Annotated in this window: 224 protein-coding genes, 3 tRNA genes, 5 pseudogenes and 1 riboswitch (1 of these 233 only partly in view); of the genes and pseudogenes, 124 read left to right on the forward strand and 108 right to left on the reverse strand. The window is 68.0% G+C overall.

Annotation, left to right across the window (positions count from 1 at the left end; all coding sequences use genetic code 11):
• Positions 1-397: 397 nt before the first annotated feature.
• From BN3385_RS09310 to ponA2, 4 genes are all read right to left on the reverse strand, one after another.
• Positions 398-471: transfer RNA gene (locus tag BN3385_RS09310), tRNA-Pro, on the reverse strand.
• Positions 472-736: 265 nt separating this feature from the next.
• Positions 737-1,834 carry an L-cysteine desulfhydrase Cds1 gene (cds1, locus tag BN3385_RS09315; RefSeq protein ID WP_059016523.1) on the reverse strand — a complete coding sequence of 366 codons (1,098 nt, stop codon included), beginning with the start codon at positions 1,832-1,834 and terminating at the stop codon, positions 737-739.
• Positions 1,835-1,847: 13 nt separating this feature from the next.
• Positions 1,848-2,804, reverse strand: a complete 957-nt coding sequence (locus tag BN3385_RS09320; RefSeq protein WP_059016524.1) for a metallophosphoesterase — start codon at positions 2,802-2,804, stop codon at positions 1,848-1,850.
• Positions 2,805-2,878: 74 nt separating this feature from the next.
• Positions 2,879-5,308 carry a transglycosylase/D,D-transpeptidase PonA2 gene (gene ponA2 / locus BN3385_RS09325; RefSeq protein ID WP_059016525.1) on the reverse strand — a complete coding sequence of 810 codons (2,430 nt, stop codon included), beginning with the start codon at positions 5,306-5,308 and terminating at the stop codon, positions 2,879-2,881.
• A 304-nt stretch (positions 5,309-5,612) separates the two neighbouring features.
• Between ponA2 and BN3385_RS09330 the strand changes: the two genes are divergently transcribed.
• On the forward strand, positions 5,613-5,966 hold the full coding sequence (locus tag BN3385_RS09330) for a WhiB family transcriptional regulator (protein ID WP_059016526.1): 354 nt from the start codon (positions 5,613-5,615) through the stop codon (positions 5,964-5,966).
• Positions 5,967-6,026: 60 nt separating this feature from the next.
• Here BN3385_RS09330 and bagB read toward each other — a convergent pair whose 3' ends face one another.
• Together bagB and bagA are read right to left on the reverse strand one after the other, a co-directional pair.
• Positions 6,027-7,154 (reverse strand): ATPase BagB, encoded by a 1,128-nt coding sequence (gene bagB / locus BN3385_RS09335; protein ID WP_059016527.1) that lies wholly within the window; start codon positions 7,152-7,154, stop codon positions 6,027-6,029.
• Positions 7,155-8,177: an ATPase BagA gene (bagA, locus tag BN3385_RS09340; RefSeq protein WP_156432703.1), complete on the reverse strand. Its 1,023-nt coding sequence runs from the start codon at positions 8,175-8,177 to the stop codon at positions 7,155-7,157.
• 65 nt (positions 8,178-8,242) lie between these two features.
• Between bagA and sp36 the strand changes: the two genes are divergently transcribed.
• From sp36 to BN3385_RS09350, 3 genes are read left to right on the forward strand one after another with little or no spacing between them, the layout of a single operon-like run.
• A complete protein-coding gene (gene sp36 / locus BN3385_RS28075) occupies positions 8,243-8,404 on the forward strand; it encodes a Sp36 family protein (RefSeq protein WP_156432704.1) in 162 nt (53 codons plus the stop codon).
• Complete coding sequence (locus BN3385_RS09345) at positions 8,401-8,856, forward strand: RidA family protein (RefSeq protein ID WP_059016529.1); 456 nt, start codon at positions 8,401-8,403, stop codon at positions 8,854-8,856. The genes sp36 and BN3385_RS09345 overlap by 4 nt, the downstream gene beginning before the upstream one ends.
• On the forward strand, positions 8,853-9,623 hold the full coding sequence (locus BN3385_RS09350; protein WP_059016530.1) for an MBL fold metallo-hydrolase: 771 nt from the start codon (positions 8,853-8,855) through the stop codon (positions 9,621-9,623). The genes BN3385_RS09345 and BN3385_RS09350 overlap by 4 nt, the downstream gene beginning before the upstream one ends.
• A 48-nt stretch (positions 9,624-9,671) precedes the next feature.
• Here BN3385_RS09350 and crp read toward each other — a convergent pair whose 3' ends face one another.
• On the reverse strand, positions 9,672-10,346 hold the full coding sequence (gene crp, locus BN3385_RS09355) for a cAMP-activated global transcriptional regulator CRP (RefSeq protein ID WP_005138643.1): 675 nt from the start codon (positions 10,344-10,346) through the stop codon (positions 9,672-9,674).
• 93 nt (positions 10,347-10,439) lie between these two features.
• Positions 10,440-10,739: a hypothetical protein gene (locus BN3385_RS09360; protein WP_059016531.1), complete on the reverse strand. Its 300-nt coding sequence runs from the start codon at positions 10,737-10,739 to the stop codon at positions 10,440-10,442.
• Positions 10,740-10,925: 186 nt separating this feature from the next.
• On the opposite strand from BN3385_RS09360, the gene nth reads away from it, so the two are divergent.
• From nth to marP, 4 genes are read left to right on the forward strand one after another with little or no spacing between them, the layout of a single operon-like run.
• Positions 10,926-11,606: an endonuclease III gene (gene nth / locus BN3385_RS09365; protein WP_197415283.1), complete on the forward strand. Its 681-nt coding sequence runs from the start codon at positions 10,926-10,928 to the stop codon at positions 11,604-11,606.
• A 19-nt stretch (positions 11,607-11,625) separates the two neighbouring features.
• A complete protein-coding gene (locus BN3385_RS09370) occupies positions 11,626-12,264 on the forward strand; it encodes a TlpA family protein disulfide reductase (protein WP_059016533.1) in 639 nt (212 codons plus the stop codon).
• A complete protein-coding gene (locus BN3385_RS09375) occupies positions 12,261-13,043 on the forward strand; it encodes an NUDIX hydrolase (protein ID WP_059016534.1) in 783 nt (260 codons plus the stop codon). Before BN3385_RS09370 ends, BN3385_RS09375 begins: the two co-directional genes overlap by 4 nt.
• Positions 13,040-14,227, forward strand: a complete 1,188-nt coding sequence (gene marP, locus BN3385_RS09380; protein WP_059016535.1) for an acid resistance serine protease MarP — start codon at positions 13,040-13,042, stop codon at positions 14,225-14,227. The genes BN3385_RS09375 and marP overlap by 4 nt, the downstream gene beginning before the upstream one ends.
• Here the strand turns inward: marP and BN3385_RS09385 are convergent.
• Together BN3385_RS09385 and BN3385_RS09390 are read right to left on the reverse strand one after the other, a co-directional pair.
• Positions 14,220-15,173 (reverse strand): alpha/beta fold hydrolase, encoded by a 954-nt coding sequence (locus BN3385_RS09385; protein WP_059016536.1) that lies wholly within the window; start codon positions 15,171-15,173, stop codon positions 14,220-14,222. The genes marP and BN3385_RS09385 overlap by 8 nt on opposite strands.
• Complete coding sequence (locus tag BN3385_RS09390) at positions 15,173-15,697, reverse strand: phage holin family protein (protein WP_059021752.1); 525 nt, start codon at positions 15,695-15,697, stop codon at positions 15,173-15,175. The genes BN3385_RS09385 and BN3385_RS09390 overlap by 1 nt, the downstream gene beginning before the upstream one ends.
• Before the next feature lie 147 nt (positions 15,698-15,844).
• Between BN3385_RS09390 and BN3385_RS09395 the strand changes: the two genes are divergently transcribed.
• Positions 15,845-16,567: a S1 family peptidase gene (locus BN3385_RS09395; RefSeq protein ID WP_197415186.1), complete on the forward strand. Its 723-nt coding sequence runs from the start codon at positions 15,845-15,847 to the stop codon at positions 16,565-16,567.
• On the opposite strand, the gene acs is transcribed toward BN3385_RS09395, so the two are convergent.
• On the reverse strand, positions 16,564-18,525 hold the full coding sequence (gene acs, locus BN3385_RS09400) for an acetate--CoA ligase (protein ID WP_197415187.1): 1,962 nt from the start codon (positions 18,523-18,525) through the stop codon (positions 16,564-16,566). The two genes, BN3385_RS09395 and acs, sit on opposite strands and share 4 nt — an antisense overlap.
• 139 nt (positions 18,526-18,664) lie before the next feature.
• Between acs and BN3385_RS09405 the strand changes: the two genes are divergently transcribed.
• Complete coding sequence (locus BN3385_RS09405) at positions 18,665-19,411, forward strand: hypothetical protein (protein ID WP_059016538.1); 747 nt, start codon at positions 18,665-18,667, stop codon at positions 19,409-19,411.
• 370 nt (positions 19,412-19,781) lie between these two features.
• Here the strand turns inward: BN3385_RS09405 and BN3385_RS09410 are convergent, their stop codons facing one another.
• Entirely contained in the window at positions 19,782-20,600 is an 819-nt protein-coding gene (locus BN3385_RS09410; protein WP_156432900.1) for an HAD-IB family hydrolase, read from the reverse strand.
• A 539-nt stretch (positions 20,601-21,139) separates the two neighbouring features.
• On the opposite strand from BN3385_RS09410, the gene BN3385_RS09415 reads away from it, so the two are divergent.
• From BN3385_RS09415 to BN3385_RS27555, 8 genes and pseudogenes are all read left to right on the forward strand, one after another.
• Entirely contained in the window at positions 21,140-21,838 is a 699-nt protein-coding gene (locus tag BN3385_RS09415) for a helix-turn-helix domain-containing protein (RefSeq protein WP_286141719.1), read from the forward strand.
• A gap of 112 nt (positions 21,839-21,950) precedes the next feature.
• A pseudogene (gene ssd / locus BN3385_RS09420) lies at positions 21,951-22,923 on the forward strand (septum site-determining protein Ssd).
• Positions 22,920-24,086: a TadA family conjugal transfer-associated ATPase gene (locus BN3385_RS09425; RefSeq protein WP_059016541.1), complete on the forward strand. Its 1,167-nt coding sequence runs from the start codon at positions 22,920-22,922 to the stop codon at positions 24,084-24,086. Before ssd ends, BN3385_RS09425 begins: the two are co-directional and overlap by 4 nt.
• Positions 24,083-24,856 carry a type II secretion system F family protein gene (locus BN3385_RS09430; protein ID WP_059016542.1) on the forward strand — a complete coding sequence of 258 codons (774 nt, stop codon included), beginning with the start codon at positions 24,083-24,085 and terminating at the stop codon, positions 24,854-24,856. The genes BN3385_RS09425 and BN3385_RS09430 overlap by 4 nt, the downstream gene beginning before the upstream one ends.
• On the forward strand, positions 24,853-25,431 hold the full coding sequence (locus tag BN3385_RS09435; RefSeq protein WP_197415188.1) for a type II secretion system F family protein: 579 nt from the start codon (positions 24,853-24,855) through the stop codon (positions 25,429-25,431). The genes BN3385_RS09430 and BN3385_RS09435 overlap by 4 nt, the downstream gene beginning before the upstream one ends.
• Positions 25,432-25,446: 15 nt before the next feature.
• Complete coding sequence (locus tag BN3385_RS09440; RefSeq protein WP_059016543.1) at positions 25,447-25,650, forward strand: DUF4244 domain-containing protein; 204 nt, start codon at positions 25,447-25,449, stop codon at positions 25,648-25,650.
• 20 nt (positions 25,651-25,670) lie between these two features.
• Positions 25,671-25,973: pseudogene (locus tag BN3385_RS28905) on the forward strand (TadE family type IV pilus minor pilin); the annotation flags it as partial.
• On the forward strand, positions 25,966-26,283 hold the full coding sequence (locus BN3385_RS27555; protein ID WP_231748710.1) for an Rv3654c family TadE-like protein: 318 nt from the start codon (positions 25,966-25,968) through the stop codon (positions 26,281-26,283). The pseudogene BN3385_RS28905 and the gene BN3385_RS27555, both read left to right, overlap by 8 nt.
• Here the strand turns inward: BN3385_RS27555 and BN3385_RS09455 are convergent.
• Together BN3385_RS09455 and BN3385_RS09465 are read right to left on the reverse strand one after the other, a co-directional pair.
• A complete protein-coding gene (locus BN3385_RS09455) occupies positions 26,276-27,301 on the reverse strand; it encodes a PAS domain-containing protein (RefSeq protein ID WP_059016546.1) in 1,026 nt (341 codons plus the stop codon). The genes BN3385_RS27555 and BN3385_RS09455 overlap by 8 nt on opposite strands.
• Positions 27,302-27,606: 305 nt before the next feature.
• On the reverse strand, positions 27,607-29,961 hold the full coding sequence (locus BN3385_RS09465) for a DEAD/DEAH box helicase (protein ID WP_059016548.1): 2,355 nt from the start codon (positions 29,959-29,961) through the stop codon (positions 27,607-27,609).
• A gap of 299 nt (positions 29,962-30,260) precedes the next feature.
• On the opposite strand from BN3385_RS09465, the gene BN3385_RS09470 reads away from it, so the two are divergent.
• The 3 genes from BN3385_RS09470 (at position 30,261) to topA (ending at position 34,094) form a co-directional block, all read left to right on the forward strand.
• Positions 30,261-30,464 (forward strand): cold-shock protein, encoded by a 204-nt coding sequence (locus BN3385_RS09470; protein ID WP_003925183.1) that lies wholly within the window; start codon positions 30,261-30,263, stop codon positions 30,462-30,464.
• A gap of 127 nt (positions 30,465-30,591) precedes the next feature.
• Positions 30,592-31,170, forward strand: coding sequence for a hypothetical protein (locus BN3385_RS09475; RefSeq protein ID WP_059016549.1), 579 nt, complete (start codon positions 30,592-30,594; stop codon positions 31,168-31,170).
• A 113-nt stretch (positions 31,171-31,283) separates the two neighbouring features.
• Positions 31,284-34,094 carry a type I DNA topoisomerase gene (gene topA, locus BN3385_RS09480; RefSeq protein ID WP_059016550.1) on the forward strand — a complete coding sequence of 937 codons (2,811 nt, stop codon included), beginning with the start codon at positions 31,284-31,286 and terminating at the stop codon, positions 34,092-34,094.
• A gap of 78 nt (positions 34,095-34,172) precedes the next feature.
• Here topA and BN3385_RS09485 read toward each other — a convergent pair whose 3' ends face one another.
• Positions 34,173-35,792 carry an adenylate/guanylate cyclase domain-containing protein gene (locus tag BN3385_RS09485; RefSeq protein ID WP_197415284.1) on the reverse strand — a complete coding sequence of 540 codons (1,620 nt, stop codon included), beginning with the start codon at positions 35,790-35,792 and terminating at the stop codon, positions 34,173-34,175.
• Positions 35,793-35,865: 73 nt separating this feature from the next.
• Here BN3385_RS09485 and BN3385_RS09490 point away from each other — a divergent pair, with 73 nt between their 5' ends.
• The 3 genes from BN3385_RS09490 to BN3385_RS09505 all read left to right on the forward strand — a co-directional run bounded on the left by BN3385_RS09490 (position 35,866) and on the right by BN3385_RS09505 (position 38,888).
• Entirely contained in the window at positions 35,866-37,080 is a 1,215-nt protein-coding gene (locus BN3385_RS09490; protein ID WP_059016552.1) for a DNA polymerase III subunit delta', read from the forward strand.
• A gap of 26 nt (positions 37,081-37,106) precedes the next feature.
• Positions 37,107-37,182: transfer RNA gene (locus tag BN3385_RS09495), tRNA-Thr, on the forward strand.
• 71 nt (positions 37,183-37,253) lie between these two features.
• Entirely contained in the window at positions 37,254-38,888 is a 1,635-nt protein-coding gene (locus BN3385_RS09505; RefSeq protein ID WP_156432707.1) for a cadherin-like domain-containing protein, read from the forward strand.
• An 18-nt stretch (positions 38,889-38,906) separates the two neighbouring features.
• On the opposite strand, the gene BN3385_RS09510 is transcribed toward BN3385_RS09505, so the two are convergent.
• Together BN3385_RS09510 and BN3385_RS09515 are read right to left on the reverse strand one after the other, a co-directional pair.
• A complete protein-coding gene (locus BN3385_RS09510) occupies positions 38,907-39,275 on the reverse strand; it encodes a carboxymuconolactone decarboxylase family protein (RefSeq protein ID WP_059016555.1) in 369 nt (122 codons plus the stop codon).
• A gap of 24 nt (positions 39,276-39,299) precedes the next feature.
• Positions 39,300-41,096: a hypothetical protein gene (locus BN3385_RS09515; RefSeq protein WP_059016556.1), complete on the reverse strand. Its 1,797-nt coding sequence runs from the start codon at positions 41,094-41,096 to the stop codon at positions 39,300-39,302.
• A 37-nt stretch (positions 41,097-41,133) separates the two neighbouring features.
• On the opposite strand from BN3385_RS09515, the gene BN3385_RS09520 reads away from it, so the two are divergent.
• Complete coding sequence (locus BN3385_RS09520; protein WP_059016557.1) at positions 41,134-42,072, forward strand: NAD-dependent epimerase/dehydratase family protein; 939 nt, start codon at positions 41,134-41,136, stop codon at positions 42,070-42,072.
• On the opposite strand, the gene BN3385_RS09525 is transcribed toward BN3385_RS09520, so the two are convergent.
• The 5 genes from BN3385_RS09525 to BN3385_RS09545 are packed head-to-tail and all read right to left on the reverse strand — an operon-like array spanning position 42,069 to position 49,641.
• A complete protein-coding gene (locus BN3385_RS09525) occupies positions 42,069-42,407 on the reverse strand; it encodes a DUF2304 domain-containing protein (protein ID WP_059016558.1) in 339 nt (112 codons plus the stop codon). The two genes, BN3385_RS09520 and BN3385_RS09525, sit on opposite strands and share 4 nt — an antisense overlap.
• The gene (gene ppgS, locus BN3385_RS09530) at positions 42,404-43,102 is read right to left on the reverse strand and encodes a polyprenyl-phospho-N-acetylgalactosaminyl synthase PpgS (protein ID WP_231748835.1); all 699 of its coding nucleotides are present in this window, start codon (positions 43,100-43,102) and stop codon (positions 42,404-42,406) included. Before ppgS ends, BN3385_RS09525 begins: the two co-directional genes overlap by 4 nt.
• A gap of 31 nt (positions 43,103-43,133) precedes the next feature.
• On the reverse strand, positions 43,134-44,384 hold the full coding sequence (locus BN3385_RS09535) for a lipopolysaccharide biosynthesis protein (protein ID WP_059021758.1): 1,251 nt from the start codon (positions 44,382-44,384) through the stop codon (positions 43,134-43,136).
• A 26-nt stretch (positions 44,385-44,410) separates the two neighbouring features.
• Positions 44,411-45,751 (reverse strand): M1 family metallopeptidase, encoded by a 1,341-nt coding sequence (locus BN3385_RS09540; RefSeq protein ID WP_059016560.1) that lies wholly within the window; start codon positions 45,749-45,751, stop codon positions 44,411-44,413.
• Positions 45,748-49,641 carry a Pls/PosA family non-ribosomal peptide synthetase gene (locus BN3385_RS09545; protein WP_059016561.1) on the reverse strand — a complete coding sequence of 1,298 codons (3,894 nt, stop codon included), beginning with the start codon at positions 49,639-49,641 and terminating at the stop codon, positions 45,748-45,750. The genes BN3385_RS09540 and BN3385_RS09545 overlap by 4 nt, the downstream gene beginning before the upstream one ends.
• A 218-nt stretch (positions 49,642-49,859) precedes the next feature.
• Here BN3385_RS09545 and BN3385_RS09550 point away from each other — a divergent pair, with 218 nt between their 5' ends.
• The 3 genes from BN3385_RS09550 (at position 49,860) to BN3385_RS09560 (ending at position 51,718) form a co-directional block, all read left to right on the forward strand.
• Entirely contained in the window at positions 49,860-50,828 is a 969-nt protein-coding gene (locus BN3385_RS09550; RefSeq protein WP_059016562.1) for a TerC family protein, read from the forward strand.
• Between the two features lie 65 nt (positions 50,829-50,893).
• A complete protein-coding gene (locus BN3385_RS09555; protein WP_059016563.1) occupies positions 50,894-51,304 on the forward strand; it encodes a hypothetical protein in 411 nt (136 codons plus the stop codon).
• Between the two features lie 42 nt (positions 51,305-51,346).
• Positions 51,347-51,718 (forward strand): SpoIIAA family protein, encoded by a 372-nt coding sequence (locus BN3385_RS09560; protein WP_059016564.1) that lies wholly within the window; start codon positions 51,347-51,349, stop codon positions 51,716-51,718.
• Positions 51,719-51,721: 3 nt separating this feature from the next.
• Here BN3385_RS09560 and BN3385_RS09565 read toward each other — a convergent pair whose 3' ends face one another.
• From BN3385_RS09565 to BN3385_RS09585, 5 genes are all read right to left on the reverse strand, one after another.
• The gene (locus BN3385_RS09565; RefSeq protein ID WP_059016565.1) at positions 51,722-52,864 is read right to left on the reverse strand and encodes a serine hydrolase domain-containing protein; all 1,143 of its coding nucleotides are present in this window, start codon (positions 52,862-52,864) and stop codon (positions 51,722-51,724) included.
• 51 nt (positions 52,865-52,915) lie between these two features.
• Positions 52,916-53,878 carry an alpha/beta hydrolase gene (locus BN3385_RS09570; protein ID WP_059021759.1) on the reverse strand — a complete coding sequence of 321 codons (963 nt, stop codon included), beginning with the start codon at positions 53,876-53,878 and terminating at the stop codon, positions 52,916-52,918.
• An 11-nt stretch (positions 53,879-53,889) separates the two neighbouring features.
• Positions 53,890-54,909, reverse strand: coding sequence for an allantoicase (alc, locus tag BN3385_RS09575; protein ID WP_059016566.1), 1,020 nt, complete (start codon positions 54,907-54,909; stop codon positions 53,890-53,892).
• A gap of 46 nt (positions 54,910-54,955) precedes the next feature.
• The gene (locus BN3385_RS09580) at positions 54,956-55,492 is read right to left on the reverse strand and encodes a 2-oxo-4-hydroxy-4-carboxy-5-ureidoimidazoline decarboxylase (RefSeq protein ID WP_059016567.1); all 537 of its coding nucleotides are present in this window, start codon (positions 55,490-55,492) and stop codon (positions 54,956-54,958) included.
• 106 nt (positions 55,493-55,598) lie between these two features.
• The gene (locus tag BN3385_RS09585) at positions 55,599-56,087 is read right to left on the reverse strand and encodes an inorganic diphosphatase (protein WP_059016568.1); all 489 of its coding nucleotides are present in this window, start codon (positions 56,085-56,087) and stop codon (positions 55,599-55,601) included.
• Positions 56,088-56,246: 159 nt separating this feature from the next.
• On the opposite strand from BN3385_RS09585, the gene dacB reads away from it, so the two are divergent.
• The 4 genes from dacB to hpt are packed head-to-tail and all read left to right on the forward strand — an operon-like array spanning position 56,247 to position 60,231.
• A complete protein-coding gene (dacB, locus tag BN3385_RS09590) occupies positions 56,247-57,629 on the forward strand; it encodes a D-alanyl-D-alanine carboxypeptidase/D-alanyl-D-alanine endopeptidase (protein ID WP_059016569.1) in 1,383 nt (460 codons plus the stop codon).
• Complete coding sequence (locus tag BN3385_RS09595; protein ID WP_059021762.1) at positions 57,626-58,687, forward strand: Rv3626c family coenzyme F420 biosynthesis-associated protein; 1,062 nt, start codon at positions 57,626-57,628, stop codon at positions 58,685-58,687. The genes dacB and BN3385_RS09595 overlap by 4 nt, the downstream gene beginning before the upstream one ends.
• Positions 58,666-59,628, forward strand: coding sequence for a tRNA lysidine(34) synthetase TilS (tilS, locus tag BN3385_RS09600; protein ID WP_059016570.1), 963 nt, complete (start codon positions 58,666-58,668; stop codon positions 59,626-59,628). The genes BN3385_RS09595 and tilS overlap by 22 nt, the downstream gene beginning before the upstream one ends.
• Positions 59,629-60,231 (forward strand): hypoxanthine phosphoribosyltransferase, encoded by a 603-nt coding sequence (gene hpt, locus BN3385_RS09605; protein ID WP_059016571.1) that lies wholly within the window; start codon positions 59,629-59,631, stop codon positions 60,229-60,231.
• A 7-nt stretch (positions 60,232-60,238) separates the two neighbouring features.
• On the opposite strand, the gene BN3385_RS09610 is transcribed toward hpt, so the two are convergent.
• Positions 60,239-60,955 (reverse strand): SIMPL domain-containing protein, encoded by a 717-nt coding sequence (locus BN3385_RS09610; protein WP_059016572.1) that lies wholly within the window; start codon positions 60,953-60,955, stop codon positions 60,239-60,241.
• A gap of 36 nt (positions 60,956-60,991) precedes the next feature.
• Between BN3385_RS09610 and BN3385_RS09615 the strand changes: the two genes are divergently transcribed.
• The gene (locus BN3385_RS09615; protein WP_059016573.1) at positions 60,992-61,780 is read left to right on the forward strand and encodes an MBL fold metallo-hydrolase; all 789 of its coding nucleotides are present in this window, start codon (positions 60,992-60,994) and stop codon (positions 61,778-61,780) included.
• Here the strand turns inward: BN3385_RS09615 and BN3385_RS09620 are convergent.
• Both BN3385_RS09620 and BN3385_RS09625 read right to left on the reverse strand, forming a co-directional pair.
• Positions 61,777-62,952, reverse strand: coding sequence for an LLM class flavin-dependent oxidoreductase (locus BN3385_RS09620; RefSeq protein ID WP_059016574.1), 1,176 nt, complete (start codon positions 62,950-62,952; stop codon positions 61,777-61,779). The genes BN3385_RS09615 and BN3385_RS09620 overlap by 4 nt on opposite strands.
• 3 nt (positions 62,953-62,955) lie before the next feature.
• Entirely contained in the window at positions 62,956-63,921 is a 966-nt protein-coding gene (locus BN3385_RS09625; protein ID WP_059016575.1) for an alpha/beta fold hydrolase, read from the reverse strand.
• 175 nt (positions 63,922-64,096) lie between these two features.
• On the opposite strand from BN3385_RS09625, the gene ftsH reads away from it, so the two are divergent.
• The 12 genes and pseudogenes from ftsH to BN3385_RS09680 all read left to right on the forward strand — a co-directional run bounded on the left by ftsH (position 64,097) and on the right by BN3385_RS09680 (position 73,694).
• Entirely contained in the window at positions 64,097-66,391 is a 2,295-nt protein-coding gene (ftsH, locus tag BN3385_RS09630) for an ATP-dependent zinc metalloprotease FtsH (protein WP_059016576.1), read from the forward strand.
• 19 nt (positions 66,392-66,410) lie between these two features.
• Positions 66,411-67,013 (forward strand): GTP cyclohydrolase I FolE, encoded by a 603-nt coding sequence (gene folE / locus BN3385_RS09635; protein WP_059016577.1) that lies wholly within the window; start codon positions 66,411-66,413, stop codon positions 67,011-67,013.
• 20 nt (positions 67,014-67,033) lie between these two features.
• Complete coding sequence (gene folP, locus BN3385_RS09640; RefSeq protein ID WP_059016578.1) at positions 67,034-67,837, forward strand: dihydropteroate synthase; 804 nt, start codon at positions 67,034-67,036, stop codon at positions 67,835-67,837.
• Positions 67,830-68,231: a dihydroneopterin aldolase gene (gene folB, locus BN3385_RS09645; protein ID WP_059021764.1), complete on the forward strand. Its 402-nt coding sequence runs from the start codon at positions 67,830-67,832 to the stop codon at positions 68,229-68,231. Before folP ends, folB begins: the two co-directional genes overlap by 8 nt.
• On the forward strand, positions 68,228-68,761 hold the full coding sequence (gene folK, locus BN3385_RS09650; protein ID WP_059016579.1) for a 2-amino-4-hydroxy-6-hydroxymethyldihydropteridine diphosphokinase: 534 nt from the start codon (positions 68,228-68,230) through the stop codon (positions 68,759-68,761). The genes folB and folK overlap by 4 nt, the downstream gene beginning before the upstream one ends.
• Positions 68,761-69,237 carry a DUF3180 domain-containing protein gene (locus tag BN3385_RS09655; protein ID WP_059016580.1) on the forward strand — a complete coding sequence of 159 codons (477 nt, stop codon included), beginning with the start codon at positions 68,761-68,763 and terminating at the stop codon, positions 69,235-69,237. Before folK ends, BN3385_RS09655 begins: the two co-directional genes overlap by 1 nt.
• A gap of 66 nt (positions 69,238-69,303) precedes the next feature.
• Positions 69,304-69,789 (forward strand): annotated as a pseudogene (locus BN3385_RS29420) (DUF6779 domain-containing protein); the annotation flags it as partial.
• Positions 69,790-70,099: 310 nt separating this feature from the next.
• Complete coding sequence (locus BN3385_RS29425) at positions 70,100-70,477, forward strand: hypothetical protein (protein WP_502688060.1); 378 nt, start codon at positions 70,100-70,102, stop codon at positions 70,475-70,477.
• Between the two features lie 115 nt (positions 70,478-70,592).
• The gene (locus BN3385_RS09665; protein ID WP_059016581.1) at positions 70,593-71,531 is read left to right on the forward strand and encodes a Rossmann-like and DUF2520 domain-containing protein; all 939 of its coding nucleotides are present in this window, start codon (positions 70,593-70,595) and stop codon (positions 71,529-71,531) included.
• On the forward strand, positions 71,528-72,460 hold the full coding sequence (gene panC, locus BN3385_RS09670) for a pantoate--beta-alanine ligase (RefSeq protein WP_059016582.1): 933 nt from the start codon (positions 71,528-71,530) through the stop codon (positions 72,458-72,460). Before BN3385_RS09665 ends, panC begins: the two co-directional genes overlap by 4 nt.
• Positions 72,460-72,876, forward strand: coding sequence for an aspartate 1-decarboxylase (panD, locus tag BN3385_RS09675; RefSeq protein ID WP_059016583.1), 417 nt, complete (start codon positions 72,460-72,462; stop codon positions 72,874-72,876). The genes panC and panD overlap by 1 nt, the downstream gene beginning before the upstream one ends.
• Positions 72,877-72,878: 2 nt before the next feature.
• Positions 72,879-73,694, forward strand: a complete 816-nt coding sequence (locus BN3385_RS09680; protein WP_059016584.1) for a type III pantothenate kinase — start codon at positions 72,879-72,881, stop codon at positions 73,692-73,694.
• Here the strand turns inward: BN3385_RS09680 and BN3385_RS09685 are convergent.
• Entirely contained in the window at positions 73,691-74,968 is a 1,278-nt protein-coding gene (locus tag BN3385_RS09685; RefSeq protein WP_059016585.1) for an alanine racemase, read from the reverse strand. The genes BN3385_RS09680 and BN3385_RS09685 overlap by 4 nt on opposite strands.
• A gap of 47 nt (positions 74,969-75,015) precedes the next feature.
• Between BN3385_RS09685 and lysS the strand changes: the two genes are divergently transcribed.
• The 7 genes from lysS (at position 75,016) to BN3385_RS09720 (ending at position 81,919) form a co-directional block, all read left to right on the forward strand.
• The gene (gene lysS / locus BN3385_RS09690) at positions 75,016-76,527 is read left to right on the forward strand and encodes a lysine--tRNA ligase (protein ID WP_197415286.1); all 1,512 of its coding nucleotides are present in this window, start codon (positions 75,016-75,018) and stop codon (positions 76,525-76,527) included.
• A 114-nt stretch (positions 76,528-76,641) separates the two neighbouring features.
• Positions 76,642-76,983 carry a histone-like nucleoid-structuring protein Lsr2 gene (lsr2, locus tag BN3385_RS09695; RefSeq protein WP_059016587.1) on the forward strand — a complete coding sequence of 114 codons (342 nt, stop codon included), beginning with the start codon at positions 76,642-76,644 and terminating at the stop codon, positions 76,981-76,983.
• 243 nt (positions 76,984-77,226) lie between these two features.
• A complete protein-coding gene (clpC1, locus tag BN3385_RS09700; protein ID WP_059016588.1) occupies positions 77,227-79,755 on the forward strand; it encodes an ATP-dependent protease ATP-binding subunit ClpC in 2,529 nt (842 codons plus the stop codon).
• Positions 79,756-79,897: 142 nt separating this feature from the next.
• Positions 79,898-80,266 (forward strand): YbjQ family protein, encoded by a 369-nt coding sequence (locus tag BN3385_RS09705; RefSeq protein WP_059016589.1) that lies wholly within the window; start codon positions 79,898-79,900, stop codon positions 80,264-80,266.
• Between the two features lies 1 nt (position 80,267).
• Positions 80,268-80,389, forward strand: a riboswitch (cobalamin riboswitch).
• A gap of 24 nt (positions 80,390-80,413) precedes the next feature.
• Positions 80,414-80,626 (forward strand): CbtB domain-containing protein, encoded by a 213-nt coding sequence (locus BN3385_RS09710; protein ID WP_059016590.1) that lies wholly within the window; start codon positions 80,414-80,416, stop codon positions 80,624-80,626.
• 7 nt (positions 80,627-80,633) lie between these two features.
• A complete protein-coding gene (locus BN3385_RS09715) occupies positions 80,634-81,371 on the forward strand; it encodes a CbtA family protein (RefSeq protein WP_059016591.1) in 738 nt (245 codons plus the stop codon).
• Positions 81,368-81,919 carry a histidine phosphatase family protein gene (locus BN3385_RS09720; protein ID WP_059016592.1) on the forward strand — a complete coding sequence of 184 codons (552 nt, stop codon included), beginning with the start codon at positions 81,368-81,370 and terminating at the stop codon, positions 81,917-81,919. The genes BN3385_RS09715 and BN3385_RS09720 overlap by 4 nt, the downstream gene beginning before the upstream one ends.
• Here the strand turns inward: BN3385_RS09720 and BN3385_RS09725 are convergent.
• Positions 81,910-83,289 carry a serine hydrolase gene (locus tag BN3385_RS09725; protein WP_502688061.1) on the reverse strand — a complete coding sequence of 460 codons (1,380 nt, stop codon included), beginning with the start codon at positions 83,287-83,289 and terminating at the stop codon, positions 81,910-81,912. The genes BN3385_RS09720 and BN3385_RS09725 overlap by 10 nt on opposite strands.
• Positions 83,252-83,569, reverse strand: coding sequence for a mycobilin-forming heme oxygenase MhuD (mhuD, locus tag BN3385_RS09730; RefSeq protein ID WP_036420634.1), 318 nt, complete (start codon positions 83,567-83,569; stop codon positions 83,252-83,254). The genes BN3385_RS09725 and mhuD overlap by 38 nt, the downstream gene beginning before the upstream one ends.
• Positions 83,570-83,624: 55 nt before the next feature.
• Between mhuD and BN3385_RS09735 the strand changes: the two genes are divergently transcribed.
• Positions 83,625-84,401 carry an alpha/beta fold hydrolase gene (locus tag BN3385_RS09735; RefSeq protein WP_059016593.1) on the forward strand — a complete coding sequence of 259 codons (777 nt, stop codon included), beginning with the start codon at positions 83,625-83,627 and terminating at the stop codon, positions 84,399-84,401.
• Here the strand turns inward: BN3385_RS09735 and BN3385_RS09740 are convergent.
• Positions 84,372-84,632: a hypothetical protein gene (locus BN3385_RS09740; protein WP_059016594.1), complete on the reverse strand. Its 261-nt coding sequence runs from the start codon at positions 84,630-84,632 to the stop codon at positions 84,372-84,374. The genes BN3385_RS09735 and BN3385_RS09740 overlap by 30 nt on opposite strands.
• Before the next feature lie 71 nt (positions 84,633-84,703).
• On the opposite strand from BN3385_RS09740, the gene BN3385_RS09745 reads away from it, so the two are divergent.
• A complete protein-coding gene (locus BN3385_RS09745; RefSeq protein WP_059016595.1) occupies positions 84,704-85,663 on the forward strand; it encodes a helix-turn-helix domain-containing protein in 960 nt (319 codons plus the stop codon).
• Here the strand turns inward: BN3385_RS09745 and BN3385_RS09750 are convergent.
• On the reverse strand, positions 85,660-86,187 hold the full coding sequence (locus BN3385_RS09750; protein ID WP_059016596.1) for a hypothetical protein: 528 nt from the start codon (positions 86,185-86,187) through the stop codon (positions 85,660-85,662). The two genes, BN3385_RS09745 and BN3385_RS09750, sit on opposite strands and share 4 nt — an antisense overlap.
• Positions 86,188-86,344: 157 nt before the next feature.
• Complete coding sequence (locus tag BN3385_RS09755; RefSeq protein WP_059016597.1) at positions 86,345-87,259, reverse strand: iron-sulfur binding domain-containing protein; 915 nt, start codon at positions 87,257-87,259, stop codon at positions 86,345-86,347.
• Between BN3385_RS09755 and BN3385_RS09760 the strand changes: the two genes are divergently transcribed.
• Positions 87,258-87,875, forward strand: a complete 618-nt coding sequence (locus BN3385_RS09760; protein ID WP_059016598.1) for a carbonic anhydrase — start codon at positions 87,258-87,260, stop codon at positions 87,873-87,875. The genes BN3385_RS09755 and BN3385_RS09760 overlap by 2 nt on opposite strands.
• 80 nt (positions 87,876-87,955) lie before the next feature.
• Positions 87,956-88,723 (forward strand): hypothetical protein, encoded by a 768-nt coding sequence (locus BN3385_RS09765; RefSeq protein ID WP_082690681.1) that lies wholly within the window; start codon positions 87,956-87,958, stop codon positions 88,721-88,723.
• On the opposite strand, the pseudogene disA reads toward BN3385_RS09765, so the two are convergent.
• The 3 genes and pseudogenes from disA to BN3385_RS09780 form a co-directional block, all read right to left on the reverse strand.
• A pseudogene (gene disA / locus BN3385_RS09770) lies at positions 88,720-89,923 on the reverse strand (DNA integrity scanning diadenylate cyclase DisA). The gene BN3385_RS09765 and the pseudogene disA sit on opposite strands and share 4 nt — an antisense overlap.
• A complete protein-coding gene (radA, locus tag BN3385_RS09775) occupies positions 89,920-91,368 on the reverse strand; it encodes a DNA repair protein RadA (protein ID WP_082690410.1) in 1,449 nt (482 codons plus the stop codon). Before radA ends, disA begins: the two are co-directional and overlap by 4 nt.
• A gap of 66 nt (positions 91,369-91,434) precedes the next feature.
• Positions 91,435-92,004 (reverse strand): copper chaperone PCu(A)C domain-containing protein, encoded by a 570-nt coding sequence (locus tag BN3385_RS09780; protein WP_059016600.1) that lies wholly within the window; start codon positions 92,002-92,004, stop codon positions 91,435-91,437.
• Positions 92,005-92,286: 282 nt separating this feature from the next.
• Between BN3385_RS09780 and carD the strand changes: the two genes are divergently transcribed.
• The 5 genes from carD to rlmB are packed head-to-tail and all read left to right on the forward strand — an operon-like array spanning position 92,287 to position 96,316.
• Positions 92,287-92,775, forward strand: coding sequence for an RNA polymerase-binding transcription factor CarD (gene carD, locus BN3385_RS09785; RefSeq protein WP_011892341.1), 489 nt, complete (start codon positions 92,287-92,289; stop codon positions 92,773-92,775).
• A 5-nt stretch (positions 92,776-92,780) separates the two neighbouring features.
• The gene (gene ispD, locus BN3385_RS09790) at positions 92,781-93,455 is read left to right on the forward strand and encodes a 2-C-methyl-D-erythritol 4-phosphate cytidylyltransferase (RefSeq protein WP_502688097.1); all 675 of its coding nucleotides are present in this window, start codon (positions 92,781-92,783) and stop codon (positions 93,453-93,455) included.
• A complete protein-coding gene (gene ispF / locus BN3385_RS09795; RefSeq protein WP_059016602.1) occupies positions 93,452-93,937 on the forward strand; it encodes a 2-C-methyl-D-erythritol 2,4-cyclodiphosphate synthase in 486 nt (161 codons plus the stop codon). The genes ispD and ispF overlap by 4 nt, the downstream gene beginning before the upstream one ends.
• A 35-nt stretch (positions 93,938-93,972) precedes the next feature.
• Positions 93,973-95,391 carry a cysteine--tRNA ligase gene (gene cysS, locus BN3385_RS09800; RefSeq protein ID WP_059016603.1) on the forward strand — a complete coding sequence of 473 codons (1,419 nt, stop codon included), beginning with the start codon at positions 93,973-93,975 and terminating at the stop codon, positions 95,389-95,391.
• Positions 95,381-96,316, forward strand: a complete 936-nt coding sequence (gene rlmB, locus BN3385_RS09805; protein ID WP_059016604.1) for a 23S rRNA (guanosine(2251)-2'-O)-methyltransferase RlmB — start codon at positions 95,381-95,383, stop codon at positions 96,314-96,316. The genes cysS and rlmB overlap by 11 nt, the downstream gene beginning before the upstream one ends.
• 10 nt (positions 96,317-96,326) lie before the next feature.
• Here rlmB and BN3385_RS09810 read toward each other — a convergent pair whose 3' ends face one another.
• On the reverse strand, positions 96,327-97,556 hold the full coding sequence (locus BN3385_RS09810) for an SLC13 family permease (protein WP_059021769.1): 1,230 nt from the start codon (positions 97,554-97,556) through the stop codon (positions 96,327-96,329).
• Positions 97,557-97,727: 171 nt separating this feature from the next.
• Between BN3385_RS09810 and rpmB the strand changes: the two genes are divergently transcribed.
• Genes rpmB through rpsR form a run of 3 tightly spaced genes read left to right on the forward strand, consistent with a single transcriptional unit; the run spans position 97,728 to position 98,373 of the window.
• Positions 97,728-97,964 (forward strand): 50S ribosomal protein L28, encoded by a 237-nt coding sequence (rpmB, locus tag BN3385_RS09815; RefSeq protein WP_059016605.1) that lies wholly within the window; start codon positions 97,728-97,730, stop codon positions 97,962-97,964.
• Entirely contained in the window at positions 97,964-98,128 is a 165-nt protein-coding gene (gene rpmG, locus BN3385_RS09820) for a 50S ribosomal protein L33 (RefSeq protein WP_059016606.1), read from the forward strand. Before rpmB ends, rpmG begins: the two co-directional genes overlap by 1 nt.
• Positions 98,128-98,373 (forward strand): 30S ribosomal protein S18, encoded by a 246-nt coding sequence (rpsR, locus tag BN3385_RS09825; protein WP_059016607.1) that lies wholly within the window; start codon positions 98,128-98,130, stop codon positions 98,371-98,373. The genes rpmG and rpsR overlap by 1 nt, the downstream gene beginning before the upstream one ends.
• Before the next feature lies 1 nt (position 98,374).
• Here the strand turns inward: rpsR and BN3385_RS09830 are convergent, their stop codons facing one another.
• The 5 genes from BN3385_RS09830 to BN3385_RS09850 are packed head-to-tail and all read right to left on the reverse strand — an operon-like array spanning position 98,375 to position 102,694.
• Positions 98,375-99,295: an MBL fold metallo-hydrolase gene (locus BN3385_RS09830; RefSeq protein WP_059016608.1), complete on the reverse strand. Its 921-nt coding sequence runs from the start codon at positions 99,293-99,295 to the stop codon at positions 98,375-98,377.
• Entirely contained in the window at positions 99,295-100,053 is a 759-nt protein-coding gene (locus BN3385_RS09835; RefSeq protein WP_059016609.1) for a LamB/YcsF family protein, read from the reverse strand. The genes BN3385_RS09830 and BN3385_RS09835 overlap by 1 nt, the downstream gene beginning before the upstream one ends.
• A gap of 39 nt (positions 100,054-100,092) precedes the next feature.
• A complete protein-coding gene (locus BN3385_RS09840) occupies positions 100,093-100,959 on the reverse strand; it encodes a metal ABC transporter permease (protein ID WP_059016610.1) in 867 nt (288 codons plus the stop codon).
• The gene (locus BN3385_RS09845; protein ID WP_059016611.1) at positions 100,952-101,764 is read right to left on the reverse strand and encodes a metal ABC transporter ATP-binding protein; all 813 of its coding nucleotides are present in this window, start codon (positions 101,762-101,764) and stop codon (positions 100,952-100,954) included. Before BN3385_RS09845 ends, BN3385_RS09840 begins: the two co-directional genes overlap by 8 nt.
• Positions 101,765-101,773: 9 nt before the next feature.
• Positions 101,774-102,694, reverse strand: coding sequence for a metal ABC transporter solute-binding protein, Zn/Mn family (locus BN3385_RS09850; protein WP_502688098.1), 921 nt, complete (start codon positions 102,692-102,694; stop codon positions 101,774-101,776).
• 92 nt (positions 102,695-102,786) lie between these two features.
• Between BN3385_RS09850 and BN3385_RS09855 the strand changes: the two genes are divergently transcribed.
• A complete protein-coding gene (locus tag BN3385_RS09855) occupies positions 102,787-103,887 on the forward strand; it encodes an Rv3575c family transcriptional regulator (protein WP_059016613.1) in 1,101 nt (366 codons plus the stop codon).
• Here the strand turns inward: BN3385_RS09855 and otsB are convergent.
• Positions 103,884-104,660 (reverse strand): trehalose-phosphatase, encoded by a 777-nt coding sequence (gene otsB, locus BN3385_RS09860; RefSeq protein WP_059016614.1) that lies wholly within the window; start codon positions 104,658-104,660, stop codon positions 103,884-103,886. The two genes, BN3385_RS09855 and otsB, sit on opposite strands and share 4 nt — an antisense overlap.
• A gap of 3 nt (positions 104,661-104,663) precedes the next feature.
• A complete protein-coding gene (kstR, locus tag BN3385_RS09865) occupies positions 104,664-105,263 on the reverse strand; it encodes a cholesterol catabolism transcriptional regulator KstR (RefSeq protein ID WP_197415287.1) in 600 nt (199 codons plus the stop codon).
• 260 nt (positions 105,264-105,523) lie between these two features.
• Here kstR and BN3385_RS09870 point away from each other — a divergent pair, with 260 nt between their 5' ends.
• Positions 105,524-107,626, forward strand: coding sequence for an acyl-CoA dehydrogenase family protein (locus tag BN3385_RS09870; protein WP_059016616.1), 2,103 nt, complete (start codon positions 105,524-105,526; stop codon positions 107,624-107,626).
• Between the two features lie 101 nt (positions 107,627-107,727).
• On the opposite strand, the gene BN3385_RS09875 is transcribed toward BN3385_RS09870, so the two are convergent.
• Positions 107,728-108,795 carry a ferredoxin--NADP reductase gene (locus BN3385_RS09875; protein ID WP_059016617.1) on the reverse strand — a complete coding sequence of 356 codons (1,068 nt, stop codon included), beginning with the start codon at positions 108,793-108,795 and terminating at the stop codon, positions 107,728-107,730.
• A 145-nt stretch (positions 108,796-108,940) separates the two neighbouring features.
• Here BN3385_RS09875 and hsaA point away from each other — a divergent pair, with 145 nt between their 5' ends.
• From hsaA to hsaB, 3 genes are read left to right on the forward strand one after another with little or no spacing between them, the layout of a single operon-like run.
• Positions 108,941-110,131 carry a 3-hydroxy-9,10-secoandrosta-1,3,5(10)-triene-9,17-dione monooxygenase oxygenase subunit gene (gene hsaA, locus BN3385_RS09880; protein WP_059016618.1) on the forward strand — a complete coding sequence of 397 codons (1,191 nt, stop codon included), beginning with the start codon at positions 108,941-108,943 and terminating at the stop codon, positions 110,129-110,131.
• A gap of 59 nt (positions 110,132-110,190) precedes the next feature.
• Entirely contained in the window at positions 110,191-111,090 is a 900-nt protein-coding gene (gene hsaC / locus BN3385_RS09885) for an iron-dependent extradiol dioxygenase HsaC (protein WP_059016619.1), read from the forward strand.
• 2 nt (positions 111,091-111,092) lie between these two features.
• The gene (hsaB, locus tag BN3385_RS09890) at positions 111,093-111,659 is read left to right on the forward strand and encodes a 3-hydroxy-9,10-secoandrosta-1,3,5(10)-triene-9,17-dione monooxygenase reductase subunit (protein WP_059016620.1); all 567 of its coding nucleotides are present in this window, start codon (positions 111,093-111,095) and stop codon (positions 111,657-111,659) included.
• Here hsaB and BN3385_RS09895 read toward each other — a convergent pair.
• The gene (locus BN3385_RS09895) at positions 111,656-112,429 is read right to left on the reverse strand and encodes an alpha/beta fold hydrolase (RefSeq protein ID WP_059016621.1); all 774 of its coding nucleotides are present in this window, start codon (positions 112,427-112,429) and stop codon (positions 111,656-111,658) included. The two genes, hsaB and BN3385_RS09895, sit on opposite strands and share 4 nt — an antisense overlap.
• A gap of 86 nt (positions 112,430-112,515) precedes the next feature.
• Here BN3385_RS09895 and BN3385_RS09900 point away from each other — a divergent pair, with 86 nt between their 5' ends.
• Both BN3385_RS09900 and BN3385_RS09905 read left to right on the forward strand, forming a co-directional pair.
• Complete coding sequence (locus tag BN3385_RS09900; RefSeq protein WP_059016622.1) at positions 112,516-112,878, forward strand: hypothetical protein; 363 nt, start codon at positions 112,516-112,518, stop codon at positions 112,876-112,878.
• A gap of 3 nt (positions 112,879-112,881) precedes the next feature.
• Positions 112,882-113,736, forward strand: a complete 855-nt coding sequence (locus BN3385_RS09905) for an SDR family NAD(P)-dependent oxidoreductase (RefSeq protein ID WP_059016623.1) — start codon at positions 112,882-112,884, stop codon at positions 113,734-113,736.
• Here the strand turns inward: BN3385_RS09905 and BN3385_RS09910 are convergent.
• A complete protein-coding gene (locus BN3385_RS09910; protein WP_231748712.1) occupies positions 113,733-114,551 on the reverse strand; it encodes a MerR family transcriptional regulator in 819 nt (272 codons plus the stop codon). The genes BN3385_RS09905 and BN3385_RS09910 overlap by 4 nt on opposite strands.
• Positions 114,552-114,716: 165 nt before the next feature.
• Entirely contained in the window at positions 114,717-115,106 is a 390-nt protein-coding gene (locus tag BN3385_RS28560) for a hypothetical protein (protein WP_059016624.1), read from the reverse strand.
• Between the two features lie 72 nt (positions 115,107-115,178).
• Here BN3385_RS28560 and BN3385_RS28565 point away from each other — a divergent pair, with 72 nt between their 5' ends.
• Positions 115,179-115,715, forward strand: a complete 537-nt coding sequence (locus tag BN3385_RS28565) for a TetR/AcrR family transcriptional regulator (RefSeq protein WP_059016625.1) — start codon at positions 115,179-115,181, stop codon at positions 115,713-115,715.
• A 37-nt stretch (positions 115,716-115,752) separates the two neighbouring features.
• Positions 115,753-117,102, forward strand: a complete 1,350-nt coding sequence (locus BN3385_RS09925) for an MFS transporter (protein ID WP_059016626.1) — start codon at positions 115,753-115,755, stop codon at positions 117,100-117,102.
• Positions 117,103-117,105: 3 nt separating this feature from the next.
• Here BN3385_RS09925 and BN3385_RS09930 read toward each other — a convergent pair whose 3' ends face one another.
• From BN3385_RS09930 to fadD3, 6 genes and pseudogenes are all read right to left on the reverse strand, one after another.
• Positions 117,106-118,269 (reverse strand): pyridoxal phosphate-dependent aminotransferase, encoded by a 1,164-nt coding sequence (locus tag BN3385_RS09930; RefSeq protein ID WP_156432709.1) that lies wholly within the window; start codon positions 118,267-118,269, stop codon positions 117,106-117,108.
• Positions 118,270-118,274: 5 nt separating this feature from the next.
• Complete coding sequence (locus BN3385_RS09935) at positions 118,275-119,165, reverse strand: patatin-like phospholipase family protein (RefSeq protein WP_059016628.1); 891 nt, start codon at positions 119,163-119,165, stop codon at positions 118,275-118,277.
• 10 nt (positions 119,166-119,175) lie between these two features.
• Positions 119,176-120,123: an acyl-CoA dehydrogenase IpdE2 gene (ipdE2, locus tag BN3385_RS09940; protein WP_059016629.1), complete on the reverse strand. Its 948-nt coding sequence runs from the start codon at positions 120,121-120,123 to the stop codon at positions 119,176-119,178.
• Positions 120,120-121,076, reverse strand: coding sequence for an acyl-CoA dehydrogenase family protein (locus BN3385_RS09945; RefSeq protein ID WP_059016630.1), 957 nt, complete (start codon positions 121,074-121,076; stop codon positions 120,120-120,122). Before BN3385_RS09945 ends, ipdE2 begins: the two co-directional genes overlap by 4 nt.
• Positions 121,073-122,227, reverse strand: coding sequence for an acyl-CoA dehydrogenase family protein (locus BN3385_RS09950; protein ID WP_059016631.1), 1,155 nt, complete (start codon positions 122,225-122,227; stop codon positions 121,073-121,075). The genes BN3385_RS09945 and BN3385_RS09950 overlap by 4 nt, the downstream gene beginning before the upstream one ends.
• A pseudogene (gene fadD3 / locus BN3385_RS09955) lies at positions 122,227-123,821 on the reverse strand (3-((3aS,4S,7aS)-7a-methyl-1,5-dioxo-octahydro-1H-inden-4-yl)propanoate--CoA ligase FadD3). The gene BN3385_RS09950 and the pseudogene fadD3 overlap by 1 nt, the downstream one beginning before the upstream one ends.
• A 114-nt stretch (positions 123,822-123,935) precedes the next feature.
• On the opposite strand from fadD3, the gene ipdE1 reads away from it, so the two are divergent.
• From ipdE1 to fadA6, 4 genes are read left to right on the forward strand one after another with little or no spacing between them, the layout of a single operon-like run.
• Positions 123,936-125,084, forward strand: a complete 1,149-nt coding sequence (gene ipdE1 / locus BN3385_RS09960; RefSeq protein WP_059016632.1) for an acyl-CoA dehydrogenase IpdE1 — start codon at positions 123,936-123,938, stop codon at positions 125,082-125,084.
• An 8-nt stretch (positions 125,085-125,092) separates the two neighbouring features.
• On the forward strand, positions 125,093-125,875 hold the full coding sequence (ipdF, locus tag BN3385_RS09965; protein ID WP_502688099.1) for a (5R,7aS)-5-hydroxy-7a-methyl-1-oxo-2,3,5,6,7,7a-hexahydro-1H-indene-carboxyl-CoA reductase: 783 nt from the start codon (positions 125,093-125,095) through the stop codon (positions 125,873-125,875).
• A complete protein-coding gene (gene kstR2 / locus BN3385_RS09970; protein ID WP_059016634.1) occupies positions 125,872-126,462 on the forward strand; it encodes a TetR family transcriptional regulator KstR2 in 591 nt (196 codons plus the stop codon). Before ipdF ends, kstR2 begins: the two co-directional genes overlap by 4 nt.
• A gap of 10 nt (positions 126,463-126,472) precedes the next feature.
• Positions 126,473-127,630: a steroid 3-ketoacyl-CoA thiolase FadA6 gene (gene fadA6 / locus BN3385_RS09975; protein WP_059016635.1), complete on the forward strand. Its 1,158-nt coding sequence runs from the start codon at positions 126,473-126,475 to the stop codon at positions 127,628-127,630.
• Between the two features lie 68 nt (positions 127,631-127,698).
• On the opposite strand, the gene BN3385_RS09980 is transcribed toward fadA6, so the two are convergent.
• The 11 genes from BN3385_RS09980 to echA20 form a co-directional block, all read right to left on the reverse strand.
• The gene (locus BN3385_RS09980; protein ID WP_059016636.1) at positions 127,699-129,273 is read right to left on the reverse strand and encodes a diol dehydratase reactivase ATPase-like domain-containing protein; all 1,575 of its coding nucleotides are present in this window, start codon (positions 129,271-129,273) and stop codon (positions 127,699-127,701) included.
• Positions 129,270-129,629, reverse strand: coding sequence for a diol dehydratase small subunit (locus BN3385_RS09985; RefSeq protein ID WP_059016637.1), 360 nt, complete (start codon positions 129,627-129,629; stop codon positions 129,270-129,272). The genes BN3385_RS09980 and BN3385_RS09985 overlap by 4 nt, the downstream gene beginning before the upstream one ends.
• Positions 129,626-131,896: a propanediol/glycerol family dehydratase large subunit gene (locus BN3385_RS09990; protein WP_059021774.1), complete on the reverse strand. Its 2,271-nt coding sequence runs from the start codon at positions 131,894-131,896 to the stop codon at positions 129,626-129,628. Before BN3385_RS09990 ends, BN3385_RS09985 begins: the two co-directional genes overlap by 4 nt.
• Positions 131,897-131,987: 91 nt before the next feature.
• Positions 131,988-133,100, reverse strand: a complete 1,113-nt coding sequence (locus tag BN3385_RS09995) for an NDMA-dependent alcohol dehydrogenase (protein ID WP_059016638.1) — start codon at positions 133,098-133,100, stop codon at positions 131,988-131,990.
• A 63-nt stretch (positions 133,101-133,163) separates the two neighbouring features.
• Positions 133,164-133,904: a hypothetical protein gene (locus BN3385_RS10000; protein WP_059016639.1), complete on the reverse strand. Its 741-nt coding sequence runs from the start codon at positions 133,902-133,904 to the stop codon at positions 133,164-133,166.
• On the reverse strand, positions 133,904-134,548 hold the full coding sequence (locus BN3385_RS10005) for a SatD family protein (protein WP_156432710.1): 645 nt from the start codon (positions 134,546-134,548) through the stop codon (positions 133,904-133,906). The genes BN3385_RS10000 and BN3385_RS10005 overlap by 1 nt, the downstream gene beginning before the upstream one ends.
• 46 nt (positions 134,549-134,594) lie before the next feature.
• On the reverse strand, positions 134,595-135,005 hold the full coding sequence (locus BN3385_RS10010) for a nitroreductase/quinone reductase family protein (RefSeq protein WP_059016641.1): 411 nt from the start codon (positions 135,003-135,005) through the stop codon (positions 134,595-134,597).
• 54 nt (positions 135,006-135,059) lie between these two features.
• Complete coding sequence (gene ipdC / locus BN3385_RS10015; protein ID WP_059016642.1) at positions 135,060-136,118, reverse strand: (3aS,4S,5R,7aS)-5-hydroxy-7a-methyl-1-oxo-octahydro-1H-indene-4-carboxyl-CoA dehydrogenase; 1,059 nt, start codon at positions 136,116-136,118, stop codon at positions 135,060-135,062.
• Entirely contained in the window at positions 136,115-136,888 is a 774-nt protein-coding gene (gene ipdB, locus BN3385_RS10020; protein ID WP_059016643.1) for a cholesterol ring-cleaving hydrolase subunit IpdB, read from the reverse strand. The genes ipdC and ipdB overlap by 4 nt, the downstream gene beginning before the upstream one ends.
• Positions 136,885-137,766, reverse strand: coding sequence for a cholesterol ring-cleaving hydrolase subunit IpdA (gene ipdA, locus BN3385_RS10025; protein ID WP_059016644.1), 882 nt, complete (start codon positions 137,764-137,766; stop codon positions 136,885-136,887). Before ipdA ends, ipdB begins: the two co-directional genes overlap by 4 nt.
• On the reverse strand, positions 137,763-138,518 hold the full coding sequence (echA20, locus tag BN3385_RS10030) for a (7aS)-7a-methyl-1,5-dioxo-2,3,5,6,7,7a-hexahydro-1H-indene-carboxyl-CoA hydrolase (RefSeq protein WP_059016645.1): 756 nt from the start codon (positions 138,516-138,518) through the stop codon (positions 137,763-137,765). Before echA20 ends, ipdA begins: the two co-directional genes overlap by 4 nt.
• A 33-nt stretch (positions 138,519-138,551) precedes the next feature.
• Here echA20 and BN3385_RS10035 point away from each other — a divergent pair, with 33 nt between their 5' ends.
• Both BN3385_RS10035 and BN3385_RS10040 read left to right on the forward strand, forming a co-directional pair.
• The gene (locus BN3385_RS10035) at positions 138,552-139,364 is read left to right on the forward strand and encodes an SDR family oxidoreductase (protein WP_156432711.1); all 813 of its coding nucleotides are present in this window, start codon (positions 138,552-138,554) and stop codon (positions 139,362-139,364) included.
• Positions 139,365-139,376: 12 nt separating this feature from the next.
• Positions 139,377-140,282: an SDR family oxidoreductase gene (locus tag BN3385_RS10040; RefSeq protein WP_059016647.1), complete on the forward strand. Its 906-nt coding sequence runs from the start codon at positions 139,377-139,379 to the stop codon at positions 140,280-140,282.
• A gap of 77 nt (positions 140,283-140,359) precedes the next feature.
• Here BN3385_RS10040 and BN3385_RS10045 read toward each other — a convergent pair whose 3' ends face one another.
• From BN3385_RS10045 to BN3385_RS10055, 3 genes are read right to left on the reverse strand one after another with little or no spacing between them, the layout of a single operon-like run.
• Positions 140,360-140,815: a nitroreductase family deazaflavin-dependent oxidoreductase gene (locus BN3385_RS10045; protein ID WP_059016648.1), complete on the reverse strand. Its 456-nt coding sequence runs from the start codon at positions 140,813-140,815 to the stop codon at positions 140,360-140,362.
• A gap of 14 nt (positions 140,816-140,829) precedes the next feature.
• The gene (locus BN3385_RS10050) at positions 140,830-141,204 is read right to left on the reverse strand and encodes a DUF8021 domain-containing protein (RefSeq protein ID WP_059016649.1); all 375 of its coding nucleotides are present in this window, start codon (positions 141,202-141,204) and stop codon (positions 140,830-140,832) included.
• The gene (locus BN3385_RS10055) at positions 141,204-142,367 is read right to left on the reverse strand and encodes a steroid 3-ketoacyl-CoA thiolase (RefSeq protein WP_059016650.1); all 1,164 of its coding nucleotides are present in this window, start codon (positions 142,365-142,367) and stop codon (positions 141,204-141,206) included. The genes BN3385_RS10050 and BN3385_RS10055 overlap by 1 nt, the downstream gene beginning before the upstream one ends.
• A gap of 120 nt (positions 142,368-142,487) precedes the next feature.
• Between BN3385_RS10055 and BN3385_RS10060 the strand changes: the two genes are divergently transcribed.
• From BN3385_RS10060 to BN3385_RS10090, 7 genes are all read left to right on the forward strand, one after another.
• Complete coding sequence (locus BN3385_RS10060; RefSeq protein WP_059016651.1) at positions 142,488-143,738, forward strand: cytochrome P450; 1,251 nt, start codon at positions 142,488-142,490, stop codon at positions 143,736-143,738.
• 23 nt (positions 143,739-143,761) lie between these two features.
• A complete protein-coding gene (locus BN3385_RS10065) occupies positions 143,762-144,781 on the forward strand; it encodes an acyl-CoA dehydrogenase family protein (RefSeq protein ID WP_059016652.1) in 1,020 nt (339 codons plus the stop codon).
• On the forward strand, positions 144,766-145,929 hold the full coding sequence (fadE29, locus tag BN3385_RS10070; RefSeq protein WP_059016653.1) for an acyl-CoA dehydrogenase FadE29: 1,164 nt from the start codon (positions 144,766-144,768) through the stop codon (positions 145,927-145,929). The genes BN3385_RS10065 and fadE29 overlap by 16 nt, the downstream gene beginning before the upstream one ends.
• Positions 145,926-146,891, forward strand: a complete 966-nt coding sequence (locus tag BN3385_RS10075) for a bifunctional MaoC family dehydratase N-terminal/OB-fold nucleic acid binding domain-containing protein (protein WP_059016654.1) — start codon at positions 145,926-145,928, stop codon at positions 146,889-146,891. Before fadE29 ends, BN3385_RS10075 begins: the two co-directional genes overlap by 4 nt.
• Positions 146,888-147,292, forward strand: a complete 405-nt coding sequence (locus tag BN3385_RS10080) for a MaoC family dehydratase (protein ID WP_059016655.1) — start codon at positions 146,888-146,890, stop codon at positions 147,290-147,292. Before BN3385_RS10075 ends, BN3385_RS10080 begins: the two co-directional genes overlap by 4 nt.
• On the forward strand, positions 147,292-148,461 hold the full coding sequence (gene ltp2, locus BN3385_RS10085) for a 17-hydroxy-3-oxo-4-pregnene-20-carboxyl-CoA lyase (RefSeq protein ID WP_059016656.1): 1,170 nt from the start codon (positions 147,292-147,294) through the stop codon (positions 148,459-148,461). The genes BN3385_RS10080 and ltp2 overlap by 1 nt, the downstream gene beginning before the upstream one ends.
• Before the next feature lie 110 nt (positions 148,462-148,571).
• Positions 148,572-149,444: a type IV toxin-antitoxin system AbiEi family antitoxin gene (locus BN3385_RS10090; RefSeq protein WP_059021776.1), complete on the forward strand. Its 873-nt coding sequence runs from the start codon at positions 148,572-148,574 to the stop codon at positions 149,442-149,444.
• A 34-nt stretch (positions 149,445-149,478) separates the two neighbouring features.
• Here BN3385_RS10090 and chsH3 read toward each other — a convergent pair whose 3' ends face one another.
• Positions 149,479-150,339, reverse strand: coding sequence for an enoyl-CoA hydratase ChsH3 (chsH3, locus tag BN3385_RS10095; protein WP_059016657.1), 861 nt, complete (start codon positions 150,337-150,339; stop codon positions 149,479-149,481).
• A gap of 1 nt (position 150,340) precedes the next feature.
• The gene (kstD, locus tag BN3385_RS10100) at positions 150,341-152,053 is read right to left on the reverse strand and encodes a 3-oxosteroid 1-dehydrogenase (protein ID WP_059016658.1); all 1,713 of its coding nucleotides are present in this window, start codon (positions 152,051-152,053) and stop codon (positions 150,341-150,343) included.
• A 154-nt stretch (positions 152,054-152,207) separates the two neighbouring features.
• Here kstD and BN3385_RS10105 point away from each other — a divergent pair, with 154 nt between their 5' ends.
• From BN3385_RS10105 to BN3385_RS10125, 5 genes are all read left to right on the forward strand, one after another.
• A complete protein-coding gene (locus tag BN3385_RS10105) occupies positions 152,208-152,993 on the forward strand; it encodes a 2-keto-4-pentenoate hydratase (RefSeq protein WP_059016659.1) in 786 nt (261 codons plus the stop codon).
• A gap of 12 nt (positions 152,994-153,005) precedes the next feature.
• A complete protein-coding gene (locus tag BN3385_RS10110) occupies positions 153,006-153,929 on the forward strand; it encodes an acetaldehyde dehydrogenase (acetylating) (RefSeq protein ID WP_059016660.1) in 924 nt (307 codons plus the stop codon).
• Positions 153,926-154,969, forward strand: a complete 1,044-nt coding sequence (gene dmpG, locus BN3385_RS10115; RefSeq protein WP_059016661.1) for a 4-hydroxy-2-oxovalerate aldolase — start codon at positions 153,926-153,928, stop codon at positions 154,967-154,969. Before BN3385_RS10110 ends, dmpG begins: the two co-directional genes overlap by 4 nt.
• Positions 154,970-154,999: 30 nt before the next feature.
• Positions 155,000-157,087, forward strand: coding sequence for a RecQ family ATP-dependent DNA helicase (locus tag BN3385_RS10120; protein WP_059016662.1), 2,088 nt, complete (start codon positions 155,000-155,002; stop codon positions 157,085-157,087).
• A gap of 87 nt (positions 157,088-157,174) precedes the next feature.
• Positions 157,175-157,561, forward strand: a complete 387-nt coding sequence (locus tag BN3385_RS10125; protein WP_059016663.1) for a hemophore-related protein — start codon at positions 157,175-157,177, stop codon at positions 157,559-157,561.
• On the opposite strand, the gene BN3385_RS10130 is transcribed toward BN3385_RS10125, so the two are convergent.
• On the reverse strand, positions 157,562-158,464 hold the full coding sequence (locus BN3385_RS10130) for an IclR family transcriptional regulator (protein WP_059016664.1): 903 nt from the start codon (positions 158,462-158,464) through the stop codon (positions 157,562-157,564).
• A gap of 126 nt (positions 158,465-158,590) precedes the next feature.
• Between BN3385_RS10130 and BN3385_RS10135 the strand changes: the two genes are divergently transcribed.
• From BN3385_RS10135 to BN3385_RS10145, 3 genes are read left to right on the forward strand one after another with little or no spacing between them, the layout of a single operon-like run.
• Positions 158,591-159,718 carry a hypothetical protein gene (locus tag BN3385_RS10135; protein ID WP_059016665.1) on the forward strand — a complete coding sequence of 376 codons (1,128 nt, stop codon included), beginning with the start codon at positions 158,591-158,593 and terminating at the stop codon, positions 159,716-159,718.
• Between the two features lie 3 nt (positions 159,719-159,721).
• The gene (locus tag BN3385_RS10140) at positions 159,722-160,504 is read left to right on the forward strand and encodes an SDR family oxidoreductase (protein WP_059016666.1); all 783 of its coding nucleotides are present in this window, start codon (positions 159,722-159,724) and stop codon (positions 160,502-160,504) included.
• 28 nt (positions 160,505-160,532) lie between these two features.
• Positions 160,533-161,669: a sulfotransferase family protein gene (locus BN3385_RS10145; RefSeq protein ID WP_059016667.1), complete on the forward strand. Its 1,137-nt coding sequence runs from the start codon at positions 160,533-160,535 to the stop codon at positions 161,667-161,669.
• A gap of 78 nt (positions 161,670-161,747) precedes the next feature.
• Here BN3385_RS10145 and BN3385_RS10150 read toward each other — a convergent pair whose 3' ends face one another.
• On the reverse strand, positions 161,748-162,212 hold the full coding sequence (locus tag BN3385_RS10150) for a hypothetical protein (protein WP_059016668.1): 465 nt from the start codon (positions 162,210-162,212) through the stop codon (positions 161,748-161,750).
• A gap of 2 nt (positions 162,213-162,214) precedes the next feature.
• Entirely contained in the window at positions 162,215-163,357 is a 1,143-nt protein-coding gene (locus BN3385_RS10155) for a 3-ketosteroid-9-alpha-monooxygenase, oxygenase component (protein ID WP_059016669.1), read from the reverse strand.
• A gap of 117 nt (positions 163,358-163,474) precedes the next feature.
• Here BN3385_RS10155 and BN3385_RS10160 point away from each other — a divergent pair, with 117 nt between their 5' ends.
• Entirely contained in the window at positions 163,475-163,999 is a 525-nt protein-coding gene (locus tag BN3385_RS10160; RefSeq protein WP_059016670.1) for a gamma carbonic anhydrase family protein, read from the forward strand.
• A gap of 18 nt (positions 164,000-164,017) precedes the next feature.
• Here BN3385_RS10160 and BN3385_RS10165 read toward each other — a convergent pair whose 3' ends face one another.
• From BN3385_RS10165 to BN3385_RS10185, 5 genes are read right to left on the reverse strand one after another with little or no spacing between them, the layout of a single operon-like run.
• Entirely contained in the window at positions 164,018-164,419 is a 402-nt protein-coding gene (locus BN3385_RS10165) for a nuclear transport factor 2 family protein (RefSeq protein ID WP_286141729.1), read from the reverse strand.
• A gap of 16 nt (positions 164,420-164,435) precedes the next feature.
• Positions 164,436-165,314 (reverse strand): TIGR03619 family F420-dependent LLM class oxidoreductase, encoded by an 879-nt coding sequence (locus tag BN3385_RS10170; protein WP_059021780.1) that lies wholly within the window; start codon positions 165,312-165,314, stop codon positions 164,436-164,438.
• A 16-nt stretch (positions 165,315-165,330) separates the two neighbouring features.
• Positions 165,331-166,509 carry a thiolase family protein gene (locus BN3385_RS10175; RefSeq protein ID WP_059016671.1) on the reverse strand — a complete coding sequence of 393 codons (1,179 nt, stop codon included), beginning with the start codon at positions 166,507-166,509 and terminating at the stop codon, positions 165,331-165,333.
• Entirely contained in the window at positions 166,509-167,576 is a 1,068-nt protein-coding gene (locus tag BN3385_RS10180; protein ID WP_059016672.1) for a thiolase family protein, read from the reverse strand. The genes BN3385_RS10175 and BN3385_RS10180 overlap by 1 nt, the downstream gene beginning before the upstream one ends.
• 16 nt (positions 167,577-167,592) lie before the next feature.
• Positions 167,593-168,588 carry a Zn-ribbon domain-containing OB-fold protein gene (locus tag BN3385_RS10185; RefSeq protein ID WP_082690414.1) on the reverse strand — a complete coding sequence of 332 codons (996 nt, stop codon included), beginning with the start codon at positions 168,586-168,588 and terminating at the stop codon, positions 167,593-167,595.
• Positions 168,589-168,654: 66 nt separating this feature from the next.
• On the opposite strand from BN3385_RS10185, the gene BN3385_RS10190 reads away from it, so the two are divergent.
• A complete protein-coding gene (locus tag BN3385_RS10190) occupies positions 168,655-169,686 on the forward strand; it encodes an LLM class F420-dependent oxidoreductase (RefSeq protein ID WP_059016674.1) in 1,032 nt (343 codons plus the stop codon).
• Positions 169,687-169,744: 58 nt separating this feature from the next.
• On the opposite strand, the gene BN3385_RS10195 is transcribed toward BN3385_RS10190, so the two are convergent.
• On the reverse strand, positions 169,745-170,464 hold the full coding sequence (locus tag BN3385_RS10195; protein ID WP_059016675.1) for an acetoacetate decarboxylase family protein: 720 nt from the start codon (positions 170,462-170,464) through the stop codon (positions 169,745-169,747).
• Between the two features lie 44 nt (positions 170,465-170,508).
• Between BN3385_RS10195 and BN3385_RS10200 the strand changes: the two genes are divergently transcribed.
• The gene (locus BN3385_RS10200) at positions 170,509-171,720 is read left to right on the forward strand and encodes a cytochrome P450 (protein ID WP_059016676.1); all 1,212 of its coding nucleotides are present in this window, start codon (positions 170,509-170,511) and stop codon (positions 171,718-171,720) included.
• Positions 171,721-171,814: 94 nt separating this feature from the next.
• Here the strand turns inward: BN3385_RS10200 and BN3385_RS10205 are convergent, their stop codons facing one another.
• Positions 171,815-172,615: a crotonase/enoyl-CoA hydratase family protein gene (locus BN3385_RS10205; protein WP_059016677.1), complete on the reverse strand. Its 801-nt coding sequence runs from the start codon at positions 172,613-172,615 to the stop codon at positions 171,815-171,817.
• 68 nt (positions 172,616-172,683) lie between these two features.
• Here BN3385_RS10205 and BN3385_RS10210 point away from each other — a divergent pair, with 68 nt between their 5' ends.
• Genes BN3385_RS10210 through BN3385_RS10225 form a run of 4 tightly spaced genes read left to right on the forward strand, consistent with a single transcriptional unit; the run spans position 172,684 to position 177,866 of the window.
• Positions 172,684-174,327 carry an acyl-CoA synthetase gene (locus tag BN3385_RS10210; RefSeq protein WP_059016678.1) on the forward strand — a complete coding sequence of 548 codons (1,644 nt, stop codon included), beginning with the start codon at positions 172,684-172,686 and terminating at the stop codon, positions 174,325-174,327.
• Positions 174,327-175,448, forward strand: a complete 1,122-nt coding sequence (locus BN3385_RS10215; protein WP_059016679.1) for an NAD(P)H-dependent flavin oxidoreductase — start codon at positions 174,327-174,329, stop codon at positions 175,446-175,448. Before BN3385_RS10210 ends, BN3385_RS10215 begins: the two co-directional genes overlap by 1 nt.
• A 28-nt stretch (positions 175,449-175,476) precedes the next feature.
• Positions 175,477-176,307 carry an amidohydrolase family protein gene (locus BN3385_RS10220; protein WP_059016680.1) on the forward strand — a complete coding sequence of 277 codons (831 nt, stop codon included), beginning with the start codon at positions 175,477-175,479 and terminating at the stop codon, positions 176,305-176,307.
• A complete protein-coding gene (locus BN3385_RS10225) occupies positions 176,304-177,866 on the forward strand; it encodes an acetolactate synthase large subunit (RefSeq protein ID WP_059016681.1) in 1,563 nt (520 codons plus the stop codon). Before BN3385_RS10220 ends, BN3385_RS10225 begins: the two co-directional genes overlap by 4 nt.
• A gap of 6 nt (positions 177,867-177,872) precedes the next feature.
• On the opposite strand, the gene BN3385_RS10230 is transcribed toward BN3385_RS10225, so the two are convergent.
• From BN3385_RS10230 to BN3385_RS10245, 4 genes are read right to left on the reverse strand one after another with little or no spacing between them, the layout of a single operon-like run.
• Positions 177,873-178,532, reverse strand: a complete 660-nt coding sequence (locus BN3385_RS10230) for a cutinase family protein (protein ID WP_156432712.1) — start codon at positions 178,530-178,532, stop codon at positions 177,873-177,875.
• Between the two features lie 16 nt (positions 178,533-178,548).
• On the reverse strand, positions 178,549-180,081 hold the full coding sequence (fadD17, locus tag BN3385_RS10235) for a long-chain-fatty-acid--CoA ligase FadD17 (protein WP_059016683.1): 1,533 nt from the start codon (positions 180,079-180,081) through the stop codon (positions 178,549-178,551).
• Positions 180,082-180,089: 8 nt separating this feature from the next.
• On the reverse strand, positions 180,090-181,187 hold the full coding sequence (locus tag BN3385_RS10240; RefSeq protein ID WP_059016684.1) for an acyl-CoA dehydrogenase family protein: 1,098 nt from the start codon (positions 181,185-181,187) through the stop codon (positions 180,090-180,092).
• Between the two features lie 17 nt (positions 181,188-181,204).
• Entirely contained in the window at positions 181,205-182,389 is a 1,185-nt protein-coding gene (locus BN3385_RS10245; protein WP_059016685.1) for an acyl-CoA dehydrogenase, read from the reverse strand.
• A 177-nt stretch (positions 182,390-182,566) separates the two neighbouring features.
• On the opposite strand from BN3385_RS10245, the gene BN3385_RS10250 reads away from it, so the two are divergent.
• Together BN3385_RS10250 and BN3385_RS10255 are read left to right on the forward strand one after the other, a co-directional pair.
• Complete coding sequence (locus tag BN3385_RS10250; protein ID WP_059016686.1) at positions 182,567-182,758, forward strand: ferredoxin; 192 nt, start codon at positions 182,567-182,569, stop codon at positions 182,756-182,758.
• Between the two features lie 24 nt (positions 182,759-182,782).
• Positions 182,783-183,700: a 3-oxoacyl-ACP reductase gene (locus BN3385_RS10255; protein WP_082690415.1), complete on the forward strand. Its 918-nt coding sequence runs from the start codon at positions 182,783-182,785 to the stop codon at positions 183,698-183,700.
• A gap of 13 nt (positions 183,701-183,713) precedes the next feature.
• On the opposite strand, the gene BN3385_RS10260 is transcribed toward BN3385_RS10255, so the two are convergent.
• From BN3385_RS10260 to BN3385_RS10275, 5 genes are all read right to left on the reverse strand, one after another.
• Complete coding sequence (locus tag BN3385_RS10260) at positions 183,714-185,174, reverse strand: alpha,alpha-trehalose-phosphate synthase (UDP-forming) (RefSeq protein ID WP_059016688.1); 1,461 nt, start codon at positions 185,172-185,174, stop codon at positions 183,714-183,716.
• A 3-nt stretch (positions 185,175-185,177) separates the two neighbouring features.
• Positions 185,178-185,342 (reverse strand): hypothetical protein, encoded by a 165-nt coding sequence (locus BN3385_RS28085; protein WP_156432713.1) that lies wholly within the window; start codon positions 185,340-185,342, stop codon positions 185,178-185,180.
• A 32-nt stretch (positions 185,343-185,374) separates the two neighbouring features.
• On the reverse strand, positions 185,375-185,851 hold the full coding sequence (locus BN3385_RS10265; protein WP_059016689.1) for a hypothetical protein: 477 nt from the start codon (positions 185,849-185,851) through the stop codon (positions 185,375-185,377).
• 26 nt (positions 185,852-185,877) lie between these two features.
• A complete protein-coding gene (locus tag BN3385_RS10270) occupies positions 185,878-186,222 on the reverse strand; it encodes an intersectin-EH binding protein Ibp1 (RefSeq protein ID WP_353612224.1) in 345 nt (114 codons plus the stop codon).
• 100 nt (positions 186,223-186,322) lie between these two features.
• A complete protein-coding gene (locus BN3385_RS10275) occupies positions 186,323-186,679 on the reverse strand; it encodes a hypothetical protein (protein WP_059016691.1) in 357 nt (118 codons plus the stop codon).
• A 476-nt stretch (positions 186,680-187,155) separates the two neighbouring features.
• Between BN3385_RS10275 and BN3385_RS10280 the strand changes: the two genes are divergently transcribed.
• Positions 187,156-187,986: an SDR family oxidoreductase gene (locus BN3385_RS10280; RefSeq protein ID WP_059016692.1), complete on the forward strand. Its 831-nt coding sequence runs from the start codon at positions 187,156-187,158 to the stop codon at positions 187,984-187,986.
• On the opposite strand, the gene BN3385_RS10285 is transcribed toward BN3385_RS10280, so the two are convergent.
• A complete protein-coding gene (locus BN3385_RS10285; RefSeq protein ID WP_059016693.1) occupies positions 187,983-189,560 on the reverse strand; it encodes an LCP family protein in 1,578 nt (525 codons plus the stop codon). The genes BN3385_RS10280 and BN3385_RS10285 overlap by 4 nt on opposite strands.
• A gap of 139 nt (positions 189,561-189,699) precedes the next feature.
• Between BN3385_RS10285 and BN3385_RS10290 the strand changes: the two genes are divergently transcribed.
• The 3 genes from BN3385_RS10290 (at position 189,700) to BN3385_RS10300 (ending at position 191,416) form a co-directional block, all read left to right on the forward strand.
• Positions 189,700-190,002 carry a hypothetical protein gene (locus BN3385_RS10290; RefSeq protein WP_231748713.1) on the forward strand — a complete coding sequence of 101 codons (303 nt, stop codon included), beginning with the start codon at positions 189,700-189,702 and terminating at the stop codon, positions 190,000-190,002.
• Between the two features lie 63 nt (positions 190,003-190,065).
• Positions 190,066-190,941 (forward strand): FAD binding domain-containing protein, encoded by an 876-nt coding sequence (locus BN3385_RS10295; protein WP_059016694.1) that lies wholly within the window; start codon positions 190,066-190,068, stop codon positions 190,939-190,941.
• On the forward strand, positions 190,934-191,416 hold the full coding sequence (locus BN3385_RS10300; RefSeq protein WP_059016695.1) for a (2Fe-2S)-binding protein: 483 nt from the start codon (positions 190,934-190,936) through the stop codon (positions 191,414-191,416). The genes BN3385_RS10295 and BN3385_RS10300 overlap by 8 nt, the downstream gene beginning before the upstream one ends.
• A gap of 45 nt (positions 191,417-191,461) precedes the next feature.
• Here BN3385_RS10300 and BN3385_RS10305 read toward each other — a convergent pair whose 3' ends face one another.
• Entirely contained in the window at positions 191,462-193,789 is a 2,328-nt protein-coding gene (locus BN3385_RS10305) for a xanthine dehydrogenase family protein molybdopterin-binding subunit (protein WP_059016696.1), read from the reverse strand.
• Positions 193,790-193,894: 105 nt separating this feature from the next.
• Between BN3385_RS10305 and BN3385_RS10310 the strand changes: the two genes are divergently transcribed.
• Positions 193,895-194,395, forward strand: a complete 501-nt coding sequence (locus BN3385_RS10310; protein ID WP_059016697.1) for a DUF427 domain-containing protein — start codon at positions 193,895-193,897, stop codon at positions 194,393-194,395.
• Positions 194,396-194,490: 95 nt separating this feature from the next.
• Positions 194,491-195,786 (forward strand): ammonium transporter, encoded by a 1,296-nt coding sequence (locus BN3385_RS10315; RefSeq protein ID WP_082690416.1) that lies wholly within the window; start codon positions 194,491-194,493, stop codon positions 195,784-195,786.
• A gap of 6 nt (positions 195,787-195,792) precedes the next feature.
• On the opposite strand, the gene BN3385_RS10320 is transcribed toward BN3385_RS10315, so the two are convergent.
• A complete protein-coding gene (locus tag BN3385_RS10320; protein ID WP_059016699.1) occupies positions 195,793-197,535 on the reverse strand; it encodes an Ig-like domain-containing protein in 1,743 nt (580 codons plus the stop codon).
• Positions 197,536-197,969: 434 nt separating this feature from the next.
• Here BN3385_RS10320 and BN3385_RS10325 point away from each other — a divergent pair, with 434 nt between their 5' ends.
• The 5 genes from BN3385_RS10325 to BN3385_RS10345 are packed head-to-tail and all read left to right on the forward strand — an operon-like array spanning position 197,970 to position 202,840.
• Complete coding sequence (locus BN3385_RS10325) at positions 197,970-198,854, forward strand: TIGR03619 family F420-dependent LLM class oxidoreductase (RefSeq protein ID WP_059016700.1); 885 nt, start codon at positions 197,970-197,972, stop codon at positions 198,852-198,854.
• 8 nt (positions 198,855-198,862) lie between these two features.
• Positions 198,863-200,005, forward strand: a complete 1,143-nt coding sequence (locus tag BN3385_RS10330) for a sulfotransferase family protein (protein ID WP_059016701.1) — start codon at positions 198,863-198,865, stop codon at positions 200,003-200,005.
• The gene (locus BN3385_RS10335) at positions 199,995-201,353 is read left to right on the forward strand and encodes a hypothetical protein (protein ID WP_059016702.1); all 1,359 of its coding nucleotides are present in this window, start codon (positions 199,995-199,997) and stop codon (positions 201,351-201,353) included. The genes BN3385_RS10330 and BN3385_RS10335 overlap by 11 nt, the downstream gene beginning before the upstream one ends.
• Before the next feature lie 33 nt (positions 201,354-201,386).
• Positions 201,387-202,001: a nuclear transport factor 2 family protein gene (locus BN3385_RS10340; protein WP_059016703.1), complete on the forward strand. Its 615-nt coding sequence runs from the start codon at positions 201,387-201,389 to the stop codon at positions 201,999-202,001.
• A gap of 35 nt (positions 202,002-202,036) precedes the next feature.
• On the forward strand, positions 202,037-202,840 hold the full coding sequence (locus tag BN3385_RS10345; RefSeq protein WP_197415191.1) for an SDR family NAD(P)-dependent oxidoreductase: 804 nt from the start codon (positions 202,037-202,039) through the stop codon (positions 202,838-202,840).
• Positions 202,841-202,846: 6 nt separating this feature from the next.
• Here the strand turns inward: BN3385_RS10345 and BN3385_RS10350 are convergent, their stop codons facing one another.
• Complete coding sequence (locus BN3385_RS10350; RefSeq protein ID WP_059016705.1) at positions 202,847-203,464, reverse strand: TetR family transcriptional regulator; 618 nt, start codon at positions 203,462-203,464, stop codon at positions 202,847-202,849.
• Positions 203,465-203,572: 108 nt separating this feature from the next.
• On the opposite strand from BN3385_RS10350, the gene BN3385_RS10355 reads away from it, so the two are divergent.
• Together BN3385_RS10355 and BN3385_RS27565 are read left to right on the forward strand one after the other, a co-directional pair.
• Entirely contained in the window at positions 203,573-204,682 is a 1,110-nt protein-coding gene (locus tag BN3385_RS10355) for a phosphotransferase (protein ID WP_059016706.1), read from the forward strand.
• Positions 204,679-205,215, forward strand: a complete 537-nt coding sequence (locus tag BN3385_RS27565; RefSeq protein WP_197415192.1) for a nuclear transport factor 2 family protein — start codon at positions 204,679-204,681, stop codon at positions 205,213-205,215. The genes BN3385_RS10355 and BN3385_RS27565 overlap by 4 nt, the downstream gene beginning before the upstream one ends.
• Here the strand turns inward: BN3385_RS27565 and BN3385_RS10360 are convergent.
• Together BN3385_RS10360 and BN3385_RS10365 are read right to left on the reverse strand one after the other, a co-directional pair.
• Positions 205,192-205,263: transfer RNA gene (locus BN3385_RS10360), tRNA-Thr, on the reverse strand. The two genes, BN3385_RS27565 and BN3385_RS10360, sit on opposite strands and share 24 nt — an antisense overlap.
• 42 nt (positions 205,264-205,305) lie before the next feature.
• Positions 205,306-206,046, reverse strand: coding sequence for a hypothetical protein (locus tag BN3385_RS10365; RefSeq protein ID WP_059016707.1), 741 nt, complete (start codon positions 206,044-206,046; stop codon positions 205,306-205,308).
• 126 nt (positions 206,047-206,172) lie between these two features.
• Between BN3385_RS10365 and BN3385_RS10370 the strand changes: the two genes are divergently transcribed.
• Both BN3385_RS10370 and BN3385_RS10375 read left to right on the forward strand, forming a co-directional pair.
• Positions 206,173-206,892 carry a response regulator transcription factor gene (locus BN3385_RS10370; RefSeq protein ID WP_059016708.1) on the forward strand — a complete coding sequence of 240 codons (720 nt, stop codon included), beginning with the start codon at positions 206,173-206,175 and terminating at the stop codon, positions 206,890-206,892.
• Between the two features lie 38 nt (positions 206,893-206,930).
• Positions 206,931-208,364, forward strand: coding sequence for a sensor histidine kinase (locus BN3385_RS10375; protein WP_059016709.1), 1,434 nt, complete (start codon positions 206,931-206,933; stop codon positions 208,362-208,364).
• Between the two features lie 5 nt (positions 208,365-208,369).
• Here BN3385_RS10375 and BN3385_RS10380 read toward each other — a convergent pair whose 3' ends face one another.
• On the reverse strand, positions 208,370-208,774 hold the full coding sequence (locus tag BN3385_RS10380; protein WP_059016710.1) for an HIT family protein: 405 nt from the start codon (positions 208,772-208,774) through the stop codon (positions 208,370-208,372).
• Between the two features lie 116 nt (positions 208,775-208,890).
• Between BN3385_RS10380 and BN3385_RS10385 the strand changes: the two genes are divergently transcribed.
• Positions 208,891-210,120: a bifunctional glycosyltransferase family 2/GtrA family protein gene (locus BN3385_RS10385; protein WP_082690418.1), complete on the forward strand. Its 1,230-nt coding sequence runs from the start codon at positions 208,891-208,893 to the stop codon at positions 210,118-210,120.
• Positions 210,117-212,102: a glycosyltransferase family 39 protein gene (locus tag BN3385_RS10390; RefSeq protein WP_059016711.1), complete on the forward strand. Its 1,986-nt coding sequence runs from the start codon at positions 210,117-210,119 to the stop codon at positions 212,100-212,102. The genes BN3385_RS10385 and BN3385_RS10390 overlap by 4 nt, the downstream gene beginning before the upstream one ends.
• Here the strand turns inward: BN3385_RS10390 and BN3385_RS10395 are convergent.
• The 9 genes from BN3385_RS10395 to BN3385_RS10435 form a co-directional block, all read right to left on the reverse strand.
• Positions 212,099-212,968 (reverse strand): SDR family NAD(P)-dependent oxidoreductase, encoded by an 870-nt coding sequence (locus BN3385_RS10395; protein WP_231748714.1) that lies wholly within the window; start codon positions 212,966-212,968, stop codon positions 212,099-212,101. The two genes, BN3385_RS10390 and BN3385_RS10395, sit on opposite strands and share 4 nt — an antisense overlap.
• An 82-nt stretch (positions 212,969-213,050) precedes the next feature.
• A complete protein-coding gene (locus BN3385_RS10400; RefSeq protein WP_059016712.1) occupies positions 213,051-213,479 on the reverse strand; it encodes a nuclear transport factor 2 family protein in 429 nt (142 codons plus the stop codon).
• A gap of 11 nt (positions 213,480-213,490) precedes the next feature.
• On the reverse strand, positions 213,491-214,621 hold the full coding sequence (locus tag BN3385_RS10405; RefSeq protein WP_059016713.1) for an NDMA-dependent alcohol dehydrogenase: 1,131 nt from the start codon (positions 214,619-214,621) through the stop codon (positions 213,491-213,493).
• A 169-nt stretch (positions 214,622-214,790) separates the two neighbouring features.
• Entirely contained in the window at positions 214,791-215,336 is a 546-nt protein-coding gene (locus BN3385_RS10410) for a nuclear transport factor 2 family protein (protein WP_059016714.1), read from the reverse strand.
• A gap of 55 nt (positions 215,337-215,391) precedes the next feature.
• Positions 215,392-215,604, reverse strand: a complete 213-nt coding sequence (gene fdx / locus BN3385_RS10415) for a ferredoxin Fdx (protein ID WP_059016715.1) — start codon at positions 215,602-215,604, stop codon at positions 215,392-215,394.
• Positions 215,605-215,614: 10 nt separating this feature from the next.
• Positions 215,615-216,973, reverse strand: a complete 1,359-nt coding sequence (cyp51, locus tag BN3385_RS10420; protein WP_059016716.1) for a lanosterol 14-alpha demethylase — start codon at positions 216,971-216,973, stop codon at positions 215,615-215,617.
• Positions 216,970-217,788 (reverse strand): SDR family oxidoreductase, encoded by an 819-nt coding sequence (locus BN3385_RS10425; RefSeq protein ID WP_059016717.1) that lies wholly within the window; start codon positions 217,786-217,788, stop codon positions 216,970-216,972. The genes cyp51 and BN3385_RS10425 overlap by 4 nt, the downstream gene beginning before the upstream one ends.
• Positions 217,788-219,002, reverse strand: coding sequence for a cytochrome P450 (locus BN3385_RS10430; protein ID WP_059016718.1), 1,215 nt, complete (start codon positions 219,000-219,002; stop codon positions 217,788-217,790). The genes BN3385_RS10425 and BN3385_RS10430 overlap by 1 nt, the downstream gene beginning before the upstream one ends.
• On the reverse strand, positions 219,002-219,595 hold the full coding sequence (locus BN3385_RS10435; RefSeq protein WP_059016719.1) for a TetR family transcriptional regulator: 594 nt from the start codon (positions 219,593-219,595) through the stop codon (positions 219,002-219,004). Before BN3385_RS10435 ends, BN3385_RS10430 begins: the two co-directional genes overlap by 1 nt.
• 174 nt (positions 219,596-219,769) lie before the next feature.
• Here BN3385_RS10435 and BN3385_RS10440 point away from each other — a divergent pair, with 174 nt between their 5' ends.
• The 4 genes from BN3385_RS10440 to BN3385_RS10455 all read left to right on the forward strand — a co-directional run.
• Entirely contained in the window at positions 219,770-221,236 is a 1,467-nt protein-coding gene (locus BN3385_RS10440) for an aldehyde dehydrogenase (RefSeq protein WP_059016720.1), read from the forward strand.
• An 84-nt stretch (positions 221,237-221,320) separates the two neighbouring features.
• Positions 221,321-222,073 (forward strand): SDR family oxidoreductase, encoded by a 753-nt coding sequence (locus BN3385_RS10445; RefSeq protein WP_059016721.1) that lies wholly within the window; start codon positions 221,321-221,323, stop codon positions 222,071-222,073.
• Positions 222,070-222,918, forward strand: coding sequence for an NAD(P)-dependent oxidoreductase (locus BN3385_RS10450; protein ID WP_059016722.1), 849 nt, complete (start codon positions 222,070-222,072; stop codon positions 222,916-222,918). The genes BN3385_RS10445 and BN3385_RS10450 overlap by 4 nt, the downstream gene beginning before the upstream one ends.
• A gap of 2 nt (positions 222,919-222,920) precedes the next feature.
• On the forward strand, positions 222,921-223,245 hold the 5' portion of the coding sequence (locus BN3385_RS10455) for a carboxymuconolactone decarboxylase family protein (protein ID WP_059016723.1). The gene runs 116 nt beyond the window's last position; only the first 325 of its 441 coding nucleotides appear in the window; it begins with the start codon at positions 222,921-222,923; its stop codon lies off the right edge, out of view.

Here is a 223,245-nt window from a genome sequence, read left to right on the forward strand (position 1 = left end):
CCCCCAACGCGACAGCCAGACCACCCACCCGACCCACACAGCGGCTATACCCCGCGCGCGAGACTGCCGATGAATGCCGCGAATGATCGGCTGCGCTCACTGCTGACCCCTGCCACACCGGCACGGCCCCAACACCGCGCTCGTGAACTATGCAAACACACCCGCCACAGCGGGGAGCGCAGGTTTGCGACAAACAGCTGTGCGGTCCCAGAAATCAGCGACTCCCGCGTGGCCGGGCGGCCCGGTCAGCCCATTGAGGTCGAGCGACGCCGCACCACCGCCGAGATCCCCGACAACCAGACGTACTGCATCACACTTTGCCCACACGGCAAACAACCACACCCCGAAACGACAACACCCCGACCGGAAGACCTGGTCGGGGTGTTGCTCACACGAGTCGGGGTGGCGGGATTCGAACCCACGACCTCTTCGTCCCGAACGAAGCGCGCTACCAAGCTGCGCCACACCCCGCGTGAAGCCACGACAGCGTATCGCACCGGCACCGCGGGAAGCCAAACGGCTCGTCAGGACACCGCAGGCAGGGAATCGCGCGGCGCGGGAAGGATCTGGCTTGTCGGTGGCGTTGTGCAGACTAACGGCGCGATCACAACGCCGGCAGGCGAAAGGTGGAGCGGATGATGACCGCTTTGGGTGCCGTGGTGTACGGGGGCTTCTTCCTACTGGCAGCGCTGTGGCTGGTGGTGACGGGCGACTACGACGTCGTCGACGACGCCGGTCAGGACCAGCCGCAGGAGCGTTCGAACTCGGCCAGCACGCCCGCGTGCTCGGTCGGGTCCAGGTTGTGAGCGGCTAGCCAGTCCGCGTCGTAGTACGTGTCGGCGTAGCGATCACCACTGTCGGCGATCAACGTCACCACCGATCCGCTGGCACCGCTGGCGACCATCTCGGCCAGCAGGCTGAACGCACCCCACACATTCGTCCCCGTCGACGGCCCCACCCGGCGGCCCAGCACCTTGGATACGTGGTGTGCTGCGGCCACCGAGGCGGCGTCGGGGACCACTTCCATCCGATCGACCACCTCGGGCAGGAACGACGGCTCCACCCGCGGGCGCCCGATGCCCTCGATGCGGGAGGACGCTTCGATGACGATGTCCGGGCGACCCGCCGCGTAGGACGGAAAGAACGCCGAGTTCTCCGGGTCCACGACGCACAGCTTGGTGCGGTGCCGCCGATAGCGGATGTAGCGCCCGAGCGTCGCACTGGTGCCGCCGGTGCCGGCGCCCACGACGATCCAGGACGGGATCGGGTGGGTCTCGTCGAGCATCTGCTCATAGATCGACTCGGCGATGTTGTTGTTGCCGCGCCAGTCGGTGGCCCGCTCGGCGTTGGTGAACTGATCCAGGTAGTGCCCGCCGGTCTCGTGGGCGATCCGCTGCGCCTCGGTGTACACCTCACTGGAGTGATCCACGAAATGGCAACGGCCACCTTGTGATTCGATCAGTGCAGTCTTGGCTGGGCTGGTCGAGGCCGGCATCACCGCCACGAACGGCAAGCCGAGCAGCGCGGCGAAGTAGGCCTCCGACACCGCAGTCGATCCCGAGGATGCCTCGACCACGGTGGTGTGTTCGCCGATCCAGCCGTTGCACAGGCCGTAGAGGAACAGCGAGCGGGCCAGCCTGTGCTTGAGGCTGCCGGTGATGTGGGTGGACTCGTCCTTCAGATACAGCTGGACATCCACCCGGTCGCACCATGACGACGGCAGCGGGTAGCGCAGCAGATGGGTGTCGGCACTACGGCGTGCGTCAGCCTCGATCAACCGGATCGCATCGTTCACCCAGCTTCGGGGCTGGCTGTGGACGGCGACTTTGCTCATCGCCACAACGCTTTCAGCGCACGGAAGCGGTGGGGCTGGAGCGCACCACGTTTCGTGAATCGTCGTGGCCGCCGGTCGGCGCGGCCACAAGGGTGAGCAGCGTGGCCTCCGGCCGGCAGCAGAACCGGAACGGTGCATACGGCGAGGTGCCGATGCCCGCCGAGACGTGTAGTGCGGTGTCAGCGCCCCAGCGCGAGGCGCCCTTGGCGCGGGTGCGATCCAAATCGCAGTTGGTGGCCAGCGCCCCGTAGAACGGCAGGCACAACTGACCGCCGTGGGTGTGGCCGGCCATCACCAGCTGATAGCCGTCGGCGGCGAACCGGTCCAGCACGCGGGTGTACGGGGCGTGCGTGACGCCCAGGCTCAGGTTCGCGATCGGGTTGGGTGCTCCGGCGACGGTGTCGTAGCGGTCGCGCTCCAGATGGGCGTCGTCGACGCCGGCGGCCGCGATCGTCAGACCCGCCACCTCGAACTCGCGCCGGTTGTGGGTCAGATCCAGCCAGCCGCGTTCGGTGAACGCCGCGCGCAGGTCCTGCCACGGCAGCGGCTTACCGAGAATCCGATGGTCGGGATCGGTGATGTACTTCGCCGGGTTCTTCAGCTTCGGGGCGAAGTAGTCGTTGCTGCCGAAGACGAATACCCCGGGGAACGACAGCAGGTCGCCGATGGCCTGGACGACCGCGGGCACAGCCTTCGGGTGCGACAGGTTGTCGCCGGTGTTGACCACCAGATCCGGCTCCCAGCGGGCCAGGTCACGCAGCCAGGCCTGCTTGTGGCGCTGGGTCGGGCGCATGTGGATATCGCTGAGGTGCAGCACCCGCAGCGGTGTGGAGCCGGGGGTGAGCACCGGCATCGTCACCTCGCGCACGACGAACGCATTGCGCTCGATCACCGTGGCGTAACCGACCGCGAGTGCGGCCGAACCTGCGGCCACGAGGGCGGAGGTCTTCACTGCTGGAGGCACAGCCATACCTGTCAGGGTACTGCCAACAGGCAGCTTCCCAAGGGGCGAGGCGCTGTGAAGATCCCTACGTCAGACACCCGTCAGGGTGGCGGCGGCGCCAGCAGTGGCACGGTGATCGGCGGCAGGCCGGGAATCTCGACCACGGTCACCGCCGGCGGCGGCAGCCCGTCGAGGCCCGGGATCGGCGGCGCACCCGGCGGCGGTGGCGGCGGCGCCGGCGGGATGCCGTTGCTGGTCTGGATCGTCACGATCGAGCCCGGCACCGTCTGCCCGCCCGGCGAGGTGCCCACCACGGCGCCGGCCGGTGCCGCGCTGTTGATCGGGGTGGGTTGGTCGGCGACCTGGAACCCGGCGTCCTTGAGCCGCTCGCGGGCACTGTCCACGGTCAAGCCGGCCACGCTGGGCACCCGGGAGCCCGGCGCCCCGTCGACATAACGCGGATCGGTCGGCGGCAGGACTACGTCGCCGAAGCTCTGGGCGATCGGCATCATCGCCGTGAACCACGTCTTGGCAGGCTCGTTGCCGCCGTAGAGGTTGCCGTCCCCGCACTGCCGCAGCGGCCACGAGCAGAGGTCCGACGGGTTGGGGGAGTCGTCATAGATGTAGTTGGCCGCCGCGTAGCGGTTGGTGTAGCCCAGGAAGCCCGAGGACCGGTGCGCCTCGGTGGTGCCGGTCTTGCCGGACATCGGCAGGTTCCATCCGACCGAACCGGCCGAGCCCGCGGCCGTGCCGCTGACGTCGTCCTTGCTCAGGGCGTTGGACAGGGTGTTGGCCAGGCCTTCGGGCACCACCTGATCGCAGGTCTCGGTGGTCACGGCCACCTCGTTGCCGTTGCGGTCGTAGAGCTTGTCGATCGGGTTCGGCGGGCACCACACACCCCCGGAGGCGAGGGTGGCCCCGACATTGGACAGCTCCAGGGCGTTGACCTCGATCGGCCCGAGGGTGAACGACCCCAGATTCTGCCGCTTGACGAAATCGGCCAGGCTCTCGTTGGTGTCCGGGTCATAGGGGCGGGCGGTGCCCGGCTCGGCGTAGGAGCGCAGCCCCAACTTGACCGCCATGTCGACGGTGCGCTGGACACCCACCTGGGAGATCAGCTTGGCGAACGCGGTGTTGGGAGACTGGGCCAGCGCGTCGGTCACGCTCATCGACCCGCGGTAGTTACCGGCGTTCTGCACACACCACGTGTTCTGGGGGCAACCTTTGGCCCCGCCGCTGCCTAGGCCCTTGGCCTCGAAGCGCACCGGCGAGTCGAGGTTGGCGCTGGTGCCCAGCCCCATGTCGAGGGCCGCCGCGGTGGTGAAAATCTTGAAGATCGACCCGGCGCCGTCGCCGACGAGCGAGAAGGGCTGCGGCTGCATGGTCTCGCCGGCCGCGGTGTCCAGCCCGTAGGTGCGGTTGCTGACCATGGCCACCACCGGATGGGCGGTCTTGCCGGGCAGTACCACGCTCATCACGCTGGCGATGCCCTGGATGTCGGGGGCGGCCAGCGAGTTGACGGCCTGCTTGGCCGAGTTCTGCACGTCGGGGTCCAGCGTGGTCTTGATCAGGTAGCCGCCCTTGGACAGCTGTTCCTTACTGATGCCGGCGCGCGCCAGATACTCCTGCACGTAATCGCAGAAGAAGGCGCGATCACCCGCGGCAATACAGCCGCGCGGCAGTTCGTTGGGCTGCGGCAGGATGCCCAGCGGCTGTTCCTTGGCGGCGCGCAGCTCGTCGGCCTTATCCGGCAGGTTCTCGATCATGGTGTCCAGCACCAGGTTTCGGCGAGCCAGCGCACCGTCGGGGTTGGTGTAGGGGTTCAGCGCGCTCGTCGACTGCACCAGGCCGGCCAGCAGGGCGGCCTGCTGCCAGTTCAGATCGGAGGCATCGACACCGAAGTAGGTCTGCGCGGCGTCCTGGATACCGAAGGCGCCGTTGCCGAACGACACCAGGTTGAGGTAGCGGGTCAGGATCTCCGGCTTGGTGAACGTCTTGTCCAGCGTGAGCGCCATCCGGATCTCGCGCAGCTTGCGAGCCGGGGTGGTCTCGATGGCGGCCCGCTTCTCGGCGTCGGTCTGGGCGATGACGAGCAGCTGATAGTTCTTGACGTACTGCTGCTCGATGGTCGACCCGCCGCGGGTGTCCAGGTCTCCGGAGGCGTACCCGGCCAGGCCGGTCAGGGTGCCCTTCCAGTCGACACCGTTGTGTTCGGCAAATCTCTTGTCTTCGATCGAGACGATCGCCAGTTTCATGGTGTCGGCGATTTTGTCGCTGGGGACCTCGAAACGGCGCTGGGAGTAGAGCCAGGCGATGGTGTTGCCCTTGGCGTCGACCATGGTGGTCACCGCGGGCACTTCACCCTCGACGAGTTGGGCCGATCCGTTGGCGACGACGTCGGAGGCCCGGTTGGACACCAGGCCCAGTCCGCCGACCACGGGAAACAGGAGCGCCGCCAAGATCACGCTGGCCAATAGGCAGCACCAGGCCAGCTTGATGATGGTGGCGCCGGCCGGGGGGCGTTCCGACATGGGATACAGACTACTGAGGACCTTCAGGGTCTTGCGGACTGTCCCTGCGCGGGCAATGATGGCGGCGGGGAATTTACGGGGGAGTCAGAAAATGGCAGCTCAAGCCAAAATTTGGGCCAGACTGGACGATCGTCCCAAAAAAGCTGTGATCTAACTGTTGCGCAAACGATACCTGACCACCTAACTTAAACAGACAGTGCGATTCAGGTAACACTCAGGATCGCAATGTGGCGTAGATCGCAGAGCCGTTCTACACCTGAAGAGTGTGCCGCTCACGTAGCGGCCCGGACGAAGGGGATCGCCGGTGTCAGCTACTCGGCCCGCTGCCCGCAGGACCAGCGCAGTTTCGGTACACGGTTCCATCCATGGTGTGGACGGGGAGGCTCGCATCGCGTGGGTTTCCAAAGCTCTGTGCCGATCGACTGATCCTGACGAGCTTTTCGTCCGCGGTGCCGCTCAGCGCAAGGCAGCGGTGATCTGCCGGCACTGCCCGGTGATGGCCGAGTGTGGCGCCGACGCCCTGGATAACCGGGTGGAGTTCGGAGTGTGGGGTGGCATGACCGAACGTCAGCGTCGCGCCCTGCTCAAGCAGCACCCCGAGGTGGTTTCGTGGGCCGAGTTCTTCTCCGCCCAGCGCAAGCACCGCAGCGTTAGCTAACTCGACGCTGACGCGGGGCTGCGCCCCAAGCAAATTTTCGTTCTCGTCAGCTACTGACGGTTAATCCGTCTCGCCCGTGATCTGATCGGCGATCGCCTGCAGCGCATCAAGATCCGAGACATCGAAGGGCAGCGACGGCACCCCGATCCACGGCACGTGCGGGTTCGCCCCGGTGAAGCGCGACAGCAGCCGGATCTCCCGCTTGGCGGTCTGCGCCCGGTCGGCGTGAATCTCCAGCACCGCCGCGGCCAACTGATCCCCGTTGGTGCCGGCCTTCAACTCCTCGGCGCCGTCGATGGCGCGTTCCACGGTCAGCGAGGACAGCGTCGGGTGCGTCCGGTTGAGGATGAGCCCGGCCAGCGGCATGGACTCCTCCGACAGGCGGTCGACGAAGAACGAGGCTTCCCGCAGCGCATCCGGTTCGGCGGCCGAGACCACCACGAACTGGGTGCCGCGCCGCTTGAGCAGCTCGTAGGTGCGGTCGGCCTTCTCCCGGAAGCCGCCGAACGTGGAGTCCAGAGACTGCACGAACGCCGAGGCATCCGAGAGCATCTGGGAGCCCAGGATCGTCGACATCGCCTTCATCGCCAGACCGACGACGCCGGTCACCAGGCGCCCGATGCCCTTGCCGGGGGCCAGCAGCATCCGCCACAACCGGCCGTCCATGAAGCTGCCCAGCCGTTTGGGCGCATCCAGGAAGTCCAGCGCGTTGCGCGACGGCGGGGTGTCGACCACCACCAGATCCCAGCGGTCCTGGCCCAGCAGCTGGCCGAGCTTCTCCATCGCCATGTATTCCTGCGTGCCGGCCAGCGAGGTCGCGACGGTCTGATAGAACTGGTTGTCCAGAATCGCTTGTGCGCGTTCAGGTCCCGAGTGTTCGATCACCATGTCGTCGAACGTGCGGCGCATGTCGAGCATCATCGCGTGCAGCTCGCCGGTCACCTCGGGGGCCAGCGGCACCCGCTGCGGTTCATTACCCAGCTCGCGGATCCCCAGGGCCTGCGCCAGCCGCTTGGCCGGGTCGATGGTGAGCACCACCACGGTGCGGCCGTATTCGGCGGCGCGGACCGCCATCGCCGCCGCGGTGGTGGTCTTACCGACGCCACCGGCGCCGCAGCACACCACGACGCGGTTGGACTTGTCGGTCAGGATCGACTTCATGTCGAGGGCTGCAGGTGCGCCACTCATTTACCGCACTCCTTGCTGCGCAAGCGTTTCCGCCAATTCGTACAGGCTGCCCAGGTCCACGCCGTCGGCGATGGTCGGCAGTTCCAGCCGCGGCACCTTCAACCGGTCGAGCTGTTCGGCGCTCTCCGAGCGGGCCCGGATCCGGGTCGCATGCTCGATGGTCTCGGTGAGCAGCCCGGCGAAGTCGGCGTCATCCAGGGTGATCCCGACCTTCTCCAGCCCGGCGCGCACCGCGTCGGCGTCGATATCGCCCTCGGCGGCCTTGGCCAGGTCCGCGGGCGGCAGGAACGGCGGGATGTTCCGGTTGACGATCACGCTGCCGATCGGCAGGTCGAGTTCTTCGAGTTCCTCGATGGCCTCGATGGTCTCCTGGATCGGCAGCGCCTCCAGCAGGGTGACGAGGTGGATCGCGGTCTGCTCGGAGTGCAGCAGCTTCACTACCCCGTCGGCCTGGGAGTGCACCGGGCCGCCCTTGGCCAGATCCGAGACCGCCTTGGTGACGTCGAGGAACCGTGCGATCCGCCCGGTCGGCGGAGAGTCGACCACGATCGCGTCGTACACCGGCTTCTTATTGCGGTCCAGCCGGACCACCGACTCCTTGATCTTGCCGGTGAGCAGCACGTCACGCAGACCCGGCGCGATGGTGGTGGCGAACTCGATGGCCCCGATCCGGCGCATCGCCCGGCCCGCGATGCCCAGGTTGTAGAACATGTCGAGGTACTCCAGGAACGCCGCCTCGATGTCGATGGCCAGGGCGTTCACATGTCCGCCGCCGTCGGCGGTGGCGATCTTGGACTCCTCGTAGGGCAGCGGCGGCACGTCGAAGAGCTGCGCAATACCTTGCCGCCCTTCGACTTCCACGAGCAGCACCCGCCGGCCGCCGGCGGCCAGCGTCAACGCCAGGGCGGCGGCGACGGTGGTCTTGCCGGTGCCGCCCTTACCCGTCACGAAGTGCAGCCGCGCTTTGCTAAGGCGGGAAGGCCAGCCGACGGCATTGCCGTCGCTCGAAGTGGTCGCCATCAGTGCATGCTAGCCAAGGCCATCCCGGGCCCCTCAGCGATTGCCGTGTTCAGCGATAGGCTTCGGCCATGAGCGAACTGACGACATGGGAATACGCCACCGTGCCCCTGCTGACCCACGCGACCAAACAGATCCTCGACCAGTGGGGCGCCGACGGCTGGGAACTGGTGGCCGTGCTGCCCGGTCCGACCGGCGAACAGCACGTCGCCTACCTCAAGCGGCCGAAGTGACGACCTCCCAGCGGCTCGCCGAGCTGGGCATCACCCTGCCGACCGTCGTCAAGCCGCTCGCGGCTTACGTCCCGGCCGTGCGCACCGGCAACCTCGTCTACACCGCAGGCCAGTTGCCGCTGGAAGCCGGCCAGCTGACCGACACCGGCAAGGTCGGCGCCGAGGTCAGCCCCGAGCAGGCCAAGGCCGCCGCCCGGATCTGCGCGTTGAACGCGCTGGCCGCCATCGACGCACTGGTGGGCCTCGACAACGTCGTCAAGGTGGTCAAGGTGGTCGGGTTCGTGGCCTCCGCGCCCGGCTTCAGCGGCCAGCCCGGCGTCATCAACGGCGCCTCGGAGTTCCTCGGCGAAGTGTTCGGCGAGGCCGGCGCGCACGCCCGCTCCGCCGTCGGCGTCTCCGAGCTTCCGCTGGACGCCCCGGTGGAGGTGGAGCTCATCGTGGAGGTGGGGTGACCCACCCCGCCTACGGCGTCCTGAGGCCGGTGACCGACACCGCCTCGGTGCTGCTGTGCAACAACCCCAACGTCATGACGTTGGAGGGCACCAACACCTGGGTGCTACGCGGGCCAGGCAGCGACGAGATGGTGGTGGTGGATCCCGGCCCCGACGACGACGAGCACCTGGCCAAGCTCGCCGACCTCGGCCCGATCCCGCTGGTCCTGATCAGCCACAAGCATGACGATCACACCGGCGGGATCGACAAGATCCGCGACGCCACCGGAGCCACCGTGCGCGCGGTCGGCAGCGGATTCCTGCGCGGCCTGGGCGGGCCGCTGACCGACGGTGAGGTGATCGACGCCGCCGGGCTGAAGATCACTGTGATGGCCACCCCCGGGCACACCGCCGACTCGCTGTCGTTCCTGGTGGACGGTGCGGTGCTGACCGCCGACACGGTGCTCGGCCGCGGCACCACCGTGATCGACGACGAAGACGGCAGCCTCACCGACTACCTGGAGTCGCTGCGCCGGCTGCAGGGCCTGGGATCACTGCGGGTGCTGCCCGGGCATGGCCCCGAACTCGACGACCTCGCCGCCGTCACCACCATGTACCTGGCCCACCGCGAGGAACGGCTGGATCAGGTCCGGGCGGCGCTACGTGCGCTCGGCGAGGATGCGACGGCACGCCAAGTCGTCGAGCACGTCTATACCGACGTCGACGAGAAACTGTGGGACGCCGCGGAGAAGTCCGTGCGCGCCCAGCTGGACTACCTCAGAGCGTGATTTCGGCGCGCTTTTCGTCGCTCAGCGACGTTAACCGCGCCGAAGTCGCTACCTCGCTCGGCGGGCCAGCCGCTCGGAGTCGCTGATCAGCACGCTCTTGCCCTCCAGGCGGATCCAGCCGCGGTGGGCGAAGTCGGCCAGCGCCTTGTTCACCGTCTCGCGGGAAGCGCCGACCAGCTGGGCGATCTCTTCCTGAGTCAGGTCGTGGGTGACGCGCAGCGCACCGCCCTCCTGGGTGCCGAAGCGCTGAGCGAGCTGCAGCAGCTGCTTGGCCACCCGGCCCGGCACGTCGGTGAAGATCAGGTCAGCCAGGTTGTTGTTGGTGCGCCGCAGACGGCGGGCCAGCACGCGCAGCAGCTGCTCGGCGATCTCGGGCCGGTCGGCGATCCACGCCCGCAGGGCGTCGCGGTCCATCGAGACGGCGCGCACCTCGGTGATCGTGGTGGCGCTCGACGTACGGGGGCCGGGGTCGAAGATCGACAGCTCACCGAACATGTCCGACGGGCCCATGATCGTCAGCAGGTTCTCCCGGCCGTCCGGGGACCGCCGACCGATCTTCACCTTGCCGGAGATGATGATGTACAGCCGGTCACCGGGCTCGCCTTCGGCGAACACCGTGTGCCCCCGCGGGAAATCCACCGGCTGCAGTTGCTTGGTCAGCGCGGAAACAGCGCTGGGTTCAACCCCCTGGAAGATTCCGGCCCTCGCCAGGATCTCGTCCACGTTGCCCCTCTTAGGTCATTGTTTGTCAGTCACGGTCAGGCCAGCTCTAGTCGAAGTCAGTCTAGAGGCAGCACGCCTGGCAACGTGCCAACGCTACACACGATTGGCGTATTGAGTCCGGTGAAAATGCGGATTCGGCCTTGCGTGGGCATATGAGCGCGTCGGCAAACCCGGTTCATCGGCGTTGAGCAGGTGCGCCACGTCGACGGGCCGGGGCTCCTCGGGTGCCGGCCGCGGCGGCGCCTGCTTGCGCGCCTCCTCGGCCTGCTTGAGGTATTCGGTGACCTCGTCGGCGGCTACCGGATCGGTATGCAGACTGCTTTCCAGGCGCTGCAAACCGAACGTCGAGAGCATCATCAGCCCGGGGACACACACCGCGAGCAACCAGGTCACCCGGCAAAGTAAACACGGGCAAGGTCTCGGCAAGATCACGAATTGTCACCGGTCTGTCCGCAGCTCGGTCACTACTCGTCGGGGCACGTCAGTACCCTTGTCAGCGTGCCTGCGGCCGCCAAGAAACCCGACGCGAAGAAATGGGATTCCGAGACCCATCTGGGTCTGGTGCGCCGCGCCCGCCGGATGAACCGGACATTGGCCGTCGCGTTCCCGCACGTCTACTGCGAGCTGGACTTCACCAACCCGCTGGAACTGGCCGTCGCCACCATCCTGTCGGCGCAGTCCACCGACAAGCGGGTCAACCTGACCACTCCGGCGCTGTTCAAGCGGTACAAAACCGCGCTGGACTACGCGCAGGCCGACCGCACCGAGCTCGAGGAGCTGATCCGGCCCACCGGCTTCTATCGGAACAAGACCACCTCGCTGATCCGGCTGGGTCAAGAGCTCGTCGAACGGTTCGACGGCGAGGTGCCGAACACCCTCGATGAGCTGGTCACGCTGCCCGGCGTGGGTCGAAAGACCGCCAACGTGATCCTCGGTAATGCCTTCGACATTCCCGGCATCACCGTCGACACCCACTTCGGCCGGCTGGCGCGTCGCTGGCGCTGGACGGCCGAGGAGGATCCGGTCAAGGTCGAGTTCGCCGTCGGAGAGCTGATCGAGCGCCCCGAGTGGACGCTGCTGAGCCATCGCGTGATCTTTCATGGCCGCCGGGTCTGCCACGCCCGTAAGCCCGCGTGCGGGGTGTGCGTGCTGGCCAAGGACTGCCCGTCGTTCGGCACCGGCCCCACCGAGCCGCTGGTGGCCGCCGCCCTGGTCAAGGGACCCGAGACCGAGCATCTGCTCGCCCTGGCCGGGTTGTGAGCATCCGGCTCGTCCGCCGATGACCAGATCCACCGCGTGGACGCTGGTGGTCCTGGCTGCCGTCGCCGCCCTGATCGCCGCTCTCGTCGTCGAACTGGGTGACGACCCCGCGGAGGGCGGCGGTCAGCCCAGCGCCCAGGTGGCCCGCGCGCACCGTGATGCCGACACCCCCGAGGCGCTCGCCGGGCCGCGGCAGCGGGCCGACCTGCAACCCTGCCCCACCGGCGCCGGCCCGGGCCCGGAGAAGCTGCGCGGCATCGTCATCGAATGCGCGGGCGACGGATCTGCGGTCGACGTGGCGCGCGCGGTGGCCGGGCAACCCACGGTGCTGAACCTGTGGGCCTACTGGTGCGGGCCGTGCGCTGAGGAACTGCCCGCGATGGCCGAATACCAGCGCCGCGAGGGTGACGCCGTCCGGGTGATCACCGTGCACCAGGACGAGAACGAGACAGCGGCGCTGCTGCGGCTGGCCGACCTGGACGTGCGGCTGCCCACCCTGCAGGACGGGCAGCGCCGGGTGGCCGCCGCGCTCGGCGTGCCCAACGTCATGCCCGCGACGGTGGTGCTGCGGGCGGACGGTACCGTTGCCGCAATCCTGCCGCAGGCCTTCACCAGTGCCGATGAAATCGCCGCCGCGGTGAAGAATGCAATGCGATGACCACAAGCGAGGGGGCACGGGTGACGGGTGGGATACCGCTCAACCCCGATGTGCGGCCGCCCTGGCTGGCCCCGCTGGTGGACAACGTCGACCGGGTCCCGCACGCCTATCGCCGCAAGGTTCCCCCGGAACTGCTGGCCGCGGTGAGCAGCGCCGGCAATGCCAACCGGCCCTCGCGCGACGCCGCTGTCCTGGTGCTGTTCTCCGGGCCGCACGCTGAGCACCCGACCGGCACCGTGCCCGACGACGCGGATCTGCTTCTCACGGTGCGGGCCGGGACCCTGCGCCACCACGCCGGCCAGGCGGCCTTCCCGGGCGGAGCTGCCGATCCCGGTGATGCCGGCCCGGTGGCCACCGCCCTTCGGGAGGCTCAGGAGGAGACCGGCCTGGACCCGAATCGGCTGAGCCCGCTGGCCACCCTGGAGCGAATGTTCATCCCGCCCTCCGGCTTTCACGTCGTACCGGTGCTCGCGTACTCACCCGACCCCGGTCCGGTGGCGGTGGTCGACGCGGCCGAGACGGCGATCGTCGCCCGGGTTCCGGTGCGCGCCTTCGTCAACCCTGAGAATCGGCTGATGGTCTACCGCACCGATGCAGGCCGCGGTTTCGCCGGTCCGGCGTTTCTGCTCAACGAGATGTTGGTGTGGGGGTTCACCGGTCACGTAATCTCGGCGATGCTCGATGTGGCCGGTTGGTCACAACCGTGGGATACCGAAGACATCCGAGATCTGGACGAGGCGATGGCGCTCGTCGGCGACAACAGTGAGGGGCCGCTGTGACGAGTTCGCAATGGCTGGATATCGCCGTGCTGGTGGTGGCGTTCATCGCCGCGATATCCGGCTGGCGCTCCGGCGCGTTGGGCTCGTTGATGTCGTTCGTCGGCGTGGTGCTCGGCGCCATCGCCGGCGTCATGCTGGCCCCGCATATCGTCAGCCACATCCACTCCCCGCGCGCCAAGCTGTTCGCCGCGCTGTTCCTGATCCTGGCCCTGGTGGTCGTCGGCGAGGTCGCCGGTGTGGTGCTCGGGCGCGCGGTGCGCGGGGCTATCCGCAACCGGGGGGTGCGCACCGTCGACTCGATCATCGGTGTGGCGCTGCAACTCGTCGTGGTGCTGGTGGCTGCCTGGTTGCTGGCCAGCCCGCTCACCTCGTCGGATCAGCCCAACCTTGCCGCTGCGGTGCGGGGCTCCAAAGTGCTTGCGCAGGTGGACAAGTACGCGCCGGAGTGGCTCAAGTCGGTGCCCAAGCGGATGTCCACCCTGCTCAGTACCTCAGGGCTGCCCGACGTGCTGCAGCCGTTCGGCCGCACCCCCATTCAGGCCGTTGACGCCCCTGATGCCTCGCTGGCCGACAGCCTGGTGGTCGCCAGCTCGCGGCCCAGCGTCGTCAAGATCCGCGGCGTCGCGCCCGGCTGCCAGAAGGTCTTGGAGGGAACGGGTTTCGTCATCGCCCCCAACCGGGTGATGTCCAACGCCCACGTGGTCGCAGGATCCGACAGCGTCACCGTGGAAGCCGAAGGGCAGACCTACGACGCCACCGTCGTCTCCTACGATCCCAACGCCGACATCTCGATCCTTGACGTCCCGAACCTGCCGCAGCGTCCGCTGGTGTTCGCCGAGCAGCCCGCCAAGTCGGGCACCGACGCGGTTGTGCTGGGCTACCCCGGTGGCGGCGAGTTCGCGGCCACCCCGGCCCGGGTCCGCGAGACGATCGAGCTTTCCGGTCCCGACATCTACCGCACCACGACGGTCAACCGCGAGGTGTACACCATCAGAGGCACGGTGCGCCAAGGTAATTCGGGTGGTCCGATGATCAACCGGGCGGGTCAGGTCCTCGGCGTGGTGTTCGGTGCCGCGGTCGACGACAACGACACCGGATTCGTGCTGACGGCCAACGAGGTGTCGCGGCAGCTGGCCAAGATCGGCAATACCGAGAAGGTGCCGACTGGGGCCTGCGTCACCTAGCGGGGCCGTACACCTGGTCGAGGAACCGGCGCAGGTGATGGTTGACCTCAACCGGCGCTTCCTCGTGGGCGTAGTGCCCGACCCCGGCTAACGCCACGAACCGTCCGCGCGGGGCGTAGCGCTGGGTCCGGTCCACCGGATCGGCCAAGACGTAGGGGTCGGCGTCGCCACGCAGGTGCAGCACCGGGACGTCGAGTTGGCGGTTCATCAGTTTCATGAATCGCCATCCCTCCGAACGCAGCTGGCTGCGCACCGCCCAGCGCTGATACTCCAGCGCACAGTGCGCGGCCCCGGGAATGCGGATGGCCCGGCGCATGTGGGCGATCGTCTCGGAAAAGTCTTCGGAGGCAAGCCATTTGCCCGATGAACGGCTGCGCACCAGATGCTCGAGCTGATCGGCGTTGTGCGCGGTCAGCGCCCGCTCGGGCAGCATCGGCAGCTGGTAGCGCAGCAGCGACGGCAGCAGGGCGCGCCCCTGGTCGCGCCGGGTCAGCGCCGAGGCGCGCAGCGCCGCCGGGTGCGGTGAGCTCACCAGCGCGATGCCGCGCACCACCCGGGAGTGCAGGACCGAGGTGGCCCAGCAGACCAGCCCGCCGTCGGCGTGCCCGACCAGGGTGGCCGAGTTGTGCCCGAGCGCGCGGATCAGGCCGGCGGTGTCACCGGCGAGTGTCCAGCCGTCGTAGCCGCGGGGCGGTTTGTCGCTGCCGCCGTAGCCGCGCAGGTCGACCGCGACCACCCGGACCCCGTCCAGGCCCTGCAGTTGATGACGCCACGACCACCAGAACGACCCGAAGCCGTGCAGCAGGATCACCAGCGGCCGCGCCGTCGCCGGGGTGGAATCGTCGGACAGCGCCTCTACACAGTGGAACCGGATTCCGTTGGCGTGGACGTCGAGGTGACGCCACGGCCCCGCGATACGGGCGACCGACGGATCCGGCTGCGCCATTACCAACCCGACGGGTCGGTGGCCGGCGTCGTGGTGGCGCTGGTGGCCGGTTCGACCGCCTTGGCGGGCGAACGGTCCAGGCCCGGTGTCAGGGCCTCGCGGGTCTCCTTGACCGATTCGATGGTCTGCTGGGGTCCTCGGATGCGGCGCACCTTCAGATAGCCGAGCAGGGCGAAGACCGCCGTGGTGACCACCATCAGGGCGAACACGATGAGGAAGGCCACCCAGCGCCACAGCCAGGTGTCGAGCAGTTCGGCGACGAAGAAGAAGAAAAAGAAGGTCGAGTAGAACAGCACGACCAGCGCCAGGATGAAGAAGACGCTGCCGGTGAGGCCCTTCTTGACGTCGCGGGTGATCTCGGCCTTGGCGAGCTCGACCTCGGCGCGGACCAGGGTGGAGACCTGCGCGGTGGCGTCCTTGACCAGGTCGCCGATGGAGGGATTGGCCGGTACCGCATTCGGGTCCACCAGTGGGATCGAGGTCACGGTGGTGGGCACCCCGTTCTTGCGATCGCCATTGCTCACGGTCGTCCTCCAACTCTCGCTGTCGTCGCGGTTCATGTTGCCATGCCCGGTCTGCGGGCGGATACCCACTGAGCTGTTACGCAAGTTACTGATGTGAAACGGGTAGACTGGCTTGTCAGGGTGGGTGTAGACGGAGGTTTGCTTGCAGTGACGACCGCGCGAATGCGGGTGATGGCAGGGGCTGCGGTCCTGGCTGTCGGCGCACTGTTGCTCAGCCCCGTCTCTGCTGCCGGCGCCGACGACAAAGTACCGATGGGCGGCGGTGCGGGCATCGTCGTCAACGGCGAGACGTACTGCACGCTCACCGCGATCGGGACGGACAAGACCGGCGCAATGATCGGATTCACTTCGGCGCACTGCGGTGGGCCCGGTGCGCAGGTGGCCTCCGAGGCCAACCCGGACAGTGGCGTCATCGGCACGATGGTGGCCGGCAACGACGGACTGGACTACGCGGTGATCCGGTTCGATCCCGCGAAGGTGGCCCCGGTGGCCAACTACAACGGCTTCCTGATCGACGGGATCGGCCCCGACCCGGCATTCGGTTCGGTCGCCTGCAAGCTCGGCCGCACCACCGGCTACTCCTGTGGGGTCACCTGGGGGCCCGGTCAGGACCCCGGCACGATCCTCAATCAGGTGTGCGGTCAGCCCGGCGACTCCGGCGCACCGGTGACGGTGAACAACAAACTGGTCGGCATGATCCACGGTGCGTTCAGCGATGCGCTGCCGACCTGCGTCATCAAGTACATCCCGCTGCACACGCCTGCGGTCACGATGTCGATCAACTCGATCCTCGGCGATATCGCCGCCAAGGACCGTCCGGGTACGGACTTCGTGCCGACGCCGAACCTGGCGCCGGCACCGGCCGCCTAGTTGGCCTTACTGGCCCGGATCGCCTCGAACACCGTCGGGTCCACCAGCGTCGAGGTGTCACCGAGTTCGCGTCCCTCGGCGACGTCACGCAGCAGCCGCCGCATGATCTTTCCGCTGCGGGTCTTGGGAAGCTCTGGCACGACGTGGATTTCGCGCGGCTTGGCGATCGGGGAGATCTCCCGGGACACCTCGGCGCGCAACTCGTCGACCATCTGCTCGGTCGGGGTGTCGGCGTGGTGGGCCTTGAGGATCACGAACGCGCAGATCGCCTGACCGGTGGTGTCGTCGCTGGCGCCCACGACGGCTGCCTCTGCGACACCGGAGTGACCGACCAGGGCCGACTCCACCTCGGCGGTCGAAATGCGGTGTCCCGACACGTTCATCACGTCGTCGATGCGGCCCAACACCCAGACCTCGCCGTCGCTGCCGTACCGCGCGCCGTCGCCGGCGAAGTACCAGCCCTGCTCGGCGAACCGCGACCAGTAGGTCTCCTTGAACCGCTCGGGGTCACCCCAGATGCCGCGCAGCATCGACGGCCACGGCTTGTCCAGCACCAGGTAACCGGTGACGTGCTCACCGTGATCGGCGGTGGGCGCCAACTCATTTCCGTCGTCGTCGACGATCTTGGCCGAGATACCCGGCAGCGGGCGCATGGCCGAACCCGGCTTGCAGTTCGTCACGCCGGGCAGCGGGGAGATCATCGCCGCGCCGGTCTCGGTCTGCCACCAGGTGTCCACGATCGGGGTGGCGTCGCCGCCGAACACCAGCCGGTACCAGCGCCAGGCCTCCGGGTTGATCGGCTCGCCAACCGAACCCAGCAGCCGCAGGCTGGACAGGTCGTGCTGGAATGCCAGCTCGCGGCCCCACTTCATGAAGGTGCGGATCAGGGTAGGCGCGGTGTAATAGATTGTCACACCGTACTTTTCGATCACCTGGAAGTGGCGGTGCTCATCAGGGGAGGCGGGGGTGCCTTCGTAGACCACCTGGGTGGCGCCGTTGGACAGCGGCCCGTAGACGATGTAGGTGTGTCCGGTGACCCAGCCGATATCGGCTGTGCACCAATACACGTCGGTGTCCGGCTTGATGTCGAACACGTTGTAGTGCGTGTAGGACGCCTGGGTGAGGTAGCCGCCGGAGGTGTGCATGATGCCCTTGGGCTTGCCGGTGGTGCCCGAGGTGTAGAGCAGGAACAGCGGCTGCTCGGAATCGAAGGCCTCCGGCGTGTGCTCCGGTGAGGCGTTATCCACCGTCTCGTGCCACCACAGGTCGCGGCCTTCGGTCCAGGTGACGTCAATTCCGGTGCGCCGCACCACAAGGACGTGTTCGACCGACGGCTGACCGGTGACCGCCTCGTCGACGGCGTCCTTCAGCGACACCGCGGCGCCGCGCCGGTACTGGCCGTCGGTGGTGATCACCAGCTTGGCCTCGGCGTCTTCGATGCGGGCACGCAGCGCTGACGCCGAGAACCCGGCGAAGACCACACTGTGCATCAGGCCCAGGCGCGCACACGCGAGCATCGCCACGATCGCCTCGGGCACCATCGGCATGTAGATGGCCACCCGGTCGCCGGCCACCAGACCCAGATCGGTCAGCGCATTAGCGGCCTTGCTGACCTCGTCCTTGAGCTGGGCGTAGGTAATCGTGCGCGCATCGCCGACCGGCTCGCCCTCCCAATGGATCGCGACCCGGTCGCCGTTGCCTGCCTCGACGTGGCGGTCCACGCAGTTGTAGGCCACGTTCAGCTTGCCGCCGACGAACCACTTGGCGAACGGCGCGTTCGACCAGTCGAGCACCTCGGTGAACGGCGTCTCCCACGACAGCCGGTTGGCCTGCTTGGCCCAGAAGGCAAGACGGTCGGCTTCGGCCTCGTCGTAGAGGTCCGCCGTCGCGTTGGCGTCGGCGGAGAATTCCGCAGCAGGCGGGTAGTAAGACGGAACTTCGGTGTGCGCCTCGGTCATGGTTGTGAGCGTAGTCACTTGAGGTTGCATCGGCGTTGGGGAGTCACATTCGTCGGCGGGCGGTCCGTGTCACGCGCCGAACGGTCGAATCGTGACCCACCGCAAGCGCCTACCCGGGACGCCGATAGCGTGGCAGAACGTGACTGACCTGCTGGCCCCGTTGCTCGACCTGCCGGGCGTCGCCGACGCCGCCGAGGCGGCCCGCGAGGCGCTGGCCAAAGCCCACCGGCACCGCACGAACCTGCGCAACTGGCCGGTGACCGCCGCGGAGTCGGCGATCCGCGGTGCGCGGTCGTCCTCAGCTCTGGACGGCGGCGCGGTGCAACTGGACGCCTCCGGCGCCGAACCCAACGACCCGGTCCTGGCCGGCGCCCTGCGGGTCGGCCAGGCCATGGAGGGCGGGACCACCGCACTGGTCGGGGTGTGGCAGCGCGCCCCGTTGCAGGCGCTGGCCCGGCTGCATGCCCTGGCCGCCGCCGATCTGACCGACGGGGACAGCCTCGGCAGGCCGCGGCAGGACCCCGAGGTGGCGGCCCGCCTCGATCTCGTCACCCGACTGGTCACCGGCGCCAGCTCTGCTCCCGCGCCGGTGCTGGCTGCCGTCGCGCACGGTGAGCTTCTGGCGCTGGCGCCGTTCGGCAGTGGTGACGGCGTGATCGCCCGGGCGGTATCGCGGCTGGTGACGATCGCCACCGGACTGGACCCGCACGGCCTCGGTGTTCCCGAGGTGTACTGGATGCGCCGCGCCGAGGAGTACCGGGCTGCCGCGCGTGACTTCGCCTCCGGGGCGCCCGAGGGTGTCGGCCGCTGGCTGGTGATGAGCTGCGCGGCGCTGGAAGACGGTGCGCGAGAAGCGCTGTCGATCGCCGAGGCCGCCTCGAAGTAGGCCGGACAGACGAAAGCGGGCGACGATCCGAGAAGAGTTCGGCTCGCCGCCCGCTAGCACGGTTACCGGGTTACCAAGCGTGCGGTGTCGGCTGCGTGGGTTGGCCTCGGCGATCTTGCGCTGCGCTGCGGCTGCGATCCAACCCAAAGGATCGTCGTATCCGTCCGCTTTTCGCAATTACGCAGGCCCGCAACACTTCTGCCCTATCGCGGCATGCTCCGCGTGGGTGCCTGGAACCGTGCTGGGCCGCTTGGTTCGGGAGATAGTGCCTTCTCTTCCGGCGCTACCTTGGCCTCGCCCTGCGACCGTGCTTCCTTTGTACTACGTGACGATCGTCACATCAAGGCTTTGGCGGGCAACGGTTTGGCCGCTAGAACGTCAAGCGCCGTAACACCGAGTAGGTGAGCGCTCCGGCGGCCAGCGCGCTGATTCCCAGGGCCGCCGAGGTGGCCACTGCCGCGCCCGAGGGGGCCGAGATGCGGTCCCGCAATGGCACCGGCCGGGAGAACGTCAGCACCGGCCAATCCCGGGCGGCGGCTTCCTTGCGCAGCGCCCGATCGGGGTTGACGACGCTCGGATGCCCGACCGCCTCGAGCATCGGCAGGTCGGTCACGGAGTCGGAGTAGGCATAACAGTGCTCGAGCGGATAGCCCTCCAGGCCGGCCAGTTCACGGATCGCGGCGGCTTTGCCCTCTCCGTAGCAGTAAAAGGCGATCTCGCCGGTGTAATGGCCGTCCTCGACCACCATCCGGGTGCCCATGGCGTGGGTAGCGCCCAGCGCCCGGGCGATCGGCGCGACGATCTCCTCACCCGATGCCGAGACGATCACGACGTCGCGCCCGCACAGGCGGTGATCGGCGATCAGCTCGGCCGCCTCGGCGAACACCAAGGGATCGACGATGTCGTGCAACGTCTCGTTAACGATCGACTTCACCTGCTCAACGTCCCAACCGGCACACATGCTGGTGACATAGGAGCGCATCCTGTCCATCTGGTCGTGGTCGGCACCGGACATCAGAAACAGGAACTGGGCATAGCTGGATGCCAGCACGGCCCGGCGGTTCAGAAGTCCTTGATTAAAAAAGGGTTTGCTGAAAGCGAGCGTGCTTGACTTGGCAATCACGGTCTTGTCGAGATCGAAAAACGCTGCGGTGCGGGGCGCGGAAACCGCACCGGCACCGCTCCGCAGGGCCGTTAGCTGGTGTTCTGCCGGAGGGCCGTCGGTCACACGGCCCAGGATAGGTGCGGCAATCCTGATAAGTGGGGGTGAGCCCAAAATGGCAGATGGCGACACGTGTCCTGGGCTGCACTTTCACAGCAAAATCATGGCTTTTTCGTCCCGCGACTACTTGCGCGACAGCGCATCGTCGTGTGTATAGTGGCATTACTCGGCTTATGCCGGGTGTGCATCAGCCCGACCCCCCGGGGCTGATACACGACGACCTCCGCCTCCTCCCCCCCTGGCGGGGGTCGTCCCTTTTCTGGACCATCTTCCCCGTTAATTTCTGGCGAATCTGGCTAACTCGTAGTTCGTTGCCAGATTTTGACTTCCCCGTAGCGGCCGTTTTTCGGTGCTCCTGCGGTGTGGTCGCCGCGGTCTGGATCGCGTCATGCAGGCACTCCCGGTTGGTAGTTGATCGGGGTGCATGTTTCCTTTGCGTCGGTAAGGATGTCTAGGCTTGGCGTCGGTCCAGTTTGGACTAGTGCATGTCGGGGTTGGGGGTTGAGATGGATGCCCTCCATTTAGGGGAGTTCGTCAGGGCGGTGCGAATGCGCTCCGGGTTGTCCGGCGCAGAGCTGGCCGATGCGATCAATCACAGTCTGACCTGGCTCTACCGGCTGGAGAACGGTCAAAGGGCCACGCCGACCACCGCCGCTCTGGAAGCCATTGCGGCCGTGTGTGATCTGTCGCCCTGGGAGACGCGGTACCTGTTCCTACTCGCGGGGATGCCGCCGCCGCCGGCAGCCGCTTTCGGGGGCCAGGCCATCGGGGAGTTCCTCGAGCGGTTCGCGGCGCCGATGGCGTGGATCTCCTCGGAAGGCAGTTCGTCCTGGAACGCCGAGTGGCGACGGCTGTTCAAGGAGTGTGAACGCCACCAGGACATCGCCCATTGGCATTTCAACAACCCGATGGCGCGCCGCATCGTGCTGAATTGGGACGAGATCGGCGACTGGTGGGTGTCGGCCGGGCGGCTGCGGGTGGCGCAGGACAGCAGCGATCCGATGTTGGCGTACACGCTGATGCGCAACCTGGAGAACCCCGAGTTCCAGCAGCGCTGGGACCGTCAGGTGATCCCCTTCGACCCGTCGGCCCGGGTGTGGGTGGTGCGCGACGTCGACAACGACGTGGTGCTCAACATCCAGATCCAGATCTGGCGCCATCCCTATATCCCCGGTGCGCTGGTGGCGGGGTTCCTGCGGGACTGACACCCATCCCCAGTCCCGGGTTGATCCCCAGAACGGTCCGAGGCGGCTTCCGCGACGAACCCGGGAGCGCGACGGTGATCGGGTGACGTCCCAGACCGCAGTGGTGCTGACCCTGATCGACGACCCGGAATTGCGTGCACTGTGTGCCCGGGCGGCCGCCGCGGCGGGTCTGCGCATGGTGGCCCCGACGTCAACGGTCACCCGCAGAACGTGGTCGACCGCCGCTGCGGTGATCCTCGACGAGCCCGCCGCGCACCGATGCGAACGTGACGGGCTGCCGCGGCGGGACGCGATCATTCTGGTCTCGGCCACCGAACCTCAACCTGCCACCTGGGCTGCGGCGATGGCGGTCGGCGTCCAGCATGTCTGTGCGCTCCCGGCCGACGAGGACGGTCTGGTCCGGCAACTCTCCGAAGCCGGCGAAACCGTAGCCGACAAGCCCGCCGCCGGCCGGTTGGTCGCCGTGACCCCGGGGCGCGGCGGGGCGGGGGCGTCGGTGTTCGCCGCAGCTCTGGCCCTGGTGGCCGCCGACTCGCTGCTTGTCGACCTTGACCCGTGGAGCGGCGGCATCGACCTGCTGCTGGGAGCCGAATCCGCCGGCGGACTGCGCTGGCCCGACCTGAGCCTTCAGGGTGGGCGGCTCAGTTGGGCAGCGGTACGTGACGCGCTGCCCAGCCAGCGGGGCGTCGCCGTGCTGTCGGGAACCCGATCCGGCCACGAGATGGACGCCGCACCGGTGCACACCGGCGGCCGCGGCGGCCCTGGAGTGCGCCGACCTGGTGCTGGCCGTCACCACCTGCGACGTCCGCGGTGTCGCGGCGATGTCAGCACGGGCGGCGATCCTGCGGGCGGCCAATCCACATGTCGGGCTTGTGGTTCGGGGACCGTCACCGGGTGGGCTGCGTGCCCGCGAGGTCGCCGAGGTGACGCGCCTGCCGCTGCTGGCCGCCATGCGCCCGGAGCCGATGCTGGCGGAGCGCCTCGAGCACGGCGGCATCCGGCTGAGCCGGCGTTCGCCGTTGGCCGCGGCCGCGCGGCAGGTCTTGGAGGCCGTGCTGCGCGGGCCGGGGATGCAGGCCGCATGAGTTCGTCGTTGATCGACCGCGTCCGCGAACGGTTGGCCGCCGAGTCGGCAACGCTGCGCCCGGCCGCCGTGGCCGCTGCGATCCGCGCCGAGTCCGGCGGCGTGCTCGGCGATACCGAGGTGCTGACCACGCTGCGGGTACTGCAGACCGAACTGACCGGTGCCGGTGTGCTGGAACCACTACTGCGGGCACCGGGTACCACCGACGTCCTGGTCACCGCACCCGACGCGGTCTGGGTGGACGACGGAGCCGGATTGCGGCGCAGCAGTGTGTGTTTCGAGGACGAGGCCGCCGTGCGCCGGCTGGCTCAGCGTCTTGCGGTGGCGGCGGGCCGGCGCCTCGACGAGGCCCAACCCTGGGTCGACGGCCAGCTGACGGGCTTCGGCAGCGGCCGGTTCGCGGTGCGCCTGCATGCCGTGCTCCCGCCGGTAGCCGCCGCCGGCACCTGCGTCTCACTGCGGGTATTGCGACCCGCGACACAGGATCTCGCCGCACTGGCCGCCGCCGGCGCGATCGACGATGAGGCCGGCGCGCTGCTGGCCCGCATGATCGCGGCGCGGTTGGCCTTCCTGGTGTCGGGAGGCACCGGCGCTGGAAAGACAACACTCCTCGCTGCGGCACTGGGGTCGGTGAGCGCGCAGGAGCGCATCGTCTGCGTCGAGGACGCCGCCGAACTCGCACCGCCCCACCCGCACCTCGTGCGATTGGTGGCGCGCGGCGCCAACGTCGAAGGCGCCGGTGAGATCACCCTGCGCCAGTTGGTCCGTCAGGCCCTGCGCATGCGGCCGGACCGCATCGTTGTCGGTGAGGTGCGCGGGGCGGAGGTCGTCGACCTGCTCGCCGCACTGAACACCGGCCACGACGGCGGCGCGGGCACCGTGCACGCCAACAGTCCCGCCGAAGTGCCGGCCCGGCTCGAGGCCCTCGCGGCGCTCGGCGGTCTCGATCGCGCCGCGCTGCACAGCCAACTGGCCGCGGCAGTGCAGGTGATCGTGCATGTCAGCCGCGGCCGCGACGGCACCCGCCGGCTCACCGAGATCGCCGTGCTGCAGCGCTGCGACGACGGCCCGGTGGTGGCCCGCACCGCCTGGCAACTCGATCACGGATTCGGCTGTGGCGCTGACGAACTGAACCGCCTGATCGCTGATCGCGGGGTGCGGTGACCGCGGTGGCAGCCGCGCTTCTGGCGGCGGCACTGCTCGTTACTCCGGCGCCGCCGCGCCAGCGCGTCGGCCTGACCGCACCGCCGGCGAAGGGCAGGCTGCCGGTGCTCGTAGTCGGTGCGGCGGGCGCGGTGCTGATGCTGCCGCCCACGGTGGTGCTGGCCGCGGCGATCCTGGCTGCGACGGCGGTGGCGCGGCGGCGAAGCGTGCGACGCGAACGCCGTCGGCGGTCTGATGGACACACGCTGGCCTCGGCGCTGGAGGTTCTGGTCGGCGAACTGCGCAGCGGTGCCCATCCGGTGCTGGCATTCGCCGTCGCAGCCGCCGAATGCGATGGCGAGGTCGGGGTGTGCCTGCGCGGCGTGGCCGCCCGGGCCGGACTCGGTGCAGATGTCGCCGGCGGGCTGCATGCGGTCGCGGCAGGATCCCCGGTCGCCGGCCACTGGGATCGCCTTGCGGTGTGCTGGCAGCTGGCTGCCGAACAGGGCCTGGGCATGTCAGCACTCATGCGCGCGGCACACCGCGACATCGTTGAGCGCCAGCGGTTCGCCGACCGGGTCGAGGCGGGGCTGGCCGGTGCCCGCGCCACGGCGGTGATCCTCGCCGGCCTTCCGGCGCTGGGAATCCTGCTCGGTCAGCTGATCGGGGCGACGCCGGTCGCGTTCCTCGCCGGCGGGGGAGTCGGTGGGGTGATGCTGGTCATCGGTGTGACACTGATCTGCCTCGGTCTGCTGTGGGCCGATCGCATCACCGCGCGGACCCTGAGATGACCACGGCTGCAGTGCTTCTGGCGGCCGCGCTCCTCACCGCCGCGGGCCCGGCATTGGTCCGCAACCGGGCCGGCATGACGAACGGGCGGCCGGTGCCGGCGCACCGGTCAGATCGCGGCAGTGATCCCCTGGCCGCCGCGAGCGCGTTGGACGTGTTCGCGGTCTGCCTGGGTGCCGGGATGTCGGTGCCCGCCGCGGCGGCAGCCACCACACCGTCGGCGCCCGCGGAACTCGGTGCGGTCCTGCGCCGCGCCGCCGATCTGCTCGCGCTGGGTGCCGAAGCCGAGGTGGCCTGGGCGATCCCCGACGACGTGGTCGAACCGGCGTGTCACGCCGTCGCGCGGCTGGCCAGGCGCTCGGCGGCCTCGGGCAGCGCGCTGGCCCATGGCGTGGCCGAACTGGCCGAGCAATCCCGCCAGGACGCCACCCATGCCGCTGCTGCCGCTGCCGAACGCGCCTCGGTGCTCATCGCCGGCCCGCTGGGGTTGTGCTTCCTGCCCGCATTCGTCTGCCTGGGCATCGTGCCCGTGGTGGCCGGCCTGGCCGGTGAGGTGTTCTCCGGGATTCTGGTGTGAGAGAAGGGAAAGTCATTGAACAAGAGCAGGTTTCAGGATCTGGGGCTGCGGATCGCGGCGGTGGGCGCCGACGAATCCGGCATGTCCACGGTCGAATATGCCATCGGGACGATCGCTGCGGCCGCCTTCGGCGCGATCCTCTACAGCGTGGTCACCGGAGACTCGATCGTCGGGGCGTTGACCAACATCATCAGCCGGGCGCTGAACACCAACGTGTAGGCGATGCCGGTGCCAGCACGGTCGAGGCGGCCCTGGCCATCGCTGCACTGGTGGTGGTTCTGCTGGGTTGCCTCGGCGGGGTTGCTGCCGTCTCCGCCCAGGTCCGCTGTGTCGACGCCGCCCGGGAGGCCGCCCGATTGGCCGCCCGCGGCGACACCGCCGGCGCCGATGCCGCAGCACGCGCGGTGGCCCCGCCAGGCGCGGCGGTGGAGTACCGCCGCGTCGGTGACTTCGTGGAGGCCAGGGTCAGCACGCGCTCGGCGCTGCTGCCCGGCATCGTCATCGCGGCCGCTGCGCTCGCGGCGGCCGAGCCGGGTGGCTGACGAGTCCGGGGCGGCAACGGTTCTGGGGGCAATGCTCATCATCGTCGTGGTCGTCCTGACAATGGGTGGCGTTCATCTCGGTGCGGCAGTGGTGGCCCGCCACCGCGCCCAGGCGTCAGCTGATCTGGCCGCGTTGGCCGCGGCGGTGTGGCTGCCACACGGGCCGGCTGCCGCGTGCCGTCAGGCCGGTGCGGTGACCGCAGCCATGAGCGCGGCACTGCTGCGCTGCGATGTCGACCATCTCGATGTGGTGATCGGCGTGGGCGTCGGACGTGCCCGGGCGGTGGCCCGGGCCGGGCCGGTCAGGTAGCGGTGCCGTCGGCGCTCAGCAGGCTGGCCTCGGCCAGTTCGGCGTCGGTGGGCAGCCGCAGGGTGATCAACCCGGCGAACACGCCGTTGTCCAGTTCGACGCGGTTGACGGTGACATGCATCGGCACCCACCCGCTCTCGGTGCTGGGCAACCGCAAAACCCGGCTGGTTGAACCGGTTTCGAACTCCTTGGCCATCGGCTCCAGATGCGACTTGTCGTCGGGATGGAACTGCACTCCCTGACGCCAGTCGTAATGCGGGCACGGCTCGTCGAGCCACTTGAGCAGATTCCAGCTGCCCAGGTCGACGATCGCCCGGTACACCCCCTGCTGGGACAGGCCCCGCAGGATCCGCTGGGCCAGCAGGTCAGTCGGCACGTCCGACTCGTCGAGTTCACCCACCAGGTTCATGGCGCGGGCGATCAGGTGGTCGGTGCCGTCCTCGGCGGGCTCCATCGCGGTGCGCGCGACGAAGCCGACCCGACGGAAGCCACCCAGCTTGTCGTTGAAATCCCAGCTGGTGCAGTAGGTGCGGCCAGGGGCGGCATCGATGGCCAGCGCGAGCACCCGCGCCTCATCCTTGTTGAAGTCGCGGCTGGGCAGATCCTCGACGAAGGCGCGGCCATGGGTGCGTTCCTCGGCCGGGTCCATCCCGGCGTTGGCCAGCGACTCGACGGTATCGGTGGCCTCACCGGTGGTCATGTCCCATTTCAGCGGTCCGGGGATAGGCCGTTCCGGCGGCTCGGCGTCGGCAGGCCCGATCCACACGTGCACACCGTGCACCTTGCCGTCGGACATCGTCACCGGTTCGGTCCGGATCACCCGGTCGCTCTTCGGGGTGATGCTGGCCAGGCTGTTGCCGGTGGCGACGGTTTCGGTGATCGCCGTCTGAATCGCGGCCAGGTGCGGATTGCGTCGCAGGAACGCGCTGATCGGCACCAGGTTCTTCATCCGGCGTCCCTGCGCCACGACCACGGGTTCGGTGCCGAGTGTCTCCACCAGCAGCCAGTCGTGGTTCATGGCTGGGAGTTTAACGGCGCAGCCTTCGCGCGGCCGCCACGGAATCCGCAGGTAAGCGGGTCACAGCCGGGCGACGATCGGCGTGGTGGGGGTGCCGTTCCTTGCGCGGTCCCTGCTCTTTGGGTACTTTTCGGCTACGTCCGACCCGTCGGACCTGGGAACGGATCGCGTTGTCCGACCGTTCGTCGCTGGCGATGTCCAGTTCTCTGCCTCCAGCAGCGCGGGGCTGTACACCAAGCTCGCGCGCAGTGGCGGCGCTGCTGCGCGGTCGTCGACCGTTTGAGGGGTCGGTCGGCGGCCGACGATCAGGCGCCCAGCTCAGCGAGAATGAGCCTGAGCACGCGGACCGCACCGGCTTTGTCCAGGGGATCGTTGCCGTTTCCGCATTTCGGGGACTGCACGCAGGAGGGACAGCCGTGCGGGCATTCGCACGATTCGATCGCCGCTGCGGTCGCCCCCAGCCAGGTCGCGGCCAGCCGGTAGCCCCGCTCGGCGAAACCGGCGCCGCCCGGATGGCCGTCGTAGACGAAGACGGTCGGCAGACCACCTTCACCGATCGCGGTCGACAGGCCGCCGATATCGCCGCGGTCGCAGCTGGCCACCAGTGGCAGCAGCCCGATCGCGGCATGCTCGGCGGCGTGCAGCGCACCGGGTATCTGAGCGAGCTCGATTCCGTTGTCCAGCAATGCTTCCGGAGCGATCGTGTACATTACCGCGGTGGTCGGCAGTGACTGCTCGGGCATGTCGAGTTCGACGAAGTCGATGACTTCCCCGGACAGCCGGCGGCGCAGATACCCGATGACCCGATGGGTGACCGACACCGGCACCAGGCCAAGCGTGACCGCGTCGTAGTGCACCCGCTCGCCGGGCCCGGTCACGGTGATGTCGGTGATCTCCCGCGCGTAGGTCGAGTAGCCCGGGTCCTCGGCGTGGACGAAGGCCACCCCGTCCTCAAGGCGCAGCGAGTCCACGACATAACTCTCACCCTGATGCAAATACACCGCGCCGGGGTGCACAGTCGCCGGTGCCTGCCCGGCTCCGGTGCTGCCGAGCATCCGGCCGGTGTCCTCCTCCACGATGGCCACCTGACCGCCAGCCGACCCGCGGATGTCGACAGCAGGATGCGGGTCCAGCCCCGGCGCCGGAAAGTACCGGCCGCCGCGTTTGCGCAGTAACCCGTCGTCCACCAGTTCCTCGGCCACCGCGTCGGCCTCCCACCGCCGCACCTCACCCTCCTCCAGGGGGAGTTCGGTTGCCGCGCAGAGTAATTGCGGTCCCAGCACGTAGGGGTTGGACGGGTCGATGACCACCCGCTCGACCGGTTTGTCCAGCAGCGCGGCGGGATGGTGCACCAAATAGGTGTCCAGCGGGTCGTCGCGGGCGATCAGCACCACCAGTGCACCCTGGCCGCGGCGCCCCGACCGCCCGGCCTGCTGCCAGAACGACGCCACCGTGCCCGGGAAGCCGGCCAGCAGCACGGCATCCAGACCGGCGATGTCGATGCCCAACTCGAGCGCGTTCGTCGTTGCCAGTCCGCGCAATTCGCCGTCCGACAGCGCCCGTTCCAGAGCCCGGCGATCCTCGGCGAGGTAGCCCGCGCGGTAGGACGCCACCGTTTCGATCAGCTGCGGCGCGATGTCCTCCAGTCGTGCCCGCGCGCTCAGCGCGGTCAGTTCCGCCCCGCGCCGGGACCGGACGAAGGTCAGCGTCCGCGCACCCTCGACCACCAGATCGGCCATCATCCGCGCCGCCTCGGCACCCGCCGAGCGTCGCACCGGCGCCCCGTTCTCACCGCGGGCGTCGGTGCGCAGTTCGGGTTCCCACAACGCCACGGTGCGCGCCCCGTGCGGGGAGCCGTCGTCGGTGACGGCCTCGACCGCCTGCCCGATCAATTCCGCTGCGGTCTCGCCCGGGGCCGCGGTGGTGGCGCTGGCGAAGATCACCGTGGGGCTTGACCAGGCCCCGGGTCGCTCCGCTCCTGCCCGCCGATCACCCGAACTCGGTGCGTACCGTTCACACAGCCGCAGCAGACGGCGCAGCACCATTGCGACATTCGAGCCGAAAATGCCGCGGTAGTAATGGCATTCGTCGACCACGATATAGCGCAGGTTGCGCAGGAACACCGCCCACTTGGCATGGTTGCGCAACAGTGCCACATGGATCATGTCCGGGTTGGAGAACAACCACCGCGAGCGTTCGCGGGCGAATTTGCGTACCTCGGTGGGCGTGTCGCCGTCATAGGACGTCGGTGCGACGTCGGCCAAGGCCGGCACCGCGGTGGTCAGTGCATGGGCGGCCCGCAACTGGTCGTGGCCAAGCGCTTTCGTCGGCGACAAATACAGGGCCCTGGCCCGTGGGTCGCGGGCCAGCGCGTCCAGGATCGGCAGCTGGAATGCCAGTGACTTGCCGGAGGCGGTGCCGGTGCTGATGACGACATGACGGCCGTCGTGGGCCAGATCGGCGGCCCGGACCTGATGGGACCAGGGTGCCACTATTCCGTGATCATGGAACGCGCGGAGGACATCTGGCCTCGCCCACGCCGGCCACGCGGCGCCGACGGCATTGCGGGCGGGGATCTCGGCAACGTGCTGCAGCGCTGCTGCGGAGGATTCGGCGCCGGCGACCGCAATTGTCAGTAGCTCACTGCCAAAACTCGCCATCTGCCGACCCCCTCTCTGTTTCCGTGACGTCGCTGCACAACGGTTGTATCGAATTGTTCATCAGTTGGTAGCAGTGAGACTGTCGCAAGTGCGCTGAACGTGATTGGATAAGGGCGGTCGCAGCTTCTGTGTTCGTGTCTTCACAATCGCAGGATCGACGTTGCGATCGCGGTTCCTGCGAGGGTCTGTAGGTCGGGTGAGTTCCGACAACTCCACGAAGGATGGCGGTCGGAACGGGGCCCGGTCTGCCGAAAACTCGGCCGGCCGTACCCGGTAGCAAGAGAAGGAAAGTACGAAAGATGCCACAGGGAACTGTGAAGTGGTTCAACGCGGAGAAGGGCTTCGGGTTCATTGCCCCCGAGGACGGTTCTGCGGATGTGTTCGTCCACTACACGGAAATTCAGGGGTCGGGCTTCCGCACCCTTGAGGAGAACCAGAGGGTCGAGTTCGAGGTCGGTCAGAGCCCCAAGGGACCGCAGGCCACAGGCGTGCGCTCTATCTGATCAGCAGCGACATACAGGAATCACCCCCGTGCGTCCCGGTGACGGGCACCGCCGGGGGTGTTTCGTTTTCCGGGGCCATACGGCTCGGCGGCGTGGCGCTGGTCGTCCACTGGCTTAGTGTCGAGTCGTGAGCCAGCTGTCGTTCTTCTCGGCTGAGTCGGTGCCGCCCACGGTCACCGACCTCACCGGGATGCTCGCGGCAGCCGGTCAGGTCGTGATGGTCTCCGGTGGCGCACGGCTGTCGGTGGTGGTCGAGGAGCTCTGGCGGGCCACCGCGCTGGCCGACATGATCACCGACGCCGGCCTGCAGCCGGAGATCACCCGCACCGAGGAGGACAGCCCTCTGGTGCGCACCGCGGTGGATGTCCGGCTGGTGGCGATCGCCACCGAGTGGACGCGTGGGGCGGTCAAGACGGTGCCTCCGCAGTGGTTGCCCGGGCCCAGGGAGCTGCGGGCCTGGACGTTGGCGGCCGGAACACCGGAGGCCGATCGCTACCTGCTCGGTCTGGACCCGCACGCGCCGGACACCCATTCCCCGCTGGCGTCGGCGCTGATGCGGGTGGGAATCGCACCGACTCTGATCGGGACAAGAGGGTCCCGGCCGGCGTTACGAATCAGTGGCCGCAGGCGGCTATCGCGCCTGGTAGAGAACGTGGGGGAACCGCCGGATGACACCGAAGCGTTGTCAGCGTGGCCCAGAATCTGAGACATTCCGTGTGGGGGGCCGGTTTGCGTCGGCCCGTCCGGGGTGCGAAATTGTCAGTTGCCCGCGAGGCCGGGGGTACCTGTGGGCAAGACAGAAGTGGAGCGTAAGCGCAGTTGGCTGACGACGAATCCCGCGACAGCGGCGGCGGCAATGGCCGCGTCCGACGGCTCGTCATCGTCGAGTCGCCGACCAAGGCGCGCAAAATCGCGGGCTACCTGGGCTCCAACTACATTGTGGAGTCCTCCCGCGGGCACATCCGTGACCTGCCGCGCAATGCCGCCGATGTGCCCGCGAAGTACAAATCCGAGCCCTGGGCCCGCCTCGGCGTCAACGTCGAAGAGAACTTCGAGCCGCTCTACATCATCAGCCCGGAGAAGAAGAGCACGGTCAGCGAGCTCAAGGACCTGCTGAAGAACGTCGACGAGCTCTATCTGGCCACTGACGGTGACCGCGAGGGTGAAGCCATCGCCTGGCACCTGCTGGAGACGCTCAAGCCCCGCGTGCCGGTCAAGCGGATGGTGTTCCACGAGATCACCGAGCCGGCCATCCTGGCCGCCGCCGAACACCCTCGCGACCTGGACAATGACCTGGTCGATGCCCAGGAGACCCGCCGCATCCTGGACCGGTTGTACGGCTACGAGGTCAGCCCGGTGCTGTGGAAGAAGGTGGCCCCGCGACTGTCGGCCGGCCGCGTGCAGTCGGTGGCCACGCGCATCATCGTGCAGCGCGAGCGCGACCGCATGGCCTTCCGCAGCGCGTCCTACTGGGACGTGCTGGCCGAGCTGGACGCCAGCGTGTCCGACCCGAATGCCGCCCCGCCGCGTTTCAACGCCCGTCTGGTCAATCTGGACGGCAAGCGGGTGGCCACCGGACGCGACTTCGACTCCCTCGGGGTGGTCCGCAAGCCCGACGAGGTGGTGGTGCTCGACGAGACCGCCGCCGGTGCGCTGGCTGCCGGTCTGCGCGGGGCCAGCCTCACCGTGGCCTCGGTGGAGGAGAAGCCCTACACCCGCCGCCCGTACCCGCCGTTCATGACCTCCACGCTGCAGCAGGAGGCCGGCCGCAAACTGCGGTTCAGCTCCGAGCGCACGATGAGCGTCGCGCAGCGGCTGTACGAGAACGGCTACATCACCTATATGCGTACCGACTCGACCACGTTGTCGGAGTCGGCCATCAATGCCGCGCGCAACCAGGCACGCCAGCTCTACGGCGACGAGTACGTGCACCCCTCGCCGCGGCAGTACACCCGCAAGGTCAAGAACGCCCAGGAGGCGCACGAGGCGATCCGTCCCGCCGGTGACACCTTCGCCACCCCCGGCGCGCTGCACCGCGAGCTCGACGGCGACGAGTTCCGGCTCTACGAGCTGATCTGGCAGCGCACGGTGGCCTCGCAGATGGCTGATGCCCGCGGCACCACCCTGAGCCTGCGGATCGCCGGCGCCACCGCCGACGGGCGGGATGCGGTGTTCACCGCCAGCGGGCGCACCATCACCTTCCCCGGCTTCCTCAAGGCCTACGTCGAGACCGTCGACGAGCTGGCCGGCGGTGAGGCCGATGACGCCGAGAGTCGGCTGCCCCAGCTGCGCCAGGGTCAGCGGGTCGATGCCACCCAGCTCACCGCTGACGGGCACAACACCAACCCGCCCGCCCGCTACACCGAGGCGTCGTTGATCAAGGCGCTCGAGGAGCTCGGAATCGGCCGTCCCTCAACGTATTCCTCGATCATCAAGACCATCCAGGACCGCGGCTACGTGCACAAGAAGGGCAGCGCGCTGGTGCCGTCCTGGGTGGCGTTCGCCGTGACCGGCCTGCTCGAACAGCACTTCGGGCGCCTGGTGGACTACGACTTCACCGCCGCCATGGAAGACGAGCTCGACGAGATCGCCTCCGGGCACGAGCGGCGCACCAACTGGCTGTCGAACTTCTACTTCGGCGGCGAGCACGGGGTGGCCGACTCGATCGCCCGGGCCGGTGGCCTCAAGAAGCTGGTCGGCGTGAACCTCGAAGGCATCGACGCCCGAGAAGTGAACTCCATCAAGCTCTTTGACGACGAGCAGGGCCGTCCGATCGTGGTGCGGGTCGGCAAGAACGGCCCGTATCTGGAGCGGATGATCACCGGCGAGGACGGCGAGCCCACTCCGCAGCGGGCCAACCTCAGCGACGAGATCACCCCCGACGAGCTGACCCTGGAACTGGCCGAAACCCTGTTCGCCACACCGCAGGAAGGCCGGGTGCTCGGCGTCGACCCGGATAGCGGGCACGAGATCGTGGCCCGTGACGGCCGGTACGGCCCGTACGTGACCGAGGTGCTGCCGCCCCCGCCCGAGGAGGATGGCGGGGTGACGGCCAAGAAGGGCAAGAAGCCGACCGGGCCCAAGCCGCGCACCGGTTCGCTGTTCCGCTCGATGGACCTGCAGACCGTCACCCTCGAGGACGCCCTCAAGCTGCTGTCGCTGCCGCGACTGGTCGGGGTGGATCCGAGCAACGGCGAGGAAATCACCGCGCAGAACGGCCGCTACGGCCCATACCTCAAGCGCGGCACCGATTCTCGCTCGCTGGCCACCGAGGACCAGATCTTCGACATCACCCTCGAGGACGCGCTGAAGATCTACGCCGAGCCCAAGCGTCGCGGCCGCCAGGGTGCGGCTGCTCCGCCACTGCGTGAACTGGGTACCGATGCCGCCTCCGGCAAGCCGATGGTGATCAAGGACGGCCGGTTCGGGCCGTACGTCACCGACGGTGAGACCAACGCCAGCCTGCGCAAGGGCGATGACGTGCTGAGCATCACCGACGAGCGTGCGTCGGAACTGCTGGCCGACCGCCGGGCCCGCGGGCCGGTCAAGAAGGCGACCCGCAAGGCACCCGCCAAGAAGGCCGCGGCGAAGAAGGCTCCCGCCAAGAAGGCCGCGGCCAAGAAAGCCTGACCCTGATTGCGCCCAAACCGACAAACGGGCGCGAAAAGTCGAGTGGGAAGCGCCATTTCGTCGATCTCGACGACGGCGTCAGCGGGCGGCTTCGCTTGTGACTTCGGGACGCTCGGCCGGCATGGCCAGCTTGGCCGGGCGGGCCAGCTGAGTCGGCGCGGTGCGACCGCGCAGTTCGACGATCTCGCCGACGTTCCAGCACAGCGCCTCGGCGTCCAGTGCGCCGCTGACCGCGATCGCCGACGCCAGCACGTGCCCGTTCTCCAGCTTGGCCAGCTCGGTGAGCCGGGCCGCCTCGTTCACCGGATCGCCGATGACGGTGTACTCGAAGCGGGCCTGCGCGCCGATGTGGCCGGCGATCGCGCGCCCGGCCGACACCCCGATGCCGAACTCGGTCTGGCCCAGGACCTCGACGAGTTCGTCGTGCAGTTCGCGCGAGGCGGCCAGCGCCGCGCCCGAGGCGTCCGGGTGCTCGATCGGGGCGCCGAAGATGCACAGGGCGGCGTCACCCTGGAATTTGTTGACGAAGCCGCCGTGCTTCTTGACGGTGTCGACGACGACGCGGAAGAACTCGTTGAGCAGGCTGACGACCTCGCTGGGCGGGCGGGTCGCGGCGATCTCGGTCGACCCGACCAGGTCGACGAACAGCACCGCGACGTCGCGTTCCTGGCCACCGAGTTCGGTGCCCCGCTCCAGCGCGCGGCGGGCGACGTCCTCGCCGACGTAGCGGCCGAACAGGTCGCGCAGCCGCTGCCGTTCGGACAGGTCGCGCACCATGTCGTTGAAGCCGGCCTGCAGCAGGCCGAGCTCACTGGCGTCGTAGATCTGCATGTGGGCGTTGTAGTTACCGCGCTGGACTTCACCGAGCGCCCAGCGCAACTGGCGCAGCGGGTCGGCGATCGACATGGCGGCCAGCAGGTTGCCGGCCAGCCCGATCACCAGCGCGGCGATCGCCATCAGCAGGATCGGGGTGAACAGCTGATCAGCTGAGGCCTGCAACAGCGAGAACTTGGCCGCCACCACTGACAGCACGATGGCCAGCAGCGGAACCCCGGTGGACAGCAGCCAGGTCAGCACCAGCCGCAGCACCACCCCCGGCCTGCGGAACTTCTCCGGCGGCCCGCCGCGCAGTGCGGCCACCGCCACCGGCCGCAGCACCCGCTCGGCCTGCAGGTAGCCGATGATCGAGGTCGCGGTGGCACCCAGCATGGTGGCCACTGCCAGCACGGGCGCGGCGTGGCTGGCGACCGGCCAGCTGGCCGCGATGAACACCACCGCGCCCAGCACCCAGTTCGTCATGCTGATGATCGAGCGGTACGTCGGCATCCGCAGCGCCCGCAATCGGGCCGCCTCGGTGGTCTCCGGATCGTCGTCGGCCAGCAGGGCATCGCGGCGTTGCCAGCGGAACACCGGCACGAGCAGCCGCAGGCTCACGTAGGCGCCCACGCCGAACGAGATGAACAGATAGCTCAGAAAGATCGCCAGGTTCACCGTCGGCAGGTCCTGCAGCATGATCCGGTCCGCAGGTGGCAAACCGAACCGCAGGAACCCCAGGACCAGTAGCGCGCCGATGATGTCGGCCTGCAACATTCCCAGCGAAAACACCGGCCACGGCGTGCGGGCGACCCAGCGGATGAATCCGCTGGCTCGCCCGATGCTGGTCGGCGCGGTGCTCACCACCCCACCGTATCGGTCCAGAGCGACGGATCCGCACCTTAATGACCCACCGCCGACCTGCGGTGTCGTTGCTGCGCACTAGGGTCGGGAGGTGATGTCCGGGGTATTTACGCGGCTGGTCGGCCAAAGTGCGGTGGAAGCCGAGCTGGTTGCCGCTGCTCGCGCCGCCCGGGGTGATTCCGCTCACGATGTGGCCGCGACCGGGACCATGACACACGCCTGGCTGATCACCGGGCCGCCGGGATCGGGCCGCTCGATCGCCGCGCTGTGCTTCGCCGCCGCGTTGCAGTGCACCGCCGACGGCACGCCGGGCTGTGGTCAATGCCGGGCCTGCACGACCACCATGGCCGGCACCCACGGCGACGTGCGGCGCATCATTCCTGAAGGACTCTCGATCGGCGTGGACGAGATGCGCACCATCGTCCAGATCGCCTCGCGGCGCCCCAGCACCGGCCGCTGGCAGATCGTCGTGGTCGAGGACGCCGACCGGCTCACCGAAGGTGCGGCCAACGCACTGCTCAAGGTTGTCGAGGAACCGCCACCGTCGACGGTGTTCCTGCTGTGCGCACCATCGGTGGATCCCGAGGACATCGCGATCACGCTGCGGTCGCGGTGCCGGCACGTAGCGTTGGTGACGCCGTCGACCGCCGCGATCGCCCAGGTCCTCGTCGACAGCGACGGGCTGTCGGTCGAGGAGGCCCAGTGGGCGGCCTCGGTCAGCGGCGGGCACGTCGGTCGGGCCCGGCGGCTGGCCACCGATTCGGAGGCCCGCGACCGTCGGACCCGTGCGCTGGGGCTGGCCCGCGACGCGGCCACGCCGACGCGGGCGTATGCGGCCGCCGAGGAGTTGGTGGCCACCGCCGAAGCCGAGGCCCGTGCGCTGACCGGCGGGCGCGACGAGGTCGAGGCCGAGGAATTGCGCACGGCGCTGGGGGCCGGCGGCACCGGTAAGGGCACTGCGGGAGCGCTGCGCGGTGCGGCCGGCGCGATCAAGGACCTCGAACGACGGCAGAAGTCGCGGCAGACCCGCGCCTCCCGGGACGCGCTGGACCGGGCGCTGATCGACCTGGCCACCTATTTCCGGGACGCGCTGCTGGTGGCCAACGGCGCCGGCTCGGTCGCGCCCAACCACCCCGACATGGCCGACAAGGTGGCCAGCCTGGCCGCGCACGCCTCACCGGAGCGGCTGCTGCGCTGTATCGAGGCGGTGCTCGAGTGCCGCGAGGCGCTGGCGATGAACGTCAAACCCAAATTCGCCGTCGATGCGATGGTGGCCACCGTGGGTCAGGCGTTGCGTTCAGACCTGTAGACTCACTGCGGCCCGGAGATGGCTGCGCCGCCTTAGCTCAGTCGGTAGAGCGATTCACTCGTAATGAATAGGTCGGGGGTTCGATTCCCCCAGGCGGCTCCATTTTCTTTCCGTCATTTTGTGTTCGTGTGAAGTTGCTCACACGTCAATTCAGGTCGACTTACATTGCTTGCATGAGCAATGATCCCCACCATTTCTGGCTGCGAGTGGGTGCGGCAGCCGCCGGACTGGGCGCCGCACTGGCCGTCGGTGCCGGGGTCGCCTCGGCCGACAGCGCAACGGCCGACGGATCCTCGGGCGCGCCGTCGTCGAGCACCGCGCACAAGGCCAGCCGGGCAGCGAGCTCGACCGGCGCCGCGCACCGTGGCCCGGTGTCGCAGCGCCGGGTGCCGGGTCCCGCCGCGGCATCGGCCACCAGCATTCGCAGCACGGCGTCGGTCGTGTCGGGCCGGACCGTGACCGGGCGGTCGGCGCGATCGGAACCAACTGCGGCCCCCGCCGACGAGTCGTCCACTCCGTCCACAAGCGCCTCGGCCGTCGTGGCACAGGCCGCCGAGCCGGCATTCCCCGCCGCGATCACGGCACCGGTGACGGTGCGGTCGATGGCCGGCGACGTGCTGCGCTGGTTCGGCCTGCCGCCGCTGCCCGCCACCGCACCGATCCCGGACCAGCCGGTCGGCGAGCTCATCAGCGGAGCCTGGATTGCCCTGCGCCGCCTCGAGTACCGGCTCTTCAACGACTACCCGACGGCCCAGCCGGTCATCGTCGCCAAGGATCCGCAAACCGGGGTCATCACCGGCAAGCTCAATGCCATCGACCCCGACGGCGATCAGTTGACTTACACCGTCGTCGACCCGCCCGATCACGGGTCGGTCGTGATCGCCGCCGACGGCAGCTACACCTACACCCCGCAGGCGGTGTTCGCCCATGCCGGCGGCACCGACAACTTCTCGGTCGTCGTGGGTGATGCACCCGGAAACCCTTGGCACCTGCACGGATTGCTCGACCTGCTGGGGTTGTCGAGTCCGCCGACGTATTCGGTGTCCCTCGATGTCGGCCCCGCCAACTTCGCCCCGGTGCTCAACCCGTCGGTCACCGTCTACGACACCCCCCGGATTCTGACCCGTGACGAGACGTCCCCCGACGGATCGACGCAGCGGGCGTGGATCTACTCCGATGTGCTGCGTATCGATCCGGCCGCGTCCGACGCTGACGGGGATGCCCTGCAGGTCAGCGTGACGAACGCCGAAACAGGCCGGGCCACCCTGGTGCAGAATTCGGACGGTACGTATCTGTATGTGCCCAAGGGATTTACCCGCTACAGCGACGGCACCTACGTCTTCAACACCGGCGCCGACACGAGTTCGTACACCGATCAGCTGAGCTTCTCGGTCTCCGACGGCCAGGGTGGAATAGCGCTGGCCCTGCAGATCATTCAGGTCAACTACCTGATCGATATGGCGTTCACCCTGCCGGCCCCGACGCTCGTGGGCGTCGGCTCCACCTACATCACCCCCACCGGGCAGAGCGTGTCCCTGGGATCCACCGTGATCCCCTTGGACGGCACCTCATTCGGGGTCGGCTTCGATGTCACCCAAGGAAAAGTCGTCGTCGGGTCGGGTCTGTCCACCAACGCCAGCGGTCAACTCGTGACCGGATTCGACTCTCCGTCGACGGCCATCCAGGTCACCGGCTCCACCAATTGGAGTGTCAACACCGCCGTCAACCTCAATACCGGTGGCACCAGCGGGGTGAGCGTCTATGCCGACTCGCGGCTGATCACCTTCTTCTACCTCGGCAAGGCCTAGGAGCCTGCGAAGGCAGGGTCACTCGACGCCCAGCGCCTCGATCGCCGCGGTCTTGGCGGTGGCGGCCGCAGGGAAGCCGGCGTAGCCGCTGGCGTGATAGATCACCTCGGCGAGTTCGTCGTCGGACAGACCGTTCTGCCGGGCGATCCGGAAATGCGCCTTGAGCTCCTCGTTGGCCCGCAGGGCGATCAGGATGCCCAGGGTTACCAGGCTGCGATCGCGCCGGCTCAGCCCGTCACGGGTCCACAGCCGGCCGAAGATGCCTTCGACGCCGATCTCCATCAGCTCGTTGGCGAATCCGTCGCCGAAGCTGACCTCGCCGTCGGGCAGCACCCCGGGCAGCATCTCGCGGAAGACCTGCAGGCCGTCCTCACGTAAGTTAGACATACGAACTACTTTCCCACACCGGGCTCAGCGCTGGGGTGCGAGATAGCCCACTGGGCCCGATGCCAGGCACAGCGACAGCGCCGACGTCGCGGCCCGCACCGTGATCGCGTCACCGGCCCCCGACAGCCGCACGAACACCCGGTTCAGGCCCGGATGCACCGTCACCTTGGTCTCCGGGCCCTCCGACAGCTTCATCATCATCGAGCCGTCGCTGTTGGCCAGGTAGTTGATCTCGGCGGTCCACTCGGCAGGCAACATCGGCCCGTCCAACGGCATGCGCACCGGGCTGTCCGGTTGGACCAGGTATCCGCACCCGGGCGTGGGTCCCGGCACGATCGTGCGCACCCAGGTCACATTGGCGTCCACCACCCGGCCGCTGGTATCCAGCATCCGCAATTGTGTTGTGTATCCGGCGAATTCGGGGCGGTCCGCAAGCAGGGCGAACATGTGGCTGGCCAGGTTCTCCGGGTAGGCGACGCGCTGCAGCACCAGTGGATCGACCTCCTGGTCCAGCATGGGCGCCGGCGATGACGCCCTGGCCTCGGAAAGCCCGCTGATGGCGTTGCGCACATAGGGCTGCGCCGGATTGTCCTTCCAGCTGGTCAGGAACGTCGAGGTCGAGTACAGGCTGCTGGCCACGAACGCCACGGTCACTCCGGCCACCACCACGGTGCGGGCCCGCGACGCGTCGAGCCACGCCGAAGACGGCCGGTTGGGTGCGCACAACCCCACGGCGGCCAGCAGTGCCAGAACCACCACCAGGTCCGGGAAGTAGCGCAGGGTCTGGGCCAGCTCCAGCGCGGTGAACTTCGACGAGCGCATCAGATAGATGGGGATCTGGCAGGCCACCGCATACGCCAGCGCCACCAGCCACACCGGGCCGATGCGCTGCTTGCGGGCCAGGGTCACCGCGATCACCGCAGCGAGGGCCACCCAGCCCAGGACCATCACCCCGACCGGCGGCACCCCCCACGGCGAGGCGGGCGCCCACCGCTGCCACTGCCAGGGCCCACCGGCCAGTCCGGGCACGATGCCGTGAGTGAACGAGCGGCGCAACAGATCCCACGTCATCGCCAGATCCGAACTCCACCGTTGCTGGTCGACGACCACCAGGTAGACGCCGATCCAGGCGGCCGTGAGCGCCAGCGCCGGCACCCACAACCGCATCCCGGTGCGCCACACCGTGCGCACTGCTGCCCGATCGCCCTGCACGTGCAGGAGCAGTGCCGCCACCGTGAACGCCACGAACGGGATCACCGCGGCTTTCTCGAAGAACATCAGCCCGCCGAAGAACACCAGCAGCCCGGTGACCGCATACCGTCGATTCCCGGTGCGCACCAACAGGATTGCATCGGCGCACACCCACGCCAGCGCCGCCAGCATGGGCAGCGAGTTCAGTGCGGCCGCCCACCAGGCGAAGCCCGGCACTCCCAGCGGGGTGAACAGCGCGAAGGTCAAGGGAATCAACAACACCGGGCGCCAGCCGAGGATCACGTGCAGCGCGCGCAACAGCGCCAGCGAGGCCAGCACCTGCAGCACCACCAGGCTCACCGCCGGCCAGGTCCAGACCAGCGGGGCCAGCCGGGTGATCACCCCGGCGACCAGGAACGCCCCGGGCATGACGTGACCGTCGTGGTCGTCGAAGAGGTACGACGGCGACAACAGGCCCTGTGTTCCGGCCCGGCCCACCAGGATCAGGTCATCCCAGTAGAAGAAACCCCCGAAGGCCAGCACCGCGCGCACTACCAGCTGCACCGCGATCAGGACGACGGCTGCCACCGCGACCGGTGACACGCGCGCCACCCGAGCCGGAACTGCCATCGCCTCGACTGTACGGGCTCTCGGTAGGGTGGCATGAATGCAGGTACTGGTCACCGGGGCGGCTGGCTTCATCGGATCGGCGCTGGTGGACCGACTGCTCGCCGATGGCCACACGGTGCTGGGGCTCGATGACCTGAGCACCGGGCTCGCCACCAACCTCGATGACGCCCGCGCGCACGGCGGGTTCGAGTTCGTCGAGGCCGATATCGTCAGCGCCGACCTGACGGGCCTACTCGCGCAGCACCGGCCGGAGGTCGTCTACCACCTCGCCGCCCAGATTGATGTCCGGCGCTCGGTGGCCGACCCGGAGTTCGACGCCGCGGTCAACGTCATCGGGACGGTGCGGCTGGCCGAGGCGGCCCGCCGGGCCGAGGTGCGCAAGGTGGTCTTCACCTCCTCGGGTGGCTCGATCTACGGCGTCCCGAAGAACTACCCGACCAACGAGACCGCGCCCGCCGATCCTGAATCACCCTATGCGGCAAGCAAAATCGCGGGCGAAACCTACCTCAACACGTTCCGTCACCTCTACGGGCTGGACTGTTCGCACATCGCCCCGGCCAACGTCTACGGCCCGCGGCAGAACCCGCACGGCGAGGCTGGTGTCGTCGCGATCTTCGCCACCGCGCTGCTGGCGGGACGGCCCACCAAGGTCTACGGCGACGGCTCCAACACCCGTGACTACGTCTACGTCGATGATGTGGTCGACGCGTTCGTGCGGGCCTCCGGCGCCGCCGGGGGCGGTCAGCGGTTCAACATCGGTACCGGCGTGGAAACCTCCGACCGGGCGCTGCACACCGCGGTCGCCAAGGCCGTCGGCGCGCCCGACGAACCCGACACCGCACCGGCGCGGCTGGGTGATCTGACCCGCTCCTGCCTGGACGTTCGTAAAGCTCAGATGGTGCTGGGCTGGCACCCGCAAGTGCACCTGGCCGAGGGTGTGCACCGCACCGTCGAGTACTTCCGCTCGCTCGGCTAGGCGTCCGGTACCCGGGCGCCGTCCAGCGCGACGGCGCGGGCCAGTTGGGCGTAGCGCAGCTCGAGCTCCTTGAACCGCAGGTAGGTGCTCAGCGTGGTGAACACGAACGCGATGATGAGCGCGTAGGTGATGAGGTCCGCCCCGCGCCGGACACCGAGCCAGTTGGCCAGCACGGTGGTGTCGTCCGGCCGCAGGATCGCGTAGATCGCGGCGATCACGAACAGCACGTAGCCGACCTTGACCCAGGCCTTGGCCTTGGCGTTGGTGCGGGAACGCAGCAGGTACACGAGCAGCGCGATCACGGCCGCGATCAGCAGCACCTGAATCCAGTTCATCGGCGCATCCTTCCGCGCAGGAACCCGTCGAAGACGATGTTCACCCCGTTGAGCAGCGGCTGGCCCTTGGACAGCGAGTACTCGGTGTAGAGGATCTCCACGGGCTCCTCGGCCACCCGCCAGTTGTTCTCCACGATGAGCTTGACGAACTCGCTGGCGTGGCTCATCCCACTCATGGTCAGCGTGAGGTTGTCGGCCACCGTCTTGTTGAACACCCGCAGGCCGTTGTGGGCGTCGGTGAGGCCGAGCCGGTGACTGCTCGGGCTCAGGGCCGCCGCGGTGCGCAGGATCAGCTTCTTCAGCGGCGGGGTGTGGCTGACGGTCGTGCCGGAGAACCGGGTGCCGACGACGATGTCGACGTCGCCCTTGGCCAGCCGATCGATCATCGCCAGCACGTCCTTCACCCGGTGCTGGCCGTCGGCGTCGAAGGTCACGAACACCTCGGCGCCGGGCTGGCTGCGGGCATACTCGACGCCGGTCTGAATGGCCGCCCCCTGGCCGAGGTTCACCGGGTGACGCACCACGTGGGCGCCGGAGCGCAGCGCGATCTCGGAGGTGTCGTCCCGGCTCCCGTCGTCGACGCATACCACGTGAGCGAAGGTCTGGCGCAGGTCGCTGATGACGTCGCCGATGACCTTCGCTTCGTTGTACGCGGGGACGATGATCCAGGCGTCGGGGTGGGCCGTGGTGTCGATGCCCACAACGTACACGCTGATCCTGGCCGTTTCAGTGTCCGGCGCGGGCCAGTGCGAACAGGTGGACGGCGATGCCCACGAGCGGGCCGCACAGCAGCGCGACCACGGTGCGCTCCTCCAGGGCCAGCGGCAACGTCAGCAGCAGACCCGAGGCCACCGTGGCCCCGACCCAGCCGATCGAGTACGCCCGATGCTGGGCGGCGGCGACGGTGGCCGCACCGGTCAGGGTCAGCAGGGCGATGGCCACCGCGCCCGCGGTCAGCCAGCCCAGCAGTGCCCCGCCCGGGGTGTACTCGTCACCGAAGGCCACCCGGATCAGCCAGGGCCCGGCCAGCCAGGCCGCTAGCACCCCGACCGTGCCCAGGGCGAGCACCACCGCGGCCGGGGCGATCAGCGCCTTCAGCCGATGACCGCGATGGTCGACGAAATGGGCGATCAGGTTGCCCTGCATCGCGGTCAGCGGCACCAGCAGGGGAGCGCGGGTCAGCGTCACCGCCAGGATCACCACCCCGCCTGCCGCGCCCAGCTCACCGGAGGTGGCCTTGAGCAGCACCGGAAAGCCCATCACCAGGACGGCGCTGGCACCGGCCGCGGCGATCGAGTGCGCCGCACCGCGCAGGAAGGTCGACGTGCCGCCCGGGGTGCGCAGGGCCGCGGCCGCGCGCGCGGTCGGGGAGACCAGCAACAGCAGCAGCCACCCGACCGCGCCGCCGACGGTGGCCCAGAGGAATCCGACCAGACCCCAGCCCAGCAGGAACGTCGCACCGGCCACCAGCACGCGGATCACGGCGTCGGCCACCATCAGGCCGCCGTACTGGCCCCACTGCCCGATCCCGGCCAGCAGCCCGAGCAGCGTGGCGTGCAGGCAGAAGCCGGCCAGGCCGGCAGACAGCAGCGCCACCGACAGCGGGCGGGCCTCGCTGAACACGTGCGGTGCCCACAGCGGTGAGGTCGCGGCCATCACGACGGCACCGGCCACACCCAGGCCGGCGCTGACCCGCATCGGGTGGGTGCGCGGCCCGTCGGCGACCTCGAGGTAGGCGGTGGTGCGTACCTCCCGGGTGGCCTCCTGCAGCAGCCCGTAGGCCACACCGCCGACCAGACCGAACGCCCCCCAGAACACGCCGAACACCGAGAAGCCCGCCGGGTCGAGGGCGCGGGCGGCCAGGTACAGCACGGCGTACCCGCACACCGCGGAGATCGCGGTGGCCACCCCGACCTTGGCGACGCTGCCACGGCTGATCGCCGCGCCCCGGACCTGATCGGGCCCGGTGGCGCTCAGCGCGTCGAAGGAAGCGCCCGCGTCGGTCACAACGGCGGCACTTCGGTGGAGAACAGCCAGGCGTTCCACAGCGGCCGCAGTGACACCTCGGCGTAGTTGGCGGCCAGGCCGGTGAAGTCGTCGGTGACCACGGTGCTGTGCCGGTAGCGGGCCGTCCAATCCCGCAGCAGCGCAAAGAACTTCTCGTCACCGATGGTGGCCCGCAGCACGTGCAGGGTCAGTGCGCCGCGCTTGTAAACGCGGTCGTCGAACATGTCGCGTGGGCCGGGGTCGGCCAGCAGCAGGTTCTGTGGTGAGGCGACGAGCTTCTGGTGGTAGTGCCGCGCCCACTGGTCTGCGGTCTGGCCGCCGGAGTTCTCCGACCACAACCATTCGGCGTAGCAGGCGAATCCCTCGTGCAGCCAGATATCGCGCCAGCGGCGCGCGGTCACACTGTTGCCGAACCACTGATGAGCCAGCTCGTGGGCGATCAACCGTTCCGAGCTCCGAGAACCATCGCAGTGGTTGGCCCCGAAGATCGAAATGCCCTGGGCTTCAAGGGGTATTTCCAGATCATCGTCGGTGACGACGACGGTGTAGCCGTTGGACAGCGGGTAGGGCCCGAACAGCTTGACGAACAGCTTCATCATCTGCGGTTGACGGCCGAAGTCGTGATCAAAGGTGTCCTGCAGCCGGTCGGGCAGCACGGCCTGCATCGGCACGGGCGCCTTGGGCAGCTTGTGGGCGCCGTACATCCCGATCTGCAGCGTCACCAGATAGGTCGACGTCGGCTCGGGCTGCTCGTAGGTCCACACGGTGTGGGCCGCGCGCACCCGCCGTGACACCAGCTCGCCGTTGGCCACTGCGCGGTAGGGACTGTCGGTGCTGATCTGGATGCGGTAGCTGGCCTTGGCGCTGGGGTGGTCGTCACAGGGAAACCAGGAGGCGGCGCCATTGGGCTGCCCGGCCACCAGCACCCCATTGGTCAGCTCCTCGAAACCGACCTCGCCCCAATAGCTTCGGATCGGCCGCGGCGATCCGCCGTAGCGCACCTCGATCGACATTGCCGCGCCCGCGGGCAGGGCGGTGCCCAGTGTGATGTGCAGCTTGCCACCTGAGGTGCGGAAGTTCGCCGGCCGGCGTCCGTTGACTGCCACCTTGGTCACCGACAGCGCATCGGACAGATCGAGGGTGAAGGTCTTCAACGACGCCAGTGTCGCGGCGGTGATGGTGGCCGTCCCGGTGAGCCGGTTGATCGCGACCTTGTATTCCAGATCCAGTTCGTAGCGCGACACCCGGTAACCGAAGTTCCCGTTGCCGGGCAGATACGGATCGATCACCGGCGTACCACCACTTTTCTTGGCGGCCTTCTTGACGGGTCGTTTCATGCCGCCGCACCCTCGGGGCGCCGCTCACGTGACTTCTTGCGGGAAACCACCCACGGCGCAATGGGATTGCCTTGCCAACGCGTCGACGGCGGCACCTCGTCGCCGCGCATCACCAGCGATGCCGGGCCCACGGTCGCCCCCGCGCCCAGCTTGGCGGCGGGCAGGGCCACGCAGTGCGGCCCGAGGGTCGCCCCGTCTTCGAGGATCACGGTGTCCATCCGCATGATCCGGTCGTGGAACAGATGTGTCTGCACCACGCAGCCCCGGTTGACGGTACTGCCGCGCTGCAGGGTGACCAGGTCTGCCTCGGGCAGCCAATAGGTTTCGCACCACACCCCGCGGCCGATCTTCGCACCGAGTGCGCGCAGCCACAGGTTCATCACCGGTGTTCCGCTGGCGGCGCGGGCGAACCACGGCGCGGCCACCGTTTCGACAAAGGTGTCCGACACCTCGTTGCGCCACACGAACGACGACCACAGCGGGTACTCCACCGCCCGGATTCGGCCCACTACAAGCCATTTGGCGGCCACCGCGGCGCCGCCGGCCACCGCGCCGGCCACCAGCAGCAGCACCCCGCTGGCCAGTGCGGCCCAGCCGTAGCCGAATCGCAGTGCCAGCGCCTGCAGGCTCACCAGCATCGCCACCCCGATCGCGAAAGTCACGATCACCGGGAACAGCCGGCAGGTCTCGACGGCCGACCGCATGATCTTCAGCCGCAGCGACGGCTGATAGGTCAGTGCGGAGTCGGCTTCGTCGGCGTGCCTGCGCAGCCGGATCGGCGGGCTGCCCAGCCACGACGATCCGGCCTTGGCCTTGTGCGGGGCGGCGGACAGCACCGCGACCAGACCGTCGTCGGGAACCCGCCGGCCCGGCTGGGTGATGCCGGAGTTGCCCAGGAACGCGCGCTTGCCGACGGTGGCCTTGGCGGCGTGGATCCAGCCGCCGCCGAGCTCGTAGGAGGCCACCATGGTGTCGTCGGCCAGGAACGCCCCGTCCTCGATGACGGTGAATTTCGGGGTCAGCAGCGCGGTCGAAATCTCGGTATTGCGGCCCACTTTCGCCCCCAGCAGCCGCAGCCACCACGGGGTGAGCAGGCTGGCGTAGATCGGGAACAGATAGTTGCGGGCGGCGTCCATCAGCCGTTCGGTGGCCCACAGCTGCCAGCCGATCCGGCTGCGCACCGGGTGGTAACCCTCGCGCAGGCCCAGGGCGAGCACCCGCACCAGCACCACGGTCAGCAGCGCGTAGACGGCCATCGCCACCAGCGCGGCCACCGGAATCCACGGTGCGGCAACCACAATCGCGTCCCGCAGCGTCGCGGTGTGCCGGGCCACCCAGGCCGGTACCGCCAGTCCCGCGGCCAGCGCGACCAGGGGCAGCGCTCCGAGCAGGATCGAGGTCATGCCGTAAATGGCCACCCACTGCGCGGCCCGCGGCGGGCGGTACTGCGGCCAGGGATGGCGGGCCTTGCCGGACTTCACCGCCGGGGAGCCCTTCCAGTACTGGCCGTTCTTGACCTTGCCGACCACCCCCGAGCCCGGCGCGACGTCGGCGTCCTTACCCACCACCGCACCGGGGAACAGGGTGGTGCGTGCCCCGATCGTCGCGTCGTTACCCACCGTGATCGGCCCGACGTGGAACAGGTCGCCGTCGATCCAGTGCCCGGTCAGATCCACCTCCGGTTCGATCGAGCAGCGGTGACCGAGCTTGAGCATGCCGGTCACCGGTGGCGCCGAATGCAGATCCACGCCTTTGCCGACGGTGTTACCCAACGCGCGGGCGTAGTACACCAGCCACGGCGCCCCAGCCAGGTTCTCCGCCCCGCTGGCGTCGGCCAATCGCTCGGCCAGCCACACCCGCAGGTGCTCGGAGCCGCCGCGGCGGTAGGTGCCGGGCTGCAGACCGGACAGCAGCATGCGGGCGCCCAGCACCGCGATCCCCATCCGCCCGATCGGCGTGATGAACAGTACGAAACCGATCGCCACCAGCCACCAGTTCAGTGGGGTCAGCCAGGGCAGCGGGTGCACGGCTGCGGCGATGTTGTTGATCAGGGCCAGCCAGGTCAGCCACTGCAGTCCGGTCAGGGTGGCCAGCGGTACCGACAGCAGGACCTGGGCGGTCTGCGTGCTGACCGGGGTGGGCTTGACGTCGCGGGGTGTCACCGCCGCCGCGGGTGCCTGCTCGTCGAGGAACTCGGCCAGCGACCCCAGCCGCGGATGGTCGTAGAGCTGCGCGACGGTCAGCTGCGGGAAGCGGTCGCGCAGCGCGGCCACCAGCTGGGCCGCCGACAGCGATCCGCCGCCGAGGGCGAAGAAGTCGGCCTCCGGCCCGTCGACCACCGCACCGAGTACGTCGCGCCACAGCCCGGCCAGCCAGCCCATGGTGCCGCCGAGATCCGGTTCGGACTCCTGGTAGCCGGGCGGCGGCCAGGGCAGCGCGTCGCGGTCGACCTTGCCGGAGGTGCGGGTGGGCAGCTCGTCGACGAGCACCAGCCGCGGCACCAGGGCGGCGGGCAGGTTCTCGGCGAGGTGCGCCCGGGCGGCGGCCAGGTCGAAGTCCGGGTTGGTGCTCGCGATGTAGCCGACCAGCATCGGGGTGCCGCTGGCGGTGCGCCGTACCGCGGCCGCGCCGCCGCTGACACCGGGCAGGTGCACCAGCGCGGAGTCCACCTCGCCGAGTTCGATACGCCGGCCACCCACCTTGACCTGGTCGTCGGCGCGGCCCTGGAAGTACAGGCCGTCGGCCTCCAGCCGGACCAGATCGCCGCTGCGGTAGGCCCGGGCCCAGCCCAGCGACTCCATCGGGGCGTACTTCTCGGCGTCCTTCTCGGGATCGAGGTAGCGGGCCAGCCCGACACCGCCGATCACCAGCTCACCGACCCCGCCGAGGGGAACCGGGTTGCCCTCGGCGTCCACCACCGCCAGATCCCAGCCCGGCAGCGGCTTGCCGATGCTGACCGGGCTGCGTCCATCAAGCTGTGCCGCGCTGGCCACCACGGTCGCCTCGGTGGGCCCGTAGGTGTTCCACACCTCGCGACCCTCGACGGCCAGCCGCTCGGCCAGCTCGGGCGGGCAGGCCTCGCCGCCGAAAATCAGCAGCCGCACGGCCTCCAGCGCCTCGGCCGGCCACAGCGAGGCCAGGGTGGGCACGGTGGACACCACCGTGATGTCGCGGGACACCAGCCACGGGCCCAGGTCCATCCCGCTGCGCACCAGGGCGCGGGGTGCGGGCACCAGGCAGGCGCCGTGTCGCCAGGCTAGCCACATCTCCTCGCAGGACGCGTCGAACGCCACCGACAGGCCGGCCAGCACCCGGTCTCCTGGCCCAATCGGGTTGTCCTGCAAGAACATCTGTGCTTCGGCGTCGACGAACGCCGCGGCATTGCGGTGCGTGACGGCCACCCCCTTGGGGGTGCCGGTGGAGCCGGAGGTGAAGATGATCCACGCGTCGTCGCGGCCCAGCGGGGCGGTGGCCCGCCAGCCGCGTGACGAGCCGTGCCCGCGGGTCAGTCCGGCCTCGGTGATCACGCCGACCACCTCTGCCTCACCGAACACCAGGTGGGCGCGTTCCTCCGGGTCGTCGGCATCTACCGGGACGTAGGCCGCGCCGGCGGCCAGGGTGGACAGGATCGCGACGTAGAGGGCGTAGCTGCCGGACGGCATCCGGATGCCGATCCGGTCGCCGCGGCCGATGCCGCGGGCGCCCAGCCACTCCACGCTGTCCTCGATGTCGGCGATCAGCTCGGAGTAGGTGAGCACCACGGTGCCGTCGTCGATGGCCGGCGCATCGGGGTAGCGGGCCGCGGTGTCGTAGAGGATGTCGATCAGGGTGCGCGGGGCCGGGGCATGGTCCGAGAGCAGGTACTGAGCGGGAATCTCCGGCGTCGCCACGACTGTGGATACTAGGCGTCCCCGATGACGGGGGAGCGTCGGACGCGGCTCGGTTTGTGCTGTCCTGCAACTACCTGACAGACTGCTCGGCGAGGGGAGTATTCCTTCGTCGCGGTGTCGTCACCACGACGGCCGTCGTCGGCCGTCCGGTGCCGCGGGCCGCGTCTGATATGCGGCGGAAGAGACCTCGGACGTTTCGTGACGCCCGGAGGTCTGTAGTGAACGTTTCTCAGCTTGAATGGCTGGTCACCATCGGTGTCACCGTGGCCATCCTGCTGTTCGACGTGATCGTCATCGCGCGGCGGCCGCACGAGCCGACGATGCGCGAGTGTGCGATCTATCTGTCGTTCTACGTAGGTCTGGCCATCGCGTTCGGCATCTGGGTGTGGAACTTCCACGGCAGCCAGTTCGGGCTGGAGTTCTTCGCGGGCTGGCTCACCGAGTACAGCCTGTCGGTGGACAACCTGTTCATCTTCATCATCATCATGGCCAGCTTCAACGTGCCCAAGGTCTACCAGCAGCAGGCGCTGCTCGTCGGCATCGTGCTGGCCCTGGTGTTCCGCGGAATCTTCATCGCACTCGGAGCCGTTGCGATCAAGCAGTTTTCGTGGATCTTCTACATTTTCGGCGCGTTCCTGGTGTTCACCGCGATCAAGCTGGTCCGCGACACCGACCATGAGGACGACGCGGAGAACGCGGTGGTCCGCTTCGCCCGGACCTACCTGAACACCACCGACAAGTGGGACGGCCTCAAGCTCTACATCAAAGACGGCGGCAAGCGCCTGATGACCCCGATGTTCCTGGTCATCGTGGCCCTGGGCACCACCGACCTGCTGTTCGCGCTGGACTCGATCCCGGCGATCTACGGTCTGACCAGCGAGCCGTATCTGGTGTTCACCGCCAACCTGTTCGCGCTGATGGGGTTGCGTCAGCTGTACTTCCTGCTCGGTGACCTGCTCAACCGGCTGGTGTACCTGTCGCAGGGGCTGGCGTTCATCCTGTTCTTCATCGGCGTCAAGCTGGTGCTGCACGCGCTGCACGAGAACACCCTGCCGTTCATCAACGGCGGTGAGCACGTCAACGTCCCGGAGATCCCGACCCTGCTCAGTCTGGCGGTCATCATCCTGACGCTGTTCCTGACGATGGTGGCCAGCCTCATCAAGACCCGTGTGTCGCGCACCAACTGACACCTTTAGCGTCCAGATGAATACAACCGTTGGCGGGCCCGACCGGCGCCCCTAGCGTGGCGGCTATGCCGGAGTCACGGAAGCCGCGGGTGTTCATCACCGACGCGGTCGGGGAGTGGACCGAAGTGACCGCGGGGGGTCATCCCGTGGTGCGCCTGCGGGCAGCCAACCTGCAGGAGGCGCAGCGCCGCCGTCGCCGGCTGCCCGCCGACGTCCCGGTGGTGCTCGATGTCGCCGTCGCCGTCGCCGAGGACTCCCGCACCGCGCTCACCGCGATCTCCGGTCACGCCGGGGAGTCCACCGTGCACTACGCGGGGACGCTGGACGGCCTGGCCGGGATGGTCGCCGATCTGATCGTCGCCGGGGTGGCCGACGGGGTGACCCTGATCCCGGTCTCACCCGAGGAAGACCTGCGCCCGCACGCCCAGGCCGCGCTGCGCCGCATCCACACCCGGCTGCGGAATTCGGCCGCCTGACCCTTCTCGGCTCCTACCCTGGAAGCAGGGAGGAGGCGAACGATGATCGAAGTACTGTCCGATATGCCCGCCGGGGTGACGGGTTTCCGGGTGTCGGGCCGATTGAGTGGGGCCGAACTGCGGGATTTCCGGCCGGTGTTCGACGGCCAGCTCGAGCGAGGCGACGACGTCCGCATCGTGGAGGTCATCGACCACGACTACGAGGGCTTCGGCCCGGGCGGTCTGGCGGAGGATCTCAAGCTCGGATTCGGCACGGTCTATCCCCATCACGCGGCGTTCAAGCGGATCGCCATCGTGACCGACAAGGACTGGATCGCACACACCCTGCACGCGCTGGCATGGCTGGTGCCCGGCGAGTGTGCGGTGTTCGGGCTCGACGACCTCGAGCAGGCCAAGCAGTGGGCGGCCGGCTGACCCTCAGCCGAGCGCCGCGAAGATCAGCTGGGCGTAGCGGGCGGTCCGCTCCGAACCCAGTGTGCCCGCGCCCATCTTGTTCATCACGTAGCTGATGGTGGTGCGCCGGTCGGGGTTCATGATGACCATCGATCCGCCCCACCCGCCCCAGAAGCAGATCTTCTCCTCCGGCAGGAACGGAACGGTTTCGGGCTTGGGCAGTCCGAAACCCAGACCCCATTTCAGCGGGACGGCCAGCACGTGGTCGACGCCGTCGGCCTGCACCTCGAAGATCCGCTCGATGGTCTCCGGTCGCAGCAACTGGACGCCATTGACGGTGCCGCCCAACGAGATAGCGGACAGGATGCGGGCCAGCGAGCGGGCGTTTCCGTGGCCGTTGATCGCGCCCATGTCGGCGGCGCGCCACCCAGCGGTGTTGGCGGCCAGCGGTTCCGGCGGCGGGCCGAGGAAGGTCTTGCGTAGCGGGTGCTCGGCGGGCAGCAGGTCCAGCGGCAACTCCAGCGGTGGCGGCGGGATGATCTCGGCGATCCGGCCGGCCTCGGATTCGGCTGCGCCGATGGAGAAATCGGCGCCCAACGGGCCGGCGATCTCGTCGCGCACGAAGTCCTTCAGTGTCGAACCGCTGACCCGCCGTACCACTTCGCCGATCAGGTGGCCCTGGTTCTGGGCGTGATAGCCCGACCCGGCCCCGGGTTCCCACCACGGCGCCTGGGCGGCCAGCGCCGAGGTGGCCTTGTCCCAGTCGTACATGTCGTCGAGGGTGAACGGTTGCTCCCAGCCGGAGACTCCCGAGGTGTGCGACAGCAGGTGGCGCACCAGCACCCGGTCCTTGCCGTTGGCGGCGAACTCGGGCCAGTAGGTCGCCACCGGGGCGTCGGGATCGAGCAAGCCGCGGTCAATGAGCATCAGCGCCGCCAATGCGGTCACCGTCTTGGTCGACGACCAGACGTTGACGATGGTGTCGCGCTCCCAGGGCCGGGTCCGGTACTGATCAGCCCAGCCGCCCCAGATGTCCAGCACGGTCTGGCCGTCGATGTCGACGGCGATCGAGGCGCCCAGTTCCTCACCGGTGCCGATTTCTTCGGCCAACGCCGCGCACACCGGATGGAACCGCGAGTCACTGTCCCCGAACACCACATCGCTCATGGACAGTCATCGTCCTGCGTCGGGCCGCCCCCGTGTGGGGTTTTGCCGGTTCTACAGCGCCTGCAGCCGGCGCACCCGGTCGGCGATCACCCGCTGGGACACCTCGGCCGCCGGTGCCAGGGCTTCGAAGGCGTGCGGGCAGCCGGCATGCACATGCAGCTCCGTGGACACACCAGCTGCCGAAAGGCGTTGTGCGTAAAGAACATCCTCGTCGCGGAAGATATCCAGATCGCCGGTGTCCAGATAGGTCGGCGGCAGCCCGGACAGGTCGGCGGCCCGCGCGGGTGCGGTGTAGGGCGACACGTCGTGGCCACCGGCGAGATCCCCGAGCAGCGCACCCCAGCCGGTGACGTTGTCCTCGTAGGTCCACGTCAGGAACTCCGGCGGCAGGGCCGGGTCCGGGATGGTGGTGCGGTCGTCGAGCATCGGATAGATCAGCAGCTGCAGGGCCAGCGCCGGTCCTCCCCGGTCACGGGCCAGCAGGCTCACACCGGCGGCCAGCCCGCCGCCGGCACTGTCCCCGGCCACGGCCAGCCGGGCCGGATCGACACCGAGTTCGCCGGCATGCTCGGCCAGCCAGCACAGGGCGGCATAGCAGTCCTCGACCGGGGTCAGGCCCGGATGTTCCGGCGCCACACGGTAATCCACCACCAGCATCGGCACCCCGGAGGCCGCGACGTAGCCGCGAACCCCGGCGTCATAGGCCGGAGCTGTCTCGGCCAGGCCGTAGATCATCCCGCCACCGTGCAGGTAGAGCGCCGCACTGCCGGGCAACCCGGCGTCGGGCACGTACCACGTCAACGGCAGCTCGGTGCCGTCGGCGGCGGTGACGGAGTAGTGGTGTGCCTGCATCCCGTCGACCGGCGGGCGCCCGGCCGCCAGGACTTGGAAGAACGGCACCGCGCGTTCGCGCCGGGTGGCCACATCACCCACCGCGGGCGGATCGAGCTGGGCGGCGGCTTCCATCAGGGGTTGCAGGAAACCGAGGACTTGGGGATCCATCGACAGGGCCACGACTGCCCACCCTAGGCGCTGGCGTCCCACCTTTCACGCACCGTGCGCACACCGTCATCGGTCAGCCGGCCGAACAACCGCAGCCGGGCCATCCCGCCGTCGGGGTAGATGTCGAGACGGGCCTCGGTGACCGGCTGCTGCCCGTCGAGCAGGAAGCGGTGCCGGGTGTCGGGCTGAAGGTCCGTAACGGGGAGCACCTCGAACCAGTCGCCGGCACCGTCGCGTCCCATCAGCCGCCCCTGGCCGGGGGCATTGCCCAGGAAGTACGAGGTGTCCAGTTCGGCAGCCGTCAGTACGCCTTGACCCGCGAGTCTTACCTGCACCCAGTCGTTTCCGGTGTCCCGGCGCCGGGAGGTCTCCCAGCCCTCACCCATCGTGCGGGCGACGCCGGGCAACAGCAGATTGTTCGGTGAGCTGTAGAACATATTGGAACACGCGGTCACCCGGCCGCCGTTCTCCAGCGCCGCCAGATCCAGCGGCATACCGGTGGCGAAACGCGGATCCGGCAGTGCCTCGCCGTGCACCCGGAACCGTGCCACCCCGCCGTCCGGGTAGATCGACAGCCGCACATGCGTCCAGCGCCGAGATGAGTTGACCTTGAACGGGTTTCGGGTGTCACCGTTGACGCCGGCGCGCTCCACGATGGTGGTCCACGGCGTCTTGTCCAGCAGTTCCTCGACGTCGGGGTAGCCCTCGACGAACGCGGCCTCCACCGAGATCTGCGGTGGGTAGTTGCCGGTGAACCAGGCGGTGTCGACGACCACCCCGCGCACGATGGCCGGCACGCCCAGTCGGACGATGGCCTGATCGCAGTCGTCGGAGGTGGCGCCCCGGCGGCGGCGCGTCTCCCACCCGTCGTAAATCTGGCCCTTGTGCCCGAAGGTGGCCGGCCGGAACTCGGCGGGCTGCGGTTTGATCAGGTTCTCCCGCTCCGCGAACAGGTCGTCATTGGCCCACACCACCGAGCCGCCCGCGGGCCGGGCAGCCAGATCAGGGAATGACAGGAAATGCGGGTTGGCGGCGGCAGTCACCGCGCAAGCCTATGTGTCCGGCGACATCTCGGCCGACCACGCGGGGCTAGCCCCAGTTGTCGTAGCCGCCCTCGGGACCCAGCATCCGCTCGAGGCGGCTGCGGTTGATCCGCGCCAGTTCGTTGCGCACCACCTTGCGCTCGGTTTCCGGATCGTGGTGCATCCGGTCGCGGACCACGCTGATCACCGACTCCGCGCAGCAATCAGGGGCCAAACCTCCGACGTGCATGACGAAGTCGTAGCCGAAGCGCTCGGTGTACTCCTGCACCACCGCGCGCAACTCCGCCATCACCTCGGGACGCTCGTCCCACACCGAGCACTGCTCGGCCTGCGACTTGGTGGAGCGCGGCCGGCTCCCGACGTGCGGGTAGGCCTGCAGGATGTCGTCGATCAAGGTTTCCGAGAGTGAGAACAACAGCGCATCGGCGCGGCGGAACAGCGCATTGTGGTCGGCGTACGGTCGCCCGTTGGCCAGGTCCCTGGCCAGCGTCACGCTGTTGCAGCACTCATAGAGGGCGTGCACGGCTTTACGGTCCGGAAGCTCGTTGAAAGCGTCCAGCCCGATGCCCTGATGCAACAACACCCCGTCATCATGGGAAACCCAGAGCACAACCGGGTTACCGGATGTTACGGCCAGGCTAAATCCTGGCCGGGTTGCTGCTGGAGCTCAGTGCCTTATCAGTGCTTTATCAGTGGCCTTCGGCAGCGAACCGCTCCCGGGAGCGCTCCACCTCGGCCTCGGCCTCGGCCCGGCCCACGAAATCGGCGGTCTTGACGAACTTGCCCGGCTCAAGGTCCTTGTAGTGCACGAAGAAGTGCTTGATGGCCTCGAGTTCGAACGACGACACATCGCCGATGTCCTGGATGTGGTCCCAGCGCGGGTCACCGGCGGGAACGCACAGCACCTTGTCGTCGCCGCCGGCCTCGTCGACCATCTTGAACATGCCGACCGGGCGGGCCTCGACGATCACGCCGGGGAACACCGACTGGGGCAGCAGCACCAGGGCGTCCAGCGGATCGCCGTCCTCACCGAGGGTGTCCTCGATGAAGCCGTAGTCGGCGGGGTAGGCCATCGGGGTGTAGAGGTAGCGGTCCAGCCGGACCCGGCCGGTCTCGTGGTCCACCTCGTACTTGTTGCGCTGGCCCTTGGGGATCTCGATGGTGACGTCGAACTCCACCTCGCGACTCCTTTTCCGCTGGTTCTGATCGCCCGAGCTGCTCCCGGGTCGCTTCGCTCGTGCCCGCCGGCCCCGGCGATGGCGCCTAACCCTAACGCCACCGCCACCCCGCGTTACAGGGTGGTTGGGCACAATGAGACCAATGCAGGCAGGACAGTCATGAATCCCGCGCGGTGGCGGCGCTCCACCCACGCGTTGGTCGCCGCGGCGGTCATCGCGCTGGTCGCCGTCGTCGTCGCGGTCGTGGCTGTGGCCACCGGCGGGGATACCAGTAACGCCCAGCTCCCGGCGCCGCGTCCGCCGGCCACGGCCAAACCGGCCGTCGTCCCGGTCTCGGATTCCGCAGGTACCCCGTCCCCGGCGGGGCTGACCGCCGCGCTGGCCGCCCCGGTGGCCGACCCCAATCTCGGCAACATCACCGGCCGCATCACCGACGCCAGCACCGGTAAGCAGCTGTGGGAGCAGCGCTCCGGAGTGCCGATGCAGCCGGCGTCGACCAACAAGGTGCTCACCGCCGGTGCCGCGCTGCTGACGCTGGACCGTGACGAGCGGGTCACCACCACGGTGGTCGCCGCCGATCAGACCCGCCAGCCCGGTGTGGTGGTGCTCGTCGGCGGCGGTGACCCGACGCTGTCGGCGGCCCCGGCCGACGAGGACACCTGGTATCGGGGTGCCGCCCGGATCAGCGACCTGGCCGATCAGGTCCGCAAGAGCGGGATCGACGTGACCGCGGTCCAGGTCGACGGATCGCTGTTCAGCGGGCCGGACTTCGCGCCGGGCTGGGATCCCGCCGATATCGACGGCGGTGACATCGCGCCGATCCAGGCGGTGATGGTCGACGCCGGCCGCACCCAGCCCACCACGGTCGAGTCGCGCCGCTCCACCACACCGGCCCTGGACGCCGGCCGGGCGCTGGCGTCGATGCTGGGCGTCAACCCGGCCACCGTCGCGTTCGCCGCCACCGCCCCGACCGGACGGCAGCTGGCCGCGGTGCAGTCCGCCCCGCTGATGGAGCGGCTGCGCCAGATGATGAACGCCTCGGACAACGTGATGGCCGAAACCATCGGCCGCGAGGTCGCCAAAGCCACCGGCCGTCCGCAGAGCTTCGCCGGCGCCGTCGACGCGGTGACCAGCGCGCTGCGGTCGGCAGGAGTCGACATGACGGGCGCGACATTGGTCGACTCCAGCGGGTTGTCGGTGCTGGACCGGCTGACCGCCACCACCCTCGATGAGGTGGTCGGTGCGGCGGCCGGTCAGGATCACCCGCAGATGCGGCCACTGGTGGACCTGCTGCCGATCGCCGGCGGCAGTGGCACCCTGTCCGACCGTTTCCTCGGCGGTGACCCGACCACCTCACCGGCCGGGTGGCTGCGCGCCAAGACCGGCTCGCTGACGGGAACCAACTCGCTGGCCGGGATCGTCACCGACGCCGGCGGCCGGGTGCTGACCTTCGCGTTCATCTCCAATGACGCCGGACCGATGGGACGGGTGGCCATCGACACCCTGGCCGCCACCCTGCGCACCTGCGGGTGCGGCGGATGAGCGGCACCGCGGACGATCTGACCGTCGGACGCGCCGTCGACTGGGGCTTCGCCGGCACCGTCGGCGCCTGGCTGACCCGGCCCGGGCCACCCGCCACCGACTACACCCGCCGTCAGGCGATCGAGGAACTCGCCGCCTGCGCCCGCGCCGCCGAAGGCCCGGTGCGCGACGTCACCCATCTGGGCACTGACGCCGCCGTCCCGGATGCCCGCGTCGTCGACCGCGAGGAGTGGATCCGCGCGGCCACCGAATCGATGCGGGTGATGACCGGCGGCACCGAGAAGGCGTCGAACCCGATCACCGGCCGCATCACCGGCGCCCAGACGGGGGCGGTCCTGGCGTTCGTGTCCTCCGGCATCCTCGGGCAGTTCGACCCGTTCGCGGTCGGCGCCCAGGCCGGCGGGCAGCTGCTGCTGGTCTACCCCAACGTCATCGCCGTCGAGCGCCAGCTGCGGGTGTCACCGTCGGACTTCCGGCTCTGGGTCTGCCTGCACGAGGTCACCCACCGCGTCCAGTTCAGCGCGAATCCCTGGCTGGCACAACATATGTCGCGTGCACTCGGGGTGCTGACGTCGGATGCCGGCGACGATGTCGCCACCGTGGTGGCCCGGCTCGCCGACTTCGTCAAGGACCGCCGCTCACCGGCCAGGCAGCCCGACCCCAACAACGACGGCATCCTCGGGTTCATGCGGGCGGTGCAGTCCGAACCGCAGCGCGCGGCGATGGACCAGCTGCTGGTGCTGGGCACCCTGCTCGAGGGCCACGCCGATCACGTGATGGACGCCGTCGGCCCGGCAGTCGTGCCGTCGGTGCAGACCATCCGGCATCGTTTCGACCAACGCCGCCAACGCCACCAGCCGCCGCTGCAGCGACTGCTGCGGGCGCTGCTCGGCCTGGACGCCAAGATGAGCCAGTACACCCGCGGCAAGGCGTTCGTCGACCACGTGGTGACCAAGGTCGGCATGGACCGGTTCAACACCATCTGGTCGGGTCCTGACACCCTGCCGCTGCCCGACGAGATCGAGGACCCGCAGCGGTGGATCGACCGGGTGCTGTAGCCCGGCTGCGGGCCACCCTGGCCAGGTTTGCGACGGATCAGCTGCCCGGCGCCGAGGCCTGGTGCGTGGCGCTGTCCGGCGGCCCCGACTCGCTGGCCCTGACGGCCGCCGCCGCGGTGGTGCTGCCCACCACCGCACTGATCGTCGACCACGGCCTGCAGCCCGGGTCCGCCGAGGTGGCCGATACCGCCCGCCGTCAGGCCCTCGACCTCGGTTGTGTCGACGCCCGGGTGCTGACGGTCCAGGTCGGCGCCGAGGGCGGCCCGGAGGCTGCCGCCCGCACGGCCCGCTACGCCGCCCTGGACCAGGCGCGGTCCGGCGCGCCGGTGCTACTCGGGCACACCCTCGACGATCAGGCCGAGACCGTGCTGCTGGGCCTGGGGCGCGGGTCCGGCGCCCGGTCGATCGCCGGGATGCGGGCCGCTGACCCGCCCTGGTACCGCCCGCTGCTCGGTGAGCGCCGCACCCTCACCCACGCCGCCTGCGCCGAACTCGGCCGCACCCCGTGGGACGACCCGCACAACCACGACGCGCGGTTCACCCGGGTGCGGCTGCGCGCCGAGGTGCTGCCGCTGCTCGAGGATGTGCTGGGCGGCGGGGTGGCCGAGGCCCTGGCCCGTACGGCCGCCTCGCTGCGCGAGGACACCGAGGCGCTCGACGCGCTGGCCGCCGAGGCGCTGGCCCGGGCGACCGACGGTGACGGGCTGGCCATCGCCGAGCTGACCGGGCTGGCGACGGCGGTGCGCCGCCGGGTCGTGCGCGAGTGGCTGCTGCGCGGGGGCGCCAGCGGTCTGAGCGACAAGCAGATCCGGGCGGTCGACGCGCTGGTCACCGGGTGGCACGGCCAGGGCGGAGCGGCCGTCGGCTCGGATCTGCGGCACCAGAGACTGTTCGCGGGCCGCCGCGACGGCAGATTGGTGCTGTACTCGCGGCCGGTGTAATTGGTCGTCGGGGCCCGGGCATGGCACAGTGTGGGCGTGTCGGTGCACGACCTGTACCCCGGGGACATCAAATCGGTCCTGTTGTCCCAAGACCAGATTCAGGCCCGAACGGGGGAATTGGCGGCTCTGGTCGCCAAGGACTACGAGGACCTGAACGGCCAGGACCTGCTGCTGGTCACCGTGCTCAAGGGTGCGGTGATGTTCGTCACCGACCTGGCGCGGGCGATCCCGCTGCCCACCCAGCTGGAGTTCATGGCGGTCAGTTCGTACGGATCCTCGACGTCGTCATCCGGCGTGGTGCGCATCCTCAAGGACCTCGACCGCGACATCCACGATCGCGACGTGCTCATCGTCGAGGACATCGTCGACTCCGGGCTGACGCTGTCCTGGCTGCTGCGCAACCTGGCGACCCGGCATCCCCGGTCGCTGCGGGTGTGCACGCTGCTGCGCAAGCCCGAGGCGGTGCGTGCCGACGTCGACATCGCCTATGTCGGCTTCGACATCCCCAACGAGTTCGTGGTCGGTTATGGCCTGGACTACGCCGAGCGCTACCGCGACCTGCCCTATATCGGGACGCTGGACCCCCGGGTCTACGAGCCCTGACCCCCGGCTAGTCGAGTTCCCAGACCGCCGTCACCGAGAAGCCGACCGTCTGCTCGCCCGGCTGCAGCGGCACATCGGAAGCCATCGCCCCGCGCGGCATCGGCGTCGGCGGCGGCGGGGGCTCGCTGCCCGGTGACTCACTGATCAGCAGGATCTTGCCCAGCGACAGCCCGGACAACTCGGCGTACTGCGCAGCCCGCTCCTTGGCATCGTTGAACGCCCGGGCGCGGGCATCACTGACCAGTTTCGAGTCGTCCTCGATCGAGTAGCTCACCGAATTGATCCGGGTGGCATCACCGCCGGCGCTGATCACATTGGCCAGCACCTGCGAGGCGGTATCGAGCTTGCGGATGGTGATCTGGATCGAGTTGCTGGCCCGATAACCCGAGATCGTCGAACCATCGGTGCCGTACTGCGGTTGCAGGCTGACTCCGGTGGTGCTGATGTCCTTGGCGTCGATGCCGCTGGCATTGAGCGCATTGAGAACGGACTTCTGCCGGTCGTTGGTCTGGTTGGTCGCCGTGGTCACGTCCGGCGCACTGGCCTCGATGCTGACATCAGCGGTCAGGGTGTCCGGGACGCCCTTGACCTGGCCGTTGCCGACGACGGTGACCTGGCGCGGATTGTTGGGTGCCGGCGCGGTACTGGCGGCGTCGCAGCCGCTGAGCACCACGGCAGTCACACCTGCTGCGGCAACAAGAAGTCGACGTCGGGCGATCGGCATGCCTGCCACCGTAGCGTGCAGCACTACAGTCTTGGCATGTCTGCGCCCCGGCTGACCCACCTCGGTGGTCCCACGACGCTGATCGAACTCGACGGCTGGCGCATCCTCACCGACCCGACTTTCGACCCGCCGGGTCGGCTCTACAAGTTCGGCTGGGGTACCTCCTCCCACAAGGTGGCCGGCCCGGCCGAATCCCCGGATGAGGTCCTTCCGGTCGACGCCGTGCTGGTCAGTCACGACCACCATGCCGACAATCTCGACGACGCCGGCCGCGCTCTGCTGGGCCGGGCCACCACGGTGATCACCACCGCTCCCGGTGCCCGCCGGCTGTCGGCCGTCGGGGACGACGTGCGAGGCCTGCAGAACTGGGAGTCCACCACGCTGAGCGCTCCGGGGCGAAAGTCTTTGACCGTCACCGCAACTCCGGCCCGGCACGGCCCGAAGTTCAGCAGGCCGATCGCCGGCAAGGTGATCGGGTTCGCCCTGCATCGGGACGGCGACGATGCCGCCGCGCTGTGGATGTCCGGCGACAGTGTGCTCTTCGACGGTCTGCGCGAAGTGGCGCAACGGTTTCCCGTCGAGGTGGCCCTGCTGCATCTCGGTGGTGTGCGGTTCTGGTTCACCGGGCCGGTGCGGTTCACGATGACCGCCGACGAGGCCGTCGAGCTGATCCGGCTGATGCGGCCCACTGTGGCCGTCCCCGTGCACTACGAGGGGTGGACCCACTTCCGTGAGCCGGAAAGCGTTCTGCGCCAGACCCTGTCGAACTCCGAGGTGGCTGACCGCATCCGCTGGCTGAGGCCAGGTGTGGCCACCGAGGTCTAGACCGGCCCGCTGGTGTGTTCGCCGATGGCTTTCATGATCGCCTCACCGGCCCGGCCGAACAGATTGTCGCGCATATCCCTGGCCCACTCATGCGATGCCTCGCCGGCGCGGAGCTGACCTTTGAAGTGCGGGATGACCTTTCGGGCGAACAACTCATAGGAGTGGTAGGTGGCCTGCGGGTTGGCCCAGTCGTGGCCGAGCATCAGGAACGTACCGAAACCGCCGGACCGCTCCAGCAGATCGCTGATGTAGGCGATCGCGTCATCAGGGGTGCCGATACAGCAATTGCCTTGGGCGGCATAGTCGGCGACGAACTCCCGCGGCGACGGGGTGGCCTCGTCGACGTCGTTGGACAGCGGGACGAACCCGGCCGCCCCGAAGTAGTTCGCGAAGTCCTTGAGCCCGTACGTGCAGTCCTCGATGGCCTGCTCACGGGTGTCGGCCAGGTGCACGATGCCCAGCACCCGCCAGTTGGTCCGGTCGGGTTCGGCCCGGCCGGCCTCGGCGGCCTTGTCGGCCACGATCCGCCAGGCGTCTTCCAGGGCGGCGAAACCGCCGGGCACCGACATCGACAGGGACAACAGCGATGTGCCCAGCGTGCCGGCCAGCCGGGGGCCGGACGGCGACACCATTGCCGCCGTGGAGATCTCCGGGTACGGCCAGGTGTAGGGCCGGATGTGCAGTTGGGCGTCGCGCAGGGTGAACCAGTCGCAGTGCCGGTTGATCCGCTCCTCGGGCCCGGCCCGGAACAGGGCCAGGATGGCTTCCAGCGACTCGTGCATCATCTGCCGCTGCTCGACCGGATCGATCCCCATCATGTAGGCGTCCGACGGCAGCGCGCCCGGACCGGCCCCGAACATCACCCGGCCCCGCGTCAGGTGGTCCAGCAGCACCCAGCGGTCGGCGACCATCAGCGGATGGTGGTAGGGCAGTGACACCACACCGGTACCCAGCCGGATGTGCTTGGTGCGTTCGGCGGCCGCGGCGATGAACACCTCCGGGCAGGCGATCAGTTCGTAGCCACCGGAGTGGTGCTCGCCGAACCAGACCTCGTCGTAGCCGAGCCGGTCCAGTGCCACCGTGCGGTCCAGGTCGTATTCCAGTGCGACGGTGGGGGATTGGCCGACAGGATGAAATGGCGTGACGAACACGCCGAAATTGAGGGGTCGCATGGGTCACCACTCCAATCCGGATAGGAAAGCCAGAAGTTCACGATTGACCTCGGCGGCCCGCTCCTGCTGAATCCAGTGCCCGGCGCCGTCGAGCAGCACCTGCCGGTAGGGACCGGTGACCACCTCGGTGGCGCGGTCGGTGCGGGTGAAGCCGAGCGTGGGATCGTCGGTGCCCCCGACGAACAATGCCGGGACACTGATGGTGTCGGCGACCGGGCTGCCCAGGATGTGCCAGTTGCGGTCGAAGCAGCGATACCAGTTCAACGCCCCGGTGAACCCGGTGCGGCCGAATTCGGCCGCGTAGTGCCCCACCTCGTCGGCCGACAGCCAGTCCGGCAACTGCTCCGGCTGGGCCAGTCTGTCCAGGAAACCGTCGGGACCCGGAGTCAGCATCCGCTGCGCGGCCTCCTCGCTGCGGGGGGTGCGCATCCCGCCCAGCAGCACCCGCATCGTGCGCGCCGGGTCCTTGGCCAGTTCGGCGTCGGCGGGGCCGGGTTCCTGGAAGTAGAGGATGTAGAAGAAGTGGTCACCGAAGATCCGGCGGAAGGCTTCGGTCGGTGGAGTCAGCGGCCGGGGGATCGGCGGAACCGCCAGCCCAGCGACCGCCGCCACCCGGTCGGGATGCAGCAGCGGCATGTTCCAGGCCACCACCGCACCGAAGTCGTGGCCGACGACGGCGGCCCGCTGCGCCCCCACGTCGTCGAGCAGGCCGACCACGTCCCCGGTCAGCGCGGTGATGTCGTAGGCCTCGATCTCCTCGGGGCGCGAGGACCCGCCGTAGCCGCGCTGATCGGGGGCCAGCACGTGGTAGCCGGCTTCGGCCAGCACCGGGATCTGGTGGCGCCAGGAGTACGCCAGCTCGGGGAAACCGTGGGTCAGCACCACCACCGGGGCACCCCGGTCACCGGCCTCGAGTACCCGCAGCCGCACACCGTTGACGTCAACTAACCGTTCGGTCGGGGCGGCCACGGTGGTAGCCAAGCACAGCTCGCACTCCGCCGGAAGGGGCCTGTTCGCCCTCAGGTGAACCAGAACCATTCCGTAACGGAAACCGCCAGGGCACTTCCCGACGTTGGTGTAGCGGTAGCCTGAACTATCCCAGCTGCGCATATCGGAAGGACCTGGCCGAATACGGCCGATGTAGATGAATCGCAAAAACGTGATCCGCACACTGACGGTGGTGGCCGTCGTGTTGCTGCTCGGCTGGTCGTTCTTCTATTTCAGTGACGACACCCGTGGCTTCAAGCCCGTCGACACCTCGGTGGCGATGGCTCAGATCAACGGTGACAACGTCAAGAGCGCCCAGATCGACGACCGTGAACAGCAGCTGCGTCTGGAGCTCAAGAACGGCAACAGCGACACCGAAGACTCCAACAAGGTCATCACCAAGTACCCGACCGGGTACGGCGTCGATCTGTTCAATGCCCTGAGCGCCAAGAACGTCAAGACCAACACCGTGGTCAACCAGGGCAGCATCCTGGGCTCGCTGCTGATCTACATGCTGCCGCTGCTGCTGCTGGTCGGCCTGTTCGTGCTGTTCTCCCGGATGCAGACCGGCGGCCGGATGGGCTTCGGCTTCGGCAAGTCGCGCGCCAAACAGCTGTCCAAGGACATGCCCAAGACCACGTTCGCCGACGTGGCCGGTGTCGACGAGGCCGTCGAAGAGCTCTACGAGATCAAGGACTTCCTGCAGAACCCGTCGCGCTACCAGGCCCTTGGCGCCAAGATCCCCAAGGGCGTGCTGCTCTACGGCCCGCCCGGCACCGGCAAGACCCTGCTGGCCCGTGCCGTCGCCGGTGAGGCCGGCGTTCCGTTCTTCACGATTTCCGGATCGGACTTCGTCGAGATGTTCGTCGGCGTCGGCGCCTCCCGGGTGCGCGACCTGTTCGAACAGGCCAAGCAGAACAGCCCGTGCATCATCTTCGTCGACGAGATCGACGCCGTCGGCCGCCAGCGCGGCGCCGGCCTGGGCGGCGGTCACGACGAGCGCGAGCAGACCCTCAACCAGCTGCTCGTCGAGATGGACGGCTTCGGAGACCGCCAGGGCGTCATCCTGATCGCGGCCACCAACCGGCCCGACATCCTCGACCCCGCGCTACTGCGGCCCGGCCGCTTCGATCGCCAGATCCCGGTGACCAGCCCTGACCTGGCCGGTCGCAAGGCCGTGCTGCGGGTGCACTCGCAGGGCAAGCCGATGGCTCCCGACGCCGACCTCGACGGGTTGGCTAAGCGCACCGTCGGCATGTCCGGCGCCGACCTGGCCAACGTGATCAACGAGGCCGCGTTGCTGACCGCCCGCGAGAACGGCACCGTCATCACCGGTGCGGCGCTGGAAGAGGCCGTCGACCGGGTGATCGGCGGTCCGCGCCGCAAGGGCAAGGTCATCTCCGAGCTGGAGAAGAAGATCACCGCCTACCACGAGGGCGGACACACCCTGGCGGCCTGGGCGATGCCCGACATCGAGCCGATCTACAAGGTCACCATCCTGGCCCGCGGCCGCACCGGCGGCCACGCCGTCTCGGTTCCTGAGGACGACAAGGGTCTGATGACCCGGTCGGAGATGATCGCCCGGCTGGTGTTCGCCATGGGTGGTCGCGCCGCGGAGGAACTGGTCTTCCGCGAGCCCACCACGGGTGCGTCCTCCGATATCGAGCAGGCCACCAAGATCGCCCGCGCGATGGTGACCGAGTACGGCATGAGCGCCAAGCTGGGTGCGGTCAAGTACGGCACCGAGCACGGCGATCCGTTCCTGGGCCGCAGCATGGGCACCCAGTCTGACTACAGCCACGAGGTCGCGCAGATCATCGACGACGAGGTGCGCAAGCTCATTGAGGCCGCGCACACCGAGGCGTGGGCCATCCTCACCGAGTACCGCGACGTGCTCGACGTGCTCGCCGGTGAGCTGCTGGAGAAGGAGACGCTGCACCGCAAGGAGCTGGAAGCGATCTTCGGTGACGTGAAGAAGCGGCCGCGGCTGACGGTGTTCGACGACTTCGGTGGCCGCATCCCGTCGGACAAGCCGCCGATCAAGACCCCCGGCGAGCTGGCCATCGAGCGCGGTGAGCCGTGGCCCAAGCCGATGCCCGAGCCGGCATTCAAGAAGGCCATCGCCCAGGCCTCGGCCGCGGCCCAGGCGCAGCAGACCAACGGCGGAAACGGCAACGGCGCGCACCATGCGCAGCCCGCCGCGCCGGCCGGCAACCAGCCCGACTACGGCGCACCCGCCGGCTGGCACGCCCCCGGCTGGCCGCCGCCGGCTCAGCAGGGTGGTGCCGGCTACTGGTATCCGCCGCCGCCCGGATGGGGCCCGCCGCCGCAGCAGCAGCAGGGGCAGCCCTACCCGCCCTACCCCGCGCCCAGCCACGCCGGGCCCGGTCCGGCCCCGCAGGACGACGCCGGTGATGACGGCAGCCGGCCCACTCCGCCGGCGAATGGTTGATTGACGAAACGGAGCTCCGATGGCGCAGCCGACCTCGATCTCTCTCGAGACGCCGGTTTTTGACCAGGAACGTGCCGAGGCGGCAGTGCGTGAACTGCTCCTCGCGGTCGGAGAGGACCCCGACCGGCACGGTCTGGTGGACACCCCCGCCCGGGTGGCCCGGGCCTTCCGGGAGATGTTCGCCGGTCTCTACACCGACCCGGATGCGGTGCTGGAGACCACCTTCGACGAGCAGCACGACGAGCTGGTGCTGGTCAAGGACATCCCGATGTACTCGACCTGTGAACACCACCTGGTGTCGTTCCACGGGGTCGCGCATGTCGGCTACATCCCGGGTGAGGACGGCCGGGTCACCGGCCTGTCCAAGCTGGCCCGCGTTGTCGACCTGTACGCCAAACGCCCGCAGGTGCAGGAGCGGCTCACCTCCCAGGTCGCCGACGCGGTGATGCGCAAGCTCAAGCCGCGTGGCGTGATCGTGGTGATGGAGGCCGAGCATCTGTGCATGGCGATGCGCGGGGTCCGCAAGCCCGGCGCCAGCACCACCACCTCGGCGGTCCGCGGACAGTTCAAGACCGACAAGGCATCCCGAGCCGAGGCGCTGGAACTCATCCTGCGAAAGTGAACAGATTCCCTCCCCGGGTGATGGGGGTCGTCAACGTCACCGATGACTCCTTCTCCGACGGCGGACGCTATCTGGATCCCGGCCGTGCCGTCGAGCACGGCATCCGGTTGGCGGCCCAGGGTGCGGCCATCGTCGACGTCGGCGGCGAGTCCACCCGTCCCGGTGCCGTGCGCATCGATGCCGCCGTCGAGACGGCCAGGGTGATCCCGGTCGTTAAAGGGCTTGCCGCCCAAGGCATCACCGTCAGCATCGACACCATGCACGCCGCTGTCGCGGCCGCCGCGCTGGACAACGGCGCCAGCATCGTCAACGACGTCTCCGGCGGCCGGGCCGACCCGGGGATGGCGCAGGTGCTCGCCGGGGCGAATGTGCCCTGGATCCTGATGCACTGGCGGTCGGTCGGCGCCGAGCAGCCGCACGAGGTGCCCGACTATCGCGATGTGGTGGCGGAGGTGCGCGACGAACTGCTGGCCAGTGTGGACGCCGCCGTCACCGCCGGTGTCGATGCGGCCAACCTGATCATCGACCCGGGTCTCGGTTTCGCCAAGACGGCTCAGCACAATTGGGCGCTGTTGCACGCGCTGCCGGAGTTCGTCGCCACCGGGATCCCGGTCCTCGTCGGCGCCTCGCGCAAGCGTTTCCTCGGCACCCTGCTTGCCGATTCCGACGGCACGCCGCGGCCACCGGACGGCAGGGAGACCGCCACCGCGGTCATCTCCGCGCTGGCCGCGATGCACGGCGCGTGGGGTGTCCGGGTGCACGACGTCCGTGCGAGCGTGGATGCGCTCGCCGTCCTCAACGCCTGGGAGGGTGCTGGTGGCTGACCGAATCGAGTTGCGCGGGTTGACCGTTCGCGGCAACCACGGGGTGTTCGACCATGAGCGACGCGACGGCCAGGACTTCGTCGTCGACATCACCGTGTGGATCGACCTGGCTGCCGCAGCCGCCAGCGACGACCTGGCCGACACCTTCGACTACGGCGTGCTGGCCCAGCGGGCGGCCGCCGTCGTCGGCGGCCCGGCCCGCAACCTGATCGAGACGGTCGCCGCCGAGATCGCCGAGGACGTGATGACCGATGAGCGGGTGCACGCCGTCGAGGTGGTGCTGCACAAGCCGGATGCCCCGATTCCGTTGTCGTTCAAGGATGTTGCCGTTGTTGCCCGCCGGTCCCGGCGCGGCGGGCGCGGCCAGATCGTGCCGGCAGGAGAGGCGACATGACCCGGGTGGTGCTGTCGATCGGATCCAATCTCGGTGACCGGATGGCGCGGCTGCAGGCCGCCGTCGACGGCCTCGGCCCAGCCGTGCGCGCCCTGTCCCCGGTCTACGAGACCGACGCCTGGGGTGGTGTCGAGCAGGGCCCGTTCCTCAACGCGATCGTCGTCGCCGAGGATCCCGACCTCGACGGCCACGGCTGGCTGCGCAAGGCGCAGGCGCTGGAGGCAGCCAACGAGCGTGTCCGCGAACAGAAGTGGGGACCGCGGACACTCGACGTCGATCTGGTCAGCTGCTACGACGGCGACACCGAGATCTTCTCCCTCGACGAGGGGCTGACGCTGCCTCACGCGATGGCCCACCTGCGGGCGTTCGTGCTGATTCCGTGGCTGGCGGTCGACCCCGACGCCACGCTGACCGTGGCCGGTGAGCGTCGCCCGGTCGACCGGCTCCTGGGTGAACTCGACCCGGTTGAACGTGACGGTGTCCGGCTGACCGACCTGATCCTCGAACTGCCGCCCGAGTCGGGCGCCTGATGGGGCTCACCCGCAGACGCGACCTGCTGGCGGCGGTCGTCGCGGTAGCGGTCCTGTCCTACCTGCTGGTGCACGTGCTGTACCGCTACTTCCCGCCGATCACGCTGTGGACCGGACTGTCGCTGCTGGCCGTCGCCGTCGGCGAGGCGGCCTGGGGGGTTTCGGTGCGCAGCCGGATCCGCGACGGGCAGATCGGGGTCGGCGCCGGCCGGTTGCACCCGCTGGCCGTGGCCCGCAGCGTGGTGATCGCCAAAGCCTCGGCTTGGGTGGGTGCGCTGGTCGCGGGGTGGTGGATCGGCGTCGTCATCTACCTGCTGCCGCGCCGCGCCGAACTGCGGGTGGCAGGGGAGGACACCCCGGGCGCGGTGGTGGCTGCCGTCAGTGCCCTGGCGCTGGTCGTCGCCGCGCTGTGGCTCGAGCATTGTTGTACCTCGCCGGGCGATCCCGCCGACGGCGCCGATTCCGCGCCGGAGTGACGCGCCGCGGCGAATCGCCGCAGCTTGAGGACACGTGCACGGACATCGCGCGGGTACAGTCAGCCCATGACCGTTCTGTCCCGCGGCGGCCGTAATCGGCGCGGCGGCCGCAGGCCGGGTTGGCTGCTCTTGACGACGTTGCTGGTCCTGGCCATCGTTGCCAGTTCCGCATTGGTGTTCACCAATCGCGTCGAGCTGCTGAAGCTGGCGGTCGTGCTGTCGCTGTGGGCAGCCGTGGTCGCTGCTTTCGTCTCGGTGATCTATCGGCGGCAAAGCGATGTGGACGCCGCCCGCGCCCGTGACCTGAAGCTGGTCTACGACCTGCAACTGGACCGGGAGATCTCCGCACGCCGCGAATACGAACTCAGCGTCGAGTCGCACCTGCGTCGCGAGCTGGCCGCCGAGTTGCGGGCCCAGGCGGCCGACGAGGTCGCCGCGCTGCGGGCAGAACTGTCGGCCCTGCGCGCGAACCTGGAGATCCTGTTCGACGCCGACCTCGGTGACCGTCCCGCGCTGGAAGGTGACCGGGCGGCGGCCGGCTACGGCGACTGGACGCGGGACACCACCACCATGCCGCCCACCCCCGGCCGGGTGCAGAGCAGCCGCATCACCCCGGTCACCGCGGAGGACACCGCGAGCCGCACCGCGGAGAACCCGATCATCGACGTCCCCGAAGAGCCGCTGGTTCCGCAGGCGCCCCCGCCCCAGCAGCCCCATTCCCATGCCCGCGCCTGCGGCCCAGCCGGAACCGCCCCGGCCCGAACCCGCACCCGAACCCGTTCCGGTGGCCCAAGCTTCCGAGTGGCAGCCGGCGCCTGCCGAGGGTCAGTGGCTGCCGCCGGGCGCCCCGGGTAGCAGCTGGGTGTCGCCGCCCGCCGAGAGTGCCCCGGCCGCCGACGAACCGCCCCGCGGAAGGCACTGGACCGGGCCGCAGGAGGAACCTCAGCAACCCGCTGCGCCGCGACCGGTCATGCAGCCCGCTCCGGAACCGGCCGCACCGCGGGCCCGCCACTCGGCGGAGGCGCCGACCTATGGCCAGCCGGCCCCGGCCATGTCCACCCCGCCGCCACCGCAGTCCGGCCGGCGCCGCCGTCCGGAGCCCGAGCCACAGCCGGAGCCCGAGCAGGCGCAGGGTCCGGCCGGTCAGCACACTGGCGGCCAGTCCGTCGCCGAGCTGCTGGCCCGCCTGCAGGCCAACGGCAACACCGGCGGCGGTGGACGGCGCCGACGCGAGGACTGACACCGCCCGGCGGGCGAGGCCGCAGCGGCGCTCGGGGGTCGGGTTAAAGTTGTGCTGACCGTCCGGTACCGGCAGAGCAGGACCGGAACGAATCGACGTCAGCGAGGTCGTCTAGGTGGGGACCCCCAACGGCTTGCGCCCGGCACGCCTCAAAGTGGGCATCATCTCGGCCGGGCGGGTCGGCACCGCACTCGGCGTGGCCCTGGAGCGCGCCGACCATGTCGTGGTCGCCTGCAGCGCGATCTCGAACACCTCGTTGCGGCTAGCCGAACGACGGTTGCCCGACACCCCGGTGCTGCCGGTCCCCGACGTCGCGGACAGCGCGGAGCTGTTGTTGCTCACCGTCCCCGATTCGGAGCTGGCCGGACTGGTCAACGGTCTGGCCGCCACCGGGGCGGTGCGGCGCGGGACGATCGTCGTGCACACCTCGGGCGCCAACGGCGTCGGCATTCTGGCTCCGCTGGCCGAGCAGGGGTGTGTACCGCTGGCCATTCACCCGGCGATGACATTCACCGGATCCGATGACGACGTGGTGCGCCTCGGCGAGACGTGCTTCGGCATCACCGCCGCCGACGAAATCGGCTACGCCATCGCCCAATCTCTGGTGCTCGAGATCGGCGGCGAACCGTTCCGGGTCCGCGAGGACGCCCGCACGCTCTATCACGCGGCCCTGGCTCATGCGAGCAACCATGTCGTCACCGTGGTGGCCGACGCGCTCGACGCGCTGCGGGCTGCGCTGTCCGGACAGGAACTCCTCGGACAGGAACTCATCGGTGACGCGCCGGGCGGGCTGGCGGAGCGTATCGTGGCGCCGCTGGCCCGCGCCGCGCTGGAAAACACCCTGCAGCGCGGCCAGTCGGCCCTGACCGGGCCGGTGGCGCGCGGCGACGCGTCCGCGGTGGCCGGTCACCTGGCCGCGCTCAATGAAGTGGATTCTGAACTGGCGCAAGCATATTGCGCGAACTCACTGCGCACCGCCCAGCGTGCGCGGGCTCCCGAGGAGGTCTTTGAGGTGTTGGCGGACTGGTCGGCCGGCCAAGGACGGCGGCAGTGAGCAAGGCGGCGCCGAAGTTCAGCGCCGGACAACTCAACGTCTATCCGACCCCGCACTCGGTGTCCGAGGTCACCCGGGCCTTGCGGCACACCGGCCGGCGGGTGATGCTGGTGCCGACGATGGGTGCCCTGCACGACGGCCACCTCGCGCTGGTCCGGGCGGCCAAGCGGGTGCCCGGAGCGGTGGTGGTGGTCTCGATCTTCGTCAACCCCTTGCAGTTCGGCGCCAACGAGGACCTCGACGCCTATCCGCGCACCCTGGACGCTGACCTGGAGTTGCTGGCCGGCGAAGGCGTGGAGGTGGTGTTCGCCCCGACCGCCTCGGCGATGTACCCCGACGGCCAGCGCACCACGGTGCACCCCGGGCCGCTCGGTGCCGAGCTGGAAGGTGCGGTACGCCCGACCCATTTCGCGGGCATGCTCACCGTGGTCCTCAAACTGCTGCAGATCGTGCGACCAGATCGCGCGTTCTTCGGCGAAAAGGATTACCAGCAGCTGGTTCTCATCCGCCAGATGGTCGACGACCTCAATGTCGACGTGAAGATCGTCGGGGTTCCGACGGTGCGCGAATCCGACGGCCTGGCTATGTCGTCGCGCAACCGGTACCTCAATCCCGAAGAGCGGGAGCAGGCGTGCGCGCTGTCCTCGGCGCTACTGGCCGGGATGTACGGCGCCGCAGGTGGAGTCGGGCCGGCACTGGATGCCGCGCGTGCGGTCCTCGACGAGGTGCCCGCCATCGCCGTCGACTACCTCGAGGTGCGCGGACCATGGCTCGAACCGGCCCCGGCGTTCGGTCCGGCCCGCATGCTGATCGCCGCCCGGCTGGGCAGCACCCGGCTGCTGGACAACATCGCCATCGACCTGTCGACCAACTCCGCCCCGCCCGGTGTGGGCCATGACGTGAACAACGAAATAAGCTGGAGAAATTGATGTTTCGGACCATGCTGAAGTCCAAGATCCACCGGGCGACGGTCACTCACGCCGACCTGCACTACGTCGGCTCGGTGACCATCGACGCCGATCTGATGGAAGCCGCCGACCTGTTGGAAGGTGAGCAGGTCACCATCGTCGACATCGACAACGGCAACCGGTTGGTCACCTACGCGATCACCGGACAGCGCGGTTCGGGTGTCATCGGGATCAACGGTGCTGCAGCGCATCTGGTGCACCCCGGTGATCTCGTCATCCTGATCGCCTACGGCACCATGGATGATGCACAGGCCCGCGAGTACCGGCCGCGGATCGTGTTCGTCGACGCCGATAACCGGCAGATCGATCTCGGGGACGACCCGGCCTACGCGCCTGACGACGTCACCGATCTGCTCTCACCACGGGCTGTAGGGTAGCCGTGCTGCTCGCCATCGACGTCCGCAACACCCACACCGTCGTCGGCCTGATCTCCGGTTCGGGCGATCACGCCAAAGTGGTTCAGCAGTGGCGGATCCGGACCGAATCCGAGGTCACCGCCGACGAACTCGCGCTGACCATCGAAGGCCTCATCGGCGACGACTCCGAACTGCTCACCGGGGCCACCGGTCTGTCGACGGTGCCGTCGGTGCTACATGAGGTGCGCCTGATGCTCGAGCAGTACTGGCCGTCGGTGCCGCACGTGCTCATCGAGCCCGGCGTGCGCACCGGCATTCCGCTGCTGGTCGACAACCCCAAGGAGGTCGGCGCCGACCGCATCGTGAACTGCCTGGCCGCCTACGCCAAGTTCTCCTCGGCGGCCATCGTGGTGGACTTCGGCTCGTCGATCTGTGTGGATGTGGTCTCGGCCAAGGGTGAATTCCTCGGCGGTGCCATCGCTCCCGGCGTCCAGGTGTCCTCCGATGCGGCCGCCGCCCGCTCCGCAGCGCTGCGGCGGGTCGAGCTGACCCGGCCGCGCTCGGTGATCGGCAAGAACACCGTCGAGTGCATGCAGGCCGGTGCAGTGTTCGGCTTCGCCGGTCTGGTCGACGGTCTGGTGTCGCGGATCCGGGAGGACGTCGACGGGTTTGCCGGAACCGACGTGGCCGTGGTGGCCACCGGTCACACTGCGCCGATGCTGCTACCGGATCTGACCACGGTCGCCCACTACGACAAGCATCTGACCCTCGACGGGCTGCGGATGGTGTTCGAGCGCAACCGGGATGGTCAGCGCGGCAAGATCAAAACCGGCCGCTAGAAGAACGTCCGCACCAGGTCGATCACCCGGCCGTCGTCATCGAGCACGGGAATCAGCTGCCACTTGTCGAACACGGTGCACGGGTGTGACACCCCGAACTCGATCCAGTCGCCCACCCTCACCCGCTTGTCGGCGGTCTCGGTCAGCCGCAGGAACGCGTGCTGATCGTTCAGGGCGGTGACCGAGCAGCCGGCCAGCGCGCCATCCGACCAACTGTCGGTCCGAATCCGTTGCTGCACAGGCATATCCTGGTCGAACGACACGTCGCGGCGGCCCATCGTCAGTAGGGCCAGCCCGGGTTCGGGCCGCGAGCACACCTGGGCCCAGACATGCATCGCCGCGCGGAACCCGTCGTCGGCCGTGCCGGGCCGGGTCAGCGGTGAGGTCCGGCGATAGAGCCCGTCATCGTTGGTCAGATACGCCCCGCTGCGCACGATCGTGCGCCAGTCACCGCGCAACTCCTGGGCCACCAGGTCGAAATGTGTACTGCCACCGGCGGTCACGATCATCTCGTCGGCCTCGCAGGCCGAGCCCAACCGCCGCGCCGTGTCCCGCATCCGGTGCAGATACTCCCGGACCGCCCGCACCCCGGCTGCCGACACGTCATGCCCGAGCGCGGCTTCGTACCCGGCCACCCCGGTCAGCCGCAGGCGCGGGCTGGCCACCACGGCGCCGGCCACCGCGTCGGCGACAGCGTCGTCGCGGCACCCGGTTCTGGTCCCCGCGGCACCGAGTTCGACGCACACGTCGACCGGCCTGCGCGCACCCGCGGCTTCCAGCGCGGCGGTCATCAGTTCGACACCGCGCACCGAATCCACCCAGCAGATCACCCGGAAGTCGGCGTCGCCGTCCAGCTCGGCGGCCAGCCACGCCAGACCCGCCGGGTCCACCAGTTCGTTGGCCAACAGCACCTCGCGCACCCCGAACGCGCGATAGCTCCGCACCTGGCTGACCGTGGCCGCCGTCACCGCGGTGGCACCGGCCTCGAACTGGCGGGCCACCAGCTGCGGTGCCATATGGGTTTTGCCGTGCGGGGCCAGCTCGACCCCGTGCCGCGCGCACCAGGCGGCCATCGTCACCAGGTTGTGTTCCAGGGCCGTGGCGCTCAGCACGCACACCGGCCCCAGCGGCCCGGCGCTGAACAGCTCGGGTCGCTGCGCGCAGATCTCGGCCACCGTGCGACCCGTCCACGAGGTGGGCAGACCCTTGAAGCGCCAGTCCACCCGCTCCTGCGCCAGGGCCGCTACCGCTGCGGCGTTGATGAGCGACCTCACCGCCTCATTTAAGCTGGCACGTCGTGAGCTCTGCTGATGTGCCGGAAATCGACTCGTCCACCGAGGCCGAGGGATCTGAGGTCCCCGAGCAGTTCCGCATCCGACAGGGCAAGCGGGAGCGGCTGCTGGCGCAGGGGCGCGACCCCTACCCGGTGGCGGTGCCGCGCACCCACTCGCTGGCCGAGATCCGGGCCGCCTATCCCGACCTGCCCGCCGACTCGACCACCGGCGACATCGTCGGCATCACCGGCCGCGTGGTGTTCGCCCGCAACTCCGGCAAGCTCTGCTTCGCCACGCTGCAGGAAGGTGACGGCACCCAACTGCAGGCGATGATCAGCCTCGCCGGCGTCGGAGAAGACGCCCTCGAGCAGTGGAAGACCGACGTCGACCTCGGCGACATCGTGTTCGTGCACGGCGAAGTGATCAGCTCGCGCCGCGGTGAACTGTCCGTGCTCGCCGACTCCTGGCAGATGGCCGCTAAGGCGCTGCGCCCGCTGCCGGTCGCGCACAAGGAGATGAGTGAGGAGTCGCGGGTCCGGCAGCGCTACGTCGACCTCATCGTGCGCCCGCAAGCACGCACGGTGGCCCGCCAGCGCATCGCCGTGGTCCGGGCGGTGCGCAACGCGCTGGATCGGCGCGGTTTCCTCGAGGTGGAAACCCCGATGCTGCAGACGCTGGCCGGCGGCGCCGCCGCGCGACCGTTCATCACCCATTCCAACGCGCTGGACACCGACCTCTACCTGCGTATCGCGCCGGAATTGTTCCTGAAGCGCTGCGTGGTGGGCGGTCTGGAGAAAGTTTTCGAACTCAATCGAAACTTCCGCAACGAAGGTGCGGATTCCACACATTCACCGGAATTCGCGATGCTCGAGACATATCAGGCGTGGGGCACGTACGACGATTCCGCCGTCGTCACCAGGGAACTTATTCAAGAAGTCGCCGACGAGGCCATCGGTACGCGTCAAGTGCCATTGCCGGATGGCACAATCTTCGACCTGGACGGTGAATGGCCGTCGATTCAAATGTATCCATCACTGTCGGAAGCTCTTGGTGAAGAGATCACTCCCGACACGTCCTTGGATTATTTACTCGCGATTGCCGATCGGCTCGATCTGGAGATCCCGCGCGACCGCGGCTACGGCCACGGCAAGCTCGTCGAAGAACTGTGGGAGCACACGGTCGGGGATGCGTTGTGGGCTCCGACATTCGTCAAGGATTTCCCGGTGGAGACCACACCGTTGACCCGCCAGCACCGCAGCATTCCCGGTGTCACCGAGAAATGGGATCTCTACGTGCGCGGGGTCGAGTTGGCCACCGGCTATTCCGAACTCGTCGACCCGATCATCCAGCGCGAGCGGTTCGAAGCGCAGGCCAGGGCGGCGGCCGCGGGCGACGACGAGGCGATGGCACTCGACGAGGATTTCCTCGCCGCGATGGAGTACGCCATGCCGCCGACCACCGGAACCGGAATGGGCATCGATCGCTTACTAATGGTTCTCACAGGATTGTCAATTCGCGAGACAGTTTTGTTCCCGATTGTTCGGCGCCACGGCAACTGAAGTGCGCTGACACCAGGCCGGTTGAATGCCTTGGATCAATGTGGCACATTAGTTCGTAAGGGGAGGCGTTTCATCAATCGCTTGTCATGAGCAAGCAGAAGGACCACGTGAGCTATGGCCAAGAAAGTTACCGTCACCCTCGTCGACGATTTCGACGGTGAAGGTGCGGCCGACGAAACAGTTGAATTCTCGCTCGATGGTGTGAGCTACGAGATCGATCTTTCGGCCAAGAATGCGCAGAAACTGCGCAACGAGCTGAAGCCGTGGCTCGAGGCCGGCCGACGCGTCGGTGGCCGTCGCCGTGGCCGCTCCGGTCCGCCCGGACGGGGCCGCGCCTCCATCGACCGCGAGCAGAGCGCCGCGATTCGGGAATGGGCTCGCCGCAACGGCCACAAGGTGTCCACCCGCGGCCGCATCCCGGCCGACATCATCGACGCCTTCCACGCCGCGACCTAACCTCGCGCGGCAGCGCCGGCCGTCGTCATCGTCTCGTCAGTCACTTTCGCTCGGGGCGAAGTCAACGCCGGTGATGACGGGAAACGAATCCGTGTTCTCCCGCGTTGGTCTGCTGTATCCACCGCAGTAATGCGTATGGGTGGGGCAAGGGAGGGCACCTCCCGGTACCGCCCATTAGAGTGGTCGACAGGTACGCGGTGCCTACCGTCGTACCTAATCGTGATGGAGAGCAGGTAACCACCGATGTTCGAGAGATTTACCGACCGTGCCCGCAGGGTCGTCGTCCTGGCGCAAGAAGAAGCCCGGATGCTCAACCACAACTACATCGGGACCGAGCACATCCTGTTGGGTCTTATTCACGAGGGTGAGGGCGTAGCCGCCAAGTCCCTGGAGTCGCTGGGCATTTCCCTCGAGGGTGTCCGCAGCCAGGTCGAGGAGATCATCGGCCAGGGCCAGCAGGCGCCGTCGGGCCACATCCCCTTCACCCCGCGTGCCAAGAAGGTTCTCGAGCTGTCGCTGCGCGAAGCGCTGCAGCTCGGCCACAACTACATCGGCACCGAGCACATCCTGCTCGGCCTCATCCGCGAGGGTGAGGGCGTGGCCGCCCAGGTTCTGGTGAAGCTGGGCGCCGAGCTGACCCGCGTTCGTCAGCAGGTCATCCAGCTGCTCAGTGGCTATCAGGGCAAGGAGACCGCCGAGGCCGGTACCGGCGGCCGGGGAGGGGAGTCGGGCAACCCGTCCACCTCGCTGGTGCTGGACCAGTTCGGCCGCAACCTGACCGCCGCCGCCATGGAAGGCAAGCTCGACCCGGTCATCGGCCGGGAGAAGGAAATCGAGCGGGTCATGCAGGTGCTGAGCCGGCGCACCAAGAACAACCCGGTGCTGATCGGCGAGCCCGGCGTCGGCAAGACCGCCGTCGTCGAGGGCCTGGCCCAGGCCATCGTGCACGGCGAGGTCCCCGAGACGCTGAAGGACAAGCAGCTCTACACCCTCGACCTGGGTTCGCTGGTCGCGGGCAGCCGCTACCGCGGTGATTTCGAGGAGCGCCTCAAGAAGGTGCTCAAAGAGATCAACACCCGCGGCGACATCATCCTGTTCATCGACGAGCTGCACACGCTCGTCGGTGCGGGTGCCGCCGAGGGCGCGATCGACGCCGCCTCGATCCTCAAGCCGAAACTGGCCCGCGGCGAGCTGCAGACCATCGGCGCCACCACCCTCGACGAGTACCGCAAGTACATCGAGAAGGACGCCGCCCTGGAGCGCCGGTTCCAGCCGGTCCAGGTCGGCGAGCCGACGGTGGCGCACACCATCGAGATCCTCAAGGGTCTGCGCGACCGCTACGAGGCGCACCACCGGGTGTCGATCACCGATGCCGCGATGGTCGCGGCGGCCACCCTGGCCGACCGCTACATCAACGACCGGTTCCTGCCGGACAAGGCCATCGACCTGATCGACGAGGCCGGCGCCCGGATGCGGATCCGCCGGATGACCGCGCCGCCAGACCTGCGTGAGTTCGACGAGAAGATCGCCGACGCCCGCCGGGAGAAGGAAAGCGCCATCGACGCGCAGGACTTCGAGAAGGCCGCGTCGCTGCGGGATCGCGAGAAGCAGCTGGTCGCCCAGCGCGCCGAGCGTGAGAAGCAGTGGCGCTCAGGTGATCTCGACGTCGTCGCCGAGGTCGACGACGAGCAGATCGCCGAGGTGCTGGGCAACTGGACCGGTATTCCGGTGTTCAAGCTCACCGAGGAGGAGACCACCCGTCTGCTCCGCATGGAGGATGAGCTGCACAAGCGGATCATCGGCCAGGAGGACGCCGTGCGGGCCGTCTCCAAGGCGATCCGCCGCACCCGTGCCGGCCTGAAGGATCCCAAGCGCCCGTCGGGCTCGTTCATCTTCGCCGGCCCGTCCGGTGTCGGTAAGACCGAGCTGTCCAAGGCGCTGGCGGAGTTCCTCTTCGGCGACGACGACGCGCTCATCCAGATCGACATGGGCGAGTTCCACGACCGCTTCACTGCGTCTCGTCTGTTCGGCGCCCCGCCCGGATACGTCGGGTACGAGGAGGGCGGCCAGCTCACCGAGAAGGTGCGGCGCAAGCCGTTCTCCGTCGTGCTGTTCGACGAGATCGAGAAGGCGCACCAGGAGATCTACAACACCCTGTTGCAGGTCCTCGAGGACGGCCGTCTGACCGACGGCCAGGGTCGCACGGTCGACTTCAAGAACACCGTGCTGATCTTCACCTCGAACCTGGGCACCTCCGACATCTCCAAGGCGGTCGGCCTCGGCTTCACCCAGGGTGGCGGCGAGAACAACTACGAGCGGATGAAGCAGAAGGTCAACGACGAGCTGAAGAAGCACTTCCGCCCGGAGTTCCTCAACCGCATCGACGACATCATCGTGTTCCACCAGCTCACCCAGGACGAGATCATCCAGATGGTCGACCTGATGGTGGGCCGGGTGTCCAAGCAGCTCAAGACCAAGGACATGACGATGGAGCTGACCGACAAGGCCAAGGCCCTGTTGGCCAAGCGCGGCTTCGACCCGGTCCTGGGTGCCCGGCCGCTGCGCCGGACCATCCAGCGCGAGATCGAGGACGCCCTCTCGGAGAAGATCCTCTTCGAGGAGGTCGGCCCCGGTCAGCTGGTGACCGTCGACGTCGAGGGCTGGGACGGCGAAGGCCAGGGCGAGGACGCGAAGTTCACCTTCACCGGTGGGCCCAAGCGTGCCGAGACCACTGAGCCCGACCTGGCCAGCGCGGGCACGCCCAGCGAGTAGCAGTTCCACAGCGAAGGCCCCCGGCATCCCCCGGGGGCCTTTCGCATGCCCGGCATGCCCATCCGCGACTGTGCGGTTTCGTACGGGACGCGCCGCGAAGTGCGTATCCACACGCACACTCGCGGCAGCTACCCTTCTGCTCATGCTTGTTGTGACCACGAACGACCTTCCCGGCTGGGAGATTCAGCGAGTGTGCGGCGAGGTATTCGGCCTGACCGTCCGGTCGCGCAATGCCTTCGCCCAGATGGGCGCCGGCTTCAAGAGCATGTTCGGCGGTGAACTGCAGGGGATGACCAAGAACCTCGCCGAGAGCCGTAACGAGGCCATGGCCCGGTTGATCAGCGAGGCCCGCAATCGCGGTGGCAATGCGATCGTCGCGATGCGCTTCGACACCACCGAACTCGGCGACGTGTGGACTGAGATCTGCGCCTACGGCACCGCCGTGCAAGCCGTGCCGGTGACCGAGGCCGCGAAGTACACCGCGCAACAACTGGGGTACGGGTCGGGCTAATCCGACCCCGTGGGTTTACGATTCTCGATGTAATAGACGAGTCGAGGAATCTGGTGAAACTCCAGAACGGTCGCGCCACTGTTGACAGTCAGACCCGACACTCGTCATCGACCGATCCGGGACGCGATATTCCGGGAAAGGACTGACATGACAACTCCCCAGGTTCACAAGACCACTCGCGCCGTCGACATCTCCGCAGTCAAGGCAGTCGTGTGGCTGACGGCGACGGCGTTCTTCGCCCTGCTGGTGCTCTACTTCGTCGGCGTGGACCAGGGCGCCACGTCAGTGTTCGGTGACGATATGCACGTGCACGAGTTCCTGCACGACGCTCGCCACCTCCTCGGCTTCCCCTGCCACTGATCGCGCGATGGAAGCGCGAATCATCGCGCGCGGCCTGCTGGCCGGCGCGCTCGGCGGCGTGCTCGCATTCCTGTTCGCCCGGGTCTTTCAGGAACCGGTGATCGAACGGGCGATCGCGTTCGAGGACGAGATGGCCCACATGCACGGCGGCGGCCACGACCACGGTGTCGAACTGTTCAGCCGCGGGGTGCAAGCCAACATCGGGATGGGCTTCGGAGTGCTGGCGTTCGCGGTGGCGATGGGCGCGCTGCTGGCCGTCGTGTTCTGCGTGGCCTACGGCCGCGTCGGGAATCTGGCGCCACGGCCGCTCTCGGCATTGCTTGCCGCAGGAATGCTGTTGTGCCTCAACGTTATCCCGGCTCTCAAGTACCCGCCGAACCCACCGGCCGCCAGCCTGGAGGAGACCATCCGCCAGCGCACGCTGCTGTATCTGCTCATGGTGGTGATCTCGGCGGTGCTGCTGGTTGCCGCCGTCGTGCTGCGCGGACGGTTGCTGGGCCGGCTGGGTGGGTGGAACGCAACGCTGGCCGCAGCGGGCGCCTATGCGGTGGCCGTCGCCGTGGTGATGGCGCTGCTGCCGACCATCGACGAGACGCCGGAGCATTTCCCGGCCGATGTGCTCTACCAGTTCCGGCTCTACTCGCTGGGCACGCAGGTCGTCATGTGGATCACCATCGGGACGTTCTTCGCCGCCCTGATGCACCGGCTGCTCGGCACCCCTGAGCGGGCCAGCGTCTCGGCGTGAGTGAGGTCGTCCGGCTGACCCTGGTGTCACATGCCATGACTGACGCCATGGCAGCCGGACGATTTCCCGACGACGAACCCCTGAACGTCCTCGGGGGCAAGCAGATTGACGCTCTCGACGATATCGGGCCGTTCGACGTCGCGGTGACAGCGCCCGAGGCGCGCACCCTACAGACCGCCGAGCGACTCGGCCTGGATGCGAGGGTGGAGCACCGCATCGCCGATCTGGACGTCGGGCACTGGCGGGGCCGTCCCTTGGAACAAGTACCCGCCGACGAACTGGCGCTGTGGCTGAGCCGGCCGGAGAGCAACCCGCACGGTGGTGAGGCCGTCGAAGCGCTGATCGCTCGGGTGCGGGCCTGGCTGCACGACGTGAGTGCCACTCCGGTGCGCCACGTTGCGGTCACCCACCCGGCGGTGGTGCGCGCAGCGATCCTGGTAGCCCTCGACGCCCCGCCGAAGTCGTTCTGGCGCATCGACATTGCGCCAGCCGGCCGCACGGTGCTGCACTATCGCGGGCGCTGGACGCTGCGCTGGGGTCAGCGGTAGGCGGGCAGCAGCCCGAAGACCTGCTTGATGATCGTCATCACCCAGCCGCCGGCGTTACCGCTGTGGAAACGCGGCCAGTTCAACTGGAAGCTGACCACCCACGCCTGTCCGGTGCGGTCCACGGCGTACCAGCTGAAGGTGTAGTCGCCGGGCAGGTTTCCGGCCTTGGCCCCGATGTAAGGCCACTCGGTGCGGTCGAGGTCGATGCCGGCGACCTCGGACATGATGTCCTTGACCGGCGCGGCCGGGCCGACGGCATTGTGCTGCAGTCCGGCGTGCACCCGGCAGATGTCCTCGGCGCTGCCGTACCACTCCGCGCCGTAGGCCGAACCCGGGGAATGGGTGCGCTGCGGGTCCGGATCGTACGGGCGGGCGTTGGCCTCCTGCAACAGGATTGCCCGACGCTGCGGGGTGGCGCTCTTCCACTGGTCGCGGACATCAGGGTTGCCCCAGCCGACGGCGAAGATCTCCCGCATGGTCGGGAACGGCACCATGCTGGCCGGGTCGTGATGCCCGGCGTCGACGAGCGCTTGTTCGATGGCGTGGGTGCCGAGGCGGCCGATCAGCATGTCGGTGGCCATGTTGTCGCTCGTCGCGATCATCTTCCCGGCCGCCTGGCGCACGGTGATCTGCGAACCCGGGGGCAGCTTGTCGAAGCCGGACGATCCCAGCTTCTTGCCCTCGGCGGTGATGGTCAGCTTGTCGTCCCAGCTCAGCGTGCCCGCCCGCACGGCGGTCTCCACTGCGAACAGCACGTAGGTCTTGAAAATCGAAGCCAGCGGCAGTGATTGGTCGGTATTGCTGCCGGCGACCTTCTCGCAGCGGCCGTCGTTGACCTTCGACACCTGCCAGGAGTAGCGCGCACCGGTGCGGCTGAGCGCGGTGTCGACGTCCTGCCAGGAGTTGATGACGGGTTTCTCGGTGGTGACGACGAAGCGGCGTACGAAAGTGTCGTCACCGGTGCGGATTTCGATGTTCTGCCGGGCGCCGTAGGAGGTCAGCAGATGCAGGGTGGCGACCCCGGCGCCGATGTCCACCCCGGCCAGCGTGTAGGGGCGGTCCCACCAGAGCGAGTCCATGGTGGTCGCCACCGCATCCACCATGTCGGGGGCGGCGAGGGTCTTGACGCTGGGCGCTCCGATGGGCCAGTCGGAGTTCAGCATGTCCAGGACCTGCTGGGCCCGCACCCCCTGCGGGGTGTTGATCTCGATGCGCACCGCCGCACCGGCACTGGCCGATGGCTCGCGGGCCGGTGAACAACTCGTCGCCAGGGCAGCGGCCGACACGATCACGGTGGTCAACGCCACCGTGGTCCGGCGCACCCGGCGGGCGCTACGCCTTGGTGCCGGTCCCGGCAACGTCCAACACAACCTCGAACTCGAGCAGATGGGCACCCTTGGCCACCGGGTTGGCCCGCTCGCCGGCGTGGGCGTGGATCGCGGGACCGGTGGCCCAGGCCTGGAAGGCCTCTTCGCTCTCCCACGTGGTCACCACGAAGTAGCGGTCCTCGCCCTTAACCGGACGCAGCAATTGGAACCCGAGGAAGCCCGGCTGGTTGTCGACGGCGTGGGCGCGGTTGGCGAACCGCTTCTCCAGCTCGGGGCCGGCACCCGGGGGTATCTCGATTGCGTTGATCTTCACCACGGACATGGCGCAAGGCTACCGCGCGCGCCGGAGGCGGTGGCCGACCGCGCAAGATGAAGCGGTGAACAGCACACTGCTGACCTATCAGGGCGGGGAAGGCCGCCCGCTGGTGCTGGTGCACGGGCTGATGGGCCGGGGCAGCACGTGGTCGCGGCTGGTGCCGTGGCTGAGCCGGTTCGGCGCAGTCCACACCTATGACGCGCCCTGGCACCGTGGCCGCGAGGTCGACGACGACGCCCCGATCAGCACCGAGCGTTTCGTCGACGACCTCGGCAACGCCGTCGGCGCGCTGGGGGAGCCGGTCATTCTGATCGGGCATTCGATGGGCGGTCTGCACTCCTGGTGTCTGGCCGCGCAGCGACCCGATCTGGTCACCGCCCTCGTCGTCGAGGACATGGCGCCCGACTTCGTCGGCCGCACCACCGGGCCGTGGGAGCCATGGGTGCACGCGCTGCCGCTCGAATACCCGTCTGCCGAGCAGGTGGTCGACGAGTACGGGCCGGTGGCCGGCCGGTATTTCCTGGAGGCGTTCGACCGCACCGCCACCGGCTGGCGCCTGCACGGGCAACCGGCCCGCTGGATGGAGATCGCCGCCGAGTGGGGCACTCGCGACTACTGGCAGCAGTGGCAGGCCGTGCGGGCGCCGGTGCTGCTCATTGAGGCGGGTGATTCGGTGGCCCCGCCCGGCCAGATGCGACGGATGTGGGAGCTGGCCGGCGAGCGCGCCACCTACGTTCAGGTGCCCGGCGCCGGCCATCTGGTTCACGACGACGCACCGGAGCGCTACCGGGAGGCGGTTGAGCAGTTCCTAACGGCGCTCCCCGAGCACACCGGGTGACGGCCACACCGGGTGTTCCTCGAAACGGGTGCGAATGGCGTCCAGTTCGTGTTCGACCCGGCGGGCGTCGGCGTCGTGGCCGTCGTGGTAGAGCCGGCCGACCAAGGGGGCGGCGACTCTGAACTGGCCGCCGTGCAGGCGCAGAGTGCCGTCCCGATGCGAGACGGTGACGACAGCGCCGACCAGCACAAAGGGTGCCAGGACTGCGAGAAGGACGAGGATTGCGGTCATGGCAGTAATGCTTCGCGCATATATATACCGCCAACAGTGGCAGCACTGACCTCATACGATAAAATGCTGCCATGGCTTTGCGCAGCGTCTCCGCACTCGTCCTCGACGGCGTCACCATTTTCGAGTTCGGGGTCATCTGCGAGGTCTTCGGCATCGACCGCTCCGCCGACGGCGTGCCCAACTTCGACTTCAAGGTGTGCGGCCCAGAACCGGGTAAGGCTCTGCGGACCAGCGTGGGCGCCCAGTTGGTGCCCGATCACGGCCTCGACGACCTGATGGGCGCCGACGTGGTCGCGGTGCCGGCGGTCAGCGGCCCACCGGAGGCCTACCCGCCGGAAGCCCTGGAAGCGTTGCGGGCGGCGCACGCCGCGGGCTCGACCGTGCTGACGGTGTGCTCGGGGGTGTTCATCGCCGGGGCCGCCGGTCTGCTCGACGGCCGCCGGGTGACCACGCACTGGATGCATGCCGAGGAACTGGCCCGCCGCTTCCCGTCGGCGATCGTCGACCGCAACGTCCTCTTCGTCGACGACGGCGATCTCGTGACCAGTGCCGGCACCGCGGCGGGCATCGACGCCAGCCTGCATCTGGTGCGCCGCGAACTCGGCAGCGCGGTCACCAACATCATCGCCCGACGCATGGTGGTGCCGCCGCAACGTGACGGCGGCCAGCGCCAGTACATCGACCAGCCGATCCCGGCCCGATGTTCGGAAGGCTTTGCCCCGCAACTCGATTGGATTCTGGCAAATCTCGGCGCGCCGCATACGGTGGCCAGCCTGGCCCGCCGTGCCAGCATGTCGGCGCGGACGTTTGCGCGCCGGTTCGTCGAGGAGACCGGCACCACGCCGATGCAGTGGGTCACCGATCAGCGGGTGCTCTATGCGCGGCGGATGCTCGAGGAGACCGACCTCGACGTCGACCGGATCGCCGAGCGGGCCGGCTTCGGCAACGCCACCCTGCTGCGCCACCACTTCCGCCGCATCGTCGGCGTCACCCCGTCTGACTACCGCCGCCGCTTCGCCCAGGCGTCTTAGGGTTCAGGAGCCGTTCGCGCCGGCCTGGCCGTTGGGCCCCTTCTGCCCGTTGCCGCCGGTCGCGCCCGGAGCGCCGTTATTGCCTGCGGTAGCGCCGCTTCCGCCCGCGCCACCGACCCCGCCTGCACCGCCAGTGCCACCTGCACCGCCCTGCCCGGCGGCACCGCCTTTCCGCCGTTGGCGCCCTTGCCGCCGTTGCCGAAGAACAGGCCACCGTTTCCGCCGTTGCACTCAGCCCCCGTGCAGTTGGCGGGCGCGTCGGCGCCGTCGCCGAACAGGCCGAGGATGGGTCCGCTGCCGACCGCCGACGCGGTCACCGCGGCGACGGGCTGTGCGGCAGCCGGCTGCGCCGACGCACCGCCGCCGGTGCTGCAGTCCGCGGCCTCGATGGGTGCGCACCCGGGTGGCGCCGCGGCTACGGGAGGTGCAAAGACTACTGCTGCAGCGGTAATTGCCGCGCCCGCAAAGCCCGCTGACGTGCCGATCGGCAGCAGCTTGTAGACGAGGTTTCGGTTGTTCGGCATCGTCCGCCCTCCGTCGCCGTCATGCTCCTGGCGGTAATTTACGACGCCGTTAAAAGATTGGTATTGAAATCGTCAAGGAGATTGCGGGCTGCGAGCGTGCGCGTAATGCGCGCCGTAGCGGCGTGTCGTCGGACCGACACGCACGCTCGCCGCGGTCTTACTCGCCTTCACCGGCCAATGCGAAGCGGCCGTCGGCCGTCTGCTCAACCAACCCGTCCACCAGCAGCGAGTCCAGCGCGCGATCGCGCTGCGCTGGGTCACTGAGCCACACCATGTCGAGCTGTGCCCGCTGCACTGGTGTGGAACTGGCCCGCAGCACGTCCATCAGCCGGCCGCGGACCTGGCGATCGGTGCCGGCATAGCCCTGCGCCTTGCGCACCGGGCCGTCTGATGCCGGATAACCGGCAGCCCGCCACGCACAGTGGGTGAGCGGGCAGATCCCGCACTTGGGCGAGCGCGCCGTGCACACCGTGGCGCCCAGTTCCATCAGCGCCGCGGAAAACACTGGGGCCGAATCGTTCTCGGGCAGCAGTGACTCCACGTCGGCGAGGTCGCGCGTCGCCGACGGATTGCCCGCATCGGCCAGGCCGTGCACTGCCCGCGCCACCACCCGGCGCACGTTGGTGTCCACCACGGGCACCCGCTTCTGGTAGGCGAAGCACGCCACCGCCCGCGCGGTGTAGGCCCCGACACCTGGCAGCATCAGCAGCACCTCGACGTCATCGGGCACCACGTCGTCATGCTCGGTGGCGATCACCAGAGCGCATTCGTGCAGCCGCTTGGCACGCCGGGGATACCCGAGCTTGCCCCAGGCCCGCAGCACGTCTGCGGCACCGGCGGCAGCGGCGGCCGACGGTGTCGGCCAGCGGGCCACCCAGTCCAGCCAGATCGGGGCCACCCGGGCCACCGGAGTCTGCTGCAGCATGAACTCGCTGACCAGGATCTGCCAGGCCGTCACGTCCGGTTCACGCCACGGAAGATCACGCCGGGCCTGCGCAAACCAGGCGACGAGTTCGGGTGGGGAGATGCTCACGACGTGCTCACATCGAGCGCAGTGCAGAATAGGGCCCATGCCAAACAGCAGCCCGGTGACAGCGTGGAAGGCACTCAAGGAGGGTAACGAGCGCTTCGTCGCTGGTAAGCCCGAGCATCCGAGCCAGAGCATCGAGCATCGCGCCAGCCTGGCCGGCGAGCAGCGCCCGACCGCCGTGGTGTTCGGCTGCGCCGACAGCCGGGTCGCCGCCGAGATCATCTTCGACCAGGGTCTCGGCGACATGTTCGTGGTGCGCACCGCAGGTCACGTGATCGACTCCGCGGTGCTCGGCTCGATCGAATACGCCGTCACGGTGCTCAACGTGCCGCTGATCGTGGTGCTCGGTCACGACAGCTGCGGTGCGGTCAAGGCCACGCTGTCCGCGCTGGACGACGGGCAGGTTCCGCTCGGGTTCGTCCGCGACGTCGTCGAGCGCGTCACCCCGTCGATCCTGCTGGGCCGGCGCGACGGCCTGACCCGGGTCGACGAGTTCGAGGCCCGCCACGTCACCGAGACCGCCGCCCAGCTGATGGCCCGGTCGACGGCCATCGCCGACAAGATCAACGAGGGCACCCTGGCCATCGTCGGCGTCACCTATCACCTCGCCGACGGCAAGGTCGCGCTGCGCAAACACATCGGCGACATCGGCGATTAATCACCAATCCGGCTGGTTAACAAGGCGACACGCCGAGCCAGGTCGGACATCTGGCGGTGACCTGGGCTTACCGTGAGATCGTGCTGGATCTCGAACCGCGTGGACCTCTACCCTCGCAAATCTACTGGCGACGCCGTGGACTGGCGATCGGCATCGCGGCGCTGGTTCTCGCCATCGTCATCGGGGTGTCCTACGCCGTGTTCGGCGGCTCTGACTCCAAGAGCACCGTCAAGCCCGCAGCCTCCCAGACGCAAAACCCGCAGCCCGAGAACAAGACTCCGGTAGTGGCCCCGCCGCCGTCCGAGTCGGCTGCCCCCGCTCCCACGCCGACTCCGACCGAAGCCGTGGCCCCGCCGCCGGTGCTCAAGGAGGGCGACGACTGCCCCGACTCGACCCTGGCGGTCAAGGGCATCACCAACGCTCCGCAGTACGTCATCGGCGACCAGCCGAAGTTCACCATGGTCGTCACCAACATCGGCCTGGTCGCCTGCAAGCGCGACGTCGGCGCCGCGGTGCTGGCTGCCTACGTCTACTCACTGGACAACAAGCGGCTGTGGTCCAACCTCGACTGCGCGCCGTCCAACGAGACGCTCGTCAAGACGTTCAACCCGGGTGAGCAGGTCACTACCGAGGTGACCTGGACCGGAATGGGTTCGGCGCCGCAGTGCCCGCTGCCGCGTCAGCCGATCGGGCCCGGCACCTACAACCTGGTGGTTCAGCTGGGCAACCTGCGCTCGGCCGCGGTGCCGTTCATCCTCGCCGAGGCCCCGCCGCCGGGTGCCGAACCGCCGCCTGGCGACGCACCTGCCGCGGCTCCGGCCGAGGCGCCGCCCGCACCGGCCGGTTAGACCAGCCGGTCGGCGATTGTCGACTCCGCCAGCTGCGACAGCCCTTCCCGGACGTGGCGCGCCCACATGGCGCCGATACCGTCCACGGACTGCAGATCGGTAGCGCTGGCCGCCAGCAGGCCCTGCAGTGAGCCGAACCGGCGCACCAACAGGTCGACGTGGGCGAACTGCAACCGGGGAATGCCGGCCATCGCCCGGTAGCCGCGCGCGGACAGCGCCGAATCCTGCGCCTCGGCGGTCGAGGGGTACCCGAACACCCGTGACAGCGCGGTGAAGTCCAGCAGCTCGGTGTCCGACAGCGCATCCAGCTCGGCCAGCGTGGCGCTCACCTGAGCCTTGGTCGGCGGGTCCGGGTTGGCGTGATAGTCCAGCACGATCAGCTCCCGGGCGGTGTCGTTACCACCCAGCAGCTCCTCGAGCTGCAGCCGCAGCTGCCGGCCGTCGGTGCCGAGTTCGACTGCGTCATAATCGATTTCGAGCCCGATCCGGCGCACCATCTCCAGCCGCTGCACCACCGTCATCACGTCGCGCAGGGTGACGAAGTCTTCGATCTCGGCGGTCGACAGCTGCCGGGACACCTCGTCGAGGCGGGCCTTGTAGCGCTCCAGCGTGGCGATCGCCTGGTTCGCCCGCGACAGGATGGTCGCCGAGTCGGCCACCACATGGCGTTCGCCCGTCGAGGCGGGCCTTGTAGCGCTCCAGCGTGGCGATCGCCTGGTTCGCCCGCGACAGGATGGTCGCCGAGTCGGCCACCACATGGCGTTCGCCCGCCACGTAGACGGTCACGATGTTCATCGAGTGGCTGACCGAGATCACCGGATAGCCGGTCTGAATGGCCGCGCGCTCGGCCGAGCGGTGCCGGGTGCCCGACTCGTCGGTGGGGATCGTCGGATCAGGAACCAACTGCACATTGGCCCGCACGATCCGGGATCCGTCGGTGGACAGCACCACCGCGCCGTCCATCTTCGACAGCTCACGCAACCGGGTCGGCGCGAACCGCACGTCCAGCGAGAAGCCGCCGTCGCAGATGGCCTCCACCCGTTCGTCGTGGCCGAGCACGATCAGCGCGCCGGTACGGCCACGCAGAATGCGTTCCAGGCCGTCGCGCAGGGCAGTGCCGGGTGCCAGCCGCCCAATGGTGTCGCGCAGCGTGGCAGCCGGCGGCGGTGCCGAGCCGTTCGACCGGTTGCTGGTGCTCACAGCCACTTATTGTCCACTGCGTCGCCCTCGTTACTCGACCTGTCCCGCCGAATCTGTGTGACGACGTTGTCGTAGGGCGATTTCGCAATGGACAACAGCGAGCGCAGCGCGTCGGCAATGGTGGCCGACTCGATGGCCCGGAAGCCTTTCGGTACGGTGCCGCAGCCGACCGGAACCAGGGCCGTGGTGAAGCCGAGCCGGGCCGCCTCAGCCAGTCGGCGGTCCATCCCGGTGACCTTGCGCAGGTCCCCGGCCAGGCCCACCTCGCCAATCACCACCGTGGTGGTCGGCAGCGGCATATCGGCGTAGGCCGACGCCATCGCCATCGCGACGGCCAGATCCGAAGACGGATCCATCAGCCGCATCCCACCGACGGTGGACAGGTAGATGTCGGTCGCGCTGACCTTGAGTCCGGCCCGGCGTTCGAGCACCGCGGCGATCATCGCCGCCCGCGAATTGTCGATCCCGCTGACCGCGCGGCGTTGTTGGGCATGCTCACCGCGCGCCATCAGCAGTGCCTGGATCTCCCCGATCAGCGGGCGCTTACCGTCGAGTGTCACCGTGACCGCAGTGCCCGGGACGGGGGTGGGCCGCTCGTCGAGGAACAACCCGGACGGGTCGGCCACTCCCTCAATCCCGTTGTCGTGCAACAGGAAACAACCGACCTCATCGGCCGCGCCGAAGCGGTTCTTGACGCCGCGCACCATCCGCAGGGCGGAGTTGCGGTCGCCTTCGAAGTGCAGCACCACATCCACCAGATGTTCCAGCGAGCGCGGGCCGGCGATGGCGCCGTCCTTGGTGACGTGCCCGACGAGCACCATGGCCACCCCGGTGGACTTGGCCGTCGCGGTCAGTGCGGTGGTCACCGCGCGGACCTGGGTCACCCCGCCGACCACACCGTCGGCATCACCGGCGGTCATCGTCTGCACCGAGTCGACGATCACCAGACTGGGCTGCACGGCATCGATGTGCCCCAGCACGGTGTTCACATCGGATTCGGCGGCCAGGAAGACCTCGTCGTGGGTGCATCCGGTGCGTTCGGCGCGCATCCTGATCTGCCCCGCGGACTCCTCACCGGAGACGTACAGTGCGCGCCGGCCCGCCTTGGCCCAGCGATGTACGACCTCCAGAAGCAGCGTCGACTTGCCGACCCCGGGATCACCGGCCAGCAGGATCACCGAACCCGGCACCAGCCCGCCGCCGAGCACCCGGTCGAGTTCACCGACCCCGGTCGGGAAATGCCGGGTGCGGTCCGGGTCGATCGAACTGATCGGCACCGCGGGCGATGACGGAACCACCGCACGCTGAGAGGAACCGGCCGCCAACGGCGGAGCGGAGACCTCCTCGACAGTGCCCCAGGTGCCGCATTCGGTGCACCGGCCTACCCATTTGCCGGTCACATGCCGGCATTCCGAGCAGCGGTATTGCACCCGAACCTTGGCCACGCTGTGACGCTATCGGTTCGGTATGACAGATCCGGCGATCAACCCGCCGGGATGATGCGGCCGGGCTCAGCCGTGGCCGCCGCCGTGGCCTTCGCCGCCGCCGACCTCGTCCTGGCGGGGCGCGTTGCCCGCCGAGATCGGCACCTCGACCTTGACCTCGCCGGCCTTCTCGAAGTCGAAGGTGAAGGCGTAGGTGAGTCCGTTGGTGACGGGCTGGCTCAGCGTGACCTCGGCTGAGGTGGGCTGTGCGCTGCTGAACGCCTCGACCTCGTCCTGGCCGTCGGGCGAGCCGACCACGAGCCGGGAGTTGGCCGGGATGGCGGTCGGGCCGCTGACCTCGACGGAGCCCACGTCGGTGCTGATGCCCACCAGTTTGTCGTTGACGTCGGGGGAGTTGTTCGCTGCCACGAAAATCAGCTCAACGGCGCGGCCGGGCTTGAGGAAGTCACCGGTCTGCACGGCCTGCAGGTGCACGTTGCGCAGCGCGATGTTCTTGACGTTGGCGGTACTGCCGTTGACGGCAGCCTCCTGGTTGGCGGTCTGCGAGATCTGGCCCGATCCACAGCCGGTGAGCAGCAGACCACCTACAGCCAGGGCCGCGGTTGCCACCACGAGGCGGTTCGACATGCGGTTCACAGCAGCCTCCTGCTTGGCCGGTGCGGTCGGCAGGACTCGCCGCCGCTATTCGACTATGTAGCGTAGTAGGTCCCGTCGTCGCGCGGTAGCCAAGGGTTGCCCTACCTCGTCGGCAACGTGTCGAGGGGTTGCCGGAATCGGCGTGAGCAGAACCGCGCGTTGCACGCTTTCGTCACCCTGTCAACCCCCACTCTTCACCCACGGTGCCCCTGACCTGCACCGTTGATCCGCACGCTGTTTCGCGCCGTGCTAGCATTGAGGAGTGAAAGGGGCTCGAATCTGATGATTTTCAAGGTCGGAGACACCGTTGTCTATCCACACCACGGTGCTGCATTGATCGAAGCGATCGAAACCCGGACCATCAAAGGCGAACAGAAGGAATACCTCGTCTTGAAGGTCGCCCAGGGAGACCTGACCGTTCGAGTTCCAGCCGATAACGCCGAGTACGTCGGCGTCCGTGACGTTGTTGGCCAGGAAGGCCTGGACAAGGTCTTCCAGGTGCTGCGTGCGCCGCACACCGAAGAGCCGACCAACTGGTCGCGCCGTTACAAGGCCAATCTCGAGAAGCTGGCCTCCGGTGACGTGAACAAGGTCGCCGAGGTCGTTCGTGACCTGTGGCGCCGGGATCAGGAACGCGGCCTGTCCGCCGGCGAGAAGCGGATGCTGGCCAAGGCCCGTCAGATCCTCGTCGGTGAGCTCGCGCTGGCTGAGAACACCGATGACGCCAAGGCGTCGACCATCCTCGACGAGGTCCTGGCCGCCGCCTCCTGACTGCCCTGAGGGGATCAGTGTCAGGCACTGTCGCGGTCGTCACGGCCGCAGGTTCCGGTGAACGGCTGGGCGCCGGTATTCCGAAGGCATTCGTCGATCTCGGCGGTCGCACCATGCTCGAACGAGCTGTCGACGGTCTGCTGGAGTCCGGTGTCGTTGACCGTGTCGTGGTCGCCGCGCCCGCTGAGCGGGTCGAGGCCACCAAACTCATCCTCGGCGAGCGGGCTACCGTCGTCGCCGGCGGCCCGGAGCGTCCGGAAACGGTGCGCCGGGCCCTGGCCGCGGTCGGCGATCCCGAATTCGTCCTGGTCCATGATGCTGCCCGGCCGCTAACCCCGGTTGCTCAGATCCAGCGCGTGGTTGCCGCCCTGCGCGACGGGTTGCGGGCCGTTATCCCGGTCCTGCCGGTGGTCGACACCATCAAGGCGGTCGACGCCAACGGCGTGGTGCTGGGGACGCCGGAACGGGCCGGGCTGCGGGCCGTGCAGACCCCGCAGGGATTCGAGACCGAACTGCTGCGCAGGGCCTACGACCGTGCCGCCAACGCGGTGGTGACCGACGACGCCTCACTCGTGGAGTTCCTCGGCACCCCGGTGCACACCGTCGCCGGCGACACCCTGGCATTCAAGATCACCACCCCGCTGGACCTGCGGCTGGCCCAGGCGGTGCTCGGCGCATGACGATCCCACGGGTCGGTCTGGGCACCGACGTACACCCGGTCGAGACGGGCCGGCCCTGCTGGCTGCTCGGCCTGCTGTTCGAGGGGGCCGACGGTTGTTCGGGCCACTCCGACGGCGATGTCGCCGTCCACGCACTGTGCGATGCGCTGCTGTCGGCGGCCGGGCTCGGCGATCTCGGCGCGGTGTTCGGGGTCGACCAGCCGCAGTGGCGTGGTGTCACCGGTGCGCAGATGCTCGCCCATGTCCGTGACCTGATCGCCGGGGCCGGCTTCGTGGTGGGCAACGCCGCGGTCCAGGTTATCGCGAACCGGCCCAAGATCGGGCCGCGCCGCGAGGAGGCCCAGCGACTGCTCACCGAGCTGCTCGGTGCACCGGTGTCGGTATCGGCGACGACGACCGACGGGCTGGGGCTGACCGGCCGCGGTGAGGGCCTGGCGGCCGTGGCGACCGCTCTGGTCGTGGCCCGTTCCGACACGGTGTGAGAACTACGCCGGTCAGGCCGGTAAGCTGGCGCGTCGTGACCGGCACCAGTTTGCGACTGCACGACACCTATACGGGTACCGTGCGCGACTTCGTGCCGATTCGCCCGGGCCACGCCTCCATCTATCTGTGCGGTGCGACGGTCCAGGGCCTGCCCCATATCGGCCATGTCCGCAGCGGCGTCGCCTTCGACGTACTGCGGCGCTGGCTGATGGCCAAGGGGTTCGACGTCGCCTTCATCCGCAACGTCACCGACATCGATGACAAGATCCTCAACAAGGCCGCCGACGCGGGCCGGCCGTGGTGGGAGTGGGCGGCCACCCACGAGCGCGAGTTCTCCGCCGCCTACGACGCGCTGGGTGTGCTGCCGCCGTCGGCCGAGCCGCGCGCCACCGGGCACATCACCCAGATCGTCGAACTCATCGAGCGCCTGATCGATACCGGCCACGCCTACACCGGCTCCGGCGACGTCTACTTCGACGTCCTGAGCTTCTCGGAGTACGGCAAGCTCTCCGGCCACCGCATCGACGACGTCCACCAGGGTGAGGGCGCCGGCGAGGGTAAGCGCGACCAGCGTGACTTCACCTTGTGGAAGGGCGCCAAGCCCGGCGAACCGTCCTGGCCGACCCCGTGGGGTCGCGGCCGGCCAGGCTGGCACTCCGAATGCGTCGCGATGGCCCACGAATACCTCGGCGCCGAGTTCGATATCCACTGCGGTGGTATGGATTTGGTGTTCCCGCATCACGAGAACGAGATCGCCCAGGCCCGCGCGGCCGGCGACGGCTTCGCCCGGTACTGGCTGCACAACGGTTGGGTCACCATGGGCGGCGAGAAGATGAGCAAGTCGCTGGGCAACGTGCTCGCGATTCCTGCTGTGCTGCAACGGGTTCGGCCGGCCGAGCTGCGCTACTACCTGGGCAGCGCGCACTACCGGTCCATGCTGGAGTTCTCCGAGACCGCACTGCAGGACGCCGTCAAGGCCTACACCGGCATCGAGGAATTCCTGCACCGGGTGCGCACCAGGGTCGGCACCGTCGTTCCGGGCACCTGGACCGAACGATTCGGCGCCGCACTCGACGACGACCTGGCGGTACCGGTCGCGCTGTCCGAGGTGCACAGTGCCCGCGCCGACGGTAACCGCGCCCTGGAATCCGGCGACCACGAGACCGCAATGGTCAAGGCCGGTGAAATCCGCTCCATGATGGGCATTCTCGGGTGCGACCCGCTCGACGAACGCTGGGAGAACCGCGACGAGACCTCGGCGGCACTCGGTGCCGTCGACGTGCTCGTCCGCGCCGAACTCAAGCGCCGCGACGACGCCCGCCAGAGCCGGGACTGGGGCCAGGCCGACGAGATCCGCGACCGGCTCAAGGAAGCCGGTATCGAGGTGACCGACACTGCAGACGGCCCGCAATGGGCGCTGCGCGACGAAGGCAGCAAAGCAGATGGCGGGTAACTCCCAGCGCCGCGGCGCAATTCGCAAGGCCGGCACCAAGAAGGGGCCGACCGTCGGATCCGGTGGTCAGCGCCGGCGCGGTCTGGAAGGCCGCGGCGCCACGCCCCCGGCGCACATGCGCCCCGGTCATCCCGCCGCCAAGCGGGCCAATAAGCAGGCTCGCAAGCCTGCCACCAAACCCACCGACGAGACCGAGATCGTCCTTGGCCGTAACCCGGTCGTCGAGTGCCTGCGGGCCGATGCCCCCGCGACCGCGCTCTATGTCGCGCTGGGCGCCGAGGCCGACGAGCGGCTGACCGAGTCGGTGACCCTGGCCGCCGACCGTGGCATCCCGATCCTCGAGGTGCCGCGCACCGACCTGGACCGGATGAGCTCCAACGGCCTGCACCAGGGCATCGCTCTGCAGGTGCCCCCGTACCGCTACGCCCACCCAGACGACCTGCTGGCCTCGGCCACCAGCGATGTCCAACCGGCGCTGTTGGTCGCCCTCGACAACATCTCCGACCCGCGCAACCTGGGCGCAATCGTTCGTTCGGTCGCGGCTTTCGCCGGCCACGGCGTGCTCATTCCGCAGCGCCGCTCGGCGTCGGTGACGGCGGTGGCGTGGCGCACCAGTGCCGGCGCGGCAGCACGGGTTCCGGTGGCGCGGGCCACCAACCTCAACCGCACACTCAAGGAGTGGGCCGACGCCGGAGTGCAGGTGATCGGTCTGGACGCCGAGGGTGACACCACGCTCGACGAGTTGGATGCCACCGGGCCGGTGGTCGTGGTGGTCGGATCCGAGGGCAAGGGGCTGTCGCGGCTGGTGCGGCAGAACTGCGACGCCGTGGTGTCCATCCCGATGGCCGGCCCGATGGAGTCGTTGAACGCCTCGGTGGCCGCCGGTGTGGTGCTCGCCGAAGTCGCCCGCCAGCGCCGCGGCTAACCGGCTGAGCTCACACCCCGATCAGCCGCACGCCCGCCCACAGCGCCACCACGGCGAGCACCAGGCACAGCGGCACGGTCAACAGGCCGAGCCAGGTGAACTCGCGCACGCTGGTCGGCTCGCCCTGCTGATGCAAGACCCGGCGCCACAACAGATTGGCCAGCGAGCCGACGTAGGTCAGGTTGGGTCCGATGTTCACCCCGATGAGTACCGCCAGCACCGCCGCCGGGCCGCTGACGAGCGGGAGCAGTACCAGCACCGCGGGCAGGTTGTTCACCACATTGGACAGCACGGCGGCCAGCGCGGCGATGCCGAGCAGCGCGGTCAGGCCGTCACCGGAGGGCAGCAGGTCACCGGCAGCGGTGTCCAGGCCGTTGACCATGACGGCCTTGACCACCACGGCCAGTGCCAGGACGAAGACGCAGAACGGCATGTTCAGTGACCGGACGATGCCGCCGATCGTGCTGCGGCGCTGGGCAAGTGAGCGCACCCCCAGCACCAGTGCGCCGGCCAGTGCCGCCCAGGCCGGTGAGAGCCCGGCGAACGAGGTGACGGCGAACCCCACCAGGGTCAGCCCCAGCACTACCAGCACGAAGACCGGCCGCTCGCCGGGTTCGGGCGCCTCGGCCGCCGGAGCTTCGGCAAGGTCGCCCCGAAACACCCGCCGGAACACCGCGTACTCGGCCGCGACGGCCACCAGCCACGGGGCTGCCATCAGCACGCTGAACCGGGTGAAGGACAAGCCCGCCGCACTGAACGCCAACAGGTTGGTCAGGTTCGAGACAGGCAACAGCAGCGAGGCGGTATTGGACAGGTGCGCCGTGGCGTAGAGGTGCGGGCGGGCCGGCACCCGCAAGGCCCGTACGGTGGCCAGCACTACCGGGGTCAGCAGCACCACGGTCGCGTCCAGGCTCAGGATCGCCGTTGTCGCCGCCGCGACCACGAACACCTGACCGAGCAGCCGGCGCGGGTTGCCGGAGCTGGTGCGGGCCATCCAGGCACCGGCGGCGTCGAACAACCCCTCGTCATCGCACAGCCCGGCCAGCACCAGGACCGCGGCCAGGAACACCACCACGGGCAGCATTCGGTCCATCTCGGTGAGCGCGTCGTGCGGCGACACCGCGCCGATGGTGACGACGACGGCGGCGGCCGGTACCGCCACCACGGCCTCCGACCAGCCGGCCGGTCGCACGATGGCGAAGACCAGGACGACGACGAGCGCCGCCACAGCGCTGATCAGCACGGCGCCGGACCTCTCAGTGCGTGCACGTGCCAAGCCACCCGATCACCCTACGGGCGCACCCTGACCGATCGCCGCTCGCGCACGCGGCTTAATGACAACGATTGTCATTTAACCTCGACTGGGCTAGTGTCTCGTCTTGTCGAAAACCATTTTCATTAAGGATGGACCATGTCCCGCCACTGCCAGGTCACCGGCCGCGCTCCCGGATTCGGTAACGCGGTGTCGCATTCGCATCGGCGCACCCGCCGCCGCTGGGATCCGAACATTCAGCGCAAGACCTACTACCTGCCGTCTGAGGGGCGCCGGGTGACGCTGCGTGTCAGCGCCAAGGGCATCAAGGTCATCGACCGCGACGGCATCGAGGCGGTTGTCAGCAGGCTGCGCCGGGAAGGTCAGCGAATCTGATGGCGCGCAACGAGATCCGGCCGAAGATCAAACTGCGCTCGACTGCGGGCACCGGCTACACCTACATCACCCGCAAGAACCGCCGCAATGACCCGGACCGGCTGGTGCTCAAGAAGTACGACCCGATCATCCGGCGGCATGTCGACTTCAGGGAGGAACGCTGATGGCCACCAGACGCCCGAGGTCGAACGCCGCACCAGCCAAGCGGCGCGCCAATCAGCTTCGCGCCCTGGGCATCACGACGGTGGACTACAAGGATGTCCAGCTGCTGCGGACCTTCATCAGCGACAAGGGCAAGATCCGGTCCCGCTCGGTGACAGGGCTGACGGTTCAGCAGCAACGCACGGTCGCCACGGCGATCAAGAACGCCCGGGAGATGGCGCTGCTGCCATACGCCGGATCGCGCTGAATCAGGTCCACGGGTCGGCGCGCTGCCACACTGTGGGCAGATGCAGCCGCACCCCATCGCGCTCGGCCAGCCGCGACAGGATCCGCATCGTGGCGTCGAGATCGTCTGCGGCAAAAGGCAATGCGCGGATCGGCTCGGACAGCGGCCGGAAGAAATCATCCCAGTGGATCAGGACCACCCGGCGCGCACCGACGGTCGTGACGGTCTGCTCCCAGTACCGGGTGACGTAATCCTCGGGCTGGGGCCCGAGTTGGCCCACGCCGAGGTAGGCGACGTCGGCGCGCTGGCCGTCCAGGGCGCCGGGCACGAACCCAGCGCTGCCCTGGATCAACAGACGCCGGTCGCTGGGGCCGTGGTGAATCAATGTTGACCAGGCTTCCCCGCAGCGATACGCCGACACCCGCACCGGCGGCACCACGGGTTCGACGATCTCACCCGGGAAGCGGTCCGGCGGGCAGTGGTGCGACTCGATCAGCGTCACGTCGAACGGACCGAGGTGGATCACCGCGCCGGAGTCGGCCACCACCACTGTTTCGGGGGAAAGGCCCTGTCCGCGAGCCACATTCGCGGCAGACTCACCGCCGACCACCCGGGCGCCCGTGCGCTGGGCCACCACCGCCGAATCCAGGACGTGGTCGTAGTGGGTGTGCACCGGCAGCACGGCTGCCAGCCGGTTGATCCTGGCCCGGTTCAGGCAGTAGTCGATCCGCGACTCCGAGGGTGCCAGCCGGCGCAGTCCTACCTCCACCAGGCTGGGGCGGGAGAAGAACCCGTCGGTCAGAATCGCTGTGGTGCCGTCGTCGACCAGTAGCGTCGACACTCCGAGCCAGGTGATCGACAGTGCCGAATCCGGCTCCGCCACCGGCACGTCGAAGAGGTCCTGATACCTGGAGAGGTCCGGGCGCCCCAGCTTGAGCCGCATCAGCTGAACGCCGTCAGGTCGACACCCTCGGTGAGCAGCCGCGTGCGCACCGCGGTGGCGATCTCCACCGCACCGGGTGAATCGCCATGCACGCACACCGATTCCACCTCGACGCCGATCGTCGTGCCGTCGATCGCGGTGACCTGGCCGGCCGTCACCATCGTCGCGACGCGTTCGGCGATCTGCACCGGGTCGTGCAGCACAGCGCCCGTGACGCGCCGCGAGACCAACTGCCCGTCGGGTTGGTAGGCCCGGTCGGCGAACGCCTCGGCGACGGTACGCAGGCCCAGTTTCCCTGCCTCCTCGAAGAACACCGACCCGGCCAGTCCCAGCACCGGCAGTCCCGGGTCGACGGTGTGCACGGCTTGGGCCACCGCGCGGGCCTGCCTGCGGTCGGTGACGATGGTGTTGTACAGCGCGCCATGGGGTTTGACGTAGCCCACCCCGGTCCCGGCGGCCTGGGCCAGCGCCTGTAATGCGCCGATCTGATAGATGATGTCGGCGGTCAGCTCAGCCGGCTCCACGTCGATGTAACGGCGCCCGAAACCGGCAAGGTCGAAATACCCGACCTGGGCCCCGATCCGAACCCCCGATTGCGCAGCCGACTCACAGGTGCGGGCCAGCCGGACCGGGTTGCCGGCGTGAAAGCCGCACGCCAGGTTGGCGCTGGTGACGATCCCGAGCATGGCGTCGTCGTCACCGAGTTCCCACACCCCGAAGCCTTCGCCCAGGTCTGCATTCAGATCGACTGATGGCACCAGTTCAGCCTATGGGGCGGTGCGCTGTGGTGACAGCGATTACGCCGCGGCGGGATCGTGCTGGCGACGGCTGATCGCCCAACACACCAGGTAGATCACGAACGAGATCGTGGTGACGAACACCGACACCGGGACGCCGGGCGCCAGTGACAGCGTGATGCCCGCGACCGCCGACACCTCGGCGAAGATCACCGACGCCGCAATCACCGCCACCGGCGAACTGAACACCCGGGCCGCGGCTGCCGCGGGGGTGATCAGCAGCGACATCACCAGCAGCGCACCGACGATCTGCACGCCCTGGGCGGCGACCACACCGACCAGCGCGGCGAACACGATGCCCAGGGCCCGCACCGGAACTCCGCGCGCGGCAGCCACTTCCGGGTCGGCCGTGGCGAACAGCAGCGGCCGGTAGCTGACCGCCAGCACCACGACCACCACCACCGTCACCCCGACCAGCAGCGCCAGGCCCGAGTACCCGACGCCGACGATCTGCCCGGTCAGCAGCGCGAAGCTGGTTCCGGTCCGGCCCGGATAGAGATGGATGAACAGCACCGCCAAGCCCAGGCCGAACGCCAGCACCACACCGATCGCGGAGTCGCGTTCGCGGGCCCGTTGACCCAGGACGCCGAACAGGATTGCCGCCAGGCCGCAGCCCAGCAGTGCGCCGATCCCGACGTTGAAACCGGCCAGCAGAGCGAACGCCGCGCCGGTCAGCGACAGCTCGCTGGAACCGTGTACCGCGAACGACATCTGGCGCATCACGATGAACGGTCCGATCAGGCCCGCGACCAACGCCAGCAGCGCGGCCGCGATGAGTGCCTGCTGGACGAAGTCGCGGCTGAGCAGATCCGCGGTGATGTGGAACGAGAACAGGTGGCCCAGCAGGTGGGAGAGTTCGTCACTCATGGGTATGGCCCTGGGTGTGTCCGGAGTGGTCGAAATGCTCGCCGACCACCACGTAGCGGTTGCCGACCTGGACCACCTGGATGTCGGCCTGGTACAGCTCGGAGAGCGTCTCCGACGTCATCACCTCGGCCACCGTGCCGATCCGGAACCGGCCGTCGACCAGATAGATGATCCGGTCGACATAGGGCAGCACCGGATTGACCTCGTGGGTCACGAACATGACCGCGGTGCCGGACTGCCTGCGCCGATCGATCAGCGTGGCGACCAGCCGGGCGTTGGCGGGGTCGAGGTTCAGCAGCGGCTCGTCACATAGCAGCAGCACCGGATCGCTGGCCAGCGCCTGGGCGACGCGCACCCGCTGCAGCTCACCACCCGACATCACCCCGACGGCAACCTTCGCCAGCTTCAGCGCGTGGACCTGGGCCAGCGCCCGGTCGACGGCCTCGCGGCGGTGGTGGCGCGCGGTGCGGTTCAGCGGTGCCACCCCCCAGCGGTGTCCGTCGATGCCCAGCCGGACCAGATCGCGCCCGCGCAGGCTCAGGCCGCGGTCCACGGCGCGGTGCTGGGGCACGTACCCGATCTTCTCGCTGCCCGCTTCGACGGGCTGGCCCTGGATCGTCGCGGTGCCCGCGGTCAGCGGGAGCTGGCCGAGCAGCACCTTGAGCAGCGACGTCTTCCCGGTTCCGTTGGGTCCCAGGATCGCGATGAACTCACCGGCTGACACCGTCAGGTCGAGGTGGTCCCACAGCACCCGGTCGCCGAAGGCCAACCGGGCACCGGTTAGCGAAACGACCTCGGCAGCCACAAGCAGTGATTATCGGTTCTGCTGCAGTGCGCCCGCCAACCGGTCCGCGGTATCGCGCTGCCAGGTCAGGTAGTCGCTGCCGTTGGGCAGGGTCTCGGTGACCTCCACGATGGGCACCCCGGCGGCCTGAGCGGCAGCCTGGACCTGCTTTGTCACCTCGGTGATGGTCTGGGCATTGAACACCACAGCGGACACCTGGCGGCTCTTGATCAGGTCGAGCATGGCGGCGACGTCGACCGGCGCCGGGTCGGTGTCCTGCTCGACGGCGCTGGCGAAGCCCTCGGGTGTCTTGTCCGTCAGGCCGGCGGCGACCAGCAGATAGTGCGCGACCGGTTCGGTGGCCACCACCGCCGCGCCGGGATGGGTGCTGCGGATGGCCTTCTCGGTCTGCTCGATCGCGTCGGCGCTGCGGTTGAAGTTGGCGGCGTTGGTCTTGTAGTCCGCGGCGTGCGCGGGATCCTCCTGGCCGAGCTTGTCGGCGATCGAGGTGGCCACCGCCTTGGCGGTGCCGAGGTCGTAGAAGACGTGCTCGTTGGCCGGGCTGGGCTCGCCGAGGGCGCCGGTGTTCAGCAGCTTGTAGGCGTCGATGGAGGCGACGTTGGGGTGGCTGGCCAGGATGTCGTCGACCCAGTGGTCGTAGCCGCCGCCGTTGAAGACCACCAGGGAGGCGTCGGTGATCGCGGCCGCGTCGGAGGGGCTGGCCTCGAAGGAATGCGGGTCGGCTGAGGCGCTGGTGATGATCGAGGACACCTTGGCGTGATCGCCCGCGACGGCCTGGGCGATGCTGCCCCAGACGTCGGTGGAAGCGACGACGGTCGGGGTGGTGGATGCCGGCCCCGCCCCCTCGGTCTTCTTGTCACCACCGCACGCGCTGAGCCCGACCGACAACACCAGTGCCGACACCGCGACAACCGCTCCTGCGCGCACAATCACTCCTTCTCATGCAAATGAAAACCGTTTCCAATAGAGTGTAGAGTACTCCTGCGGGGCTAACGCAAGCCGATCCGCTAATCTCACAGAGCATGTCCAGAAGTCCCGCGCCGCGGCGCCGGGCGACGCTGGCCTCATTGGCTGCCGAACTCAAGGTTTCGCGCACCACCATCTCCAACGCCTACAACCGTCCCGACCAGTTGTCGGCCGATCTGCGTGAGCGGGTACTGGAAACGGCCAAGCGGCTGGGCTATCCCGGCCCGGACCCGGTGGCGCGTTCGCTGCGCACCCGCAGGGCCGGTGCGGTCGGACTGCTCATCACCGAGCCGCTGACCTACTCGTTCAGCGATCCCGCTGCCCTCAATTTCGTTGCAGGTCTTGCTGAATCGTGCGAAGAGGCGGGCCAGGGCCTGCTGCTGGTGGCGGCAGGACCCGGCCGCAGCGTGTCCGACGGCACCAACGCGGTGCTGTCCGCCGGGGTGGACGGTTTCGTCATCTACGCCGCCTCCGACGACGACCCGTACCTGCACACCGTGCTGCAGCGCCACCTTCCGGTGGTTGTCGTGGACCAGCCCAAGGACGTCCCCGGTACCTCGCGGGTGTGTATCGACGACCGCGCGGCCATGCGGGCCATCGCCGACTACGTGGTCGGTCTGGGCCATCATGAAATCGGGCTGCTCACCATGCGGCTGGGCTCGCAGCCGGGTGTCGACGGGCAGCCCAACGGCCTGGTCACCGCGGATCGCCTGCAGCAGTCCCACTTTCACGTCCAGAGCGAGCGGATCGCCGGCGTGCGGGATGCCATGAGTGCCGCCGGCCTGGACCCGGACAGCCTGACGATCGTCGAGAGCTACGAACACCTGCCGGCCTCCGGTGCGGCGGCGGCCGAGCTGGCACTGCAGACCAATCCGCATCTGACCGCACTGATGTGCACCACCGACGTGCTGGCGATCTCCGCGATGGATTACCTACGCGCCCATGGTATTTACGTGCCCGGGCAGATGACCGTGACCGGTTTCGACGGGATACCTGAGGCGCTGAACCGGGGATTGACGACGGTGTCGCAGCCCAGCCTCGAGAAGGGCAAGCGGGCCGGCCGGCTCCTGCACAACCCGCCGCGCGACGGATTGCCCGTCATCGACGTACTGCCGACCGAAGTGATTCGCGGCCGCACCGCGGGAGCGCCTGCCTAGCCCAGCCAGGCGCGCCGGACCGCATGCAGCATCTGCAGGGCCAGCGCCACATCCTCGGGTGTCTGCACGCGGTAGCCGGCGCGGGTGTCGCCCGAACCGACCTTGACCCCGACGTCGCCTCCGCCCAACCGGCTGAAGGCTTTCTCGTCGGTGACGTCGTCGCCGAAGAACACGATCGCGTCGGCATCGTCGCGGCGGCGCAACAGATCCAGCGCCTCGCCCTTGTCGGTGTCGATCACCGCGAACTCCCGCACCGCCTTGCCCTCGGTGACGTGGACCTCCCAGCCCGACACCGCCGCCAGAGCCGCGTCGAGCGCCTCCTGGGCGTGTTCGGGTGCGGCGTTTCGCACGTGGAAGGCGACGCTGACAGGCTTGGTCTCGATGGTCGTGCCCGGATACCGGGCGGTGAGATCGGCCATCGCCCGCTCCAGGTCTACCAGCAGGGCCTTAGCCGAATCATCCACGGCGTCAAGGAAGTCGGCGTCGAACTCCGAGCCGTGGCTGCCCACCAGGTGGACGTCGGCGGGCGCCCCGGACAGCAGGCCGAGGTCGTGGCGCGCCCGCCCGGAGATCAGCGCAGCCGATGTCGCGCGCAGTGCGGCCAGCGCACCGAGGGCTTCGGCCGCGGCCGGGATGGGGCGGGCGTCAGCCGGATTGGACACGATCGGGGCGATCGTGCCGTCAAAATCGGAGGCCACCAGAAGGCGTGGCACCCGCGCCACCTCGTCGAGCGCGCGGTGCAGGTCGTCGGGCAGAGCGGAGAACGCGGCCACGAACTAGGCGGATCCGTCGTCGCCGATCAGCAGTCGCACCGCCAGATCCAGCCGTTTGCTGACGTCGGTGGCCGAGGCCCGGCGGGTCAGCCAGGCCAGCAGGTTCGACAGCCACACATCGGAGATGACCCGCGCGATGTGGTACTGGTCTTCGGTCGGTTCGCCGTCGCTCATCGCCCGGGCGAACATGCTGTCGATGATCTTCTCGACGTGATCAACCTCACCGGCTGCTGAGGCGTCGGCGAACACGTAGGCCCGTGTCATCGCCTCGGTCAGCAGCGGGTTGCGCTGCATGGCTCGGTTGAGCTTGCCCACCATGAAGTTGAGGCGCTGGAACGGGGTGCCGCCGGTCATCCCGGACCGGTCGGTCTTGGCGTCGATCCGCTCGAACTCACGGGCCAGCGCGGAGACCAGCAAGTGCACCTTCGACGGGAAGTAGCGATACAGGGTTCCGACGGCGACGTCGGCCCGATCGGCCACCGCGCGCATCTGAACAGCCTCGTAACCACCCTTGGAGGCGATCGCCATGGTGGCGTCCAGGATGCGCTTGCGACGCTCGCGCTGGGCCTCGGAGCCCAGCTCTGATTCGGCGAGTACCGACACCGGCATCACCTCACGCGGCTGCGAGCCGGAACCGGCCGACGACTTTTGCGCGGGCGATGACATGGTGTGGTCAGCTCCTTCCGGGTGCGTTCGTGAAAAAACGATACGCATTGCTAGGGTGCGTCACGGGTCGCTTCAACCCCATGTCGGGCCCGTGTCCTGCTGAGATGGACGTCGACTTGACGGTTGATCGCTGGCACTATTAGAACACGTTCTAGTGGGCCTTGTGGTCCTGTCTGTGCGAAACCTAGGAGCCGACGGTGTCCGCCACCATCACCGATGAACAGTTTGCCGCCCGCGAGTTGGTTCGGAGCTGGGCAGCGTCGGCGGCCACCCATGCCGCGGTTCGGGAGGTCGAGCAGGGCCGACCCGATGCGTGGCGCCCTGTTTTCGCCGGTCTGGCCGATCTCGGGCTGTTCGGCGTCGCGGTGTCCGAGGAGGCCGGCGGTGCCGGCGGCTCGATCCAGGACCTGTGCGCGATGGTCGAGGAAGCCGCCCGCGCGCTGATCCCCGGTCCGGTCGCGACGACGGCGCTGGCCACCCTGGTGGTGACCGACGCGGAGCTGCTCGAGGGCCTGATGTCGGGTTCGCTGACCGCCGGCGCGGCGCTGCGCGGCGAGCTGAGTGCCGAGGACGGCCGCGTCTCGGGGTCGGTCGAGGCGGTGCTCGGTGCGGATTCTGCCGGGGTGCTGCTGCTGCCGGTCGGGGATGACGTCGTCGTGGTCGACGCCGCCGGCGACGGGGTGGCGATCGAGCTGCTCGAGGCCACCGACTTCTCCCGTCCGCTGGCCCGGGTGACGCTGACCGGGGCCGCGGCGAGCACGCTGGGGGTGTCCCGGCGCCGGTTCGAGGATCTGGCCGCCACCCTGTCGGCGGCCGAGGCCGCCGGGGTGGCGCAGTGGGCGCTGGAGACCGCGTCCGAGTACGCCAAGGTGCGCGAGCAGTTCGGCAAGCCGATCGGCAGCTTCCAGGCCATTAAGCACATGTGCGCTGAGATGTTGCTGCGCGCGCAGCAGGCCGCGGTGGCCGCGGCCGACGCGGCCGTTGCCGCCGATGGGTCAGACGACCAGTTCGCCATTGCCGCGGCGATCGGGGCCGCCGTCGGAATCGGTGCTGCGCAGGCGAATACGAAAGACTGCATCCAGGTTCTGGGCGGGATCGGTATCACCTGGGAACACGAGGCGCACCTGTACCTGCGGCGCGCCTACGGGATCGGTCAGTTCCTCGGCGGCCGCCCGGCGTGGCTGCGCCGGGTCGCCACCCTGACGCTGGACGGTCTGCGCCGCGAACTGCATGTCGACCTGGAATCGGTAGCGCACCTGCAGCCCGAGATCGCCGCTGCGGTCGCCGATGTGGCCGCCCTGCCGGTCGAGCAGCGCCAGCCCGCGATGGCGGCCAACGGCCTGCTGGCCCCGCATTGGCCGAAGCCCTACGGCCGCAATGCTTCTCCCGCCGAACAACTGCTGATCGATCAGGAGCTGGCGGCTGCGGGTGTGCAGCGCCCCGACCTGGTCATCGGCTGGTGGGCGGTCCCGACGATCCTCGACGGCGGAACGCCCGAGCAGATCGAACGCTTCGTCCCGCCCACGCTGCGTGGCGAGCTGATCTGGTGCCAGCTGTTCAGCGAGCCCGGCGCCGGGTCTGACCTGGCCGCGCTGCGGATGAAAGCTGTTCGCGCCGAGGGTGGTTGGCGCCTGACCGGGCAGAAGGTCTGGAACTCGGCTGCGCAGAAGGCGCACTACGGGGTGTGCCTGGCCAGGACCGACCCGGATGCCCCCAAGCACAAGGGCATCACCTACTTCATCGTGGACATGAAGACCCCGGGCATCGTGGTACGCCCGCTGCGCGAGATCACCGGCGACGAGCTGTTCAACGAGGTGTTCTTCGACGACGTCTTCGTGCCCGACGAGTTGGTGGTCGGCACGGTCAACGACGGCTGGCGGCTGGCCCGCACCACGCTGGCCAACGAGCGCGTGGCGATGGCCGGCGGCACGGCGCTGGGCAACCCGGTGGAGGAGATGCTGCGCTCGGTGTCACAGCGCGAACTCGACACTGCGCTGCTGGACCAGGTCGGCGAGCTGATCCTGTCCGCGCAGGCCGGCTCCCTGCTGGACCAGCGGATCGCGCAGCTAGCGGTGAGCGGCAAAGACACGAGTGCAGAAGCCAGTGCCCGCAAGCTGATCGGTGTGCGGCACCGTCAGGCGCTGGCTGAGTTCCGGATGGAGCTCTCAGCCTCCGGCGGCTCCGTCGTCGACAAGTCGGTGCACGACTTCCTCAACACCCGCTGCCTGACGATCGCCGGTGGCACCGAGCAGATCCTGCTCACGATGGCCGGGGAACGGCTGCTCGGGCTGCCCCGCTGACCGCGGTCTCGTCCCGGCCGGATCCCTTCGCGACTGTGCGGTGTCATCCGCAACACGCCGCCGCGCGCGGATGAGGATTCACACTCGCGGCGGGAACGGGCCTACTCGTCGTAGGTGACGTCCACCGAATCGGTCTTGGGCACCGCCTGGCAGGCCAGGATCAGACCCTCGGCGATGTCGTCGGGCTCCAGGACGTCGTTGATGTCCATCTCCACCTCGCCGCTGCGCATCACCACCGCGCAGGCGCCGCAGTGTCCTTCGCGGCAGGAGAACGGAACGTCGAGGCCTTTGTCGATCAGCACGTCGAGCAGCTTGGCGCTACGCGGCCACGACACGGTGTGGGTGGTGCCATCGAGCTGGACCACCGCCTCGGCCGGCGGTTCGTCACCGTCGTCGGTGATCGTGATCGCGGCGAACGGGTCGGTCTCCAGGGACCGGAACACCTCGATGTGCACCTGCTTGTCGGGCACCTTCAGCGATTCCAGCGCATTCTGGGCGGCCTGCATGAACGGCCCCGGCCCGCAGATGAATGCCTGCCGATCGGTGAAGGGCGCCATCAGCCTGGCCAGCGCCGTGGCGTTCGGCAGCCCTTGCACCGACTCCAGCCAGTGCAGCACCGTGAGCCGGTCGGGGTACTTGGCAGCCAGCTCGCGCAGCACGCCGCCGAAGATGACGTTGTTCTCGTCCCGGTTGGCGTAGAGCAGCGTGACCTGACCGCCACCCTGCGACAGCGCCGACTTGGCGATCGACAACATGGGCGTGATCCCACTGCCCGCGCCGATGAGCAGGAAATCGGTGTCGAGAGTCTTGGGTACGAAGGTGCCCGACGGGGCCAGCACATGAATCCGCATGCCCTTATGGGCGTGGTCGCACAGCCAGTTCGAGGCGTACCCGTCGACGGTGCGCTTGACGGTCACGGCCAGGGCGTCGTCGGTGAACGGTGAGCTGCACAGCGAGTAGCAGCGCGCCACCGAGCCGGTGCGGTCGCTGGGGATGCGCAGTGTCAGGAACTGGCCGGGGGAGTAGCGCAGCCGGTCGGCAGGGATCTCGGCACCTGCGGGAACGCCGAACACCAGGGACCGGGCGTCCGCGGTCTCGTCGACGACCTCGATGACTTCCAGTTCCAGGACATGGCTGCCCAACGGCTCGTCCGGCGGCACCTGTGACACGTTGCTTAGCCTTCCCTTCAGCGAACTAGAACAGGTTACAGAAATGGGCGTGCATACCGCCACCAGCCCCTGCGTCGCGCTGCTCGACACAAATCGTAACGTGTTCTAGTCTTGGGTCCAGTAACGCATATCTGGGAGGCATGCAGTGACGTCCATTCAACAGCGTGACGCGCAATCGGTTCTAGCCGGTATCGATGAGTTGCTCCCGAAGCTGCGCGAGCGCGCCCAACAGACCGAAGATCTGCGCCGAGTGCCTGAGGCCACGGTCGCCGAACTCGACGAGGTCGGCTTCTTCAAGCTGGTGCAGCCCGAGCAGTGGGGCGGCCTGCAGTCCGATCCGGTGCTGTTCTTCGAAGCCGTGCGCCGGCTGGCCAGCGCCTGCGGATCCACCGGGTGGGCGATGGGCATCCTCGGCGTGCACAACTGGCATCTGGCCCAGTTCGAGCAGCAGGCCCAGGAGGACGTCTGGAGCGAGGACCCGACGGTCCGGGTCTCGTCGTCGTACGCCCCGATGGGTGCGGGCGTGGTGACCGAGTCCGGCGACGGCTACATCGTCAACGGCGCGTGGCGCTGGTCGTCCGGATGTGACCATGCCAGCTGGACGTTCGTCGGTGGCCCGGTGATCAAGGACGGCCGGCCGGTCGACTTCGGCAGCTTCCTCATCCCGATCAGCGACTACACCATCATCGACGACTGGTACGTGGTCGGCCTGAAGGGCACCGGCAGCAAGACGCTGGAGATCAAGGACGTCTTCGTGCCGCGGCACCGCTTCCAGTCCTTCAAGCAGATGAGCGACGGCACCGCGCCGGGGCTCACGATCAACACCGCGCCGGTCTACAAGATGCCGTGGGGCACCATGCATCCCACCACCATCTCCACACCGATCGTCGGAATGGCCTACGGCGCCTACGACGCCCACATCGAGCACCAGGGCAAGCGCATGCGCGCCGCCTACGCCGGTGAGAAGGCCAAGGATGATCCGTTCGCCAAGGTCCGGATCGCCGAGGCGGGCAGCGATATCGACGCCGCGTGGCGTCAGCTGTCGGGCAACCTCGCCGACGAGTACGCCCTGCTGCTCGCGGGCAAGGAGGTTCCGCTGGAGCTGCGCGCCAGGGCGCGCCGCGACCAGGTGCGGGCCAGCCAGCGCGCGATCGCGGCCGTGGACCGGCTCTTCGAAGCAGCCGGTGCCACCGCCCTGCAGACCGAGACTGCGCTGCAGCGGTTCTGGCGTGACGCCCACGCCGGCCGGGTGCACGCCGCCAACGACGCCGAGCGCGCCTACGTGATGTTCGGAAACCAGGAGTTCGGTCTGCCTCTCGGCGACACAATGGTCTAGCGGCCGGTCTAGTCGCCGGTCTAGCCATCGTCCTCACGATTTCCTCGGAAGGTGCGTTCATGAGCATCAAGGCACTGGGCTACATGCGGATCGAGGCCACCGACGTGGCCGCCTGGCGGGAGTTCGCGCTCAAGGTGCTCGGCATGGTCGAAGGCGACGGGGCCGTCCCCGGTGCGCTGTATCTGCGCATGGACGACTTCGCCGCCCGGCTGGTGATCGTTCCCGGTGAGCGGGACCGGCTGCTGGTCTCCGGCTGGGAGGTCGCCGACGCCACCGCGCTTCAGGGCCTGCGCGAGACCCTGGCCAAGGCCGGGGTGGACTTCGTCGAGGGCACCCGCGAGGAGAAGTCCGAGCGGCGCGTCGAGGGGCTGATCCGGTTTAACGATCCGGCCGGCAACGTGCTCGAAGCGTTCCACGGTGCGCAGTACCTCGGCCGCCGGTTTGTCAGCCCGTACGGTCACAAGTTCGTCACCGCCGAGCAGGGTCTCGGGCATGTGGTGCTCACCTGTGACGATGACGCTGCGGCACAAGCCTTTTACCAGGATGTGCTGGGCTTCCGGTTGCGGGATTCGATGAGTCTGCCGCCGCAGATCGCCGGCCGCCCGGCCGACGGTGACCCGGTGTGGCTGCGCTTCTACGGCTGCAACCCCCGCCACCACGCGCTGGCCTTCATGCCGATGCCCAACCCGACCGGCATCGTGCACCTGATGGTCGAGGTGGAGAATTCCGATGACGTCGGCCTGTGCCTGGACCGCGCCTACCGCCGCAAGGTGCCGATGTCGGCGACCCTCGGCCGGCACATCAACGACAAGATGCTGTCCTTCTACATGAAGACCCCGGGCGGGTTCGACGTCGAATTCGGTTGCGAGGGTTTGCAAGTCGCCGAGGACGGCTGGGTGGCCCGGGAGAGCACCGCGGTCAGCCTGTGGGGCCACGACTTCTCCGTGGGATTCAAGTAGCGGTGTCCACCACTGAAATCGATCCGCGCACGTTCCGGCACGTGCTCGGCCAGTTCTGTACGGGCATCACCATCATCACCACGATGCACGACGGCGTGCCCAACGGCTTTGCCTGCCAGTCGTTTGCGGCGCTGTCCCTGGAGCCGCCGCTGGTGCTGTTTTGCCCCACCAAGCTGTCGCGGTCGTGGCAGGCCATCGAGGCCAGTGGCAAGTTCTGCGTCAATGTGCTGACCGAGAAGCAGCGGGAGACCTGCGCGCGCTTCGGCTCCCGGGAGCCCGACAAGTTCGCCGGCGTGGACTGGCACCAGTCGAAGCTGGGTTCGCCGGTGCTGGACAACTCGCTGGCCCACATCGACTGCACCGTGCATTCCGTGCACGACGGTGGCGACCACTTTGTGGTGTTCGGCCTGGTGCACTCGCTGTCGGAGGTGCCCAAGGTCAAGCCGCGCCCGCTGCTGTTCTATCGCGGTGAGTACACCGGGATCGAGCCGGACAAGAACACCCCGGCGCAGTGGCGGGACGACCTCGAGGCGTTCCTGACCGCCACCACCGACGACACCTGGCTCTAGGTCTCGGTCTTCTCGTCGACGAACTCGATGATGGTGGCGGCCACGTCGCGGTACACCGACTCGTTGAGGATGTCGTGGTGAGCCCCGGCGAATTCGGCCAGCGTCAGCGCCGGAATCTGCTCGGCGTAGGCACGGACCGCGCCGATCGGTGCGATCGGATCGTTCTCGCCGTGGATCGCCAGCGTCGGCACGGTCAGAGTCGGTAGCTCGGCACCGAACCGGTCCCAGGCCCGGTCGAGTTCGCGGGCCAGTGGCACGCTGTCGGCTTCGACGAAGGCCAGTGGGTCGTTCTCCAGTGAGTCGACATAGAACGGATCGCTGGACAACCACCCCGGATCGAGTTCGAGTGAGGTGTCGGTGTCCAGTAGTTCGGGAACCGGGACCAGTGGGGCACCTGAGATCACGCCGGCCCGGTAGCAGTCCGGTTGTTGCAGCAGCCGGAACAGGGTGACGATCGAACCGAACGAATGTCCCTGTGCAACAAGCGGAATGCCCGGGTGTTCCTGCTCGGCGAGTTCGATCAGCGAGTCAGCGAGTGCTGAGCTGTCCTCGATCGTGCCGAAGTTTCCGCGCGGGCCGGGCGAGAGCCCGTGCCCGAATTGGTCGACCGCCCACAGGTCGATGCCTGCGGCGTTGAGCGCGAACCCGTAGCGGTGGTAGAGCCCGGTGTGCTCGCCGAAGCCGTGCAGGAAGATGACGGCGGCGCGGGGGTCGGCGGCCGCCCAGTGCCGGTAGTAGGCGCGCTGATCGTTGTGCTCGATGAAGGGCATGCCATGACTGCAACACGTGCGCCCGCGTGCCGCAAGACATCAAGTCGCCTTGACCCTCTCCCTGGGGGAAGCCCCAGGGTGGTGGTATGACAACGGACAACATCGACCGCACCGCGGCCTGGAAGGCTCTTCCGGCCGTGGTCAGGACATATCTCACTGCCCACCGGTCTGGTGAGGTCGCCGTCGCGATCAACGCCTTCACCGCCGACGCCACCGTGACCGACGAAGGCCGCACCGTGTATGGCCGGGAGGCGATCGAAACCTGGCTGTTCAGTGCGGGCAGCGAGTACACCTTCACCACCGAGTTCAGGTCAGCCACCATGACGGATGCCTCACACGTCGATGTGCTCCAGCGGTTGCAGGGCGACTTTCCCGGCGGAGTAGCTGACCTGCACTACCGGTTCACGCTGGATGGCGACCTCATCGGCAAACTGGTCATCGAGCCCTGAACGATGACGAAGAACTGGTTCATCACCGGTGGTACGCCAGGTGGATTCGGGATGGCGTACGCCGAGGCCGCCTTGGAGATCGGCGACCGGGTGGTGCTGACCGCACGGCGGACCGGAGAGCTCGATGACTGGGCCCGGACCTACGGCGACCGGGTGCTCGTCCTGGCCCTCGACGTCACCGATGCGGCCCAGGTGCAGACCGCCGTGCGCGCGGCCGAGCAACACTTTGGCGCCATCGATGTTCTGGTGAACAACGCCGGGCGCGGGTGGTACGGGTCGATCGAAGGCATGGCGGACGTTGATGTCCGCGCGATGTTCGAACTGAACTTCTTCGCGCTGCTCGCCGTCATCCGTGCCGTGCTCCCGGGTATGCGTGCCCGCCGAAGCGGTTGGATCGTGAACATGTCGTCGGTGGCCGGGCGCCGCGGCGTCACTGGCTTCGGTTTCTACAGTGCGGCAAAATCTGCGGTCGAGGCCGTCACCGAGGTGCTCGCTGAAGAGGTTGCGCCGCTGGGTATTCAGGTGATGGCGGTCGAGCCGGGTGCCTTCCGCACACGGGCCTATTCCGGCTTCGCCGACGAGCCGATCGCTGAGCGCATTGCCGACTACCGACCGATGCTGGAACAGGTCCGTTCGGCGATGGTGCAGCAGAACGGTAACCAGCCCGGTGACCCGCGGCGCGGGGTGCGCGCGGTGATCGCCGCGATGAACCAGACTCCGCCACCTCGGCGGCTGGTCCTCGGCAGTGGCGGAGTCGACGCTGTCATCGCCATGCTCGAAGGCTCGCTCGCCGAGGTTCGCGCCCACGAGGCGCTGTCCCGCGGCGCCGACTTCCCGACCGCCGTCAGCGGCGACTAGCCAGGCGCAGGCGCGAGTTGAAACACTGGCCAGCCGATTTCTGTTCGCCAGGTGGTCGAGTCGTCGGAGTCCCGTGGCCCGACCAGATAGGTCTCGTGGATCGGTCCGTCGACGGCCAGGGCATGGCTGACGACCCAGTTACCGAGGCGACCATAGGTCACGTCGATGTCATCGTGCGGGCCGGAATGGACCGCGACAGCGAGCTCCATCGCTGGCAGTTGGACGACCTCGATGCGGCCGGATGGTTGTGGTTTACGCACCGGCCGGAAGACCATCATCGCTCCCGCTCCGTGCGTGAACAGCGCGTTCGCGTACTGCCCGCCGGGCGGTCCGGTGCGTTCCGCCGGAGGGAAGGCTTCATCGAGTTCGGCCATCGCGGCGTCGTACCAACGCACCGAATCATCAAGGCGGGCTTGCTCGCTGATCGCCGCGACGGTTCGGGCGGGTACCGACCGCAAGTCGACGTGAACGTCGTCCGGCTCCGGGTGCAGCAGCCGGCGCAGCGACACGACGGCCGCCTGGGTTCGGGACAGCTCGGCCTCCAGCCGCTGCAGGTGGCCAGCGATCACCTCGGCACGTTCGTGCGGATCGTCGGTCGCCAGGATCGACCGGACCTCGAACAGCGGCAGATCGAGCCGACGGAGTTGGTGGATGACCTGAGCGGTGGGAATCTGCTCCGGCGCGTAGTACCGGTAGCCGGAAGCGTGGTCGACCGACGCGGGCTCGAGCAGTCCGGCCTCATGGTAGCGCCGCAGCGTGCGCACACTCAGGTGCGTCACCGCGGCGAACTGGCCGATGGACATATGGAAACGCACGCCGTCTCCCTCCGTCAGCCGCCCCGACAGTCCGTGGGACCGTCGCCCGGCCACACCGTCCATCTCAGCGTAAAGAAGGCCCGTTGTCAGAACCGCCGGATCGGCTGCCCGCTCCGTCGACGACGCCGCACAGACCGCGCGTCCAGTCCCCTTTGGGACCGCGATTCAGCGCGATTGGCTCAGCGCGGTCGCGCCGATCGCGGCAAACGCGGCGGCGCCCGCTGTTGCGGTGACCAGGACGGCCTTGGGTGCCCCGGCGCGCAGGGCGAACAGCGAGGCCACCACATCGAAGGAATCGCAGATGACCCCGGCCTGCAGCACGGCCTTGCGGACGGTGGGGTCCGGATGATTCACGGCTGCCCCGAGTACCAGGTCGCGAACACCGAACAGTCGGGCCACCAGGCCTGCGCTGCCGCCCGACGGGAGGGCGCCGAGGCCGAACACCTTGTAGGACAGTGGGGGACTCACCCAACTGATTCCTCCGGCGAACATCCGGACGACGGACATGGCCGTCACGGCGGGGTGCTTGGCGGCGATGGTGGCGGTGGTGGTCATGGCGCACCTTCCGGTGAGTTTGTAGTGGTTACTACGAACCATAAATGTAGTCATAACTACAATCAAGACCCGATGGGGCACAAATTCACGCGGGAGCAGATCCTGGAGGCGGCGGTCCAGCTTGCCCTGAGTGATGGGCTGAGTGCCCTGACCTTCGGCAGGCTGGCCAAGTCGATGCACACTAGCGACAGGGTGATCGTCTACTACTTCCCCAGTAAGACAACACTTGTCAGCGATGTGCTCGTCGAGATCGGCAATCGGTTGCAGGCGGTGCTGGCCACTGCGTTCACCGAACCGGCACCCGGGCATCGCGAGCTGGCGAAGGCTGCCTACGGCGTGCTCGCTCACGAGGACACCGACGCGATCTTCGCCGTCTACTTCGAGGCATGCGGTCTGGCGGCCGCCGGCGTGCCGCCGTTCGAGGACCTCGCGGCTGCTCTTCTGGATGGCTGGGTGGGGTGGCTGTCGTCGTTCTTCCGGGGCACACCCAAGCATCGGCGGGCCGAGGCCGAAGCCACGCTGGTGCTCATTGACGGGGTACTGCTGATGCGGCAGCTGGGCGGCGCGCAGGCCGCCGACCGCGCCGCCAAGGCGCTGGGCTTGCTGTAGGCGATTCTGCGCCGGCACGTCGGGCCGACGCCCCACAATGAGACGGGTGAGCGTCAGCACCGCAACCCAGGGCCTTCGCCGTGTCGTCGCCGCCTCGATGGCGGGCACCGTCGTCGAGTGGTACGAGTTCTTCCTCTACGGCACGGCCGCCACGCTGGTCTTCAACAAGGTCTTCTTCGCCAAGGGCACCAGCGATCTCGACGCGATCCTGGCCGCCTTCGTCACCTACGCCGTCGGCTTCGCCGCCCGCCCCCTGGGTGGGGTGGTGTTCGGGCACTTCGGGGACAAGTACGGCCGAAAGCGGTTGCTGCAGTTCAGTTTGGTGCTGGTCGGTGTCGCCACCTTCCTGATGGGTTGCCTGCCGACGTTCGCCCAGATCGGCTACTGGGCGCCGACCCTGCTGGTGATCCTGCGCTTCATCCAGGGCTTCGCGGTGGGTGGGGAGTGGGGTGGGGCAGTCCTGCTCGTGGCCGAACACAGCCCGGCGCGCGACCGCGGCTTCTGGGCCAGCTGGCCACAGGCCGGCGTACCGGTCGGGAACATGCTGGCCACCGTCGTCCTGCTGACACTGACCACCACACTGTCGGAGTCGGCGTTCCTGTCCTGGGGCTGGCGGGTGGCGTTCTGGTTGTCGGCGGTCGTCGTCCTGGTCGGGTACTACATCCGCACCAAGGTCACCGACGCCCCGATCTTCGTCGCCGCCCAGCGCGAGGCCGAACAGCTCAAAGCCAGCTCCTACGGGGTCATTGAGGTGCTGAAGCGTTACCCGCGAGGGGTTTTCACCGCGATGGGCCTGCGGGTGGTCGAGAACATCATGTACTACCTCGTCGTCACATTCTCGATCACCTATCTCAAAGTGCAGGTCCACGCCGACACCAGCGACATCCTGTGGTGGCTGCTGGTGGCCCACGCCGTGCACTTCGTCGTCATTCCGCTGGCCGGGCGGGCCGCTGACCGGTTCGGCCGCCGACCGGTCTACCTGGTCGGCGCGCTGGGCGCCGGAGCGTGGGGGTTCTTCGCGTTCCCGATGATGAACAGTGGGCGCTATCTGCTCATCATGGGTGCGATCGTTCTCGGTCTGGTGATCCATGCGCTGATGTATGCGCCGCAGCCCGCGCTGCTCTCGGAGATGTTCCCCACCCGGATGCGCTATTCCGGTGTGTCCCTTGGCTATCAGGTCACCGCGATCTTCGCCGGGTCACTGGCCCCGATCATCGCGGTGCGCCTGCTGGAGATCTACAAGTCGGCGGTACCGATCGCGATCTATTTGGCGGGTGCGGCCGTGATCACACTCATCGCCCTGGCGTTCACCCGGGAGACCAAGGGTGTGGACCTGGCCGCCATCGACGCGCAGGACGCCGAGAAGCACCGGCTCGTCGCCGGCTGAGGGTCAGCGGCTCAGCCAGGGACCCAGCCGGCGCAGCGCTTCGTCGATGTCGGATTCGGGCCCGGCGAAGGACATCCGGACGAACGAGCCGCCGTGCACGGTGTCGAAGTCCACACCGGGCGCGATCGCCAAACCGGTATCGGCCAAGAGCTTTTCGCAGAAGCTCAGCGAATCTGAGGTGAAGTCGGAGACATCGGCGTAGACGTAGAACGCGCCGTCGGTGGGGGCCAGCCGGGTGACCCCGAGCTGGCGCAGGCCGCTGAGCAGTGTTTCCCGGTTGACCGCGTACTGGTGCAGATGTCCTTCGGCTTCGGCGATGGCTTCCGGCGTGAAGGCCGCCACCGCAGCGTACTGCGGCAGCACGGGCGGACAGATGGTGAAGTTGCCCGTCAGACAGTCCACTGCGCGGCGCAACTCCTCGGGCACCAGCAGCCACCCCAGCCGCCAGCCCGTCATCGCGAAGTACTTCGAAAAGCTATTCGCCACAATCGCGTTGCGTGAGGTCTGCCAGGCACACGAGGTCTGCGGAGCACCGGGGTAGACCAGGCCGTGATACACCTCGTCGCTGATCAGCCGCACCCCGGTCTCGTCGCACCAGGTCGCGATCGCGGCGAGCTCCGCCGGTTCGATGACTGTCCCGGTCGGGTTGGCCGGGCTGGCCACGATCACCCCGGACACGGGCGGATCCAGCTCAGCCAGCATTGCCGCGGTGGGCTGGTACCGGGTCTCGGGCCCGCACGGGATCTCCACCACCTCGCACCCCAGTGCGGACAGGATGTTGCGGTAGCAGGGGTAGCCGGGGCTGGCGATGGCCACCCGGTCGCCGACGTCGAAACAGGCCAGGAACGCCAGCAGGAATCCGCCGGAGGATCCGGTGGTCAGCACCACGTCGTCGAGGCTGACGTCCAGCCCGTAGCGGTCGGCGTAGGACCGGGCGATCGCCTCACGCAGCTCGGGGATGCCGAGTGCCACCGTGTAGCCCAGCTGATTGGCCTCCAGTGCCGCCGCAGCGGCCGCGCGAACCGGCTCCGGGGCACCGGCCTTGGGCTGGCCGGCGGCCAGGTTGACCAGGTCGCCGTGCGTGCGCTGGCGCTCCGCGGCCGCCAGCCATACGTCCATCACATGAAACGGCGGAATTCCGGCTCGTAGCGCCACGGAGGAGTTCACATGAGTCAGGCTAGAACACCCGACTCGGGCGGCGGCTGGCCGTACAACCCGGGTCCGTCGCCGAGCCGCAGGTCGTCGAGGAACCGGCGGGCATAGGTGTAGGCATCCTCGATCAACGCGGTGGTATGGGTGAAGTCCAGCGGTGAGACCAATTTGGGTGAGGGGCCCGGCAGGTACACCACCGGCAGTGTCTCGGCTACCAGCGCCGCCTCGGCCACCGCCTGCGAGCGCATCGTCACCAGCGCGGTGTACAGCACGATGTCGGCGATGGTGTCAGTCGAGGCGGGCAGCTGGCCGGGGAAGAAGCAGTCGAGCACGATCAGCGAGCGCGCGCCCATCGCGACGGCCTGCCGAAGCGGCACGTTGGCCACCACACCACCGTCGTAGAGGCGCCGACCGTCGTGGCTGACCGGCGGATAGATGCCCGGGATCGCCGAGCTGGCCAGCAGAGCGGGCAACAGCGGCCCGCTGCGCAGGACGTGGGGTTGAGCTGTCGCGACGTCCATCGTGACTGCGGCAAAGGGGAGGGTCAGATCGCTGAAGTCGGTTGTGCTGCCCAGGAACTCGGCGATCACCTCGGCCAGTCCGGTATTCGGGAACAGGTGGGTCTTGACCCGTTGCAGCATCAGGGCCTGGGCGATCAGACCGCCGGGGAACACCCGGTCGCGGCTCATCCGCGCCCAGGCGTGCGACAGCCGATGTGCCGCGCCGGTCGGGTCCGAGGCCACCACCGCCCCGTTGATCGAGCCGACGGAGGTGCCCACCACCAGGTCTGGGCGGGCATCGCGTTCGGCGAGTGCCTGCAGCATGCCGACCTGGACCGCGCCGAGGCTGCCGCCACCGCCCAGGACATAGCCGATCGGCCGGGGCAGATCCTCGACGGAACCGGTCGCCATGGCAACCAGGCTAGAACACCTCGGATTCCAGCCGGCGCAGTTGGTCGCGCGGCGGCCCGAACAGCTGGGCGCTGCCGTGCGCCCGCTTGAAGTACAGCTGGATGTCGTGCTCCCAGGTGATGGCGATACCGCCGTGCAGCTGGATGGCCTCGCCGGCGACCGTGGTGAACGCCTCACTGGCTGACAGCCGGGCCAGCGCGGCCGATACCGGGGTGGGGTCGGCGATCGCGTCGCCGACCAGCGCCCGCGCGGATTGCACCGCCACGTACAGGTCAGCCATCCGGTGCTTGAGTGCCTGGAAGCTGCCGATGGGCCTGCCGAACTGCACCCGTTCCTTGGTGTAGTCGACGGTCAATTCCAGACAGCGGGTGGCCGCACCGATCTGCTCGGCGGCCAGCAGGATGGCCGCGAAGTCAGCCAGACCCGGATCGTCGCCGAGGGGTTCGGTCGATCCTGCGGTGACGCGGGCCAGCCGACGGGTCGGGTCGACGGTGGGCGTGGCCTCGGCGGTGACGTCGGTCCAGCGTTGCAGCCGGGCTCCATCGATACCGATGACGACGTCGGCGATGTCACCGTTGACCACGTACCCGGGGTCGAAGGCGACGGTGCCGATCGCAGCGCCGGCGGCGAGTTGCTCGAGCAGATCGCCGTCGGGTTCGTCGGCGGCCAGCAGGGCCAGTTCGGCCAGCGTGGTACCCAGCAGCGGCGTCGGTACCAGGCCGCGGCCCAGTTCCTCGAGAACGGCTGCGGCGTCGGCCAATTCGCCGCCGGCGCCGCCGAGTTCCTCGGGGACCACCAGCGCGGCGACACCGACCTGCTCGCACAGCAGCGTCCACAGCGACTCGTCGTATCCGCGGGGCGACTCCATCGCCGCCCGCACCGCGGCAGACGAGGCGTGCTTATCGATCAGGGCGGCGACGGTCTCCCGCAGCATCTGCCGTTCTTCGACGGAGGTCATGCCAGTGCCTCCAGAACCCGACGCTTGTGGGTGGTCGGGTCGCCCCAGGCCGAATGCAGCGCCTGGACCCGCAGCAGCCACAGCGACAGGTCGTGCTCGGAGGTGAACCCGATAGCGCCGTGGGTCTGCAGCGACGAGCGGGCGGCCAGCAGCGCGGCATCGGAGGCGGCGGCCTTGGCGGCGCTGACGTCGCGGGCGGTCTCCGGAGACCCGTCGGCCAGCGACAGGGCCGCCCCGTACACCAACGGACGGGCCAGCTCCAGCGCGATGTGCACGTCGGCCAGCTTGTGCTTGATCGCCTGATAGCTGCCGATGATGCGGCCGAACTGGGTCCGTTGCTTGGCGTACTCGACCGACATGTCGAGCATCGCCTGGCCCGCACCGACCAGTTGTGCGGCGGTGAACAGCGCGCCGTACTCGAAGGCGGTGGCCACGTCGGCGCTCTGACCCGCGCCGGTTGCGCTGACGTCGAACAGCTTTCGGGACGGGTCGACGGTCTCGTGCGCCGCGGCCGCGGTGGCATCGTGCACCGTGCCGTCCTGTGCCAGCAGGACCAGACCGGCGAAGTCGGCGTCGGCGGCCCGCGGCGCCGCGGGCGGCAGCGCCACCGTGGCGATCAGTTCACCGGCGGCCAGTGCTGCCGAGCGCTCGTCGTCAGCGAGCAGAACCGGTGCCACGGCAATCGATTCGGCCAGCGGGCCCGGCACACACCAGCGGCCGAGCGCTTCGGCCGCCACCACCAGGTCGGCCGGGTGCGCCTCGATGCCGTCGAACTTCTCCGGCACCGCCAGTGCGGTCACGCCCAGATCGGTCAGCGTCGCCCAGACCTTGCGGGCCGGCGCGGTGTCACCGTGGGCCCAGGCCCGGACGGCGGCGGGGACGTCGGCGGCCCCCAGCGCGGCGTCGATACTGGCCGCGAAGTCGCGCTGCTGTTCGTCGAGTGCGAATTTCATTTGGTCTTCCCGGAGCTCGCAGAGGGTTCCTTGGGCAGGCCGAGCAGTCGCTCGGCGATGATGTTGCGCTGAATCTCGTTGGTGCCGGCGTAGATCGGGCCGCCCAACGCGAACAGCAGGCCGTCGGTCCAGGAGTCGGCCAGCTCGGCATCCGGTCCGCGCAGTTCCAGCGCTGTCTGATGCAGCGCCACGTCGAGATCCGACCAGAACACCTTGGTGACCGAGGATTCCGCACCCAGCTCACCGCCCTCGGACAGCCGGGTGACGGTGCCGAAGGTGTGCAGCCGGTAGGCCTGCGCCTTGATCCACGCGTCGGCCACCCGGCCGGCGAACGCCGGGTCGGACCCCTGTGCCGTCCAGGCCTGGACCAGCCGTTCGGCCGGGGCCAGGAATCGGGCCGGGCTGCGCAGTGACATGCCGCGCTCATTGCTGGTCGTGCTCATCGCCGCACGCCAGCCCTCGTGCACCGAGCCGATGACGTCGTGGTCGGGCACGAACACGTTGTCCAGGAAGATCTCGCCGAACCCGGTGTCGCCACCGAGCTGGGCGATGGGGCGCACAGTGATGCCGTCGGCCTTGAGGTCGAACATGAAGTAGGTCAGTCCGCGGTGCCGCTGCGCGGTCGGGTCGGAGCGGAACAACCCGAACCCGCGGTCGCCGAACGGTGCCCGGCTGCTCCAGATCTTCTGACCGTTGAGCAGCCAACCGCCGTCGGTCTGCGTCGCGGTCGAGCGCAGCGAGGCCAGGTCGCTGCCGGACTCCGGCTCGGACCAGGCCTGAGCCCAGATCTCCTCGCCGCTGGCCATTTTCGGCAGTACCCGGTCCAGTTGCTCCTCGGAGCCGTGCGCGAACAACGTCGGCGCCAGCATCGAGGTGCCGTTGGCGCTGGCCCGCCCGGGGGCTCCGGCGCGGAAGTACTCCTCCTCGTAGACCACCCACTGCAGCAGGCTGGCGTCACGTCCGCCGTACTTCTTCGGCCAGGCGATCACCGACAGCCCGGCATCGAAGAGCACCCGGTCCCATACCCGGTGCTGCTCGAAGCCCTCGGCGGTGTCGTAGGACTTGGTGGGGAAGGACGCCTTGTTGGCGGCGAGGAAATCGCGTACCTCTTCGCGGAACTCGCGGGTGGCGTCGTCGTAGTTGAGATCCATCAAACCATCTCTCGCAGTGTGGGTTTGACCACTTTTCCACCGGGGTTTCGGGGCAGCGCGGCCACGAAGACCACCGATCGTGGTGTCTTGAAATTCGCCAGATGCTTACGGGTGTAGTCGATGACGGCCTGTTCGTCGAGGTCGCTGTCCGGCCGCCGCACGATGAACGCCCTGCCCACCTCGCCGAGACGCTCGTCGGGCACCCCGATCACCGCGGCATCGGCCACCCCGTCGAGCCGGGCCAGCACCTGCTCGATCTCGGCGGGGTAGACATTGAAACCGCCGCAGATGTACATGTCCTTGAGGCGATCTCGGCGGGGTAGACATTGAAACCGCCGCAGATGTACATGTCCTTGAGGCGGTCGGTGATCCGCAGATTGCCTGCGGCATCGACGGTTCCGATGTCACCGGTGTGCAGCCAGCCGTCGGTGTCGATGGCCGCCTCGGTGGCGGCGGGGTCGTCGAGGTAGCCGAGCATGACGTTGGGCCCGCGCAGCAGGACTTCACCGGCACCGCTGTCGTCAGGGCTGTCGATGCGCAGTTCGAAGTCGGCGATCGGCCGCCCGCACGTGGTCGCCACCGTCACCGCGTCGTCCTCGGCCCGGCACATCGTGCCGAAACCCGTTGCCTCGGTGAGCCCGTAGGCGGTCAGCACGATGTCGAAGTCCAGTTCGGCCTGCATCCGCTCGATCAGCACCACCGGGACGGTGGCAGCGCCGGTGACCGCGAACCGCAGTGAGCTCAGGTCGTAGTTCTTGCGGGCCGGGTGATCGAGCAGGGTCTGGAAGATCGTCGGCGGGCCGGGCAGGACGGTGACCCGCTGCTGTTCGATGATCCGGAAGGCCTGCTCGGGGTCGAAGGTCAGCTGCGGGATCAGCGCTGCACCGGTCTGCAGACACGACAGGATGGCGGCCTTGTAGCCGAAGTTGTGGAAGAACGGGTTGATGCACAGGTAGCGGTCGGCGCTGGTGAGCTGGCCGCAGGCCGCCCAGGCCGCCGGCGCGGCCAGCGACTGCCGGTGTGCGCTCAGCACACCTTTGCTGCGGCCGGTGGTACCCGAGGTGAACAGGATGTCGGAGACATCGTCGCCGGTGAGCGCGGCGGCCCGGGCGTCGACCTCCGCGGGCGAGGCGGCGGGGCCGGAGATGAAGTCGTCCCAGGTGCCGTCGTCGGTGTCCAGGGGGACCCGCACGATGTGGCGAAGGTCGGGCAGTGCCGAGCGGTCGAGGTCGGCGACCCGGTCGGTGTCCAGGAAGCGGCCCATCGCGATCAGCAGCGGGGCATGCGTGCGGGCCAGGATGTCGGAGGCTTCTTCGGCGGTGTAGCGGGTGTTCAGCGGAACCACCACCGCACCGGCGTAATGGGTGGCCAGGCAGGCCACCACCCAGTGCCAGGTGTTCGGCGACCAGATCGCCACCCGGTCGCCGGCGTCCACGCCCAGTGCGATCATGGCCGCGGCCGCACGGCGCACCTCGTCGCGCAGTTCGGCGAAGGTGAAGGTGCGCTCGTCGGTGATCAACGCCTCGCGGTCACCCAGGTCCCGGGCCATCCGGTCCAGCACCGCGGGTGTCGTGCGCGGGTCGTTGCGCTCCATCGATGCTCCTTTGGTCTTGCTCAGCGCGGTCTGGCACCGTCATGACCGGGCGGCGGGGGCCGCTCGTCGTCACCGGGCTAACAAAGCAAGTGCTTGGTAGGTTAGCCTACAGGGGTGATAACGGTCGAGGAGTTCCGGGCTGAGGTCCGCGAGTGGCTGGCCGACAACCTCGTCGGCGAATACGCCGCGCTCAAGGGCCTCGGCGGGCCCGGGCGCGAACACGAAGCCTTCGAAGAGCGGCTGGCGTGGAACCGCCATCTGGCGGCCGCCGGCCTGACGTGTCTGGGCTGGCCGGTGGAGCACGGCGGCCGCGGTTTGTCGGTGGCGCACCGCGTCGCCTTCTACGAGGAGTACGCCAAGGCCGACGCTCCCGACAAGGTGAACCACCTGGGTGAGGAACTGCTCGGGCCCACCCTGATCGCCTACGGGACGCCCGAGCAGCAGCAGCGGTTCCTGCCGCACATCCTCGATGTCACCGAGCTGTGGTCACAGGGCTACTCCGAGCCCGGCGCGGGCAGCGATCTGGCCAATGTGGCGACCACGGCCGTTCTGGACGGCGACCACTGGGTGATCAACGGCCAGAAGGTGTGGACGTCGCTGGCGCACTGGGCGCAGTGGTGTTTCGTGGTGGCCCGCACCGAGAAGGGGTCCAAGCGGCACGCCGGCCTGTCCTTCCTGCTGGTGCCGCTGGATCAGCCCGGCGTGGAGATCCGCCCGATCATTCAGCTGACCGGTGACTCGGAGTTCAACGAGGTGTTCTTCACCGATGCCCGCGCCGACGCCGGCTTGGTGGTGGGCGAGCCGGGCGACGGCTGGCGGGTGGCCATGGGGTTGCTGACGTTCGAGCGCGGTGTCTCGACGCTGGGCCAGCAGATCCGTTATGCCCGTGAGCTTTCCGGTGTCGTCGAGCTGGCCAAGGCCAATGGGGCCATCGACGATCCGCTGATCCGGGAGCGGCTTACCCGGGCCTGGGTCGGACTGCAGACGATGCGCTCCTTCGCGTTGGCGACCATGGACGTCGAGCAGCCGGGGCAGGACAACGTCTCGAAGCTGCTGTGGGCGAACTGGCACCGCGATCTCGGCGAGCTGGCCATGGACATCCAGGGCAAGGTCGGTCTGCTCAAACAGGACGACGAGTTCGACGAGTGGCAGCGGCTGTTCCTGTTCTCGCGCGCCGATACGATCTACGGCGGCTCCAACGAGATCCAGCGCAACATCATCGCCGAGCGGGTGCTCGGCCTACCCCGGGAGGCGAAGGGCTAGTGGGCTCATTGGCGGATGTGCCGCAGGAGGTCGCCGGCCACGGTCTGCTGACCGGCAAGGTCGTGGTGGTGACCGCAGCGGCCGGCACCGGCATCGGCTCGGCCACCGCGCGCCGCGCACTGGCTGAGGGTGCCGACGTCGTCATCTCCGATCACCACGAGCGTCGGCTCGGCGAAACCCGGGACCAGCTGGCCGAACTCGGCCTCGGCCGGGTGGAGAGCGTGGTCTGCGACGTCACCTCCACCGCCCAGGTGGACGCGTTGATCGCCTCGACCACCGCCCGGATGGGCCGGCTCGATGTGCTGGTCAACAACGCCGGGCTCGGTGGCGAGACCCCGGTGGTCGACATGACCGACGAGGAGTGGGACCGGGTTCTCAATGTCACCCTGACCTCGGTGATGCGCGCGACCCGGGCCGCCCTGCGTTACTTCCGCGAGGCCGGCCACGGCGGGGTGATCGTCAACAACGCCAGTGTGCTGGGCTGGCGGGCGCAGCACTCCCAGTCGCACTACGCCGCCGCCAAGGCCGGCGTGATGGCGCTGACCCGGTGCAGTGCCATCGAGGCCGTCGAGTTCGGGGTGCGCATCAACGCCGTGTCACCGAGCATCGCCCGGCACAAGTTCCTGGAGAAGGTCAGCTCGGCGGATCTGCTCGATCGGCTCTCCGAAGGCGAGGCCTTCGGCCGTGCCGCCGAGCCGTGGGAGATCGCCTCAACGATCGCTTTCCTGGCCAGTGACTACTCCAGTTACCTGACCGGCGAAGTGATTTCGGTATCGAGCCAGCACCCATGACAGAACAGCCGGTCAGCCGTCGCGACGAGCTTCTCGACCTCGCCGCGACCATGTTCGCCGAACGCGGCCTGCGCGCCACCACCGTGCGCGATATCGCCGATTCGGCGGGCATTCTGTCCGGCAGTCTCTATCACCACTTCAAGAGCAAGGAGCAGATGGTCGAGGAAGTCCTGCGGGACTTCCTGGACTGGCTGTTCGGGCGCTACCGCGAGATCGTCGAGTCCGAGCCCAATCCGCTGGAGCGGCTCAAGGGCTTGTTCATGGCGTCCTTCGAGGCGATCGAACACCGCCATGCGCAGGTGGTGATCTATCAGGACGAAGCCAAGCGGCTCACGGCGTTGCCGCAGTTCGACTTCGTCGACGCGCGTAACAAGGAACAGCGCAAGATGTGGCACGACCTTCTCAACGAGGGTATCGAGCAGGGATTCTTCCGGCCCGACATCGACGTCGACGTCGTGTACCGCTTCATCCGGGACACCACGTGGGTGTCCGTGCGGTGGTATCAGCCCGGCGGTCCGCTGACCGCCGAAGAGGTTGGCCGCCAATACCTTTCCATCGTCCTCGGCGGAATTTCCGCCACAGAGTAAGGAGATCGACATGGCCCCCGCCTCACAGGCATACGTCATCGACGCCGTGCGCACCGCGGTCGGCAAGCGCAATGGTTCGCTGGCCCACGTTCATCCCATCGATCTGGGTGTGGTGGCCTTCCGCGGCATCTTCGACCGGGTGGACGTCGACCCCGGCGCCGTGGAGGACGCGATCGTCGGCTGCCTGGACACCATCGGACCGCAGGCCGGCAACATCGGCCGCAACACCTGGTTGGCCGCGGGCTTCCCCGAAGAGGTTCCCGGGGTGACCGTCGACCGTCAGTGCGGGTCGAGCCAGCAGGCTATTTCCTTTGGGGCGCAGGCGATCATGGCTGGCACGGCGGACCTGATCCTGGCCGGTGGTATGCAGAACATGAGCCGCATCCCGATCTCGTCGGCGATGACAGTGGCCGAGCAGTTCGGCTTCACCTCACCGACCAACGAGTCGCAGTACTGGTTGGAACGCTATGGCGATCAGGAGATCTCGCAGTTCCGCGGTGCGGAGATGATCGCCGAGAAGTGGGGGCTGTCCCGTGAGGAGATGGAGGAGTTCTCGCTGGGCAGCCACGAGAAGGCGTTCGCCGCGATCCGCGCCGGGCACTTCGACAACGAGATCGTCCCGGTCGGTGACTTCCGCATCGACGAGGGCCCGCGTGAGTCCAGCCTGGAGAAGATGGCCGGGCTCAAGCCGCTGCGCGAGGGCGGCCGCCTGACCGCGGCGATGGCCAGCCAGATCTCCGACGGTGCCAGCGCGGTGCTGCTGGCATCGGAGCAGGCCGTCAAGGACCACAACCTGACCCCGCGGGCCCGCATCCACCACATCAGCGCCCGCGGCGCCGATCCGGTGTTCATGCTCACCGGCCCGATCCCGGCCACCCAGTACGCGCTGGACAAGGCCGGGCTGACCATCGACGACATCGACGTGGTCGAGATCAACGAGGCGTTCGCGCCCGTGGTGATGGCCTGGCTCAAGGAGACCAAGGCCGACCCGGAGAAGGTCAACCCCAACGGTGGTGCGATCGCACTGGGTCACCCGCTGGGTGCCACCGGGGCCAAGCTGTTCACCACCATGCTCAACGAGCTGGAGCGTCGCGGTGGCCGCTACGGCCTGCAGACCATGTGCGAGGGCGGCGGCACCGCCAACGTCACCATCATCGAACGGCTCTAGTTCTGTCCCGAGTGTGGGCCTTATGCACGCAGATCAGCGAAAAGCTGTGCATGGGGCCCACACTCGTCTCACCCGCGGGCGGCGATGGCGACGAGCCCGTAGGCCACCGCGTACCGGTGCCCCAGGGTGCGGCAGACATTGCCGCGCCCAACGGTCACCCGAAGACCGAGCTGTTCACTGACCGCGCGCACCAACTCGTCGTCACCTGCCCCGCCGCCGACCAGAACCAGCCCACGGGCCTGCGGTGCCACCTGGTCCAGTCCCCGCACGACGTTCGCGCCGATGACGAGTCGTTTCGCGGCCAGGCGCCAATTGCGCCACTCGGAGCCGGATAGCTCCGAGGTAAAGGGCAGCAGCCCATTCGGGGCCGACGCCAGAAGCCAACCGGTGCAACGGCCATCGATCGGGGTGTCGAGGAAGTGCCGGCGCCCGTGCTCGTCCTCGACGAGTTGGGGGGTGACCGCGCTCAGTGCCTCCGCACGTTTGGCGTATTCGGCGGTGCTGCGGGAGATTCCGAGGGCCGCCGACGTGGCGGTCGTGAGTAGTTGGCCGGCGCCGGGCAGGACGATGCGCTCCGTCGCCGACACCACGTCGACGGTGCCGCCGCCGACGTCGACGACCGCCACGTCCTCGGTGACACCGGGGGTTGTCAGCGCCCCCACCCTGGCCGCAACCGCCTCAGAGTCCACCCTCGTCACCGGTACCCTCAACGCCTCGCTCAGCGCGTCGGCGCCGGCTGGCGGACGGCGGCTCGCATCGCCCATGGTCGCCCTCACCACGATGTCGGTAGCCACCGAACCGCGACGTGAATGTGCCTGCACGGCAATGTCCGCCAGGTGTACAGCGTGCGAGTCCGGGGTCTCGGCGGCGATGCCGACCGGGTCGGCGGGTTGGTCCTCGGCAGGGGCGCCGTCGTGCAGGCACACCACAGCGCACGCGCTGTCGAAGAGTTGATCGGCGACCAGAGTGGCGTCGGGGCGCTCGTCATCGCGCAGGCTGAACGCATCGACGAGCCAGTACGGATCGGTGAGCCGTTGCAGTGAAGTGAAGCCCTGCCGGACTTCGATGGCGACCAGTGCAGCAGACAACAACGCGCTGGCGTCGACGCCGTCGATGACGGGCAACGGCGTAGTCAACCGGTTGGATACCAGGACTGCCTCGTCGTTGGTCGTCACCACACCGACCACGGCTGCGCCGGAATCGATGGCGGCATTGACGAATCCCGCGACATCGCGGTATCCCTGGTCGGCCGTCGCACAGGCGATGACCGGTTGGTCGCGGTTGACCTCGCTGAGGCGTTCGACCGGTACGGGGATGCCGACGCCTACCGCGTCGCCCGCGGTCGTCGGCGCTGACCGGGTGATGATGAGCAGCCGGCCGGTGCGCCGAGTGTGGAGCTTGACCTGTTCGGTGCCGGACGTCACCGGTGGTGTCGGAGCGAACGCGGCCCGATCGACCACGAGTCCGTGCGTGTGGCTCAGCTGGCGAACCAGCTGGGCGGCAACGTCGATGGCGCGCAGCGATCCCTTTCCACCCCGGGTCGGAACCCGCCCGCTGCCCACCACCTCGAGCTCACCGCCTCCGCGGCACAGGACCACCTCGGTCGTGGCGTTGCCGATGTCGACACCGGCCCACACCGTCATCGCAACAGGCCGCGCCGCTGGTAGGCCGTCGCCGCCTCGCGGACCAGCTGTGCGCACGCGTGTGCTTGGTGGGCGTCGAGTCGCTGTGCCAGCTCCTGCAGTTCGTCAAACGTGGAGCGGTTGGGGCGCAATGCTTCGTAGGCGGCCAGCATCTCCGCGGCCGGCAGCGCGGTCATCTCGGCCGCGCGGCGGAGATTCATCGCCAGTTGCGCCGAACCGGACCGTTGAGCGGCGTCGGCCTGGTCCAACAGTGTCTCCCGGCTGATCCGGATGTCGTCGAGGCTGAGCTGACCGGCACGCGCGGCCTCGACGGTAATCTCGTCGATCGCGCGACCGGAATGGGCGGAGGTGGTCATCGAACGAACTCCAATTCCACGTGGGATCCGGTGTGGGCGGCGATCTCGGCTCGCTCGATCGCGACCATCGACACCACCTTCGTGTGGTAGCGGGCGGTGATGGCCTCGTCGGTGTAGGCGTTGCGCATCGGGGCCGGGGTCGCGCCCTTCGCATGCCTTCCCGCGTTGATCCCGATCAGTCGGTACATGTCGGGGGCGATCAGCGGTGCGACACTGAGTAATTCGAGATTGGCCAGCGGGGTCAGGTCCCGGCGGTGGATCAGCGTGGTGCCCTTGGCCTGCAGGCCGACGCTGATCCCGGAGCCGGACAGTCCGGCCGCGGTCTTGCCGATCGATCCCAGATCCACGGTGTTGGTGATGCGCACCAGCCGCGGCACACACTGTTCTTCTTCCAAGCCGGCGAGGATCTGCTCGAGCACGTCGTAGATCGTCATGCCCGACAGCGTGCGGAACAGCTTGGTGGCGAACGCGGGAGAGACGCCGACCACGACCTCGCGGGGGTCGGTCCCGGGCAGGGCGGGGCCCAACTCCACCACCCGGCCGGGCTCGAAGAAGGCGGCCTGCTCCTTGACCAGGTCAGTAACCGAGCGGGCCTGCCGGACGGTGTCGAGCTGGGCTTGCCGCTCCGGTGATGGCCGGTATCCGGTGCCCGGCCCGCGGTAGTCATTGGGGTCGCTGAGCCCCGAGAGCACGTTCATCTGCTCGTCGAAGATGGCCGCCGTCTGCAGGTAGTCGCCGGTGACGCGGGCTTTGGCCATACCCAGGACGCGTTCGGCGACATCGCTGAACCCGGTCTCGGCGAGTGCGGCGACGACGTCGAGCACCGTCAGTCCGGACTGCTCGATCATCCGTGCGGCGTTCAGGACGGTCACGCCGTCGGTGACGGGCAGGTCCTTGGAACCCTCGGCGTGCACGACGGTCTCGACGTGCTCGTCGTCGAAGTCCGCCAACCCCAGATATTCGAACACCGCCCGGGTCGCTTCGGCGGCTTGTCGGCGCATCGCTTCGAAGGTGGCCGGATCCACCGACCGCAATCCGCCGTCGACACCCCAGTCACGCTGTAGCACCAGGTAGTCGTCGAGGTCGGCAGCGTTGAAGTTGGAGGGGCCAAACATGTTGTCGTAGGACACGATCGAGCCGAACCCGGAGAAGATGAAGTCCGACCCCGACAGCAGCGTCGGCAATGTACGACTGGTCCGGCGCATCGTCGACTCGCTCATCAGTGAGTCGTTTCCACTGCATGATTCGAGCCCGCGCAGCATCACCATCAGGTTCTCGGCGTGGAGTTCCTTGACGCCACCGGGCACCGCGGCGGTGATCGCGGCCCCGTCGACTCCGCCGTTCTGTACACCCTGTGCTCCGATGCCCTTGGCCAGGGCGACGCAGCGGGACTCCAGATAGTTCATCGACTTTCGTTCGGCCTGGCCCATGAGCACCTCGGAGCCGGCCCCGCTGGACAGCCGCATCTTGATTCCGCGCGAGGCGTAGGCGGAGGTCAGGAACGCCTTGGACCACGGGGTGTCATCACCATCGGTGAAGACCTGTTCGGTGCCGTAGACCGATACGGTTTCGGCGTAGGACACCAGTCCTCGGACTCCGAGCTCCAACTCGCGGGCTTCCTCCACCGAACATTGGGTCAGCGCGCCGGCCGCGGGCACCTGGGAGCCGATCAACAGTGCCATCGCGACGGCGGGAGCGTCGTCAAGCACCGGCACCGTCGTCTCGAGTTCGCGGAAGCCGTACGCCACCGCGGTCGCCGCGTCCGCGGCGATCAGGAGAGGGTCGTCGAGCCGATTGGTGACGTGGGCTTGATTGGCCGGGGTGCGGCGCGCCCGCATCTTCATCATCGCCATCTGGATCTCCACCGGTTGCAGCATGGCGACGACCCTGGCCATCTTCGCCGGGGTCAGGCCGGAGCAAACCCGGAGGACCTCGTCACGGGGCACGTTGGAATCCACGATGAGCCGAGCCAGTTCGACCTCGCTCATCGCCATCGACTTCGGGGCCTCGGCATGGTCGATCGCATAGCGCACGACGAACTCGTCGATGGTGTCGAAGTCGGCGGCAGGCTTGGAATCCATCTCGAGCACTGTGCCGTCGTCGGCCAGGCGCCAGGACGGTTCAGGGTCATACGGCGACAGGTGCGAGATCATGCCGAGTTCCGGATCGGGTTCGGCGAACCCGTCAAGGTTGACTCTCTGCTGGTCCAACAGTCGGATACGGCCCAGCGGGTGGTCCCGGGCGGCTTCGTCGCCATTCGCGTGCATGGCACACAGCATTGGGGTATCTGCCCCGGCAGGCAAGAACGCTACGAAGATTTCCGACAACGTGTCCGGCCGCACCTGGCCGGGCGGCTCGTCAGTGGTCGTGGACGATGACCCCGCGGATGTTTCGGCCGGCCAGCATGTCGTCATAGCCGACGTTGATGTCGGCGAGCTTGTACTCGGTGGTCACCGTCTCGTCCAGCAGCAGCTTGCCCTCGCGGTAGAGGCTCAGCAGCCGGGGGATGTCGGCGCGCATGTTCGCCTCGCCGTAGAGGCTGCCCAGCAGCCGCTTCTGGAAGAACGTGAACATGGCCATCGGCAGGGTCGGGGTCATGTCGAAGGCGTTGGCGATCGCGGTCAGTACCGCCGCCCCGCCCTTGCGCACCATCATCAACGCGTCGTTGATCATCGGGCCCTCGGCCAGGCCGACGGTGATCAGCGCGGAGTCCGCCATGACGCCGTGGGTGATCTGACCCACCAGCTCCAGGCCCTCGGCCACCGAGGTGGCGAAGTGGGTGGCCCCGAACTGGAATGCCTTGTCCCGCTTGTGCTCTGCGATGTCGATGACGACGATCTTCTCCGCACCCGCCAGCCGGGCGCCCTGGACGGCGCCGCTGCCGATACCGCCGAACCCGATCACGACGACGGTGTCGCCCGGGCTGACCTTCGCGGTGTTCACCGCTGAGCCCCAGCCCGTCGTCACGCCGCAGCCGAGCAGGCACGCGCGGTTGAGCGGGATGTCATCGTCGATCTTCACCAGCGAGGTCTCGTGCACGGTCCCGTACTGGGCGAAACAGCCGAGCAGCGAGGTGACACCGATGTCCTGGCCGCGGGCGTGCCGCCGGTAGGTCCCGTCCACCTGGGTGCCCATCATGATCAAAGCGCCCATGTCGCAGAGGTTTTGGTGCCCGGTCGAGCACCAGCGGCACTGCCCGCACACCGGCAGGAAGGAGGTGACGACGTGATCGCCGACCTTGAGGTCGCGCACGCCGGGACCGACCTCGACCACCACGCCCGCGCCTTCGTGGCCGCCGATGATCGGCAGCGCGACCGGGGTGTCGCCGGTGCGGAAGTGATGGTCGGAGTGGCACATGCCGGTCGCCTCGAACGAGACCAGGACCTCGCGGTCGCCGGGCGGGTCGAGCTCGACTTCCTCGACGCTCCAGTCACTGTTGGCGGCCCACAAGACCGCGGCATTCATCTTCATCGCCGCCAGCCTAGGGTGCGGCACCTGGCCAAACACCCTGATCCCGGTGTCTGAGACAGGCCGCTACTGGGCCAGCGCGAGCCCGCCGAGCGCGACGATCCAACTCGCGAAACTGCCGACCAAGAAGTACTCGGTGACATCGTCGATACCGATCCCCCCGTTCTCCCGCGCCTTCTGCGCATTGATCTCCGGGAACCGGATGATGCTCTTGGCGGCCACCACGGCCGTCGCAGCCGCGAGCTGGCCGGCCAGGCTCAGGCCGAGAATGAGAAGCCGTTCCATCGGCCCCAGTAGCCGGCCGCCCTTGAGCCTGTCGGAGGCCTGCGGTTGCCCGGCGGGCTTCACCGACCCCACCGACCCGAGCAGAAGGCGCACCAGCTGATTGCCGGTGACCAGTTGCAGGAGCACCACCGCGATCACCATCACGATGCGGCCGGGGTCGACCGTTGCCAAGCCCGGCAGCGCCACCCATCGGGCCCAGGCGGCGACCGGGCCCCCGACGTCAGAGCCCAGTCCGGACAACAGGACCAGCACGGCCAGGACGGTGCCGAACAGCACCAGCGGCCAGATCTGCCGCCGGCCCCCCAGGCGCTCGGCGCGCGCACAGGTGACCTCCCAAAGTGCAGCCGCGACCGCGGCGATGCCCACCAGCACCAGGTCGCCGAGATGCCACAGCCCGCACAGCGCGGCGGTGGCGATGGCGACCACCGGGCCGGCCAGCACCGCCGGCCAGGCCCGCGGCACGAGCCGTCGCAGAATGTCGGCGCAGCCCACCGCGATCAGGAAGACCGCAACCCCGCTCATCACAGACCCCGCAATTGCCCGCTGGCCAGTACCAGCAGGTCCAACCCATCGCGGGCGGTCCGCTGGGACACCGCCGAGGCGCTGATACCTTCCATGGCCGCCAAGTCCTTCTTCGTCACGTGCTCGAGGAGCCCCCGCAACAGGCGCAGGGATCGGGCATCCAACGATCCAATCAGGTGGTCCCGACACATCAGGGCGGCGTTGACGGCGTTCGGGTCCGGACCGTCGGCCGCGGCCCGGCGATACGTGGTGCGCAGATGCGCCAAGCCCGGCTGCTGCTGAGCCCCGGCCGTCCACTCGATGGCCTCGCGCGCCGACCACCAGCCCGGTCCGTCCTGGATACCGGTGGCCGGGTCGAGGATGGTGACCTCACCCCAGCCGATCCCGAAGCGCACGTCGACCTCCGGTGCGACCTCCAGCCGCACCGACAGGGCGGCGTCGATGGCGGCACCGACAGTGGGGTAGCTGCCCTGGAACTCGTCGCCCACCGTGAAGGCGGGCGGATCGATCGCGCTCGACCCGACCGCGGCAAGCGCTGCGGTCACCCGCTGATGCAGACCCGCGCGGTCCGCCATCTGCCGGGAACCAACCACGTCACCGATGAGAGTCGCTACTGGTGAAGCTGGAAGCTTCATTCCCTTCATGTGAAGACTATAGCTTCATCAAGAGGGAATGAAGCTCACAGATTCATCACGAGATGCGGACGCGCAGGAAGTGCTCGATGCCCGTCCGCTCGAATGTGCGGCGCCGGTCGCGCCGCAGCAGGGGCAGTGCTTCGGTGGCGTCGATGATCTCGGGGGCCACCACCTCGTAGGTCTCGCCCCGGCTCGAGATCCGCGCCCGCCCTGCGGTCAGGACATTGCGCAGCCAGTCGACCTGGGTGCCGTAGGGCAGCGGAACGATGAACCGATCGCCGACCCGGTCAGCGACCACCGGGGTCGAGTAGTGCTTCCCGGACTGCCGTCCGGTGTGCCGGATCACCGAGGCGTACCAGTACTTGGTACCGGCCAACCGCAGCATGGCCGGGTTGAGCAGATACTTGTTGGACAGTCGGATCAGGTCGCGGAACTGTCGCGGCCAGCTGTCGGGTGCCAGTCTCACTTACCTAGCCATCGCTTCCCCCCGGAATCAACGCCTACGACCCCACGGTACGCGTCATTCGACGAGTGCGGCAGCCGCCTGTAGATGCTTGACGGCATCACTGACGATGGTCTCGACCAGTTCCGCGCATGACGGCAGGTCCTCGATGATGCCGGCCACCTGACCTGAGGCCAGCACACCGGCTTGGGTGTTGCCTTCCACCAGGCCGGCCTTCAGCAGCATCGGGGTGTTGGCCGCCATCAGCACCTGCGACCAGGTGAGGTCCTTGCCGTGCCGCATGGCCAGACCATCGCGGATCATCGAGGCCCAGCTCATCTGCGACATCTTCTTGAACTTGGCGGCATTGCCGACCGCCGCGGTGAATCCCCTTATCCGGGAGCCGCTTTCCAGCTTCTCGACCAGACCGGTGCGCAGCACCCGGTGCGGCATCCCGTCCACCCGGGTGGACACGACCGTGCCGTCCAGGGCGGCCTGCAGGTACCGCTGCTTGATCTCGTCGGGCACGGTGGAGTCCGAGGTCAGCAGGAACCGGGTTCCCATCGCCACGCCCGCCGCACCGTAGGACAGGGCGGCGGCCAGGCCGCGCCCGTCGAAGAAGCCGCCTGCGGCGACGACGGGAATGTCGACCGCGTCGAGCACCGACGGCAGCAGCAGGGTGGTCGCCACCGGTCCGGTGTGACCGCCGCCTTCGCCGCCCTGCACGATCACCGCGTCGGCGCCCCAGCTCGCCACCTTGCGGGCATGTTTGGCTGCGCCCACCGACGGGACCACCACGGACCCTGCCTCTTTGAGGCGGGCGATCAACTCCTGCTTGGGGGCCAGGGCGAACGACGCCACCTTCACGCCCTCGCGGATCATCAGATCGACGCGATCGCCGGCATCGGCGGCATCGGCGCGGATGTTCACCCCGAACGGTTTGTCGGTGGCGGCCTTCACCTTCGAGATCGCGGTCGCAAGTTCATCGATGGTCATGGTCGCCGAGGCCAGGATTCCCAGCCCACCGGCGTTGGAGGTGGCCGAGACCAGCCGGGCGCCGGCCACCCAGCCCATCCCGGTCTGGACGACGGGGTGCTCGATGCCGACCAGTTCGGTCAGCGGCGTGCGTAGCCTCATGCTCGGCCTCGATTGTCGCGGGGCGACGCGACTTCCTTGTCGCGCAGCCCTTTCGGGTCGATTCGCTCCCGGATCAGCTGCTGCTCCTCGCCACTGGGCAGCCGGGTCCGGTCGGCCTCGTCGAGGCCGTGGACCTCGAAGGAGGTGTTCTCCCGGACCTCGTCGGGCTCCACACCGGGATGTAGTGACAACGCCCGCATCGTGCGGTCGGGGCCGCCGAAGTCGAACACGCCGAGGTTGGTGACGACCCGGTAGACGTTGACGAAGCGGTAGGCCGGGTTGTCCGGATCGACCTTGTCCCAGCCGATTCCGGACACGATGTCGACGGCTTCGCAGAACACCCGCTTGGAGTGGTTGCCCACCCAGTAGCTGGTGGCGTGGTTGATGGTGTTACCCGGTGCGCCGCGGACACCGAACATCTGCCGGGTCGGGTGTTGCAGCGGGCCGAAGGCCGACAGGTTCTGGTTGCCGTAGCGGTCAATCTGGTTGGCGCCCATGACCACATGGCGCCGACCCCAGGCCAGGGTCTCGAAGACCCGGCCGAACGGCATCCAGCCCTCGATGGCGCCCTGTGCGCCGAGTGCCGGGGTGTCGGCCAGAAGTCGGGCTTCACCGTCGGTGAGCAGGATGTCGGGCGCGAAGGTCAGTCGCGCCAGACGGGCGCCGATCGAGACGATGTTCGTCATCGGGCTGACCATGATCTCGCCGGCATCGCGGAACAGTTCTGCGCAGGCGATGACGCACACCTCGGCGCGGCTGACCTGGATCATTTGGCCTCCTGCTCTGCGAAGCGGCGCACTGCGGCCTGGTAGTCGGCTTCACTGCCGGATAGGAAGGTGGCGACGAACTCCTGCCACGTCGCATCCTCGGCGGCCGCCGCTGCGTAGTGGCGCTGGAACTTCTCGTCGCGTTTGTAGTCAGGTTCGGCGGTGGTGAAATGCGCGCCGTTGGGAGCCTCGACCACCTGGTCGACCATCATCCGGTTCACCAGTAGTGCTTGCGGCGGAACGGATTTGATGAGCTCCTCCGTGGATACCACTTTCTCCACCGACAGATAGCGGCGGTCGGCGGCCATCAGGAACAGGTCGTCGAAGTACGGGTCGATCCCGGTGTAGGCGGCGTTGCCGTGTTTGTCGCCCAGGTTCAGGTGTGCGAACGCGGCGTCCAGGCGCAGCGCGGGCATGGCGACGAGATCTTCATGGCCACCGTCGGTTTCGTACGGGGAGCGGACGGTTTTGAGCTCGCCGTCCCAGAAGTCGATGACCGAGCTGCCCAGCCCGGCGCGGATGGGCAGGAATGGCAACCGTTGTGCGGCGGCCTGCAGACCGCACCGCAGCATGCCCTCGTCCATCTCGCGGGCCACGATCGTCCCCGAGGTCCGGGCCTTGGAGAACCACGGGTCGTAGAACGGCGGCGAATCCAGTGACACGAAGCCGTAGTAGACCTTGCTGACCTTGCCCGCCGAGCACAGCAGCCCCAGGTCGGGCCCGCCGTAGGTGACCACGGTCAGGTCGGTGACGTCGGTGCGCAGCAGGGCGCGCACGAAGGCCATCGGCTTGCGGCGTGATCCCCAGCCGGCGATGCCGATGGTCATGCCGCTCTCGATGCCGGCGACAGCCTCGTCGAGTGTCGTTCGCTTATCTCTCATTTCACGCCCTTGTTGGTCCCCGCGAAAGCGTCGCGGTGCTCGTCGGCGACGCCGGACAGATTCAGCTCGAACGTGAAGCCCTGCTCCATGCGGTAACTGGAGTTGACCCGCTGGACGTCGATGAAGTTCAGCGCCTCCTTGGCCGCCCGGATCACCCGGGTGTCCTTGCTGGCGATGTCGCGGGCGACGCGCAGTGCGGACTCGTCGAGGTCGGCCCGCGGCACCACCTCGTGCACCGACCCGAACTGGTGCAGCGTGTGCGCATCGACGGTCGCCGCGGTGTAGAACAGCCGCCGCATCATGTGCTGGGGGACCAGCCGGGACAGATGAGTGGCTGCCCCCAACGCGCCGCGCTCGACCTCGGGGAGTCCGAACTTCGCATCATCGGAGGCCACGATCACGTCGGCATTGCCGACCAGGCCGATACCGCCGCCGACGCAGAACCCGTTGACCGCGGCGATGACGGGCACCTCGCACTCGTAGACCGCCTTGAAGGCCGCAAAGCAGCCCCGGTTGGCGTCGATCAGCGCGGTGAAGCCCTCGGTGTTCTGCATCTCCTTGATGTCCACACCGGCGTTGAAGCCCCGGCCCTCGGCACGCAGGATCACCACGTGAGTGGACATGTCCCGGCCCGCTGCGGTGATGGTGTCGGCCAGTTCGAACCAGCCCCGTGAGGGCAGTGCATTGACGGGCGGATGGTCCACCGTGACGGCGACGATGCCGGGTTCGACGGTGCGAGACGTAATGGTCATCGGAGTTCCTCGGTCGCTTCCTGATGGGGGCGAATACCTAAGCAAGCACTTGCTTGGTACGCTAGCACAGTGACTGAGGCGGCTGATACCGGCATCAACCTGGGCCTGCAGGGCCGTGTGGTCCTCGTGACGGGCGGTGTGCGCGGCGTCGGCGCCGGGATCAGCTCGGTGTTCGCCGACCAGGGCGCCACCGTCGTCACCTGCGCGCGGCGCCCCGTCGAGGGCCTGCCCTACGACTTCCACAGCTGCGACGTCCGGGACCCCGAAGCCGTCGCAGGCCTGATCGAGGCCGTCGTGGCCACGCACGGCCGACTCGACGTGGTGGTGAACAACGCGGGCGGCTCGCCCTACGCGCTGGCCGCCGACGCGTCCCCGAAGTTCCACCAGAAGATCGTCGAACTGAATCTGCTTGGCATGCTGCATGTCTCGCAGGCCGCCAACGTGGTGATGCAGGCGCAGCCGCAGGGTGGCTCGATCGTGTCGATCTCCTCGGTGAGCGCCGGGCGTCCGTCGCCCGGCACCGCGGCCTACAGCGCCGCCAAGGCCGGGGTGGAAAGCCTCACCACCACCCTGGCGGTGGAGTGGGCGCCGAAGGTGCGGGTGAACACCCTCGTGGTGGGCATGGTCGAGACCGAGCAGGCCGAGCTGTTCTACGGTGATGCCGAGTCGCAGGCCGCCGTCGCCGCCACCGTGCCGCTGGGACGGCTGGCAAAACCGGTCGATATCGGTTGGGCCGCAGCATTTTTAGCTTCTGACGCAGCCTCATACATCAGTGGGGCCAAGATGGCGGTGCACGGCGGCGGCGAGCCGCCGGCATATCTGTCCGCCTCCAGCGCAAACAAGTAAGGAGATATGGGAATGGGTTTGCTCGACGGCCGGGTGGTCATCGTCACGGGTGCCGGTGGCGGTATCGGGCGCGCGCACGCACTGGCGTTCGCCGCCGAAGGGGCGCGCGTGGTGGTCAACGACATCGGCGTCGGGCTCGACGGGTCGCCGGCCGGTGGCGGTAGCGCCGCGCAGGGCGTCGTCGACGAAATCGTCGCTGCCGGTGGCGAAGCCGTCGCCAACGGCTCCAACGTGGCCGACTGGGCGCAGGCCGAGGCGCTGATCCAGACCGCCGTCGACACCTTCGGTGGCCTCGACGTCCTGGTGAACAACGCCGGCATCGTGCGCGACCGGATGTTCGTCAACACCTCCGAAGAGGAGTTCGACGCCGTCATCGCCGTGCACCTCAAGGGCCATTTCGCCACCATGAAGCACGCCGGTGCGTACTGGCGCGCCAAGTCCAAGGCCGGTGAGGCGGTCGACGCCCGCATCATCAATACCAGCTCGGGTGCCGGGCTGCAGGGCAGTGTCGGGCAGGCCAACTACAGCGCCGCCAAAGCGGGGATCGCTGCGCTGACCCTGGTGGCCGCCGCCGAGATGAGCCGGATCGGCGTAACCGTCAACGCGATCGCTCCGTCGGCACGGACTCGGATGACCGAGACCGTGTTCGCCGACATGATGTCCACCCAGGACCAGGCGTTCGACGCCATGGCGCCGGAGAACATCTCACCGCTGGTGGTCTGGCTCGGCAGTGTCGAGTCGCGTGACGTCACCGGCCGGGTTTTCGAGGTCGAGGGCGGCATCATCCGGGTCGCCGAGGGCTGGGCGCGCGGCGCGGACATCGACAAGGGTGATCGCTGGGATCCCGCCGAGCTGGGTCCGGTGGTCACCGACCTGCTGGCCAAGTCACGCGAGCCGCTGCCGGTATTCGGCGCCTAAGCCACTTCGCCGAACGGCCAGTTACGTCACGCTGCAGCGCGAAATGCGTGGCATAACTGGCCTTTCGCGGCGGAAGGCTAGGGGTCGCAGATGACGATCGGAATCACCCGATCGGTCCACGACTGGTAGTCCTCGAAGCCGGTGTAGAACGCCGTCATCTTCGGCCAGTACTCGGCGCGCTCGGCTTCGGTGGCATCGCGTGCCGTCAGGTTGAGCACTTCGTCCTTGATCTGGACCGAGACCTTGGGATTGGCCTTGAGGTTCAGGTACCACAGCGGGTGCTTGTCACTGCCGCCCTGCGAGGCCACCAGCACGATCCGGTTGCCCTCGCGTAGGAACAGCAACGGCGCGACCCGCGGCTCACCGCTCTTGCGTCCGATGGTCGTCAGCAGCGCCACCGGGGCGCCTTCGAGGAATGTGCCGCCGAGCTTGCCCTTGCTCACCTTGTAGACCGCGGTCTGGGCGCGGGACATCCACTTGATGATGAACTTGGTGGTCGGCGTATCGAGGCCCTTGGGCCGGGGTTTGGGCACGACTGCTCCTCGGATTAACGCTTGATGAACGGGCGGATGTGCGCCCTGATGTGATGAATCTTGCCATCAGCGACGGGGATCAGAAACGTCTCGTCGATGTGGGCGCACACCTTCGCGCCGGCCAGCGACGGCTTGGTGATCACGTCGAAGAGCGCCCGGATCTCATCACCGTTGACGGTGAACTCCGGTGCTGTCACCGCGGAGATGATGCGGTACTGCGGGCCACGGTTCAGGCTGCGGCGCAAGTGATCTCCGGAGAAGCCGGTCTTGAGTCCGACCTCGATGCGTGTGCAGTCCGGCGCAAACGGGACGTCATCAGCCTTGTGACTGGCGAGGGCCTCGATGTACGCGCGCGCCGCTGCGACCCGTTCTTCCTCGGAGGAGGGCACTAGATCCGCTCGATGATCGTTCCGGTCGACAGCGCACCACCGGCACACATCGTGATCAGCGCGGTGCTCTGATCGGTGCGCTCGAGTTCGTGCAAGGCGGTGGTGATCAACCGGCTGCCGGTGCTGCCCACCGGGTGGCCAAGGGCGATCGCGCCGCCGTTGACATTGACCTTGTCCAGGTCGGCGCCATGCACCTGCGCCCAGCTGAGCACCACCGAGGCGAACGCCTCATTGATCTCGGTCAGGTCGATGTCGCCCATCTTCATGCCGGCCTTTTCCAGCACCCGTGCGGTGGACTGCACCGGGCCGTCGAGGTGGTAGTAGGGCTCGGCACCGACGAGGGCCTGGGCGACGATGCGGGCGCGCGGGCGCAGGCCCAGTGCGCGCGCCTTGTCCTCGTCCATCCACAGCACCGCCGCGGCGCCGTCGGAAATCTGCGACGACGTCCCCGCGGTGTGGATGCCGCCCTCGATCACCGGCTTGAGCGCGGCCAGGCCTTCCAGGGTGGTCTCGCGCAGACCCTGGTCGCGGCTGACGAAGTGCCGCTCGGCGGTGGGCTGCTTGTTCTCGTCGAGGATCGGTGCCTCGATCGGGGAGATCTCGCGGTCGAAACGGTTCTCGTCCCAGGCCCGCTTGGCTTTTTGCTGGGAGATCAGGCCGAGGTGGTCGATATCCTCACGGGTGATGCCGCGCCGCTTGGCGATGCGCTCGGCGGCGGTGAACTGGTCCGGCATGTCGATGTCCCACGACGCGGCGCGGATCGCCGAGCGGTCCGGACCGGCGTTGGCGCCCAGGCCGACGCGGCTCATGGCCTCAATCCCGCAGGCGATGCCGACGTCGATCGCGCCGGTGGCGATCAGACCCGCGATCAGGTGGTTGGCCTGCTGGGCGCTGCCGCACTGGCAGTCGACGGTGGTGGCACCGATCTGCTCGGGCAGGCCGGCGGTCAGCCAGGCCACCCGGGTGATGTTGTTGGACTGCTCGCCGTACTGGGTGACGCACCCGCCGATGACCTGCTCGACCTCTCCTGGGTCGATCCCGGCCTTCTCCACGAGCGCCTTCTGAACCGCCCCCAACAGCTCGGTGGCGTGCAGACCGGACAACCAGCCGCCCCGCTTTCCGATCGGGCTGCGGGTGGCTTCGACGATGACAGGATTACCCATGAGGTCAGGCTAGAACACGTTTCATTACTCTGACAAGCGAGGATGCTTTTGCGCCTTTTGTCTGCGGTGGAGCCGTGTTTTACTGGCACTAGAACACGTCATATCGAGGAGCGCGCGATCATGCCAACCCCCAACCTGCCGCACGGATTCGACTTTCTGGATCCGGACCGCAACGTCAAGAAGTTGCCGGTCGAAGAGCTCGCTGAGCTGCGTGAGGTCGCGCCGATTTGGTGGTGCGAGCAGCCTATCGGAAAGGGTGGCTTCAACGACGGCGGCTACTGGGTGGTCACCAAGCACAAGGACGTCAAAGAGGTGTCCCGGCGCAACGACATCTTCTCGAGTTGGGAGAACGGCGCCATCCCGCAGTTCCCCGACGACATGGCGCGTGAGGACATCGATCTGCAGCGCTTCGTCATGCTGAACATGGACGGGGAGCACCATGACCGGCTGCGCCGGATCATCTCCAAGGGCTTCACGCCGCGGGCGGTCAACCGCCTGCAGGACGAGCTCAACGATCGCGCTCAGGCCATCGCGAAAGCCGCTGCGGCAGAGGGATCCGGTGACTTCGTCGAGCAGGTGTCCTGTGAGTTGCCGCTGCAGGCGATCGCCGGACTTCTGGGTGTGCCGCAGGAGGATCGCGAGAAGCTGTTCCGCTGGTCCAACGAGATGACCGGTGGTGAGGATCCGGAGTTCGCTGACGTCGACCCCAAGCAGTCCTCGATGGAGGTGCTCGCCTACGCCATGCACATGGCGGGGGTGAAGACGGCGAACCCCGGCGACGACATCGTCACCGCGCTGGTCAATGCCGATATCGACGGCGAGAAGCTGTCCGAAGACGAGTTCGGCTTCTTCGTGATGATGCTGGCGGTGGCCGGCAACGAGACCACCCGCAACTCCATCACCCACGGCATGATCGCCTTCGCGAACAACCCCGAACAGTGGGAGCTCTACAAGAAGGAGCGTCCGTCGACCGCGGCCGATGAAATCGTCCGGTGGGCCACCCCGGTCACCGCGTTCCAGCGCACCGCCCTCGAGGACTTCGAACTGAGCGGGGTGACCATCAAGAAGGGTCAGCGGGTCGTGATGTTCTACCGCTCGGCCAACTTCGACGAAGAGGTGTTCGACGATCCGCACACCTTCAACATCCTGCGCGATCCGAACCCGCACGTCGGTTTCGGCGGCACCGGGGTGCACTACTGCATCGGGGCCAATCTGGCGCGGATGACCATCAACCTGATCTTCAACGCCGTCGCTGATCACATGCCCGATCTCACTTCTATCGGCACGCCGGAGCGGTTACGTTCAGGATGGCTTAACGGCATCAAACACTGGCAGGTCGACTACACCGGTAAGACGCCGGCCACCGTCTAGACAACGACACGAGGAGGATTCGGGTGGATTTCACTCCGGACCCGGAACAGCAGGCTGTCGCCGATGTGGTGACCTCCGTCCTGGAGCGCGAGAACAGCTGGGAGGCATTGGTTTCCGGGGGCGTGACGGCCCTGGGCGTGCCCGAGCGACTCGGTGGTGACGGGGTCGGACTGCCCGAGGTCGCCACGGCGCTGACCGAGATCGGCCGCCACGGCACGGTCTCACCGGCACTGGCGACGCTGGGGCTGGGCCTGATCCCGTTGCTCGATCTGGCGTCCGAGGCCCAGCAGGACCGGTTCCTCAGCGGGGTGGCCAAGGGAGCGATCCTGTCGGCGGCGCTCAATGAGCCCGGGGCCTCGCTGCCGGACCGACCGGCGACCACACTGGCCGGTGGCAGGTTGAACGGCACCAAAGTTGCCGTCCCCTACGCGGAGCAGGCCGACTGGCTGGTGGTCACCGCTGACAACGGGGTTGTGGTGGTCTCACCGCAGGCCGCCGGTGTCGAGCTGACGAAGACCCCGACCTCCACCGGCGGTGACGAGTACGCCGTCACCTTCACCGACGTCGCCGTCGAGTCCGACGATGTACTCGACGGCGCGACCCCGCACCGGGTCAACCAGCTGGCCTCGGCCGCCATCGGCGCGTTCGCGGCCGGCCTGGTGGCCGGTGCGCTGAAGCTGACGGCGGGCTATGTCGCCAACCGTGAGCAGTTCGGCAGGCCGCTGTCCACCTTCCAGACGGTGGCCGCACAGCTGGCCGAGGTCTACATCGCCTCGCGCACACTGGCTTTGACCGCCAACTCGGTGATTTGGCGGCTAGCCGAGGGGCGCGACGCCGACGACGACATCGACGTCCTCGGCTACTGGCTGACATCGCAGGCGTCGCCGGCGATGCAGACCTGCCATCACCTGCACGGCGGCATGGGTATGGACATCACCTACCCGATGCACCGGTATTACTCCACGATCAAGGACCTCACCCGTCTATTGGGTGGCCCCTCTTATCGCCTCGACCTGGTGGGAGCGCAATGTTCATCGAACTGACCCCCGAGCAGCGTCAGCTGCAAGCCGAAATGCGGCAGTACTTCGCCAATCTCATCTCGCCCGAGGAGCGAGCGGAGATGGAGGTCGACCGCCACGGCAAGGCCTACCGCGCGATCATCAAGCGGATGGGCTCCGACGGCAAGCTCGGTGTGGGCTGGCCCAAGGAGTTCGGCGGCCACGGCTTCGGCCCCGTCGAGCAGTCCATCTTCGTCAACGAGGCGGCCCGTGCGGACGTCCCGCTGCCGGCGGTCACGCTGCAGACCGTGGGCCCCACCCTGCAGGTGTACGGCACCGAGGCGCAGAAGAAGAAGTTCCTGCCGGCGATCCTGGCCGGCGAGGTCCACTTCGCCATCGGATACTCCGAGCCGGAGGCCGGCACCGACCTCGCGTCGCTGCGTACCTCTGCGGTGCGGCAAGGTGACGAGTACATCGTCAACGGGCAGAAGATCTGGACCACCGGCGGGCATGACGCCGATTATGTCTGGCTGGCCTGCCGGACCGATCCGGATGCGGTGAAGCACAAGGGGATTTCGATCCTCATCGTCGATACCACCGATCCGGGCTACTCCTGGACCCCGATCATCCTGTCCGACGGTGCGCACCACACCAATGCCACCTACTACAACGATGTCCGGGTCCCGGTCGACATGCTCGTCGGCGAGGAGAATGCCGGCTGGCGGCTGATCACCACCCAGCTCAACCACGAACGCGTCATGCTCGGACCGGCCGGCCGGATCGCCGGGATCTACGACCGGGTACACGAGTGGGCGTCCAAGCCCGGCGGCAACGGCGTGACACCGCTGGACCACGACGACGTGCGCCGGCTGCTCGGTGAGATCAAGGCGATCTGGCGGGTCAACGAGCTGCTCAACTGGCAGGTCGCGGCCGCGGGCGAGACCATCGACATCGCGGATGCCGCTGCTACCAAGGTGTTTTCGACCGAGCGGATCCAGCGCATCGGCCGGCTCGCCGAGGAGATCGTGGGCAAGTACGGCAACCCGGCCGAGCCGCAGACCGGCGAACTGCTGGACTGGCTGGACTCGCAGACCAAGCGCAACCTCGTCATCACCTTCGGTGGTGGCGTCAACGAGGTGATGCGAGAACAGGTCGCCGCGTCGGGCCTCAAGGTGCCGCGGGTGCCTCGGTGAGCGCAATTGACGACATCCGCGCGGCCGCGGAGAAGGTGAAGGCCGACGGAAAGAGCAAGCCGCGCACCGGCCGTCATCCGGTGAACCAGCCGATGATCGACCACTGGCTGGATGCCCTCGGCGACAAGAACCCGATCTACGTCGACGAGGCGGCTGCCAAGGATGCGGGCCACCCCGGCACCGTCGCCCCGCCGGCGATGATCCAGGTCTGGACGATGATGGGTCTGGGCGGTGTGCGTCCCGACGACGATCCGCTGGGCAAGATCATCACGCTGTTCGACGAGGCCGGCTACATCGGCGTGGTCGCCACCAACTGCGAGCAGACCTACCACCGCTACCTGCGTCCGGGCGAAGAGGTCAGTGTCAGTGCGGAACTGACCGACGTCGTCGGCCCCAAGACGACGGCACTGGGTGAGGGTTTCTTCATCACGCAGAAGATCACCTGGTCCGTCGGTGACGAAGATGTCGCCGAAATGATGTGGCGCATAATGAAGTTCATCCCCGCGGATAAGGCGCAGGCCGCGCCGTCGTCCGTCCCGGACGATCTGGACCCGGCGTTCATGATGCGGCCCGCGCCCTCGAAGGACACCCAGTTCTTCTGGGATGGTGTCAATGCGCACGAGCTGCGCCTGCAGAAGCGCCCGGACGGTACGTTGCAGCACCCGCCGGTTCCGGCGCTGTGGGCGGATAAAGAGGCCCCGTCCGACTACGTCGTCGCCAGCGGCAAGGGCACGGTGTTCAGCTTCGTCGTGCACCACGCGCCCAAGGTGCCCGGCCGCACGGTGCCGTTCGTGATCGCGCTCGTCGAACTCGAGGAGGGCGTGCGCATGCTCGGCGAGCTGCGCAACGTCGACCACTCGAAGGTGGAGATCGGATTGCCGGTTCACGCAACGTATATCGACTTCCCGGCCGGTGAGGACGGGCCGGCGTGGACCCTGTATGCATGGGAGCCGGACGCATGAGTGCACCGACAGTGGAAGTAGGCACCAAGCTTCCCGAACTGGCTTTGTACGGAGATCCCACGTTCATCGTGTCGACGGCCATCGCCACCCGCGACTACCAGGATGTCCACCACGACCGGGACAAGGCGCAGGCCAAGGGGTCCAAGGACATCTTCGTCAACATCCTCACCGACACCGGTCTGGTGCAGCGCTACATCACCGACTGGGCGGGGCCGAACGCGATCATCAAGACGATCGGGCTGCGCCTCGGTGTGCCGTGGTACGCCTACGACACGGTGACGTTCAAGGGTGAGGTGACCGCTGTCGAGGACGGCCTGATCACCGTGAAAGTTGTTGGCAGCAATAGCCTCGGCGACCATGTGATCGCAACGTCGACGTTGACCATCGGAGGAAACGCCTGATGCCCGGTGAGCTCTCGGGAAAAGCGGCCATCGCCGGTATCGGTGCCACGGACTTCTCCAAGAACTCCGGACGCAGTGAACTTCGGCTGGCCGCCGAGGCAGTGCTGGATGCGCTCGACGACGCGGGTCTGACCCCCGCCGACGTCGACGGCATGGTGACGTTCACCATGGACTCCAATACCGAGGTGGCCGTCGCGCGCGCGACAGGTATCGGTGATCTGAAGTTCTTCTCCAAGATCCACCACGGTGGCGGTGCAGCGTGTGCGACGGTGCAGCAGGCCGCGATTGCGGTGGCCACCGGTGTCGCGGATTGTGTTGTGGCATACCGGGCTTTCAACGAGCGCTCGGGTATGCGGTTCGGCCAGGTGCAGCTGCGGCTGATCCAGGGTGCGGACTCCACCAGCGTGGACAACTCGTTCTCCTACCCGCACGGTCTGTCCACCCCGGCTGCGCAGGTGGCGATGATCGCCAAGCGCTACATGCACCTGTCGGGTGCGACCAGTCGGGACTTCGGCGCGATCTCGGTGGCCGACCGCAAGCATGCGGCCAACAATCCGAAGGCGTACTTCTACGGCAAGCCGATCACCATCGAGGAGCATCAGGAATCCCGCTGGATCGCCGAGCCGCTGCGGCTGCTGGACTGCTGCCAGGAGACTGACGGCGGCGTGGCCATCGTGGTTGTGTCAGCCGAGCGGGCCAAGGATCTCAAGCACCGCCCGGCGGTCATCGAGGCGGCCGCGCAGGGCTCCAGCCCGAACCAGTATTCGATGGTGAGCTACTACCGTCCGGAGTTGGATGGCCTGCCGGAGATGGGCCTGGTCGGCAAGCAGCTGTGGTCGCAGTCGGGTTTGAAGCCGACGGATATCCAGACCGCGATCCTCTATGACCACTTCACTCCCTTCACGCTGATTCAGTTGGAGGAGTTGGGGTTCTGCGGGTGGGGTGAGGCCAAGGACTTCATCGCCGACGGTGCCATCGAGCTCGGCGGACGGCTGCCGATCAACACCCACGGCGGTCAGCTGGGCGAGGCCTACATCCACGGCATGAACGGCATCGCCGAAGGTGTGCGTCAGCTGCGCGGAACCTCGGTGAACCAGGTGCCCGACGTCGAGCATGTGCTCGTCACCGCCGGTACCGGCGTGCCCACCTCAGGCCTCATCCTCGGCTAGTTTTTCCGCTCCTTCCCGCCGAGCGTCACACCAGAGTGACTCTGGGCACCGAGCGTCGCTCTCGTGTGACGCTCGCCAAGCCTGTCAGTGGTCGGGGGCAGACTGCCGCCATGATTGAGCCCTTTCTGGGAAGTGAGGCTGTCGCGGCGGGTGATCTCGCGAAGAGTGAGTTGCGCAGCCGCCGCTACACTCGGCTTTTCCCGAACGTGTACGTCGTGGCCACGGCGGATCCGGATCCATCTCTACAGGCGCGAGCGGGGTGGCTATGGTCAGGGCGCCAAGCGGTCGTGGCGGGGCGATCTGCCGCCGCAGTCTTCGGCGCTCAGTGGATTGACCCGCAGACCCCGGTCGACCTGATTCACCGCAACCGCAACAGACTGCCCGGCATCGCCGTCCGGGGTGACCGTCTTGGTCATGACGAGATCATGGCCGTCGACGGTATGGCTGTCACGACTCCGGCGCGTACTGCGTTGGACGTGGCCTGTTGGTATCCACGAGCCACCGCACTAGCGGTCTTGGACGACCTCGCCCGGGCTGCCCCGTTTCGTATGGACGATGTCATGGCACTGCTCGAACGTTATCCCGGCCGCCGAGGCATCCGGCAGGCTCGGAACATCCTCGAGCTCGTTGACGCGGGCGCTCAGTCGCCAAGAGAGACCTGGCTACGTGTTCTCCTCATCGACGCGGGACTGCCGATTCCGACGACGCAGATTCCGGTCTACGACGACTACGGCCAGCTGGTGGGCTACCTCGACATGGGGTGGGAAGACATCAAGGTCGCTGCTGAGTACGACGGCGAACAACATCGCAAAGACCGGCGGCAGTACACGTGGGACGTCCGTCGGCTCGAAACGCTGGAACGCCTGGGGTGGATCGTGATCAGAGTTGTCGCCGGTGACCGTCCGATCGACATCATCCGACGCGTCAGCGAGGCAATTGCCCGTCGAGCGTCACATCAGAGTGGCGTTCGACGCTCAGCGTGACTCTGGTGTGACGTTCGGCGTGCGACCAACAAACCTAGGCCGGGACGAACTCCACATCGGAGAGCACGACGGCGTCGTCGCGACCGGGGGCGGTGACCACACCGACGTAGCGCCCGTCTTCTTTCCACGCGCTGACCTTGATGGTCTCGCCCGGGAAGACGACGCCGGCGAAGCGGGCACCGTAGCTACCGACCTGAGCGGCGTCCCCGTCGAGCAGAGTGTCGACCAGTGCCTTGCACGTCATGCCGTAGGTGCACAGCCCGTGCAGGATCGGCCGCGGAAAGCCCGCTGCCGCAGCGAATTCCGGGTCGGAGTGCAGCGGATTGCGATCCCCGCACATGCGGTACAGCAGCGCCTGCTGGGGTGACACGGCGATCGAGATCTCATGGTCAGGTGCACGCTCGGGTGCGGCCACCGACGTCGACGGACCGCGCTCACCGCCGAAACCACCCTCACCGCGGGCGAAGATCGACCGCTTGGTAGTCCACAGCAGCGTGCCGGAAGGGTCGGTCACCGTCATCTCGCTGACGATCACCGCGGCCTTGCCCTTGTCCCAGATCTCGGTGAACTTCTGCGCCGAGCGCGCCGTTCCGCTCGGCGGGATGGGCGCGGCCACCGTCACCGCCTCGCTGGCGTGCAGCACCTTGCTCAGCTCGATGTCGATCCCGGGGAACTGCACCTTCGGCGCCTCGGTCATGTGGAAGCTGGCCGCCACGCTGCTGAACGTCGGCAGCACCTGCGGGGTTCCGTCGGTCAGGTAGCGCAGCTCGCGGGGGTCCATCGGGTCCTGGCCCGCCCCCAGACCCAGGTGGTACAGCTGCACATCGCTACTGCTCCACGAGAACTCGATGGGATCCAGCTCGGCGCCGAGTGCAACGTCGAGATCGATTGGCATGTCAGCCCTTCCTGGAGTCTGATGTCGCCGGCCCGGCAGCTCCGGCAATGTCGAGCGCAGCCAGGTAGCCGAAGGTCATCGCGGGACCGATGGTGCCACCCGGGCCGGGATAGGTATGACCCATCACCGGCGAGCTGACATTACCGGCCGCATACAGACCCTCGATAACCGAGCCGTCGTCGCGCAGAGCACGCCCGCGCACGTCGGTGCGGATACCGCCCTTGGTCCCCAGGTCGCCCGGCACCATCTTGGCCGCGTAGAACGGACCATGCTTGATCTCGCCGAGGTTCGGATTGGGCTTGTTGGTCGGGTCGCCGTAGTAGCGGTCGTAGGCGCTCTCCCCGCGGTGGAAATCCTGGTCGACCCCCGAGCGGGCGAAGCCGTTGAACCGCTCCACCGTGGCCAGGAAGGCATCAGCCGGCAGGCCGGTCTTCTCGGCCAGCTCGGCCAGGGTATCGGCCTTGACGATGACCCCGGATTCCATCCACTTCTTCGGAATGCGCTGTCCCGGTTGCAATCCGGCGAAGATGAAGCGGTCGCGGTACTGCTGGTCGAAGACCAGCCACGCCGGAACATTCTCGCCCGGCCCGGAGCCCTGTCCGTACTGGCCGCCGTACATGTGATGGCAGGCCTCCACGTAGGGCATCGACTCGTTCATGAACCGCTTGCCGGACAGGTTGACGATGATCGAGCCGGGGGAGTTGCGCTCGGAGAGGGCGAACCACGGCGCACCCACCAGCGGCACGGTCGGGCCCCACCAGGCGTCCTCCATCAATTCCAGCGCGGCGCCGAGCTTCTCGGCGGCGACGATGCCGTCGCCGGTGTTGGCCGCCGCGCCCACCGTCCACTCCGTGGTGATCGGCGCGCGCTGGTACTTGATCCGCATCTGCTCGTTGTGCTCGAAGCCGCCGGAGCCCAGGATCACCCCGCGGCGCGCCCGGATCAGCTTCGGGTCAGCGGCTTCCGGTCCCGTGGTGTCGCGCACGTAGATACCGCGGACCACGCCGTCCTCGACGTAGAGATCGGTCAGCGCGGTGTTCAGCAGAACCGGAACCCCGGCCTTGCGCAGGGCGATGCGCAGCGGGGCGATCAGCGCGCGGCCCATGCCGACAAGGTTCTTGCCGCGTGCGGTGGCCCACATGGTGCGGGCGCCGACCTTTAGGCTGCGCAGGACCCCGCGGGGATGGCGCTTGAGCTGGTTGAGCCGGACGTAATCCTGTTGCATGACAACGACGTTGAGCGGCACCTTGCCGTAGGCGGGCTCCAGGAACTTCTCGTCCGGGCCCAGCTTCTTGGCGTCGAACGGCTTGGGCTCGATCGAGCGTCCACCGGGCCGCCCGCCCGGGGCCTCCGGGTAGTAGTCCGAGTAACCCGGCACCCAGCACATCTTGAGCGGGCTGTTCTTCAGGACGAACGACATCATCTCGGGGCCGCGCTCGAGGTAGGTGTCGATCCGTTCCGGCTCGACCACGTCGCCGATGATGTGGTGCAGATAGGTCCGCGCGGCGTCCTTCGTGTCGGTCACGCCATCGCGCTTGAGGATCTCGTTGTTCGGGATCCACACGCCACCGCCGGACCGTGCGGTCGAGCCACCGAAGTGGGCAGCCTTCTCCACGAGCACGGTGGATAGTCCCTGGTGGGCCGCCGTGAGGGCAGCGACCATGCCGGCCGCACCGCTTCCGACGACGACGACGTCGAACTCCTGAGCTGTCATACTAGAACACGTTATAGAATTGCCCCGTCCGGGCGCTACTGACCCCGCCTTTCCGGTCAGCGGAACGCTTACCACGTGGGTACCCGGATAGGCCTAGAATTTCTTCCGCCGGGCGCCGTTCGCCCCGGTCATACCGATGAGGGGACAGCCGGGAATGCTCTCTGTTGCCACGCGTGCAGAACTTGCCGCCGAGCTCGCCGAGGCGGAGCGCAGCCGGGTTCCGATGACACCCCTGACCGCCAACCACCCCGACATCGACGTCGTCGATGCCTACGAGATCCAGCTCATCAACATCCGCCAGCGGGTGGCGGAGGGCGCCCGGGTGGTCGGCCACAAGGTGGGCCTGTCCTCGGAGGCGATGCAGAAGATGATGGGCGTCGACGAGCCGGATTACGGTCACCTGCTCGCCGACATGGAGGTCTACGAAGACGTGCCGGTCCCGGCCGGCCGCTTCCTGTTCCCGCGCGTCGAGGTCGAGGTCGGGTTCATCCTGGCCGACGATCTGCCGGGCGAGGGCTGCACCGAGGACGACGTGCTGGCCGCCACCGCGGCGTTCGCCCCGTCGATCGAATTGATCGACACCCGCATCAAGGACTGGAAGATCGCGCTGTGCGACACCATCGCCGACAACGCATCGTCGGCGGGTTTCGTGCTCGGCAAGGAGCGGGTGTCGCCCAAGGACATCGATATCCAAGCCATCGATGCGGTGCTGACCCGCAATGGCGAGGTGGTGGCCGAGGGCCGTAGCGACGCCGTGCTGGGCAACCCGGTCACCGCCGTCGCGTGGCTGGCCCGCAAGGTCGACAGCTTCGGCGTCCGCCTCAAGGCCGGCGACATCGTGTTGCCGGGATCGTGCACCAGGGCGATCGACGCCCGCCCGGGCGACGAGTTCGTCGCCGACTTCACCGGTCTGGGTTCAGTCCGGCTGTCATTCGAGTAAGAGGAGCATCACATGGCCGCAGCGGCCAAGAAGTCCGTCGCCATCGTCGGCTCCGGCAATATCAGCACCGACCTGCTCTACAAGCTGTTGCGGTCGGAGTGGCTCGAACCGCGCTGGATGATCGGCATCGACCCGGCCAGCGAGGGCCTGGCCCGCGCCCGCAAGCTGGGCCTGGAAACCAGCCACGAGGGTGTTGACTGGCTGCTCGCGCAGCCCGAGCTGCCCGACTTCGTCTTCGAGGCCACCTCCGCCTACGTGCACCGGGCCGCCGCCCCGCGCTACGAGGAGGCGGGCATCAAGGCCATCGACCTGACCCCGGCCGCGATCGGGCCCGGCGTGATCCCGCCGGCCAACCTGCGCGACCACCTCGACGCCCCGAACGTCAACATGGTGACCTGCGGTGGTCAGGCCACCATCCCGATCGTGTACGCGGTCAGCCGCGTCGTGGACGTGCCCTACGCCGAGATCGTCGCCAGCGTTTCCTCGGTGTCGGCCGGGCCGGGCACCCGCGCCAACATCGACGAGTTCACCAAGACCACCAGCAAGGGTGTCCAGGTGATCGGCGGCGCCAAGAGCGGCAAGGCGATCATCATCCTCAACCCGGCCGACCCGCCGATGATCATGCGCGACACCATCTTCTGCGCGATCCCTGAGGATGCCGACCGCGACGCGATCACCCAGTCCATCAAGGACGTCGTGGCCGAGGTGCAGACCTATGTGCCCGGCTACCGGCTGCTCAACGAGCCACAGTTCGACGAGCCCTCGGTGGTCAACGGCGGCAACTTCGTCGTCACCACGTTCGTGGAGGTCGAAGGCGCCGGTGACTATCTGCCGCCGTATGCGGGCAATCTGGACATCATGACCGCCGCGGCCACCAAGGTCGGCGAAGAGATGGCCAAAGAAGCGGCTTCGGTTTCGGGAGGAGCACACGCATGAGTGCAGACGTTTGGTTCGACGCGAGCTGGGACGTCCGGATGACGGACACCTCGCTGCGCGACGGCTCACACCACAAGCGCCACCAGTTCACCAAGGACGAGGTGCAGTCCATCGTCGCCGCACTGGACACCGCCGGTGTGCCGGTGATCGAGGTGACCCACGGCGACGGGCTGGGCGGTTCGAGCTTCAACTACGGGTTCTCCAAGACCCCCGAGCAGGAACTCATCAAGCTGGCCGCCGAGACGGCCAAGGAAGCCAAGATCGCCTTCCTGATGCTGCCCGGCGTGGGCACCAAGGAAGACATCAAGGAGGCGCAGAACAACGGTGGCTCGATCTGCCGGATCGCCACCCACTGCACCGAGGCCGACGTGTCGATCCAGCACTTCGGGCTGGCCCGCGAACTCGGCCTGGAGACCGTCGGCTTCCTGATGATGAGCCACACCATCTCCCCGGAGAAGCTGGCCGCTCAGGCCCGCATCATGGCCGACGCCGGGTGCCAGTGCGTCTACGTGGTCGACTCGGCCGGTGCCCTGGTGCTCGAAGGTGTGGCCGACCGGGTCGCCGCCCTGGTCGCCGAACTCGGTGACGACGCCCAGGTGGGTTTCCACGGCCACGAGAACCTCGGGCTCGGGGTGGCCAACTCGGTGGAAGCGGTGCGCGCCGGGGCCAAGCAGATCGACGGCAGCTGCCGCCGGTTCGGGGCCGGTGCGGGTAACGCCCCGGTCGAGGCCCTGATCGGGGTGTTCGACAAGATCGGCGTCAAGACCGGCATCGACTTCTTCGAAATCGCCGACGCCGCCGAAGAGGTCGTCGCGCCCGCCATGCCCGCCGAGTGCCTGCTGGACCGCAACGCGCTCATCATGGGCTACTCGGGCGTGTACTCCAGCTTCCTCAAGCACGCCATCCGCCAGTCCGAGCGCTACGGCGTTCCGGCCCATCAGCTGCTGCACCGGGCCGGTCAGCGCAAGCTCATCGGCGGCCAGGAGGATCAGCTGATCGACATCGCGCTGGAGATCAAGCGGGAGCAGGCCGCTACCTAACGTGTCGGCGCCCCCGGGCAGGATGGGGGCGTGACAAACCGCGCCGACGCCCAGGCCGTTCTCGAGCAGCTGGCCGGGCCGGCCGCGGTGTTGCGTGACGACCAGTGGACGGCCATTGAGGCGCTGGTGGTGCAGCGCCGCCAGGCCCTGGTCGTGCAGCGCACCGGATGGGGCAAGTCGGCGGTGTACTTCATCGCCGCCAAGCTGCTGCGCGAACTGGGGCACGGGGCCACGGTCATCGTGTCGCCGCTGCTGGCCCTGATGCGCAACCAGGTCGCCGCCGCGCAGCGCGCCGGGGTGCGGGCAGCCACCATCAACTCCGGCAACGTCACCGAATGGGATGAGATCCACCAGCGGGTCAACCGCGGAGATCTCGACGTCCTGCTCGTCAGCCCGGAACGGTTGAACAACCCCGATTTTCGCGACGCCGTGTTGCCGGCCCTGGCCGCCGACGCCGGACTGGTAGTGGTCGACGAGGCGCACTGCGTCTCGGACTGGGGGCACGATTTCCGGCCGGACTACCGGCGGATCCGGACCTTGATCGGCGAACTCGGCTCGGACGTACCGGTTTTGGCGACCACCGCGACGGCCAACGATCGGGTGGTCAGCGACGTCGCCGCGCAGCTGGGCGTTGGTGGTCGGGACACCCTGGTGTTGCGCGGCGGACTCGACCGGGAGTCGCTGCGGTTGTCGGTGGTGCAGGCCGGCGGCGGTGCGCAACGCACGGCATGGCTGGCCGAACACCTCGGTGCGCTGCCCGGTTCGGGGATCGTCTACACGCTGACCGTCGCCCAGGCGCACGACGTGGCGGCCCTGCTGCGCGAGCGCGGGCACGAGGTAGCCGCCTACACCGGGTCGACGGAAACCGCCGAGCGCGAACAGCTTGAAGCCGACCTGCTGGGCAACCGGGTCAAGGCACTGATCGCGACCTCGGCGCTGGGGATGGGTTTCGACAAACCGGACCTCGGCTTCGTCGTGCATCTCGGGGCGCCGTCCTCCCCGATCGCCTACTACCAGCAGGTGGGCCGCGCCGGACGCTCGACGGACAGTGCCGAGGTGGTGCTGCTGCCCGGCCGGGAGGACCAGGACGTCTGGCGCTATTTCGCGTCGGTGGCATTTCCGTCAGAAGCCATGGTGCGCACCGTGATTCGCGTATTGGATCCTGACCGTCCGCAGTCGACCGCCGCGTTGGAGCCGCAGGTCGATCTGGGCCGGACCCGCCTGGAGATGGTGCTGAAGGTCCTCGACGTCGACGGTGCGGTCCGGCGGGTCAAGGGTGGCTGGCTGTCCACCGGCCAGCCGTGGGAGTACGACGAGGCCCGCTACCGCCAGCTCGACGAGGCCCGTCGCCGCGAGCAGCAGGCCATGCTCGACTACCAGAGCACCGACGAGTGCCGGATGACGTTTCTGCGCAGACAACTCGACGACCCCGATCTGACTGCCGGTGAGCGGTGCGGTCGCTGTGACAACTGCGCCGGGGCCCGGTTCGGCGCCGCGGTAGGCGACGAGGCCGCCGCGCTGGTTCAGGAGCGCCTGATGCGCCCCGGGGTGGAGATCACCCCGCGCAAGCAGTGGCCCGCCGGCCTCGACAAGCTCGGCATCGCGCGGAGTGGCCGGATCGCCGACGGCCCCGTGCCGGGCCGGGCCATCGGACGCCTCACCGATCTGGGCTGGGGTCCGCGGTTGCGGCAGCTACTCGACGCACCCGATGCCGAGGTGCCCGCCGACGTGGTGCAGGCCGCGGTGAAGGTGCTGGCGGCCTGGGACTGGGCGCAGCGTCCGACCGCGGTTCTGGCATTGGACTCGGCGACCCACCCGGTCCTGATCGCCTCGCTGGCACGCGAGCTGGCCCGGCTCGGCAGGCTGACCGACCTCGGGGTGCTGCAGTACGCCGTCGGCCGCCGCCCGGTGACCGCCGCCAACTCCGCGTATCGGGTGGCGGCCCTCGACGGCGCGTGGTCGGCGCCGGACCCCGGGCTCATCGCCGGCGCGGGTGGTCCGGTGCTGCTCGTCGACGATCGCAGCGATACCGGGTGGACCCTGACGATGGCTGCCCGGGTGGTGCGCGACGCGGGCGCTCCGGCGGTGCTGCCGTTCGTACTGGCCGCCACCAGCTGACACCCGGGTAACACCGGCCCCACCACACACGACGTTCCGGGCAGTGGTTCCGCGGTGTAGCGCCGCGGGCCGGAAAGGGAGATCACCATGTTTGTCCGCCGCGCCGTGCTCGGAGCCCTGGCCGCAGGTGCCGCCTGTGCCGTCGTCTCTGCTCCGTTCGCCGGTGCCGATCCCACGCCCGCGCCGGCCGCCGGCGCCGACTGCTCGGCGGCCGGCCTATCGTCGACCATCAGCTCGGTCACGGCGAACCTGTCCACCTATTTCGCCGCGCACCCCGACGCCAACCAGGCGCTCATCGACGCGACTAGGCAGTCGGCCTTCGGCGCGATCGGCGCCTTCAATGCGTACTTCACCGATCACCCGGATCAGGCCAACGACATCCGCGCCATCAAGGCACCGCTGGTCGACTTCCAGAACCAGTGCGGTCTGCAGGTCGAGCCCGCCGAGGCGCTGGTCGTCATCGGCGAGCTGTAGTCACCACACCGGCTTGGAGCCGCCGAGCTGGGCGGTGAGCGAGTCCGCGGTGGCCACCAGCCCCTTCGCGTGCTTGGCGATCTCGGCGTCGGTGAGTGCGCGCCCGATCTGCAGCGAGACGGTCATCGCCTGCCGGTGGTGATGGTCGTAAACGGGTGCGGAGATGACGCTGACGTCGTGACGCTGGCGCGGCCCGGCGTCACCGGCGAGGTGGACGCGCTCGCCGATATCGGAGATCAGTTCACCCAGCAGCGCCCGCAGCTCGTCGGGCAGCGTGCTCGACATCCCGGCCATCAGCGCGTAGAGGCGGCGGCCGGCCGGTGTCAGGCGCTCGACCAGATAGCCCGACGAGCGGCATTCGGCCACCACACGGTCGAGCCGTTCGCTATCTGTACGCAGCGGGATGGTGGGGGTCTTGGCCAGCCAGGCTCGTAGGGCGTCGTCATCCCAGAGCACGAACATCAGGCCGACGGGTGGTGCGAACGGGTAGCTCTGACCCACCCGGACCCCAACGTCCGAGCCGGGCGGGCCGACCAGTTCCAGCAGGGTGATCCGGTCGTCTACCACGCCGGCCAGCGCCGCGGTGGTGTTGAACGCGTGCGACAGCCGGTTCAGTTCGGCGCGAGCCGCGGGATTGACCCGCAGCGATTCCTGGGCGATGTGGCCGAGGGTGATCAGGCTGGGTCCCAGGCGGTAGGTCTTGTCCTTCGGATCGCGAACCAGGTAGCCGGACTCGGCCAGGGTCGTCACGATGCCCAGCACCGTGGGCTTGGACAGCTCGAGCTTGCGGGCCAGTTGGGACAGGCCGAACTGTTCGTGCGGATGCTTGGCGAGGAAGTCCAGGATCGCCACCACGCGCTGCGTCGGGGGAGAGGAGCGTCCGGACGACTCACCGTTGACCATTGCAGAATCGTACCTTCTTGTTCCAGATATGAACCGATATGCCGGTTGACTCGGGTTAGAACACGTTCTACTGTCGGTTCAGCAGACGTACCGGTGCGGTCGAATATTGAAACGCGAGGGCAGTCGATGTACACACAACCGCTGGCGGAAGCCATCGCCGAGGCCGAGCGTCTCGTCACCGAAGCCTCGTTCATCGAAAGCGAGGCCGACCTGCTGGAGGGCCTGCAGTATCTGGCGGGCTGCATCGCCGCCTGCACGCACGTCGCCTTCGACTACGACCGCGACCACCCGTTCCTGCATTCCGGCACCGGGCCGTTCACCAAGATGGGTCTGGACAACCCGGACACCATGTACTTCGGCACCCGCGTGGTGGCAGGCAAGGAGTATGTCGTCACCGGGACCCGGGGCACCACCACCGACGTCAGCTTCCAACTGCTCGGTGGTGAGTACACCGACGAGGTGGTGCCGGACAGCGAGACCGCGTTCGACGACCGTCGTCTCGACATCGCCGAGGACGGCACCTTCGAGTGGCGCTTCACGCCGGACACCAACGCGCAGTTGGTGATTCGCGAGGTGTACAACGACTGGGCAGCGCAGCGCGGCAGCTTTGCGATCGCCCGCACCGATACCGCCGGCACCGCGCCGCCGCCGCTGACCGCCGAACTCATCCACAAGCGGTACGCGACCGCGGGTAAGCAACTGGTGCAGCGGGTCAAGACCTGGCTGCAGTTCCCGAAGTGGTTCTACGACAACCTGCCGGTCAACACGCTGACCGCACCGCGGCTGACGCCGGGCGGGCTGGCCACCCAGTACTCGTCGGTCGGCCACTACGACCTGGCTCCGGGGCAGGCACTCATCCTGACCCTGCCCGAGACCGACGCCCCCTACCTGGGCTTCCAGCTCGGCAGCCTCTGGTACATCTCGCTCGACTACATCAATCATCAGACTTCGCTGAACGGCACTCAGGCGCAAGCTGATCCGGACGGCAAGATCCGCATCGTCGTCTCCGACGAGAACCCCGGTGTGACCAACTGGGTCGAGACGCTGGGGCACCGCAAGGGCTATCTGCAGTTCCGTTGGCAGCGGGTGTCACGTGAACTGACCGCGGCCGACGGGCCCACCCTGGAGCTGGTCGACCTCGACGCAGTGGCGGGCAAGCTGCCCTACTACGAGCACAACAAGATCTCCGAAGAAGGCTGGCGTGAGCGGATCGCGCTGCGCCAGAAACTCATTGGCAACAGGATGGTGGGATAGGTCATGGCTGGCTTGCTCGAGAACAAAGTCGTGGTGATCAGCGGTGTGGGCCCGGCTCTGGGTACCACGCTGGCGCGCCGATGTGCCGAGGAAGGTGCCGACCTGGTGCTGGCGGCCCGCACCGTCGGCCGACTGGAGGACGTGGCCAAGGAGATCACCGACCTGGGCAGGCGCGCCCTGTCGGTCGGCACCGACATCACCGACGACGCGCAGGTGGACAACCTGGTCAAGCAGACCCTGGACACCTACGGCAAGGTTGACGTACTGGTCAACAACGCCTTCAAGGTGCCGTCGATGAAGCCGTTCGGCCAGACGTCGTTCGACCACATTCGGGACACGCTGGAACTCACCGTGCTCGGCGCGCTGCGGATGATCCAGGGCTTCACACCGGCACTGACCGAGGCCAAGGGATCCATCGTCAACGTGAACTCGATGGTGGTGCGCCATTCCGACCCCAAGCAGGGCGCCTACAAGATGGCCAAGTCGGCGCTACTGGCGATGTCGGAGTCGCTGGCGAGTGAACTCGGCGGGCATGGTATCCGGGTGAATTCCGTTCTGCCCGGCTACATCTGGGGTGGCACCCTGAAGGGGTACTTCGAGCACCAGGCCGGCAAGTACGGCACCACGGTCGAGGAGATCTACAACGCCGCCGCGGTGAACTCTGATCTCAAGCGGCTGCCCACTGAGGACGAGGTCGCCTCGGCCATCCTGTTCATGGCCAGCGACCTGTCCAGCGGTATCACCGGGCAGACCCTCGATGTGAACTGCGGGGAGTACCACAACTGATGGTGGGAACGAGCGAGGTAGAACAACGATGAGCGATTTCCTCAGCGTCGAGAGCCTGCTGGCCTCGGCGACCAAGGCCACCGGTCTGGACGATTTCGGCGTCGACGACGACAACTACCGCGAAGCGCTGAGCGTGCTGCTCGAGTCGTTTCGCACCGAGGCGGACCTGACCGACATCGGCAGCAAGATGCACCGCTTCTTCGTGCGCAACGCGTTGGTGGCCCGGCTGCTGTCCGAGGCCGCCTTCAAGCAGTATCCGGAGCACGTCGACGTCCCGATCGAGCGGCCGATCTTCGTGACCGGTCTGCCGCGCACCGGCACCACCGCGCTGCACCGGCTGCTCTGCGGCGATCCCCGTCACCAGGGTCTGGAGCTGTGGCTGGCCGAGTTCCCGCAGCCGCGGCCGCCGCGCGAAACCTGGCCGGACAACCCGGTTTTCGCTGAGCTCGACGCCCGGTTCAAGAAGGCGCACGACGAGAACCCGGACTACACCGGCCTGCACTACATGACCGCCGACGAGGTCGAGGAATGCTGGCAGCTGCTGCGCCAGTCGCTGCACTCGGTGTCTTACGAGACGCTGGCCCACGTGCCGACCTATGCCCAGTGGCTGGCCAATCAGGACTGGACAAAGCCCTACCTGCGGCACCGCAAGAACCTGCAGCTGATCGGCCTCAATGAGCCCGAGAAGCGCTGGGTGCTCAAGAATCCCAGTCATCTGTTCGCACTGGACGCGGTCTTCGCCGCCTATCCTGACGCGCTGATCCTGCAGTGCCATCGGCCGGCCGAGACCATCATGGCCTCGATGTGCTCGCTGTCCGCGCACACCACCGCTGGCTGGTCGAACACGTTCGCCGGCGACGTGATCGGTGCCGACGCGCTGGAGACGTGGTCGCGTGGGCTGGAGCGGTTCAACGCGGTGCGCCGTGACCATGATGAGGCGCAGTTCTACGACGTCGACTACTTCGAGCTGATCCGCAACCCGGTCGGCACCGTCGAGAACATTTACTCGCACTTCGGTATTGAGATGACCGACGCGGCCCGGGCGGCGATCCAGGCCACCGACGAGGAGAGCAAGCAGGGCCCGCGGGCACCCAAGCACACCTACTCGCTGGCCGACTACGGGCTCACCGAGGATCAGGTCAAGGAGCGCTTCAAGGGGCTGTAGGCCGCGCCGAGATCGACGAAATGGCGCGATCTACTTGACTTTTCGCGCCCAAACGTTGGTTTGGGCGCCAACAGGACGCTAGCCGTCGCCGGGGGCGGGGGCGCTGGAGTACTCCTCCAAGCAGCCTTCTGCCACAGCGTGTTTGATGCTGTCCGACAGCTTCGGGCAGCCGCGGGTGCGCGCGCTGTCGCCGCCAGAAGCGCGAATCTCGGCGAAGTAGGCGCAGCGGTTCTGCGCCTCGGAGTTCCACTGCACCAGGGTGTGGGCGGCGCCGAGCTTCTTGACCCGCACCGCCACATGACAGAACCGGCAATCCACCTCGGCCAACCCGGCATTGAGATAGCGCTCGCGGTCCTGGCGGGTGGCCTCGTGCACCGCCGCCGCCCGCTGCGGGTCACCGGCGAAATCGGGGGCCTTGGCCCACGACGACGGCGTGCTGTCGTCGTCGGCCGGGTGCGGCTCGTCGTGGTCGTGCACGCCGAGCAGTTCCATCATGGACCGCGCCAAGTCGTCGACGTCAGGCGGCGGATCCTCGGGGGTCATATTCACGCCTGGGTCGGCTGTCCTTCGGCCTCGGCCTGGCGCTTGAGGTTCTCCTCCACCTCGACCTTCCACTTCTCGTTGGCCGGTGTGGTGTCGATCTCGAGCTCAAAGCGCTCAACCATATCCGGGGAGATGTCGGCGACATCGACGTAGAACTGCTGATACCAGCGGCGCATCTGGTACACCGCACCGTCTTCCTCGACCAGCAGCGGGTTCTCGATGCGCGTCTTGTGCTTCCAGATCTCGACGTCCTGCAGGAAGCCCTTGCTGACGCCGGCGACCATGGCATCGGAGAGCTTGTCGCTCATCGCCTCGTCGAGACCCTTGGGCTTCTCGACAATCACCCCCCACTGCAGCATGAACGAATCCTGCGTCACCGGGTAGTGGCAGTTGATCAGGATCGACTCGGCCTTGAACCCGCCGTAGACGTTGTGCAGCCAGTTGATCATGAACGACGGACCGAAATACGACGCCTCCGAATCCAGATGGGACTCAACGTAAGCCGTGCCCATGTCGTTGATGTCGGGGCGGCCCACGTTGTGCAGGTACTGCGAGGCGATGTGTCCTTCGAAGACGTTCTTGAAGTACGTCGGCAAGCCGAAGTGGATGTAGTAGAAGTGCGCCATGTCGGTGACGTTGTCCACGATCTCGCGGCAGTTGGAGCCCTCGATCAGCATCGAGTTCCACTTCCACTCGGTCCACTCGCCGCCCGCGTACTCCGGGATCTCCGGGATGCGCACCTCGGGCTGCGGCGGGTTGCCTTCATGGTCGTGCCAGATGAACAGCAGGCCGCTGCGGATGTCGGTCTCCCAGGACCGGGTGCGGGCCAGTCGGGGTGTGCGCTTGGCGTAGGGCACCAGCTTGCAGCGGCCGTCACCGCCCCAGCGCCAGTCGTGGAACGGGCAGGCGATGGCGTCGCCCTTCACGGTGCCCTGCGACAGGTCACCGCCGAGGTGACGGCAGTAGGCGTCCAGCACGTGGACGGCACCGGTGTCATCGGCGAAGACCACCAGTTTGGTGCCGAACGCATTGATCGGGTGGGGCTTGCCGTCCAGGTACTCCGCGACCGGGCCCAGGCAATGCCAGCCCCGGGCATAGCGGTCCGGCAGGGTTCCGGTGTCGATCTCGCGAACGCCGCTAGTCACCTGTCGCCTCCAGTTCTCCGTCGCTAACTAGAACACGTTACAATTTCTCGGTCGGCTCTCGCAATATCAACGTCGCTAGCTGGGGATTACCCAAATGACATGGGGTATATCTGAACAATGCCGATGTATTCGTTCGAGGGCCGATCACCCAGGGTCGATCCCACCGCGTTCGTCGCACCCACTGCAGTTCTCGTCGGTGACGTCACCGTCGAAGCCGGTGCGTCGGTCTGGTTCAACGCCGTGCTGCGCGCCGACTACGCGCCCATCGTGATCCGGGAGGGCGCCAACGTGCAGGACGGGTCGGTCCTGCATGCCCCGCCGGGAATCCCGGTGGACCTCGGTCCTGGCGCGACGATCGCGCACATGTGCACCATCCACGGCGCCCACGTCGGCGCCGAGGCGCTCATTGCCAACCACTGCACGGTGCTCGACGGCGCCGTGATCGGCAAGCGGTCCATGATCGCCGCGCACTCGCTGGTCACCGGCGGTACGCATATCCCGGATGAGGTATTGGTCACCGGCGCGCCGGCGAAGGTCAAGGGGCCGATCGCCGGCACCGGTGCCGAGGTCTGGGTGAACCTCAATCCCAAGGCCTACCAGGATCTGGCGCAGCGCTACCTGGTGGGTTTCGGGGAACTCTGACGTTCGGCCGAGCCGGGATCAGAGCTTCTGCGCGGACTTCGCGGCCTGGTCGAGTTCCCAGTAGGCGCGCAGCGCGACGATCTTGCCCGCATCGTCGACCCGGTAGGTGAACACACCCTCGGCCACCACGCGGTAGCCACTGGATTCGATGACGATGTGGCCGACGTTGGCTTCCTCGTTGCCGCACTGATAGGTCTTCTCGAAATGGAAGGTCAGCGCACTCGGAGCGATCGCCATGTCGTAGAACTTCGAGATCGCGTCCTTGCCGCGATGACCCTTGCCCTCGGGATCGAAATGCGACGGTCCGATGGGGTCCTCCACGATCGCGTCGTCGGCGAACACCGCCAGCCAGGCGTCCTTGTCGTGCGCCATCGCGGCCTCACGCGACCGCCTGCCCGCCTCGTGGGCTGGGGTGCTCACTGCTTTCTTCCCACCGTCAGTCCTGCCAGCCGGAGTGGATGTAGGTCTCGGCGAAGCGCTTCATCGAGTCGATCTTCTTCTCGAGCGGGGCGTCGAAGGGCAGACCCTCGAACACCCACGGGATGCCGATGTAGTCCGTGACGCCGGCCGCCACCAGGTCGCGGTGGCCGTCGACGCCGAACTTGTCGATGCAGACCGCCTGGTACTCGAAAGGGACATCGGCGCGGCCGTTTTCGGCCAGCAGCCGCTTGAGCGTGCTGATCGTATCGGCCAGCTGGTCGCACGTCATCATCGCGCTGGTCCAGCCGTCACTGACCCGGGCAGCCCGTTTGAGCGCCACCTCGGTGTGCCCGCCGACATAGAACGGCACCGGCACGCTGGGCGCGGGGCTCATCTGCAGCCGGTCGAAGTCGTAGAACTCGCCGTGGAACTCCACCATCCCACCGGCCAGCACCAGCTTGATGACCTCGATCATCTCGTCGACGCGCTTGCCCCGCTTGGCGTAGGGCACCCCGCACCACTCGAACTCCTCAGGCGCCCAACCGATCCCCACTCCGAAGCCGAACCGGTTGTTGGTCAGGTTGGCCACCGAGCCGACCTGACGAGCCAGCAGCAGCGGATTGCGTGAGCCCAGCTTCATCACGTTGGTGTAGAAGCGGATTTTCGAGGTCACCGCGCCCATCGCCCCGGCCAGGATGAGCGGATCCACCCAGGGCGCGTTCTCGTCGAACATCCGCTTGCCGTCGGCGGTGTAGGGATAGTCGACGGATTGCTTCTCGAAGTAGAAGATCGAGTCCGGCAGCGCGACGTTGTCGAACCCGAGTTCCTCAGCGGCCTTGGCGATCTCGATCAGCTGATCCAGCGGGCTGAACGCGATGCTGACCGTGTACTTCATCCGGTTCATGGCCGTGTCAGCCGGCTGGCTTGTCGGATCCGACCACCCACATCGAGTAGTACTGTGACCCACCGCCATAGGCGTGGCCGAGTGCCTTGCGCGCACCCTCGACCTGGTGGTCGCCGGCCTTGCCCATCACCTGGATCGCCGACTCGGCGAAGCGGATCATGCCGGACGCACCGATCGGGTTCGACGAGAGCACGCCACCGGAGGCGTTGACCGGGATCTTGCCGCCGATCGCCGTCTCGCCGGCTTCGGTGAGCTTCCAGCCCTCGCCCTCGGCGGCAAAACCGAGGTTTTCCAACCACATCGGCTCGAACCACGAGAACGGGACGTAGATCTCGGCGACGTCGATCTCGTCGATGGGGCTCTTGATCCCGGCGGCCTTCCACAACGCGGCCGCGGCGTCCCGGCCGGCCTGCGGGCTGACCTGGTCACGGCCGGCGTAGGCCAGCGGCTCGGTCCGCAGCGCGGTGGCGTGCACCCAGGCGACGGGCTGGCCCTCGGCGACGCGCTTGTCGGCGATCTCTTCGTTGCCGATCACGATCGCGCAGGCACCGTCGGAGGACGGGCAGGTCTCGTCGTAGCGGATCGGGTCCCACAGCATCGGCGATTCCATCACCTTCTCGACGGTGATGTCGGGCTGATGCAGATGGGCCAGCGGGTTCTTGGCGCCGTTGAGCCGGTCCTTGACCGCGACGATCGCGCCGATGTGCTTGGGTGCACCGGAGCGGTTGATGTAGGCGCGCACGTGCGGGGCGAAGTAGCCGCCGGCGCCGGCGCCCACCGGCTTGGTGAACGGCACCGGAATCGACAACGCCCACATGGCATTCGACTCGGACTGCTTCTCCCAGGCCATGGCGAGCACACGCTTGTACTTGCCGGACTGCACCAGGCTGGCGGCGACGACCGCCGTCGACCCGCCCACCGAACCGGCGGTGTGGACCCGGATCAGCGGCTTGCCCGTAGCGCCCACGGCGTCGGCCATGAACAGCTCGGGCATCATGACGCCCTCGAAGAAGTCGGGCGCCTTGCCCACCACGACGGCGTCGATGTCGTCGAAGGTCGACCCGGAGTCGGCCAGTGCGCGGTCGATGGCTTCGCGCACCAGTCCGTTCATCGACACGTCCTTGCGCTTGGCGACGTACTTGGTCTGCCCGGTGCCCAGCACCGCGGCGAGATGCTTGCCGGCCATCAGGCGTCCTTTCCTTCCAGAACTGCCACCAGGTTCTGTTGCAGCGCAGGGCCACTCGTGGCGTGGGCCAGGACGCGCTGCGCGGATCCGTCGAAGATGTGCTGGGCGGCGAAGCCGATGCGTTCCAGGCCCGCCGAGAACATCGGGTTGGCGGCCAGCGTGCCGCCGGACGGGTTGATCGACGTCGCGTCGGTCAGCCCGATCGCTTCTTTCAGGATCAGCTGCTGGTGGGTGAACGGCGCGTAGATCTCGGCGATCTCGATCGAGGCGACGTCACCGCCGGTGGCCGCTTTGGCCGATGCGGCCGTCGACGGCGAGGTGGTCAGGTCCCGAGCGCCCAGGATCGGGGTTTCGATGCGGTGCTCGAAACCGGCGATCCAGGCTGGCCTTTCACGCAGTTCGCGAGCCCGGTCGCCGGCCGCCAGCACGATGGCCGAGGCGCCGTCGGTGATCGGGGCGATGTCGTGCTTGCGTAGCGGCTCGGCGAAGTACGGGCGCGAGAGCAGCTCATCAATGCTCTTGGCCGGCTTCTCGGAATCGGTGCGCGGGGCGGCGGCGAAGGCGTCGAGGGCCACCTGGGCCATCTGCTCCTCGGTCCACTTGCCGGCATCCAGGCCGAACCGGGCCTGCAATCCGGCCATCGACACCGAATCCGGCCACAGCGGCGCGACGGTGTAGGGGTCGGTCTGCAGCGCCAGCACACGGCGCAGGGTGCCCGCGGAGGACTTACCGAAGCCGTACACCAGCGCGGTGTCGATCTCGCCGGTCAGCAGCTTGATGTAGGCCTCGTAGAGCGCCCACGCCGCGTCCATCTCGACGTGCGACTCGTTGATCGGCGGCACGGCACCGATCGAGTCGATCGCGGAGATGAACGAAAAGGCTCGTCCGGCAAGGTAATCGGAGGATCCCGAGCACCAGAAGCCGATATCGGTCTGCTTCAGTCCGAGCTCGTCGTACAGCTTGGCGAAGCAGGGCATCAGCATTTCGACGCCGTTGGTGGTGCCGTCGGTACGCCGCACATGCGGGGCATGGGCGAACCCGACGACAGCTACATCGCGGTCAGACATGGCTGTTGTTGTCCCTTTACAGGTGGTGCTTGTAGGTGTCGTAGTCGGCGTCCGGTTCGCCGGTCGGCCGGAAGTACTCGATGTTGTCGATGCCCAGGCCCCATTCCTCCCGGGGCTTCCACACCGCTTCGACGCGCATACCCATCCGGACGTCGGCGGCATCGATATCCGAAACCAGGTGCAGGAACGGGATATCCGCGCCGTCGAGCAGGATGTAGGCCGCGACGTAGGGCGGCTTGATGCGCTGCCCGGCGAACGGGATGTTGATGATCGCGAACGTCGTCACCGTGCCCTTGTCCGGCAGCTCGAGGAAGTGGTCGAGTTCCTTACCGGTGGCCGGGTCGGCCTCGCGGGGCGGGAAGTACACCTTGCCGTTCTCGCCGGTGCGGCCGCCGAGCAGCTTGCCCTGTTCCAACGCCCGCAGGTAGGCGCTCTCCGGGGCCGAGGCGGTGTGCTGGATGGCGATCTTGCTCGGGATCACCAGCAGCGTCACCGGGTCGCGGTCGTCATCGGCGGCCGGCGCCGGGACGTCCTCGGCCTGATCGCCCGGCACGAAGTAGGCGATGTCAGTGATCGCGCCGACCGGCTCGTCGACCCAGTGCGCATGCACCCGGTCACCGGTCTTGATCTGGCCGGCCGGAACGTCGACGGCGTGCAGCAACGGGGTGTCAGCGCCGTCGAGTTTGATCAGTGCCCAGGCGAACGGGCGGTCCAGCGGCTGGCCCTCGAGAGGCTGTGGTTGCCACGTCCAGGACAGCACTGTTCCGACGCTGGCCACCGGTACGATCTCCGTCAACGGCTCGTAGGTGACCGGGTCGTACTCGGCGGCTGGCACGAGGACCCTTCCATCGGAACCGCGGACACCGACGATGCGGCGTTCACGCAGTGCCGTGAAGAAGGCGCTGAGGGTTGGTCCGACCGAACGGGTGTAGTCGAACGACAGTTCCAGCGGCGCCGAAAGGGGCGGCTCGTGCGAATCGGACAAGGCAGGGCTGCTTTGGCTGACTGTCACACCATCGAGTAGAACAGGTTCTAAGAATCGTGGCAAGGACCGGTTCCGGACAGAAAGGCAGTACCGATGAAGCTCGGACTTCAGCTCGGATATTGGAGCGCTCAGCCCCCCGAGAATCACGCCGAACTCGTTGCCGCTGCCGAGGAGGCCGGCTTCGACACGATGTTCACCGCCGAGGCGTGGGGTTCTGACGCGTTCACCCCGCTGGCCTGGTGGGGCCGGGAGACCAAGCGGATGCGGCTGGGCACGTCGGTGGTGCAGCTGTCCGCCCGCACCCCGACCGCATGCGCGATGGCCTCGCTGACCATCGATCACCTCTCCGGTGGCCGGCACATCCTGGGTCTGGGTGTCTCCGGACCCCAGGTGGTGGAGGGCTGGTACGGCCAGAAGTTCCCCAAGCCGCTGGCGCGCACCCGCGAATACATCGACATCGTGCGCAAGGTCTGGGCCCGGGAGGCACCGGTGACCAGCGACGGCCCGCACTACCCGCTGCCGCTGAGCGGCGAGGGCACCACCGGGCTGGGTAAGCCGCTCAAGCCGATCGTGCACCCGCTGCGCGCGGACATCCCGATCATGCTCGGCGCCGAGGGCCCCAAGAACGTCGCATTGGCCGCCGAGATCTGTGACGGCTGGCTGCCGATCTTCTACTCGCCGCGGATCGCGAGCATGTACAACGAGTGGCTCGACGAGGGCTTCGCCCGGCCCGGTGCCCGGCGTTCGCGCGAGGACTTCGAGATCTGTGCGACCGCGCAGCTCATCGTCACCGACGACCGGCCCGCGGTGATGGAGCTGATGAAGCCGCATCTCGCGCTGTACATGGGTGGCATGGGTGCCGAGGACACCAACTTCCACGCCGACGTCTACCGCCGGATGGGCTACGCCGAGGTCGTCGACGACGTCACCAAGCTGTTCCGCAGCGACCGCAAGGACGAAGCGGCCAAGATCATCCCCGACGAGCTGGTTGACGACTCCGCGATCGTCGGCGACCTCGACTACGTGCGCAAGCAGATCCCGATCTGGGAGGCCGCGGGCGTGACCATGATGGTCATCGGTGCGCGCAGCGTCGACCAGATCAAGGAAGCCGCCGCCCTTTTGTAGACACTTCTTGCAAGGTGTATACCCAGGGTCCTAGATTGTCCGGATGATGTCCGGGCGCTCAACTCAGGACGGTTGCGTCGCCGAAGATCATCTCGACGTTGGCCACCGACGTCGTCACCATGGCGCGCCTGGGCAGGTCCAGAGAGGCCAACTCCTTGGCGTAGGGGTGATCGCCGAGCGTGAGCTTGACGCCGCCCGGCCGCATCCGCAGGCCGTAGTTCGTCATCTCCGAATGAACCTCGCGCAGCGTGCCGTCGACGGAGGTGTAGGACGTCAACGGCCGGGGGCGCGGCCGCAGCGACGGGATCGGCAGGCCGCGGCTGAACTCCATCGCCGCGATCAGCGATCCGCCCTCGCTCACGTCGAAGGAGAACGGGTTGGCATCGCGCACCCGGAAGTCCGCCATGATCTTGGGGTAACCCCAAATCGTCCGTCCCGCTTCCAATGTGAAGGACTGGTCGACCGGAAGATGGTGGATGAAAGCCGCGGCATCGCCGAGGGCTTTGAATCCCTGGGCATTCGATCCGGGCGGGTTGACCATCACGCTGGTGCCGAATTCGTGGTACTTGCCGAGGTCGCCATCGATGTAGCGGGCGAGCATCAGGTTGACCATGGCGCGGCCGGGACGGAACTGGCAGACCTGCAATCCGCTGTAGTCGATGAGCTTCTGGGCGGCCTGAGCCGGCACCGAGAACATCGCGTTGTGGACGTCGGCTTTGCGAATGCGTACGGGCATGGTGAGCACCGTGCCGGCGATGGTGTGCTGCGACTGGGACATGCGGTCACTGTAATCCGCAGTCATAGAAATGTGGAAGGTAAGAAATGACGGGCATTTTGGCCGGCACCAAGCCGGACGTGGATCTGACCAACGGCAACTTCTACGCCGATCGCGGGGCGCACGAGGTGTACCGCTGGATGCGGGCCAATGAGCCGGTGTTCCGCGACCGCAACGGTTTGGCTGCCGCGGCAACGTATCAGGCGGTCATCGAGGCCGAGCGTGATCCGGAGACCTTCTCCAACACCGGCGGGATTCGTCCCGATCAGCCCGGCATGCCGTACATGATCGACATGGACGATCCGTCACATCTGTTGCGCCGCAAGCTCGTCAACGCCGGATTCACCCGCAAGCGGGTGATGGACAAGCTCGCCAGCATCGACGTGCTGTGTGACTCGCTGATCGACGCAGTGTGCGAGCAGGGCGAGTGCGACTTCGTCCGCGACATCGCCGCACCCCTGCCGATGGCCGTTATTGGCGACATGCTGGGCGTGCTGCCCGCCGAGCGCGCGACGCTGTTGAAGTGGTCCGACGACCTGGTGTGCGGACTGAACTCGGCCGCCGACGAGGAGACCCTGCAAGCGGTGATGGACGCGTTCGCCGGGTATTCCGCGTACGCCATCGAGACCATCGCCAAGCGCCGGACCGAACCCACCGACGACCTGTTCTCGATCCTGGTGAACTCCGAGGTCGAGGGTCAGCGGATGGACGACCAGGAAATCATCATGGAGACACTGCTGATCCTCATCGGCGGTGACGAGACCACACGGCATACGTTGTCCGGCGGGACCGAACAGCTTCTGCGCCATCAGGATCAGTGGGATCGCCTGATCGCCGACGACGGCCTGGTCGCCGGTGCGATCGAGGAGATGCTGCGCTGGACCTCGCCGGTGAAGAACATGGCCCGCACCGCGCTGCGCGACGTGGAGTTCCACGGCACGCAGTTGCGCGAGGGCGAGAAGATGCTGCTGATGTTCGAGTCGGCCAACTTCGACGAAGCCGTGTTCGGTGATCCGGAGAACTTCCGCATCGACCGGAATCCGAACAGCCACTTGGCGTTCGGCTTCGGCACCCATTTCTGCCTGGGCAACCAGCTGGCCCGCCTCGAGCTGAGCACGATGCTGCGCAAGTTGCTGCAGCGGCTGCCGGATCTGCGGCTGGCCGAGGGTGCGGAGGTGCCGCTGCGGCCGGCGAACTTCGTCAGCGGGCCCGAGGCGATGCCGGTGGTGTTCACCCCGACCAAGCGCGTCTTGGCCTAGCGGCCAAGCCACTTCCGCCGAGTGTGCGTCCGCATACGCCTGGACCGGCGTGTTGCGTACGAAACCGCACACTCGGCGCGGAAGGGGAGACCGCCTAGCGCATCTTGAACTGCGGTGCGCGCTTCTCCTTGAACGCCAGCGGGCCTTCCTTGGCGTCTTCGCTCAGGAACACCTCGATGCCGATCTTGGTGTCGATCTTGAACGCGTCGTTCTCGTGCAGGCCCTCGGTCTCGCGGATAGAGCGCAGGATGGCCTGCACCGCCAGCGGTCCGTTGTTGGAGATCACCTCGGCGATCTCCAGCGCCTTGTCCAGCGCCGACCCGTCCGGCACCACGTAACCGATGAGCCCGTACTCCAGTGCCTCGCGGGCGGTGATGTGCCGTCCGGTCAGCAGCAGATCACAGGCGATGGTGTAGGGAATCTGGCGCACCAGGCGCACCGCCGAGCCGCCCATCGGGTACAGGCTCCACTTAGCCTCGGAAATCCCGAACTTCGCGCTCTCGCCGGCCACCCGAATATCGGTGCCCTGCAGGATCTCGGTGCCGCCCGCGATAGCGGGCCCCTCGACGGCGGCGATCAGTGGCTTGGTCAGCCGGCGGCCCTTGAGCAGACCGTCGATCCGGGTCGGGTCGTAGTTCCCGCTCTTGAACGAGTCTCCCGGCGGTGCCTTGGTCGCGGCCTTGAGGTCCATGCCGGCGCAGAAGTAGCCGCCGGCCCCGGTCAGGATGCACACCCGGATGTCGGGATCGTTGTCGACGCGATCCCAGGCCTCGACCATGATCGAGAGCATCTCGGTGGAAAGCGCGTTGCGCGCCTCGGGCCGGTTGAGCGTGACGATGAGCGTGTGTCCGCGCTGCTCAATGAGGGCGTCGGGGCCTTTGTCGGGCTCGCTCATGGGTGCCTGCCTTTCTTCGTTGAGGGCACAGACTTGTCAAGAAATGTAACAGGTTCTAATTTGGGTCCGTGGCCCTGAACATAGCTGATCTAGCCGAACACGCCATCGACGCCGTGCCTGACCGCGTTGCCCTCATCTGCGGCGACGACCAGATCACCTACGGCGAGCTCGAGGAGAAGGCGAACCGCTTCGCCCACTACCTCATCGACCACGGCGTCAAGAAGGAAGACAAGGTCGGCCTGTACTGCCGCAACCGCATCGAGATCGTCATCGCGATGCTCGGCATCGTGAAGGCCGGCGCGGTGATGGTGAACATCAACTTCCGCTACGTCGAAGCCGAGCTGAAGTACATGTTCGAGAACTCCGACATGGTCGCGCTGGTCCATGAGCGGCAGTACTCCGACCGGGTGGCCAATGTGCTGCCCGAGACCCCGAAGGTCACGACCGTCCTGGTCGTCGAAGACGGCAGCGACCTCGACTACCAGCGCTACGGCGGCGTCGAATTCGAGGAGGCCATCGCCCAGGGCTCTCCGGAGCGGGACTTCCCCGAACGCAGCGCCGATGACATCTACCTGCTGTACACCGGTGGCACGACTGGATTTCCGAAGGGCGTCATGTGGCGCCACGAGGACATCTATCGAGTCCTGTTGGGCGGCACCGACTTTGCCACGGGTGAGTACGTCAAGGACGAGTACGACCTGTCCAAGCAGGCCGCCGCAGGCCCGCCGCTGGTGCGTTTCCCGATCCCGCCGATGATCCACGGCGCCACCCAGTCGGCCACCTGGGGCGCGCTGTTCACCGGCTCGACCACCATACTGGCGCCGGAGTTCGACGCCCACGAGGTGTGGAACCTCATCGAGAAGCACAAGGCGAACCTGCTGTTCTTCACCGGTGACGCGATGGGACGTCCGCTGCTGGACGCTCTGGAGACCACGATCGAGGACCGCGACCTGTCCTCGCTGTTCCTGCTCGCCAGCACCGCGGCCCTGTTCTCGCCGAGCCTGAAGGAGAAGTTCCTCGACCTGCTGCCCAACCGCATCATCACCGACTCGATCGGCTCCTCGGAGACCGGCTTCGGTGGCAGCAGCGTGGTGGAGAAGGGCGCTGCCCACGCGGGCGGGCCGAGGGTCACCATCGACAAGAACGTCGTCGTGCTCGACGAGGACGGAAACCCGGTGCAACCCGGCTCCGGGGTGCGCGGGATCATCGCCAAGAGCGGGCACATCCCCGTTGGCTACTACAAGGACGAGAAGAAGACCGCCGAGACCTTCCGCACCATCAACGGCGTGCGCTACGCCATCCCCGGCGACTACGCGACCGTCGAGGAGGACGGCACCGTCACGATGCTCGGCCGCGGCTCGGTGTCGATCAACACGGGCGGCGAAAAGGTTTACCCCGAAGAGGTCGAGGCCGCGCTCAAGGGCCATCCGGACGTGTTCGACGCACTGGTGGTCGGGGTTCCCGACCCGCGCTTCGGCAACCACGTCGCCGCCGTCGTCGCCGCGCGCGAGGGCACCCGGCCGACGCTGGCCGAACTTGATGCGTTCGTGCGCAAGGAGATTGCCGGCTACAAGGTGCCGCGCAGCCTCTGGCTGGTCGACGCGGTGAAGCGTTCGCCGGCCGGTAAGCCCGACTACAAGTGGGCCAAGGAGCAGACCGAGCTGCGCCCCGCCGACGACGTGCACGCCAAGCATGTGGGGGCCACCAGCTGATGCGCACCGACCTGTGCGACCGGTTCGGCATCGACTACCCGATCTTCGCCTTCACCCCGTCGGAGAAGGTCGCCGCGGCGGTGACCCGGGCCGGTGGCATGGGGGTGCTGGGCTGCGTGCGGTTCAACCACCCCGACGAGCTCGAGGCCACCCTGCAGTGGATGGACGAGAACACCGACGGCAAGCCGTACGGCGTCGACATCGTCATGCCGGCGAAGATCCCCACCGAGGGCACCGCTGTCGACATCGACAAGCTGATCCCGCAGGCGCACCGCGAGTTCGTCGACAAGACCCTGGCCGACCTCGGCGTCCCGCCGCTGCCCGCCGACCTGGCCCGCAACGAGGGCACCCTGGGCTGGCTGCATTCGGTGGCCCGCTCGCATGTCGATGTCGCGCTCAAACATCCGATCAAACTGATCGCCAACGCGCTGGGCTCCCCGCCGAAGGACGTCATCGACCTGTCCCATGAGGCCGGGGTGGCGGTGGCGGCGCTGGCCGGCTCCGCCAAACATGCGGTGCGCCATGTCCAGAACGGCGTGGACATCGTCATCGCCCAGGGCCATGAGGCGGGCGGGCACACCGGTGAGATCGGCTCGGTGGTGCTGTGGCCTGAGATTGTCGACGCCGTCGGAGACACCGCCGCCGTCCTGGCCGCCGGCGGCATCGGCTCCGGACGGCAGATGGCCGCCGCGCTGGCGCTGGGTGCCTCCGGGGTCTGGATGGGCTCGGCCTGGCTGACCGCCGCCGAATACGACCTCGGGGTCCGGGAGGGAAGTGGACCGTCGGTGATCCAGCAGGGACTGCTGGCGGCGGGCTCCAGCGACACCGTGCGCAGGCGGATCTACTCGGGCAAGCCGGCCCGGCTGCTCAAGAGCCGCTGGACCGATGCCTGGGATGCCGAGGGCGCTCCCGATCCGCTACCGATGCCGCTGCAGAACGTCCTGGTGGCCGAGGCGCATCAGCGGATGAGCGGATCGGCCGACCCGACCGCGGTCGCGATGCCGGTCGGCCAGATCGTCGGCCGGATGAACGAGATCCGGCCGGTCGCCGACATCATCGCCGAACTGGTTTCCGGCTTCGAGGCGGCCAGCCGCCGACTGGACGACATTCGCGACAGCTGAGCGCGCCGCGCGTCTACAGTCGAACGCGATGACGATCGACGTGTGGATGCAGCACCCCACCCAGCGCTTCCTGGCCAACGACATCTTCGCGTCGTTGCGCCGCTGGACGGGTGGCGAGATCCCCGAGCAGGAACTGCCGATCGCGGCCACCGTGGCGGCGATGGACGCCGCCGGGGTCGACATCGGGTTGCTGAGCGCCTGGCGCGGACCGCACGGCCATGACCTGATCTCCAATGACGAGGTCGCCGACTGGGTTCGGCAGTATCCGACCCGGTTCGCGGGGCTGGCCGCAGTGGACCTCGACCGGCCGATGGTCGCGGTCCGCGAACTTCGCCGTCGGGTGCGCGACGACGGTTTCGTCGGGCTGCGGGTGGTGCCGTGGCTGTGGGGCGCCCCGCCCACCGACCGCCGCTACTACCCGCTGTACGCCGAATGCGTGGAACTCGGTGTGCCGTTCTGCACCCAGGTCGGACACACCGGCCCACTGCGGCCCTCGGAGACCGGACGGCCCATTCCCTACATCGACGAGGTGGCGCTGCACTTCCCTGAACTCGTCATCGTGTGCGGTCACGTCGGCTATCCGTGGACCGAGGAGATGATCGCCGTCGCCCGCAAGCACGAGAACGTCTACATCGACACCTCCGCCTACACCACCCGACGTCTACCCGAGGAGCTTGTGGCGTTCATGAAGACCACAACCGGCGCCCGAAAAGTACTGTTCGGCAGCAACTATCCCATGATCGGGCACGCCCACGCCCTGGACGGTCTCGACGAGCTGGGGCTGTCCGACACCGCCGAGGCGGACTACCTGCACGGCAACGCGGTGCGGGTGTTCACCATGCTGAAGGCCGCGGCGTGAACGGCGCACAGGCACTGATCAGCACGCTGGTCGCCGAGGGTGTGCAGGTGTGCTTCGCCAACCCCGGCACCTCTGAGATGCACTTCGTGGCGGCCCTGGACACGGTGCCGCAGATGCGCGGCGTTCTCACGCTGTTCGAGGGGGTGGCGACCGGGGCGGCCGACGGGTATGCCCGGATCGCCGACGGCCCCGCCGCGGTGCTGCTGCACCTGGGGCCGGGGCTGGGCAACGGGCTGGCCAACCTGCACAACGCCCGCCGCGCGGTGGTGCCGATGCTGGTGGTGATCGGCGATCACGCCACCTATCACAAGAAGTACGACGCCCCGCTTGAGTCGGACATCGACTCGGTGGCCGGCACGGTCTCGGGGTGGCTGCGGCGCACCGGCGCGGTGGCCGACGTGGCCACCGACGCCGCCGAGGCCATCGCCTCGGCCCGCGTCGGCCAGCACATCTCGACGTTGATCCTGCCCGCCGACATCTCCTGGGGGGACGGCGCGGCTCCGGCCAAACCCGTTGCAGCCCAGGGTGGTCCGTCCGCACCGGATCTCGACGCGATCGCCGGGGTGCTCACTTCCGGTGCGCCGACCATCCTGCTGATCGGCGGGGATGCCACGCATGCACCCGGCCTGTCCGCCGCGGTGCGGGTGGCCCAGGCGTGCGGTGCCAAGGTCATCTGCGAGACGTTCCCGACGCGTCTGGAGCGTGGCGCCGGGCTGCCCGCCGCCGAACGGCTGGCCTACTTCGCCGAGGCCGCCACCGCACAGTTCGACGGTGCTGCCCACATTGTGCTGGCCGGGGCGCCGCACCCGGTGTCGTTCTTCGCCTACCCCGGCAAGCCCAGCGACCTGGTGCCCGACGGTTGCCAGGTGCACACCCTGGCCGGTCCGGTCGGAGCTGCCGCCGCACTGGATGCGCTCGCGCAGCGCCTGGCACCGGACGAGACCGCCGCGCTGGCGCCCGCGTCACGGCCCGCGCTGCCATCCGGCCCGCTGACCGTTCAGACCCAGGCCGATGTGATCGGTGCCCTGCTGCCGGAGCGGGCGATTGTGGTCGACGAGTCGAACACGTCGGGATTCCTTCTGGCACAAGCGACTGCCGGAGCGCCCGCCCATGACTGGCTGACGCTGACCGGTGGAGCCATCGGCTATGCGCTGCCGGTGTCGATCGGGGCCGCGATCGCCGCCCCGGACCGGCCGGTGCTGTGTCTGGAGTCCGACGGCTCGGCGATGTACACGATCTCCGCGTTGTGGACCCAGGCGCGGGAGAACCTGAACATCACGACCGTGGTCTACGCCAACCGGGCCTACGACATCCTGCGCATCGAACTGCAGCGGGTCGGGGCCCAGACCGGTTCAGCCGCCGACGGGCCGGGGCCCAAAGCGCAGTCGTTGCTCGACCTGACCAGTCCCACACTCGATTTCGTGCGCATCGCCAAGGGCATGGGGGTACCGGCCCGGCGGGTGGGTACCGCCGAGGAACTCGCCGACGCGCTGCGCTGGGCGTTCGAGGAACCCGGCCCCCATCTCATCGAGGCGGTCATGCCCTCGATCGCGGGCTGAACCGGACTAGACCCGCTTGACCGCGAACTGCGCGGCCTGACCGACCATGCCGTTGGCCGCGTACATCCCATGCGCGGCGCCGTCGTTGCCGCCGTCGGAGCAGATCGGATCCTGCGCCACACACATGTCGATGGTCTTGGCGGCGTACAGCGGACCGATGGCGATCGGCGGCGCGCCGATCGTGTTCAGGAACCCCGGCGAGGGCTTGCCGAACAGGGCGATCGCGGCGATGTTATCGGCGACGTCGTCGGGCATCGGACCGGTCAGTCCCGGCGGCGGAGTGAACCCGTCGGGCATCGCGTTGGCCGTCACGAACCCCATCACCGCCGCGCCCTGCGAGTAGCCGCCGAGCACCATCTTGGTGTTCGGGCAGTTCAGCGCGGTGGCCCGAATGTGGTTGCTGGCGTCCAGCACTCCGTCGACCGCCCGGGGAAAGTCGGTGCTCGCGGGGTAGTTGACCGGATACACGTTGACCGACTTGCCGCCGGCATCGGCGGTCACCGCGTCGACGAACGCCTGGCCGATGCGGCCGACGCCGGGCGGTTCCCAGGTTCCGCGGGCGAAGACCACTTCGATGTCGGGGCAATCGGCGGCCTGGGCATGCGGCACTGCCAGCAGCGACGCGGTTGCGGCGACGACCGCGCAGGCCAGGTACGGGAGTTTCACCCGGAAGCGGTAGCCGTCAGCGCGAAATTTCAAACACCGGGTCGGCGCAGTCCAGACCCTCGGCCGACAGCTTCCGTTTGATGATTTTGAACGTCTCGGTGCGCGGCACACTGACCCCGACCCGCACGAACCGCGGCCACTGCTTGGGGCCCAGGTCGGGCTGGTCGGCCAGGAAGTCCCGGAACCTGACCGGGTCGAACTCGGTGCCCTCCGGCACCACCAGTGCGGCCATCACCCGGTCGCCGACATCCGGGTCGGGGATGGCGTACACCGCTGCCTCGGTGACGTCGGGGTAGCGCATCAGCACCCGCTCGATCGGTGCGGTGCCCAGGTTCTCTCCGTCCACCCGCATCCAGTCGCCGAGCCGGCCGGCGAAGTGCGCGTAGCCCGCCTCGTCGCGGTAGGCCAGGTCGCCGCTGTGGTAGATGCCGCCGGCCATCCGCTCGGATTCGGCGCCCGGGTCCTTGTAGTAGCCGCGAAAGTTGCCGGGCCCGTTGAGGTTGACGAGTTCCCCGATCACACCGGGCGGGCAGGACTGGCCGGTGTCGACGTCGACGATGTCGAGGCCCTCGGGCAGCGGACCGAGTGCACCCTCGGGGGTGTCGGGGGTGCGGGCGATGTTCACCCCGCCCTCGGTGGACCCGAACCCGTCGACCACCGTCACCCCGAAGCGGGTGGCGAATCGGTCGATGTCGCGCGGTGCGGCCTCGTTGCCATAGACGATGCGCAGCGGATTGTCGGTGTCATCGGGTTTGGGCGGGGTGGCCAGGATGTAGGACATCGGCTTGCCGACGTAGTTGGCGTAGGTGGCGTTGAACCGGCGCACGTCCGGGATGAACTGCGATGCGGAGAATTTGCGGCGCAGGGCAATTCCCGCCCCGGCGGCCACCGCTGGTGCCCAGCCGGCCATCACCGCGTTGGAGTGGAACAGTGGCATCGACAGGTAGCAGACATCGCTGGCGCCCAGGCCGAACCGGTCGGCCAACATCACCCCGGGGCCGGCCACTTTCTCATGGGTGCACCGCACGGCCTTGGGTTCACCGCTGGTGCCGGAGGTGAAGATCAGCATGAACAGATCGTCGGAGGCACTGTCGGCGAAGGTGACCGGCGTCCCTCGGTAGGACGCCAGTTCCTCGGCCCAGGCCGGTGCCGCCACATCGATCACCGGCATCCCGGCCGGCGCGAAGTCCGGCCCGTAGGTCTGCTCGCCCGCCGGGTCGCCATCGGCCAGCACCAGCTGGCAGTCGGCGTGTTCGATATCGCGGCGCAGGGCCGCTCCGCGCCGGGTCGGGTTCAGCCCGACGACGACGAGCCCGCTCAGGGCCGCGGCGATGAGCACCCGGGAGAAGAACGGCGTATTGCCCAGCAGCACACCGACATGCGGCGGCTGGTCCGGATCGAGGCGGGCGTGCAGCGCAGCGGCCAGCGCGGCGGCATCGGAGATGTGCTCACGCCAGGTCGAGTAGGACCCGTCGTCGGCGCTGATGCCGCGGTCGTCGACGTCGACGAGCGGCACCAGCAGGCCGGTGACGGTCGGCTCACCGGTCACGGATCTGGTCAGGCCGGGGTCTCGGCCAGCTCACGACCGATCTGGCGCAGCTGCGTGGTGGCGCCGCCGAGGGCGAACTCCACTTCCTTGGCGGTGATGAAGTAGCGGTGCACCTGGTGGTCGACGTCGATGCCGACACCGCCGTGGACGTGCACGGTGGTGTGGGCGACCCGGTGGCCGGCCTCAGCAGCCCAGAACGCCGCGGTGGCCACCTCGATGTCGGCGGGCAGGTCCTCCGACAGCCGCCACGACGCCTGATCGATGGCCAGCCGCAGTCCCTTGATGTCGATGTAGTCATCGGCCAGCCGCGACGAGACGGCCTGGAAGCTGCCGATCGGACGGTCGAATTGCTCACGGGTGCGGGCGTATTCGGCGGTGAGTTCCAGGGCTCGCTCGAGAACGCCGAGCTGGTAGGCGCTGTAGCCCAGCGTCTTGTGGGTGGCCAGCCAGGCCAGCGCGTCCGCGTCACCCACCACCCGGTCGGCGCCGACCTCGGCGCCGGACAGGTCCAGTTCACCGGTGCTGTTCTTGCCCGTGGTCAGCAGCGGCGTGACCGAAACCCCCGGGTCGGTAGCGGTGACCAGGAAAAGCTTTGTCCCCGAATCGGTCTCGGCCGGAACCAGGAAGGCGTCGGCAACGGGTGCGAACGGGACCTGGATCCGGGTGCCGGTAAGGCGGAACCCGGCACCGGATGCGGTGGCCTGCACCGGGCCCTGGCCCCACTCGCCGTCGAGGGCGACGGTGACGATCTTCTCGCCCGCCACCGCCGGTGCGGCCCACTGCTGCTGAAGGTCCGCGGAGCCGAAGCGGGCCAGCGCACCGGCGCCGAGCACCACCGACTCCAGGTAGGGGACCGCGGCCAGCTGGCGGCCGAGCGCGGCCAGGATGGCGGTCTGCTCCAGCGTGCCGAACCCGCCGCCGCCCATCGATTCAGGGGCGGCGGTGCTCAGGATGTCGGCGTCGATCAGCTTGCGGCACAGCTCGGTGTCGAAGCGCTGATCGAGGCCGTCGAGCGCGCGCTGATGCTCCGGTGTGCACACCGCGTCGACGATCGTACGGACCAGGCCCGAGAGATCCTGTGCTGCTTCTGTTCTGGTGAAATCCATGTCAGTCCTCTCTGGGCTCAGCGGTTCACTCGGGGCAGGCCGAGGGCCACCATGCCGATGATGTCGCGCTGAATCTCGTTGGTGCCGCCGCCGAAGGTCAGGATCAGTGCGGAGCGATGCATCCGCTCGACCTTGCCGCGCAGCAGCACGCCGTGGGAATCCTGGCGCAGGGTTGCCGACGGGCCGAGGATCTCCATCAGCAGACGGTAGGCCTCGGTGGCCAGTTCGGTGCCGAACACCTTGGCCGCCGACGCGTCGGCGGGGTTGAGGGTGCCGGTCTTCGCCGAGGCCAGCTCCCAGTTGATCAGCTTGAGGTACTCGGCCTTGGCGTGCACGCGGGCGAGGTTGAGCTGCACCCACTCCGAGTCGATCAGCCGGTTGCCGTGGGCGTCCTTGGTGTTCTGCGCCCACTCCCGAACCTGGTTGAGCGCCAGGAAGATCGGCTGTGCGGACACCAGCGCGACACGCTCGTGGTTGAGCTGGTTGGTCACCAGCTTCCAGCCGCCGTTCTCCTCGCCGACCAGGCTGGTCACCGGGACGCGCACATCCTGGTAGTAGGTGGCGCTGGTGCCGACGCCGGCCATCGTGTGCACCGGCGTCCAGGAGAAGCCCTCGGCGGCGGTCGGCACGATCAGCACCGAGATACCGCGGTGCTTCTTGGCCTCGGGGTTGGTGCGGACGGCCAGCCAGACGTAATCGGCGTACTGGATCAGGCTGGTCCACATCTTCTGGCCGTTGACCACGTAATCGTCACCGTCGCGCACCGCGGTGGTGCGCAGCGCGGCCAGGTCGGTGCCGGCGCCCGGCTCGGAGTAGCCGATCGAGAAGTGCAGATCGCCGGAGGCGATCTTGGGCAGATAGAACTTCTTCTGCTCCTCGGTGCCGAAGGCCATGATGGTCGGCGCGACGCTGTTGATGGTCAGGAACGGCACCGGTGCCCCGGCGATGGCGGCCTCGTCGGTGAAGATCAGCGAGTCCATCGGGTCGCGGTTCTGCCCGCCGTACTCCTCCGGCCAGTTCAGCGTCAGCCAGCCGTCCTTGCCCATCTGGGAGACAGTCTCGCGGTAGACGTTGCCGGTGCCGATCTCGCCGCCGGAGGTCGAGCTCAGCGCCTCCTGACGCTCCGGGGTCATCAGCTTGGTGAAGTACGAGCGGAGCTCGCGGCGCAGCTCCTCTTGCTCAGGGGTGTAACTGATCCGCATGGCTGGCCCTTCAGCTCGGTTTTCGGCGCCTGTCGGCGACCCGCCGACACCTCCGGTTGTAACACGTTCTAGTCTTGGGGTCCAGCGCCCTTTGAGACCGGCAGGGAGCCGATCTCGTCGTATCGTGGTGCTGCGAATGCCCCCGGCTGTCGGGGTCTGTCGGGCAAGGAGGTTGTCATGCGTGTCGAAGTCGACCGTGATCGTTGCGAGGGGAACGCCGTCTGCGTGGGAATTGCGCCGGACCTGTTCGAACTCGATGACGAGGACTACGTGTACGTGACCAAGGACCCGATCCCCGCCGACCAGGAGGAGTTGGCCGAGCAGGCCATCGCCGAATGCCCCCGCGCCGCGCTCACCCGCCGCGACTGACCCGACGTTAGAGGTATTCATAAGTTGACCGCACACGACGGTTCCCAAGACCCACACGACCTGTCCGGCCGCGTCGCCGTGGTGACCGGCGCCGCCGCCGGTCTCGGCCGTGCCGAGGCGATCGGACTGGCCAAGGCCGGTGCGACGGTGGTCGTCAACGACATGGCCGCCGCCCTGGACGCCTCCGACGTGCTCGACGAGATCAGCGCCGCCGGATCCAAGGGCGTGGCCGTGATCGGTGACATCAGCCAGCGGTCCACGGCCGACGAGCTGGTGGAGACCGCCGACTCGCTCGGCGGGCTGAGCATCGTCGTGAACAACGCCGGCATCACCCGGGACCGGATGCTGTTCAACATGTCCGACGAGGACTGGGATGCCGTCATCGCGGTGCATCTGCGGGGCCACTTCCTGCTGACCCGCAATGCGGCGACGTACTGGCGCAACAAGGCCAAGGAAAATGACGGTTCGGTCTACGGCCGGATCATCAACACCTCCTCGGAGGCCGGGCTGTCCGGCCCGGTCGGGCAGGCCAACTACGGCGCCGCCAAGGCCGGCATCACTGCACTGACGCTGACCGCGTCCCGGGCGCTCGGGCGCTACGGCGTCACGGCCAACGCGATCGCGCCGCGGGCGCGCACCGCGATGACCGCCGGCGTGTTCGGTGAGGCGCCGCCGGAAGGCGAGATCGATCCGCTGTCCCCGGACCACGTGGTCACCCTGGTGCGCTATCTCGCCTCGCCGGCCTCGCAGAAGGTCAGCGGACAGATCTTCGTCGTCTACGGTCCCACGGTGACGCTGGTGGCCGCTCCGACCGCCGAGCACCGCTTCCACGCCGAGGGTGCGGCGTGGGACCCGGCTGCGCTCAGCGCATCGATGAGTGACTACTTCGCCGACCGCGACCCGGAACGCACCTTCGGCGTGATGGGGTTGATGGGCGACTGAGTCGCCGGTCGACCTAGTCGATCGTGTCGGTGCCCGACTTGGCGTCGGCGAGCGCGTCGAGGAACGAACGCGCCCAGCGGTCCACGTCGTGGGCCAGCACCTGGCGGCGCAGCGCACGCATCCGCCTGCGGCCCTCCTCCGGGGTCTGGTTCAGCGCGGCTTCGATGGTGTCCTTGACGCCTTCGAGGTCATGCGGGTTGGTCAGGTAAGCCTGGCGCAATTCGGCTGCCGCACCGGTGAATTCGCTGAGCACCAGCGCACCGCCGAGATCGCTGCGGCAGGCGACGTACTCCTTGGCCACCAGGTTCATGCCGTCGCGCAGCGGGGTCACCAGCATGACGTCGGCCGCGACGAAGAAGGCGATCAGTTCGTCACGCGGCACCGGGCGGTGCAGGTAGTGCACCACCGGATGCCCGACTTCGCCGTACTCGCCGTTGATGTGGCCGACCTGCTGCTCGATCTCGTTACGCAGGATCCGGTAGCTCTCCACCCGCTCGCGGCTCGGGGTGGCCAGCTGCACCAGGACGGTGTCATCGCGTTTGGCGCGCCCCTCGGCCAGCAGCTCCGAGAACGCCTTGAGCCGTACGTCAATGCCCTTGGTGTAGTCGAGCCGGTCCACGCCGAGCAGGATCTTGCGCGGGTTACCCAGTTCGGCGCGGATCTCGCGGGCCCGCCTGCGGATCTCCCGGCCCCGCGCGGTGCGGTCCAGCTCGGCGGAGTCGATGGAGATCGGGAAGGCGCCGACCTTGACCGTGCGCAGCCCCAACTGCACCTCACCGAACCGGGACCGCACACCGACCGAGGCGCGAGAGGTGTTGGCGCCCACCAGCCTTCGCGACAGGAACAGGAAGTTCTGCGCCCCGCCGGGCAGGTGGAAGCCGACCAGATCGGCACCCAGCAGACCTTCGATGATCTCGGTGCGCCACGGCATCTGCATGAACAGCTCGACCGGTGGGAAGGGGATGTGCAGGAAGAAGCCGATGGTCAGATCCGGGCGCAGCATCCGCAGCATCTTGGGCACCAGCTGCAACTGGTAGTCCTGCACCCAGACGGTGGCCCCCTCGGCGGCCGCGCGTGAGGTGGCCTCGGCGAACCGGCGGTTGACGTCGACGTAGCGATCCCACCACTCGCGGTGATAGGCCGGTTTGACGATCACGTCGTGATAGAGCGGCCACAGCGTGGCGTTGGAGAATCCTTCGTAGTATTCGGCGAACTCCTCGGCGCTCAGTCGCACCGGATAGAGCTGCATCCCGTCTTCGACGATCGGATCTTCGGGGCCGTCGACGATGCCCGGCCAGCCGATCCACGCGCCGCGATGGCGACGCAACAGCGGTTCGAGTGCGGTGACCAACCCGCCCGGGCTGCGTTTCCAGGTGAGGCTGCCGTCGGGCAGCCGCTCCATGTCGATCGGGAGCCGGTTGGCGACAACGACGAATTCAGAGTTTCCGGAGCCGCTCTTCTTGCCTCCGGCCACGGTCTAGGCCTCGAGCTTTGACGGCCCAATACCGAGCATCGACAGGAAGACGCGGCACTCGTCGGCGTCGGTGGCGTAGGCGGCGACGACGCGACGGGCCTGGCGGGCCGTGCTGTCGGCCAGCGGCTCCACGTCGTCGATGTCCGCGGGGTCTGATTTAGCAGGCATAACTCAACTCTAGGTGAAGGTCTTTCCGACGGTTACGGGCTGGAGGAGATCGTCGACTTCGGCTCGACCGGGGGTCCCTCGGTCTGGCTGACGGCGTAGCACGCCGCCGACTCCCAGTAGCCGGTGCACGGGTAGCCGTTGAGGTTGGGCACCAGGTTCGCCGGATCACCGGTGACTACGGTGCTGGTCTCGGCGCCGGTCTGCGGTGGCGGGGCCTGATCGGGCTGCGGCTGGTCGCCCTGGGTGGTCTCCAACGGCGTCATCGTCGGCACGCAGTTACCCGTCGACGGGTCCAGGGACTCACCGGACTGGCAGCCCGCTGAGTTTCCCGGCTGATCGGCTTGCGGTGCCGGCACCGGAACCGGTTGGGGCTCGGGCACCCCGCCTTCACCCTCGGCGAGTGCCGGCGGTGCGGCGTAGAGGATGCCGACGGCAGGCGCGACTGCGACCGCGAGCGCGAAGGCGCCCGCGGTCAGCAGTGTTGCGGCTCGGCTGGAATGGATCGGCATCGTTGCCCCTCCTGGTCCCTCCGGTGTTACGGGCTGGACGAGATGCTGGTGCGCGGCTGGACGACCGGAGCAGGCTGGTCCTCTTCCAGACCGATGCACTGGCCGGTGTTGGCGCCGGTGCACGGAATGCCCTGGACCTCCGGCACGCTGCCCGGGTCACCGGGGGTGGAGAACTCCACACCGCCGCTGCCGCCCGGGCTGGGGGTCGGGTAGTTGCCGCCCGGCGCGTTCGGGACCAACTCCGGGGTGCACTCGCCGATGTAGATGTCCTCGACCTCACCGGCGGGGCATGCGATCGCGGGGCCCGCCGGGGCGTGCGAGGGCAGAGCCACGAACGCAGCCGCCGGAGCGGCTGCGATCGCGATGCTCAACCCTCCCGCGAGGAGGATGCGTCGGCCGACAGAGGAGGAGTTCGCCATACTTCACACTTCCTAGAGAAGGACGACGGAGTACCGCTGCCGGCGCTCCGTTTTACGGACTGGACGAGATGGTCGAGTGGGGCTCCACGACCGGAGCCTGCTGCTCTTCCTGCAATCCTATGCACTGACCGGTGTTTGCGCCTGTGCAAGGGATGCCCTGGACCTCGGGAACGCTGTTCGTGTCGCCCGGGGTGGAGAAGGCGACGTCGCCCGGCTGGGTCTCCGGCGGCGCGGGCAGGCAGCCGACGCCTTCGGTGTTCACGACCTCGCCCGGGGCACATTCGGCAACGGCCGGAGCCGGGCCGGTGGTCGGGACGGTGAAAGCAGCCACCGCCGGAGCGGCTGCGACTGCGAGCGCGAAGCCGCCGGCCAGGGCCAGGCGTCGCGCCGAATACTTCAAGGTAGCCATGATGGTGCTTTCTACTCGGTTTGCTGAGCGGCTGTGTGAAAGCAGTGTATGGCTGCCTTCCCCCGACCGCAGTTGTTCGGGAGTTTTATCGCCCGTAACCTGACGTGCGTTACACCGGGGTCAATAAATTTCGACGCAATTCCCTGGCCCTTTGGTGCCGTCACAAAAGTAGCTCTGAACAAGGCATATCCGAATGTGGCGAGCGCGTCTTCGCGATCGTCCCCGGGCGCGAATTCCGTTTTCGCCCCTCGCGAAATGTGGCTTCGAGGCAATTTCAGGGGTGCTTTACCGCCTGTGGTAGGAGGTGCTGGCGGGGCTTCAGAGGCTGCCCCGGCCGCTCTGTTTCAGCCTTCAAATTGTTCGCTGTGGGCGATCCTGCAGCGCGCTCGGGTAGCGGTGGGACGGCCTCTTTTCGCCAACGGTCCGTCATGGTTCGATACGTAGAACTTGTTCCAGTTTTGTGTGAGGAGTGCGGCGTGCAGCTCTCGTTCGAAGATCGGACGTACCTGGTCACTGGTGGTGGCAGCGGAATCGGCAAGGGGGTTGCAGAAGGTCTGGCCAAGGCGGGCGCGCGGGTCCTGATCGTCGGCCGCGGCGCCGACCGGCTGGCCGCGACCGCCGACGAGATCAAGGCCAACGCCCCGGCCGGCGATGTCCGGTACCAGTCCACCGACGTCACCAACGAGGACCAGGTGGCCGCTGCGGTGGAGGCGGCGACCAGCTGGAACGGCCGGCTGCACGGTGTCGTGCACTGCGCGGGCGGTTCGCAGACCATCGGGCCGATCACCCAGATGGACTCCGAGGCCTGGCGGGCGACGGTCGACCTCAACATCAACGGTTCGATGTACGTGCTCAAGCACTCCGCCCGCGAGATGGTGCGTGGCGGCGGTGGCTCCTTCGTGGGAATCTCCTCGATCGCATCCAGCAACACCCACCGCTGGTTCGGGCCGTACGGCGTCACCAAGTCGGGTCTGGATCACCTGGTGAAGCTGGCCGCCGATGAACTCGGCGCGTCGTGGGTGCGGGTCAACGGCATCCGGCCCGGTCTGATCCGCACCGAGCTGGTCCAGTTGGTGCTCGATTCCCCGGAGATCAGCGGCGACTACGCCGAATGCACCCCGCTGCCGCGGCCCGGCGAGGTGGAGGACGTCGCCAACACGGCGCTGTTCCTGCTCAGCGATGCCGCCCAGTGGGTCACTGGGCAGATCATCGGGGTCGACGGCGGGCAGAGCCTGCGCCGCGGCCCGGACTACTCGGCCATGCTGGAGCCCGCGTACGGCGCCGACGGTCTGCGCGGCGTCGTCTAGTTGACACAGGGGATGCCGCCGCCGTCGATCGGCTTGCCCTGATCCGGCGTCGGCGTCGTCGTCATCCCGTACCAGCCCTGCGTGGTGCTGGATTCGGCCACTTCCTCGGTCACGGGTTGTTCGGTCGGCACGTCGTAGCCGTCGCCGAGGATCACCCGGATGTGGTCGGCGGCCAGCGTGCTGTTGAGCTGCGGCGCGTTGTCGATCCCGAGCACCGTGGCCACTGACTGCGCGTCCGTCTGGCCGCCGGGTCCGTAGGTGACCACGGTGTCGACGGGTTCGCCGGATTCGCGGTCGCGGACTTCTTCGACGGTGAACTCCTTCGTGCCGAGCAACGCAGCGGCCTGCGACGCCAGGCCTGAGGTCTCGCTGGCGTTGACCACGGTGATCGACGTGAGGGGATTGGCCGGCGGAAGTGGTTGCGCTGCACCCGTTGTCGCGGCCGTGGTGGTCGTCGTGCCGGTCCCGATGGCGTTGGCGATCTCCGCGCGGATCTTCACCGGGTCGATGATGTTGACGTCCTGGCCGTTGATGTTGTCGTAGCGCACCACGGGCAGGGTGCGGAACTCGACGTCACCGCCGGCCAGTGCGGCCATCCGGCGGAACTGGTCTTCACCCCAGCCTTCGGACAGCACGATGTCCTTGCGGGCCACGTCCATCAGCCGCCGGAACTTATCGATATCGGTGAACGAGCCGGATTGCTGCAGTTCGTGCATCACCGACAACAGGAAGGCCTGCTGGCGGTGGGTGCGGTCCAGGTCGCCGTTCTCCAGGCCGTGGCGCTGCCGGACGAACGCCAGCGCCTGGGCCGCGTCGAGTCGTTGCCGGCCCGCGGGGAAGTCCGCGCCCGAATAGTCGTCGTGGACGGCGTGATTCAGGCAGACCTCGACGCCGCCGAGACTCTCGGCGAGATCGTAGAAGCCCGCGAGGTTCACTTCGGCGAAGTAGTCGATGGGCTGGCCGGTCAGATTGCGGACCGCCCGCAGGGTGGCCTTGCGGCCCGCTTCCCGGCCGGCCTTCTCCAGCTCCGCGCGGTCCTCGACACCTTCGTCGACGAGTTTCTGCTCGGTCTGGAACTTGGTCAGCCCGTACGCCTCTTTGATCTTGATGTGGTCGTAGCCCTTGATCCCGGTGACCGCCACGTAGTCGTCGCGCGGGATGGAGAACGCCACCACCCGGTCGTCGGCGCCGATGTGGACCAGGATGAGGGTGTTGGTGTTGTAGCCGCCCGCGTCGGAGTCGCCGGCATGCAACTTGTCCAGCACCTCATCGGGCAGTTCGTTGCCGTCCTGGTCCTTGCGGGAGTCCAGACCGATCAACAGGATGTTCATCGCCCCGCCGGTGGACCGCGGCTCATCGGAGCCCAGCGCGCGCGAGATGGTGATGCCGCCGAGCAGTCCGTGCGCCTGCGAGTAGGCCACGCCGGTAGCCATCACGACCAGCACCGATACCAGGCCCACCAGGGTTCGGCGCAGGAGGCGCACCGCCCGCCGGGCCGGGGCCGGGCCGCCACCGCGATGGCGGCCGTGGCGGTTGCCCGCAGCGGCCGCCGGCGCAGGCGGCGTCGGATTCATGATCGCCAGTATGAGGTCAGTTGCTGCGGGCGTCCCAGCTAGTCCTGCCTGCTTCCGCCGCGAACGCCCTCCGCACGTGGTCCGCTCAAGTACGCTCCTGCCCAGATCAGGGCTTTGCAGAGAGCGGGAAGGCGTCACTATGGGGACGGTCGCGCGCTGCTGGACAGCGGCATTTCTCACAGGCGGGGTACTGGGCGCCGGACTGTCTGCCGCCGCACCTGCGGCAGCCGAGTGCGTGAACTCCGGCGGGGCCACGGTGTGTGCGCAGGGCCAGGTCCGCGGCAGCGGCCAGCCGCCACCGCCGACCGCGGGTCCGTACGTGCCCTACCCCTGCGACTACGACCCGTACTGCTCCGACGGCGGGCTGTCGATCATCCTCGACCCGGGCTGGGGCGGCGGCGGGAACAACCGGCCGATCCTGCCCCGGCCCACTCCGCGGTAGCGCCGACTCCACACACCGCTATGCTGAGCATGTGCTTAGCATGACCTGTCGCGGTGGGCTGCGGTGAAGCCGGCGCCGTTCGATTACCACCGGCCCGCCAGTGCCGCCGAGGCCGCGCAGATGCTCGCCGACTTCGGTGACGACGCCAAGCTGCTCGGTGGCGGTCAGAGCCTGGTGCCGATGCTCGCGATGCGGCTGGCCTTCTTCGACAACCTCATCGACATCTCCCGCCTCGACGAGATCCGGGGGATCCGGCGCGACGGGGATGAGCTCTGGATCGGTGGCGGCACCACTCATGCCACGGTCGGGGCCGACGAGCAGGTGCGCTCCGCGGTGCCGCTGCTGACCCGCGCCACCCCGTTCATCGGCCATTTTCAGATTCGCAGCCGCGGCACGCTGGGCGGGTCGATCGCGCATGCCGACCCGGCCGCCGAGTATCCGGCGGTCGCGATGGCCCTGGACGCCGAGATGGAAGCGCTCTCTGCATCCGGTGTCCGGCGCATTCCCGCCGCCGACTTCTTCAGCGGGGTCTGGGAGACGACCATGGCACCCGACGAGGTACTCGTCGGCGTCCGGTTCCCGGTGTGGTCGGGCCGGTGCGGCTTCGCCGTCCGTGAATTCGCCCGCCGGCACGGCGATTTCGCCATCGCCGGTGCAGTAGTGGCCGTCGAACTCGACACCGACGACACCATCCGGCGCTGCGCCATCGGCCTGCTGGCGCTCAGCGCCACGCCGCGGCGCGCATCGGCTGCCGAGGCGGCGGTCACCGGCCGCCCCGTCGGCGACATCGATTCCGGTGAACTCGGTGAGCTCGCGATGGCCGGGCTCGAGGACATCCCCGCCGACCTGCAGGGCTCAGTGGACTATCGACGACGGGTCGGCGCAGCGATGACCGCCCAGGCGTGGCAGGCGGCCGTCAAGGAGGCACTCGATGCATGAGCGTTCTATCCGGTTGTCCATCAACGGAACTCCCGCTGAAGCCAGCGTCGAACCGCGAATGACGCTGGCCGACTTCCTGCGTGAGCGGTGCGGACTGACCGGCACCCACCTCGGCTGCGAACACGGCGTGTGCGGCGCCTGCACCGTGCTGCTCGACGGCGCCGCCGTGCGGTCCTGTCTGGTGTTCGCGGTCCAGGCGGACGGGGCGCAGGTGTGCACCGTCGAGGGTGTGGCCGGTCCCGACGGGGAGCTGTCCCCGGTGCAGGCGGCGCTGCGGGATTGCCACGGCCTGCAGTGTGGTTTCTGCACGCCCGGTTTCGTCATGTCGATCACCGCACTGCTGCGCGACAACCCGCACCCCACCGACGAGGAGATCCGCGACGGGCTGTCCGGCAACTTCTGCCGGTGCACGGGCTACCAGGGCATCGTCAATGCCGTTCGGCTGGCGGCGAATTCGGCCGACAGCGGGCATTGAGACCGCACTGAGGGCGGCGCCCCGGGCGGTGCTCTCAGTGCCAACTCAACGCGAGTGCGCCCGGCCTGCCGCCTCGATCAGCGCGACGATCTGCGCCGGGGTGGCCGGCAGCCGGGTGATCGTCACCCCCAGCGGTGCCAGCGCGTCATTGATCGCGTTGATCACCGCGGGTGTCGAGCCGATGGCCCCGCCCTCGCCGCAGCCTTTGTAACCTCCGACGCCGGGGCTGGGTACCTCGATGTGGCCGTACTCGATGGGCGGCACGTCGCTGGCGGTGGGCAGTAGATAGTCGACGAACGTGGTGGCCAACGGGTTTCCGTCATCGTCGTAGACAAGGTGTTCGAGCAGCGCCCCGCCGATGCCCTGCACGGTGCCGCCGGCGATCTGGCCTTCGACGATGTTCGGGTTGATCATCGGGCCGACGTCCTCGCTGACGATGTAGCGGGTCAGCGTCACCCGGCCGGTGATGACGTCCACCTCGCAGGTGCAGGCGTGGGTGGCGTTGGCCCAGTGGATCGGCGTCTGCGAGGTGAACCGCGCCGTCGCCTCCAGCGTGGCCGGCATGCCCGGCGGCAGCTGCTGCGGCTCGTAGTAGGCGCGGTAGGCCAGATCCGCGAAACTGATTCTGCTGCTGGGCTCGTCGACCACGGCGGCGTGCGAGCCGGACAGCTCCACCCGGTCGGCCTCGACGCCGAGGATGTGCGCGGCGATGGCGACCAGCTGGCCGCGCACGATGGCGGCGGCCTCGCTGACCGCACCCGCGGTCATCGGCCCGCTGCGGCTGCCCTGGGTACCCGCACCATAGGGGGTGACGGCGGTATCGCCCTGGATGGTGGCGACATCGTCGATGTCGGCACCGAGCGCGTCGGCGGTGAGCTGGACGACGGTGGTCTCGATGCTGTTGCCACTCGAGCCGCCGTTGACATAGACGTTGATGCGGCCGGTCGGCTCGATGCGGATCGTCGCGCCTTCGGTGGCCAGATGGCCGGTGGCCGCGCCAGTCGGCTCGATGTAGGCCGAGAACCCCAGCCCGATGTAGCGGCCCTGCGCCAGAGCTTCGGCCTGCTCCTTGCGGAACCCCTCGTGGTCGAGGATCTTCACCGCCTGCTCGAAGGTGTCCATCGGCGCGACATGGTCATACGGCATGCCGTTGGGGTTGACGTAGGGCATCTCGTCACCGCGCAGCAGGTTGCGGCGGCGCAACTCGACCGGGTCGATGCCCATCTTGCGGGCGGCGATATCGAGAAGGATTTCGCGCGTGAGGGTTTCGTACTGCCACGGTCCGCGGTAGGCGGCCAGCCCGCTGGTGTTGGTGAACACGGTCTGGTACTTGAAGCTGGCCCTGGGCACCCGGTAAGGGCCGGGGAAGAACATCCCGATCGCGGCCGTGGTCAAGACCGGATAGGGCGTGGGATAGGCGCCGACGTCCTGGATGAAATCGATATCGACGGCGCAGATCGATCCGTCGGCGTCGAACGCCATCCGCGCGGTGCCGTCGACGTGGCGGGCCTGGCCGGCCGACATCAGGTTCTCCCGGCGGTCCTCGATCCACTTGAGCGCGGCCGGCACCTTGCGCGCGGCGAGCAGGATGCACATGTCCTCGCGCATCGGCACGACCTTCTGACCGAACCCACCGCCGGTGTCGCGGGCGATCACCCGCACCCGCTGGGCCGGGATGCCGAGCAGCCGGGCGGCAAAGGCGCGCAGTTCATGCGGCGTCTGGGTGGACGCCCACACCGTCAATTCCTGTGCGGCAGCGACCCATTCGACGACCAGGCCGCGCGTTTCGATGGGCACCGGGACGTGGGTCTGCTGATAGATGCGTTCGGACACCACGCAGGCCGCCGCGTCGAACACCGCCTCGTCCGGCGGTGCGCCGGCCAGGCCGCCCGCCACATTGTCGGGGTAGGCGTCGTGCACCACGGCCTCGTTGCCGACGGCACGGGTGACATCGGCGATGGCGGGCAACGGGTCGTAGTCGACGTCGATGAGTTCGAGGGCATCCTCGGCGACGTAACGGTTCTCGGCGACGACGATCGCCACCGGGTCTCCGACGAATTTGACGGTGCCTTCGGCCAGTGGAGGGCGCGGGGTGTCGGGAACATCCCGGCCCGTCACCGCATGCCAGGCCTCCTTGACGTCCGGATTGAGGTCGGCCGCCGTGAAGACCGCGTGCACGCCGGGCAGTGCCAGGGCGCCCGAGACATCGATGCTGATGATCCGGGCATGTGCGAACGGGCTGCGTACGAAGCAGGCGTGCAGCATGCCGGGGCGAATCACGTCGTCGACGTAGGTCCCGTGCCCGGTGAGCAGTCGGGTGTCCTCGACCCGGGGTACCCGGGTCCCCGCATAACGGGCGGCAGGTGCGGCCATGGCTTTCGCTCCAATTCGTCGCCGTCAGGACTGCGCTAAGCAGTCGCTCAGCAGAGCGTACCCAAGGGTCGCGGTGACGTCACCGTCGGCTCGTATCGTCGAAGGATGAGCATCCGTCCAACACCCGAGAAACCAGGACCCGGGCAGGAGTCGGTGTGGGACTACCCGCGCCCGCCCCGGCTGGAGCCCTTCGACGGCTCGATCACGATCGAACTCGGTGGCGCCGTGATCGCCTCGACCGACCGCGGCTGGCGGGTGCTGGAAACCAGCCACCCGCCCACCTACTACCTGCCCCGGGAGGCGTTCGCCGACGGTGTGCTGCGGGATGCGCCGGGCTCGTCGTGGTGCGAGTGGAAGGGCCAGGCCCGGTACTACGACCTGGTGACCGAGGCCCGTACCGCACCCAAGGCGGCCTGGACCTACCCGAACCCGACCCGGGGCTTCGAACCGATCGCCGGCGCGATCGCCGTGATGGCCGGGCAGGTGGATCGCTGCACGGTCAACGGCGAGACCGTGGTGCCCCAGCCCGGCGGTTTCTACGGCGGCTGGATCACCAGCTGGGTTGCCGGCCCCTTCAAGGGCATCCCGGGCTCGATGGGGTGGTGATCACCCGCACGGTGTGAAACACGGCAGAAACATGAATGCCGCACGTTGGAAACACCGCGCCGACATTCTCGTCGGGACCGTCGAAGGAGCCGGACTTGAATTCGATCGATCCCGCCGCCACCGCCTGGCTGCTCGCCAGCACCGCGCTGGTCCTGTTGATGACACCCGGGCTGGCCATCTTCTACGGCGGCATGGTCCGCACCACCGGCGTGCTGAACATGATCATGATGAGCTTCATCGCGATCCCGCTGGTCACCGTCACCTGGCTGCTGGTCGGTTACTCGCTGGCCTTCTCCGGTGACAGCGCCGGCGGTTTCATCGGCGATCTGTCCCATATCGGGATGGCGGGCATCGACCCGAGCACCGTCCACGGCTCGGTGCCCGAGCTCCTCTATGCCACCTTCCAGCTCAGCTTCGCGATCATCACCGCGGCCCTGGTCAGCGGTGCGATCGCCGACCGGGCCAAGTTCGCCGCCTGGATGGTGTTCGTCCCGATCTGGGCGGTGCTGGTGTATTCGGTTGTGGCGCATTGGGTCTGGGCGCCTGGCGGCTGGCTGTACAAGCTCGGTGTGCTCGACTACGCCGGCGGGCTGGTGGTCGAGATCGTCTCCGGTGCCTCGGCGCTGGCGCTGGCGCTGGTCCTCGGACCCCGGATCGGGTTCAAGGTCGACGCGATGCGCCCGCACAATCTGCCGTTCGTGTTGCTGGGCGTCGGACTGCTGTGGTTCGGCTGGTTCGGCTTCAACGCGGGATCCGCGCTGGCCGCCAACGGAGCTGCGGCCGCGATCTTCCTCAATACGCTGGTCGCCGGGTGCCTCGGCATGCTGGGCTGGTTGTCGGTCGAGCAGATCCGCGACGGCAGGCCCACCACATTCGGTGCCGCCTCGGGCGTGGTGGCCGGCCTGGTCGCCATCACCCCCTCCTGCGGAACGGTCAACACCCTCGGTGCCGCCATCGTCGGGGTGGCCGCCGGAATCGTGTGCGCGTTCGCCATCGGGCTGAAATTCCGCTTCGGCTATGACGATTCGCTCGACGTGGTCGGGGTGCACTTTGTCGGCGGGGTGGTCGGCGTGCTGCTCATCGGTTTCTTGGCCACCGCGGTCATGACGGGCGGTCCCGAAGGGCTGTTCTTCGGTGGCGGTCTGGCCCAGCTCGGTAAGCAGGCGCTCGGGATGGTGGTTGTCGCCGCGTACGCGTTCGTCATGTCCTACGGCCTGGCCAAGCTCATCGACCGGACCATGGGCTTCCGGCTCAGTCCCGAGGACGAGATGGCCGGAGTGGACTTCGCCCAGCACGCCGAAACGGCGTATGCCGAAGGGGTGCACGGCCATCAGCCGCTGCGCAGGCCCCTGTTCGGGGAAGGCCGTCCCCGCTCCGACGACGAGGACTGAGCGCGGTCAGCGCCGCTTGCGGCGGCGCAGGAAGGCCAAGCCGAACACGAACACCGCCAGGCTCTGCGGCGGATCGGTCATCTGGTAGCCGAGATCCTTGAGGATGCCGATCTCGATGGCGCTCAGGGTCCGCACGCCCAAACCGGTGTCGGTGGAGGCGTTCATCAGCTTGGCGTTGGATCCGGTGAACGTCGTATCGTCCAGGTGCGACATGGAACTGCCGGATTCCCAGGGGTTGGGCGTGTACAGCGGGACCGGGTTGCCGTTGTTGGCCGCCATCGCGAAGGCGCCACCGAAGTACAGCCCCTGATTGCCACCGGTCAGATACGGGTTGTAGGTGGAGACCCAGTTGTAGCTGCCGTTGATCGGGTGCGCGCCGGTGGAGGTCACCACGAAGCCGTCGAAGGTGGTCCAGTTGTCGCCGGTGTTGTTGCCCGCACTGTCGATCACCGACAGGAAGCCCAGGGTGTGGATCAACTCGTGCAGGGCGGTGGACTGGAAGTCGTACTGGCCGGGGGCCACGGTATCGCCGTAGGCCCAGGAGTACTTGAAGTTCCAGGTGATCTCGCCGTCGGCCGCCGAACCGTTGAGATCCTGGCCGGTCTGAATCTTCTTCTGCACCACGGTGTTGTAGAAGCCGGGGTCACTCGACACCAGATCGCTTCCGGCCGAGGCCAGTGTCGAGGTGAAGAAGGAATACTCGCCGGTGACGTTGTAGGTGATGGTCACCGGCTGGGGTGCCTCGATATAGGACGACAGATAGATGGCCGTCGACTGCAGCGCGGCGCGCGCGGCGCTGGACCAGAACTGGGCGCCGGACCCGTAGATGAAGCTGAACGCCACCCGGGTGACGGTGTCGTTCTGGGTCACCGACACCAGCGCGCCGGTGTCGGGCGACCGCAGCGGGTCCAGCAGATTGATGTGCAGCCCGGAGTCGGTGGCCGAGATGGTGAACGCGTCGACACCGTCGAACCCGCTACCGGGTGTGTAGGTGTAATTGCCCGCGGAATCGACTGTGACACTGCCGTAGTGGGGCGTCTGGGTGACGGCGTAGACGATGGGGTCGCCCTCGGGATCCACGGCATTGAGGCTGCCGCTGATGGTGCCGCCGGTCTGACCGCTGGTCTGAACCGGTGCGACGGTGGGTGCCTGATTGAAGAACGCTCGCCGCACCAGCAGGCCGATGCCCTCGAAGAAGGAGCCCACCGACGTCAGCAGATTGGTGAAGACATCGGTGACCGAGGACGCCGACGCACTGGCGCTCGGCACCCGCAGTGCGCTGATGTCATCCGGGGTCGCGACGACGGCGCTCGCGCTCGGGCTCGACGTGACGGTGACGACGGTGGTGGCCGCCGCCGTCGTCGAGGTGGTGTCCTCACTCGCCGATGACGCCGTGGCATCGGTGACCGCAGCTTCGGTGGCCGGCACCCGCCGGGCATGACCGGTGCTCGGCAGGCGGCTGCCGACGGTGCGGGTACTGACGGTGGTGGACGTCGTGCGTGCCGCGCCCGCGGTCGTCGATCCGGTGGCCGAGGCAGACCCGGGGGTATCGGCACTCTTGGTGCGGGCCGACCGTGCCGAGTGTCCGGTCGAGGAGGCGCCCGACGTCGAGGGGCCTGCCGAAACCGATCCGGAATCCTGGTCGGCACCGTCAGCCAGCGCGATGCCCACGGCTTGCGGTCCGACCAGCGACAAGCCGACGACGAACGCTGCTGCACCGACCCGGACACCGATTCGGGGTGTTGACATCGAACTACCCGCCTTCCCCCGACTCCGCGCAGATGGATACCTGCGGCGGCGTTGATTTTAGGGTGCCGGGCCCGGCGACTCGCCGAAGACCGCCATAACGGTCGGTCAGCGCAGCCCGATCAGGGCGGCAGCCAGCACGATCGCGGCAATACCCAGCAACAGACTGCAGCCCACGTCGCCATTCTTCGGGCTGGATCGGCGCCGGGCAGCGCGGACAACCAGGTGTTCATCCGCCGTCCAACTGCGGGTCACCGACGGCTGGCCCGACCAACAACAGACCTGTGGAAGCGGACATGTGTATGGATTTGACCGGCTGTCGGGACCAGCCCCATTTAGTGGTGAAAGACCATCTTTGCTCGCCGAAGGCAGGCCTTGTCGCGTGGCACTTAGCAGTCTAATCTGAACATCTGTCCAGATGCCGTCAGAAAGTTGTTATGCGCTTCACGTTCTCCGACTCGATGACCCGTTCGGAGTTCCTGCCACGGCTGGCCGTGGCGGCCGAGGAGGCCGGATACGACGGGTTCACCATTCCCGACTCGATCGGCTATCCCGAGCACTCCGACGCGGTCTACCCCTACACCGCCGATGGGGACCGCAGCTTCCTGGAGGGCAAGGAGTTCATCGAGCCTTTCGTACTCGCCGGCTATCTCGGTGCGCTCACCGAGCGGATCCGGTTCACCACATTCGTGGTCAAGTTCCCGGTGCGCTCGCCGGTGCTGGCCGCCAAGGAGGCGTTCTCGGTGGCCACCCTGACCGGGAACCGGCTGGGTCTGGGTGTCGGTATCGGCAGCAGTCCCTACCCCGACGACTATCTGATGGCCGGCGTCGACCCCGCGCACAAAGGTGCTCGACTGGACGAGGCGATCGACATCTTCCGGGGCTTGGAAACCGGCGAATTCTTCTCCTACCGCGGCCGGTTCTACGACGTGCCCTCGATGAAGGTCTGTCCGGTGCCCACCGAGCCCATCCCGTTGCTGATCGGCGGTCACTCCGACGCCGCGCTGAAGCGGGCTGCCACCAGGGCCAACGGCTGGATGCACGCCGGCGGCCCCAATGACGCGCTGGAGACGATGATCGCCAAGCTGGCAGCTCTACGCGCCGAGGCGGGAAAAGCCCACGAACCCTTCGAGATTCACGCGGCGAGCCCCGACGGGCGCAGCGTCGACGGCTGCCGTCGGCTCGAAGACCTGGGTGTCACCGACGTCATCGTCGGCTTCCGCAACCCCTACATCATCGGACAGGATCCGCAACCACTCGAGGACAAGCTGGCCCGGCTACGGCGGTTCGCCGACGAGGTCATCAGCAAGGTCAACCCCTGAGGGGCAGCATGAAGAACCTCTTCTACTTCGACTGGCGGACCTGGTGGACCCTGGTCGGTCTGGTTCGCCAGGAACCCGACGCCGCCCGGCGGCGCAAGCAGTACCGCACGCTGTGCGTAGTCATCCCGGCGCTGGCCGTTCTGCACACGGTGACCTTCGCTCTCGATCCGGTCGTCTTCCCCGCATTGCGCCGCAAAGAGATTCGCCAGCCCGTGTTCATCGTCGGCCACGCCCGCAGCGGCACCACCTACCTGCACCACATGATGGCCAACGACCCCCGGTTCTCCTACGTCCTGCTGTGGGAGATGTTCTTTCCCTCGCTCATCGAGAAGAAGGTGCTGCGAGCGGTGCTGCGCTGGGATCAGCGCTTCGGTGGCCGGCTTCGCAAGCGCATCGACATCCTGGACCAGCGGCTGTTCGCCAAGAGCAACCAGGTTCACGAGTCAGGCTTGTTCGCGCCCGAGGAGGACGAGTTCCTACTCACCACATCGTGCGCATCCGGATTCTGGGTGGTCCAGTACCCGCAGGCCCAGCACCTCGACTTCTACTACGTCGACGAGCGCTGGCCGGCCCGCAAGCGGCGCCGGGCCATGGAGTTCTACCGCGAATGCGTGCGTCGCCAGCTGGTGCTCAACGGTCCCGGCGTCATGCACCTATCCAAGGCGCCCATCCACTGCGGCCGGGTGCAGAGCCTGATCGACACGTTTCCCGATGCCAGATTCGTTGTCCCCGTGCGTAATCCCTACGAGACCATTCCGAGCTTTCTGAAACTGATGCAGTATGCGTGGTCGGCGCGGAAACGCTCGGAGCCCGATATGCGGGAATCGTTCGCGTCCTTCGTTGAATCCTCCTACCACTACTACCAACATCCATTGGACGTGCTGGACGCACACCCCGAGGTGCCCAGCGCGATCCTGAACTACTCCGACCTGGTCACCGATCCGGCCGCCACGATGCGCTCGGTGTACGAACAGATCGGCCTGGACATGGTGCCCGAGCAGGAAAAGACACTGGCCAGTGAAAAGGGCCGCGAATACCGGTCCGGCCATAGTTACAGTCTCGAAGAGTTCGGTCTGGAGGCCGACGGCATCCGCACGCATCTGGCGCCGCTGTTCGACCGGTTCGGTTGGGAGGCAGATCGTGTCGGCTGATCACACCGCCGAGTTGCGCGCCGCCTGGGACGAGATGATCGACCGGCTGGGCCGGGCCCGCGACGCCCTGGAGTCGCCGGAGTTGCATGCGCCGCCGCTGTCCGGGCCGCGCGATCTCGCCGAGGGCTACCGCTATCTGCTCGGCTTCCTGCACTCCGCGGTCGAACGGGCCTTCTTCGGCGACCCGGAGTTTCCGTACTTCCGGCGCAGCATCCAGGTCCTGGACAAGGCGACCATCGACAACGCCGACGCGATGTACCTGTCCACCCCGATCGACGGCAGGTTCACCTATCGGATCACCGGACGGGTCGCCGACACCGCGCACTGGCGTGGCGGGCCACCAGCGCCCTCGGGACCGATTGCGCCGCAATACCTCATCGTCGAAGCCCACACCGGCTACGCCGGGGACAGCGGTGAACTCACCGAGTTGCAGCCCGGCGTGCGCGGCAACACCGGCAAGCTCGACTCCTCGGAGCTGGTGGTCGCCGACGACGGACGGTTCGAGATCCTCCTCGCGCCCCAGCGGCCTGCGGACTACGACGGCAATTTCATCGGCACCGAACGGATCTCGACACGCAGCGGCCGAACCTTTCACGCCGAGTTCGTCACCGTCCGTGCCCTCTACCACGACTGGGAACGCGAAGAAGCACCGGAACTGCTCATCGCGCGGCTGGACAAGATCGGCGAGCATCCACCGGCACTGGACGCGGGCAGCGCAGCGGCGGCGATGCGGAGGGTCGGCGAGATCGTCGACAACCAGACCAGGTTCTGGAATGCCTTCTATGACGTGGTGTTGGAGGTCCACGGGGACCGCAACGGCGACGGCCAGACCTTCATGCCGCGCAACGACTTCAATGCACCGGCCGGTGCATCGCTGGCCACCGGCGGCGGGCAGAGCACCAATGTCTACTCCGGCGGCATGTACGAACTCGCCGACGACGAGGTGCTGCTGATCGACACCGAGGTGTTCGAGCCCCCGGCCTACATGGGATTTCACCTCGCCAACCTCTGGGGCGAATCGCACGACTACGCCAACCACGTCAGCAGCCTCAACGGCACCCAGGCCCGCCGCGACGACGACGGCCACTACCGCTACGTGGTGGCCCACCGCGACCCGGGTGTGCCGAACTGGCTCGACACCACCGGCTTGCCTGTCGGCTTCATGACGATGCGGTGGACGTATCCGGAACCGACAGAACAGTTTCCGGTGGTCACCGTCCGAAAGCTGCGCTTGGACGAACTCGGCGACCAGCTACCGGCAGACACCCCGCGACTGTCGCCGCAGGAGCGTCGCGAACAGATCCGAATCCGCCAGGAACACGTCCAGCGCCGGTATCGGCAGTACTGAGCACCAACAGGTTCACCAACGAAAGGAAGCACGATGAGCGAGACGTTCACCAGAGCCGATATCAAGGGCTTCTGGGCGGAATGGCTGGAGGCCAACCGGGAGGCCGAACGCGCCGGCGACTGGGGCGGCATGGCCGACCTCTACCTCGAGGACGCCACCTACGGCTGGATGTACACCCCCGACGAGCACTTCATGGCCATCGGTCGCGAGGAGATCCGCAAGTATGCGCTGGGCACCGAGATGTCCGGTCTGGAGGGGTGGCACTACGACTACATGGCCACCGTCATGGACGAGGAGAACGCCATGATCGTCGGCTTCTGGCGGCAGATGTCCGGCGTGCTCGACGAGAACGGCCAGGAGTACGAGATCCGTGGGATCGGCGGCAGCTGGTTCGGAGTGGCCCGCGACAAGACCGACGGCAAGATCCGTATCGAGTGGCAGCGCGACTGGTTCGACCTCGGGTCCACCGCGCACACCTTCATGCAGGTGGCCAAATCCGGTAAGGCACCCAAGCCGTTCCTCGAGCGCATCGCCATCCCGATGATGGACATGCCGGGCCGCGTGCACTACAACGAGCTGCGGTCCACCCTGTGGCCGCCGCCGGTGGCCGAGGGCCGCTACATCACCCAGAAGCCGCTGGGTACGTGACGACGGCACAAGCCCTTTCGGGGAAGGTGGCCCTGGTGACCGGTGCAAGCCGGGGCATCGGGGCCGCCATCGCCACCCGGCTGGCCGCCGAGGGGGCGATGGTCGCGGTAGCGGCCCGCAGTCTCGACGAGGCGGCCCAGGGCAATGTCGCGGGCACGCTGCGGCAGACGGTGGCCGATATCGAGACCGCAGGCGGCCGGGCGCTGCCCTACCAGGTGGACCTCACCTCACCGCAGTCGCGGGCCGAGATGATCGAGCGGGTGGTCGCCGAGTGCGGACCGATCGACATCCTGGTCAACAACGCCGCCAGTTCGGCGTTCGTCCCGTTCACCGCCATCACCGAGAAGCGGTTGCGGTTGATCACCGAGATCAACTATCTCGCCCCATTCGACCTGTGCCAGCGCGTGATTCCGGCGATGCGGGAGCGCGGCGGCGGATGGATCCTCAACATCACCTCCTACTCGGGGGATCTGCGCACCGACCCGCCGCCCGACCCGGTCTATCACCTCAACGGGACCGCGTACGGGTCCTCAAAGGCTGCGCTCAACCGGCTCACGGAGGCGATCGCATCGGAGTACTACGCCGACCACATCGTGGCCAGCGCGCTGGCTCCGGTGAAAGCGGTTCTGACCGAGGCGGTCAAGTCGACTTTCGCCGAGGCGGCTGCCAACGACCCGGACATCCTCGAACCGGTGGAGGCCATGGCCGAGGCCGCATTGGCGCTGTGCACCACCGACCGCGACGGTCTCAATGGCCGGGTGTACAAATCGCTGACCCTGCTCGAGCAGCTCGGGCGGCCGATCCGCACACTGACCGGCGACGCACTCCTGTCACCGTGAGCCGCCTCAGGGCGTGGCTGCGGCTTTCGCTGAATTGACCACGCCGAGAACCATATCCAGGGTGGCTTGCTCGGCTGCCGTCCGCTCGTCGGGGGTGGCGTACTGCGCGCGTTCGAGATCGGCGAGCAACGCGAAGACGACGGTCATCAATCCGCGGGCCCGGATGGCGCGGGTGGCGTCCGTTGCCGGGCCGGCCATCCGGGTCAGGCGCCGGGCGATCAGGTTGGTGGCGGCCCAGTCCTGCCGCCCGAGGAGTTCCACGCCGGGAAAGTCGCGGATCTTCTCCATGAACCGGGCGTGATAGCTCGGGGTGGCCGCGCGCTGGTACTCGAAGACCGGGGCGAGCAACGCCTCCAGCAGGCCGCGGGCGTCGGCCTCACCGTCGGCTTCCAGTGCGGCGAGGCGGTCGAGGCGCTTGGGTTCGAAGATGCTCTGCCGGGCTTCGACGACCGCGGCGATGAGCTGTTCGCGGGCGCCGAAGTGGTAGCGGATGGCTGCGCTGTTGCGTTGTCCCGCCGCCGTCACCACCTGCCGCAGTGACACCGCGGGCCCCTGTTCGGCGATGAGCCGCTCCGCAGCGTCGATCAGCGCCACCCGAGCCGGGCTGCGACCAGCGTCATCCATGACCGAAGACTAACACAGGCGTATTGTCAATCTAACCCATTTGTATTAGCTTGGCGACGGTAGCCGGCGTCCGCCGCTGCGCACAACGTCTGTGTCTCGAGGTGTTTCGTGTCTGAACTGGGTGCCATCCCCACCGATGCCAGTGGCCTGTCCTGTGAGGTCCTGGAGCGCCTGATCGGCACTCTGAATCCCGGTGTCGGGGTGCGGGACTTCTCGATCCGGCGGGTGTGGCAATGGGGTGAGGGCGACCAGGTGTCCACCTCGGGCCGGGTGGATCTGGATCTGGCCTTCGACGAGGCGGGTGCCGACCTGCCGACGCAGGTGGTTCTCAAGGTGGCCCGCCCGGAGTTGCCGGCCTACCCGCTGTATCGCAACGAGGTGGCGGTGTACAGCCGGCTGCAGCCGTGGACCTTCATGCGGACACCGCGCTGCCTGGGTGCCTGGTTCGACGAGAGCACCGGAAGCTTCGGGCTTGCCCTCGAAGACCTCACGGCCCGCGGGGCGCGGTTCCCGTCGGTGGTGACGCCGCCGACGCTGGCCAGCCTGGAGGATGCCATCACCCAACTGGCCGCGCTGCATGCGCGGCACTGGGGTGTCAGGGCCGACTGGTCGTCGCCCGAATTGTCCTGGGCCCAAACGCATGTCGAGGGCGAACTGAACGAGCTGTTCAACCATCCCGACCTGGTGCCCGCGATGATCGCCGACGAAGTGGCCAGGAACCTGCACAAGAGTGAGCTGGTGGCCACCGTCGACGAGAGCCCGGCATCGTTCCTGGAGAAGGTGCAGATCGTCCAGAAACACCAGCAGAGCCTGCAGCAGACGCTGGTGCACGGCGACTGCCACGTCGGCAACACCTTCGTGCTGCCCGACGGGTCGATGGGATTCTTGGACTGGCAGCTCAGCGTGCGGGGCTACTACATGCACGACCTGTCGTATCTGATCGTCACCGGTCTGGACGTCGCCTCCCGGCGCGCCCACGAGCGCCGGCTCATCGAGCTGCATCGTGATCTGTTGCGCGGCCATGGGATCGAGGATCTGCCGACGGCCGACGAGGCCTTCGAGGAGTATCGCCGGGCCCAGGCCTGGAACACCTACATCGGCTGGCTCACCTGCCCGGTGGAGAACTACGGATGGGAGATCAACGTGGGCAACCACATTCGCCTGCTGACCGCCTACCGCGACCTGGACAGCGCGGCCGCGATCGAGGCCATCCGATGAGTGTCGAAGCCCGGCTTCAGGAACTGCTCGACAAGGACGAGATCCGCGAGTTGGCGCTACGCTACTGCCGCGGCGTGGATCGCAAGGATCCCGCGCTGCTGCGGTCGCTGTACACCCGCGACGGTATCGACAACCACGCGCAGATCTTCCGTGGCAGTGCACACGAGTACGTCGACTTCCTCGAAACCTCGTTCCAGTTCATCCAGATCGGCGCGCATTACGTCTGCAACCACCTGATCGAACTCGACGGGGACGAGGCCAGCGGCGAGGTCTATGCGCTGGGCTACCACATCCTGCCCAGCCCGTCGGGCCCGCCGACCGAGTCGTTCGTTGGGGTCCGGTATCTGGATCGCTACCGCCGCGAGGACGGTCGCTGGCGGTTCGCCAGCCGGGAGGTGGTGATCGACCTCGATCGTTCGCGTCCGGTGGAGCATCATGGCGCCAACCCGGCGGCCGCCGAGGACGACCTGTCCTACCGCGTGCTGGCCGGCGAACGATTCGAGCGCAAGAGCCCCCTGTCAGGATTGAACTGACGACCTACGCTTTACAAGAGCGTTGCTCTACCACTGAGCTAAGGAGGCGGGTCCGGTCGAGCCGGATGCGTCTAACAGACTATCGGGTCGCTACTCATCCTCATCGTGGACCAACCGGTCGCTGGGGATCCGTTCCGACGGGACGCTGCGGGGCGGGCTGTAGCGGCGGCGGCCGGGGATCGGAATCCGGTCGGCGATATTGCTCAGCGGGTTGACCACCAGACTCAGCGTGGTCACCGCCTCGCGCAGGGTTTCGATGGTCGGGGCCAGGGCCTCGAGCCCGGGTGCCAGCCGGTTGAGTGTGTCGGCGACGTCGGCGAGCTGTTCCAGCGGCCCGTTGCGCGCCGTCAGCTTCTCGATCAGACCGCCTTCGGCCAGCAGCCGGTCCGCCAGGCCCTCCTCACCGAGCACGCGCTCGATCAGGCCGTCCTCGTCGAGCAACTGGTCCACCAGCCCGCCCGGCGCCAGGGCACGCTCGAGCCCGCCGCCCTCGGCGGTCAACCGGTCCAGCATGCCGTCGGGCGCGGTGACCCGGTCGATCAGACCGCCGGGGCGCATCAGGCGGTCCAGCGGCCCGTCCGGCGCCAGCGCCCGCCCCAGCGGGGCGTCGTCGTCGAGGAGCTGGGCAAGCTTGTTGGCCCGCGCGACGGCGTCCTCGAGCCCGAACATCTGCGCCACCGAGTTCGGCGAGGCCTCCATACCTGCTTCGCCCAGCGTGCGTCTGGTCAGGTCGAGACCCGCCCGGGCGACGTCCAAACCGGCCTCCGCGGCGGCCAGACCGACCCGAACAGGTGTGGTCGCCATCCCTACCAGCGTCTTCGCCAGGTCCATCGCACAAGTGTATGGGTGGCCAGATGCCGTAACCGGCGGTATCACGGAAGTAGCTGGACAGGACTCACAGGAAGCTCACAGTGCCCTGGCAGCTGGAATTCACCATCGTAAGAGGAAATTGACAGCATGGCCGCTCCCGTAACCACCGACACCAAGCCCGAGGCACGAGTCCTGGTAGTCGACGATGAGACCAACATCGTCGAACTGCTCTCGGTCAGCCTGAAGTTCCAGGGCTTCGAGGTACACACCGCATCCAGTGGGCCCGCCGCCCTGGATCGCGCCCGGGAGATCCGGCCCGACGCCGTCATCCTCGACGTGATGATGCCCGGCATGGACGGCTTCGGTGTGCTGCGCCGGCTGCGGGCCGACGGGATCGACGCACCCGCGCTGTTCCTCACCGCCCGCGACAGCCTGCAGGACAAGATCGCCGGGCTGACCCTCGGCGGCGACGACTACGTCACCAAGCCGTTCAGCCTCGAAGAGGTGGTGGCCCGGCTGCGGGTGATCCTGCGCCGCGCCGGTAAGGGGGTCGAGGAACCCCGCAACTCGCGGCTGACGTTCGCCGACATCGAGCTCGACGAGGACACCCACGAGGTGTGGAAGGCCGGTGAGCCTGTTTCGCTGTCGCCGACCGAGTTCACCCTGCTGCGCTACTTCGTCATCAACGCCGGCACCGTGCTGAGCAAGCCGAAGATCCTCGACCACGTGTGGCGCTACGACTTCGGCGGTGACGTCAACGTCGTCGAGTCCTACGTGTCGTATCTGCGCCGCAAGATCGACACCGGCGAGAAGCGGCTGCTGCACACCCTGCGTGGCGTCGGGTACGTGCTGCGGGAGCCGCGATAATCCGGCGCAGCGCGCTGCCGCGCGCCGACAATGGAACGATGCCACCGCCGTATCACCGTGCCGTTCCCCTGCGGGTCGGCCTGGTCGCAGCCATGCTGCTGCTGGTGGGCCTCGGACTGTTGGCCTCCGGTGTCGCGGTCACCTCGACGCTGCGTCATGACCTCATCAACCGGGCCGACCAAACCCTGATCGATGCCTCGCGCGGCTGGGCCCAGGCCCCGCGCCGCAACATGCCACCGCCCGACGAAGGTCCCAACCCCGCCCGGCCGCCGTCGAACTTCTATGTCCGCGGTGTGGACACCGACGGCCACGTCTGGATGGCGGTCAACGACCGCGACGCCGAACCCGACCTGCCCGACGACAACGACGTCGGACCGGTGCCGGTGACCATCGGGTCCCTGGACAAGTCAGCGGTGCAGTGGCGTGCGGTGTCGGTGCGCGGCCCCAGCGGCGAGCTGACCACCGTCGCCATCGACCTGTCCGACGTCCAGTCCACGGTCCGCTCACTGGCCTGGTCGCAGGTGGCCATCGGCACCGCCGTGCTGGTGATCCTCGGCGTGGTCGGCTATTGGGTGGTGCACCGCAGCCTGCGCCCCCTCGTCGAAGTCGAACGCACCGCCGCCGCGATCGCCGCCGGAGAGCTGGATAGCCGTGTGCCCGAACGTGATCCGCGCACCGAGGTCGGCAGGCTCTCCCTTGCGCTCAACGGCATGCTGGCCCAGATCCAAAGTGCCATGGCGTCATCGGTGGCCTCGGCCGATCACGCCCGGATGTCCGAGGAACGGATGCGGCGGTTCATCACCGACGCCAGTCACGAACTGCGCACCCCGCTGACCACCATCCGCGGGTTCGCCGAGCTGTACCGCCAGGGCGCGGCCAAGGACGTCGAGATGCTGATGTCGCGCATCGAGAGTGAGTCCCGCCGGATGGGCCTGCTGGTCGACGATCTGCTGCTGCTGGCCCGCCTGGATGCGCAACGCCCGCTGGAACGGCGCCGGGTCGACCTGCTCGCGCTGGCCAGCGATGCGGTGCACGACGCGCAGTCGATCGCCCCGAAGCGCACCATCACCATGGAGGTGTTCGACGGCCCCGGCACCCCCGAGGTGCTCGGTGACGAAGCCCGGCTGCGGCAGGTGCTGGGCAACCTGGTGGCCAACGCGCTGCAGCACACCCCCGAAACCGCGCGGATCACCGTGCGGGTGGGCACCGCCGCCGACGACGCCGTGCTCGAGGTGGCCGACGAGGGGCCGGGTATGACCCAGGAAGATGCGCAGCGGGTGTTCGAGCGGTTCTACCGCACCGACTCCTCGCGGGCGCGCGCGAGTGGTGGCACCGGGCTGGGGCTTTCGATTGTCGACTCGCTGGTGTACGCCCACGGCGGCCGGGTCACGGTGACCACCGCCCCCGGACAGGGCTGTTGCTTCCGGGTGAGTCTGCCGCGGATCGCCGACGTGCCCGCGCCGATCGGCTGATCGGTCTAGCCGAGTTCGGCGAGAGCCGCCTTGATCTTGGCCTGCGCCTCGTCCAGCGACTCCGGCGACGGATTGCGGTCGACGTGGGCGAACCCGAAGTCGGCCAGATCGCGCGCGGGGAAGACGTGCACGTGCAGGTGCGGCACCTCCAGGCCGGCGATGATGAGCCCGGCCCGCTGGGCGCCGAACGCTGAGCAGACGGCCTTGCCGACCTTCTGCGCCACCGCCATCACCGAATTCAGCACCGCCGGATCGAGGTCCTGCCAGTTGTCCACCTCGGCGCGCGGCACCACGAGCGTGTGGCCCTGCGTCATCGGCTCGATCGTCAGGAAGGCGACGACGTCGTCGTCCTCGTAGACGAAACGTCCGGGAATCTCGCGGTTGATGATCATGGTGAAGACCGACGCCATGGGCCCAGCATAGGAGAGGGCCTCACGTTGACTGTCGGGGAGCGCACGGCTGGCTCACAGCAACTCCTCAGACGTGGCCCAGTCTCGTGGCAGCTGGGCACGACAGCATCATCGCTATGACCGACACCCTGCCGGGTGAGTTGACGACTGCTCAGCACCGACCCGCAGGGGCTGATCCTGTGCACTACGTCCTGGACATCGTGGTGCCCGTCTACAACGAGGAACACGATCTGCCGGCGTGTGTGCACCGCCTGCACGAGTACCTGACCACCCAGGTGCCGTATCGGGCTCGGATCGTCATCGCGGACAACGCAAGTATCGATGACACCTTGGCGGTGGCGCGCCGGCTGGCCGCCGAACTGCCTGACGTCGACGTGCTGCACCTGGACGCCAAGGGCCGCGGCGGTGCGCTGGCCGCAGCCTGGGGATCCTCGGCGGCCGACGTGGTCGCCTACATGGACGTCGACCTGTCCACGGATCTCTCCGCGCTGATGCCGTTGGTGGCACCGCTGGTGTCCGGGCACTCCGATATCGCGATCGGCTCGCGGCTGGCGGCCTCGTCGCGCGTGGTGCGCGGCGCCAAACGCGAGATGATCTCCCGCGGGTACAACCTGTTGCTGCGCGGTGTGCTGGGTGCGCGGTTCTCCGACGCCCAGTGCGGTTTCAAGGCGATGCGGGCCGATGTCGCCCGCCGGTTGCTACCACTGGTGGTCGACACCGGCTGGTTCTTCGACACCGAACTGCTGGTGCTCGCCGAACGGGCCGGGCTGCGCATCCACGAGGTACCCGTCGACTGGGTCGACGACCCCGACTCCCGGGTCGACATCGTGGGCACCGCGATCGAGGACCTGCGCGGCTGCTGGCGGGTCGGTCGGGCGCTGGCCACCGGGGTCTTGCCGCTGCGAGAGCTGCAGGCCGCGCTGGGCCGCGAACCCCTGGTGCCCGGGGTGCCGCGCGGCATGGTCGGTCAGCTGCTGCGGTTCGGCCTGATCGGCATTGCCAGCACCATTGCCTATGCGCTGCTGTACCTTTCGCTGCACGAGGAACTCAAGGCGCAGGCCGCCAACCTCACCGCGCTGCTGCTGACGGCGTTGGTCAACACCGCCGCCAACCGCGCCTTCACGTTCGGCATCCGGGGCCGGGCCGGGGTGGCCCGCCACCACCTGCACGGCCTGCTGGTGTTCGGGTTCGGGTTGGCGATCACCAGTGGATCGCTGTATCTGCTGCACCGGTTCGACCCGACGGTGGACAAGGTGGTCGAGCTCTCGGTGCTCGTGGTGGCCAACCTGATCGCGACGATCGTGCGGTTCCTGGCGCTGCGCCAGGTGTTCGGCAGGGCCCGATGACCGTCGTCGCCGAGCGGCCCGCCGTCGAGCACGTCGAGCCCGCCCGCGACCGGTGGCGACTGCCCTGGCAACGGTGGGCGCTGCTGGTGCTGCTGACCGGCACCGCGGTGCTCTACCTGTGGGACCTGGACCGCTCCGGGTGGGCAAACTCCTTCTATTCGGCTGCCGCACAGGCGGGTTCGGTGTCCTGGAAGGCTTTCCTGTTGGGTTCCTCGGATGCTGCGAACTCGATCACCGTCGACAAGCCGCCGCTGGCGTTGTGGCTTCCGTCGCTGGCCATCCGCGCCTTCGGGCTGAGCTCCTGGAGCATCCTGGTACCGCAAGCGCTGATCGGGGTGGCTTCGGTGGCCCTGCTGTGGGACACGGTGCGCCGCCGCTTCGGTGAGACCGCCGGGCTCATCGCCGGTCTGGTGCTGGCGCTGACGCCGGTGGCCGTGTCGATCTTCCGGTACAACAACCCCGACGCCCTGCTCGTGCTGTTGATGCTCGCCGCGGTGTGGGCGATGCTGCGCGCGATCGACGACGGCCGGCTGCGCTGGCTGCTGCTGGCCGGCGGGTGCGTGGGACTGGGCTATCTGACCAAACAACTCGAGGTCGCCCTGGTGCTGCCCGCGCTGGGCATCGGTTACCTGGTCAGCGGGCCGAAGAGCGTGGCCCGCCGGCTCGGGCATCTCGTGGCGGCGCTGGCGGCGGCGATCGCCGCCGCCGGGTGGTGGGTCCTGCTGGTCCAACTGTGGCCGGCCGGTGACCGGCCCTGGATCGGCGGTACCCAGCACAACTCGATCCTGGAATTGACGCTGGGCTACAACGGAATCGGGCGCCTCAACGGGGACGAGCCGGGCAGTGTCGCGGCCCTCGGGGTGAGCTCACCGATCCACCCCGGCGGCCGGACGTCGGCGCATCCGTGGGGGCAGCCGGGCATCGGCCGGCTCTTCGAACCGGCCCAGATCGGTGGCATCGGCTGGCTGCTGCCGGCGGCGCTGGTCTTCGCGACGGCGCTGCTGATCTGGCGTGCTCGCGCGCCGCGGCGCGACCTGGTGCGCGCCGAAACCCTGGTGTGGACGCTGTGGCTGGTGGTCACCGCGCTGGTGTTCAGCTTCATGGCCGGGATCTTCCACCCGTACTACACCGTGGCGCTGGCGCCGTCGATTGCCGCGCTCACCGGAATCGGAACGGTGACCTGCTGGCGGCACCGCGAAACCCTCTGGAGCCGAGTGACATTGGCGGTCGCCGCCGCGATGACCGCGCTGACGGCCTACCTCACCCTCACCGGTGTCCCCGACTATGAGCCCTGGTTGCGCTGGGTCATCCTCGCCGGCGGCGTGGCGGTGGTCTGCTGGCTGGCAGCGGGCGCGCCCGGCACCGGCCCGCGGCCGACTCAGCACGCGCTGCCGGTGCTGGCCGCGGTGGTGATGCTCGCCGGTCCGGTGGCGTTCAGCCTCACCACGGTGGCCCATGGGAATTCGGGAGCCCTCCCGATCGCGGGTCCGGTGCCGCATCTGGTGACCGCGAGGACCAAGGGTGTGACGGCTGTCCCGCGTGCCCAGATCACCGTCGCCAAGGGGCCCGGCTTCCTGCTACCCGCCGGGGTCCCCGGCCACAGCGCGCATCTGGTCGGGTGTTCGCTGCTGGACTCCGGGGTGCCCGATCCGCAGCTCGTCGCCCTGCTCGATGCCGACGCGAATTCCTACACCTGGGTTGCCGCGACTGTCGGATCAACCTGTGCCGCAGGCTATCAGCTCGCCACTGGGCATCCGGTGATGCCCATCGGCGGCTTCAACGGCACCGACCCGGCCCCGGCGCCCGACGAGTTCCTGCGGCTGGCTCTGAGCAAACGGATCCACTACTTCATCGTCACCAACCCCATTCACGAGGACAAGTGGGGTCATCTCGACACCAATGCCCTTATCCAGCAGTGGGTCCAGCGCAACTTCACCCCGATGCGGGTGGGGCGGATCGAGGTCTACGACCTGACCCGCTAGGTCAGCATCGCGGCGATCTCATCGAGCGACCACGGTGGTGACTCGTGGTGGTCCCGGTAGCCCAGCAGGCTGGGGGAGGGGCGGTCGAACCGGCCGACGAAACCGCCTGCGGCGATGAAGATCTGGCCGGTGACGTTGCTCGCCAGATCACTGGCCAGGTAGGCATACATCGGCGCCACGTACTCCGGCGGCGCGGCGTCCAGAGCGCCCTGCGCGCTGACTTCGTCGAGCATGCCGCGCCGGCGCAGGGTGGCGATCTGCTCCTCGTACTCGGCGCCGGTGGACAGCCGCGTCTTGGCGCCCGGGCACACCACGTTGGCGCGCACCCCATGCTCGGCGAGCTCGGCGGCGATCGCAACGGTTAGGCCGTTGACCGCGCCCTTGCCCGCCGGATAGCCCGTCCCGCCGTAGTCACCCAGGAAGGCAAAGGAACTGGTGTTGATGATCGAACCGCGTTTGCGTGCCACCATCTTCGGCGCCGCGGCGCGGCAGGTGGCGAAGACGGTGCCCAGGTGGACGTCGATCAGGTCGCGGAACTGCTCGTGGGTGACATCCAGAATCGAGGACCCCGCGGGTTCGGCGGTGCCCGCGCAGTTCACCAGCGCATCGATGGCCCCGAATTCGTTCTCGCACAACGCGATCAGTTCGTCGGCCACCGCCGGATCGGCGGCGGACCCAGCGTGCGGGATAGCCCGGCCGCCGGCCGCGGTGATCGCGGTGACCGTCGCCTCGACGGCGTCGGCGTCGCGGCCGTTGACCACGACACCGGCGCCGCACTCGGCAACCTTGGCCGAGATGGCCGCGCCGACACCGCGCGACCCCCCGGCGACCACGACTCCGAAGCCGGCGAGCGGCCCGTCACTCACCGGTGGCGGGCGCCTGGGCAAATGAGGCGGTCCCAGCTTCCCCTTACCTCCGTCGGCGCTGGCGCGCCAACTCCGGTCAGCCTCACTGAACCGCCTGGCCGAACTGCATGCCGTCCATGTTCCAGTAGCCGCGCATATTGGTGATCAGACCCGCGTCGTTGACCCGGTAGGTGAACACCCCGCGCACGGTGCTGACCAGTCCGCCTTCGAACTGGCTGCGCAGCACCAGGATGTGGGCCACCTCCTGCGGCGAGCTGGAGGGGAAGGTCTCCTCGCAGGTGACCCGCAAGTTGTTGATCGCGATGTTGGTGTCGTAGAACGCCGCGACGGCGTCCTTACCGCGCACGCCCAGGCCGTCGGGGTTGGTGACGGCCTGGCCGATCGGGTCCTCGATGACCACATCGTCGGACATCAGCCCCAGCCAGCCCTCGCGGTCGTGCGACATCACGGCACGCCAGGAGGCCTGGGAGGCAGCCAGCGCGGGGGACACCTCGGTTGTCTTCTGCGACATGACGACTCGGATCAGCGATCTTCGTCGGTGTAGCGGATGACACCGCGGATGTTGCGGCCCTCCAGCATGTCCTGGTAGCCCTCGTTGATCTGCTCCAGCCGGTACTGGCGGGTGATCATGTCGTCGAGGTTGAGCTTGCCGACCTTGTACATCGACAGCAGATGCGGGATGTCGTAGTACGGGTTGCCGCCGCCGAAGATGGTGCCCTGCAGGTTCTTCTGCATCAGGGTGAGCATCGCCAGGTTCAGGTTGATGTTGGTGTCGAGCATGCTGCCGATGGCGGTCATCACGCAGGTGCCGGACTTGGCAGTGATGTTCATGTAGTTGTCGACGTCGGCGCCGTGCACCTCACCGACGGTGACGATGACCTTCTTGGCCATGAAGCCCTGGGTCACCTCGGCGATACCGGCCAGTGCGGCCTCGATGTCCTCGTAGACGTGGGTGGCGCCGAACTTGAGCGCCTGATCGCGCTTCCACTCCACCGGGTCGATCACGAAGATGTAGCGGGCACCGGAGTTGACCGCGCCCTGCAGGGCCGACATGCCCACGCCTCCGACGCCGACGATCGCCACGTCCTCACCGGGCTTGATCTGAGCGGTGTGGGTGGCCGAGCCGTAGCCGGTGGTCACGCCGCAGCCGACCAGGCAGGCCACCTCGAACGGGATGTCCTTGGGAATCGGGACCACCGAGGACTCGTGCACCACCATGTAGGGGGAGAAGGTGCCCAGCAGGGTCATCGGGAAGACGGGCAGGCCGTCGGTGGTGTGGATGCGGTGAGTGCCGTCGGAGATGGCGGTACCGGCCAGCAGTCCGGCGCCCAGGTCGCACAGGTTGCGCAGGCCGGCCTGACACGACGGGCACTTGCCACAGGACGGGATGAAGGACATCACGACGTGGTCGCCGACGGCGACGCCCTCGACACCCTCACCGACCTCGACGACGACGCCGGCGCCCTCGTGGCCGCCCAGCACCGGGAAGCCGAACATCGGGATGCCGCCGGTCACCAGGTGGTGGTCGGAGTGGCACATGCCCGAGGCTTCCATCTGGACCTTGACCTCGCCCTTCTGCGGGTCGCCGATCTCGATCTCCTCGATCGCCCATGGCTGGTTGAACTCACGGATGAGTGCGCCTTTTGTCTTCACTGCGAACCTCCACTCGCAAACCCATCCCCAGGGTTTTCCCAGGGAGCCGGCGTCGCCGGATGGTCGATCTAGGACTAGGTAGAACGTGTTCCTGTTCTGCAGGCCATTATGACCTGTGTCACGCCCACCGTATACGGCGGGGCGGGATTGTTGACAGGCGTCGAGTAAATCACCAGATCGGGACGGGAGCCTCACCGAGGGGGTAGTAGCCGGGCAGCTTCTCACCGGCCAGGCTGCGCTCGATGCGCTCGGACATGCCCCTGCTCAGCTTGCCCTCCTTCATCAGCTTCAGATACAGCTTCTGCACGTGGCCGAAGTCGAAGAAGTCGCGCTGCCACTCGATCTTGCCGTCGGCATTCAGCCGGAACCAGCTGCCGCCGATGCCATAGATTTCCTCGGAGTTGCCATCGGCGTCAGTGGCGACCTGCTTCCAGAAGCCGACGACCTCGCCGATCTTGTCGTCGATGAGTACCTTCTGGTACGGGTAGCTCCAGCCCTCCAGGCCGAACATCTCCAGACCCAGTGCGATATCCCGGATCTCGTTGATCCCGACGCACATCACGTCTTCCTTGGGTCCGATGTTCCAGCCGTAGGTGGCGTCGTCGGTGTAGAAGTCGGCCAGGCCGGTCCAGTCGCCCTTGGCCTCGGCGACCTTGTTGGCCTCCAGCCATCGCTCGATGAAATCTTCCAGCACCTCACGCGGCAATGACGGCATTGTCAGTCCTTCTCTCGATTTGATTCTCGTCTCCTCACCTGAACTCGTTCCTCGTTCAGGCTTCGTCGACTTCGGTGATAGATAGTGCTCGGGTGGGACACATTTCGACGGCGAGCTCGATCTGCGGGCGCGCCTCGTCGGGGGGTTCGTGGTCGAGGATCTCGACCGGACCGCGCTTGGGCACCCGGAAGTAGTCGGGGGCCTCGAGCTCGCACATGGCGTGCCCCTGGCACAGGTCCTCGTCGAGTTCCACGCGGTAACAGCCCATGGTTTTGCTCCTAGGAGGTGCGCTTGCGGTAGCGGACGCGGGCCGGGCGGGCCAGCTGGACCACCATCTTGGAGTGGTCGTTGTGGTAGCTGTCGGCGGGCTGGGCCATCTCGAACTCATACTCGCGCAACAGAACCGAGAAGATCGCCTTGATCTGCATCTGCGCGAACGCCGCGCCCACGCAGCGGTGCCGCCCAGCCCCGAACGGAATCCAGGTCCACCGGTGCAGGACGTCGGCCTCCATCGGCTTGTCGTAGCGGGTCGGGTCGAAACCGTCCGGATCCGGGAAGTCCTCCGGGATGCGGTTGGAGATGGCCGGCGAGGCGGCCACGAAGTCGCCCTTGTGGATCGGGTAACCCTCGACCTCGAACTCGCCCTGGGCCACCCGCATCAGGATGATCAACGGCGGATGCAGCCGCAGCGTCTCCTTGAGCACGTTCTCCAGTTTCGGGATCTGGCGCAGGGCGTGGAAGCTCACCTCCTGGCCGTCGGCGTAGAGGTCGTCGAGTTCCTGCTGTACCTGGGCGTACACCTCGGGGTGGCGCAGCAGTTCGATCAGGGTCCACGACGAGGTGCCGGAACTGGTGTGGTGCCCGGCGAACATCAGCGAGATGAACATGCCGGTGATCTCGTTGGCGGTGAACTGTGCGTTGCCATCGCCATCCTTGATCGACACCAGCACGTCGAGCAGATCGCGATCGGATTTGTCCTTGGGCGGGTTGGCGATTCGCTGATCCATCACACCCTGCACCAGCTCGACCAATCCGACCCGGGCCTCGTCGCGGATCCGGAAGCTCTCGATATCCAGATACGGGTCGACGTAGCAGAGCGGATCGGTGCCGCGCTCGAGCAGGTGGTAGTAGTTGGCGAACCGGGAGTCCAGCTGGTTGCGGAACTTCGGGCCGATCAGGCACGCGGTCGAGGTGTAGATGGTCAGCTCGGCGAAGAACTCGAGCAGATCGATTTCGCCACTGTCACCCCAGTTTTCGATCATCTTGCGCACTTCGCGCTCGATGGTCACCGCGTGGCCCTTCATGTGATCACCGCGCAGCGCAGTGTTGTGCAGCATCTCCGAGCGCCGCTCGGGGCTGGCGTCGAACACCACACCCTCGCCGAAGATCGGCGTCATGAACGGGTAGGCCTCGGCCTGGTCGAGGTCGTCATCAGAGGAGCGGAAGAAGAACTCATTGGCCTCGGCACCGGTCAGCAGGATGACCTTCTTGCCCGCCAGCTGGAACCAACCGACGTCACCGCACTCGTCGCGCAGCCGCTTCATCAACCCGATCGGGTCGGTGCGGAATTCCTCGAGGTGGCCGTGTTCCTCCTCGCCGCCCGAGACGCGGGGAACTTCTTTGAGAGTGCTCGTCACGATTCCTCCGGGTACTTCAGTTGTTGACGTTCCTTGGGCCCGTTGGACAATGGCGCCTCGGGCTGAACTTCGATCGACACGATGAACCCGCCGCGCGGGGTATCGGCGACGAACGCGATGGCGCGCGCCAGATCGGCTGCGCGCAGAAAGTAGTCGTGCCGGGCCTGGCCCCATTTGGCCCAGTCCTCGAGCGCCGGGCCGATCAGCTCGCCGGGCAGGCTCCAGCCCATCGACGTCTTCGTCGGGCCGGGGTGCACGATCGAGGCACGAACACCGGTGCCCTCGAGTTCCATCTGCAGGTTGGTCACCATGGCATTGAGTCCGGCCTTCGCCGCGCCGTAGGCACCCATGTGCGGGCGCTGCCGCAGCGAGACGTCCGAGCCGACGAAGATGACGTCACCGCGCTGGCGGGCGATCATCCCCGGCAGTACGGCATTCGCCAGCCGGAAGGCGCCCATCAGGTGGATCTGCAGCTGGGACTCGAAGTCGTCCGGGCTGATCTCGTAGAGCCGGCCGAAGTAGGTGTCGCCGGCACCGGCGACCAGCAGCTCGATCTCGCCGAGGGCCTCGGTGGCGCCGTGCACGTAGCCCTTGACCGAGTCGGGATCGGTGACGTCCAGCGGCAGGGCAACCGCTTCACCACCCTCGGCGTGGATCTGGTCGACGAGCTCCTGGCACTTCTCGACGCGGCGGGCACCGAGAGCGACCGGGTAGCCGCGCGAGGCGAGTTCCAGGGCGGTCGCGGCGCCGATACCGGAGGACGCGCCCGCCACCAGGGCGGGCCGGCGGGCCGGGTTCGGTTCGAAACGGGGCATCAGGCCTTCTTCACTGTGATGGGCAGGTTGGCAAAACCGCGCACACTGCTGGAGTGCACACGGACCGCATTGGCCTCGTCGACCTCGAAGCCGTCGATGCGTTTGACGAGTTCCTCCAGCGCCACCCGGCCTTCCATGCGGGCGAGGTGCGCGCCGAGGCAGAAGTGCGCCCCGCTGCCGAAACTCAGCAGCTTGGAGCCGATGTCGCGCCCGATCTGAAACTCGTCGGGAGCGTCGAACACCCGCTCGTCGCGGTGCGCGGCACCGGGCACCAGTAGCAGGGTGTCGCCGTCGTGCAGCGTGGTGCCGTGGAACTCGACGTCCTCGACGACGGTGCGGGCCAGGATCTGGCTGGAGGTGTCATACCGCAGGGTTTCCTCCACCCACAGCGGCACCCGGTCATGATCGGCGAGCACCGTGGCCAGCTGATCCTGATTGCGGCCCGCCCAGAAGACGGCGTTGCCCAGCAGTTTGGTGGTGGTCTCGTTGCCGGCGACCACCATCAGGAACAGGAAACCCATGATCTCTTCGTCGGTGAGCCGGTCACCGTCGATCTCGGCTTCGATGAGCGCCGAGGTGAGGTCGTCGGTGAGTTTCTTGCGGCGCTGGGCCACCATGTCGGCGTAGTAGACGAACAGGTTGATCGACGCCTCGATCGCCGCGGGCGGCACGTCGGTGACGCCGTCCTCGCGGTGCATCACGCCGTCGGCCAGTGCACGCAGGTGCTGGCGGTCCTCCCGCGGTACGCCGACCAGTTCGGAGATGACGTCCATCGGCAGCTTGCCGGCGAATTCGGTGATGAAGTCGAAGCTTTCGCTCTGCAGTGCGGCGTCGAGGTGCTCTGTGGTCAGTTCCAGCACCCGCGGCTCGAGCTCACGGATCCGGCGCGGGGTGAAGCCCTTGGAGACCAGCGTGCGCAGCCGCAGATGGTCGGGGTCGTCCATCGCCAGAAACGACATCGTCTTGCTGGCTTCCGGGGTGCGCGAGATCGGGTCCAGCGCCACGCCGAGCTTGTTCGACAGCGCGACGCTGTTGCGAAATCCCTTGTGCACGTCCGCATGCCGGCTCAGCGCCCAGAAGTTGAGCTCGTCGTTGCGGTAGAGGGGAGCCTCGTCGCGCAGCCGCTTGTAGTACGGGTAGGGATCCTCGTGGAAGTTGTAGTCGTACGGATCGAGGACCAGCTCGACGGGATGTGGTCCGGCTGGAGCGGCCATCAGTTGTCGTCTCCCAGGATCAGGCCGACCACATAGGCCATCCGGTCGGCAACTTGGTGATAGGTCAGGGTGCCGCTGCCGGCGTGCACCAGCGCGCCGTAGTAGGTCATCTCCAGTGCCGAGACGATCCGGTGGTCGGAGTCCGGGCCGAGTGCAGATTTGATGCGCTTGTGGATCTGGGCGCCGATGCGCTCGCGCACCGGGCGCACGCCGGAGTCGTTCGAGAGCACCGCGGTGGTGCAGGCGACGGCCACCTCGGGCTCGTCGGCGATCACCAGGGCCAGGCTGCGCAGGGTCTGCTGTACCCGCGACAGCTGAGTGTCGTTGACGTCGGTGAAGAACGGCGCCTGCTTGACCAGATCGAGGTAGACCTCGGCGATCAGGTGGTTCTTCGACGAGAAGTAGGTGTAGGCGGTCGCCGGTGCCACCTTGGCCCGTGCCGCCACGGCGCGCACCGTCAGATCGGCATAGGAGGTTTCGCGCAGCATCTCCATGGCGGCGCTCACCACCTTGCGGAACGTTTCTTCCTGGCGGCGATTGCGCGGAACGTCGGCTCCGTCTGGTGTGACGGCTAGCACGGCATCGCTGGACACTTGTCCAAGATATCCACCTGGGCGTGGGCTAAGCAAGTGCAGCAGCGAAAATAGGTGTTCAGAGGGCACAAATGGGACGTCAGCAGAAGGACCTTGCACCCTGCCGGGGTTGGCGGCTAAGGTTCGACTGACAGATTCTCGGACAGGTGTCCAACGAAAAGGCGGGAGTCGCGAATGGCGATAGCGGCCGACAACAGCAGCGATCTCTTCATCGACGGCAAGCTCGTACCGGGCGGCAACGGCAGATATCCGACGATCAACCCGGCTACCGAAGAGGTGCTGGGCACGGCCGCCGACGGCGACGCCGAGGACATGGGCCGTGCCATCGAGGCCGCCCGTCGGGCGTTCGACACCACCGACTGGTCCACCAACACCGAGTTGCGGGTGCGCTGTATCCGCCAGCTGCGCGACGCGATGAAGGCCAACATCGAGGAACTGCGCGACCTCACCATCGCCGAGGTGGGCGCACCGCGGATGCTGACCGCCGCCGCCCAGCTGGAGGGCCCCGTCGAGGACTTGTCCTTCTGCGCCGACACCGCCGAGAACTACGAATGGCGCCAGGACCTCGGGGTCGCCTCTCCGATGGGCATCAAGACCCAGCGCACCATCGCCCGCGAGGCCGTCGGTGTGGTCGGTGCCATCACCCCGTGGAACTTCCCGCACCAGATCAACCTGGCCAAGCTGGGCCCCGCGCTCGCGGCCGGCAACACCATCGTGCTGAAGCCCGCACCCGACACCCCTTGGTGTGCAGCGGTTCTCGGTGAGCTGATCGCCGAGCACACCGACATCCCGCCGGGTGTGGTCAACATCGTCACCTCCAACGACCATGCGGTGGGCGCGCTGTTGTCCAGCGATCCGCGGGTGGACATGGTGTCGTTCACCGGGTCCACCAACACCGGGCGCGCCGTCATGGCCGCCGGGGCGGCCACCATCAAGAAGGTGTTCCTGGAACTCGGCGGCAAGTCGGCGTTCCTGGTCCTCGACGACGCCGATCTGGCCGGCGCCTGCTCGATGTCGGCGTTCACCGCGTCCATGCACGCCGGGCAGGGCTGTGCCATCACCACCCGCCTGGTGGTGCCGCGGGCCCGCTACGACGAGGCTGTCGAGGCGGCCGCCGCGACCATGGCCGGGCTCAAGCCCGGCGATCCGACCAACCCCGGAACCATTTGCGGCCCGGTGATTTCCGAGCGTCAGCGTGATCGGGTGCAGTCCTACCTCGACCTGGCGATCGAGGAGGGTGGCCGATTCGCCTGCGGTGGTGGCAGCCCGGCCGATCGGGACAAGGGCTTCTTCATCGAGCCGACCGTCATCGCGGGCCTGGACAACACCGCGCGAGTGGCCCGCGAGGAGATCTTCGGGCCGGTGCTGACCGTGATCGCGCACGACGGTGACGACGACGCCATCCGCATCGCCAACGATTCGCCGTTCGGTCTGTCCGGCACCGTCTTCAGCGCCGACCCCGAGCGCGCGCAGGCCGCCGCGGCCCGGTTGCGGGTCGGCACCGTCAACGTCAACGGCGGCGTCTGGTACTCCGCGGATGCGCCGTTCGGCGGCTACAAGCAGTCCGGCGTCGGCCGGGAAATGGGAGTGGCCGGATTCGAGGAGTACCTCGAACCGAAAGTGATCGCAACCGCCGTCTAGAACCTCCTCGAGTGGCCACCTGTGACACGCGAAAAAGCTTTCTGCGTGCGCTAACTGGCCACTCGGCCCGAGAAAGGAAAGCCCATGGGACAGTTTGATGAGAAGGTGGCGATCGTCACCGGCGCCGGCGGCGGTATCGGCCAGGCCTACGCCGAGGCGCTTGCGCATGAGGGTGCGGCCGTGGTGGTCGCCGATATCAACACCGACGGCGCGCAGAAGGTCGCTGACGGGATCAAGGGCGAGGGCGGCACCGCGCTGGCCCTGCCGGTGGACGTCAGCGACCCGGTCTCGGCCAAAGCGATGGCCGATGCGACGCTGGCCGAGTTCGGCGGCATCGACTATCTGGTCAACAACGCCGCGATCTTCGGCGGGATGAAGCTGGACTTCCTGATCACCGTCGACTGGGATTACTACAAGAAGTTCATGAGCGTGAACCTCGACGGCGCGCTGGTGTGCACCCGCGCGGTCTACCGCAAGATGGCCAAGCGTGGCGGCGGGGCCATCATCAACCAGTCGTCCACCGCGGCGTGGCTGTACTCGAACTTCTATGGTCTGGCCAAGGCCGGGGTGAACAGCCTGACCCAGCAGCTGGCCACCGAACTCGGCGGGCAGAACATCCGGATCAACGCCATCGCGCCCGGCCCGATCAACACCGAGGCCAACCGCAGCACCACGCCCCAGGAGATGGTCGCCGACATCGTCAAGGGAATTCCGTTGTCGCGCATGGGCGAGGTCGACGATCTGGTCGGCATGTGCCTGTTCCTGCTGTCGGACCAGGCCAAGTGGATCACGGGGCAGATCTTCAACGTCGACGGTGGACAGATTTTCCGCTCATGAGTGAGCTGAAGGTCGGCTACATCGGGCTCGGCAACCAGGGTGCGCCGATGGCCAAGCGGCTCGCCGACTGGCCCGGCGGCCTCATCGTCTTCGACGTCCGACCGGAAGCCATGGCGCCGTTCGCCGAGCTGGGCGCCACCCCGGCAGCGAGCATCGCCGAAGTGGCGCAAGCCGACGTCATCGAGGTGACCGTGCTCAACGACGAGCAGGTGCGCGACGTCGTTGGCCAGCTCGCCGAGCACGCCAAGCCCGGGACCGTCATCGCGATCCACTCCACCATCGAGCCGGACACTGCTGCCGAGCTGGCAGATCAGCTACAGCCCAAGGGAATCCATGTTGTGGACGCCCCGGTCAGCGGTGGCGCCGGCGCCGCGGACAAAGGTGAGCTGGCGGTGATGGTCGGCGCCAATGACGAGGCCTACGAGCTGGTCAAGCCGGTGTTCAAGAAGTGGGCGTCGATGGTGGTCCGGGCCGGTGAGCCCGGGGCGGGCACCCGGATGAAGCTGGCCCGAAACATGCTGACCTTCATCGGTTTTGCGGCTGCCTGCGAGGCGTCGAGGCTGGCCGAGGCGGCCGGTATCGACCTGCAGAAGCTGGGCCGGGTGGTGCGGCACAGCGATGCCCAGAGCGGTGGTCCCGGGGCGATCATGGTGCGCGACGACACCGCGCCGCTGGCGCCGGATCACTTCATTTACAACATGTTCCTGCACACCCGCGGCCTGGCCGAGAAGGATCTTCGGCTGGCACTGGGTCTCGGGGAGGCCACCGGGGTGGAACTACCGTTGGCCGAGATCGCGCTACGGGACCTGGCCGCCGGCCTCGGTGTCCCCCACACGAAGGAGTGACGATGGACGAGTTGCGCCGCAAGGGCCTGGAGAAGATGAACGAGGTCTACGGCTGGGAGATGCCCAACATCGAGGGCAACCCCTACTTCGACCTGACCGTCGATCATCTCTTCGGCACCATCTGGACCCGGCCGGGACTGTCCATGCGGGACAAGCGGATCATGACACTCACCGCCGTCGCCGCGCTCGGCATCGACGACCTCGCCGAGATCCAGGCCAATGCCGCGCTGCACAACAGCGAGCTGTCCGCCGAGGAGCTCAAGGAGATGGCAATCTTCCTGACTCACTACCTGGGTTTCCCGCTGGGCTCCAAGTTCGACGGCGCGG

The organism is Mycobacterium sp. M26, from assembly GCF_001494595.1.
Classification (GTDB): domain Bacteria; phylum Actinomycetota; class Actinomycetes; order Mycobacteriales; family Mycobacteriaceae; genus Mycobacterium.

What these genes read in the sequence shown, in the direction of transcription:
- BN3385_RS10205 (WP_059016677.1), bottom strand. Translation starts at nt 172,615, where the DNA reads ATGAGCGAGCCCGACAAAGGCCCCGACGCCCTCATTGAGCAGCGCGGA.
- BN3385_RS10090 (WP_059021776.1), top strand. Translation starts at nt 148,572, where the DNA reads ATGATTGAGCCCTTTCTGGGAAGTGAGGCTGTCGCGGCGGGTGATCTC.
- BN3385_RS10080 (WP_059016655.1), top strand. Translation starts at nt 146,888, where the DNA reads ATGAGTGCACCGACAGTGGAAGTAGGCACCAAGCTTCCCGAACTGGCT.
- ipdC (WP_059016642.1), bottom strand. Translation starts at nt 136,118, where the DNA reads ATGAGGCTACGCACGCCGCTGACCGAACTGGTCGGCATCGAGCACCCC.
- rpsR (WP_059016607.1), top strand. Translation starts at nt 98,128, where the DNA reads ATGGCCACCAGACGCCCGAGGTCGAACGCCGCACCAGCCAAGCGGCGC.
- acs (WP_197415187.1), bottom strand. Translation starts at nt 18,525, where the DNA reads ATGACCGAGGCGCACACCGAAGTTCCGTCTTACTACCCGCCTGCTGCG.
- BN3385_RS09705 (WP_059016589.1), top strand. Translation starts at nt 79,898, where the DNA reads ATGCTTGTTGTGACCACGAACGACCTTCCCGGCTGGGAGATTCAGCGA.
- BN3385_RS10160 (WP_059016670.1), top strand. Translation starts at nt 163,475, where the DNA reads ATGCCGATGTATTCGTTCGAGGGCCGATCACCCAGGGTCGATCCCACC.
- BN3385_RS28565 (WP_059016625.1), top strand. Translation starts at nt 115,179, where the DNA reads ATGGGGCACAAATTCACGCGGGAGCAGATCCTGGAGGCGGCGGTCCAG.
- BN3385_RS28560 (WP_059016624.1), bottom strand. Translation starts at nt 115,106, where the DNA reads ATGACCACCACCGCCACCATCGCCGCCAAGCACCCCGCCGTGACGGCC.
- cds1 (WP_059016523.1), bottom strand. Translation starts at nt 1,834, where the DNA reads ATGAGCAAAGTCGCCGTCCACAGCCAGCCCCGAAGCTGGGTGAACGAT.
- BN3385_RS10330 (WP_059016701.1), top strand. Translation starts at nt 198,863, where the DNA reads ATGAAGAACCTCTTCTACTTCGACTGGCGGACCTGGTGGACCCTGGTC.
- BN3385_RS09715 (WP_059016591.1), top strand. Translation starts at nt 80,634, where the DNA reads ATGGAAGCGCGAATCATCGCGCGCGGCCTGCTGGCCGGCGCGCTCGGC.
- BN3385_RS10410 (WP_059016714.1), bottom strand. Translation starts at nt 215,336, where the DNA reads ATGCCGTCATTGCCGCGTGAGGTGCTGGAAGATTTCATCGAGCGATGG.
- BN3385_RS10305 (WP_059016696.1), bottom strand. Translation starts at nt 193,789, where the DNA reads ATGGCCGCACCTGCCGCCCGTTATGCGGGGACCCGGGTACCCCGGGTC.
- BN3385_RS09655 (WP_059016580.1), top strand. Translation starts at nt 68,761, where the DNA reads ATGGGGCTCACCCGCAGACGCGACCTGCTGGCGGCGGTCGTCGCGGTA.
- BN3385_RS09950 (WP_059016631.1), bottom strand. Translation starts at nt 122,227, where the DNA reads ATGGATCTCAACTACGACGACGCCACCCGCGAGTTCCGCGAAGAGGTA.
- BN3385_RS09990 (WP_059021774.1), bottom strand. Translation starts at nt 131,896, where the DNA reads ATGCACGCGAATGGCGACGAAGCCGCCCGGGACCACCCGCTGGGCCGT.
- clpC1 (WP_059016588.1), top strand. Translation starts at nt 77,227, where the DNA reads ATGTTCGAGAGATTTACCGACCGTGCCCGCAGGGTCGTCGTCCTGGCG.
- BN3385_RS10125 (WP_059016663.1), top strand. Translation starts at nt 157,175, where the DNA reads ATGTTTGTCCGCCGCGCCGTGCTCGGAGCCCTGGCCGCAGGTGCCGCC.
- BN3385_RS09375 (WP_059016534.1), top strand. Translation starts at nt 12,261, where the DNA reads ATGACCACAAGCGAGGGGGCACGGGTGACGGGTGGGATACCGCTCAAC.
- folK (WP_059016579.1), top strand. Translation starts at nt 68,228, where the DNA reads ATGACCCGGGTGGTGCTGTCGATCGGATCCAATCTCGGTGACCGGATG.
- ponA2 (WP_059016525.1), bottom strand. Translation starts at nt 5,308, where the DNA reads ATGTCGGAACGCCCCCCGGCCGGCGCCACCATCATCAAGCTGGCCTGG.
- BN3385_RS10215 (WP_059016679.1), top strand. Translation starts at nt 174,327, where the DNA reads ATGCGCACCGACCTGTGCGACCGGTTCGGCATCGACTACCCGATCTTC.
- BN3385_RS10060 (WP_059016651.1), top strand. Translation starts at nt 142,488, where the DNA reads ATGCCAACCCCCAACCTGCCGCACGGATTCGACTTTCTGGATCCGGAC.
- BN3385_RS09935 (WP_059016628.1), bottom strand. Translation starts at nt 119,165, where the DNA reads ATGGCGACCGGTTCCGTCGAGGATCTGCCCCGGCCGATCGGCTATGTC.
- BN3385_RS10175 (WP_059016671.1), bottom strand. Translation starts at nt 166,509, where the DNA reads ATGGCCGGCAAGCATCTCGCCGCGGTGCTGGGCACCGGGCAGACCAAG.
- BN3385_RS10365 (WP_059016707.1), bottom strand. Translation starts at nt 206,046, where the DNA reads ATGGACCTGGCGAAGACGCTGGTAGGGATGGCGACCACACCTGTTCGG.
- BN3385_RS10350 (WP_059016705.1), bottom strand. Translation starts at nt 203,464, where the DNA reads ATGGATGACGCTGGTCGCAGCCCGGCTCGGGTGGCGCTGATCGACGCT.
- BN3385_RS09565 (WP_059016565.1), bottom strand. Translation starts at nt 52,864, where the DNA reads ATGAGCGATGTGGTGTTCGGGGACAGTGACTCGCGGTTCCATCCGGTG.
- hsaC (WP_059016619.1), top strand. Translation starts at nt 110,191, where the DNA reads ATGAGCATCAAGGCACTGGGCTACATGCGGATCGAGGCCACCGACGTG.
- BN3385_RS09490 (WP_059016552.1), top strand. Translation starts at nt 35,866, where the DNA reads ATGTCCGGGGTATTTACGCGGCTGGTCGGCCAAAGTGCGGTGGAAGCC.
- BN3385_RS10400 (WP_059016712.1), bottom strand. Translation starts at nt 213,479, where the DNA reads ATGTCGCAGAAGACAACCGAGGTGTCCCCCGCGCTGGCTGCCTCCCAG.
- BN3385_RS09710 (WP_059016590.1), top strand. Translation starts at nt 80,414, where the DNA reads ATGACAACTCCCCAGGTTCACAAGACCACTCGCGCCGTCGACATCTCC.
- BN3385_RS09760 (WP_059016598.1), top strand. Translation starts at nt 87,258, where the DNA reads ATGCCAAACAGCAGCCCGGTGACAGCGTGGAAGGCACTCAAGGAGGGT.
- BN3385_RS10450 (WP_059016722.1), top strand. Translation starts at nt 222,070, where the DNA reads ATGAGTGAGCTGAAGGTCGGCTACATCGGGCTCGGCAACCAGGGTGCG.
- BN3385_RS10385 (WP_082690418.1), top strand. Translation starts at nt 208,891, where the DNA reads ATGACCGACACCCTGCCGGGTGAGTTGACGACTGCTCAGCACCGACCC.
- mhuD (WP_036420634.1), bottom strand. Translation starts at nt 83,569, where the DNA reads ATGTCCGTGGTGAAGATCAACGCAATCGAGATACCCCCGGGTGCCGGC.
- sp36 (WP_156432704.1), top strand. Translation starts at nt 8,243, where the DNA reads ATGAGCGAACTGACGACATGGGAATACGCCACCGTGCCCCTGCTGACC.
- BN3385_RS09620 (WP_059016574.1), bottom strand. Translation starts at nt 62,952, where the DNA reads ATGCGACCCCTCAATTTCGGCGTGTTCGTCACGCCATTTCATCCTGTC.
- BN3385_RS10340 (WP_059016703.1), top strand. Translation starts at nt 201,387, where the DNA reads ATGAGCGAGACGTTCACCAGAGCCGATATCAAGGGCTTCTGGGCGGAA.
- BN3385_RS09415 (WP_286141719.1), top strand. Translation starts at nt 21,140, where the DNA reads ATGGATGCCCTCCATTTAGGGGAGTTCGTCAGGGCGGTGCGAATGCGC.
- BN3385_RS09555 (WP_059016563.1), top strand. Translation starts at nt 50,894, where the DNA reads ATGCCGGAGTCACGGAAGCCGCGGGTGTTCATCACCGACGCGGTCGGG.
- carD (WP_011892341.1), top strand. Translation starts at nt 92,287, where the DNA reads ATGATTTTCAAGGTCGGAGACACCGTTGTCTATCCACACCACGGTGCT.
- nth (WP_197415283.1), top strand. Translation starts at nt 10,926, where the DNA reads ATGAACCGGACATTGGCCGTCGCGTTCCCGCACGTCTACTGCGAGCTG.
- BN3385_RS10425 (WP_059016717.1), bottom strand. Translation starts at nt 217,788, where the DNA reads ATGCCCCGTTTCGAACCGAACCCGGCCCGCCGGCCCGCCCTGGTGGCG.
- BN3385_RS10135 (WP_059016665.1), top strand. Translation starts at nt 158,591, where the DNA reads ATGTACACACAACCGCTGGCGGAAGCCATCGCCGAGGCCGAGCGTCTC.
- ltp2 (WP_059016656.1), top strand. Translation starts at nt 147,292, where the DNA reads ATGCCCGGTGAGCTCTCGGGAAAAGCGGCCATCGCCGGTATCGGTGCC.
- BN3385_RS10000 (WP_059016639.1), bottom strand. Translation starts at nt 133,904, where the DNA reads ATGAGCGGGGTTGCGGTCTTCCTGATCGCGGTGGGCTGCGCCGACATT.
- echA20 (WP_059016645.1), bottom strand. Translation starts at nt 138,518, where the DNA reads ATGACCATTACGTCTCGCACCGTCGAACCCGGCATCGTCGCCGTCACG.
- rlmB (WP_059016604.1), top strand. Translation starts at nt 95,381, where the DNA reads ATGGCGGGTAACTCCCAGCGCCGCGGCGCAATTCGCAAGGCCGGCACC.
- BN3385_RS09470 (WP_003925183.1), top strand. Translation starts at nt 30,261, where the DNA reads ATGCCACAGGGAACTGTGAAGTGGTTCAACGCGGAGAAGGGCTTCGGG.
- BN3385_RS10300 (WP_059016695.1), top strand. Translation starts at nt 190,934, where the DNA reads ATGCATGAGCGTTCTATCCGGTTGTCCATCAACGGAACTCCCGCTGAA.
- BN3385_RS10195 (WP_059016675.1), bottom strand. Translation starts at nt 170,464, where the DNA reads ATGTCCCAGTCGCAGCACACCATCGCCGGCACGGTGCTCACCATGCCC.
- BN3385_RS10325 (WP_059016700.1), top strand. Translation starts at nt 197,970, where the DNA reads ATGCGCTTCACGTTCTCCGACTCGATGACCCGTTCGGAGTTCCTGCCA.
- chsH3 (WP_059016657.1), bottom strand. Translation starts at nt 150,339, where the DNA reads ATGCCAATCGATCTCGACGTTGCACTCGGCGCCGAGCTGGATCCCATC.
- BN3385_RS09435 (WP_197415188.1), top strand. Translation starts at nt 24,853, where the DNA reads ATGACCACGGCTGCAGTGCTTCTGGCGGCCGCGCTCCTCACCGCCGCG.
- BN3385_RS09540 (WP_059016560.1), bottom strand. Translation starts at nt 45,751, where the DNA reads ATGAAACGACCCGTCAAGAAGGCCGCCAAGAAAAGTGGTGGTACGCCG.
- ipdB (WP_059016643.1), bottom strand. Translation starts at nt 136,888, where the DNA reads ATGATCCAGGTCAGCCGCGCCGAGGTGTGCGTCATCGCCTGCGCAGAA.
- BN3385_RS10445 (WP_059016721.1), top strand. Translation starts at nt 221,321, where the DNA reads ATGGGACAGTTTGATGAGAAGGTGGCGATCGTCACCGGCGCCGGCGGC.
- BN3385_RS27565 (WP_197415192.1), top strand. Translation starts at nt 204,679, where the DNA reads ATGAGTGTCGAAGCCCGGCTTCAGGAACTGCTCGACAAGGACGAGATC.
- BN3385_RS10170 (WP_059021780.1), bottom strand. Translation starts at nt 165,314, where the DNA reads ATGAAGTACACGGTCAGCATCGCGTTCAGCCCGCTGGATCAGCTGATC.
- BN3385_RS10040 (WP_059016647.1), top strand. Translation starts at nt 139,377, where the DNA reads ATGGGTTTGCTCGACGGCCGGGTGGTCATCGTCACGGGTGCCGGTGGC.
- BN3385_RS10440 (WP_059016720.1), top strand. Translation starts at nt 219,770, where the DNA reads ATGGCGATAGCGGCCGACAACAGCAGCGATCTCTTCATCGACGGCAAG.
- BN3385_RS09515 (WP_059016556.1), bottom strand. Translation starts at nt 41,096, where the DNA reads ATGGCAGTTCCGGCTCGGGTGGCGCGCGTGTCACCGGTCGCGGTGGCA.
- BN3385_RS09740 (WP_059016594.1), bottom strand. Translation starts at nt 84,632, where the DNA reads ATGACCGCAATCCTCGTCCTTCTCGCAGTCCTGGCACCCTTTGTGCTG.
- fadA6 (WP_059016635.1), top strand. Translation starts at nt 126,473, where the DNA reads ATGGCCCCCGCCTCACAGGCATACGTCATCGACGCCGTGCGCACCGCG.
- BN3385_RS10275 (WP_059016691.1), bottom strand. Translation starts at nt 186,679, where the DNA reads ATGGCTACCTTGAAGTATTCGGCGCGACGCCTGGCCCTGGCCGGCGGC.
- fdx (WP_059016715.1), bottom strand. Translation starts at nt 215,604, where the DNA reads ATGGGCTGTTACCGCGTGGAACTCGACGAGGACCTGTGCCAGGGGCAC.
- ipdA (WP_059016644.1), bottom strand. Translation starts at nt 137,766, where the DNA reads ATGAGAGATAAGCGAACGACACTCGACGAGGCTGTCGCCGGCATCGAG.
- lsr2 (WP_059016587.1), top strand. Translation starts at nt 76,642, where the DNA reads ATGGCCAAGAAAGTTACCGTCACCCTCGTCGACGATTTCGACGGTGAA.
- BN3385_RS09455 (WP_059016546.1), bottom strand. Translation starts at nt 27,301, where the DNA reads ATGAACCACGACTGGCTGCTGGTGGAGACACTCGGCACCGAACCCGTG.
- BN3385_RS09525 (WP_059016558.1), bottom strand. Translation starts at nt 42,407, where the DNA reads ATGAACTGGATTCAGGTGCTGCTGATCGCGGCCGTGATCGCGCTGCTC.
- panD (WP_059016583.1), top strand. Translation starts at nt 72,460, where the DNA reads ATGTTTCGGACCATGCTGAAGTCCAAGATCCACCGGGCGACGGTCACT.
- BN3385_RS09945 (WP_059016630.1), bottom strand. Translation starts at nt 121,076, where the DNA reads ATGAAATTCGCACTCGACGAACAGCAGCGCGACTTCGCGGCCAGTATC.
- BN3385_RS09320 (WP_059016524.1), bottom strand. Translation starts at nt 2,804, where the DNA reads ATGGCTGTGCCTCCAGCAGTGAAGACCTCCGCCCTCGTGGCCGCAGGT.
- BN3385_RS10240 (WP_059016684.1), bottom strand. Translation starts at nt 181,187, where the DNA reads ATGGATTTCACCAGAACAGAAGCAGCACAGGATCTCTCGGGCCTGGTC.
- BN3385_RS09505 (WP_156432707.1), top strand. Translation starts at nt 37,254, where the DNA reads ATGAGCAATGATCCCCACCATTTCTGGCTGCGAGTGGGTGCGGCAGCC.
- dacB (WP_059016569.1), top strand. Translation starts at nt 56,247, where the DNA reads ATGAATCCCGCGCGGTGGCGGCGCTCCACCCACGCGTTGGTCGCCGCG.
- BN3385_RS10220 (WP_059016680.1), top strand. Translation starts at nt 175,477, where the DNA reads ATGACGATCGACGTGTGGATGCAGCACCCCACCCAGCGCTTCCTGGCC.
- BN3385_RS10150 (WP_059016668.1), bottom strand. Translation starts at nt 162,212, where the DNA reads ATGACCCCCGAGGATCCGCCGCCTGACGTCGACGACTTGGCGCGGTCC.
- rpmB (WP_059016605.1), top strand. Translation starts at nt 97,728, where the DNA reads ATGTCCCGCCACTGCCAGGTCACCGGCCGCGCTCCCGGATTCGGTAAC.
- BN3385_RS09385 (WP_059016536.1), bottom strand. Translation starts at nt 15,173, where the DNA reads ATGGCGCAGCCGGATCCGTCGGTCGCCCGTATCGCGGGGCCGTGGCGT.
- BN3385_RS10055 (WP_059016650.1), bottom strand. Translation starts at nt 142,367, where the DNA reads ATGGGTAATCCTGTCATCGTCGAAGCCACCCGCAGCCCGATCGGAAAG.
- BN3385_RS10110 (WP_059016660.1), top strand. Translation starts at nt 153,006, where the DNA reads ATGGCCGCAGCGGCCAAGAAGTCCGTCGCCATCGTCGGCTCCGGCAAT.
- BN3385_RS09855 (WP_059016613.1), top strand. Translation starts at nt 102,787, where the DNA reads ATGTCCAGAAGTCCCGCGCCGCGGCGCCGGGCGACGCTGGCCTCATTG.
- BN3385_RS09370 (WP_059016533.1), top strand. Translation starts at nt 11,626, where the DNA reads ATGACCAGATCCACCGCGTGGACGCTGGTGGTCCTGGCTGCCGTCGCC.
- BN3385_RS09905 (WP_059016623.1), top strand. Translation starts at nt 112,882, where the DNA reads ATGACGAAGAACTGGTTCATCACCGGTGGTACGCCAGGTGGATTCGGG.
- BN3385_RS09750 (WP_059016596.1), bottom strand. Translation starts at nt 86,187, where the DNA reads ATGCCGAACAACCGAAACCTCGTCTACAAGCTGCTGCCGATCGGCACG.
- bagB (WP_059016527.1), bottom strand. Translation starts at nt 7,154, where the DNA reads ATGAGTGGCGCACCTGCAGCCCTCGACATGAAGTCGATCCTGACCGAC.
- BN3385_RS09895 (WP_059016621.1), bottom strand. Translation starts at nt 112,429, where the DNA reads ATGCCCTTCATCGAGCACAACGATCAGCGCGCCTACTACCGGCACTGG.
- BN3385_RS09995 (WP_059016638.1), bottom strand. Translation starts at nt 133,100, where the DNA reads ATGAAGATGAATGCCGCGGTCTTGTGGGCCGCCAACAGTGACTGGAGC.
- ipdE2 (WP_059016629.1), bottom strand. Translation starts at nt 120,123, where the DNA reads ATGACCTCCGTCGAAGAACGGCAGATGCTGCGGGAGACCGTCGCCGCC.
- BN3385_RS10140 (WP_059016666.1), top strand. Translation starts at nt 159,722, where the DNA reads ATGGCTGGCTTGCTCGAGAACAAAGTCGTGGTGATCAGCGGTGTGGGC.
- BN3385_RS10245 (WP_059016685.1), bottom strand. Translation starts at nt 182,389, where the DNA reads ATGCGGATCAGTTACACCCCTGAGCAAGAGGAGCTGCGCCGCGAGCTC.
- BN3385_RS09745 (WP_059016595.1), top strand. Translation starts at nt 84,704, where the DNA reads ATGGCTTTGCGCAGCGTCTCCGCACTCGTCCTCGACGGCGTCACCATT.
- BN3385_RS09510 (WP_059016555.1), bottom strand. Translation starts at nt 39,275, where the DNA reads ATGTCTAACTTACGTGAGGACGGCCTGCAGGTCTTCCGCGAGATGCTG.
- BN3385_RS10370 (WP_059016708.1), top strand. Translation starts at nt 206,173, where the DNA reads ATGGCCGCTCCCGTAACCACCGACACCAAGCCCGAGGCACGAGTCCTG.
- folP (WP_059016578.1), top strand. Translation starts at nt 67,034, where the DNA reads ATGGGGGTCGTCAACGTCACCGATGACTCCTTCTCCGACGGCGGACGC.
- BN3385_RS09980 (WP_059016636.1), bottom strand. Translation starts at nt 129,273, where the DNA reads ATGACGGTGTGGGCCGGTGTCGACATCGGCAACGCCACGACCGAGGTG.
- ftsH (WP_059016576.1), top strand. Translation starts at nt 64,097, where the DNA reads ATGAATCGCAAAAACGTGATCCGCACACTGACGGTGGTGGCCGTCGTG.
- BN3385_RS10310 (WP_059016697.1), top strand. Translation starts at nt 193,895, where the DNA reads ATGAGCATCCGTCCAACACCCGAGAAACCAGGACCCGGGCAGGAGTCG.
- BN3385_RS09925 (WP_059016626.1), top strand. Translation starts at nt 115,753, where the DNA reads ATGAGACGGGTGAGCGTCAGCACCGCAACCCAGGGCCTTCGCCGTGTC.
- BN3385_RS09830 (WP_059016608.1), bottom strand. Translation starts at nt 99,295, where the DNA reads ATGCGGCTCAAGCTGGGGCGCCCGGACCTCTCCAGGTATCAGGACCTC.
- fadE29 (WP_059016653.1), top strand. Translation starts at nt 144,766, where the DNA reads ATGTTCATCGAACTGACCCCCGAGCAGCGTCAGCTGCAAGCCGAAATG.
- BN3385_RS10105 (WP_059016659.1), top strand. Translation starts at nt 152,208, where the DNA reads ATGCTCTCTGTTGCCACGCGTGCAGAACTTGCCGCCGAGCTCGCCGAG.
- BN3385_RS09465 (WP_059016548.1), bottom strand. Translation starts at nt 29,961, where the DNA reads ATGGCGAGTTTTGGCAGTGAGCTACTGACAATTGCGGTCGCCGGCGCC.
- BN3385_RS10390 (WP_059016711.1), top strand. Translation starts at nt 210,117, where the DNA reads ATGACCGTCGTCGCCGAGCGGCCCGCCGTCGAGCACGTCGAGCCCGCC.
- BN3385_RS10200 (WP_059016676.1), top strand. Translation starts at nt 170,509, where the DNA reads ATGACGGGCATTTTGGCCGGCACCAAGCCGGACGTGGATCTGACCAAC.
- folE (WP_059016577.1), top strand. Translation starts at nt 66,411, where the DNA reads ATGGCGCAGCCGACCTCGATCTCTCTCGAGACGCCGGTTTTTGACCAG.
- BN3385_RS09900 (WP_059016622.1), top strand. Translation starts at nt 112,516, where the DNA reads ATGACAACGGACAACATCGACCGCACCGCGGCCTGGAAGGCTCTTCCG.
- BN3385_RS09425 (WP_059016541.1), top strand. Translation starts at nt 22,920, where the DNA reads ATGAGTTCGTCGTTGATCGACCGCGTCCGCGAACGGTTGGCCGCCGAG.
- BN3385_RS10375 (WP_059016709.1), top strand. Translation starts at nt 206,931, where the DNA reads ATGCCACCGCCGTATCACCGTGCCGTTCCCCTGCGGGTCGGCCTGGTC.
- BN3385_RS28085 (WP_156432713.1), bottom strand. Translation starts at nt 185,342, where the DNA reads ATGCCTGCTAAATCAGACCCCGCGGACATCGACGACGTGGAGCCGCTG.
- ispF (WP_059016602.1), top strand. Translation starts at nt 93,452, where the DNA reads ATGACGATCCCACGGGTCGGTCTGGGCACCGACGTACACCCGGTCGAG.
- BN3385_RS10285 (WP_059016693.1), bottom strand. Translation starts at nt 189,560, where the DNA reads ATGAATCCGACGCCGCCTGCGCCGGCGGCCGCTGCGGGCAACCGCCAC.
- rpmG (WP_059016606.1), top strand. Translation starts at nt 97,964, where the DNA reads ATGGCGCGCAACGAGATCCGGCCGAAGATCAAACTGCGCTCGACTGCG.
- BN3385_RS10380 (WP_059016710.1), bottom strand. Translation starts at nt 208,774, where the DNA reads ATGGCGTCGGTCTTCACCATGATCATCAACCGCGAGATTCCCGGACGT.
- dmpG (WP_059016661.1), top strand. Translation starts at nt 153,926, where the DNA reads ATGAGTGCAGACGTTTGGTTCGACGCGAGCTGGGACGTCCGGATGACG.
- BN3385_RS10290 (WP_231748713.1), top strand. Translation starts at nt 189,700, where the DNA reads ATGGGGACGGTCGCGCGCTGCTGGACAGCGGCATTTCTCACAGGCGGG.
- BN3385_RS10320 (WP_059016699.1), bottom strand. Translation starts at nt 197,535, where the DNA reads ATGTCAACACCCCGAATCGGTGTCCGGGTCGGTGCAGCAGCGTTCGTC.
- BN3385_RS09985 (WP_059016637.1), bottom strand. Translation starts at nt 129,629, where the DNA reads ATGACCACCTCCGCCCATTCCGGTCGCGCGATCGACGAGATTACCGTC.
- kstD (WP_059016658.1), bottom strand. Translation starts at nt 152,053, where the DNA reads ATGACAGCTCAGGAGTTCGACGTCGTCGTCGTCGGAAGCGGTGCGGCC.
- BN3385_RS09560 (WP_059016564.1), top strand. Translation starts at nt 51,347, where the DNA reads ATGATCGAAGTACTGTCCGATATGCCCGCCGGGGTGACGGGTTTCCGG.
- BN3385_RS09610 (WP_059016572.1), bottom strand. Translation starts at nt 60,955, where the DNA reads ATGCCGATCGCCCGACGTCGACTTCTTGTTGCCGCAGCAGGTGTGACT.
- BN3385_RS09755 (WP_059016597.1), bottom strand. Translation starts at nt 87,259, where the DNA reads ATGGGCCCTATTCTGCACTGCGCTCGATGTGAGCACGTCGTGAGCATC.
- BN3385_RS09615 (WP_059016573.1), top strand. Translation starts at nt 60,992, where the DNA reads ATGTCTGCGCCCCGGCTGACCCACCTCGGTGGTCCCACGACGCTGATC.
- BN3385_RS09520 (WP_059016557.1), top strand. Translation starts at nt 41,134, where the DNA reads ATGCAGGTACTGGTCACCGGGGCGGCTGGCTTCATCGGATCGGCGCTG.
- BN3385_RS10130 (WP_059016664.1), bottom strand. Translation starts at nt 158,464, where the DNA reads ATGGTCAACGGTGAGTCGTCCGGACGCTCCTCTCCCCCGACGCAGCGC.
- BN3385_RS10145 (WP_059016667.1), top strand. Translation starts at nt 160,533, where the DNA reads ATGAGCGATTTCCTCAGCGTCGAGAGCCTGCTGGCCTCGGCGACCAAG.
- BN3385_RS10180 (WP_059016672.1), bottom strand. Translation starts at nt 167,576, where the DNA reads ATGTCTGACCGCGATGTAGCTGTCGTCGGGTTCGCCCATGCCCCGCAT.
- BN3385_RS09595 (WP_059021762.1), top strand. Translation starts at nt 57,626, where the DNA reads ATGAGCGGCACCGCGGACGATCTGACCGTCGGACGCGCCGTCGACTGG.
- BN3385_RS10265 (WP_059016689.1), bottom strand. Translation starts at nt 185,851, where the DNA reads ATGCCGATCCATTCCAGCCGAGCCGCAACACTGCTGACCGCGGGCGCC.
- BN3385_RS09840 (WP_059016610.1), bottom strand. Translation starts at nt 100,959, where the DNA reads ATGAGTGACGAACTCTCCCACCTGCTGGGCCACCTGTTCTCGTTCCAC.
- BN3385_RS10430 (WP_059016718.1), bottom strand. Translation starts at nt 219,002, where the DNA reads ATGGCCGCTCCAGCCGGACCACATCCCGTCGAGCTGGTCCTCGATCCG.
- BN3385_RS10250 (WP_059016686.1), top strand. Translation starts at nt 182,567, where the DNA reads ATGCGTGTCGAAGTCGACCGTGATCGTTGCGAGGGGAACGCCGTCTGC.
- BN3385_RS10005 (WP_156432710.1), bottom strand. Translation starts at nt 134,548, where the DNA reads ATGAAGGGAATGAAGCTTCCAGCTTCACCAGTAGCGACTCTCATCGGT.
- kstR2 (WP_059016634.1), top strand. Translation starts at nt 125,872, where the DNA reads ATGACAGAACAGCCGGTCAGCCGTCGCGACGAGCTTCTCGACCTCGCC.
- BN3385_RS10190 (WP_059016674.1), top strand. Translation starts at nt 168,655, where the DNA reads ATGAAGCTCGGACTTCAGCTCGGATATTGGAGCGCTCAGCCCCCCGAG.